The 230,686-nt window shown below is 43.3% G+C and carries 236 protein-coding genes, 4 pseudogenes, 4 riboswitches and 1 other annotated feature (2 of these 245 only partly in view); of the genes and pseudogenes, 57 read left to right on the forward strand and 183 right to left on the reverse strand.

Annotated elements, in window-relative coordinates; all coding sequences use genetic code 11:
- The 41 genes from HNQ84_RS00290 to HNQ84_RS00490 form a co-directional block, all read right to left on the reverse strand.
- Positions 1–797, reverse strand: partial view of a carbamoyl phosphate synthase small subunit gene (locus HNQ84_RS00290; RefSeq protein ID WP_183247131.1) — the 5' portion only. The gene continues 298 nt to the left of window position 1, outside the view; only the first 797 of its 1,095 coding nucleotides appear in the window; the start codon lies at positions 795–797; its stop codon lies beyond the left edge, outside the window.
- Complete coding sequence (gene pyrC, locus HNQ84_RS00295) at positions 794–2,080, reverse strand: dihydroorotase (RefSeq protein WP_435620773.1); 1,287 nt, start codon at positions 2,078–2,080, stop codon at positions 794–796. Before pyrC ends, HNQ84_RS00290 begins: the two co-directional genes overlap by 4 nt.
- On the reverse strand, positions 2,046–2,969 hold the full coding sequence (locus HNQ84_RS00300) for an aspartate carbamoyltransferase catalytic subunit (RefSeq protein ID WP_183247135.1): 924 nt from the start codon (positions 2,967–2,969) through the stop codon (positions 2,046–2,048). Before HNQ84_RS00300 ends, pyrC begins: the two co-directional genes overlap by 35 nt.
- A 142-nt stretch (positions 2,970–3,111) precedes the next feature.
- Positions 3,112–4,404, reverse strand: coding sequence for a solute carrier family 23 protein (locus HNQ84_RS00305; protein ID WP_035046596.1), 1,293 nt, complete (start codon positions 4,402–4,404; stop codon positions 3,112–3,114).
- Positions 4,405–4,522: 118 nt separating this feature from the next.
- Entirely contained in the window at positions 4,523–5,059 is a 537-nt protein-coding gene (gene pyrR / locus HNQ84_RS00310) for a bifunctional pyr operon transcriptional regulator/uracil phosphoribosyltransferase PyrR (RefSeq protein WP_032101519.1), read from the reverse strand.
- Between the two features lie 154 nt (positions 5,060–5,213).
- Positions 5,214–6,125: an RluA family pseudouridine synthase gene (locus HNQ84_RS00315; RefSeq protein WP_055441913.1), complete on the reverse strand. Its 912-nt coding sequence runs from the start codon at positions 6,123–6,125 to the stop codon at positions 5,214–5,216.
- A complete protein-coding gene (lspA, locus tag HNQ84_RS00320) occupies positions 6,100–6,588 on the reverse strand; it encodes a signal peptidase II (RefSeq protein WP_032101521.1) in 489 nt (162 codons plus the stop codon). Before lspA ends, HNQ84_RS00315 begins: the two co-directional genes overlap by 26 nt.
- 76 nt (positions 6,589–6,664) lie before the next feature.
- Entirely contained in the window at positions 6,665–9,421 is a 2,757-nt protein-coding gene (gene ileS, locus HNQ84_RS00325; RefSeq protein WP_435620774.1) for an isoleucine--tRNA ligase, read from the reverse strand.
- Between the two features lie 45 nt (positions 9,422–9,466).
- Positions 9,467–9,682, reverse strand: a binding site (T-box leader).
- A 44-nt stretch (positions 9,683–9,726) separates the two neighbouring features.
- Positions 9,727–10,230: a DivIVA domain-containing protein gene (locus HNQ84_RS00330; RefSeq protein ID WP_032101523.1), complete on the reverse strand. Its 504-nt coding sequence runs from the start codon at positions 10,228–10,230 to the stop codon at positions 9,727–9,729.
- 63 nt (positions 10,231–10,293) lie between these two features.
- The gene (locus tag HNQ84_RS00335; protein WP_032101524.1) at positions 10,294–11,067 is read right to left on the reverse strand and encodes a YlmH family RNA-binding protein; all 774 of its coding nucleotides are present in this window, start codon (positions 11,065–11,067) and stop codon (positions 10,294–10,296) included.
- Positions 11,067–11,339 (reverse strand): YggT family protein, encoded by a 273-nt coding sequence (locus HNQ84_RS00340; RefSeq protein ID WP_032101525.1) that lies wholly within the window; start codon positions 11,337–11,339, stop codon positions 11,067–11,069. The genes HNQ84_RS00335 and HNQ84_RS00340 overlap by 1 nt, the downstream gene beginning before the upstream one ends.
- 2 nt (positions 11,340–11,341) lie before the next feature.
- Positions 11,342–11,764 (reverse strand): cell division protein SepF, encoded by a 423-nt coding sequence (locus HNQ84_RS00345; RefSeq protein WP_035046585.1) that lies wholly within the window; start codon positions 11,762–11,764, stop codon positions 11,342–11,344.
- Complete coding sequence (locus HNQ84_RS00350) at positions 11,764–12,447, reverse strand: YggS family pyridoxal phosphate-dependent enzyme (protein WP_032101526.1); 684 nt, start codon at positions 12,445–12,447, stop codon at positions 11,764–11,766. The genes HNQ84_RS00345 and HNQ84_RS00350 overlap by 1 nt, the downstream gene beginning before the upstream one ends.
- A 4-nt stretch (positions 12,448–12,451) precedes the next feature.
- Entirely contained in the window at positions 12,452–13,255 is an 804-nt protein-coding gene (gene pgeF / locus HNQ84_RS00355) for a peptidoglycan editing factor PgeF (RefSeq protein ID WP_032101527.1), read from the reverse strand.
- Between the two features lie 69 nt (positions 13,256–13,324).
- The gene (locus tag HNQ84_RS00360) at positions 13,325–13,567 is read right to left on the reverse strand and encodes a YlmC/YmxH family sporulation protein (protein WP_032101528.1); all 243 of its coding nucleotides are present in this window, start codon (positions 13,565–13,567) and stop codon (positions 13,325–13,327) included.
- A 105-nt stretch (positions 13,568–13,672) separates the two neighbouring features.
- Complete coding sequence (gene sigG / locus HNQ84_RS00365; RefSeq protein WP_032101529.1) at positions 13,673–14,452, reverse strand: RNA polymerase sporulation sigma factor SigG; 780 nt, start codon at positions 14,450–14,452, stop codon at positions 13,673–13,675.
- Between the two features lie 65 nt (positions 14,453–14,517).
- Positions 14,518–15,237, reverse strand: coding sequence for an RNA polymerase sporulation sigma factor SigE (gene sigE, locus HNQ84_RS00370; RefSeq protein ID WP_032101530.1), 720 nt, complete (start codon positions 15,235–15,237; stop codon positions 14,518–14,520).
- A gap of 47 nt (positions 15,238–15,284) precedes the next feature.
- Positions 15,285–16,178 (reverse strand): sigma-E processing peptidase SpoIIGA, encoded by an 894-nt coding sequence (gene spoIIGA, locus HNQ84_RS00375; RefSeq protein WP_435620775.1) that lies wholly within the window; start codon positions 16,176–16,178, stop codon positions 15,285–15,287.
- Between the two features lie 130 nt (positions 16,179–16,308).
- The gene (gene ftsZ / locus HNQ84_RS00380; RefSeq protein WP_183241685.1) at positions 16,309–17,427 is read right to left on the reverse strand and encodes a cell division protein FtsZ; all 1,119 of its coding nucleotides are present in this window, start codon (positions 17,425–17,427) and stop codon (positions 16,309–16,311) included.
- Positions 17,428–17,453: 26 nt separating this feature from the next.
- Positions 17,454–18,734: a cell division protein FtsA gene (ftsA, locus tag HNQ84_RS00385; protein ID WP_183241687.1), complete on the reverse strand. Its 1,281-nt coding sequence runs from the start codon at positions 18,732–18,734 to the stop codon at positions 17,454–17,456.
- A gap of 80 nt (positions 18,735–18,814) precedes the next feature.
- Positions 18,815–19,174: a small basic family protein gene (locus HNQ84_RS00390; RefSeq protein WP_006321460.1), complete on the reverse strand. Its 360-nt coding sequence runs from the start codon at positions 19,172–19,174 to the stop codon at positions 18,815–18,817.
- A 5-nt stretch (positions 19,175–19,179) separates the two neighbouring features.
- On the reverse strand, positions 19,180–19,896 hold the full coding sequence (locus HNQ84_RS00395) for a DUF881 domain-containing protein (RefSeq protein WP_183247148.1): 717 nt from the start codon (positions 19,894–19,896) through the stop codon (positions 19,180–19,182).
- Between the two features lie 11 nt (positions 19,897–19,907).
- Entirely contained in the window at positions 19,908–20,621 is a 714-nt protein-coding gene (locus HNQ84_RS00400) for a DUF881 domain-containing protein (RefSeq protein WP_183247150.1), read from the reverse strand.
- On the reverse strand, positions 20,584–21,366 hold the full coding sequence (locus HNQ84_RS00405) for a cell division protein FtsQ/DivIB (protein WP_435620776.1): 783 nt from the start codon (positions 21,364–21,366) through the stop codon (positions 20,584–20,586). The genes HNQ84_RS00400 and HNQ84_RS00405 overlap by 38 nt, the downstream gene beginning before the upstream one ends.
- Before the next feature lie 131 nt (positions 21,367–21,497).
- Entirely contained in the window at positions 21,498–22,406 is a 909-nt protein-coding gene (gene murB, locus HNQ84_RS00410) for a UDP-N-acetylmuramate dehydrogenase (protein ID WP_435620777.1), read from the reverse strand.
- 40 nt (positions 22,407–22,446) lie between these two features.
- A complete protein-coding gene (murG, locus tag HNQ84_RS00415; RefSeq protein ID WP_435620778.1) occupies positions 22,447–23,538 on the reverse strand; it encodes an undecaprenyldiphospho-muramoylpentapeptide beta-N-acetylglucosaminyltransferase in 1,092 nt (363 codons plus the stop codon).
- Positions 23,539–23,594: 56 nt separating this feature from the next.
- Complete coding sequence (gene spoVE / locus HNQ84_RS00420; RefSeq protein ID WP_183247156.1) at positions 23,595–24,695, reverse strand: stage V sporulation protein E; 1,101 nt, start codon at positions 24,693–24,695, stop codon at positions 23,595–23,597.
- Between the two features lie 32 nt (positions 24,696–24,727).
- Complete coding sequence (gene murD / locus HNQ84_RS00425) at positions 24,728–26,062, reverse strand: UDP-N-acetylmuramoyl-L-alanine--D-glutamate ligase (RefSeq protein ID WP_055441899.1); 1,335 nt, start codon at positions 26,060–26,062, stop codon at positions 24,728–24,730.
- Positions 26,062–27,036 (reverse strand): phospho-N-acetylmuramoyl-pentapeptide-transferase, encoded by a 975-nt coding sequence (mraY, locus tag HNQ84_RS00430; protein WP_435620779.1) that lies wholly within the window; start codon positions 27,034–27,036, stop codon positions 26,062–26,064. Before mraY ends, murD begins: the two co-directional genes overlap by 1 nt.
- Positions 27,037–27,059: 23 nt before the next feature.
- Positions 27,060–28,526, reverse strand: a complete 1,467-nt coding sequence (locus HNQ84_RS00435) for a UDP-N-acetylmuramoyl-L-alanyl-D-glutamate--2,6-diaminopimelate ligase (RefSeq protein WP_435621015.1) — start codon at positions 28,524–28,526, stop codon at positions 27,060–27,062.
- A gap of 65 nt (positions 28,527–28,591) precedes the next feature.
- Positions 28,592–30,508 (reverse strand): stage V sporulation protein D, encoded by a 1,917-nt coding sequence (locus HNQ84_RS00440; protein WP_435620780.1) that lies wholly within the window; start codon positions 30,506–30,508, stop codon positions 28,592–28,594.
- Positions 30,509–30,572: 64 nt separating this feature from the next.
- Positions 30,573–32,750 (reverse strand): penicillin-binding protein, encoded by a 2,178-nt coding sequence (locus HNQ84_RS00445; RefSeq protein WP_435620781.1) that lies wholly within the window; start codon positions 32,748–32,750, stop codon positions 30,573–30,575.
- A gap of 6 nt (positions 32,751–32,756) precedes the next feature.
- Positions 32,757–33,119: a cell division protein FtsL gene (gene ftsL, locus HNQ84_RS00450; protein ID WP_183247166.1), complete on the reverse strand. Its 363-nt coding sequence runs from the start codon at positions 33,117–33,119 to the stop codon at positions 32,757–32,759.
- Positions 33,120–33,136: 17 nt separating this feature from the next.
- Positions 33,137–34,069, reverse strand: a complete 933-nt coding sequence (gene rsmH, locus HNQ84_RS00455) for a 16S rRNA (cytosine(1402)-N(4))-methyltransferase RsmH (RefSeq protein WP_183247168.1) — start codon at positions 34,067–34,069, stop codon at positions 33,137–33,139.
- Between the two features lie 148 nt (positions 34,070–34,217).
- A complete protein-coding gene (gene bshC, locus HNQ84_RS00460; protein WP_183241713.1) occupies positions 34,218–35,828 on the reverse strand; it encodes a bacillithiol biosynthesis cysteine-adding enzyme BshC in 1,611 nt (536 codons plus the stop codon).
- A gap of 19 nt (positions 35,829–35,847) precedes the next feature.
- Positions 35,848–36,243 (reverse strand): DUF3397 domain-containing protein, encoded by a 396-nt coding sequence (locus tag HNQ84_RS00465; protein WP_435620782.1) that lies wholly within the window; start codon positions 36,241–36,243, stop codon positions 35,848–35,850.
- Entirely contained in the window at positions 36,240–37,133 is an 894-nt protein-coding gene (locus HNQ84_RS00470; protein WP_435620783.1) for a 2-dehydropantoate 2-reductase, read from the reverse strand. Before HNQ84_RS00470 ends, HNQ84_RS00465 begins: the two co-directional genes overlap by 4 nt.
- 68 nt (positions 37,134–37,201) lie before the next feature.
- Positions 37,202–37,648, reverse strand: coding sequence for an RsfA family transcriptional regulator (locus HNQ84_RS00475; RefSeq protein ID WP_435620784.1), 447 nt, complete (start codon positions 37,646–37,648; stop codon positions 37,202–37,204).
- Between the two features lie 60 nt (positions 37,649–37,708).
- Complete coding sequence (locus tag HNQ84_RS00480; protein WP_435620785.1) at positions 37,709–38,461, reverse strand: enoyl-CoA hydratase/isomerase family protein; 753 nt, start codon at positions 38,459–38,461, stop codon at positions 37,709–37,711.
- 102 nt (positions 38,462–38,563) lie between these two features.
- Positions 38,564–38,737 (reverse strand): 50S ribosomal protein L32, encoded by a 174-nt coding sequence (gene rpmF / locus HNQ84_RS00485; protein WP_003395111.1) that lies wholly within the window; start codon positions 38,735–38,737, stop codon positions 38,564–38,566.
- Positions 38,738–38,800: 63 nt separating this feature from the next.
- Positions 38,801–39,316 (reverse strand): YceD family protein, encoded by a 516-nt coding sequence (locus tag HNQ84_RS00490; RefSeq protein ID WP_055441890.1) that lies wholly within the window; start codon positions 39,314–39,316, stop codon positions 38,801–38,803.
- 141 nt (positions 39,317–39,457) lie between these two features.
- On the opposite strand from HNQ84_RS00490, the gene HNQ84_RS00495 reads away from it, so the two are divergent.
- Positions 39,458–40,663: a nucleotidyltransferase gene (locus HNQ84_RS00495; RefSeq protein WP_435620786.1), complete on the forward strand. Its 1,206-nt coding sequence runs from the start codon at positions 39,458–39,460 to the stop codon at positions 40,661–40,663.
- On the opposite strand, the gene HNQ84_RS00500 is transcribed toward HNQ84_RS00495, so the two are convergent.
- A complete protein-coding gene (locus tag HNQ84_RS00500; protein WP_183247181.1) occupies positions 40,655–41,668 on the reverse strand; it encodes a SepM family pheromone-processing serine protease in 1,014 nt (337 codons plus the stop codon). The genes HNQ84_RS00495 and HNQ84_RS00500 overlap by 9 nt on opposite strands.
- On the reverse strand, positions 41,665–42,441 hold the full coding sequence (locus HNQ84_RS00505) for a patatin-like phospholipase family protein (protein ID WP_435620787.1): 777 nt from the start codon (positions 42,439–42,441) through the stop codon (positions 41,665–41,667). Before HNQ84_RS00505 ends, HNQ84_RS00500 begins: the two co-directional genes overlap by 4 nt.
- Positions 42,442–42,540: 99 nt before the next feature.
- On the opposite strand from HNQ84_RS00505, the gene ylbJ reads away from it, so the two are divergent.
- Positions 42,541–43,746 (forward strand): sporulation integral membrane protein YlbJ, encoded by a 1,206-nt coding sequence (gene ylbJ, locus HNQ84_RS00510; RefSeq protein ID WP_435620788.1) that lies wholly within the window; start codon positions 42,541–42,543, stop codon positions 43,744–43,746.
- Here the strand turns inward: ylbJ and coaD are convergent.
- From coaD to HNQ84_RS00525, 3 genes are all read right to left on the reverse strand, one after another.
- Positions 43,743–44,240 carry a pantetheine-phosphate adenylyltransferase gene (coaD, locus tag HNQ84_RS00515; RefSeq protein WP_032101551.1) on the reverse strand — a complete coding sequence of 166 codons (498 nt, stop codon included), beginning with the start codon at positions 44,238–44,240 and terminating at the stop codon, positions 43,743–43,745. The two genes, ylbJ and coaD, sit on opposite strands and share 4 nt — an antisense overlap.
- A gap of 2 nt (positions 44,241–44,242) precedes the next feature.
- Positions 44,243–44,809 carry a 16S rRNA (guanine(966)-N(2))-methyltransferase RsmD gene (rsmD, locus tag HNQ84_RS00520; RefSeq protein WP_183247187.1) on the reverse strand — a complete coding sequence of 189 codons (567 nt, stop codon included), beginning with the start codon at positions 44,807–44,809 and terminating at the stop codon, positions 44,243–44,245.
- 265 nt (positions 44,810–45,074) lie between these two features.
- Positions 45,075–46,403, reverse strand: a complete 1,329-nt coding sequence (locus HNQ84_RS00525) for a hypothetical protein (protein WP_183247189.1) — start codon at positions 46,401–46,403, stop codon at positions 45,075–45,077.
- Positions 46,404–46,546: 143 nt separating this feature from the next.
- Between HNQ84_RS00525 and HNQ84_RS00530 the strand changes: the two genes are divergently transcribed.
- Entirely contained in the window at positions 46,547–46,936 is a 390-nt protein-coding gene (locus HNQ84_RS00530; protein WP_032101595.1) for a DUF7147 family protein, read from the forward strand.
- Between the two features lie 29 nt (positions 46,937–46,965).
- On the opposite strand, the gene HNQ84_RS00535 is transcribed toward HNQ84_RS00530, so the two are convergent.
- From HNQ84_RS00535 to HNQ84_RS00565, 7 genes are all read right to left on the reverse strand, one after another.
- The gene (locus tag HNQ84_RS00535; RefSeq protein ID WP_055440389.1) at positions 46,966–47,232 is read right to left on the reverse strand and encodes a YlbG family protein; all 267 of its coding nucleotides are present in this window, start codon (positions 47,230–47,232) and stop codon (positions 46,966–46,968) included.
- A 21-nt stretch (positions 47,233–47,253) separates the two neighbouring features.
- Complete coding sequence (locus HNQ84_RS00540) at positions 47,254–47,703, reverse strand: YlbF family regulator (RefSeq protein WP_183247191.1); 450 nt, start codon at positions 47,701–47,703, stop codon at positions 47,254–47,256.
- 71 nt (positions 47,704–47,774) lie between these two features.
- Positions 47,775–48,146, reverse strand: a complete 372-nt coding sequence (locus tag HNQ84_RS00545; RefSeq protein WP_221261004.1) for a hypothetical protein — start codon at positions 48,144–48,146, stop codon at positions 47,775–47,777.
- Between the two features lie 32 nt (positions 48,147–48,178).
- Positions 48,179–48,421, reverse strand: a complete 243-nt coding sequence (locus HNQ84_RS00550) for a YlbE-like family protein (RefSeq protein ID WP_183247195.1) — start codon at positions 48,419–48,421, stop codon at positions 48,179–48,181.
- Positions 48,422–48,432: 11 nt separating this feature from the next.
- Entirely contained in the window at positions 48,433–48,762 is a 330-nt protein-coding gene (locus tag HNQ84_RS00555; protein WP_183247197.1) for a YlbD family protein, read from the reverse strand.
- 65 nt (positions 48,763–48,827) lie between these two features.
- Positions 48,828–49,838 carry a CAP domain-containing protein gene (locus HNQ84_RS00560; RefSeq protein WP_183247199.1) on the reverse strand — a complete coding sequence of 337 codons (1,011 nt, stop codon included), beginning with the start codon at positions 49,836–49,838 and terminating at the stop codon, positions 48,828–48,830.
- A 102-nt stretch (positions 49,839–49,940) separates the two neighbouring features.
- On the reverse strand, positions 49,941–50,357 hold the full coding sequence (locus HNQ84_RS00565; protein WP_183247201.1) for a CBS domain-containing protein: 417 nt from the start codon (positions 50,355–50,357) through the stop codon (positions 49,941–49,943).
- A gap of 131 nt (positions 50,358–50,488) precedes the next feature.
- Between HNQ84_RS00565 and HNQ84_RS00570 the strand changes: the two genes are divergently transcribed.
- Positions 50,489–50,848 carry a YugN family protein gene (locus HNQ84_RS00570; protein WP_032101560.1) on the forward strand — a complete coding sequence of 120 codons (360 nt, stop codon included), beginning with the start codon at positions 50,489–50,491 and terminating at the stop codon, positions 50,846–50,848.
- A gap of 6 nt (positions 50,849–50,854) precedes the next feature.
- Here HNQ84_RS00570 and HNQ84_RS00575 read toward each other — a convergent pair whose 3' ends face one another.
- Positions 50,855–51,115, reverse strand: a complete 261-nt coding sequence (locus HNQ84_RS00575; RefSeq protein WP_183247204.1) for a hypothetical protein — start codon at positions 51,113–51,115, stop codon at positions 50,855–50,857.
- Between HNQ84_RS00575 and ytvI the strand changes: the two genes are divergently transcribed.
- Positions 51,102–52,220, forward strand: a complete 1,119-nt coding sequence (gene ytvI, locus HNQ84_RS00580; RefSeq protein WP_183247206.1) for a sporulation integral membrane protein YtvI — start codon at positions 51,102–51,104, stop codon at positions 52,218–52,220. The two genes, HNQ84_RS00575 and ytvI, sit on opposite strands and share 14 nt — an antisense overlap.
- Before the next feature lie 26 nt (positions 52,221–52,246).
- Here ytvI and HNQ84_RS00585 read toward each other — a convergent pair whose 3' ends face one another.
- The 7 genes and pseudogenes from HNQ84_RS00585 to cyoE all read right to left on the reverse strand — a co-directional run.
- Positions 52,247–52,705, reverse strand: coding sequence for a DUF420 domain-containing protein (locus HNQ84_RS00585; protein WP_032101562.1), 459 nt, complete (start codon positions 52,703–52,705; stop codon positions 52,247–52,249).
- A 14-nt stretch (positions 52,706–52,719) separates the two neighbouring features.
- Positions 52,720–53,589 (reverse strand): cytochrome c oxidase assembly factor CtaG, encoded by an 870-nt coding sequence (ctaG, locus tag HNQ84_RS00590; RefSeq protein ID WP_183247208.1) that lies wholly within the window; start codon positions 53,587–53,589, stop codon positions 52,720–52,722.
- A gap of 83 nt (positions 53,590–53,672) precedes the next feature.
- Positions 53,673–54,005, reverse strand: coding sequence for a cytochrome c oxidase subunit IVB (ctaF, locus tag HNQ84_RS00595; protein ID WP_183241755.1), 333 nt, complete (start codon positions 54,003–54,005; stop codon positions 53,673–53,675).
- Positions 54,006–54,009: 4 nt separating this feature from the next.
- The gene (gene ctaE, locus HNQ84_RS00600) at positions 54,010–54,630 is read right to left on the reverse strand and encodes a cytochrome c oxidase subunit III (RefSeq protein WP_055440205.1); all 621 of its coding nucleotides are present in this window, start codon (positions 54,628–54,630) and stop codon (positions 54,010–54,012) included.
- Entirely contained in the window at positions 54,630–56,498 is a 1,869-nt protein-coding gene (gene ctaD, locus HNQ84_RS00605) for a cytochrome c oxidase subunit I (RefSeq protein WP_183247210.1), read from the reverse strand. The genes ctaE and ctaD overlap by 1 nt, the downstream gene beginning before the upstream one ends.
- A gap of 29 nt (positions 56,499–56,527) precedes the next feature.
- Positions 56,528–57,592 (reverse strand): cytochrome c oxidase subunit II, encoded by a 1,065-nt coding sequence (coxB, locus tag HNQ84_RS00610; protein WP_435620789.1) that lies wholly within the window; start codon positions 57,590–57,592, stop codon positions 56,528–56,530.
- Between the two features lie 87 nt (positions 57,593–57,679).
- Positions 57,680–58,531: pseudogene (gene cyoE / locus HNQ84_RS00615) on the reverse strand (heme o synthase); the annotation flags it as partial.
- Between the two features lie 432 nt (positions 58,532–58,963).
- On the opposite strand from cyoE, the gene HNQ84_RS00620 reads away from it, so the two are divergent.
- Positions 58,964–59,911 carry a COX15/CtaA family protein gene (locus HNQ84_RS00620; RefSeq protein ID WP_435620790.1) on the forward strand — a complete coding sequence of 316 codons (948 nt, stop codon included), beginning with the start codon at positions 58,964–58,966 and terminating at the stop codon, positions 59,909–59,911.
- A 24-nt stretch (positions 59,912–59,935) separates the two neighbouring features.
- Here the strand turns inward: HNQ84_RS00620 and pyc are convergent, their stop codons facing one another.
- From pyc to HNQ84_RS00635, 3 genes are all read right to left on the reverse strand, one after another.
- The gene (gene pyc, locus HNQ84_RS00625) at positions 59,936–63,376 is read right to left on the reverse strand and encodes a pyruvate carboxylase (RefSeq protein ID WP_435620791.1); all 3,441 of its coding nucleotides are present in this window, start codon (positions 63,374–63,376) and stop codon (positions 59,936–59,938) included.
- A gap of 64 nt (positions 63,377–63,440) precedes the next feature.
- A complete protein-coding gene (gene ftsW / locus HNQ84_RS00630; RefSeq protein WP_435620792.1) occupies positions 63,441–64,643 on the reverse strand; it encodes a putative lipid II flippase FtsW in 1,203 nt (400 codons plus the stop codon).
- Between the two features lie 74 nt (positions 64,644–64,717).
- A complete protein-coding gene (locus HNQ84_RS00635; protein WP_004891276.1) occupies positions 64,718–65,008 on the reverse strand; it encodes an Fpa/YlaN family protein in 291 nt (96 codons plus the stop codon).
- A 140-nt stretch (positions 65,009–65,148) separates the two neighbouring features.
- Between HNQ84_RS00635 and HNQ84_RS00640 the strand changes: the two genes are divergently transcribed.
- The gene (locus HNQ84_RS00640; RefSeq protein WP_435620793.1) at positions 65,149–65,643 is read left to right on the forward strand and encodes a peptidyl-prolyl cis-trans isomerase; all 495 of its coding nucleotides are present in this window, start codon (positions 65,149–65,151) and stop codon (positions 65,641–65,643) included.
- Between the two features lie 23 nt (positions 65,644–65,666).
- Here HNQ84_RS00640 and HNQ84_RS00645 read toward each other — a convergent pair whose 3' ends face one another.
- Positions 65,667–66,998 (reverse strand): PhoH family protein, encoded by a 1,332-nt coding sequence (locus HNQ84_RS00645; protein WP_435620794.1) that lies wholly within the window; start codon positions 66,996–66,998, stop codon positions 65,667–65,669.
- A gap of 109 nt (positions 66,999–67,107) precedes the next feature.
- Here HNQ84_RS00645 and HNQ84_RS00650 point away from each other — a divergent pair, with 109 nt between their 5' ends.
- Positions 67,108–67,692: a YhcN/YlaJ family sporulation lipoprotein gene (locus tag HNQ84_RS00650; RefSeq protein WP_032101573.1), complete on the forward strand. Its 585-nt coding sequence runs from the start codon at positions 67,108–67,110 to the stop codon at positions 67,690–67,692.
- Positions 67,693–67,711: 19 nt separating this feature from the next.
- Here HNQ84_RS00650 and HNQ84_RS00655 read toward each other — a convergent pair whose 3' ends face one another.
- Positions 67,712–68,167 (reverse strand): pyridoxamine 5'-phosphate oxidase family protein, encoded by a 456-nt coding sequence (locus tag HNQ84_RS00655; RefSeq protein ID WP_032101574.1) that lies wholly within the window; start codon positions 68,165–68,167, stop codon positions 67,712–67,714.
- A gap of 93 nt (positions 68,168–68,260) precedes the next feature.
- On the opposite strand from HNQ84_RS00655, the gene HNQ84_RS00660 reads away from it, so the two are divergent.
- A complete protein-coding gene (locus HNQ84_RS00660; protein ID WP_032101575.1) occupies positions 68,261–68,461 on the forward strand; it encodes a YlaI family protein in 201 nt (66 codons plus the stop codon).
- A gap of 32 nt (positions 68,462–68,493) precedes the next feature.
- Here the strand turns inward: HNQ84_RS00660 and HNQ84_RS00665 are convergent, their stop codons facing one another.
- Genes HNQ84_RS00665 through typA form a run of 3 tightly spaced genes read right to left on the reverse strand, consistent with a single transcriptional unit; the run spans position 68,494 to position 70,922 of the window.
- The gene (locus HNQ84_RS00665; RefSeq protein WP_032101576.1) at positions 68,494–68,775 is read right to left on the reverse strand and encodes a hypothetical protein; all 282 of its coding nucleotides are present in this window, start codon (positions 68,773–68,775) and stop codon (positions 68,494–68,496) included.
- A complete protein-coding gene (locus HNQ84_RS00670) occupies positions 68,772–69,074 on the reverse strand; it encodes a YlaH-like family protein (protein ID WP_435620795.1) in 303 nt (100 codons plus the stop codon). Before HNQ84_RS00670 ends, HNQ84_RS00665 begins: the two co-directional genes overlap by 4 nt.
- A gap of 12 nt (positions 69,075–69,086) precedes the next feature.
- Positions 69,087–70,922: a translational GTPase TypA gene (gene typA, locus HNQ84_RS00675; protein ID WP_064220832.1), complete on the reverse strand. Its 1,836-nt coding sequence runs from the start codon at positions 70,920–70,922 to the stop codon at positions 69,087–69,089.
- A gap of 104 nt (positions 70,923–71,026) precedes the next feature.
- On the opposite strand from typA, the gene HNQ84_RS00680 reads away from it, so the two are divergent.
- Entirely contained in the window at positions 71,027–71,209 is a 183-nt protein-coding gene (locus tag HNQ84_RS00680; protein ID WP_183247235.1) for a DUF5325 family protein, read from the forward strand.
- On the opposite strand, the gene HNQ84_RS00685 is transcribed toward HNQ84_RS00680, so the two are convergent.
- The 4 genes from HNQ84_RS00685 to HNQ84_RS00700 form a co-directional block, all read right to left on the reverse strand.
- A complete protein-coding gene (locus tag HNQ84_RS00685; protein WP_435620796.1) occupies positions 71,210–71,992 on the reverse strand; it encodes an inositol monophosphatase family protein in 783 nt (260 codons plus the stop codon).
- Positions 71,993–72,042: 50 nt separating this feature from the next.
- Positions 72,043–72,231, reverse strand: coding sequence for a YkzI domain-containing protein (locus HNQ84_RS00690; RefSeq protein ID WP_435620797.1), 189 nt, complete (start codon positions 72,229–72,231; stop codon positions 72,043–72,045).
- Positions 72,232–72,316: 85 nt separating this feature from the next.
- Positions 72,317–72,586, reverse strand: coding sequence for a UPF0223 family protein (locus HNQ84_RS00695; RefSeq protein ID WP_435620798.1), 270 nt, complete (start codon positions 72,584–72,586; stop codon positions 72,317–72,319).
- A gap of 32 nt (positions 72,587–72,618) precedes the next feature.
- A complete protein-coding gene (locus HNQ84_RS00700; RefSeq protein ID WP_435620799.1) occupies positions 72,619–73,578 on the reverse strand; it encodes an NAD(P)H-dependent flavin oxidoreductase in 960 nt (319 codons plus the stop codon).
- Positions 73,579–73,764: 186 nt separating this feature from the next.
- Between HNQ84_RS00700 and HNQ84_RS00705 the strand changes: the two genes are divergently transcribed.
- A complete protein-coding gene (locus HNQ84_RS00705; RefSeq protein ID WP_435620800.1) occupies positions 73,765–75,234 on the forward strand; it encodes an aminotransferase class I/II-fold pyridoxal phosphate-dependent enzyme in 1,470 nt (489 codons plus the stop codon).
- 106 nt (positions 75,235–75,340) lie between these two features.
- Here HNQ84_RS00705 and HNQ84_RS00710 read toward each other — a convergent pair whose 3' ends face one another.
- Positions 75,341–75,454 (reverse strand): GapA-binding peptide SR1P, encoded by a 114-nt coding sequence (locus tag HNQ84_RS00710; RefSeq protein WP_019417972.1) that lies wholly within the window; start codon positions 75,452–75,454, stop codon positions 75,341–75,343.
- 132 nt (positions 75,455–75,586) lie between these two features.
- Positions 75,587–75,880, reverse strand: coding sequence for a DUF3055 domain-containing protein (locus HNQ84_RS00715; protein ID WP_435620801.1), 294 nt, complete (start codon positions 75,878–75,880; stop codon positions 75,587–75,589).
- Between the two features lie 127 nt (positions 75,881–76,007).
- Here HNQ84_RS00715 and HNQ84_RS00720 point away from each other — a divergent pair, with 127 nt between their 5' ends.
- Positions 76,008–76,388, forward strand: a complete 381-nt coding sequence (locus tag HNQ84_RS00720) for a DUF1885 family protein (protein ID WP_435620802.1) — start codon at positions 76,008–76,010, stop codon at positions 76,386–76,388.
- Here HNQ84_RS00720 and HNQ84_RS00725 read toward each other — a convergent pair.
- The 5 genes from HNQ84_RS00725 to pdhA all read right to left on the reverse strand — a co-directional run bounded on the left by HNQ84_RS00725 (position 76,376) and on the right by pdhA (position 81,534).
- Positions 76,376–76,612 (reverse strand): hypothetical protein, encoded by a 237-nt coding sequence (locus tag HNQ84_RS00725; protein WP_435620803.1) that lies wholly within the window; start codon positions 76,610–76,612, stop codon positions 76,376–76,378. The genes HNQ84_RS00720 and HNQ84_RS00725 overlap by 13 nt on opposite strands.
- A gap of 78 nt (positions 76,613–76,690) precedes the next feature.
- Positions 76,691–78,103, reverse strand: coding sequence for a dihydrolipoyl dehydrogenase (gene lpdA, locus HNQ84_RS00730; protein WP_435620804.1), 1,413 nt, complete (start codon positions 78,101–78,103; stop codon positions 76,691–76,693).
- A 4-nt stretch (positions 78,104–78,107) separates the two neighbouring features.
- Positions 78,108–79,397: a dihydrolipoamide acetyltransferase family protein gene (locus HNQ84_RS00735; protein ID WP_435620805.1), complete on the reverse strand. Its 1,290-nt coding sequence runs from the start codon at positions 79,395–79,397 to the stop codon at positions 78,108–78,110.
- 49 nt (positions 79,398–79,446) lie between these two features.
- The gene (locus tag HNQ84_RS00740) at positions 79,447–80,424 is read right to left on the reverse strand and encodes an alpha-ketoacid dehydrogenase subunit beta (protein ID WP_004891307.1); all 978 of its coding nucleotides are present in this window, start codon (positions 80,422–80,424) and stop codon (positions 79,447–79,449) included.
- Between the two features lie 3 nt (positions 80,425–80,427).
- Entirely contained in the window at positions 80,428–81,534 is a 1,107-nt protein-coding gene (pdhA, locus tag HNQ84_RS00745; protein ID WP_435620806.1) for a pyruvate dehydrogenase (acetyl-transferring) E1 component subunit alpha, read from the reverse strand.
- Positions 81,535–81,917: 383 nt separating this feature from the next.
- Here pdhA and def point away from each other — a divergent pair, with 383 nt between their 5' ends.
- On the forward strand, positions 81,918–82,472 hold the full coding sequence (gene def, locus HNQ84_RS00750) for a peptide deformylase (RefSeq protein ID WP_435620807.1): 555 nt from the start codon (positions 81,918–81,920) through the stop codon (positions 82,470–82,472).
- 62 nt (positions 82,473–82,534) lie between these two features.
- On the opposite strand, the gene HNQ84_RS00755 is transcribed toward def, so the two are convergent.
- The 3 genes from HNQ84_RS00755 to HNQ84_RS00765 all read right to left on the reverse strand — a co-directional run bounded on the left by HNQ84_RS00755 (position 82,535) and on the right by HNQ84_RS00765 (position 85,480).
- Positions 82,535–83,311, reverse strand: coding sequence for a Cof-type HAD-IIB family hydrolase (locus HNQ84_RS00755; protein WP_435620808.1), 777 nt, complete (start codon positions 83,309–83,311; stop codon positions 82,535–82,537).
- 190 nt (positions 83,312–83,501) lie between these two features.
- A complete protein-coding gene (locus HNQ84_RS00760; RefSeq protein WP_246348854.1) occupies positions 83,502–84,392 on the reverse strand; it encodes a hypothetical protein in 891 nt (296 codons plus the stop codon).
- Positions 84,393–84,430: 38 nt separating this feature from the next.
- Positions 84,431–85,480 (reverse strand): hypothetical protein, encoded by a 1,050-nt coding sequence (locus HNQ84_RS00765; protein ID WP_435620809.1) that lies wholly within the window; start codon positions 85,478–85,480, stop codon positions 84,431–84,433.
- A gap of 569 nt (positions 85,481–86,049) precedes the next feature.
- Between HNQ84_RS00765 and HNQ84_RS00770 the strand changes: the two genes are divergently transcribed.
- On the forward strand, positions 86,050–86,265 hold the full coding sequence (locus HNQ84_RS00770; protein WP_183247260.1) for a DNA-dependent RNA polymerase subunit epsilon: 216 nt from the start codon (positions 86,050–86,052) through the stop codon (positions 86,263–86,265).
- Entirely contained in the window at positions 86,262–87,929 is a 1,668-nt protein-coding gene (gene rnjA, locus HNQ84_RS00775; protein WP_435620810.1) for a ribonuclease J1, read from the forward strand. The genes HNQ84_RS00770 and rnjA overlap by 4 nt, the downstream gene beginning before the upstream one ends.
- Positions 87,930–87,962: 33 nt before the next feature.
- On the opposite strand, the gene HNQ84_RS00780 is transcribed toward rnjA, so the two are convergent.
- From HNQ84_RS00780 to fadH, 9 genes are all read right to left on the reverse strand, one after another.
- Positions 87,963–88,628, reverse strand: a complete 666-nt coding sequence (locus HNQ84_RS00780) for a potassium channel family protein (protein ID WP_435620811.1) — start codon at positions 88,626–88,628, stop codon at positions 87,963–87,965.
- The gene (locus tag HNQ84_RS00785) at positions 88,625–89,086 is read right to left on the reverse strand and encodes a TlpA family protein disulfide reductase (RefSeq protein WP_032100560.1); all 462 of its coding nucleotides are present in this window, start codon (positions 89,084–89,086) and stop codon (positions 88,625–88,627) included. Before HNQ84_RS00785 ends, HNQ84_RS00780 begins: the two co-directional genes overlap by 4 nt.
- Positions 89,083–90,219 carry an N-acetyldiaminopimelate deacetylase gene (locus HNQ84_RS00790; RefSeq protein WP_435620812.1) on the reverse strand — a complete coding sequence of 379 codons (1,137 nt, stop codon included), beginning with the start codon at positions 90,217–90,219 and terminating at the stop codon, positions 89,083–89,085. Before HNQ84_RS00790 ends, HNQ84_RS00785 begins: the two co-directional genes overlap by 4 nt.
- Before the next feature lie 42 nt (positions 90,220–90,261).
- Positions 90,262–90,969, reverse strand: a complete 708-nt coding sequence (gene dapD / locus HNQ84_RS00795) for a 2,3,4,5-tetrahydropyridine-2,6-dicarboxylate N-acetyltransferase (protein WP_183239972.1) — start codon at positions 90,967–90,969, stop codon at positions 90,262–90,264.
- A 61-nt stretch (positions 90,970–91,030) separates the two neighbouring features.
- Positions 91,031–91,450: a cyclic-di-AMP-binding protein CbpB gene (gene cbpB, locus HNQ84_RS00800; protein WP_435620813.1), complete on the reverse strand. Its 420-nt coding sequence runs from the start codon at positions 91,448–91,450 to the stop codon at positions 91,031–91,033.
- A gap of 106 nt (positions 91,451–91,556) precedes the next feature.
- Positions 91,557–91,796 (reverse strand): YkuJ family protein, encoded by a 240-nt coding sequence (locus HNQ84_RS00805; protein WP_003396622.1) that lies wholly within the window; start codon positions 91,794–91,796, stop codon positions 91,557–91,559.
- Between the two features lie 99 nt (positions 91,797–91,895).
- Complete coding sequence (locus HNQ84_RS00810; RefSeq protein WP_435620814.1) at positions 91,896–92,129, reverse strand: hypothetical protein; 234 nt, start codon at positions 92,127–92,129, stop codon at positions 91,896–91,898.
- 42 nt (positions 92,130–92,171) lie between these two features.
- The gene (locus tag HNQ84_RS00815; protein WP_435620815.1) at positions 92,172–93,386 is read right to left on the reverse strand and encodes an EAL domain-containing protein; all 1,215 of its coding nucleotides are present in this window, start codon (positions 93,384–93,386) and stop codon (positions 92,172–92,174) included.
- A 97-nt stretch (positions 93,387–93,483) separates the two neighbouring features.
- The gene (fadH, locus tag HNQ84_RS00820; protein WP_055440245.1) at positions 93,484–94,239 is read right to left on the reverse strand and encodes a 2,4-dienoyl-CoA reductase; all 756 of its coding nucleotides are present in this window, start codon (positions 94,237–94,239) and stop codon (positions 93,484–93,486) included.
- Between the two features lie 145 nt (positions 94,240–94,384).
- Here fadH and HNQ84_RS00825 point away from each other — a divergent pair, with 145 nt between their 5' ends.
- Positions 94,385–95,233 carry a metallophosphoesterase gene (locus HNQ84_RS00825; RefSeq protein ID WP_435620816.1) on the forward strand — a complete coding sequence of 283 codons (849 nt, stop codon included), beginning with the start codon at positions 94,385–94,387 and terminating at the stop codon, positions 95,231–95,233.
- Here HNQ84_RS00825 and HNQ84_RS00830 read toward each other — a convergent pair.
- Genes HNQ84_RS00830 through HNQ84_RS00845 form a run of 4 tightly spaced genes read right to left on the reverse strand, consistent with a single transcriptional unit; the run spans position 95,228 to position 99,554 of the window.
- Entirely contained in the window at positions 95,228–95,560 is a 333-nt protein-coding gene (locus HNQ84_RS00830) for a fluoride efflux transporter FluC (protein ID WP_435620817.1), read from the reverse strand. The two genes, HNQ84_RS00825 and HNQ84_RS00830, sit on opposite strands and share 6 nt — an antisense overlap.
- A complete protein-coding gene (locus HNQ84_RS00835; protein WP_435620818.1) occupies positions 95,557–95,943 on the reverse strand; it encodes a fluoride efflux transporter FluC in 387 nt (128 codons plus the stop codon). Before HNQ84_RS00835 ends, HNQ84_RS00830 begins: the two co-directional genes overlap by 4 nt.
- Positions 95,944–95,952: 9 nt before the next feature.
- Positions 95,953–98,040, reverse strand: a complete 2,088-nt coding sequence (locus HNQ84_RS00840; protein WP_435620819.1) for an RNA degradosome polyphosphate kinase — start codon at positions 98,038–98,040, stop codon at positions 95,953–95,955.
- A gap of 2 nt (positions 98,041–98,042) precedes the next feature.
- Entirely contained in the window at positions 98,043–99,554 is a 1,512-nt protein-coding gene (locus HNQ84_RS00845) for a Ppx/GppA phosphatase family protein (RefSeq protein WP_435620820.1), read from the reverse strand.
- A 98-nt stretch (positions 99,555–99,652) separates the two neighbouring features.
- On the opposite strand from HNQ84_RS00845, the gene HNQ84_RS00850 reads away from it, so the two are divergent.
- The gene (locus tag HNQ84_RS00850) at positions 99,653–100,093 is read left to right on the forward strand and encodes a YkyB family protein (protein ID WP_183239993.1); all 441 of its coding nucleotides are present in this window, start codon (positions 99,653–99,655) and stop codon (positions 100,091–100,093) included.
- Between the two features lie 71 nt (positions 100,094–100,164).
- Here the strand turns inward: HNQ84_RS00850 and HNQ84_RS00855 are convergent, their stop codons facing one another.
- The 12 genes from HNQ84_RS00855 to HNQ84_RS00910 all read right to left on the reverse strand — a co-directional run bounded on the left by HNQ84_RS00855 (position 100,165) and on the right by HNQ84_RS00910 (position 117,708).
- Positions 100,165–101,763, reverse strand: coding sequence for a putative bifunctional diguanylate cyclase/phosphodiesterase (locus HNQ84_RS00855; RefSeq protein ID WP_435620821.1), 1,599 nt, complete (start codon positions 101,761–101,763; stop codon positions 100,165–100,167).
- Positions 101,764–101,855: 92 nt separating this feature from the next.
- The gene (locus HNQ84_RS00860; RefSeq protein ID WP_435620822.1) at positions 101,856–102,968 is read right to left on the reverse strand and encodes a Ger(x)C family spore germination protein; all 1,113 of its coding nucleotides are present in this window, start codon (positions 102,966–102,968) and stop codon (positions 101,856–101,858) included.
- Entirely contained in the window at positions 102,965–104,065 is a 1,101-nt protein-coding gene (locus HNQ84_RS00865) for a GerAB/ArcD/ProY family transporter (RefSeq protein ID WP_435620823.1), read from the reverse strand. The genes HNQ84_RS00860 and HNQ84_RS00865 overlap by 4 nt, the downstream gene beginning before the upstream one ends.
- On the reverse strand, positions 104,062–105,525 hold the full coding sequence (locus HNQ84_RS00870) for a spore germination protein (RefSeq protein WP_435620824.1): 1,464 nt from the start codon (positions 105,523–105,525) through the stop codon (positions 104,062–104,064). The genes HNQ84_RS00865 and HNQ84_RS00870 overlap by 4 nt, the downstream gene beginning before the upstream one ends.
- A gap of 80 nt (positions 105,526–105,605) precedes the next feature.
- The gene (locus tag HNQ84_RS00875; protein ID WP_435620825.1) at positions 105,606–108,497 is read right to left on the reverse strand and encodes an ATP-binding protein; all 2,892 of its coding nucleotides are present in this window, start codon (positions 108,495–108,497) and stop codon (positions 105,606–105,608) included.
- Positions 108,481–108,855, reverse strand: coding sequence for a response regulator transcription factor (locus HNQ84_RS00880; RefSeq protein ID WP_183247294.1), 375 nt, complete (start codon positions 108,853–108,855; stop codon positions 108,481–108,483). The genes HNQ84_RS00875 and HNQ84_RS00880 overlap by 17 nt, the downstream gene beginning before the upstream one ends.
- Entirely contained in the window at positions 108,855–112,049 is a 3,195-nt protein-coding gene (locus HNQ84_RS00885; RefSeq protein ID WP_435620826.1) for a hypothetical protein, read from the reverse strand. Before HNQ84_RS00885 ends, HNQ84_RS00880 begins: the two co-directional genes overlap by 1 nt.
- Positions 112,046–113,431 (reverse strand): glycosyltransferase family 2 protein, encoded by a 1,386-nt coding sequence (locus HNQ84_RS00890; RefSeq protein WP_183247297.1) that lies wholly within the window; start codon positions 113,429–113,431, stop codon positions 112,046–112,048. Before HNQ84_RS00890 ends, HNQ84_RS00885 begins: the two co-directional genes overlap by 4 nt.
- Positions 113,424–114,464: a HEAT repeat domain-containing protein gene (locus HNQ84_RS00895; protein ID WP_435620827.1), complete on the reverse strand. Its 1,041-nt coding sequence runs from the start codon at positions 114,462–114,464 to the stop codon at positions 113,424–113,426. The genes HNQ84_RS00890 and HNQ84_RS00895 overlap by 8 nt, the downstream gene beginning before the upstream one ends.
- Before the next feature lie 2 nt (positions 114,465–114,466).
- The gene (locus HNQ84_RS00900) at positions 114,467–116,077 is read right to left on the reverse strand and encodes a diguanylate cyclase (RefSeq protein ID WP_435620828.1); all 1,611 of its coding nucleotides are present in this window, start codon (positions 116,075–116,077) and stop codon (positions 114,467–114,469) included.
- 16 nt (positions 116,078–116,093) lie between these two features.
- Complete coding sequence (locus HNQ84_RS00905) at positions 116,094–116,999, reverse strand: chemotaxis protein (RefSeq protein WP_183247303.1); 906 nt, start codon at positions 116,997–116,999, stop codon at positions 116,094–116,096.
- A 70-nt stretch (positions 117,000–117,069) separates the two neighbouring features.
- On the reverse strand, positions 117,070–117,708 hold the full coding sequence (locus HNQ84_RS00910; RefSeq protein ID WP_183247305.1) for a glycoside hydrolase domain-containing protein: 639 nt from the start codon (positions 117,706–117,708) through the stop codon (positions 117,070–117,072).
- 145 nt (positions 117,709–117,853) lie between these two features.
- On the opposite strand from HNQ84_RS00910, the gene HNQ84_RS00915 reads away from it, so the two are divergent.
- Complete coding sequence (locus tag HNQ84_RS00915; RefSeq protein WP_032100580.1) at positions 117,854–118,429, forward strand: TetR/AcrR family transcriptional regulator; 576 nt, start codon at positions 117,854–117,856, stop codon at positions 118,427–118,429.
- Here the strand turns inward: HNQ84_RS00915 and HNQ84_RS00920 are convergent.
- Complete coding sequence (locus HNQ84_RS00920; RefSeq protein WP_435620829.1) at positions 118,426–119,682, reverse strand: ATP-binding protein; 1,257 nt, start codon at positions 119,680–119,682, stop codon at positions 118,426–118,428. The two genes, HNQ84_RS00915 and HNQ84_RS00920, sit on opposite strands and share 4 nt — an antisense overlap.
- A gap of 140 nt (positions 119,683–119,822) precedes the next feature.
- Between HNQ84_RS00920 and HNQ84_RS00925 the strand changes: the two genes are divergently transcribed.
- From HNQ84_RS00925 to HNQ84_RS00935, 3 genes are all read left to right on the forward strand, one after another.
- Entirely contained in the window at positions 119,823–120,008 is a 186-nt protein-coding gene (locus HNQ84_RS00925) for a hypothetical protein (RefSeq protein ID WP_055440264.1), read from the forward strand.
- Between the two features lie 133 nt (positions 120,009–120,141).
- Entirely contained in the window at positions 120,142–120,381 is a 240-nt protein-coding gene (locus tag HNQ84_RS00930) for an IDEAL domain-containing protein (RefSeq protein WP_183250387.1), read from the forward strand.
- A gap of 112 nt (positions 120,382–120,493) precedes the next feature.
- The gene (locus HNQ84_RS00935) at positions 120,494–121,645 is read left to right on the forward strand and encodes an aminotransferase A (protein ID WP_435620830.1); all 1,152 of its coding nucleotides are present in this window, start codon (positions 120,494–120,496) and stop codon (positions 121,643–121,645) included.
- Between the two features lie 10 nt (positions 121,646–121,655).
- On the opposite strand, the gene HNQ84_RS00940 is transcribed toward HNQ84_RS00935, so the two are convergent.
- From HNQ84_RS00940 to glcT, 9 genes are all read right to left on the reverse strand, one after another.
- A complete protein-coding gene (locus HNQ84_RS00940) occupies positions 121,656–122,522 on the reverse strand; it encodes an NAD(P)-dependent oxidoreductase (RefSeq protein ID WP_435620831.1) in 867 nt (288 codons plus the stop codon).
- 15 nt (positions 122,523–122,537) lie between these two features.
- The gene (locus HNQ84_RS00945; RefSeq protein WP_435620832.1) at positions 122,538–123,305 is read right to left on the reverse strand and encodes an SDR family oxidoreductase; all 768 of its coding nucleotides are present in this window, start codon (positions 123,303–123,305) and stop codon (positions 122,538–122,540) included.
- 14 nt (positions 123,306–123,319) lie between these two features.
- Positions 123,320–124,597, reverse strand: a complete 1,278-nt coding sequence (locus HNQ84_RS00950) for a GGDEF domain-containing response regulator (RefSeq protein ID WP_183250379.1) — start codon at positions 124,595–124,597, stop codon at positions 123,320–123,322.
- On the reverse strand, positions 124,594–125,838 hold the full coding sequence (locus HNQ84_RS00955) for a GAF domain-containing sensor histidine kinase (protein ID WP_183250377.1): 1,245 nt from the start codon (positions 125,836–125,838) through the stop codon (positions 124,594–124,596). The genes HNQ84_RS00950 and HNQ84_RS00955 overlap by 4 nt, the downstream gene beginning before the upstream one ends.
- 128 nt (positions 125,839–125,966) lie before the next feature.
- Positions 125,967–127,946, reverse strand: a complete 1,980-nt coding sequence (locus HNQ84_RS00960; protein WP_183250375.1) for a methyl-accepting chemotaxis protein — start codon at positions 127,944–127,946, stop codon at positions 125,967–125,969.
- A gap of 142 nt (positions 127,947–128,088) precedes the next feature.
- Positions 128,089–129,804 (reverse strand): phosphoenolpyruvate--protein phosphotransferase, encoded by a 1,716-nt coding sequence (gene ptsP, locus HNQ84_RS00965; protein ID WP_183250373.1) that lies wholly within the window; start codon positions 129,802–129,804, stop codon positions 128,089–128,091.
- Positions 129,804–130,076, reverse strand: coding sequence for a phosphocarrier protein HPr (locus tag HNQ84_RS00970; RefSeq protein WP_099668608.1), 273 nt, complete (start codon positions 130,074–130,076; stop codon positions 129,804–129,806). Before HNQ84_RS00970 ends, ptsP begins: the two co-directional genes overlap by 1 nt.
- 83 nt (positions 130,077–130,159) lie before the next feature.
- Complete coding sequence (gene ptsG, locus HNQ84_RS00975) at positions 130,160–132,172, reverse strand: glucose-specific PTS transporter subunit IIBC (RefSeq protein ID WP_183250371.1); 2,013 nt, start codon at positions 132,170–132,172, stop codon at positions 130,160–130,162.
- 244 nt (positions 132,173–132,416) lie between these two features.
- Positions 132,417–133,262, reverse strand: a complete 846-nt coding sequence (gene glcT, locus HNQ84_RS00980) for a glucose PTS transporter transcription antiterminator GlcT (protein ID WP_055440274.1) — start codon at positions 133,260–133,262, stop codon at positions 132,417–132,419.
- A 194-nt stretch (positions 133,263–133,456) separates the two neighbouring features.
- Between glcT and HNQ84_RS00985 the strand changes: the two genes are divergently transcribed.
- Positions 133,457–134,260 carry an HAD family hydrolase gene (locus HNQ84_RS00985; RefSeq protein WP_183250369.1) on the forward strand — a complete coding sequence of 268 codons (804 nt, stop codon included), beginning with the start codon at positions 133,457–133,459 and terminating at the stop codon, positions 134,258–134,260.
- A 25-nt stretch (positions 134,261–134,285) separates the two neighbouring features.
- Here HNQ84_RS00985 and HNQ84_RS00990 read toward each other — a convergent pair whose 3' ends face one another.
- The gene (locus HNQ84_RS00990; RefSeq protein WP_246349074.1) at positions 134,286–135,317 is read right to left on the reverse strand and encodes a C40 family peptidase; all 1,032 of its coding nucleotides are present in this window, start codon (positions 135,315–135,317) and stop codon (positions 134,286–134,288) included.
- Between the two features lie 174 nt (positions 135,318–135,491).
- Here HNQ84_RS00990 and HNQ84_RS00995 point away from each other — a divergent pair, with 174 nt between their 5' ends.
- Positions 135,492–136,253 (forward strand): alpha/beta fold hydrolase, encoded by a 762-nt coding sequence (locus tag HNQ84_RS00995; protein WP_183250365.1) that lies wholly within the window; start codon positions 135,492–135,494, stop codon positions 136,251–136,253.
- Positions 136,254–136,266: 13 nt separating this feature from the next.
- On the opposite strand, the gene mnhG is transcribed toward HNQ84_RS00995, so the two are convergent.
- The 7 genes from mnhG to HNQ84_RS01030 are packed head-to-tail and all read right to left on the reverse strand — an operon-like array spanning position 136,267 to position 141,952.
- Complete coding sequence (mnhG, locus tag HNQ84_RS01000) at positions 136,267–136,614, reverse strand: monovalent cation/H(+) antiporter subunit G (RefSeq protein WP_032100597.1); 348 nt, start codon at positions 136,612–136,614, stop codon at positions 136,267–136,269.
- Complete coding sequence (locus tag HNQ84_RS01005; RefSeq protein WP_032100598.1) at positions 136,598–136,873, reverse strand: Na(+)/H(+) antiporter subunit F1; 276 nt, start codon at positions 136,871–136,873, stop codon at positions 136,598–136,600. The genes mnhG and HNQ84_RS01005 overlap by 17 nt, the downstream gene beginning before the upstream one ends.
- Positions 136,870–137,346, reverse strand: coding sequence for a Na+/H+ antiporter subunit E (locus HNQ84_RS01010; RefSeq protein ID WP_032100599.1), 477 nt, complete (start codon positions 137,344–137,346; stop codon positions 136,870–136,872). Before HNQ84_RS01010 ends, HNQ84_RS01005 begins: the two co-directional genes overlap by 4 nt.
- A gap of 5 nt (positions 137,347–137,351) precedes the next feature.
- Entirely contained in the window at positions 137,352–138,824 is a 1,473-nt protein-coding gene (locus HNQ84_RS01015) for a Na+/H+ antiporter subunit D (RefSeq protein ID WP_435620833.1), read from the reverse strand.
- Complete coding sequence (locus tag HNQ84_RS01020) at positions 138,817–139,149, reverse strand: Na(+)/H(+) antiporter subunit C (RefSeq protein WP_032100601.1); 333 nt, start codon at positions 139,147–139,149, stop codon at positions 138,817–138,819. The genes HNQ84_RS01015 and HNQ84_RS01020 overlap by 8 nt, the downstream gene beginning before the upstream one ends.
- Complete coding sequence (locus tag HNQ84_RS01025; protein WP_055440280.1) at positions 139,149–139,571, reverse strand: Na(+)/H(+) antiporter subunit B; 423 nt, start codon at positions 139,569–139,571, stop codon at positions 139,149–139,151. The genes HNQ84_RS01020 and HNQ84_RS01025 overlap by 1 nt, the downstream gene beginning before the upstream one ends.
- A complete protein-coding gene (locus HNQ84_RS01030) occupies positions 139,568–141,952 on the reverse strand; it encodes a Na+/H+ antiporter subunit A (RefSeq protein ID WP_435620834.1) in 2,385 nt (794 codons plus the stop codon). The genes HNQ84_RS01025 and HNQ84_RS01030 overlap by 4 nt, the downstream gene beginning before the upstream one ends.
- Before the next feature lie 113 nt (positions 141,953–142,065).
- Here HNQ84_RS01030 and HNQ84_RS01035 point away from each other — a divergent pair, with 113 nt between their 5' ends.
- The gene (locus tag HNQ84_RS01035) at positions 142,066–142,230 is read left to right on the forward strand and encodes a hypothetical protein (RefSeq protein ID WP_183250359.1); all 165 of its coding nucleotides are present in this window, start codon (positions 142,066–142,068) and stop codon (positions 142,228–142,230) included.
- Between the two features lies 1 nt (position 142,231).
- Here HNQ84_RS01035 and HNQ84_RS01040 read toward each other — a convergent pair whose 3' ends face one another.
- The 5 genes from HNQ84_RS01040 to HNQ84_RS01060 form a co-directional block, all read right to left on the reverse strand.
- The gene (locus HNQ84_RS01040; protein ID WP_435620835.1) at positions 142,232–143,524 is read right to left on the reverse strand and encodes a protoglobin domain-containing protein; all 1,293 of its coding nucleotides are present in this window, start codon (positions 143,522–143,524) and stop codon (positions 142,232–142,234) included.
- An 81-nt stretch (positions 143,525–143,605) separates the two neighbouring features.
- Positions 143,606–143,749: a YvrJ family protein gene (locus tag HNQ84_RS01045; protein ID WP_021095644.1), complete on the reverse strand. Its 144-nt coding sequence runs from the start codon at positions 143,747–143,749 to the stop codon at positions 143,606–143,608.
- Between the two features lie 69 nt (positions 143,750–143,818).
- Positions 143,819–144,034 (reverse strand): DUF2922 domain-containing protein, encoded by a 216-nt coding sequence (locus HNQ84_RS01050; RefSeq protein ID WP_183250355.1) that lies wholly within the window; start codon positions 144,032–144,034, stop codon positions 143,819–143,821.
- Positions 144,035–144,047: 13 nt separating this feature from the next.
- A complete protein-coding gene (locus HNQ84_RS01055; protein ID WP_032100606.1) occupies positions 144,048–144,251 on the reverse strand; it encodes a DUF1659 domain-containing protein in 204 nt (67 codons plus the stop codon).
- A 57-nt stretch (positions 144,252–144,308) separates the two neighbouring features.
- On the reverse strand, positions 144,309–144,617 hold the full coding sequence (locus HNQ84_RS01060) for a winged helix-turn-helix transcriptional regulator (protein WP_183250353.1): 309 nt from the start codon (positions 144,615–144,617) through the stop codon (positions 144,309–144,311).
- A gap of 109 nt (positions 144,618–144,726) precedes the next feature.
- On the opposite strand from HNQ84_RS01060, the gene HNQ84_RS01065 reads away from it, so the two are divergent.
- Positions 144,727–145,332, forward strand: a complete 606-nt coding sequence (locus HNQ84_RS01065) for a nitroreductase family protein (protein WP_183250351.1) — start codon at positions 144,727–144,729, stop codon at positions 145,330–145,332.
- Positions 145,333–145,343: 11 nt separating this feature from the next.
- On the opposite strand, the gene HNQ84_RS01070 is transcribed toward HNQ84_RS01065, so the two are convergent.
- Both HNQ84_RS01070 and HNQ84_RS01075 read right to left on the reverse strand, forming a co-directional pair.
- Complete coding sequence (locus HNQ84_RS01070) at positions 145,344–146,600, reverse strand: ATP-binding protein (protein ID WP_435620836.1); 1,257 nt, start codon at positions 146,598–146,600, stop codon at positions 145,344–145,346.
- A gap of 19 nt (positions 146,601–146,619) precedes the next feature.
- On the reverse strand, positions 146,620–146,871 hold the full coding sequence (locus HNQ84_RS01075; protein WP_435620837.1) for a YueH family protein: 252 nt from the start codon (positions 146,869–146,871) through the stop codon (positions 146,620–146,622).
- A 247-nt stretch (positions 146,872–147,118) separates the two neighbouring features.
- Here HNQ84_RS01075 and HNQ84_RS01080 point away from each other — a divergent pair, with 247 nt between their 5' ends.
- Entirely contained in the window at positions 147,119–147,643 is a 525-nt protein-coding gene (locus tag HNQ84_RS01080; protein ID WP_435620838.1) for a sigma-70 family RNA polymerase sigma factor, read from the forward strand.
- Here the strand turns inward: HNQ84_RS01080 and ykzS are convergent.
- Positions 147,570–147,764, reverse strand: coding sequence for a protein YkzS (ykzS, locus tag HNQ84_RS01085; protein ID WP_435620839.1), 195 nt, complete (start codon positions 147,762–147,764; stop codon positions 147,570–147,572). The genes HNQ84_RS01080 and ykzS overlap by 74 nt on opposite strands.
- Positions 147,765–147,911: 147 nt before the next feature.
- Here ykzS and HNQ84_RS01090 point away from each other — a divergent pair, with 147 nt between their 5' ends.
- Together HNQ84_RS01090 and HNQ84_RS01095 are read left to right on the forward strand one after the other, a co-directional pair.
- On the forward strand, positions 147,912–148,211 hold the full coding sequence (locus tag HNQ84_RS01090; RefSeq protein WP_435620840.1) for a hypothetical protein: 300 nt from the start codon (positions 147,912–147,914) through the stop codon (positions 148,209–148,211).
- Between the two features lie 88 nt (positions 148,212–148,299).
- The gene (locus HNQ84_RS01095) at positions 148,300–148,476 is read left to right on the forward strand and encodes a YkvS family protein (RefSeq protein WP_003396733.1); all 177 of its coding nucleotides are present in this window, start codon (positions 148,300–148,302) and stop codon (positions 148,474–148,476) included.
- 15 nt (positions 148,477–148,491) lie between these two features.
- On the opposite strand, the gene HNQ84_RS01100 is transcribed toward HNQ84_RS01095, so the two are convergent.
- The 7 genes and pseudogenes from HNQ84_RS01100 to queC form a co-directional block, all read right to left on the reverse strand.
- Positions 148,492–149,226 carry an oxidoreductase gene (locus HNQ84_RS01100; RefSeq protein WP_435620841.1) on the reverse strand — a complete coding sequence of 245 codons (735 nt, stop codon included), beginning with the start codon at positions 149,224–149,226 and terminating at the stop codon, positions 148,492–148,494.
- 74 nt (positions 149,227–149,300) lie between these two features.
- Positions 149,301–149,630, reverse strand: a pseudogene (gene queF, locus HNQ84_RS01105) (preQ(1) synthase); the annotation flags it as partial.
- Positions 149,631–150,007: 377 nt separating this feature from the next.
- Positions 150,008–150,460: a hypothetical protein gene (locus tag HNQ84_RS01110; protein ID WP_435620842.1), complete on the reverse strand. Its 453-nt coding sequence runs from the start codon at positions 150,458–150,460 to the stop codon at positions 150,008–150,010.
- A gap of 18 nt (positions 150,461–150,478) precedes the next feature.
- A pseudogene (locus HNQ84_RS01115) lies at positions 150,479–150,640 on the reverse strand (preQ(1) synthase); the annotation flags it as partial.
- Positions 150,641–150,658: 18 nt separating this feature from the next.
- Complete coding sequence (gene queE / locus HNQ84_RS01120) at positions 150,659–151,381, reverse strand: 7-carboxy-7-deazaguanine synthase QueE (RefSeq protein WP_435620843.1); 723 nt, start codon at positions 151,379–151,381, stop codon at positions 150,659–150,661.
- Positions 151,381–151,818, reverse strand: coding sequence for a 6-carboxytetrahydropterin synthase QueD (gene queD / locus HNQ84_RS01125; protein ID WP_435620844.1), 438 nt, complete (start codon positions 151,816–151,818; stop codon positions 151,381–151,383). Before queD ends, queE begins: the two co-directional genes overlap by 1 nt.
- Entirely contained in the window at positions 151,815–152,474 is a 660-nt protein-coding gene (queC, locus tag HNQ84_RS01130) for a 7-cyano-7-deazaguanine synthase QueC (RefSeq protein ID WP_435620845.1), read from the reverse strand. The genes queD and queC overlap by 4 nt, the downstream gene beginning before the upstream one ends.
- Before the next feature lie 76 nt (positions 152,475–152,550).
- Positions 152,551–152,595, reverse strand: a riboswitch (PreQ1 riboswitch).
- Between the two features lie 138 nt (positions 152,596–152,733).
- Between queC and phoU the strand changes: the two genes are divergently transcribed.
- A complete protein-coding gene (gene phoU, locus HNQ84_RS01135) occupies positions 152,734–153,393 on the forward strand; it encodes a phosphate signaling complex protein PhoU (RefSeq protein WP_032100617.1) in 660 nt (219 codons plus the stop codon).
- 95 nt (positions 153,394–153,488) lie between these two features.
- Entirely contained in the window at positions 153,489–154,202 is a 714-nt protein-coding gene (locus HNQ84_RS01140; protein ID WP_435621016.1) for a hypothetical protein, read from the forward strand.
- A gap of 45 nt (positions 154,203–154,247) precedes the next feature.
- Here HNQ84_RS01140 and HNQ84_RS01145 read toward each other — a convergent pair whose 3' ends face one another.
- Positions 154,248–154,361 carry a DUF6254 family protein gene (locus HNQ84_RS01145; RefSeq protein ID WP_221248102.1) on the reverse strand — a complete coding sequence of 38 codons (114 nt, stop codon included), beginning with the start codon at positions 154,359–154,361 and terminating at the stop codon, positions 154,248–154,250.
- A 106-nt stretch (positions 154,362–154,467) separates the two neighbouring features.
- Between HNQ84_RS01145 and HNQ84_RS01150 the strand changes: the two genes are divergently transcribed.
- The gene (locus HNQ84_RS01150) at positions 154,468–156,081 is read left to right on the forward strand and encodes a methyl-accepting chemotaxis protein (RefSeq protein WP_435620846.1); all 1,614 of its coding nucleotides are present in this window, start codon (positions 154,468–154,470) and stop codon (positions 156,079–156,081) included.
- 19 nt (positions 156,082–156,100) lie between these two features.
- Here HNQ84_RS01150 and HNQ84_RS01155 read toward each other — a convergent pair whose 3' ends face one another.
- From HNQ84_RS01155 to HNQ84_RS01165, 3 genes are all read right to left on the reverse strand, one after another.
- The gene (locus tag HNQ84_RS01155) at positions 156,101–156,559 is read right to left on the reverse strand and encodes a hypothetical protein (RefSeq protein ID WP_435620847.1); all 459 of its coding nucleotides are present in this window, start codon (positions 156,557–156,559) and stop codon (positions 156,101–156,103) included.
- A gap of 42 nt (positions 156,560–156,601) precedes the next feature.
- Positions 156,602–157,597, reverse strand: a complete 996-nt coding sequence (locus tag HNQ84_RS01160; RefSeq protein ID WP_435620848.1) for a YkvI family membrane protein — start codon at positions 157,595–157,597, stop codon at positions 156,602–156,604.
- A gap of 74 nt (positions 157,598–157,671) precedes the next feature.
- Positions 157,672–158,046: a FixH family protein gene (locus HNQ84_RS01165; protein ID WP_183240133.1), complete on the reverse strand. Its 375-nt coding sequence runs from the start codon at positions 158,044–158,046 to the stop codon at positions 157,672–157,674.
- A gap of 92 nt (positions 158,047–158,138) precedes the next feature.
- Between HNQ84_RS01165 and HNQ84_RS01170 the strand changes: the two genes are divergently transcribed.
- The 5 genes from HNQ84_RS01170 to HNQ84_RS01190 all read left to right on the forward strand — a co-directional run bounded on the left by HNQ84_RS01170 (position 158,139) and on the right by HNQ84_RS01190 (position 164,289).
- Complete coding sequence (locus HNQ84_RS01170) at positions 158,139–159,113, forward strand: YncE family protein (protein WP_435620849.1); 975 nt, start codon at positions 158,139–158,141, stop codon at positions 159,111–159,113.
- A 2-nt stretch (positions 159,114–159,115) separates the two neighbouring features.
- Positions 159,116–159,787, forward strand: a complete 672-nt coding sequence (locus HNQ84_RS01175; RefSeq protein ID WP_435620850.1) for a response regulator transcription factor — start codon at positions 159,116–159,118, stop codon at positions 159,785–159,787.
- Positions 159,774–161,180 carry a sensor histidine kinase gene (locus tag HNQ84_RS01180; RefSeq protein WP_435621017.1) on the forward strand — a complete coding sequence of 469 codons (1,407 nt, stop codon included), beginning with the start codon at positions 159,774–159,776 and terminating at the stop codon, positions 161,178–161,180. Before HNQ84_RS01175 ends, HNQ84_RS01180 begins: the two co-directional genes overlap by 14 nt.
- Positions 161,181–161,216: 36 nt before the next feature.
- Positions 161,217–162,071: a methyl-accepting chemotaxis protein gene (locus tag HNQ84_RS01185; protein ID WP_435620851.1), complete on the forward strand. Its 855-nt coding sequence runs from the start codon at positions 161,217–161,219 to the stop codon at positions 162,069–162,071.
- Between the two features lie 130 nt (positions 162,072–162,201).
- Entirely contained in the window at positions 162,202–164,289 is a 2,088-nt protein-coding gene (locus tag HNQ84_RS01190) for an ATP-dependent Clp protease ATP-binding subunit (protein ID WP_183240143.1), read from the forward strand.
- Between the two features lie 12 nt (positions 164,290–164,301).
- Here the strand turns inward: HNQ84_RS01190 and HNQ84_RS01195 are convergent, their stop codons facing one another.
- Genes HNQ84_RS01195 through HNQ84_RS01205 form a run of 3 tightly spaced genes read right to left on the reverse strand, consistent with a single transcriptional unit; the run spans position 164,302 to position 166,701 of the window.
- A complete protein-coding gene (locus HNQ84_RS01195; protein WP_435620852.1) occupies positions 164,302–164,949 on the reverse strand; it encodes a TetR/AcrR family transcriptional regulator in 648 nt (215 codons plus the stop codon).
- Between the two features lie 7 nt (positions 164,950–164,956).
- Positions 164,957–165,988: an ABC transporter permease gene (locus tag HNQ84_RS01200; protein ID WP_435620853.1), complete on the reverse strand. Its 1,032-nt coding sequence runs from the start codon at positions 165,986–165,988 to the stop codon at positions 164,957–164,959.
- On the reverse strand, positions 165,985–166,701 hold the full coding sequence (locus tag HNQ84_RS01205) for an ABC transporter ATP-binding protein (RefSeq protein ID WP_435620854.1): 717 nt from the start codon (positions 166,699–166,701) through the stop codon (positions 165,985–165,987). The genes HNQ84_RS01200 and HNQ84_RS01205 overlap by 4 nt, the downstream gene beginning before the upstream one ends.
- Positions 166,702–166,863: 162 nt before the next feature.
- Positions 166,864–167,042: riboswitch (Lysine riboswitch) on the forward strand.
- A gap of 135 nt (positions 167,043–167,177) precedes the next feature.
- Between HNQ84_RS01205 and HNQ84_RS01210 the strand changes: the two genes are divergently transcribed.
- Positions 167,178–168,599, forward strand: a complete 1,422-nt coding sequence (locus HNQ84_RS01210) for an amino acid permease (protein WP_435620855.1) — start codon at positions 167,178–167,180, stop codon at positions 168,597–168,599.
- A 44-nt stretch (positions 168,600–168,643) separates the two neighbouring features.
- Here HNQ84_RS01210 and HNQ84_RS01215 read toward each other — a convergent pair whose 3' ends face one another.
- Together HNQ84_RS01215 and HNQ84_RS01220 are read right to left on the reverse strand one after the other, a co-directional pair.
- A complete protein-coding gene (locus HNQ84_RS01215) occupies positions 168,644–169,234 on the reverse strand; it encodes a hypothetical protein (protein WP_435620856.1) in 591 nt (196 codons plus the stop codon).
- 18 nt (positions 169,235–169,252) lie between these two features.
- Positions 169,253–169,846, reverse strand: a complete 594-nt coding sequence (locus HNQ84_RS01220; RefSeq protein WP_435620857.1) for a matrixin family metalloprotease — start codon at positions 169,844–169,846, stop codon at positions 169,253–169,255.
- Between the two features lie 216 nt (positions 169,847–170,062).
- On the opposite strand from HNQ84_RS01220, the gene HNQ84_RS01225 reads away from it, so the two are divergent.
- From HNQ84_RS01225 to HNQ84_RS01235, 3 genes are read left to right on the forward strand one after another with little or no spacing between them, the layout of a single operon-like run.
- Entirely contained in the window at positions 170,063–171,478 is a 1,416-nt protein-coding gene (locus HNQ84_RS01225) for an ATP-binding protein (protein WP_435620858.1), read from the forward strand.
- Between the two features lie 11 nt (positions 171,479–171,489).
- On the forward strand, positions 171,490–172,224 hold the full coding sequence (locus HNQ84_RS01230; RefSeq protein WP_435620859.1) for a ZIP family metal transporter: 735 nt from the start codon (positions 171,490–171,492) through the stop codon (positions 172,222–172,224).
- A gap of 12 nt (positions 172,225–172,236) precedes the next feature.
- Complete coding sequence (locus HNQ84_RS01235; protein ID WP_435620860.1) at positions 172,237–173,088, forward strand: DMT family transporter; 852 nt, start codon at positions 172,237–172,239, stop codon at positions 173,086–173,088.
- Positions 173,089–173,096: 8 nt separating this feature from the next.
- On the opposite strand, the gene HNQ84_RS01240 is transcribed toward HNQ84_RS01235, so the two are convergent.
- The 5 genes from HNQ84_RS01240 to HNQ84_RS01260 form a co-directional block, all read right to left on the reverse strand.
- Positions 173,097–173,633 carry a 1,2-dihydroxy-3-keto-5-methylthiopentene dioxygenase gene (locus HNQ84_RS01240; RefSeq protein WP_435620861.1) on the reverse strand — a complete coding sequence of 179 codons (537 nt, stop codon included), beginning with the start codon at positions 173,631–173,633 and terminating at the stop codon, positions 173,097–173,099.
- Between the two features lie 13 nt (positions 173,634–173,646).
- The gene (locus tag HNQ84_RS01245) at positions 173,647–174,255 is read right to left on the reverse strand and encodes a methylthioribulose 1-phosphate dehydratase (RefSeq protein ID WP_435620862.1); all 609 of its coding nucleotides are present in this window, start codon (positions 174,253–174,255) and stop codon (positions 173,647–173,649) included.
- Complete coding sequence (locus HNQ84_RS01250; RefSeq protein WP_435620863.1) at positions 174,252–174,908, reverse strand: 2-hydroxy-3-keto-5-methylthiopentenyl-1-phosphate phosphatase; 657 nt, start codon at positions 174,906–174,908, stop codon at positions 174,252–174,254. The genes HNQ84_RS01245 and HNQ84_RS01250 overlap by 4 nt, the downstream gene beginning before the upstream one ends.
- Positions 174,905–176,128, reverse strand: a complete 1,224-nt coding sequence (mtnW, locus tag HNQ84_RS01255) for a 2,3-diketo-5-methylthiopentyl-1-phosphate enolase (protein ID WP_435620864.1) — start codon at positions 176,126–176,128, stop codon at positions 174,905–174,907. The genes HNQ84_RS01250 and mtnW overlap by 4 nt, the downstream gene beginning before the upstream one ends.
- A 59-nt stretch (positions 176,129–176,187) precedes the next feature.
- A riboswitch (SAM riboswitch) is annotated at positions 176,188–176,297 on the reverse strand.
- An 89-nt stretch (positions 176,298–176,386) separates the two neighbouring features.
- The gene (locus tag HNQ84_RS01260) at positions 176,387–177,559 is read right to left on the reverse strand and encodes a pyridoxal phosphate-dependent aminotransferase (protein ID WP_435620865.1); all 1,173 of its coding nucleotides are present in this window, start codon (positions 177,557–177,559) and stop codon (positions 176,387–176,389) included.
- Between the two features lie 98 nt (positions 177,560–177,657).
- On the opposite strand from HNQ84_RS01260, the gene HNQ84_RS01265 reads away from it, so the two are divergent.
- From HNQ84_RS01265 to HNQ84_RS01290, 6 genes are all read left to right on the forward strand, one after another.
- Positions 177,658–178,452, forward strand: coding sequence for a carbon-nitrogen family hydrolase (locus HNQ84_RS01265; RefSeq protein WP_435620866.1), 795 nt, complete (start codon positions 177,658–177,660; stop codon positions 178,450–178,452).
- An 87-nt stretch (positions 178,453–178,539) separates the two neighbouring features.
- Positions 178,540–178,639: riboswitch (SAM riboswitch) on the forward strand.
- A 69-nt stretch (positions 178,640–178,708) separates the two neighbouring features.
- Positions 178,709–179,878: an S-methyl-5-thioribose kinase gene (gene mtnK, locus HNQ84_RS01270; protein WP_435620867.1), complete on the forward strand. Its 1,170-nt coding sequence runs from the start codon at positions 178,709–178,711 to the stop codon at positions 179,876–179,878.
- A gap of 10 nt (positions 179,879–179,888) precedes the next feature.
- Entirely contained in the window at positions 179,889–180,923 is a 1,035-nt protein-coding gene (gene mtnA, locus HNQ84_RS01275) for an S-methyl-5-thioribose-1-phosphate isomerase (protein ID WP_435620868.1), read from the forward strand.
- Positions 180,920–182,038: a sugar ABC transporter substrate-binding protein gene (locus HNQ84_RS01280; RefSeq protein WP_032100636.1), complete on the forward strand. Its 1,119-nt coding sequence runs from the start codon at positions 180,920–180,922 to the stop codon at positions 182,036–182,038. Before mtnA ends, HNQ84_RS01280 begins: the two co-directional genes overlap by 4 nt.
- A complete protein-coding gene (locus tag HNQ84_RS01285; RefSeq protein ID WP_435620869.1) occupies positions 182,035–183,528 on the forward strand; it encodes a sugar ABC transporter ATP-binding protein in 1,494 nt (497 codons plus the stop codon). The genes HNQ84_RS01280 and HNQ84_RS01285 overlap by 4 nt, the downstream gene beginning before the upstream one ends.
- The gene (locus HNQ84_RS01290; RefSeq protein WP_183249501.1) at positions 183,525–184,484 is read left to right on the forward strand and encodes an ABC transporter permease; all 960 of its coding nucleotides are present in this window, start codon (positions 183,525–183,527) and stop codon (positions 184,482–184,484) included. The genes HNQ84_RS01285 and HNQ84_RS01290 overlap by 4 nt, the downstream gene beginning before the upstream one ends.
- A gap of 6 nt (positions 184,485–184,490) precedes the next feature.
- Here HNQ84_RS01290 and HNQ84_RS01295 read toward each other — a convergent pair whose 3' ends face one another.
- From HNQ84_RS01295 to HNQ84_RS01320, 6 genes are all read right to left on the reverse strand, one after another.
- On the reverse strand, positions 184,491–186,227 hold the full coding sequence (locus HNQ84_RS01295) for a methyl-accepting chemotaxis protein (RefSeq protein ID WP_435620870.1): 1,737 nt from the start codon (positions 186,225–186,227) through the stop codon (positions 184,491–184,493).
- 53 nt (positions 186,228–186,280) lie between these two features.
- On the reverse strand, positions 186,281–188,449 hold the full coding sequence (locus tag HNQ84_RS01300) for a PAS domain S-box protein (RefSeq protein ID WP_435621018.1): 2,169 nt from the start codon (positions 188,447–188,449) through the stop codon (positions 186,281–186,283).
- 368 nt (positions 188,450–188,817) lie between these two features.
- Positions 188,818–189,495: a LutC/YkgG family protein gene (locus tag HNQ84_RS01305; protein WP_183249497.1), complete on the reverse strand. Its 678-nt coding sequence runs from the start codon at positions 189,493–189,495 to the stop codon at positions 188,818–188,820.
- Complete coding sequence (locus tag HNQ84_RS01310) at positions 189,495–190,913, reverse strand: LutB/LldF family L-lactate oxidation iron-sulfur protein (RefSeq protein WP_435620871.1); 1,419 nt, start codon at positions 190,911–190,913, stop codon at positions 189,495–189,497. The genes HNQ84_RS01305 and HNQ84_RS01310 overlap by 1 nt, the downstream gene beginning before the upstream one ends.
- A gap of 11 nt (positions 190,914–190,924) precedes the next feature.
- Positions 190,925–191,641 (reverse strand): (Fe-S)-binding protein, encoded by a 717-nt coding sequence (locus HNQ84_RS01315; protein ID WP_435620872.1) that lies wholly within the window; start codon positions 191,639–191,641, stop codon positions 190,925–190,927.
- Between the two features lie 106 nt (positions 191,642–191,747).
- Positions 191,748–192,494 carry a FadR/GntR family transcriptional regulator gene (locus HNQ84_RS01320; RefSeq protein WP_435620873.1) on the reverse strand — a complete coding sequence of 249 codons (747 nt, stop codon included), beginning with the start codon at positions 192,492–192,494 and terminating at the stop codon, positions 191,748–191,750.
- A 167-nt stretch (positions 192,495–192,661) separates the two neighbouring features.
- Here HNQ84_RS01320 and HNQ84_RS01325 point away from each other — a divergent pair, with 167 nt between their 5' ends.
- From HNQ84_RS01325 to HNQ84_RS01335, 3 genes are all read left to right on the forward strand, one after another.
- Positions 192,662–194,437 carry an L-lactate permease gene (locus tag HNQ84_RS01325; RefSeq protein ID WP_435620874.1) on the forward strand — a complete coding sequence of 592 codons (1,776 nt, stop codon included), beginning with the start codon at positions 192,662–192,664 and terminating at the stop codon, positions 194,435–194,437.
- 93 nt (positions 194,438–194,530) lie between these two features.
- Positions 194,531–196,261, forward strand: a complete 1,731-nt coding sequence (locus tag HNQ84_RS01330; protein ID WP_435620875.1) for a B12-binding domain-containing radical SAM protein — start codon at positions 194,531–194,533, stop codon at positions 196,259–196,261.
- A 191-nt stretch (positions 196,262–196,452) separates the two neighbouring features.
- Positions 196,453–196,995, forward strand: coding sequence for a LabA-like NYN domain-containing protein (locus HNQ84_RS01335; RefSeq protein WP_009362505.1), 543 nt, complete (start codon positions 196,453–196,455; stop codon positions 196,993–196,995).
- Between the two features lie 105 nt (positions 196,996–197,100).
- On the opposite strand, the gene HNQ84_RS01340 is transcribed toward HNQ84_RS01335, so the two are convergent.
- The 3 genes from HNQ84_RS01340 to HNQ84_RS01350 are packed head-to-tail and all read right to left on the reverse strand — an operon-like array spanning position 197,101 to position 197,539.
- The gene (locus tag HNQ84_RS01340) at positions 197,101–197,244 is read right to left on the reverse strand and encodes a protein YkzE (protein WP_435620876.1); all 144 of its coding nucleotides are present in this window, start codon (positions 197,242–197,244) and stop codon (positions 197,101–197,103) included.
- Complete coding sequence (gene ykzP, locus HNQ84_RS01345; RefSeq protein WP_006321568.1) at positions 197,241–197,396, reverse strand: protein YkzP; 156 nt, start codon at positions 197,394–197,396, stop codon at positions 197,241–197,243. Before ykzP ends, HNQ84_RS01340 begins: the two co-directional genes overlap by 4 nt.
- Positions 197,393–197,539 (reverse strand): hypothetical protein, encoded by a 147-nt coding sequence (locus HNQ84_RS01350; RefSeq protein WP_167338085.1) that lies wholly within the window; start codon positions 197,537–197,539, stop codon positions 197,393–197,395. The genes ykzP and HNQ84_RS01350 overlap by 4 nt, the downstream gene beginning before the upstream one ends.
- 83 nt (positions 197,540–197,622) lie before the next feature.
- Between HNQ84_RS01350 and HNQ84_RS01355 the strand changes: the two genes are divergently transcribed.
- Positions 197,623–197,958 carry a DUF3905 domain-containing protein gene (locus HNQ84_RS01355; RefSeq protein ID WP_435620877.1) on the forward strand — a complete coding sequence of 112 codons (336 nt, stop codon included), beginning with the start codon at positions 197,623–197,625 and terminating at the stop codon, positions 197,956–197,958.
- A gap of 173 nt (positions 197,959–198,131) precedes the next feature.
- Here HNQ84_RS01355 and HNQ84_RS01360 read toward each other — a convergent pair whose 3' ends face one another.
- From HNQ84_RS01360 to HNQ84_RS01385, 6 genes are all read right to left on the reverse strand, one after another.
- A complete protein-coding gene (locus HNQ84_RS01360) occupies positions 198,132–198,947 on the reverse strand; it encodes a carbohydrate ABC transporter permease (RefSeq protein ID WP_032100648.1) in 816 nt (271 codons plus the stop codon).
- 12 nt (positions 198,948–198,959) lie between these two features.
- A complete protein-coding gene (locus HNQ84_RS01365) occupies positions 198,960–199,850 on the reverse strand; it encodes a carbohydrate ABC transporter permease (protein ID WP_183249485.1) in 891 nt (296 codons plus the stop codon).
- 103 nt (positions 199,851–199,953) lie between these two features.
- Positions 199,954–201,222: an ABC transporter substrate-binding protein gene (locus tag HNQ84_RS01370; protein WP_435620878.1), complete on the reverse strand. Its 1,269-nt coding sequence runs from the start codon at positions 201,220–201,222 to the stop codon at positions 199,954–199,956.
- 52 nt (positions 201,223–201,274) lie between these two features.
- A complete protein-coding gene (gene pgmB, locus HNQ84_RS01375) occupies positions 201,275–201,964 on the reverse strand; it encodes a beta-phosphoglucomutase (protein ID WP_435620879.1) in 690 nt (229 codons plus the stop codon).
- On the reverse strand, positions 201,961–204,303 hold the full coding sequence (locus tag HNQ84_RS01380; RefSeq protein WP_435620880.1) for a glycoside hydrolase family 65 protein: 2,343 nt from the start codon (positions 204,301–204,303) through the stop codon (positions 201,961–201,963). The genes pgmB and HNQ84_RS01380 overlap by 4 nt, the downstream gene beginning before the upstream one ends.
- Before the next feature lie 70 nt (positions 204,304–204,373).
- Positions 204,374–205,390, reverse strand: a complete 1,017-nt coding sequence (locus HNQ84_RS01385) for a LacI family DNA-binding transcriptional regulator (protein ID WP_435620881.1) — start codon at positions 205,388–205,390, stop codon at positions 204,374–204,376.
- Between the two features lie 173 nt (positions 205,391–205,563).
- Between HNQ84_RS01385 and HNQ84_RS01390 the strand changes: the two genes are divergently transcribed.
- The 4 genes from HNQ84_RS01390 to HNQ84_RS01405 all read left to right on the forward strand — a co-directional run bounded on the left by HNQ84_RS01390 (position 205,564) and on the right by HNQ84_RS01405 (position 211,361).
- Positions 205,564–207,330 carry a methyl-accepting chemotaxis protein gene (locus HNQ84_RS01390; protein WP_435620882.1) on the forward strand — a complete coding sequence of 589 codons (1,767 nt, stop codon included), beginning with the start codon at positions 205,564–205,566 and terminating at the stop codon, positions 207,328–207,330.
- 75 nt (positions 207,331–207,405) lie between these two features.
- Positions 207,406–208,509, forward strand: coding sequence for a CdaR family transcriptional regulator (locus HNQ84_RS01395; RefSeq protein WP_435620883.1), 1,104 nt, complete (start codon positions 207,406–207,408; stop codon positions 208,507–208,509).
- A gap of 96 nt (positions 208,510–208,605) precedes the next feature.
- The gene (glcD, locus tag HNQ84_RS01400) at positions 208,606–210,018 is read left to right on the forward strand and encodes a glycolate oxidase subunit GlcD (RefSeq protein WP_435620884.1); all 1,413 of its coding nucleotides are present in this window, start codon (positions 208,606–208,608) and stop codon (positions 210,016–210,018) included.
- On the forward strand, positions 210,015–211,361 hold the full coding sequence (locus tag HNQ84_RS01405; RefSeq protein WP_435620885.1) for a (Fe-S)-binding protein: 1,347 nt from the start codon (positions 210,015–210,017) through the stop codon (positions 211,359–211,361). Before glcD ends, HNQ84_RS01405 begins: the two co-directional genes overlap by 4 nt.
- 11 nt (positions 211,362–211,372) lie before the next feature.
- On the opposite strand, the gene HNQ84_RS01410 is transcribed toward HNQ84_RS01405, so the two are convergent.
- The 5 genes and pseudogenes from HNQ84_RS01410 to HNQ84_RS01430 all read right to left on the reverse strand — a co-directional run bounded on the left by HNQ84_RS01410 (position 211,373) and on the right by HNQ84_RS01430 (position 216,635).
- Complete coding sequence (locus HNQ84_RS01410) at positions 211,373–212,191, reverse strand: DnaD domain-containing protein (RefSeq protein ID WP_435620886.1); 819 nt, start codon at positions 212,189–212,191, stop codon at positions 211,373–211,375.
- 87 nt (positions 212,192–212,278) lie between these two features.
- On the reverse strand, positions 212,279–212,782 hold the full coding sequence (locus tag HNQ84_RS01415; RefSeq protein WP_055440342.1) for a ferritin: 504 nt from the start codon (positions 212,780–212,782) through the stop codon (positions 212,279–212,281).
- Between the two features lie 57 nt (positions 212,783–212,839).
- A pseudogene (locus HNQ84_RS01420) lies at positions 212,840–213,789 on the reverse strand (TerC family protein).
- Between the two features lie 84 nt (positions 213,790–213,873).
- A complete protein-coding gene (gene bcaP / locus HNQ84_RS01425) occupies positions 213,874–215,286 on the reverse strand; it encodes a branched-chain amino acid transporter BcaP (RefSeq protein ID WP_183249462.1) in 1,413 nt (470 codons plus the stop codon).
- A gap of 92 nt (positions 215,287–215,378) precedes the next feature.
- Complete coding sequence (locus HNQ84_RS01430; protein ID WP_435620887.1) at positions 215,379–216,635, reverse strand: ATP-binding protein; 1,257 nt, start codon at positions 216,633–216,635, stop codon at positions 215,379–215,381.
- Between the two features lie 135 nt (positions 216,636–216,770).
- Here HNQ84_RS01430 and HNQ84_RS01435 point away from each other — a divergent pair, with 135 nt between their 5' ends.
- Positions 216,771–217,937 (forward strand): MFS transporter, encoded by a 1,167-nt coding sequence (locus tag HNQ84_RS01435; protein ID WP_055440346.1) that lies wholly within the window; start codon positions 216,771–216,773, stop codon positions 217,935–217,937.
- Positions 217,938–217,946: 9 nt separating this feature from the next.
- Here the strand turns inward: HNQ84_RS01435 and HNQ84_RS01440 are convergent, their stop codons facing one another.
- The 5 genes from HNQ84_RS01440 to HNQ84_RS01460 form a co-directional block, all read right to left on the reverse strand.
- Complete coding sequence (locus HNQ84_RS01440) at positions 217,947–218,948, reverse strand: glycosyltransferase family 2 protein (RefSeq protein WP_032100658.1); 1,002 nt, start codon at positions 218,946–218,948, stop codon at positions 217,947–217,949.
- A complete protein-coding gene (locus HNQ84_RS01445) occupies positions 218,945–220,600 on the reverse strand; it encodes a DUF6044 family protein (RefSeq protein ID WP_246348998.1) in 1,656 nt (551 codons plus the stop codon). The genes HNQ84_RS01440 and HNQ84_RS01445 overlap by 4 nt, the downstream gene beginning before the upstream one ends.
- A 64-nt stretch (positions 220,601–220,664) precedes the next feature.
- Complete coding sequence (locus HNQ84_RS01450) at positions 220,665–221,405, reverse strand: HipA family kinase (protein ID WP_183249453.1); 741 nt, start codon at positions 221,403–221,405, stop codon at positions 220,665–220,667.
- The gene (locus HNQ84_RS01455; protein ID WP_183249451.1) at positions 221,402–222,463 is read right to left on the reverse strand and encodes a glycosyltransferase; all 1,062 of its coding nucleotides are present in this window, start codon (positions 222,461–222,463) and stop codon (positions 221,402–221,404) included. The genes HNQ84_RS01450 and HNQ84_RS01455 overlap by 4 nt, the downstream gene beginning before the upstream one ends.
- A gap of 366 nt (positions 222,464–222,829) precedes the next feature.
- Entirely contained in the window at positions 222,830–223,399 is a 570-nt protein-coding gene (locus tag HNQ84_RS01460; protein WP_183249449.1) for a class I SAM-dependent methyltransferase, read from the reverse strand.
- A 169-nt stretch (positions 223,400–223,568) separates the two neighbouring features.
- Between HNQ84_RS01460 and HNQ84_RS01465 the strand changes: the two genes are divergently transcribed.
- Both HNQ84_RS01465 and HNQ84_RS01470 read left to right on the forward strand, forming a co-directional pair.
- The gene (locus HNQ84_RS01465; protein WP_183249447.1) at positions 223,569–224,204 is read left to right on the forward strand and encodes an FMN-dependent NADH-azoreductase; all 636 of its coding nucleotides are present in this window, start codon (positions 223,569–223,571) and stop codon (positions 224,202–224,204) included.
- A 115-nt stretch (positions 224,205–224,319) separates the two neighbouring features.
- Positions 224,320–225,039, forward strand: coding sequence for a M48 family metallopeptidase (locus HNQ84_RS01470; RefSeq protein WP_435620888.1), 720 nt, complete (start codon positions 224,320–224,322; stop codon positions 225,037–225,039).
- A 34-nt stretch (positions 225,040–225,073) separates the two neighbouring features.
- On the opposite strand, the gene HNQ84_RS01475 is transcribed toward HNQ84_RS01470, so the two are convergent.
- The 3 genes in view from HNQ84_RS01475 to HNQ84_RS01485 are tightly spaced (each overlapping or abutting the next) and all read right to left on the reverse strand, a layout consistent with a single transcriptional unit that may run on beyond the window.
- The gene (locus HNQ84_RS01475; RefSeq protein WP_435620889.1) at positions 225,074–228,028 is read right to left on the reverse strand and encodes a type I restriction endonuclease subunit R; all 2,955 of its coding nucleotides are present in this window, start codon (positions 228,026–228,028) and stop codon (positions 225,074–225,076) included.
- Positions 228,025–229,293: a restriction endonuclease subunit S gene (locus HNQ84_RS01480; RefSeq protein WP_435620890.1), complete on the reverse strand. Its 1,269-nt coding sequence runs from the start codon at positions 229,291–229,293 to the stop codon at positions 228,025–228,027. The genes HNQ84_RS01475 and HNQ84_RS01480 overlap by 4 nt, the downstream gene beginning before the upstream one ends.
- Positions 229,283–230,686, reverse strand: the 3' portion of a protein-coding gene (locus tag HNQ84_RS01485; RefSeq protein ID WP_435620891.1) for a type I restriction-modification system subunit M. 81 nt of this gene lie beyond the right edge of the window; the window shows 1,404 of its 1,485 coding nt (coding positions 82–1,485); the start codon falls outside the window, past its right edge; its stop codon occupies positions 229,283–229,285. Before HNQ84_RS01485 ends, HNQ84_RS01480 begins: the two co-directional genes overlap by 11 nt.

Below are 230,686 nucleotides of genomic sequence, written 5' to 3' on the forward strand. Positions count from 1 at the left end.
CCGAATTTCATTTTTTCCGTATTCGCTCCGCAGGCAAGCGCAAACAGTTGATGCCCAAGGCAAATCCCAAAAAGCGGAACGTGACCAAGTATGTTTTGAATCATGTCAATGGCTTCTGGTACATCTTTCGGATCCCCCGGTCCGTTTGATAACATAACGCCGTCGGGGTGAAGTTGTAACACATCTTCTGCTGTTGCGTTGTATGGTAATACGATGACGTCGCAATGGCGTTTATTTAATTCGCGCAAAATGCCGTGCTTCATACCGAAGTCGATTAAAACGACGCGATGACCGCGCCCTGGGCTAGCGTATGGGCTTTTTGTCGATACGCGTTTCACTTGATCGCGCGCAAGTTCCGTTTCTTTTAAATGAGCGACCGCCTCCGAAACGGACACGTCCATGTCGCAAATCATTCCTTTTAACGTGCCGTATTGGCGAATGATGCGCGTCAGTTTTCGCGTATCGACACCTGCTAGACCGGGAATGTTTTTCATGCGCAAATATTCGTCAATCGTTAGCTCGCTTCGCCAATTGGACGGAGATGCGCACGCTTCCTTTACGATAAAACCGAACACATGCGGTGCAATCGATTCGAAGTCGTCGCGGTTTACGCCATAGTTTCCGATCAACGGATACGTCATCGTCACAATTTGCCCGCAATATGACGGGTCGGTTAAAATTTCTTGATAGCCTGTCATTCCGGTGTTAAAAACGACTTCACCAACTGTTTGTCGTTCACTTCCAAACGCTTCGCCAACAAAACGTGTACCATCTTCTAAAATAAGTTGTCGTTTCATCGCTCTCTCCCTTTCTGCCAAACGATTTTTCCATCTACAACCGTCATCGTCGGCCATCCTTTACATGTCCAGCCTGCAAACGGTGTGTTTTTTCCTTTAGAAACAAATGTATGTGGATCGATGACTTGCTCGGTATGTAAATCGATGACGACTACGTCTGCTTTCGCGCCAACTTTTAATTCCCCACCGTCAATGCGAAATGTTTCCGCTGGCTTTTTTGAAAGCCAATCGACGAGCTGTTTTAACGTGCATATTCCTTTTTCAACAAGATGCGTATATAAAAGCGGAAAGGCGGTTTCTAATCCGACGATGCCAAACGGAGCAAGTACCATCCCTTCACTTTTTTCTTCTTCTGTATGCGGAGCATGGTCGGTTGCGATAAAATCAATCGTTCCATCAAGTAATCCTTCGATTAACGCTTGTTGATCTTCTTTCGCTCGCAACGGTGGATTCATTTTAAAGTTTGCGTCTAACGAATGAATATCTTCGTCGCAAAGCAGTAAGTGGTGCGGTGTCACTTCAGCAGTGACGCGAATGCCTGCTTGCTTCGCCTCGCGAACGATGCGCACCGATTGTTTCGTGCTTATGTGGCAAACGTGGTAGTGACACCCGGTCGCCTCCGCTAACAACACATCGCGCGCAATATGTACAGATTCACAAACGGAAGGAATGCCAGAAAGTCCATGCCTTTTCGCAAATGATCCATCGTGCACGCATCCTTTATACGTCAACGTTTCGTCTTCACAATGTGCAACAATTGGCATATCGAGAGAAGCGGCTTGTTTCATCGCCTCATACATGATGCGCGCGCTTTGCACGCCAACGCCATCGTCTGTAAACGCAAACGCCCCTGCTTCTTTTAAGGCGGCAAAATCAACGAGCTGTTTTCCTGCTTGACGTATCGTAATCGAAGCGTATGGCAACACGCGCACGTGCGCCGTTTCGCGAATGCGGTTGACGAGCCATTCCATTTGTTGTTTCGTATCGGGAACAGGTTTTGTGTTTGGCATCGCTGCAATCGTCGTAAATCCACCTTTGGCCGCAGCAAGCGTACCTGTGGCAATCGTTTCTTTATGTTCCCCGCCCGGTTCACGCAAATGAACGTGTACGTCGATAAATCCCGGCGCGACAAACTGTTCACGCACGTCGATCACCTCGTCATGATCGCTTGCAGCGATGTGAGGTGCGATTTGAACGATGCGCCCGTCGTTCATTTTTATATCAGCTAACGTCAGCTCGCCTTGTTCATTAAGCAAGCGCGCACGTTTGAAAATGATAGTCATGTTTTGTTCCCCCTTTTTGTAATGCCCGTTTCAAAACAGCCATGCGCACGTATACGCCGTTTTCCATTTGTTTAAAAATGCGTGAGCGTTCACACTCAACGAGCTCGCTTGCAATTTCTACGTCGCGATTGACTGGGGCTGGATGTAAAATGATGCTCGTTTTTTTCATTTGTTTTTCCCGCGCGATCGTTAAGCCGTATTGCTCGTGATATTGCTCTTTCGTCCATCCTATTTTTTGTTCGTGCCGCTCATGTTGAATGCGAAGAAGCATGATCACATCTGCCTCTTTTACGGCTGTATCGAATTCGACGTACGTGCCATACGGATTCGTTATATCTTGCCACTCAGGCGGACTGCAGAAGAAAACATTTGCACCGAGCCTCGTTAATATTTCAGCATTGGAACGTGCCACTCGGCTATGACGAATGTCACCAACGATGGCGACATTCAGCCCGATAAATGTGCCAAATTGTTGACGAATCGTCATTAAATCGAGTAGCGATTGAGTCGGATGATGACCGCATCCGTCACCGGCATTAATGATCGGGATATGAATCGTTTCGCGAAGTGAGTCGAAGTAATGATCAGATGGGTGGCGAATGACGACTGCTTCCACACCGATCGCTTGCAACGTCCGAACCGTGTCATACAATGTTTCTCCTTTTTGAACGCTCGACATGTCTGCATCAAACGGAATGACTTCAAGCCCAAGCTTTCGTTCCGCTATTTCAAAGCTGCATTTCGTGCGCGTGCTCGGCTCAAAAAATAAGTTGGCAACAAACGTTTGTTTGTTCACTCGCCACGTCTCTCCGTGCGCAAATCGTTCCGCTTCATGCAAAATGGCAAGCACTTCATCAACTGATAACTCCGCTAACGTTAGTAAATGCATATAAACTCCTCCTTTTTAGTAAAAAACACCTTGCCGAGCGAGGCAAGGTGTTTAAAAATCATGAGGAAAGAGGCCGTTTCAATGAACGGATTTCCTCTGTCACACCTTTGTAAGCCTCGCTGGACTTCTTTTAAAAGGTGTGTTATGCGACATCATGTTTTTGTTCAAATACACTATCCGACACTTTCGGGCGACCTGGCAAAATGAGGTTTAATACGATACCTGTGATGGCTGCAAGCGCCATACCGTGCACTTCAAATTGTTCTGATACTTTGACAACAGCATCCCCGATGCCAATGACGAGAATGACAGATGAAATGACTAAGTTTCGTTTATCTCCAAAGTCGATTTTACTATCGACAAGCATGCGCAAACCAGAAGAAGCGATAATTCCAAACAATAAGATGGATACACCACCCATGACCGGCGTCGGAATGGAGCTAATGAGCGCTGTCACTTTACCGAGAAATCCGAACGCGATCGCAAGGACAGCGGCGCCAGCTAACACGTACACACTATATACGCGTGTAATTGCTAATACGCCGATATTTTCGCCGTATGTCGTCTTCGGTGGACCACCGATGAGCGCAGAAATCATCGTTGCTAATCCGTCACCGAAAATCGAGCGATGTAAACCTGGTTCTTTAATATAGTCGCGCCCAACGACTTTGCTTAATACGAGCTGATGACCGATATGTTCAGATAATGTCACAATCGCCACAGGCACCATCAAAAGCACAATATCGAGCGTCACACGCACGTCATAATGAACGAACGGCAACAAGAAATCAGGCATCTCAAGCCACTTTGCCTTTGCCACCCCTGATAAATCGACGACACCGACAGCTAACGCGTACACGTAACCGACGATAATGCCCATAAGGACAGGCACAAGACTAAACATTCCTCGCGATAAAATCGAGAACATAATTGTTGCGGCAAGCGTCACAACTGCAACAGAAAAGTGCGTCAAGCTATATTTTCCGTCTGGACCGTTCATCGCCATGCTGACGGCGACGTTGGCTAATCCTAAGCCGATGACGATAATGACTGGACCGACAACGATTGGCGGGAGTAAATTCATAATCCAACGATACCCTGCTTTTTTAATCGCTAAAGCGACGATCCCATATACGAGCCCCGCTAAAAAACTGCCGATCATCGCCGCACCCGGACCACCAGCTGCTTTGGCTGCAATAATGGGTGTAATAAACGCAAATGATGAACCGAGGTACGCAGGAACTTGCCATTTTGTGACGATTAAAAAGGCGAGTGTGCCAAGTCCGCTTGAAATGAGCGCCATCGCTGGACTTAATCCGACTAAATACGGCACTAAAATCGTTGCACCAAACATCGCAAATAAATGTTGTAAACTAAGTGTAACAAGCTGCCCGAAAGAAGGGACATCTTTCACGTCTAATACTGGTTTGTTCATCTTCTCTCTCCCTTTCTTTTATATAAAAAACCCTCTTTGTCCGTACGAAGGCACAAAGAGGGTGTAGGAAACGAATCCCCTTTGTCAGCCTCGCTGGACTGCCTTTAAAAAGGGTGCTTTATTCATGTATGCTGACTTGATCGATGTCGTCTACTTCTTTCAATTCGACGACGATCATTTCCGAGCTTGACGTCGGAATGTTTTTGCCGACGAAATCAGCGCGAATTGGCAATTCACGATGACCGCGATCAACGAGCACCGCCAATTGAATTTGTGCCGGACGTCCAAGATCCATCACGGCATCCATTGCTGCGCGCACCGTTCGGCCTGTAAATAATACGTCATCAACTAAAATGACTTTTTGATTCGTAACAGAAAACGGGACGTCCGTTCCTTTCACAAGCGGTTCGCGATCGTCCGTTTTTACCGTTAAATCGTCGCGGTACAATGTAATGTCTAGCTCGCCAACAGGAATGGATGTTCCTTCAATTTGTTCAATGCGTTCAGCTAATCGTTTTGCTAAGTAAATGCCGCGCGTTTTAATGCCGACGAGCACACAGCCGTCAATCCCTTTATTGCGCTCAATAATTTCGTGGGCAATGCGCGTCAATGCGCGTCGAATCGCTTGTTCATCTAATACGATCGCTTTTTGCATCGTTTCACCTCCAGACAAAAAACCCTCTCACCGTTTGGCGAGAGGGTACATGTAGGCATACGTCACCTAGATCCGACACCTTCTCAGCCTCACGGGACTGAACTTAAAGGTCTTTGTTCACTTGAGTTCATTTTACGTTTCCTTGTTTCGTTTGTCAACGATTATTTCGCAACATATCGAGCAATCGTTCAAATTCATGAGGCATCGGGGCTTCAAACTGCAAATATTCGCCTGTGCGCGGGTGATGAAATCCTAATACGCCGGCATGAAGCGCTTGTCCATCAATCGGTAACGTTTTGCGCGGACCGTATTTCGGATCACCCGCAAGCGGATAGCCGATATATTTCATATGGACGCGAATTTGATGCGTTCGCCCTGTTTCGAGTTGACACTCCACAAACGTATAATGTTCAAATCGTTCAAGAACGCGAAAATGCGTCACCGCTTCTTTTCCGTTTTCAACGACCGCCATACTTTGACGATCGCGTGGGTCGCGCCCGATTGGCGCATCAATCGTCCCGTAATCGTGCGGAATGACGCCGTGAACAATTGCAACATATTTGCGCGTCACCGTTTTGTTTACAAGTTGATTAACAAGCGACTCGTGCGCCAAATCATTTTTTGCGATCATTAATAAACCAGACGTATCTTTATCAATGCGATGAACAATGCCTGGTCGCAATACGCCGTTAATGCCTGAAAGGTCTTGACAATGAGCAAGCAATGCGTTGACAAGCGTCCCGTGCATATGTCCCGGCGCTGGATGAACAACCATGCCGCGCGGCTTATTGACAACGAGCACGTCTGCATCTTCATAATAAATGTCAAGCGGAATTGGCTCCGGTTTCACATCTAACGGCTCCGGATCAGGAATGGAAATGACCACGTCATCATCGACATGGCATTTGTAATTCGGTTTCACTGCTTTGCCGTTAACGAGCACATGCCCTTCTTTTAACCATTGTTGTACTTGAGAACGCGACCATTGTTCATTTAATTCAGCAATCACTTTATCAATGCGTTCCCCATCATGTTGTTCTTCAATCGTGAGTTGAATTTGCTCCATCGCTCATTCCCTTTCGTTGTTTTTCTTCGATCCATGTATAAATAAACATGAGCGCAACACCGATCGTTAATGCTGCATCAGCGACGTTAAAAATCGGAAAGCTATAATTAAAAATATACGTATGCACAAAGTCAACGACTTCTTTTCGAAACACGCGATCAATAAAGTTGCCGAGCGCGCCCCCAAGCATGAGTCCAAGGGCGATACCAAATAGTCGCTGCGTCGGCTGCAACCGTTGAATGTATATGACGATGCCGACAACGACGACGATGGTAATGACATAAAACAGCCAAAATTGCCCTTGCAACATCCCCCATGCCGCTCCGCGATTGCGATGCGACGTCATGTATAAGACGTTCTCAATAATTGGAATGCTTTCCCCTAATTCCATATAGCGAACGACAAGCCATTTCGTCCATTGATCGATCAATATAACGACAAAAGCAAGCAAATAATATAACATCTTACCCCTCCAAAGCGAAATTCTTTTTCATTTTATCATAAAACAATCCCCCCTCAAAGGCGAAGGGGGATGGGTGTTATTGCTTGACAATTGTCGCACAACGTGGACATAGTTCTGGGTGATCTGCATCTTCTCCTACTGTTGGTGTAACAACCCAGCAGCGCGCGCATGTTTTGCCTTCAGCTTGTTTGACGACAATCGCTGTTTTGGTGAATGTTTGCGCCTCGCTCGGTGCTTCTGTAAATGAGCCGCCAATTGAAAACGCTGAAACGATTAATAGCTGTTTCATATCTTCTTCAATCGAATCGATGAGCGCTTTCGTTTCGTCGGTCGGATATAAAATGACGTGCGCTGTAAGCGACTTACCGATCAGTTTTTCGTTGCGCGCCACTTCTAGCGCTTTTAATACTTCATCGCGCAATTCCATAAACGCATCCCACTTTTTAACGATGCGATCTGCATCATCAATATGCACCGCTTCTGGCATATCGACAAGCTGCACGCTTTCTTCTTTGACGTGCGGAATGTATGACCATACTTCATCTGCCGTATGCGGTAAAATCGGCGCAACAAGTTTCGTTAACGCAACAAGCGTTTCATACAACACCGTTTGAATCGAGCGACGTTCATGATTATTTGCCGCTTCGATGTACAATACGTCTTTGGAGAAGTCGAAATAAAATGCGCTTAAATCAACAGTACAGAAGTTGTTTACTTCATGATAAATCGTCGCAAATTCATACGTTTCGTACGCTTGTTTTACTTTTTCGATGAGACGATTTAATTTAATGAGCATGTAGCGGTCGACTTCGCGCAACTGATCGATCGCTACCGTATGTTCCGCAGGGTTGAAATCAAATAAGTTACCGAGCATAAAGCGGAACGTGTTGCGAATTTTGCGATACACTTCTGCCACTTGTTTTAAAATGTTGTCAGAAATGCGCACGTCTGCTTGATAGTCGACAGAAGCAACCCAAAGACGCAAAATATCGGCGCCGAGTTGTTCCATTACTTTCGCAGGCACGACGACGTTACCGAGCGATTTGCTCATTTTTCGTCCTTCGCCATCTAACACGAATCCGTGGCTTAATACGCCTTTATACGGTGCTTTTCCAGTAACCGCAACTGCGGTTGAAAGCGACGAGTTAAACCAGCCGCGATATTGGTCGGACCCTTCTAAATAAAGATCGGCTGGACGTTGTAAATCGTCACGTTCTTCCAATACCGCTTGATGAGAAGAACCTGAGTCGAACCATACGTCCATAATGTCCGTTTCTTTCGTAAACCGTCCGTTCGGACTACCTGGATGCGTAAACCCTTCTGGCAGTAACTCTTTCGCGTCACGTTCAAACCAAACATTTGAGCCGTATTGGCGGAACAAGTTCGATACGTGTTCAATCGTTTCATCTGTAATAATTGGCTCGCCGTTTTCCGCATAAAAGACTGGAATTGGTACTCCCCATGCACGTTGACGTGAAATGCACCAGTCACCGCGATCGCGAATCATGTTATGGATGCGAATTTCACCCCATGCTGGCACCCATTTTGTTTCTTCGACCGCTTGTAACAATTGATCGCGAATTTTATCAATGGACGCAAACCATTGAGCTGTCGCACGGAAAATCGTCGGTTGCTTCGTCCGCCAGTCGTGCGGATATGAGTGCGTAATAAACGATAGTTTTAATAAAGCACCTACTTCTTGTAGCTTTTCTGTAATCGCTTTGTTTGCGTCATCGTAAAACATGCCGGCAAACCCTGGCGCTTCTTCCGTCATATAGCCGCGCTCATCGACAGGGCAAAGAACGCCAAGGCCGTATTTTTGACCGACGATAAAGTCGTCTTCCCCGTGTCCTGGCGCCGTATGAACGCAACCGGTTCCGGCGTCTGTTGTGACGTGTTCGCCGCAAATGACGAGCGAATCACGGTCGTAAAACGGATGTTTCGCCACGACGTATTCGAGTTCGCTTCCTTTGACTGTTTTTAATACAGTGACATGTTCCCAGCCAATTTCTTTTTGCACCGATTGTAATAACTCGGATGCAACGACGTATTTGCCACCGTCTGCCTCAACAACGCTATATTGCAGCTGTGGATGAACAGCGATGCCTAAGTTCGCTGGAATCGTCCATGGGGTTGTCGTCCAAATGACGATTTTTTCATCGCCTTCAAGCACCCCTTTTCCGTCTTTGACAGGGAATGCAACGTAAATCGATGGCGAGCGTTTATCTTTATATTCAATTTCGGCTTCGGCAAGCGCCGATTCGCTCGATGGAGACCAGTAGACAGGTTTTAATCCTTTATAAATTAATCCTTTTTTCGCCATTTCGCCAAATACTTTAATTTGTTGTGCCTCGTATTCTGGCGTTAACGTAATGTAAGGATTGTCCCAATCGCCGCGCACACCAAGTCGTTTAAATTGCTCGCGCTGGCGGTCAATTTGCTCGTACGCATATTGTTCGCATAGCTTGCGAAATTCGGCAACGCTCATTTCTTTTCGATTGACGCCTTTATTTTTCGCGAGCGCCGTTTCAATTGGTAAACCGTGCGTATCCCATCCCGGCACGTACGGGGCACAATAACCGCTCATTGATTTATAGCGCACGATAAAATCTTTTAAAATTTTATTGAGCGCATGGCCCATATGAATGTCGCCGTTCGCATACGGAGGTCCATCATGCAGCACAAACAGCGGACGATCTTTCGTGCGCTCTTGCACTTTACGATAAATGTCCATCTCTTCCCATTTCGCTTGCATTTGTGGTTCCCGTTGCGGAAGATTTCCACGCATCGGGAAATCGGTCTTTGGCATAAGTAACGTATCTTTGTAGTCCATTTGTTTACCTCCTTTTTATGTAAATAAAAAAACCTTCTCATGCCCAAAAGGGACGAGAAGGTCTCGCGGTACCACCCTTATTGACTATGTAAACATAGTCCACTCGACATTCGTAACGGGAATGACGCGCCGTGTCCTACTACTCGTTCAGCACGGAACTCTGGGGTGATGTTCATTCTTTCGCTTATGCCGAGCTTCCACCGCCCTCGGCTCGCTGTAATAAGCTGATGAAAGAACTACTGTCCCCTTCATCGTTTTTGCGATATAACTGTAATCGATATTATAGGCAATAACAATGCCATCCGTCAAGACTCGGTTATTTCTTGCACCGCTTCATCATCAAGTTTGTAATCTAATAAATGATCCCAATCGCCGTTGTTTAACATATCGAGCTGTGCTTCAATTAACATTTTAAAACGATTGCGGAACACTTTCGCTTGACGTTTTAATTCTTCCACTTCCATCGCAATTTTCCGCGTTTTAGCGAGCGCTTCACTAATGATGCGATCTGCGTTTTTCTCCGCCTCTTTAATGATGAGCTTCGCTTCTTTTTGCGCGTTTCGCTTCACTTCTTCTGCTGTTTCCTGGGCGATTAAAATCGATTTATTTAACGTTTCTTCAATATTTGTAAAGTAGTTGAGTCGCTCTGTCAGCTCTTTCACTTTTTCTTCAAGCTGTTTTTTTTCACGCAAGATCATTTCGTAATCTTTAATGACTTGGTCTAAAAACTCATTTACTTCATCTTCATCATATCCGCGAAAGCCTCGGCTAAATTCTTTATTATGAATATCTAACGGCGTTAACGGCATGTAGCCCACCTCCATCTTATGTACGTACCGTATGTTTCGACATGTTTTGCGAAAATCCTGCTTTTATTTTGCTTTTTCGACAACGATGCGCCATTTTTCTTTTTTTGTTTGTCCCACAACCGCTTGCAATCGGCAGCGGCCATAGCCGCGCAACGAAAGCAAATCCCCTTCTTGACACTCCATATGAGCTTGGTCGACCGTTTTCCAATTTACTTTTGCATAGTTTTGAGTAATAAGCGCTTGCGCTTTTTGACGCGATATTCGGAAACATTGGGCTAAAATCGCATCAAGTCTCAAAGAAGAAACAGTAAACGTTTCTTCCTCCCATTCTTCTTTCACAGCAAGAAGTTGCGAAAGTGGTTGTTCTTCTAACGATACTTTTGCTTTTCCAATCGCTGTGACGTTCATTTTTACAAACGGTGCAATTTCTTTAGCAACCACAAATTGAATGACATCATCAACGATGACGATGTCGCCAAACTTTTCACGCTTCACACCGAGTGACAAAAGGGCACCGAGCACATCACGATGCCCGAGCGTCACAAATTTTTTCGGATAGCGAATGGAAAACAACGATAGTTGAAAATCATCTTCATTCGGTTGCATGTACGGCGGATATAATAGCGCACGCTTTCGTTCAACAGATGATGAACCGCCAAAAAAAGCAACGTGCACCTCGTCGTTGTTGCCGACAATCGAGCGGACGATTTGTTGTTCGCGCGGAGTTAAAAAGTCCGTGAGTTTCGGAGCGTACTGTTCCGTCACAAGCCGCTTCCATTCGCACACGAGATCGATAAAATGATGCTCTTCTTTTCGAAAATGTTGATAAATATCCATTACAATCCTCGACTAACCATATCGACTAATCCGTAAACGCCTGCCGTCGCAAAGCGCAAAACAAGCAAGGCGACGATCGGCGAAATGTCGATCATGCCAATCGGTGGAATGAAGCGACGAAACGGCTCTAAATACGGCTCGCAAATATTGGCAAAAAATTGCCCTACTTTCGTTTCGCGCGCATTTGGAAACCAAGACATTAAAATGTAAATAATAATCGCATATGAATATACTTCAATGACTGTTGCTACAAAGTTTGCTATTTGATACACATTTACCACCTCTTTATTGTCGGTTCATCATCAGAAACAATCGAAATCGAGCCGCTCACATCGACGTTATCCGGTGTGCATAAAAAAATGGTCGACCCGACTTGTTGAATGTCTCCGCCTATTGCATATACCGTTCCGCTTAAAAAGTCAACGATGCGTCGCGCTTGATCGCGGTCGACACGATGAACATTGACGACAACAGCACGTCGATTTTTTAAATGGTCGGCAATTTCTTGTACTTCTGCGTAAGCACGTGGCTCAAATAAAACGAGCTTGGACGATTTTTGCACGCTTTGTAAACTGACGACGTTTTGCTTTTGTTCGGCTTTTGGTTGTTGAGCAACTTCTTCTTGCTCGTATTCATCCTCTTCCCATTTTTCTTCATCTAAATCGAAAAAATCGCGAATTTTTTTCACAAATCCCATCATTCCACCTCCTCTTCACCGACAAGACATGTACCGAGTCGAAGAAACGTAGCTCCTTCTTCAACGGCAATGACGTAATCGTTTGACATTCCCATCGACAGTTGTGTACATGGAGCATGCGGATATTGTTTTTCTTGCACGCGCTCTTTTAACTCACGCAACGTTCGAAAACAACGACGAATCGTCGCTTCATCATCCGTATATGGCGCCATCGTCATCAATCCAACAACTTCAATACGCGAAAAAGCGGATAATGTTTCAATAAACGAAAATACATCCTCTGGCGCTAATCCGTGTTTAGACGTCTCTCCTGATACGTTCACTTGCACAAAACATTTCATTGTTCGATTCGCTCGTTTGTCGATTTCTTCCGCTAACGAAAGACGATCAAGCGAATGAATGTAGTCGACGTAATCGATGATTTGTTTTACTTTTCTCGATTGCAACGTACCGATAAAATGCCACGTCGCTTCTTTTCCGATTGCTTCATATTTTTGTAAAAAACCGTCGGCACGACTTTCACCTAAATGAACGATGCCTGCTTCCACCGCTTCGTTTGCGCGTGCGATGCTTACGTATTTTGTCACTGCCACGATTTGAACGTCTGCGGCGTTGCGTCCTGTTTTTTCACACGCTTCAGCAATATGTTGTTGAATCGTTTGTAACCGTTGTTTCACAGACATGTCATCACCTCCAGCCAATAAGCGCCATCATTCTTCCTGTTTGGCCACCGTCGCGACGGTGGGAGAAAAATAATGACTGCTCACAGCTTGTGCAATACGATGAAATAGCGATGTGTTCGCTCGGAACACCTGCTTGCTGCAAAAGCTGTTTATTCATTTCTTTCAAATCGAGCGCATACTGTCCCTTACTTGTTTCATTATAAAGAGATTGAGACGAGTTGACTAGCGCCTTTTGAACGAATGTGATGACGCGATCATCGACGATATAACAACAGCGACCGATCGATGGCCCAATGACGACATACATATCACGCGCATCTACTCCTTCTTCATTCCACCGCTTCACCATTTCACCAGCGATGTTATGCACCGTTCCTTTCCAACCAGCATGTGCAAGTCCAATGAGCTTTTTACTTGGGGCAAAAAAGTAAAGCGGAACACAATCCGCAAAACAAAGCGCCAACATGAGATCTTGTTCGCTTGTATACAGCCCGTCTGTATGCGGCAAAGCGGTATCATACGTGCGCACCCCTTTGCCTGCATGTTCGTTCGTCACTTTTTCGATGTGTACACCATGCACTTGATCGGCACATACCCAGCGATCAAGCGAAACGTTTAACTGCTCGGCTACTTTTTTCCGATTTTCATACACCGCATGTCGATGATCGTTGACGTGCATGCCAACGTTTAACGTCGCAAACGGCTCGCTGCTTACTCCACCTCGTTTTGTTGTAAACGCAACAATGACGTTTTCCCAGTCATCAAACATAAGCAATGACTCATGCGCTTGGCGAAATATTTCATTCATCGTCCGACATCCTTTGTACAATTTTATCACTTTTTTTCCTATTTTATCACAGCTTGCCGAAAACCTGAACTATTCATCGCCATCTAATCGAACGAGAATGACATCAGCCCCGACTTTGACAATATCGCGCCACGGAATGATAATTTCATCCGTCCGTCCGAATAAGCCGAGCACTTTCCCGGCACCAATAATAATAATGGCTTCAATTTGACCGGTCGTTAAATTAATATCAATATCTCCAATATTTCCGAGGCGTTTGCCGTTGGCAACATTGACGACGTCTTTTTGTTGTAGTTCAGAAATTTTCACCATGTTCCCCCGCTCCTTTTCTTCGTTCTATCTCCTATATGTATGCGCAAGGGAAGGGTTGTAGTCATTTCGAGGGCATAGAAAAACCCCCAACTGCGTGGGGGGATGTTACCATTGGATATTTTTATTCATTTGTTTAATGGCAGCTTTTTCTAAACGAGATACTTGTGCTTGCGAGATGCCGATTTCTTCGGCAACTTCCATTTGTGTCTTTCCTTGAAAAAATCGTTTGCGAATAATCATTTTTTCACGTTCGTTTAAGCGACGAAGTCCTTCTTTCAACGCGATTTCTTCAATCCAGTTTGTATCTCGGTTTTTCTCATCGCTCAGCTGATCCATCACGTAAATCGGATCACCACCATCGTTGTAAATCGGTTCAAATAACGACACAGGATCTTGAATCGCATCTAGCGCAAACACAATTTCTTCGTGTGGGACGTCTAAAATTTTTGCAATTTCTTCTGCCGTCGGTTCTTTTGCTGTTTCACTCATCATTTTTTCGCGCACTTGTAACGCCTTGTATGCAATGTCGCGCAGCGAACGGGATACACGAATCGGATTATTGTCACGTAAATATCGGCGAATTTCACCAATAATCATCGGTACGGCATACGTTGAAAATTTCACGTTTTGGCTTAAATCAAAGTTATCAATCGATTTCATAAGTCCAATACAGCCGACTTGAAACAAATCGTCGACATATTCACCACGATTGTTAAATCGTTGGATGACGCTTAATACGAGCCGTAAATTCCCGTTGATTAATTTTTCACGTGCACATATGTCACCAGCTTGCATTTGCCGAAATAATTCACGCATTTCTTCGTTTTTCAGTACGGGAAGTTTCGACGTATCAACGCCGCAAATTTCAACTTTGTTTCTTGCCATGTCTTTCCCTCCTTACAGGAGATGCTGTCAGCTTTCAGTATCTCCTTCGAAGGGAAAAATATGCATTACATCATTTTGTTAAATTCTTTTCGCAATCGTTTAATAATTCGCTTTTCTAAGCGGGAAATATATGATTGGGAAATGCCTAATAAATCCGCAACATCTTTTTGTGTTTTTTCTTCGCCACCACTTAGCCCGAAGCGAAGTTCCATAATTTGTTTCTCTCTGTCACTCAATTGGTCAAGGGCACGAAATAGTAAACTGCGATCAATATTTGCCTCTAAATCTTTCGTAATGACGTCATCTTCTGTGCCTAATACGTCCGACAACAACAGTTCGTTGCCGTCCCAGTCAATGTTTAACGGTTCATCAAACGATACTTCCGAGCGCACTTTATTGTTGCGCCGTAAATACATTAAAATTTCATTTTCAATACAGCGCGACGCATATGTAGCGAGCTTAATTTTTTTTTCCGGATTAAACGTATTGACCGCTTTAATTAGTCCAATCGTACCAATGCTAATTAAATCTTCAATATTAATGCCGGTATTTTCAAATTTTCGAGCAATGTAAACGACGAGGCGAAGATTTCGTTCAATAAGTAGTGAACGAGCCGTTTCATCTCCAGAAGGAAGTTTTTTCAAGAGCATTTCTTCTTCCTCTTTGGTGAGCGGAGGCGGCAACGCTTCGCTTCCACCGATGTAATAAATTTCGTCCGCTTTGAGCCCTAATTTTTTTAATAGTTTGTACCATAAATACGTGAGGCGCAATTTGAATAACTTCATAAAATCCCCCTTCTATTTCGGCACGATCGGCCGTATAATCATAATAATTACGACGCTTGCGACATGACCATATGTGGATGAACGATGCAATTGTACTCTCCGTCAGCGGAAAGCGACGACGGGTGAAAACCAACAAGCACTTTTGTAACAGATGTCCATTGTTTTCCGTCCGACCATTGCACGTCGTCTGGTTTCATTGCAATTAATAGCTGTTGCTCGACACCAACGGCTCGATATGGAACGAAACGTATACGACTCGCCCATTCGCTCGGGATGTCATCTGTGTACGTCCGTTTGTGAATCATTTGTAAGACGGCTGGAGGAAATATATGTGCGAACGGTTGCAATTCCACAATCATGACCGGTGTGTTTGTTAACGGGTCGCGCAACTGGTTTCCGCTATCGACTAATCCTTTTAAACATACCGTTTGTCCAAAACATGTCACACGCACGTCAATAACATGTTCAAATCGCAATTTTTTTTCCCGAATCGTTCCCATTTGCGCCTTAGATAATAACCATAAAATTGGAAACATAATAACGACAAACAACCAGCTAACCGAAGTGGAATGCAAAAGCCATCCTGATCGATAAGTTGTTATTTCATTTTGTAGTAAAAAGTGAAATGCAATCATCCCTCCGCCCATCATAAACGTTGCAAAATAAAAAGCGAGCACATTTTCGATAAAAAAACGAAAACGATGAAAGCCAAAACAAATCGAAACGATGAAAAAAGAGAAGACGATTTTCGTTGCGACATGGGACATCATATAGGCAAAAGGCGTGAAAAGAAGCAAGACGAGCAATGAGCCGAATAATGCTGCAAGCGTAAGCCGCCATAACCGAACGCGGCGCTTTAACATAATCGCCACGAGCCATAGTAACATCGCATCAAAACAAAGATTTAATAACCATACGAGATCGGCATAAATCAGCGGCATCCCCTCCTTATCTTGAAACTAGTATATAGCACTTTCAATAGAAAAGTATGTCAAACGATGACGTCATTTCTTTAGAGATTTTGTCAGATGATGAAAATAAAAAAAACGCCCACACGTAGTGAGCGTTTTTTTAACGGCGACGATTGCGGTTGCGCAGGAAAGCTGGAATGTCAAGCGGGTCTTCTGCTTGTTGTCCGCGCGTTGGCGAGTAGTCAATCGGCTCTTCTTTTTTCTCGCGTTTGACGCCAACGTTCGGTTTGACAACCGCTTGTCGTGTTGCTTTCGCTTGGTTCACTTCTTCGTTAAATCCAGTCGCGATGACAGTCACGATAATTTCGTCTTTTAAGTTTTCGTTAATGACCGAACCAAAAATCATATTGACATCTTGGTCGGCAGCTGATGCGACGATGTCAGCTGCTTCTTGCACTTCGTACAAGCTTAAGTTCGTTCCACCTGTAATGTTCATTAGTACGCCTTGTGCACCGTCGATGGACGTTTCTAATAGCGGGCTAGAGATCGCTTTTTTCGCTGCTTCTGCGGCGCGGTTCTCTCCTGTTGCTACACCGATTCCCATAAGAGCTGAACCTTTATTCGACATAATCGTTTTCACATCAGCAAAATCTAAGTTAATTAATCCCGGTACGGCAATTAAGTCGGAGATGCCTTGTACCCCTTGACGAAGCACGTTGTCTGCTTCGCGGAACGCTTCTAACATCGGCGTATTTTTGTCAACAATTTCTAACAGACGATCGTTCGGAATGACGATGAGTGTATCGACTGCTTCTTTCATCGCCGCAATACCGCTTGCCGCTTGCATCGCACGCTTTCTTCCTTCAAACGTAAACGGGCGTGTGACGACGCCAACAGTAAGTGCACCTAAATCACGCGCGATTTGAGCGATGACTGGAGCCGCCCCCGTTCCTGTTCCTCCGCCCATGCCGGCTGTAACGAATACCATATCGGCACCTTTGAGCGCCTCTTCAATTTGCTCTTTACTTTCTTCCGCTGCTTTTTTTCCTACCTCTGGATTTGCTCCTGCACCTAATCCACGCGTCAATTTCGCACCAATTTGTAGCTTAATTGGTGCCTTTGATAAGTTTAACGCTTGGGCGTCTGTATTGACTGCAATAAATTCAACACCTTGTACTCCGTGTTCAATCATGCGATTGACAGCGTTATTTCCGCCGCCGCCGACACCAATTACTTTAATTGTCGCTAACTGATCAACAGTCGTGTCAAACTCCAACATGATAATCCTCCTAGCCATTCAAATTGTCATTCAAAAAAGTATCCGAAAAATTTCTTGACTTTATGTGCTAAATGTTCTTCTTTTTGTTTTGGTTTTGCTGGCGCTTTATGCACCTTTTTCTCCGCTTGGAAATCGTTTGACGCGCTAGAAGAAAGAACGGGAACGTGTCTTCCTTGTAACTTCGCATTTTTATAAGCGAATTGAATTAAACCGACACCGTTTGTGTATTGTGGATCGCGAACACCAATATAATCCGGCATCGCGACACGAACAGTGTGTCCAAAAATCGCTTCGGCAAGTTCTAATACGCCCGGCATATTGACTGTTCCACCGGTTAACACATATCCGCCAGCCAAATCGCGAAATCCGCGTCGACGAATTTCTGCTTGTGCCATTTGTAAAATTTCTTCTACACGCGCTTCAATCATATCCGCAATTTCCAATTGGCTAAATTGTTGATGTTGGTCAGTTCCGATAATGGGAACGCTAAATACTTCTTCTTCAGAAGCAAGATCGTAAAATGCATGTCCATGTTTTAGTTTAATGCGTTCTGCATCTTCTGTCGACGTACGCATGCCGATCGATAAATCTTTTGTAATATGTTCCCCACCGATTGGAAGCACGGTCGTTGCTTGTAAAAATCCTTGTTCAAACACAGCGACCGTCGTTGAACCGCCACCGATATCAATAAGTGCCACACCTAAGTTTTTTTCATCTTTCGATAGGGCAATTGAGGCTGCCGCTAGCGGTTGAAGACATACATCAAGCACTTCTAACCCCGCTCGTTCAACACAGCGAAGCACGTTATGTAAAGCTGTTTTTGATGCGGTAATCATCGTTCCTTCCATTTCTAATCGCACGCCTAACATGCCGCGCGGATCGTTAATTCCATCAAGTCCGTCAACGATAAACTGTTTTGGAATAACATCAATAATTTCGCGCTCTGGTGGGACGGAAACGACTTGGGCTGCTTCGATGACGCGCGTGACGTCTTCATTCGTAATTTCTTTATTTTCGCTTGATACAGCGACAATCCCATGACACGGTTGAAGTTGAATATGATTGCCGTTTACTCCGACAATGGCGCCTTTAATCGTTACGCCGACCATCCGTTCCGCTTGTTCAATCGCTCGTTTAATCGATTGTACCGTTTCATCTATATCAATAATGGAGCCTTTTTTCAGCCCTTGCGATTTCACATTGCCGACACCGATAATGTTTAACTGATCGTTAATCATTTCGCCAATGATGACTTTTACACTGGACGTACCGATGTCAAGACTAACATAAAAATCGTTGCTGTTCATTCTGGTGGCACCTCCTTTACAAAATGAACGTTGTTATGTATATCAACACTATATTCCACATCCGAACAGCATTCCCTTTTTTATAAACGATTTTTTTGGCGGCTTTCTAACCATTTCGTCAGCAAAATTCGGCGGATGACAGCGATGTTTTGAAACAGGCGCACACCGAACGCAAATACAGCTGCTAAATACAAGTCTACACCAAGATGCACACCGAGAAAAGCTAAACTTGTTGCTAAAATAATATTAAAAAAAAATCCAGATACAAATACGTGCTCATCGTAAATATTTTGCAAATGTGCACGAATGCCGCCTATGAGCGTATCAAACGCTGCGAGCACCGCGATGGATAAGTAGTTCGCATATTCGCTCGGAATGCGCCAATCCGTCAACAATCCGAGCAATATGCCAATGACGAGGCCAAGCAACGGAAGCCACATCATGTTCACCTCCTAGCATCTTCGACTGCTTCCATTTGTTTGACGCGCACCGTCCCATCGTATGGAGGAATGACGACACGTTGTTGTGGCTCTGAAATCGTAAGAAGTAAATTTTCAAGGGCAAAGTCATCGGCAATCGTCGACGCTTTGAGCCGGTTGTACATTTTTTCTGCGTCTACCGCAATCACTTTAATTTCAAAAGGGAAAGAGTGTAGCGGGTACGAATCCACTTTCGTCACACCGTTAATGTCGCGAATGACCGTCGTGTTGACGATGCGTTGATCAGCAATCGATACATATTGAGCGCCATACATATTTAATTCATTCATGAGTCGGCGAAGCAACTCAGCAGACACCGTGTCGCTAAGCGGACCGACGTATGATTCATCATACATTTGTTCGACATAAAGCACGACACCTTCCCCGACCACTTCCGTTAGCCCTGCTTCTTTTTTTAATTCCTCTACCGTTTGACGAAGAATGGCTCCTTTATTTTCTGAACGCTGTTGCTCATATTTTTCTAACGTTTCTTCATACTTTCGTATTTCCTGCAACAGTTGTTTATGTAACTCTTGCTCTTTTTTTAAATCTTGTCGTATTTCCCATATGTCACGTGTGTCGCGCACATCTGGTTCATGGCTTGTTTGAAATTGGATCGCCAACATGAAACCGATAATAAGCGACACAAACGTAAAATGCCATGTCGTTTTTCGCGTCAACATCGCTCCTCCTCTTATTTTTGCATTAGCGGTTCCATTGTAATTTCCGATTTTTCTACAATGTCAACAACAATATGGTCGCTCGTTAGTTGGTCTTTGACGCCACCAGCGATCGTTAACGCAGGGATCAGTACGTTCGGGTCGCCAATCGCTTGAATAACGAACGGGGCGGGGTGTTGCATCCCATCTATTTCAATGACCGGGCCGTTGCAAACGATATACGATCGGTGCGATAATCGTTGACCGTTAATGGATATCGCAGACGCCCCGGCAATCAATAGTTCATTGACAACTTGAAACACATGTTGTTCGTGAACAATGTAGTTTGTGGCGTTCGCTTCGGAAGGGATGTATGAAGCATCAGATAGCATGACTTCTACTCCTTTTCCTTTTACTTTCACTTTGCCAAGATACATGCGCAGCCGTTCCGCATCTTCGACAAGGTTAAAATAAACTCGCTCCTCGCTTGCTAATTCTTTTTCCATTTCTCGAACGCGTTGCTGTTTTTTAAACAACTCTGCTTGTAGCTTTTGATTTTGTTCTTGCTGTTCAATAAGCTGTTGACGATACTCATATTCTTTATTCCATTGACGTTCAAGTTGGCGATTAGCCGTCTCTTTTTTCGTCAGTTGATACGAGAATGCCAACATAAAGCCTAAAACTAAACAAACGAACGACAAAATAACATGGCTACCGTTCATTTTCATCGTTTTTGTCATTCCCTTCATCTGCTTCGTACGGTTTGAAATATGTGCTCATCTCTAAATGAAGGACGCCTTTTGCCCCCGGCTGTAATTGGCTGACGATCGAAGGATAATGAACAATTTTTTCCGAAAAACGATCGACGGTAGCACTCACTTCTATGCCATCATTCATATAGACAGTAATATGCCTTTGGTCCGATGAGTTTGGGGTATAATGAATTTCTGAGATGAGGTTTAAAATCGAACTTGGCGTGTTTGCCAATTGGGTAGCCATCTCTTGAATAGCCTCTCCTTCTTTCCATCCGACTAAAATCGGGGCATCGCTCGGAATCGCTCGTTTTGCATGCGTCAACACCTTTCCGTTATCTAAAATCGGCAAAAAGGAATGCTTGTCCAAAATGTAAGCGATCCGCTTTCGTTCAACGACAACGATGTCAATGCGATTCGGAATTCGTTTTTTGACATGTACTTCTTCCACTTCGGGATGTTGTTTAATTCGCTGTTCCACTTCCGCTTTTTTTACTTTCCAAAAGCTCGTCTTTTTCGTCACGCCACTTAATTGAATAATATCTTTGGAAGCGATATGATGATTCCCTTCGACGTGGATGACGGCAACGTTGCTTAGTGGCGACTGCGCGTACACGACGGCTAACAAAAGCATAAAAAATAAAGCGATATATGCAATGAGTAAGCGATTCGCGCGTTGTCTTCGCTGCTCTTTTAATTTTGGCACACGTTCTTCAAGAACAACAACTTTTCCTTTTCCCATTCACTCCACCTCGGTCGATGGACCAAATCAAAATAACAAGAAAACTAACGGCGCATATGAGCAACCGTTAGTTCATTGTCTCTATTTTTATTATAGCATAATATAGAAAAAATTAGGATGGGGAAAATGTATTACTTCCGCCCAACAATTTCAACTTCTGTTTGCAATGATACGCCGTATAAGTCATAAATCGTCTTCTTCACATAATCGATGAGCTCGAGCACATCTTTTGCCGTTGCTCCGCCGGCGTTGACGATAAAATTCGCATGTTGTTCAGAAATTTTTGCTCCGCCAATCGTATATCCTTTTAGCCCCGCTTGTTCGATCAACTGACCGGCGTATTGTGGAAGGGGGTTGCGAAAAATGCTTCCCGCACATGGGTAGTTCCACGGTTGTGTTTCGCGGCGATAATCTTTATTTTTTTGCATCGCTGCCACAATTTCATCACGGTTTCCTTTTTTCATTTCAAGCGTGGCTGCGACGCAAATGCCTTTTCGCTTCGTTTGTAGGACGGACGTACGATACGAAAATTCCATCTCTTCATTTGTTAACCACTCAATCGTTCCGTCTTCAAACAAAATTTGTGCTTTCTTCACGATGCGCGACATATCTGAACCGTGAGCGCCGGCGTTCATATATACCGCTCCACCCACCGTTCCCGGAATGCCTCCCGCAAACTCAAGGCCGGACAGTCCTTGTTTACTAATGACTGTCGCCAGTTTAATGAGCGAATATCCTCCGCCAACTGTCACTTCTGTATCATGAATGTATAAATCATCTAATCCTTCACCAAGTTTAATGACAACACCTGCAATGCCTTCATCTAACACAAGTAAGTTCGAACCGCGACCGATCGCACGCCAAGGTACATCATATTTTCGGACGATTTCCATCGTCTTTTTTAAACTATCTATATTTTTCGGCTCAACAAAAAGGTCAGCAGGTCCGCCAATTTTGATCGTCGTATGACTTGCCATACGTTCGTTTTCTTTCACTGTTCCGACGTTCGCTTGCAAGAGCTCTTCACGTAGTTTTTCCAATGTTCTACCTCCTCTACCTCTTTCCTATATCGTATGCAATTTATGAAATCATCTCCACCATGACGCGATATAAACGTTCTGCCGCATCGCGAATGCCTAATTGAAATGCCGCTTCTTTCATGTTAGTCAACGTTTGTTCGTCTAACAAAATGCGGTCGATATCGTCAAGCAAACGCGCACCTGTCAATTCGCTTTCTAAACGAACGATCGCTGCCCCTTTTTTCTCAAGCGCCCGGGCATTTTTTTCTTGGTGATTATTTGTCACATATGGGCTCGGAATTAAAATGCTCGGAATGCCAAGCGCTGTAATTTCTGCAAGCGTCGTTGCACCTGCACGCGCAACGATCACATCGACCCCACCTAACACTTCCGGCATATTGTGAATAAATGGACGAATGATGACGTTGGGCGGATTGCCGACATCGTTCACCGCCTTTATTACTTTATCATAATGAACGTCGCCTGTAACATACAAAAATTGATACGGTTTTTGTTCGACTTCATGAAGCACTTGTAAAAATGCCTCATTGATCGGACGGGCACCGCGACTGCCACCGACAATGAGTACCGTCTTTTTCTGCTCATTTAATCCGAGCGACCGTCTCGCTTCTCGTCCGTCTTTTCCTACGACTTCTGACGCGCGCGGGTTTCCTGTTAATACAACTTTTTTGTTTGGAAAATATTTCTTTGTTTCTTCGAAGCAAACGGCAACTTTATCGGCATAGCGGCTTAAAAATGTATTCGTCAATCCCGGAATGCTGTTTTGTTCATGAATGATCGTCGGGATGCCTAATTTCGCTGCTGCATACACGACAGGTCCGCACACGTATCCCCCTGTGCCGAGCACAACGTCCGGTTTGTATTGTTTCAATAGTTTTTTGCATGCGCGCACACTTTTTATAAAACGAACGAGCGTTTTGACGTTTTCCAATGAAAGACTACGTTTTAATCCGCTAATGTCAATCGCATGAAATGGGATGTTTTCTCTTGGAACGATCGTGCTTTCTAACCCTTTTTTCGTTCCAATGTACAATACATCGACGTTTGGATGTTGTTTTTTCACTTCATGAATAAACGCAAGCGCAGGATAAATATGACCTCCTGTTCCGCCACCACTCACTACAATTTTCATCGTTTTTCCCCCTCATCGAAAGTAACAGAAGAAGCTGACTTCCGTGAAGTCAGCCTTTAATATCGCGCATAACGGCTAATGTTTAACAAGACGCCAATCGCCATGAGCATAAGCGTCAATGACGAACCGCCATAGCTTAAAAACGGCAATGTAATGCCCGTCACCGGCATTAATCCGGTCACGACTCCAATATTAATCATGACTTGAATGGCAACCATCGCAATGATGCCGACAGCTAAAAAACTGCCGTACAAATCCGGCGCCCCTAAGGCGATGCGAATGCCACGCCAAAGCAATAAACTGAAAAGAAGCAGCACGAGCGAACCGCCGATAAATCCGAGTTCTTCTGCTAAAATAGCAAAAATAAAATCGGTTTGTGGCTCAGGCAAGTAAAAAAACTTTTGGCGGCTTTGCCCGAGTCCAAGCCCAAACAGCCCGCCCGGCCCGATCGCATAAAGCGATTGAATAATTTGAAAACCGCTACCTAGCGGATCTTCCCATGGGTTTAAAAATGACGTAATGCGCTTGATGCGATACGGAGCGGATAACACAAGCCCAGCAAACCCTGCCAATCCGAGCAAACCGAGGACGAGGAAATGGCTCATGCGCGCGCCAGCGACAAAAATCATGACGACGCACGTGCCGACCATGACCGTTCCCGTCCCTAAATCCGGTTGTAACATAATCATCCCGAATGCGATAAACACGAGCGTTAATGATGGAAGTAACCCTTGTTTAAACGAGGCGATTTTTTTTTGGTTTTCAGATAAATATTTTGCTAAAAATGCGATCATCGCCATTTTCATAAATTCAGATGGCTGAATAGAAAATGCACCAACGCCAATCCAGCTGCGCGAACCGTTGCGCACCATGCCGATACCTGGAATTAAGACGAGAACGAGAAGTATAAAACAAACAATGAGCAACACTTTCGCCCACGTGCGCCACGTCCAATAGTCGATGTTCATGAAAAAAAACATCGCTACAATGCCAATCCCTGCAAACAATAGTTGGCGTTTCGCAAAGAAAAACGAATCATGAAACTTGTAATCCGCCCAAATGGCGCTAGCGCTATACACCATAATAAGCCCGATCGCCAACAACGAAAACGTGATGATCATTAACAAAAAATCAGGTGCAGACTTTTTTCCATGCAATGCGGAACACCTCAATTTACTTAAAATTCGTCTTATTTAAGCTTATGCACCGCATGTACAAACATGTCCCCACGCTGTTCGAAAGTTTTATATTGATCCCAACTTGCACACGCTGGGGAAAGTAAAATGACATCGCCCGGCGACGACCATTCATATGCGGCAAAAGCTGCTTGTTCCACATTATCGACACGTTTCACTTGCTGTATTCCTGCTTCGCGCGCGATGCGTTCAATTTTTGGCGCCGTCTGTCCGAACGTAATGACGGCTTTCACATGTTGAAAGTAAGGAAGTAACTCATCAAACTCGTTGCCGCGATCTAACCCACCGGCAAGCAAAATGACCGGCTCATGAAAAGCGCTTAACGCTTTTTGTGTCGCTAATATGTTTGTCGCTTTTGAATCGTTGTAAAATTTTCGCCCATTGATTTCAGCGACAAACTGCAAGCGATGAGGAACGCCTGTAAACGTCGTTAATACGCGGCGAATCGCTTCATTGTCTGCACCTGCGAGCTTCGTTGCGGCAACAGCGGCTAATATATTTTCGAGATTGTGCTTTCCGCGTAACGCCACATCGGTGATGTCGATAATTCGCTCGTCATGAAAATAAATGGCGCCTTCTTTCACCGTTGCTCCGTACGATAATGGTGTAGTTGCTGAAAACGGCACTTTTTTTGCGCGGCTTTTTTCCGCTAATTGCATGACAATCGGATCATCCGCATTGACGACAGCATAGTCCGTTTCCGTTTGATTTTTAAAAATGTTTCCTTTCGCTTCTGCGTACGCTTCTTTCGTCCCATGATAATCTAAATGCGCATCGAAAATGTTTAACAACACAGCGATGTGCGGACGAAAACGGATCGTTCCGAGCAGTTGAAACGAAGATAATTCCATCACGATGACATCGTCTTTTGTCGCGTGTTTAGCAACTTCGCACGCAACGGTTCCGATATTTCCTGCAATGAGCGGTCGCCGTTTCGCTTCTTGCAACATGTGATAAATCAAGGTCGTCGTCGTCGTTTTTCCGTTTGACCCTGTAATGCCGATAATCGGAGCTTTTGACGTTTCATACGCAATTTCGACTTCCGTAATAATCGGAATGTGTTTGTCGAGCGCTTTTTGAACGAGCGCATTGGAGTACGGAATGCCGGGATTTTTTACGACGAAATCAAACGGCTCATCAAGCAACTCAAGCGGATGACCTCCACATACGAGACGGACGCCAAGCGCTTCTAACTCTTGCTTTTCCTGCTCACTCGGTTCATTGCGATCGTTGACAACAACATCAGCACCGAGCTCACGAAGACGTTTTGCTGCTGCCCATCCACTTTTGGCTAAACCTAATACGAACACTTTTTTTCCGTTGTACATTATACCCACACCTCAATATAAATTCCTAAAATGGCAAACAATAAACCGACCGCCCAAAACGTCACGACAACACGCCACTCTGACCAGCCGATTAACTCGTAATGATGGTGCAACGGACTCATACGAAACACGCGTTTCCCTGTCGTTTTAAACGAAATGACTTGAATGATGACCGATAACGTTTCAATGACGAATACGCCACCGATAATCACCAATAATATTTCAAGTTTCGTTAAAATCGCAATGGCGACAATCGCCCCGCCAAGCGCAAGCGAACCAGTATCACCCATAAACACTTTCGCAGGGTGCGCGTTAAAGACGAGAAATCCAAGCACCGAACCAACGACAGCAACGCTAAAAATGGCGATGTCATATTGTCCTTGATTCCAAGCTAATACAGCATATGCACCAAACGCAATCGCCGCCGTCCCTGCTAGCAACCCGTCTAAGCCGTCCGTTAAATTGACCGCATTGGAGCCGCCAACAAGCATAAAAATAATAAGCAAAATATAAGCGACGCCTAAGTCTATAGACATATCCGTCCCAGGAATCGAGACGACCGTTGAAATGCTGTAATGTTGAAAGAAAAAGTAAAAGATGAGCGCAATGAGCAGTTGTCCCACTAGTTTTTGCTTGCTCGTTAAACCAAGGTTACGTTTCATGACCACTTTAATGAAGTCATCAATAAAACCGAGCAATCCGTAGCCAAGCGTCACAAACAACAATAAATACGTTTGTGGCGTCCGTTCAAAAAATACATCGCTCATCATAAACGTTGTAATCGAGAGCGACAATAAAATCATTAATCCCCCCATCGTCGGCGTGCCTGATTTTTTTTGATGGGATTTTGGCCCTTCTTCACGAATGCTTTGCCCGAATTTTAATCGCCTTAAAAACGGAATGAAAATCGGCGATAACACAACCGTAATCATAAAGGCAACCCCTGCCGTGAACAAAATGACTTTTTCGTTCATGATCGTTGCACCTTCCTCATCTTCTATTGATCTGTTCTTCGTTGAATAGCTTCGCGTGCGACGACACGATCATCAAAATATAACACGTCTTTCCCGATGATTTGATACGTCTCATGACCTTTTCCCGCAATTAAAACGACATCGTCTTTTTCGGCTTGTTCAATCGCATATGTAATTGCCTCTTTTCGATCGACAATGCATACGACGTCTTCAGCTACTCCTTGTTTCATGTCGTTTAAAATGGCCATCGGGTCTTCTGAACGCGGATTATCCGATGTAAAAATTGGAACATCGCTATATTTGACAGCGATTTGCGCCATCAATGGACGCTTCGTCCGATCGCGGTCCCCACCGCAACCGACGACGACAAATATACGCTTTTTGGCAAACTGTTGAATCGTCTGCAATACGTTTTCTAAACTATCTGGCGTATGGGCGTAGTCGACGATGACGGTAAACGGCTGACCGGCATCAACGACTTCAAAACGCCCCGGAACGCCTTCGATGTCAGCAATGGCTTCCACAATCGTACGAAGTGGAATGTTTGAGACGAGACAAGCGCTCACCGCAGCTAATAAATTATATACATTAAACATGCCGATGAGCTTCGTTTTCACTTGTACGGTTTCGATCGGGGTAACAAGTTGAAATGTTGTACCGCTCGTTGTTATCTCAATATGTTTCGCCATGATGTCGCTTTGATGATGAATGCCGTACGTCACGACTGTTGCTGCTGTGCTTTTTTTATATTCTACTGAGGCAGCATCGTCTGCATTCAGTATCGCAAACTTCGGACGCTGATGATCGAAGCGATTGCCAAGTTGCGCAAACAACAGCCCTTTCGACCAACGATAATGTTCCATCGTTTGATGGTAGTCTAAATGGTCTTGCGTTAAGTTGGTAAACACAGCGACATCAAAATCACATCCGTGTACTCTCCCCATATGTAACGCGTGAGATGATACTTCCATCGCAGCGATGTCCACATGCGCGTCAACCATTTTACGAAACATTTTTTGTAAAACGAGCGATTCAGGTGTTGTATTTTTTACATCATACGTTTCATCACCGATTTTCATGTTAATTGTGCCGATCAGCCCGGTTTTTTTTCCAGCGTGGCGGCATATGCGCTCAATCAAATGTGTCGTCGTCGTTTTTCCGTTTGTCCCTGTTACACCAATGACATGCAGTTGATGCGTCGGCTGACCGTAAAATGCATCGGCTAATACAGCAAGTGCACGGCGGCTATCATTCACGTAAATGACCGGCACAGGCAATGTGAGCGGTTTTTCAGCCACAACTGCAACGGCTCCGCGGGCGACGGCTTGTTCAGCAAAATCGTGTCCATCTACTGTAAATCCTTTGATACAAACAAATAACGAACCTTGCTGTACGTCTCTTGAATCCATATCGATCGATGTAATCGTCGGATTTTCTGTTGTAAGTGGGGTAAAGCTATGTAAATGTTGAAGCAACGTTTGTAACTTCATACCGATCGTTCCTTTCTTCTTTATATAAACAGAAAAAGAAGCCATGAGGATACTTCCTCTAGGCTTTACCGTTTCGTTCCAAAATAAACCCGGATCGTCGCTCCTTCTTTCACTTTGACTCCAGGCTTCGGCGCCTGTTCAACGACTGTATCGCCTTCGCCACTACCATCTAATTTTAAGTGAAAAAGCTGCTGTTGCAAATCTTTTTTTGTTAAACCGATTAAATTTGGCACTTCTACATAGCGCGGATCGAGCCACGTTGTTTCTTTTTCAATTTGTTGTTTACGCGGTTTGACACCGAGTGCACGCAAACTATCTTCCATAATATTTCCAACAATCGGTGCCGCCACAACGCCACCAAATTGCACCGTCCCTTTCGGATTATCGACCGCCACATATACAACAATTTGTGGATCATCCGCTGGCGCAAAGCCGATAAATGAAACGATATGGTTGTCTTTTAAATATTGACCGTCTTTTGCTTTTTGGGCTGTTCCCGTTTTGCCACCGACACGATACCCATCGACAAACGCACCCTTCCCTGTTCCTTGTGCTACAACGCTTTCGAGTGCATAACGAATTTGTTTTGACGTTTCCTCGGAAATAACCCTTCTTTTTGCTTTTGGCGTTTGTCGTTGTATGACTTCTCCTGTGACCGGATCGAGCCACTCTTTTGCAATATAAGGTTGGTATAAAATACCCCCATTTACAGCAGCAGCGACCGCCACCACTTGTTGAATCGGCGTGACGGCTACCCCTTGACCGAAAGCGGTCGTGGCTTGCTCGACCGGTCCAACACGATGAAGTGGAAACAAAATACCTTTTCCTTCTCCTTGTAAATCAATGCCCGTTTTTTCACCGAAGCCAAATGCGCGAATATATTCAAATAGTTTTTCTTTGCCGAGCCGATCACCGAGCTCTACGAATCCGGGGTTGCAAGAGTTTTGAACGACTTCAAGAAACGTTTGATCGCCATGTCCACCACGTTTCCAGCAGTGAAGCGTCGCTCCAGCAACTTTCACATATCCCGGATCGTAAAAATGTTCTTTGAATAAATCTACTTTTTTTTCTTCTAAAGCTGCCGCGAGCGTAATAATTTTGAACGTTGATCCCGGTTCGTACGTGCTCCAAATAGGCAAATTGCGGTTAAAAATTTCAGGTGGCACGTTTTGAAAGTCTGCAGGATCAAATGTCGGACGGCTTGCCATCCCTAAAATTTCACCGTTGTTTGGATTCATCGCAATCGCAATAATTCCGTCCGGACGATACGTTGCTTCTGCAATCGTCAGTTCTCGTTCTAAAATCGTTTGGACGCGTGTATCGATGGTCAATTTTAAATCAAGTCCATCGACAGGTGGCGTATACGCATCGGCCATCCCTGGCATGCGCTTCCCTTTCGCATCGGAATAAAATTGAACGGAACCAGGCTTGCCGCTCAATTGTTTATCGTAATAAAGCTCAAGCCCCATCAACCCTTGGTTATCAATTCCAGCAAAGCCAAGCACATGCGATAAATAACTTCCGAACGGATAATACCGTTTCGAATCTTCAGCAATGTATACACCTTTCATTCCTAAGTCGCGAATTTGTTTCGCTTGCTCGTTCGAAATTTTTCGCCCTTCTGGATGAATGCGTTCAATTGATGTTTTTTTCGTCACATGTTTATATGCTTTTTCTACCGGCATGTGCAATATGCGCGCGAGCTCGTTTGCTACTTCCGATGGATTTTCAATTTGTCTTGGGACGACGAGCACAGATGGAGCACTCATATTTGTTGCTAAAGGCACCCCGTTACGATCGACGATTTCTCCACGCTCTGGCTCAAACGGGATATTTCGACTCCATAAATCTTTCGCCCGCTCTGTTAACATATCTCCTAAAACAAATTGCACATAACCGAGACGAATATCAATAATCGCAAAAATGAGAAATCCAATCAACAAAACGACCGTCAATCGTTTTCGAACAGTTACTGCACGCATACAGCGGAACCTCCTTATATGTTTCGGCTCGTTCCACTATATGCTTGTACCGTTTCATATAGAACTAATCGACCGGACCGTCTGTTTCTTGTTGTTCGGTGTTTGTTTGCTGTTTTTTATCAATTTCCGATGGTTTCGCCAGCTCGACAATCAGATAGTCGTCTGGTTTGACTACTGCTCCCGGCGTAATATTTTGCCTAAATACGTAGCCGCTACCGATAAAGCTTGGCTTTAACTGCAACAGTTCCGCAAGCTTCATGACATCGCGCAGCGACCAGCCTGTGACATCAGGCATCATGGCGTTTCCGTCCGTTTGCAATAAGACACGATCTGGGGCGACGATGTGTTCCCCTGCCTTCGGAAATTGTGCACGCACTTTCGTTCCTTTTCCGATGATTGTTACATGTAATCCTTGATTTTTCAATGACTGCGTGGCTTGCTCAACCGATTGACCGACATAAGAAGGAAGCGAAATGCTTTTTTCTTTTTTCACTCGTTTTTTCTCCACCGTCGGTTGAATGTTTAAATATTGTAAACTACTTTTCATGACAGAATTAAAAATCATGGATACGGGAGCTGCCCCTGTTTCCGTATATGAAATGTTTGGTTGTTGCACAGCAACATACATAATTAAGCGCGGATTTTCACGCGGTGCCATTCCTAAAAATGAAAAGATATAGTTTTGATGACCGGTTAAATATCCGCCTTTCGGATCTGGAATTTGCGCCGTTCCGGTTTTCCCTGCCACTCGGTAGCCTTCAATTTGATACGGACGTCCTGTTCCTTTTTCAGATGTGACGACCGTTTCTAAAATGTCTAGTACTTTTTCCGCTGTTTGTTTTGAAATCGGCGTATCGACAACGGTCGGTTCATGTTTCATGACCGTTTTTCCACTTTCCGGATCGACAATACGATCGACAACGTACGGCTTCATCATTTTCCCACCGTTTGCGATGGCGGTAGCTGCTTGAATTTGTTGAATCGGTGTGACCGATGTTCCTTGTCCAAAGCCTGTCGTCACTTTTTCGATCGGATAACGATATAAAATGTTTCCGGTTTTTTCACCTGGCAACTCAATGCCGGTTGGTTCGTTAAAATGAAAACGATGTAAATATTGCAAAAAGCGATCTTCCCCTAATTTTTCGCGCACAATTTTTGCAAATGCGACGTTGGATGAACGTTGCACCCCTTCAAGAAACGTAATTTGCCCCCAACCGACTTTGTTATGGTCACGGATACGATGAGGACCGACTTGATATGAACCGGACTGGTACGTTTCATTCGGCTGAAATACTCCTTCGTTCACCGCCGCAGCGAGTGTGAAAATTTTCATCGTTGACCCTGGCTCGTACGGATACGAAATCGCATCGTTAAAGTAGTTTTCAATGTTTCGTTTGTTCGGATCAAAACTCGGGCGCGTGCTCATCGCTAAAATCGCCCCTGTTTTCGGATCGGCAACAATGGCAATAATTTTTTTCGGCGCATATTGTTTTTCAACGGCGTTCATCGCATCTTCTAAAAACGTTTGAATATGTTTATCGATCGTCAAATAAACGTTCTTTCCGTTTTGTGGTGGCACGATTTGCTCGTCTGCATACGGGAGTTTAAATCCTTTTGGGTCGCTTTCATACTTGATCTCTCCGTCTTTTTCTTTCAGCTGCTCATTAAACTGCTTTTCAATGCCCATTTTTCCTTCCACTTGGTTCGTTGCTTCGTCTTTTTGTGCATAGCCGACAACGTACGAAGCAAATGTACCGTTCGGGTAAAATCGTTTTGAGTCACGTACGAAAGTAATACCCGGAAGCTTTAGCTCCTCAATTTTTTGCTTCAACGTTTGGCTAATGCCGCGACCGTTCGGCCCGAACTCAACTTGATTCGCCTTCTTTTTTAAAATGCGCTCGACATCCGCTACATTCATGTTTAATAGCGGCGCAAGTTTACGTGCGGTTTCTTCCGGATCGGTCACATGTTGTGGCATGTCCGGATCGAGAATGGCGGCAACTGTATATGAAGGAATGTCTTCAGCGATGATTTCACCGTCTCGATCAAAAATCGTTCCGCGCTTCGCTTCAAGCGTTTGTTTTTTTAAATAACGTTTTTGCGCCTCGACCGCTAACACTTGTCCGTCCGCAACACCTGTTGCTTGTAAATAAACGAAACGTCCAAACAATAGAAAAAAGAGCAAGCTAAAAAAAACGAAAGATATAGCTGCTCCTCTATGCGTATGTTTATGCTTTCTCATCTGGCATCAGTCCTGCACAACTTTTACGTTATTTTCGTTTAATGTAAGGCCGAGCTCTTTCGCTTTCGCTAAAATACGTTCATATGTGCTTAACTCTTGTACTTGCACGTATAAATCACGGTTTCGTTTTTCTTGCTCTTCAATGCTCGTTTGCAACTGTTGCACTTCTTTATTGACATGATAAATTGTAAATTGATTCGAGATGATCGTGACGCTACTATATAGTGCAAAGGCAAGAAACGAAACAAATACGATTTTTTCTCCTAAGGTCCAACGTATGTTCCGTTTTGTTTTTTTTCTCGGTACACGTTGAACGTGTTGCTCTTGTTGTACTTTTTGTACTTTTTGCTGCATGCGAACAGCAGCCATACATCATTCCCCCTTTTTTACAGTTTTTCAGCAATGCGCAATTTCGCAGATCGTGCACGGTGATTATGTTGCAATTCTTCTTCAGACGGAACGATCGGTTTTTTTGTAATGATTTTTAATTTCGGCTTATACTCATCTGGAATGATCGGCAATCCAGGCGGCAAGTGCGGTGTTTCACTTGCTTGTTTAAACGCTAGCTTACAAATGCGATCTTCAAGCGAATGGAACGTAATGACGCTAATTCTTCCCCCGGGCTTTAATAGATCGATCGCTTGTTCAATCGCTTCTTCAAACGCGCGCAATTCATCGTTGACCGCGATGCGAATGGCTTGGAACACGCGTTTTGCTGGATGACCTCCTGTGCGACGCGCTGGTGCGGGAATCGCTTCTTTAATGATTTCTGAAAGCTCCGTCGTCGTTTCGATTGGCTTTTGCTTGCGCGCTTGCTCAATTTTACGAGCGATCGCCTTTGAAAATTTTTCTTCGCCATATTGGAAAAAAATTTTCACAAGTTGCTCATACGGCCATGTGTTGACAACGTCGTATGCTGTTAATGTTTGATCCCGGTCCATGCGCATATCGAGCGGCGCCTCATGTTGATAACTAAAACCACGCTCGGGCATATCGAGCTGCGGAGATGATACGCCAAGATCAAATAAAATGCCGTCGACTTCATGCACATCGTAAAGCGCTAGCTGTTGTTTTAAATAGCGGAAGTTGCTTTTAATGATTGTAAACTGTCCGCTATATCGTTCGAGTTTTTGCTGTGCATGACGAATCGCCACATCATCTTGATCAAAAGCAAACAATCGTCCTTCTGGTGATAATTGCGATAATAAATATTCGCTATGTCCAGCTCCACCGAGCGTGCAATCTACATATGTACCATCTTTTTTAACATTTAATCCGTCAACAGTTTCTTTTAATAATACAGTTACGTGATGAAACAACGATGTCACCTACCTAAAAAATACGTAAAAAATGAGTGCAATTGTATTGTACCATCATTTCACAAAATTCACTACTTACTTCCGAACTATTCTATTGTATACAAAAAAAATCCTGTATGCGACAGGATTTTTTTATCGACGAAAACAGTTAAATATATACAATTTTATGCATACCATTCCAACGATAATCGACATGAAGCAGCCGATCAACAAAATCTAGACCGTAACGATTCATATAGTAAAGCACGTTCCAAACGCGTTCTTGTGGCATATTGTTCGGGCGCAGCGACAGCTCAATACGCTCATATTTACGCACATGTACGTCATGTTTTTGTAACATGCGACGTGTAATCAATTGTTGAAGATAATCGATTTGTGTCTCCATTCGTTCGGCATTTTTCAACATCACTCCCTCAAGATGCGGATCGACTTGCATACCGAGTTGGCGAAGTTGTTCGTGAATAAGTGCCATTTGTTTTTTTGCTTCACGAAACGTCTCATCAAATGCCGCTGGTTGATTGTTGCGTATCCATTCCTCTAGCGCTCGCTTCGTGCCAGTCGTTAACACTTCTTCTACCGTCATATGCACATCTGCTAAATCTGTAGCAATGTGGCGTTCAACAAGCGTAGCCGAAAGGCGCGGTACAATCGGCGGCATATGCCATTGGAAATGTTCAAATACTTGTTTTAGTTCAGCCCAATAAGCGATTTCACCTGGGCCGGCAATAAAAGCGAGCGTCGGAAATAACCACTCTTGCATGAGCGGTCGTGTAACGACGTTGTTGCTAAACGATTGCGGTTCGCTTTCAATTCGTTGTCTTAATTCATCATGTGTGAAACGGTACATTCCATCTTTTGTGTAAAAACAATGTTGAGCATCGTCGTAATACAACAAACGACGTTGACCGTCGTCGTAAAACAAATGCGCGCACATCGGCGTCACATCAATCGCTTTTTTATAGCCTAGTCGTTCGAGATGTTGCTGTTGGTTTTGAAGGGCGTGTGTAATTGCCTCATGTTCATGAGCGAGCGTCATAAACCATTCGCGCTCTATCGCCCGCAATTGTGGATGCGCCGCATCGACAACGACGATTCCTTCTTTGGCAAACAACGCGAAAACAACGTTTGCAAAAAAGTCCGCCACCGTTCTCGATTTTGCAATACATTCATGTATGTATGTCCGCAGCTCATTCGTCACATTTGTTTCACCATATGTTTTGAATACATCATCAACCCATCCCATTAGCTCATCTGCATCCATTTCAATGTGGGCAGCCATTCGCTTTTCTTTCGCTAATGGGGAATATACATATTTTTTTACTTTGCCGGCTTCAGCAACATGCACATAATTAATTTCTGCGATGTCATGGTCTTCAGACGCCATCCAAAACACCGGAACGACAGGCACACCGAGCTTTTGCTCTTGTTGCTTCGCTAATGTAATGATAGAAATGATTTTATATATTGTATACAGCGGTCCCGTTAAAAGCCCGGCTTGTTGTCCGCCGATGACAACGACGCTTTCTCGCTGACGTAGTTTTTCAATGTTTGCGATCGTTTCTCGACTTGCTTGAAACTTTTGATGATACGCTAATAAATGATCCGCAAGCGCTTCACGGGCATACGTTCGTTTTTGCAATTCTCGCAAACGTTGTTCAAACGAACAAGGATGAAACGCCTCGTGAACAGGAAACGTCCCTTCCACGTATTCCGTTGCTAAACGGTTCGTTGCTGGCAATGACAGCTCGATGACTTCCATGGTAAACTTCCTTTCTCATTCATGATGAAAATGCGATCATGGCACGATGAATGATCCCATATATAAACAATCCAATATAAGCGGTTGTAAATAATAAAAATTGCATTCTCCAATATAGCTTAAACGTTCGTTGTAGCGATACATCCCCTGTTTTTTTCCAATATAAAATCATTCCAATCATAAATGTTACAATAAAAAAAATGAGCAATTCAACGATATACGATCGTTGAAAAATGGCTTGTAATAAAACATGAACAGCAAAAATAAAAAAAATCGTCGATCCGTTCACAGCGAAATGAAACGCACGTTTTCCTTTTCGCCGAAAAACAGTTTTGGCAAGCACAAACATGAAAAAAAACGAAAAAAACGGCATAACAATCATCACTGCAATGAACGAGGCGAGTATACCCTTCATTTTTTCTTCTCTCCCTCTACTTCTTTCCCTTTCACAAGCGCATATAAAAACGTGCTAATTGGGGCTGGAACGTGTCGCTCATTCGCCCGCTCGATGACATAGCCTAAAATGGCATCTAATTCGGTTCTCCGTCCCGCCTCGATGTCACGCAACATCGATGAGCGATTAGCGGCTGTTTGTTGACAAACCGTTTGAATGTGCCGCCATATGCTTTCCTGTTGTTCAAGCTGAAAAATAGACGCCACTTCGTGAAACAGCTGTTCCATCGCTTGTCGATATGGCGCATGTGTCACTAACATGCCGTTTGGAACACCTAATAAAGCCGTCAGTGGATTCATACATACATTGACCATTAATTTTTCTATTAACATCGTTTCCCAATCGTCAACATATTGAAATGGAAAACGTGCATCTACCCCTGACAGAAATGAAAACGTTTCTTTCTCTCCTCGCCATATGCTCCATTTCGTTCGACCGACGCCGGTATGGGAAACGGTCGTATCATCAATTTTTAAGGCGCCATGTTCGACGACAGCAAGCGCGATATGCTTATGCGGCAAATGCGGTAAATGCGGTACATGACCCATGCCGTTTTGCAAAAACATCATGGCGTTTGCTTGAAGCTTATGTATGTGCTCGTTTAATATGTTTGTTACATCGTATTGTTTGACCGCAAGAAACAATACATCTTCTTCAATGGCTCGAACGAACGGTTCAGCATGAACACGATGTGTCGTCCGTTCATTGCCATACATGACCGTCAGTCCATGCATACATAATTGTTCTGCCTGCTCATGCCGACGTGTATAAATTGTCACATCATATTTCTCACTAAAGTAAGCCGCCGTCAACAATCCGACCGCTCCGCCCCCTATAATTCCGATGCGCACCCGACGATCCTCCTCTTTTTTTCCTACGTTTTATTGTATAAAAAAAAGTAGCTGGCGTCTATCAGCTACTATATAGACAATTGGCGTGCACGTTCTAAAATGTGCATCACCGCCTGATATTCTTGTTGTACCGCTTGTAGTTGCTTTTCAAGCTCTTCTTTTTCTTTTTCGAGCATTCGTACTTGTTGACGCAATTGTTCGATTTCTTGTTGTCCTTCCCCACGCTGTTGCAACGTTTGTAAGAAGGAAATAACATCTTGTAACGTCATGTCACGTTCGGGCAATTGTTGCTCTTTTTTCTTTTTTCTTTGTTGTTTAGCCATCTCTAGCGCTTCTTCATATTTTTTGCGCACGTATGCGTTCCAACGAAAACCACAAGCGGCTGCCGTTCGCGATAGTTTTTTTCCTACCTCTTCAAACGCTCGTAATTGTGTGCCACCTTCCCTCACGAAAGCTAACACCGTTTCAGCAAGCAATACATCTTCTTCTTCTGTCCATGCATCTTGGCGCATCATTTCTATCCCTCCTCGCTGCATTTACTATATGGGTATGCAGCTAATAGAGAAGATAGACGACTATTTGTTTCGTTTGGCTAAAAATGATTGTACCGCTTCATTGTGCTCGTCGCTTTCCCATAAGTATGCACATCGTTCAATCTCAAGGAAAAAACGTTGGCGAAATGTTTCTGTTTTCCAACGTGCCACCGCGGCTTCTTTGTAAGCGCGCAAGACGGCCGTCGATTTATTCGTATAATCCGTTAACTCTTTTTCACATCGTTCGCGCAACGAGTCAGGAAAAATGCGATGAACGAAACCAATATGCGCCGCTTCTTCCGCTGTCATTGTTTGCGCGCGCAACAATACATCGAGCGCTTGATCATACGGCATTTTTTCAAACAACATCGCAGCGCCGCCCCAACCAGTTGTGATCGCTAAATTCGCTTGCACAAATCCAAGGCGCGCCCCGGCACGTGCGAAACGAAAATCGCATGCGGTCGCTAATTCACAACCTCCGCCGATCGCCGTTCCATTGATTAAAGCAACTGTTGGTTTTGGCAACGTCAACAGTCGATATAAAATGTTTCCCATCTTCGCTAACATCGTATGTGCTTCTTCTTTTGTTTGAAGTTGATGAAACACTTGTAAGTCGCCACCCGCACAAAACGCCTCTTCTCCTTCCCCTGTAATGACGAGCACTTTCGCATCATCGTCATGCTCAACGAGCATAAGCGCTTGTTCGAGTTCGTCCATGACTGCATAATCAATCGCATTTCGTCTTGCCGGGCGACAAATCGTGAACCAGACGATATGATGTTGTTTTTCAATCATTCTCCCTCTCCCCTTCACTGCATGTATGCTCTTTTTATTCGCTTCCTCGCGCATTTTTCCTTCAAAATAAGAAAAGCGCAAGGACAATTCCCCGCGCTTTTCTTATTTGTTTACAACGTCTTTTCCTTTGTATGTTCCACAAACTTTACATACGCGATGAGCAAGTTTCATTTCACCGCAGTTTGGGCATTCTACCATACCAGGTACGCGCAATTTGAAGTGCGTACGACGTAGTCTCTTTTTCATTTTCGATGTTCTTCTAAAAGGTACTGCCATCATTTCCACCTCCTTAAAGAGATTTAGGCGAATATGGAGGCCGGTGTAGTTCCGGATCTTCCCTTAAGATTCATTGTTGTTTTCGAAAAACTTCGCTAGCTTCGCAAGACGCGGATCAATTTTATTTTCATATTCTTCTTCCGAAATGACCGTCCACCCTTTTCCGGATTGCGGAACGGCATCGGGATGATCCGGTTGCTCGCTAAATACTTGCATCGGCACTTCAAGGAGAATGAGTTCTTTGACGATCGGCATTAAGTCGATCGCATCTCCTTGAACAACATGCGACTCTTCATCTGTTGCATCATAATCGTTCAAAAAAAACGTTTCTGTGCTTTCGATTGCGAATGGGTACGACACGTCTACAAGTGTACGAGAACAAGGGAGTTGCATCGTCCCTTCGATCGTTAAGTGGAACGTAAACTTTTTCGCACTCACGTCTGCCCGTCCGTGAATACGAACAGGTGAAATGTCGCGAATGGAAGCGTCCACCTCTTTTAGCTCGGACACATCGGCCATTTCGTCAATCGTCAACCCTTTATGTTGCAACTGATGAAGTTGATGAATAGACCATCTCAATGATAATCACCTCAAGACAACAAAGAAAATTATACGTTTGAACAACGGTTTTGTCAATATTTTTTCTTTACACTACTTCCATTATAATCGACTTATACTCACTGTATCACGTTTTACATAAAAAAGAAAGGTGGACAACAAATGAAAGCGGTCGGCATCGTTGTCGAATACAATCCGTTTCATAACGGGCATTTATATCATGTGCAACAAACGAGAAAAAAAACGAGCGCAGATTGCGTCATTGCCGTCATAAGTAGTTCATTTACGCAACGAGGGGAACCTGCGATCGTGCCAAAATGGGAGCGCGCCCGCATGGCGCTTGCAGGCGGCGTCGATCTCGTCGTTGAACTCCCTTATTCATTTGCCGTTCAAACGGCGGAACGATTCGCCCACGGCGCTGTTTCAATTCTCGATGCGCTTTTTTGCGAGCAATTATGTTTCGGAAGCGAGCACGGAAGCATCGAACCGTTTATAAAAACAGCTCAGCTGCTCATTTATAAAAAAGAACAACATAACGAAAAAGTAAAACAATATGTACGCCAAGGCATCAACTATGCAAAAGCGTATGCGCTTGCCCTTCATGACATTGGACACGACACGCTTGACGTTTCACAACCGAACAACATTTTAGGGTTGCATTACGTCAAAGCGATTATCGAACAACGAAGCAATATAAAACCAGAGACGATTCAGCGGATCGTTGCTCACTATCACGATGAAACGCTTCCAGCAAACGATGATATTGCGAGCGCAACAAGCATTCGCCGTTTTTTACAGTCCGATCACGACGATGTCGCACGCTATGTTCCGCATACAACATATGACACGTTACAAACGTATCGCCATACGTATATGACGTGGCACGATTGGGAGAAATATTTTCCGCTTTTAAAATACCGATTATTGACGATGAATGTAGACGACATTCAGCAAATTGCTGAAGTGGAAGAAGGAATTGAATATCGACTAAAAAAAGCGATCATTCACGCCACATCATTTCACGATTTTCTTTCGGCTGTCAAAACGAAACGATATACGTGGACACGGTTGCAACGCATATGCACACATATATTAACAAACGTCACAAAAAAAGAAATGGAAAAAGCACATGAAAACAAAGGTGCGACATACGTTCGTCCGCTAGCGATGAACGAAACAGGGAGAGCGTATTTACAAGCGGTTAAAAAACAAATGGCGTTGCCACTTGTGACAAGCGTCAAACAAATGCGACACGATGCTATATATCACATCGAAAAAAAAGCGACGCAAGCTTATGTGTCTATTTTGCCTGAGCCGCTTTGGACGGAAGCGTTGCAACGTGAATACAAAACCCCTCCGTTACGATAATTTTTGTAAAAATCGAATCGCATCATCGAACGTGTCGACAGGTACAATTTTCATCTTTGTGCCGATATCTTTTGCTGTTTTGACCGCTTCTTTGTAATTGGAATGTTTCGCTCCGCGTTCGTTCGGAGCGAAAAAAATGTCCGCTCCTGCTTTATGGGCTGCGATCACCTTTTGTGAAATGCCGCCAATTGGTCCGACTTCGCCGTCGATGTTGATCGTTCCTGTACCGGCAATGCGATAGCCTTTCGTTAAATCTTGCGGAACGAGTTGATTGTACACTTCAAGCGTAAACATAAGTCCAGCAGAAGGTCCGCCAATTTGATCAGATTCAATGCGGACAGGCGGATCGGTAACGATATCGCGATCGGTCATGACGGAAAGCCCGAGACCGACGCGATGTTTTTCTTTCGGAAACGGCGCAAGTGTCAACGTCGCTGTTTTTTCTTTCCCTGACCGTTTATATGTGACGCGAATACGCTCTCCTTCTTTCTTTTCGCTAACGTATTGAATAAACTCGTCCGCTTCATTGATACGTTGTCCGTCCACTGCTACAATTTGATCACCACTTTTTAATACGTTCGCTGCCGGCATGCCGTCAACAACATACAACACATATACCCCTTTATTTCGATACGAAAACGGTTTGTTTGCTTTTTTGTAGGCAACGGCAATGGCGGTCTCTTTTGAACTTTCCATCATTTTTAATTGACGGTGTGTATATTCTTCGTCGCTTTCCCCTTCTTGTCTTACTTCATCCATTCGATATAACTCGTTATATTTACTTATATGTGCAAACGCAAACGAAAAAAGATTGGCTTGCCCCATGCGAACGGTCGTTAACATAAATTGTCCTTTTTCCTTATAACCGCCTCGTACTTCCACGAGCGGACGCAGCGGCTCCGCCGTTCCGGGCATCGTCACGTAATACGGTAAGTGAAAAAAAGTCGCAAAAGCGAGTAATAGTGCAATAATGATCGTTACTCGAATATACCGTCTTTTAGTCATTGTTTAAACCCCTTCTCTGCAAGCAATTGACGAATGATAGGAAGCTGTTGACGCGCTGCTTCCTCCCCCATTTGAATCATCTCTTTCGCATGGGTAAACGCATATGAACTGTAACGCTCAAGCGATGGCCGAATGACGACATCAGCGTGGGCGATGCGGTGGGAAGCGAGTTCCGCTTGAATAATGTCTAAACTTTGTAAAATGACATCGAAAATGGACGTGATCGTATCGTTTTTTTTCACGGAAGCGACATCGACAGCGATGACGACGTCAGCTCCCATCTCGCGTACAACGGTCGCTGGTACGCGATCGATCACCCCACCATCAACAAGAAGGCGGTCATTCAAACGTTCTGGCACAAAAATGCCGGGAATGGAAATGCTCGCGCGTACCGCATCCGCTATACTTCCTTGGCGGAACACGACTTTCTCTCCTTTTTGTAAATCGGTCGCCACAATCGCCAATGGAATGCGCGTATCTTCAATACGTTTTTGTTTTGTTATAACTGAGATGAAATGTTTAATTTGGCGCCCAGCAATGAGCCCCATTTTTGGTACGGTCCAATCGATGTAATCATTGCGCCGAAACGCTGTCGCAAGGCGATATAATCGTTCCGTTGACATGCCTGATGCGTACAACGCTCCAACGAGTGCTCCCATGCTACTTCCGGCAATCATATGAATCGGAATGTTTTCTTCTTCTAGCACTTTGATGACCCCGGCATGCGCAAAACCGCGTGCACCGCCAGAGCCTAACGCCAACCCGATTTTCATTCCCGCTCCCCCTTCCTGTTCAATACTATGGTCTAAAATGTCCACATATACTCGTATATTAAAACGAGTACGATCGGCGAATGAGGAGGCCAACGAACGATGAAAGAAAAATGGAAAACATTGCTGTTATCATCGATCATTATTTGTTTATGTATCGCATTGCTTCGCTATCCGCAACATTCATTTGAAGCAGCGGTACGCGGATTACATATGTGGTGGGATGTCGTTTTTCCTTCCCTTCTTCCTTTTTTTATTGTATCAGAAATTTTAATCGGTTTTGGTGTCGTTCATTTTCTCGGCGTATTGCTTGAGCCGTTCATGCGTCCGGTGTTTAAAGTCCCAGGCATCGGTGGGTTCGTTTGGGCGATGGGCATGGCTTCGGGATACCCTGCCGGCGCAAAACTGACCGCTCGCTTAAGACAGCAACAACAACTTTCCGCCATTGAGGCAGAACGGCTCGTTTCGTTTACAAATTCGTCTAATCCGCTTTTTATTTTCGGTGCGATTTCCGTCGGATTTTTTCATAATCCAAACATCGGTATCATTCTTGCTTTATCTCATTATCTCGGCAACATTTGCGTCGGATTCATGATGCGCTTTCACGGAAAAGATGAAAACGACGCGACGCCAAAACAAAAAAAGAGCCTTTTGCGTCAAGCGTTTCGCGCGATGCATGAAACGCGTTTAAAACATAGCCAAGCGATCGGAAAGCTGCTTGGAGATGCGGTTCGTTCCTCCATTCAAACTCTTTTAATGATCGGTGGATTTATTATTTTATTTTCCGTTTTAAATAAGTTACTTTATATTACAAACATAACGAAATGGCTCGCCGACATCGTACAACACGCCTTAGCCCTTTTTCATTTACCGAGCGAATTAAGCGTTCCATTCATCGCAGGTTTATTTGAAATTACACTCGGCAGCCAAATGACAAGCGAAGTAACAAATGCAACGCTATTACAAAAAGTCATGATCACAAGCTTTATTCTCGCTTTCGGCGGCTTTTCTGTACAAGCACAAGTCGCAAGCATTTTAGCGGAAGCTCATATTCGCTTTCAGCCGTTTTTTGTCGCTCGTATTTTCCATGGATTTTTTGCTTCTTTTTTCGCATTCTTACTTTGGGAGCCGCTTTATGTTCAGCCGCTCGAATCAGCAGAAACGTTGCCCGTTTGGCTTCCAGAAGCGACGATCCGTTGGCCGATGTTATACATACATTGGATCGAACAATATGGCTTTTTTGTGACCGCTACCGTATGCCTTTTATATGTCATTATCGCTTTCCGACGTGAAAAACCACCTGTTTAAAGGTGGTTTTCTGCATGTGCAAACTTTTTTCGAAGCGCTTCTTCCACAACTTTTGGCACAAGTTCAGAAATGTTGCCGTTATATTTCGCGACTTCTTTGACGATGCTTGAGCTTAAAAAAGCGTATTGGTTGTTCGTCATCATAAAAAACGTTTCAATTTGCTCGTTTAATACGCGGTTCATTGATGTAATTTGCATTTCGTATTCAAAGTCGGAAACAGCACGCAAGCCGCGCAAAATGGCGCTTGCGTGTTTGCTACGAGCATAATCGACAAGTAAGCCTTGATAAGAGTCAACGATGACGTTATGTAAATCTTTTGTTACTTCTTCAAGTAGCTGTACTCGCTCTTCTGTTGAAAATAGCGGTTTTTTCGATGAATTGTTTAATACGACAACATATACTTTGTCAAACACTTTCGCCCCGCGGCGAATAATGTCTAAATGCCCGTATGTGACAGGATCAAAACTTCCCGGGCATACCGCAATGCTTGCCATCTTTATTCTCCTTCCTCGTCTACGTAAGCGTAAATCGATACAGCCGTAATGCCATACGTTTCATATTTCACTTTTGTTAAACGTCCGATATGAATGGGAAGCTTGACTTCCGCATCGTGCTCCGCGACAAGAAAGCCATCCCGTTCTAAAAGCTGATGCGCATCGATCATCGCAATAAGCGCTTCCAACTTCTTATTTTTGTAAGGCGGGTCAAGAAAAATTAAACGAAATGTCAGCCCTCTTTTCATGATCGCTTTCAGGGCGCGCTCGGCATCGTTGCGATAAATTTCAGCTTGATCGGTCAAGCGGCAGGCAGCCACGTTCTTTTTCATCGTTTGAACGGCCTTCGCATCATGATCGACGAAAATGACGCGCTCTAATCCGCGACTTAACGCTTCGATGCCAAGCCCACCGCTTCCACCAAATAAATCAAGGCCAATCCCACCAGAAAAATACGGACCAATCATATTAAACATCGCTTCTTTCACTTTATCTGTCGTTGGGCGTGTCGTCATTCCTGGAACGGCTTGAAGCGGTTTTCCTTTGCACTTCCCTGATATGACTCTCATCATATTTCACCTCGCTTTTATGATCATATCATAACCGAATGGTTGGAAGGAAAAAAATGATGAACATGTATACAATTCAAAACAATGGTCATACTGATAGTAACAACATCGTTGATGATGTTGTTGCCAACCACGGAGAAGACTTACGTTCCCCATAAGTTCTTCCTCCGGTTTCTCCTCTCCCTTTTTTCCTTCTCTTTTTCGGCTTGGCTGAAAAAGAATGGAAGGAACCCTGCGGCATATGCCACAGGGCATTTTTTTTATCTTACTGACCGACTACATGTATTTCCTCGTTCGTTTCGCTAATGTAAACTGAAAACCATTTCGGAAATTCTGTCCGTTCAATATACAACATTCCATCCCATTCTTGAATGACCGCATTCGTGCTGTTTGTAAAAAAGCGCCAACGAGCACTACCTTTTTCAATAAATACCGCCTCGCCTGAACGTTGAACAGTATAGCCAAGCGTGCGCATAATCGGAACGAACGGAAATAGTTGTTGACCGTCCTTTAATAAAACATGTGCATTCGGCAATTTTACGTCATTGACGACGAGCACTTTCCGTTCTGTGAATGTCATGTACGATTGTTCATCTTGAAAAAATGTCGTATTTCCTCCATACGCTGCTCCGAGCCATTCGTCTAACTTTTTCATCGTCAACGGTTGACCAGCGTTTGCGTTGACGAGCGTCCAAAACGTTTGTTGTTCTTCTTTCGTTAATGTTTGTTGCAATTGTTGAAAAACAAGTCTTGCTTTTTTTGTCAGCGGCTCGGTTTTCGTCATGTATGAAACGAGCAAATCCCATATCCAATCAGCAACAACGCTATTTGGAAACCGTTGCTGTAACTGCACACGAACATAAGTGCGCTGCACGTTTGCCAAAGAAGAAGTATTCGGTATAATGACAAACGTCGGCGTCATATATTGCAGACGCGACGAAGTAACAATTAACGTTTGCACACCGCTTTGTTTCCAAAACGATAACGCCGTTTGATCAAGTGGCTTTGTCGCATATACGACCAAATCATCGTTAAACGTTGGACGCAACAGCTCAGATTGAAAATAAAGCGGAACGGTTTGTCCGCCTGTTTTTTCCCACATAAAAAATGAAAAAGATGGTTTATATACATAGCCAACGAGCTTCCCGTCTGCTGCCCATACCCCTTTCGGATGAACGACATCGGTCAGCGATATGTTTGTTTGTTGTGGTTGTGTTGTATGAAAACGAACGAGCCATGCTTGAACGAAAAGCGGCTCTTTTGGTTCAATCGGCACACGATACGTCAGAGAAAGCTTCCCGGTCTTCGGTGCGTCTACGACTATTTTCCCGTTTTGTCGTTTCACGCATGTTTTTTCGTTTGAGCACGAAACGTCTTTTACTTCTTTTGGCACTGTCACTTCATATGTGTCAGCAACAGCTCCGCGTATATGATGAACGACTTCAATCGTTTTTCCCGTAAATGTCGCTTCAATGTCATGTTGCAGCACCGATTGTTTTGTCGCTTCCGTATGATATTCGTCCCATTGATAATATAAAGCTCCCGCGCTAACGCCAAGAAAAAGGAGCGTTGAAATAAAAGCTACTTTCCACATACGAAGGCCCCTCATTCAGCAGTTTATACTATAACAATAGCAAAATTTCAACGCGTTGTCATACACCGTTTTCACTAATTGTCGAAAAAAGTTGAACGTGTTAAAGTAAATGAGGAGAGAAAACATAAAGTGAGGGAATGGTGATGATTCAACGTTTTATTGAATTAGGGGAAGGGTATTCTGACATTTATGAGCTCATCGAAATTGCGAAATCAAACCGTCATCGTTTGTCTGGTTTGTTTGCTTTTCATACGATGAAAGACGGCAAAGCGGTCACGTCGTTCGTCGTTGTACTTCATCCGACGGATCCTGGCGATTTTCAACCGCTATACATTTGCCGAGAAGGCATTCCACATCCGTCTGTGAAAGTGACAAAAAGATATGAGCTGTTTATCGAATTAGCAAAAGAATTAAACCGAGAAATTATTCATTTGGATGTAAAACCGTCAAGCTTTTTTGCCGACTTACAACTATACTACCAACATTTAATTGGCATTATGCGCATGAATCGGTTTATTCCGCCATTACAATAAAAAGAGGATGTCTAACTGCGACATCCTTTTTATATTCCATATTCGTATTCCTTTTCTTTATCGACTTTTGATTCAAATTCGACCTTCACGTATGGGCGATATGAAGGTTCGACGCGTTTGACGAACGGGAGCGAAGCGATTTTTTTCATCACATCTTCTACTTCGTCCATGTTGCAATATAAAACAGCATATTTTAATCGTTTCGATACGTAATGAACGTTTCCATATTTCCTCAACTGCTTACTATGTTTTAACGAATACAGCCAAACGATAATTCCTTGACGCATCGGAAACATAAAAACCCCATCCCCCTTTTCTCACTTCGTCCGACAGCCGCACGCACCGCCAGACCCGCATCCTCCCCCGCAAGATAAAGAATCAAAATACGGATTTCCTGTCGGCACTTTAATGTTTTCAGATACGGCTCGACCGATCATCGTGCTAATTTCATCTAACAGCGACTGCATTTCTTTTTCTGCTTGTTTAAACGCGGCAATCGGACCGTATAAATCCAGTTCGCGTTTCGCCTCGCGCACGAGTTTTGTCACTTCTTTGTAGTCTGGATGATATTTACCAAAACGTTGCACATCTTCGTATCGCTCTTTTAACTGAACGAACTGACGAATGAGTTGCTGCGCTTTCTCATCTTGTTGCATATGATAAAAACAGCGACGGTATTTCTCCGCCACGTCTGATTCGACAATCATTTTGCCAAGCTCTTCAGCAAAATCTAATAACTGCAATCGTTCGACCGTTGCTACAAGCACGAGCAACACCTCCACAACGTTATCATATCACGATTTCGTCCACAAAACAAATAAGTCTGGTTGCTCCAGACTTATGAGATCGTTACCGTAAATTCGTGTGAGACGTTGTATTTACTTGCATCGTTATGGACAAGCTCCAAGCGAATCGTATGTTTTCCAACAGGCAAGCCACGAATGACAAAGGCAGCCGTTGTCGTTTCGCTCACTCTTTTGCCATTGACGTAAATATGAATACGTCCTTGCCCATCTTTTTTTGGATGCGTGCCTTTCATAAAAGTAAACTCGTCGATAATGCATTCGACAAAGACGTTATTTCCTTTCACATGATGTTTCACAAATAACGTTTGTTTCTGTTCAGCAAAAGTAACTAGGTGATGAGTAGACATAAACGTCGAAAACAACAGCGCAACACATAAAAAAAAGAAGCGCAACACTTTCACCATCCTTTCGTAGTGATAGTGTTTGCGTTTCTCGTCTAATTATGAGTGTCCTTCATTAGTTTCATCATCGCCATCATCATTTTTGCCATTTCGATCGTTTGAACGACCCGTTCCACTTTATGCGGTAGCGTCTGTTTATAATAGTGACGCATTTGTTTTTCCATTTCTTTTATATCCATCGGACGTCTTGCTAGTCGTCGATACCATGTCGGTTGTTCACGTAAAAATTGATGGAGCTTTGGCTTTGCTATAATGTATTCGTATACGTCTTTTCTCATCACATATCCCCTTAATCTTTTCGAAACGAAAATGGATCTTTCTTCGTCTGCTGCATTTGGCGGACGACCTCTTGAATAGACATAATCGCTTGTTGAACATTTGTAATGTACGTTTGAAGCTCGTTGACGTCAAGATGTTTGACGTAACTTGCTAGCTTTTGTATAAGATCTCCTTGCTCTTGTTTGCCCCCGCTTGATCGATATTCATCCCACATGTCATCGTCTTCGCCGAATACGTACCAATCGTTGTATAGCTGTTTCCACGTTTTTTTTCCTTGGCGCACCTCTTCAATTAACTTTGGATGTTTTTTCACAAACTGTTTAAATTGTTCAATGGACATATCGGTCGCTCCTTCCTTGTTTGTTTGCCTATCATATATTACGACCGAACAGCCAATGCGTGCGCCTATTTTGGCTCGGAAAAAGGGCGAATAAAGTTTTGCGTATAATAACGTTTATATACACCAACGCCTAAATGCGTCAATTCTCCATTTAACAACGTTTGCCGATGACTGCGGCTGTTGAGCCACGCTTCGACGACTGCTGGCGCATCGACATATTCCGAGGCAATATTTTCCCCTGCTAATTCAAAACGAACGTTTGCTTTTGTTAGTCGTTGCTTTAAATCGCCATTTGTCGGGGATTCGTGTGCAAAAAAGTGATTTTCGGCCATATCTTTACTATGTTCATACGCCACTTTCGCTACACGTTCGTCCCATTCGAGTGGAGAAACACCGTGACGTACGCGCATCACGTTTGTAATATCAAAAATTTGTTGGGCGTTTGCTCGCTCCACTTGTGTTTCGAGCGTTTCATCCATTTCTACACTCGGCAACGGACCACGATATTCGAGTTCATATGGACGAAGCTTCACTAACGTTTCCCCGTCAACCCAGCGAATGCTTGATAATTTGCCGGTAAAACGATCAATATACAATTGCACGTACGCATCGCCAAACGAAAGAAGCGGTTGAATGAGTAAATCTTCTTCGGTCAATTGAAAGCGATATACACCGTCATCTAGTTGCACATGGATCTCATCGTGAAGCGGCATCGTTTGTAGCAGTTCGTTAATTGAGCGGTTGAACTGAAACGGGGCAACGTTCACTTCCGGTCCACACGCATAAATTGTGACGACTCGTCCATCAAGAATACCGATTTGCATATACGTTTTCGGGTGATTATATACCCACCATACGTAGCCGTAAGCGGACGGATCGATACGGGCTGGCTGTCCAAATGTTTGTTCCACTTCTTCTTCCGTCTTTCCGATCCATGCCCCTAACCCTTCTGCGACCGTTTTCTCGCTCGTTTGTTCACTCATCATGGATGTATCGTTTAACGGAGCTTGTTCATCTGTTGGTAAAAAAGAAAAAATGAAAATAAAAATAACGATAAGTGCGACTATCCAACGCATGCACCATTCTCCCTTAGCTGTTGTATATACTTCCATTATATACAGCTTGCCTACATTACAACACTAAAAAATAAGGCTATGCGAAAACATAGCCTTTACTCGTTAATGATATTGCGAAATTTCCGTTAATGCTTCTCCTGCTTGTTCATCGCTTGCTTCATGAATTGCTAAATCACCGAGCGACATCATTCCAACTAACGTATCGCCTTCTACAACAGGCAAACGACGAATTTGATGCTTTGCCATTAAACGGGCAGCTTCAGCAACAGAAGCGTCTGGTGAAATTGTCACAAGCTGTTCGCTCATCACTTCTGTGACAGCTGTCGAACCTGGCTTTTTCTCGGCAATGCCGCGTATGACTAAGTCTCGGTCTGTCACAATGCCAACGAGGCGATTTCCGTCTACAATCGGAATAGATCCGACGTTATAATCACGCATTTTTACCGCTGCTTCGTATATATTATCAAGCGGTGTACAACATTCAACGTCTGTCGTCATCATTTCTTTTACTGTTGCCATACTGATCTCTCCTTTCGCACATTAGTTTCACCAAAATCGGAACAATTATGAAGCTCGTCATTGAAAGTTATGCGCTTTCGTACTATTATTAATGGAGGAATGTTTTATTTTACATAAGGGGGACATGAACGATGCGCTTTGAAAATACAGGTATTGAAAATCAAACAGCGCCATTAACACGTTTAGACGAATTAATGGAAAGCCTCGGCTTTGTGCGTGCAGGTCAATGGGATTACGACCGTGTCACATATGACCGCAAATTTGAAATTAAAAATGATGTTTTTTATTTGCGTGTGCAAGGCTATGCCGTTGAAGGAGACGTTGGTGGTCGCCATGCGATCATTAAACTGATGAAACCGTTGCTTGGTAAACATTATTATCCACATGGTGTCGAATACGGTGAGGGCGAAAACTTCCCTTCGTCATTAGTGAACCAATGTGAAGCTCTTTTAGCAAAAGTGAAAGAAGGTCTTGCAAACATAAACGCATGAGCGCGCTCATGCGTTTTTTCCGTCAACGAGGCGACGGACATATAGATGAACGGCAAACACCTCTCTTTCTGTCATCTCGTATATATCGTCAATGACTTGTTTTTGAATGCGTTCACATAAAGCGAGCATGTTGTCATGCCTCATAAAAGAAACGGTCATATGAATCGTCAATCGTTTTTGTTGCTCGTGTAGTCTCACTTCTTCTAATATAACATCATCAAACGGTTGTACACTCATCGCAACAATCGTTATAATGGGTTTATGCATATACATCCTCCATACGATTTATGAAATGAAAGCAGGTGTCGTTTCGTTGTTTGAGAAAATTTCAAAGCGGTCCGTATACATCATTCTTATTTTACTTGCAATCGTCTTATTGACGTATTGGGTCGCTCCGATTGCTGTTCCCATTTTATTTGCGTTTATTACTGCTATTTTTTTAGAGCCCGCCGTCAAAGTGGCACAACAACGGATCGGGTTTAAACGGCAGTCCGCCACACTTCTTGTGTTTAGTTTATTTACGTTATTTATGTTTTTAAGCGGCTACTTTATTATTACAAAAATTGTGACAGAAGCATTTCATTTTTTTAAAAACTCACCTTTATACATTAATGAAATGATTGCGGGTTGGAATGAACTTGTCGCTCGTTGGTACAAGCAGACTGAAAAATTACCACCGTTTGTTGTAGCAGAATTAAGCCATCAAGTCGATTTGTTTTTAACAAAATTAAAGACGCAATTGACGGCTTCACTCAATTTGAATAAAGTCAGCGCACTTATTGCCAACGTTCCAAAATTTTTAATTAATTTTCTCGTCTATTTAATTACTTTATTTTTATTTATGCACGACTTACCGAAAATACGCGAAGCGATTTTTTCACATTTAACAGAAGAAACGAAAGAAAAAGTACATTTTATGATGTCGCGTCTATCATATGTCGTATTCGGTTTTTGGAAAGCGCAATTTCTCGTTAGCTTAATTATTTTTGCAGTATCGCTCGTTGGATTGCTGCTTATTACACCGAAAGTGGCATTATTTACTGCGTTTATCATTTGGGTGATCGACTTTATCCCAATCATCGGTTCAATTGTCATTATGGCACCTTGGGCCATTTTCCACTTCATCACAGGGGACACCGTATTAGCCACAAAACTATCGATTCTCGGCGTCATTTTACTTATTTTACGCCGAACAATTGAGCCAAAAGTCATGGGCGCACATATCGGCTTATCGCCGCTTGCGACACTTATTTCCATGTATTTAGGTGTGAAAATTATGGGCGCACTCGGGCTCATTTTATTCCCGCTTTTACTGATTGCTATAAAATCAGCGAAAGAAGCAGGTATTATTAAATTCAACTTTAAATTGTAAAAAAGAGGGTGAATCGTCACCCTCTTTTAAAATCCTAAAATCGCTTTAATGACCGATGTCGTTTCACCACCGCGATAAAACACGTATAACAACAAATAAACAGCAACGCCTGTTGTTGCGGTGAAAAACCATACAACACTTGTAATTGGACCAATTTTTTTATGGCGTACCCAATTTTTTTTCACCGCGGAAAGCAACGTCACAATGCCAAAAACGGCACCCGCAGTCGCCAAAAAAATGTGGAAAAACAAAAAGATTGTATAATATATTTTTATATCGTCCGGACCGCCGAAACTTGTATTGCCGATAAAAATCGTACGTGATAAATAAATGATGAAAAAGGCAAGCGCAAAAGCGGCAGCAAGCCACATCGTTTTTTCATGTTTCTTTACTTGCTTTTGGCGAATAAAATACCAGCCAACTGCTACAAGAATTGCGCTAATGACAATAAAGCTTGTACTAATCGTAGGTAAAATCGGTACCATAACTTCTCCCCTCTTTATTTTGTTGTTTGAACGGCGATTGTTTCCTCATCTCGTTCTTTCCGATACCATGCAATAAAAATGTAAAACAACATGACTCCATATACAATTTCTTGGATGATTTTCATTAATACACCACCGAGCTGTTGGTCGTGTAATAACGACATCGAACTAAACATTTCTGGTCCACTCAATTCAAGTGATGACAATGTGCTTTGTGGCACACAAAGCGCTAACGCATTCATCCATGCGGCAGGATCGTAATATGTGGCATATAGCGGCGTATCGGCAAAAATAATGAGCGCACATGCTGGTGTAAGCAATACGCCATCAGCAAAAATGTAGCCGATTTTTTTCAAGCCAGATAATGTGGAAAACCCTTTTACTTCGTTGACAAGCGGCCACCACATGATCATCGCTGAAATAAAAATGGCAATGGTCATGAATGCATGTAGCCACATATTTGTTTTTACAACATCGAAAATAAGAGGAACATGGTATAAAGAGAAAATACCATTAAACAAAAATAACGCAATGATCGGCTTAGTTAAAAACGTAAACGTTGAACGAATGAATGAAATACGAAAGAGCGCTTCAAACATCCACGATGGAATGCCTTTAATGAGAAGCGGCGGTACCATTAAATAAAGGACAGCCATTTGCGTCATATGCGCACTAAACATTAAATGACCTAACAAATCAACCGGAGAACCTTTACAAATGTAAAGCAAAACAATCGCCGTAACAAACAACGTTTTTTGTTTTGTCGTCGTCGGCTTGTTTGAACGGTTTACGAGCCAAAAATAGGCGATCGTCACAGCGACTAAAAAAATGAAAAAGTACGGACTCCACATCGCTTCAAAACCAAATATACTTAACGGCATCATATTCACCTCGCTTTTTTTCCGATTTTATTATACTACAAACGTAACAAACGTGAAAAGAAAAGAAGCTAGCACGTGCTAGCTTCTTAAATCCAAACGATCGTTAAAAACGCCCAAACGGTAACGAACGCTACAACGACACCACCGTATAAGAAAAGCGCTGGAAGTTCATGCCCTTTATGGCTCATATGCATAAAGTAATACAGTTGGAAAATGACTTGCACAACCGCTAACAACAAAATGAACGGTACAGCAAACCAAGCTGAAAATCCTTCATATCCAACCGCAAAAAAGGCGATCAGCGTTAAGAAAATCATTAACGTAAATGAAATGATTTGATGTTTCATTTCTTCCGCATTTTTTTTACGGCGATATTGCACATCTACTTTTGGGTTTTGTACATGTGTATGATTTGCCATACAATCACCCCACCATTCCCATTAAGTATACGACCGTGAAAATGAACACCCAAACGACGTCGATAAAGTGCCAATATAAGCTTGCGACGTAAAACTTCGGTGCATTATATAAGTTTAACCCACGTTTTGCGTTACGAACCATTAATGTAATAATCCAAAGTAAACCGAACGCGACGTGACCACCGTGCGTACCAACTAACGTATAAAACGCTGAAGAAAACGCACTTGTTGAAAATTTAAATCCTTCATGTACGTACTCTGTAAACTCGTAAATTTCGAGCGCTAAGAAGCCTGCGCCAAGCAATACGGTAATGCCGAGCCAAAGTTGCATTTTTTTGAAGTCAAAATTGCGCATATGATGCATCGCATATACGCTCGTTAAGCTGCTTGTTAGTAGTAACATCGTCGCTAAAAAGACGATTGGCATTTGGAACAATTCTTTTGCGGATGGACCGCCTGCTACAGAATCTTTCAGCGCTAAATATGTGGCGAAGAGAGAGGCGAATAATACCGTCTCTCCGCCGAGGAAAAACCAGAAACCTAAAAACTTATTTTTCCCTTCAAGGGTCGCTTTTTCAGGCTCTGCCGGAAACGTCTCTGCCGTTAATTTTTCTTCCACATGCATTATGCCCCAGCCCCCTTCTTCTCTGCTTCCATCACTTCTTCTTTATGAATGTGGAAGCCGTGGTCATCGATAATTGAACGGAAGAACATTGCACCGAGCGTAATAAGTAATCCGACGATGCCAACCGGTGTTCCCCACGCATGATCTTGATGGAACAAGAAACCGAATGCCGCTACAAATAAGCCGAGCGAAATGACAAACGGTAAAATCGATGGATTCGGCATATGAATGTCACCAAGCGGTTCAGCTGGTGTTAATCCTTTTTTGCCTTCCATTTTTTCAATCCAGTATGCGTCTAATCCACGCACAAGTGGCGTTTGCGCAAAGTTATATTCTGGCGCTGGTGAAGATACCGCCCATTCTAACGTGCGTCCATCTTCCCATGGATCGTTGCCAACGCGTTTTCCTTTTACGGTTGTAATAACAACGTTTGCTAATAGTACAATTGTACCTGCTGCCATGAAAAATGCACCAACAGTACTAATCATGTTTCCTGTTTCAAATCCTTGACCAGGCAAGAATGTGAATACGCGACGTGGCATACCCATTAGGCCAAGGAAATGTTGAATAAAGAACGTTAAATGGAATCCGATAAAGAACAGCCAGAATGTCACTTTTCCTAACTTTTCATCTAACATTTTACCGAACATTTTTGGCCACCAATAGTGAGCCCCTGCGAGTAGTGCGAATACAACCCCACCGACGATAACGTAGTGGAAGTGAGCAACGACGAAATAGCTATCATGGTATTGATAGTCTGCCGCAGCTGTCGCATTCATAACTCCTGTCACTCCACCGATAACGAACGATGGAATGAACGCTACCGCATACATCATTGGCGTCGTAAAGCGAATGCTTCCGCCCCACATCGTAAATAACCAGTTGAAAATTTTAATTCCTGTTGGAACGGCAATCGCCATTGTTGCAACTGCGAAGATGGCGTTCGCAATTGGGCCTAAACCAACAGTAAACATATGGTGCGCCCACACCATGAAGCCTAAAAATCCGATTAACACCGTCGCAAATACCATTGAAGAGTAACCGAATAAACGTTTGCGCGAGAACGTTGCGAAAATTTCTGAGAAAATACCGAACGCTGGCAATACGAGAATGTATACTTCTGGGTGACCGAAAATCCAGAATAAGTGCTCCCAAATGATCGTATTTCCACCAAGCGCTGGGTCAAAGAAGTTTCCACCGAACAAACGGTCCATCATCATGAAAATTAAACCGACTGTTAATGGTGGGAACGCGAATAAAATAAGCGCAGATGTAACAAACGTTGCCCATGTAAACATCGGCATGCGCATATATGTCATTCCTGGTGCACGCATATTAATGATTGTAACAAGGAAGTTAATCCCACCAATTAACGTTCCGAGACCAGAAATTTGTAAGCCTAACACGTAAAAGTCAATGCCGTGGGTTGGTGATGCAAGTGATAACGACGCATACGATGTCCAACCTGCATCAGGTGCTCCCCCTAAAAACCACGATAAGTTTAAAAATACACCACCGAAGAAAAATAACCAAAATCCAAGCGAGTTTAAAAATGGGAACGCTACGTCGCGTGCACCGATTTGAATCGGTACAACGGCGTTCATCATCGCAAACACGAGCGGCATCGCCGCAAGGAAAATCATCGTCGTTCCGTGCATCGTTAACACTTCATTGTAGAAACCTGCACTAATGAAGTCATTGTTTGGCACGGCGAGCTGAATGCGAATGATCATCGCTTCTAAACCACCGAGCAGGAAGAAAATTCCGCCGGCGATTAAGTACAAAATCGCAATCTTTTTATGGTCTACTGTTGTTAAGTAGTCCCAAATGACTGCGCCGACACCTTTTTTCCGAGCTAACGTACTCACAGTTTAACCTCCCTTTATCGATAATCCCCTTACTGAACAGATAATGTCATTAAGTATTTTGTTAATGCTTCAAGCTCTTCATCAGACAATGCTGGGTAAGTACCTGTCATTTTGTTGCCTGGTTTAATTTTCTCTGGATCTTTTAACCAAGCTTTTAAGTTTTCTTCATTATGTTCTAAAATGCCAGCAATACGCGAACGATCTGCAAAGCCCGCTAAGTTAGGCGCAAGGCGTGCTTGCTCTGGACGACCATCAACCGGTGTCACCGCGTGACAGCCAATACAGCTTTTGTTAAAAATTTCTTCCCCTTGCTTCACAACAGGATCTGTTGAAGCAACAGGTTTTGCATTTTTCATTTTTTCTACCCATTGATCAAACTCAGCGCGAGGAAGCGCCTTCACTTTAAAGTCCATTAAAGCGTGTGACGGACCGCAAAGCTCCGCACATTTTCCGTAAAATAGACGTCCTGCCTCTTCGGCACGTTTGTCATCAAATGTGAGGAAAAATTGGTTTGTGTTATCTGTATTTGTATCCATTTTTCCTCCAACCGCAGGTACCCAGAACGAGTGTTTGACGTCAGATGCTTTTAAGTTGAAATATACACGCTCACCTGTTGGGACAACTAAATCTTGGCTTGTAATAATGCCGTAGTCTGGGTACTCAAACTCCCACCAGTATAGGTTTGCGCGAACATTCACGACAACGACGTCGCGTTCTTTTTTGTTCATCGGTTTTACATCCGCTAGTTTAAACGTGTATAAAACCGTTGGAACAGCTAAGATGATAAGTAAAATAATCGGAATAACTGTCCAAATAATTTCAAGCGTATGGCTTCCTTCCACTTGTTTTGGAATTTTGTTTTCTTCCCCTTTACGACGGCGGAAGCGAGTCACAACGTAAAGGAAAATGATTGTTACAACCGCAATGACGATGACCATGATGGCCGTGCTGAGCAGCATAAGCTTGTACTGCATATCAGCTACTTCTCCCGCTGGTTGAAGCGTCGGCAAAAACGGCTTACCGCAACCAGCTAGCAAAAGCGCCATGGCGGATACGAGAGAAACCAAGCGCCAATTTCGTAGCCACTTCTTCATAGCCTAATCAAACCCCTCTTTCGATTATGAAATAAAGTGAAATATATACATTCTTTCTTTACAAAAAGAAAGAATTGTAAACCTTTTTTAATCAATTGTAACGATAACCATGGTGACGAATAAAATGGTCAAATAGTTTAATGAATAAATGAACATCCATTTCGCCCATTTCATATCGTCTTTCATTTTAAAGCCCGCTAATCCAAGCGCTAGCCAACCGACGTTTAACAACGTCGCAATGACTAAAAACGGAACACCTAACGAAAATAAGTAAAATGGAAGTGGTAAAAGCGCCACAATCCAAATGACGATTTGTCGTTTTGTCACCGCAAAACCGTGAACGACAGGGAGCATCGGAATGCCCGCTGCACGATATTCTTCACATCGCTTCATCGCTAGCGCCAAAAAGTGTGGCGGCTGCCATAAAAACATAAGCAAAAACAAAATAATTGGAACGACGTGGAACGTGTCATCAACTGCCGTCCAACCAATAACTGGCGGAACTGCACCAGAAATGCTTCCGATGACGGTATTAAACGTATTGCTTCGCTTAGACCACATCGTGTATAAAAAGACGTACGTCACAACACCAATCAGTCCAACGACTGCAGCAGTGACGGTTGTCATGAGCAAACTAAGCGTGCCAATAGCGACAAGAAGGATGCCGAACCAAAGCACGCGCTTCGGCTCTACACTTCCGCTTACTGTTGGACGACTTTTCGTCCGCTCCATTAAATGATCAATATCGCGATCGATAAAATTATTTAATGCGCACGAACCTGCAATGACGAGCGCAGATCCAACGAGCGCGAAAAATACAATATGCAAATTGCTTAAAAATCCTTTTCCCGTAAAATGAAAAGCTAACCAAAGTCCTGTAAATGTCGTAATTAAATTGGAGTTGACGATGCCAATTTTTACGACCGAAAGCACGTCTTTTAAAACACCTGATTGTATTTTTGTTGTTTTTACATCTTCGACTACATCCGCCATGTGCCGCCACTCCTCTCTTATGCCTTTGAAGGCGTTTCCATTATATACACGATAACGATATGTCGTCTCTGTATATTAAAGCACATTTCTTCGTCAATTTGTGAACTTTTTTTGTCTTAATTGTGTCGAATTTGTGTCAAAGCGAGATTGCTACGATGAAAACATTGAAAAATAACTGCACTTATATTTCTAGCAAACTCCATACAAATATTCAACTACATTTGTCACGTTTGCTATATTGTAAAATAATAAAACTTTGCGCTTTTCGACATTTTCCGCTAATATGAGAGTAGAATTTTTCACACGTATTTCACATTTATTATACAGTTTTTACTAGACATTGGCTATATAAAATTTTACGTTAAGGAAGTGAATACATTGCGACGGCTTTTGAAATGGTTTGCGGTAGCGACAACAATCGGCATGCTTTTCGTTTTAATTGGTGGAGCGCTTGTGACAAAAACAGGATCAGGGATGGGTTGTGGACGTTCGTGGCCGCTTTGTCACGGACAGCTTATTCCATCCAATATTACAGCAGAGTTGTTGATTGAATTAAGCCACCGTGTCGTCTCCGGCGTCGTCGGGTTGATGGTGCTCATTTTATCGATTTGGGCATGGAAAGCGATCGGACATATTCGTGAAACGAAATTTTTAGCGATCATTTCGTTCGTCTTTCTCGTCTTGCAAGGGCTAATCGGCGCCGCTGCGGTCGTTTGGGGACAATCGGACGTCGTGCTTGCGCTTCACTTTGGCATTTCATTAATTTCGTTTGCGGCCGTCTTTTTATTGACGTTGTTTATTTTTGAAGTCGATAAAAAATTTGATGCCGCATCTGTTGTGCTTGATCGCAAGATGAAATTTCATATTTACGGCATTATTGCGTATTGCTATATCGTCGTATATACAGGTGCGCTCGTTCGTCATAAACAGGCGAGTTTAGCGTGCCCGAGTTGGCCGTTTTGCGCGCAAACGCGCATATTCCCGACGCAACTACATGAATGGGTACAAATGGGGCACCGCTTTGCAGCAGGGTTATTGTTCGTTTGGATTTTAATAGCAACGATTGATGCAATGAAACGATACAAACAACAACCGATTATATATTGGGGTTGGCTGATTGCGCTTATTCTCGTCAGTTGCCAAGTCGCCACAGGAGCACTCGTCGTCTTTACGGAATTGAATTTATACGTCGCATTAGCTCATGCGTTTTTCATTTCATGTTTGTTCGGCGTGTTAAGTTACTTTGTGCTACTGGCAACGCGCAGTAAAAAAGAAAAGGAAGCGCGACATGAATCGAACGTCATTCCATCTGCCGTATTAAAATAAAAGAACGAGGGATCCCTCGTTCTTTTATTTTTCGGCTAATTCAATTAATAAATCTCCCGTTTGAATCGCGTCGCCACCTTTGACATAAATATCTTTGACAACGCCTGAAAACGGTGCTTGAACAGTCGTTTCCATTTTCATCGCTTCTGTAATCATTAAATGGTCGCCTTTTTTCACTTTTTCTCCTTTTTCCACAAGCACTTTTACCACTGTTCCTGGCATCGTCGCAGCAATATGGTTCGGATTGTTACGATCTGCTTTCACACGTGCGACAATCGTCGTTTTAATGCTTTCGTCTTTCACGACAATTTCGCGCGGCTGACCGTTTAGTTCGAAGTAAACAACTCTCGTCCCGTCTGCTTGTGGCTGACCGATTGCAACGAGCTTGACGATTAATGTTTTTCCTTTTTCAATTTCGATTTCAATTTCTTCACCGAGACGCATGCCGTATAAGAATGTTGGCGTATCTAAAACAGATACGTCACCGAACTGTTCAACGGTACGCGCATATTCGACAAATACTTTCGGATAAAGCGCGTAAGCTAACACATCGTAGTCAGTCACTTCATGCTGAATGAGATGGTACAGTTCTTCTCTTAACTTTTCAAAGTCGACCGGCTCTAATAGCTCGCCCGGACGGACGGTAATTGGTTCGCGCCCTTTTAAAATAATACGTTGCAATGTTTCAGGGAATCCGCCATGCGGTTGACCGAGATAGCCTTCAAATAGCTCAACAACGGAATCAGGGAAGTCAAGCGTGTCCCCGCGTTCGTAAATGTCTTGTTCTGTTAAATTGTTTTGTACCATATATAGCGCCATATCACCAACGACTTTCGATGATGGCGTCACTTTTACGATGTCGCCAAATAAATCGTTGACACGACGATACATTTCTTTTACTTCATCCCAACGATCTCCTAAGCCGACTGCTTTCGCTTGTTGTTGCAAGTTGCTATATTGTCCGCCCGGCATTTCGTGCATATATACTTCCGTATGCGGCGCGTTCATACCGCTTTCAAAGTCCGCATAATATTGGCGCACATCTTCCCAATAACGCGATAATTTTTCAAGCGATGCAATATCCACTTCTGGCGCACGCTCTGTTCCTTCTAGCGCATAATAAAGCGTATTGGCGCTCGGTTGTGACGTTAAACCAGCCATGGAGCTAACAGCGACGTCTACAATATCTACCCCTGCTTCAATCGCTTTCGCGTACGTATAAATGCCGTTGCCGCTTGTGTCGTGCGTATGCAAATGAATCGGAATATCAACGACTTCTTTTAAAGCGGAAATAAACGTATACGCTGCTTGCGGCTTTAATAGTCCCGCCATATCTTTAATCGCTAAAATGTGCGCGCCTGCTTGTTCGAGCTCTTTCGCTAAGTTTTTATAGTAGTCGAGATTGTATTTTGTGCGCGCTGGATCGAAAATATCGCCCGTATAACAAATAGCTGCCTCCGCTACTTTTCCAGATTGACGTACTGCATCGATTGCAACCGTCATTCCTTTCACCCAGTTTAAACTATCGAAAATGCGGAATACGTCAATGCCTGCTTCGGCTGATTTCGCAACGAACTCTCGAATGACGTTATCTGGATAGTTTTTATATCCGACAGCATTGGAGGCGCGAAGCAACATTTGAAACAGGACGTTTGGAATTTTTTCACGCAATTGAATGAGGCGTTCCCATGGATCTTCTTTTAAAAAGCGATATGCAACATCAAACGTCGCTCCGCCCCACATTTCCATCGAAAATAGTTGCGGCCATAAACGCGCCGTCGGCTCCGCAATGCGCATCAAGTCGTTTGTGCGCACGCGCGTCGCTAAAAGCGATTGATGGGCATCACGAAACGTCGTATCCGTTAGCAATACCCGATTTTGCTCTTTAATCCATCGAACAAGCCCGTCAGCACCGCGCTCATCTAAAATTTGTTTCGTCCCCTTTGGCATCGCTTCAATATAGTTTATTTTCGGGATGCGCGGTGGATCAAATACGGGCTTTTTCTTTTTTCCGATACCCGGGAAGCCATTTACGGTGACCGTTCCGATATATGATAACAGTTTTGTCCCACGGTCTTTTCGTTTCGGGAAAATAAAGAGCTCAGGTGTCGTATCAATAAACGATGTATCATATTCCCCTGTTAAAAATTTCGGATGTTGGACGACATTTTCTAAAAATGGAATGTTCGTTTTAATGCCGCGAATACGAAACTCACGCAAGTTGCGTAACATTTTCGCCGCCGCTTGTTCAAACGTTAACGCCCACGTCGTCACTTTCACTAATAGCGAATCGTAATATGGCGTAATGACTGCTCCTTGGAAACTATTACCTGCATCTAAACGAACGCCGAAGCCACCGCCTGAGCGGTACGCCATAATTTTCCCGGTGTCTGGCATAAAGTGATTTAGCGGATCTTCTGTTGTGACGCGCGACTGAATCGCATATCCGTGCACATGAATATGTTCTTGTTTCGGGATGCCAACTTTTTCGCTATGTAGCGCATGACCTTCTGCAATTAAAATTTGCGATTGGACAATATCGATGCCCGTAATCATTTCAGTAATGGTATGCTCGACTTGAATGCGCGGATTGACTTCAATAAAGTAAAACTCATCGCCAGAAACGAGAAACTCGACGGTTCCTGCGTTAACGTATTGCACGTTTTTCATGAGTTTGACTGCCGCTTCGCAAATTTTTTCGCGAAGCTCCTTAGAAAGCGATACGCTCGGCGCTACTTCGACTACTTTTTGATGGCGACGTTGTACGGAACAATCACGGTCGTATAGATGAACGATGTTGCCGTATGCATCGCCTAAAATTTGCACTTCAATATGTTTTGGATTTTCAATTAATTTCTCGACATATACGTCATCGCTACCGAAGGCTGCTTTCGCTTCCGATTTCGCGCGCTCGTATGCTTCTTTTACTTCGGATTGCGAACGAACGATGCGCATCCCGCGACCGCCGCCACCTAATGCCGCTTTAATGATCATCGGATAACCGTATGTCTCACCGAAGCGCACGACGTCCTCCAAGCTTTGCACAGGGCCATCGCTTCCCGGAATGACTGGAATGCCCGCTTGTTTCGCTTGGTGACGCGCTTTTACTTTATCGCCAAACATATCTAAATGCTCTTGGCGTGGACCGATAAAAATGATGCCTTCTTCTTCGCATCGTTTCGCAAATTCGATGTTTTCCGATAAAAAGCCGTATCCTGGATGAATCGCGTCGACATCATGCATTTTTGCGATTTCAATAATGCCTTCAATGTCTAAATACGCTTCAATCGGTTTTTTTCCTTCCCCGACTAAATACGCTTCATCTGCCTTATAGCGATGGTACGATCCTGCGTCTTCGCGCGAATAAATCGCAACGGTGCGAATGCCAAGCTCGTTGCATGCACGAAAGACGCGAATCGCAATTTCTCCACGGTTTGCGACAAGTACTTTTTGAATACGCCTCATATGTGATCCTCCCCCTATTCTTCATATAAAAACTATAACGAATTTTCTGTATTTGTAAATAGGATTACGAAAAAGAAATATGATTTTTTTGAATATTGCTTTTTTCATTTTTATGCTTTTCGTAGTTTGTCACTGCAGAAATGTTCGCTAATACGCCGACAGACATCATAAGTAAAACGAGCGATGAGCCGCCGTAGCTCACAAACGGCAAAGTGACACCTGTAAGTGGAATCATTCCTGAAATTCCACCGAGGTTGATAAATGCTTGAAAGCCAATCATCGTCGAAATGCCAATCGCTAATAAACTGCCAAACGCATCGTGGCATTTTCTTGCAATAGAAAAACCACGCAAGACGATAAACGATAATAAAAGAAGGACGAATGAAACACCAAATAAGCCAAGTTCTTCGGCAATGACCGCCATAATAAAGTCCGTATGCGCTTCCGGCAAATAACCGTACTTTTGAATGCCTTGTCCAAGTCCTAGCCCTTTTAAGCCTCCGTTTGCGATCGCAAAGTACGAGTTAATGAGCTGGTATCCTTCTTTTTGAGGATATGCAAATGGATCGAGAAAACTGTAAATACGCGCCATGCGTACTTTGGTGAAAACTTTATCATATATAAACGGACCGGAAACAAGCACGACAAGACTAGCAATCAAGCCGAACAATAACAACTGTTTCATTAATAGCCGTTTGCTGGCGGCAGAAGAGAAGATAATCGCTGCGCAAATGAACGCGATAATCACCATCGTTCCAACGTCTGGCTGCAAGAAAATAAGCAAGCAAATGAACAACATATAATAAACGGGAAAGAGCACGTCTTGCGGGGAAGTTTGCAATTTTTTTTGTTTGTTTGCTAGCACCCCGCTTAAATATACAATTAAGCCGATTTTCGCAAATTCAGCTGGCTGAATGTTAATAGGTCCGATTTTAATCCAGCTTGTGGCATTGTTCGCTGTATGTCCAAACAAAAGGACATAAATGAGCGGCAAAGGCATGGCAAAAAAAACAAATTGCAAAAACTTTTTGCGCGCATAATGTTTATATGGAACAAATGCAAGGAATAAAAACATACATGCCCCGATGATCCACGCCCATTTTTGTTTTTGGAAAAAATAATCGCTCGCCGTATGGAAACGAGTGACTGCTGTAATCATGCTTGCGCTATATACCATGATAAGCCCAAACAGCGATAATAAAAATACAGCGATGATTAACGGATAATCATGATATTTCATAAACGTTTTCAAGCGCATCTGACCCATCTTCCTTTTCACTTTCTTATTTGCATTGTACTATAAAACAGAAAAAACCCAAACGAAATTCGTTTGAGTTTTTGTCATTTTTTCTTCTTTTTCGTGCACGCTTCATGCAATGCCGAAAGCTCGCGCTCAAGTCGGTCTAAAATGGCCTTCCCGTCTTTTTCATCGACAAGTCCTAATCGGACCGCAAAATCAATTTCACGGGATAATCCGAACATTTGCGTATCTAACACTTCTTCATATAGCGGACATTGTGGCATCGTTAAGTGATCCATTTGCACTTGAATAAGCTTCACAATTTTTTCCGCATCCGCTTGCAATAACGAATAGGCTCTTTCTCGAAAGTTTATCGCCACTTCAGGCGTCACGTCGACCCCTCCGTTCCGTACGTTCCTGTTTCTTCATCTTATCGTGAATACGAAAAAAATGCAAGCATCATGCCTTGACCGATTCATTTTACAAACAAGCGCTTTCATCATATAATGAAAGGCAGATAGGGGGAATAAACATGGTCATCGTCATTAAAGGGAACGTCAAATTTACGATTACACTCGATCCGAGCGTATGGATTTTTGACGATCGCAAAGTAGATGTACATACTTATTTTACACGTCATCCACAAATCGAACAACAAGAAGACATAGACGACATTCAAAACATTTCAGCGTATTGGGATCGTGAAATTCAAGAAGGAGCGGTGTCGCCTCCGACGCTACAAACCGAAAAGCAATTTGAAAAAGAAAAAATATTAACCGGTACGTTCGGCATGCCGTTTGCCCCGTTTTTACGCAACGCGGAACCGAATGAGAATGCAACACAGTTCACCATCGTTACAGAAAACGGCGATACGACGATTCCGCTTGCTGATGCTTATGAATTATTATTATGTTTTTCAAAAGACGGCAAACCGCTCAAAGAAGACGGGCCTGTCCATATTTATTTTGGCGATGGTTCAAATCGCGACAACCCAATTACCCACGTACGGGCGTTTATCGTCGAGTGAAAAGAGGCGTTTTGCCTCTTTTCTTACAAAAGGTCTGCCGCAAGTTGCGCAAGCGATGAACGCTCTCCTTTCACTAACCGCACGTGCCCAGCTACTTTTTGTTCTTTAAATTTTTCAACAACATATGTGAGCCCGTTATTGTATTCGTCTAAATACGGATGATCGATTTGGGCCGGATCACCCATTAACACAATTTTACTTCGCTCCCCGACGCGCGTTAAAATCGTCTTCACTTCATGTTTCGTTAAATTTTGCGCCTCATCAATAATAATAAACTGTTCTGGAATGCTCCGTCCGCGTATATACGTGAGCGCTTCAACTTCAATGGATCCCATGCCTGATAAAATCGCATCAAGTTCACTCGGCTTTTTCGTATCGAATAAAAAATGTAAGTTATCAAAAATTGGTTGCATCCACGGTCGTAATTTTTCTTGTTTCTCGCCTGGCAAATAGCCGATATCTTTCCCGACAGGTACAATCGGACGAGCGACAAGCAATTTTTTATATAACCGCATATCTTCCGTCTGCATCAGTCCGGCCGCTAACGCAAGCAGCGTCTTTCCTGTTCCTGCTTTTCCGATCAGCGTCACAAGCGGAATGTCGGTGCGAAGCAACAATTCACATGCCATCGTTTGTTGCACGTTGCGCGGACGAATGCCCCAAATATGATCGTAATGAAATACAAGTTTGCGCACTTTTTTTCCTGTATGATCGACCATACCGAGCGCCGATGACGAACCGCCAAGTGCATCTTTCATAATAATAAATTGGTTCGGATAAAATGGGTGGTTTGTAATTTCCGCCAGCACAAGTTCGCCTTTTTCATAAAAGCGCGCCAAATGTTCTGGGCTTATGTACAAATCTAAAAATCCGGTGTAAATATGGTCAATCTCAACAACGCGGTCGCTTAAAAAATCTTCCGCCTCTAGCCCAATCGCATCAGCTTTGACGCGTACGAGCGCATCTTTACTGACTAAAATAACAGGGCGACCGTTTTCTTTCGACTGTTCCTCAAGCAATAAATTTTTCGCGACGGCTAAAATGCGATTGTCGTTCGTTTTTTCAACAAAAATTTCTTGCAGTTGCTGAAACGAGCGATGATTTAATTCAATGCGCAACACCCCACCATGATCGAGCGGAATTTTTTCATGCAGCTTTCCGTTTTTTCTTAAGCTATCAATAATTTTAGATACTTGGCGAGCGTTTCTTCCGATTTCATCCATATATCGCTTTTTCGAGTCCACTTCTTCTAATACGACAGCCGGGATGACCACTTCATTATCTTGAAAGGAAAAAATAGAATACGGATCTTGCAAAAGCACATTTGTATCTAATACGTATATTTTTTTGCCCACGTTTTCTCCCCCTTGACGACCGTCGGTGGACGGGATTGTTGTTTATATATATGAACGGACGCATAAAGATAGAAGAAGTTTTGCAAAATAAAGTTAAAGTCGAAAAGGGGTGGAACGATTGAAATATATCATCATCTTCATGTTGCTTTTTATAAGTGCCTGCGGACAACAAGCGCAACCGAACAATCGCGACTCGCTCGTTCATGTGAAAAATACGACAAATGAAAAAATCGTCAATAAATCCGGGCAACAAATCGCGCGTCATCTCGCAAATCTTGCGAGCAGCGTGCCGAATGTGAACGATGCGACCGTATTAGTTGTTGGGAAATATGCGTTAGTCGGTATTGATGTCAATGCTAAACTTGATCCGTCGCGCGTTGGAACGGTGAAATATTCCGTTGTGGAAAGTTTACAAAAAGATCCGTACGGGGCCAATGCGATCGTCATTGCGGATGCGGATTTAAATACGCGGCTGAGAGCCATTCAAAAGCAAGTAGAGAAAGGAAAGCCGATTCAAGGATTTATGGACGAGTTAGCGGCGATTGTCGGACGCGTCATGCCTGAAATCCCAAGCGACTTTTTACAAACGACAAATCCGCGTTCAACACGACAAAACGATAAACAGTTAAACGATGGTGAACAAAAGCAACTAGAAAACGAACAACAAAAACAATCAAACGACCATATGAAATAAGCCGAGCATATTGCTCGGCTTATGCTTGTTTTAACGCGCTCATCACTTGTTGATCGAGCTTGGCAGCAGCTTGCGCATCATACGTTTTTTCGTATTTCGGTTCGAGTGCAATTTTTGCACCGTAAAACATCACATCGCGCACTTCTTCAATATCGACTTGAATAACAGCAAGCTTTAGCGGAACGTTTTCTAGTTTTTCAACTTTCACATGCGCTTTTCCACTAATGGAATACGTCGATTCGTTTGCGATTAAAACGATGGACATCGCTGGATTCGCCTGCACATTTGCGACAATGCGCGAGCGTTGATCGACGGCAAAATATACTTTATCGTGCGCCGGCGCGTACACCCATGAAATGGCGCTTGCATTTGGTGCACCTGTTTCATGGTCGATCGTACATACAATGACAAATCGTTCTTTTTGCAACGCTTGGAACAAAGGCTCAATTAATGTCGGTTCTACCGCATTTGGCATATGTATCCCTCCTTATTTTTATCATACCTTTTTTTCACACACTTTCAAATGATATGATATACTAGTTCGTAAAAAAACATGTGAGGTTTGACGATGAGAGTACGATGCATTCTTTGTGAAAAAATAGATACGTTAGACGACGAAACGTTGCTGGCAAAACGGTTGCGCAACCGCCCGATTCATACATATATGTGCGAAACGTGCCATGAGCGCATTGAGAAAAAAACGAACGAGCGGCTTGCCACCGGCAAATTTCGCTTTTTCCGAACGAGCAAACATGAAACGGAATGGTAATAAAAAAAGCGCCTTGCACGAAGCATAGGCGCTTATTCGTAATTGGCATATTTGTCTGGTTCACGATTGATTTGATCGAGCATCGCTTCAACGAGTTCGGCTGGAAAACGAAACGTGCGTGATTCATCGTTTGCCGTACATGTGACCGTATATACGTCATCTTCTTTTGTAAACGCGATTTGCTCCATCGCATGATCTTCACGCAATAAGTCGGCAAAAAATTGTTCCGTCTCTTGTGCCGCCGTATCATCCGGGCGCGCCTGTGCGACCACTTTAATCGTCAGCCAATTGTACACCGCATCTTGTAGTTTCACGCGCGTTCCCCCTCACGACGAAGACGCCATTTATAAATGACTAATACGATGGCTGCGACAAGCAATCCTTCCGCCACAGGTAAAAAGACGGCAAAAAACGTTAAAATCGTGCAGCCGAGCACAAGTAGCGCGTAAATGACGACGTTTTTTAATAGCGGCAGCTCGCGCGCAAAGCCGAGCCGATAGACGATAATCGATAAAACGATGATCGTCACGTACAATAGCCACATCCCTTTCGTCGGCTGTTCGTGCACGTTGTATAGCGAAGCGAAAAACGACAGGCGACCGATCACATCCATGACGACTTCCCCCTATTTTTTTTGCTCAGCGAGTTTTTTCTTTTTCGCGATTTTTTCGCGTTCGTTTTTATCTAATATTTTTTTCCGCAAGCGAATCGATTGTGGCGTCACTTCGCAATATTCGTCGTCGTTTAAATATTCAAGCGCTTCTTCTAACGTCATGAGGCGCGGTTTTTTCATCGTCACCGTTTGTTCTTTCGTTGACGAGCGAACGTTTGTCACATGTTTCATTTTACATACGTTCACGACTAAATCGTTGTCGCGACTATGTTCACCAACGATCATCCCTTCATACACTTCCGTTCCCGGTTCGATAAAGATGACGCCGCGGTCTTCGACTTGCATAATGCCATAAGCCGTCGCTTTTCCTGTCTCCATCGAAATGAGTACCCCTTGGTGTCTCCCGCCGATTTGACCTGGGATGACAGGTTGATAGCTGTCGAACGAATGGTTTAAAATGCCGTATCCGCGCGTAAGCGACATAAATTCTGTCCGATAGCCGATTAGTCCGCGCGCAGGCACGAGGAAAATAAGGCGCACTTGTCCGTTTCCGTTGTTGATCATATCGATCATTTCCCCTTTGCGCGCCCCAAGCGACTCCATAATCGCCCCCGTATATTCTTCAGGAATATCAATTTGCACGCGCTCGACCGGCTCGCACATGACGCCGTCGATTTCTTTCATAATGACTTCTGGTTTGGATACTTGCAGTTCAAAGCCTTCGCGACGCATATTTTCAATTAAAATGGATAAATGTAACTCTCCGCGTCCTGACACGATCCATGCATCAGGAGAATCGGTCGGTTCAACGCGAAGCGAGACGTCTGTTTCTAACTGTAAACGAAGACGTTCTTCAATTTTTCTTGCGGTCACATGTTTTCCTTCCCGACCAGCAAACGGGCTATTGTTCACAAGAAACGTCATTTGCAACGTCGGTTCGTCAATACGAAGCGGTGGCAACGCTTCTTGCACGTCAAGCGGACATACCGTTTCGCCTACGTTAATATCTTCCATTCCGGAAACGGCAACTAAATCGCCCGCTTTCGCTTCTTCAATTTCAATACGTTTTAACCCGAGGAAGCCAAACAGTTTTGTCACGCGAAACGTCTTCACAGAACCATCGAGCTTCATCAACGCCACTTGTTGCCCGACTTGCATACGTCCGCGGAAAATGCGTCCGATCCCAATACGACCGACGTAGTCGTTATAATCGAGAAGCGCGACTTGAAATTGAAGCGGCTCGTCGCTATTGTCGATTGGCGCTGGAATATGTTCAATAATCGTTTCAAATAGCGCCGTCATATCGGCATCTTGTTTGTCCGCATCTAAACTTGCGGTGCCGTTAATGGCTGAAGCGTACACGACCGGAAACTCGAGCTGGTCTTCTGATGCGCCGAGCTCAATAAATAAATCGATCACTTCATCGACGACTTCGTGCGGTCGAGCAAATTCGCGGTCAATTTTATTGACGACGACAATAGGCGTTAAGTTTTGTTCAAGCGCTTTTTTTAAGACGAAGCGCGTTTGCGGCATACATCCTTCGTACGCATCGACAACGAGCAACACCCCGTCGACAAGCCGCATAATGCGTTCGACTTCGCCACCGAAGTCCGCATGTCCCGGCGTATCTAAAATGTTAATGCGCGTACCTTTGTATTGAATGGCTGTATTTTTCGCTAAAATCGTAATGCCTCGTTCACGTTCTAAATCGTTGCGGTCAAGCGCCCGTTCTTCCACTTGTTCGTTCGCCCGAAACGTGCCCGATTGGCGAAGCAATTGGTCGACTAACGTCGTTTTTCCATGGTCGACGTGCGCAATAATCGCGATGTTACGAATATCGTTTCTCAATTCATTCAACTCCTATTTTTCAACATTGCGCGTCTATTATAGCACAAACATAGTAGAAAAGCGGAATGTTTTGTTGTAATCTAAAGGAAAGAGGAGGAGAACATATGAATAAATTTCAACCGCTTTTTTTTATGATAGCGCTACTTGCGACGATGACGTTAATAGGCACCGGCATTGCGATCGCTTATCGACATGTGCCAGCGATCGTCGGCTCGATGATTGCTTTTTTTGGCGTGATGGGTCTTGGGTTTTCACTAAAAAAAAGAAAAAGCGCTAACAATCGGTAGTTAGCGCTGAATGATCGCAAGTATTTCTTCATGCAATCCCGGCTTTGAAACGAACACGGAGCTTTTTTCAATCATATTGAGCGGCTCACCGTACAAGTTTGTCACCACACCGCCAACTTCCTCAACAATGACCATCCCGCCGGCAATATCCCATGGCGACAACCGAAGCGTCATGTACGCATCAAGTTTACCCGCTGCGATATACGCCATCTCAAGTGCCGCAGAGCCGTACGAACGCGTGCCGCGCGCTTTTTTCACAAGCGGGGCAAGGACGTTCGGGTCGATGCGACGGTTTTCCGTCACCCACGTCGCATTTAATGAAATGATCGAGCGATCAAGCGTTGTTTTCTCAAGCGGTGGAAGCGGCGTGCCATTTAAAAATGCCCCTTTTCCTTTTTGTGCATAATATAGTTCGTCAAACGCCACATCGTAAATGTAGCCAAGCATGCCGACGCCATCTTGAAACACTCCGACAGAAATCGCAAAATGGCGCTGTTGATGAACGAAATTCATCGTTCCGTCAATCGGGTCGATGATCCAAACGACGCCGTCTAGCGCTTCAAGCGTATCGCCGAATCCTTCTTCTCCTAAAATGCGATGCGTCGGATATGTTCGGCGAATGCGCTCAATAAAAAACTGTTCGATTTCCCGATCGACGTTTGTCACTAAGTCAGACGGGCTTGATTTCGTTTCGATTTTTAGTTTCGTTTGAAACGCATCACGTATACGTTCCCCTGCTTCGCGTATCCAATGTTGCATATGTTGATCAATTTCGTTCCACATATCATACCTCCTGCATATACTTATGTAGAAAAGGCGGCGCTTGCCGCCTTTCATGTCGACAGACGAATAAGTTCTTGGCGTAGTTTTTCTAATTTTCGTTTGCATTCGTTTTTTTTCGCTTCGTTATTTTCCAACATCGCTTCATAAAGGGTGGCTAGTTCGTAATCGACTTCAAGCTTTAATACTTTTATTCGTCGTTCTCCGTCCATTTTCTTAAATGCATCAGCTGTTTTTTTCATATTGTGCACCCCTTCCGTTTGAAACATTCTTTTTTCTGAAAATTCCTTTTTTACATACTATGTAACGGAAAGGGGATATGCAACTTTACATTTTTACAATATCTCCGTTGGACAACTCTTTTCCTTTTTTGATCGTTTCGTATGATGAATAGCCGCTTACTTTTTCAAACTCATCACATAGTTTTCGCTCCTCGGCTTTGCTTGGGACGATTTGTTTAAAACGGCGATATAAGTTCATAAGTTGCTCTCGTTCAATGCCTTGTTCGTACGCTTGCTCAATCCCTTCATAAAATTTAATGACGTCGATGATTTCTTCTGTTGACCAACTGTAATCAATCGGATAAGCATATTTCATGATGTTCACCTTTCTTTATGATCTGTCTCGTTTTAGTTTGCCCAACGTGTACGAATTTGTTCCGCCTCGTTGATCATGCGCGCAAAAAGTTCAGCAACTGTCGGAACGTCACGAATAAGCCCGATCACTTGCCCCGCCCATGCAAATCCTTCTTCCGTATGGCCGTCGTAAATAAACCGCTTATTCGCTTTGCCGCTAATGTACTCTTTTAGTTGTTCATACCCTTTTCCTTCTTGTTCAAATTGTAAAATTTTTTCCGTCCATTCGTTTAACAAGGCTCGGGCAGGCGCACCGAGCGACCGTTTAATGACGACCGTGTCGCTTTCTGAACGTTCAACGAGCATTTGCTTATATACGGGGTGCGCATGAATGCATTCTTTTGTTGCAATAAAGCGCGTACCCATTTCGATGCCTTCCGCTCCAAGCGCAAGGGCAGCCATCAGCCCACGACCGTCGCCAATGCCACCTGAAGCGATGACAGGAATGGACACGGAATCGACGACGCGCGGCACTAATACGAACGTCCCGATGTCATGTTTACCAAGATGCCCGCCCCCTTCTTGCCCGACGACCATGACCGCATCTGCGCCGAGTTCCTCCGCTTTCACCGCTTGGCGTACCGCCGCAACGAGCACAAGCTTTTTCACCCGCACGCCTTTTAACTGTTCAAAAATGGGAGCAGGATTTCCGCCCGTCATCGAAATGACCGGAACGTTTTCTTCAATCGCTACTTCAAGCATATGTGCAAACGGACGTCCATGTTGTCCGATCGCAAAATTAACGCCAAACGGTTTATTCGTTTTTTCGCGCACTTTTTTTATTTCTTCACGTAGCTCATCAGGTGTCTCAAGCGACATCGCCGTAATTTGCCCTAGCCCTCCAGCATTCGATACCGCCGCCGCTAAATCGGCATACGCTAAATACGCTAGCCCTCCTTGAATAATTGGATAACGGATGCCTAACAGCTCGGTTACTCTCGTGTTCCAGTTCACACATCATTCCCCCTTTACTTTTTATCATTCTTCGCTCATAAAGAAAAGTCCTTCACAAACAATAAATGTAGAAATATGCAGCAATTTTGATTTTTAAGCAAAAAAATCATCTTTCCAAACGTATAAAGAAGTGCTATAATTCACTTTGTTTTATGTAAATCCAAGTTAAAGAGGTGTACAGCGAAATTGTCACAGTATGAAACACCGTTATTTACCGGACTGTTAGAGCATATAAAGAAAAATCCGATTCAATTTCATATTCCTGGTCATAAAAAAGGAGCAGGCATGGACGAGCAGTTTCGCTCCTTTATTGGCGAAAATGCGTTAGCGATGGATTTAATTAATATCGGTCCGCTTGATGATTTACATCAGCCAAAAGGAATGATTAAACGCGCCCAGGAGTTAGCGGCGGAAGCGTTTGGGGCGGACTATACGTTTTTCTCCGTGCAAGGGACAAGCGGGGCGATTATGACGATGGTCATGTCTGTCGCAGGACCTGGCGATAAAATTATCGTTCCTCGCAACGTGCATAAATCGGTCATGTCTGCCATCGTCTTTTCGGGAGCGACACCGATTTTCGTTCATCCTGAAATTGATAAAGAACTTGGTATTTCCCACGGCATTACGCCAGAAGCGGTAGAATGTGCATTAAAGCAACATCCAGACACCAAAGGGGTGCTCGTCATTAACCCGACGTACTTTGGCATTGCTGGTGACTTAAAGCGCATCGTTGACATTGCCCACGCATACGGCGTTCCTGTTCTTGTCGATGAGGCGCACGGTGTGCACATTCACTTTCATGAAGATTTGCCGCTGTCGGCGATGCAAGCAGGTGCGGATATGGCTGCAACGAGCGTGCATAAACTCGGCGGTTCGATGACGCAAAGCTCGATTTTAAACGTGAAAAAAGGGCTTGTGTCACCGAAACGAGTGCAGGCGATTTTAAGCATGTTAACGACGACATCGACGTCTTACTTGTTGCTTGCTTCGCTCGATGTGGCGCGTAAACGGCTAGCGACGCAAGGGCATGAGCTTGCGGAACAAGCGATTCGCTTGGCGAATGAAACGCGCAAACAAATTAACGACATCGATTATTTATATTGTGTCGGCAAAGAAATTATCGGAACAGAAGCGACGTTTGACTACGATCCAACGAAGCTGATCATTTCCGTCAAAGAGCTCGGACTAACAGGCTATGAAGTCGAAAAATGGCTGCGCGAACGATACAATATTGAAGTCGAACTGTCTGATTTATATAACATTTTATGTATTATTACACCGGGAGATACTGAACGCGAAACGAACGTATTAGTCGATGCGCTTCGTCATTTATCAAACGAATTTCGTCATCAAGCGGAAGTCGGAAAAAAACCAGACGTGCTATTGCCAGACATCCCGATTCTTGCGCTTACACCGCGCGATGCGTTTTATGCGGAAACAGAAGTCGTGCCGTTTAACGAATCAGCCGGACGTATTATCGCTGAATTTGTCATGGTATATCCACCGGGCATCCCAATTTTCATTCCGGGTGAAATTATTACGGAAGAAAATTTAAACTACATTCGCAAAAATATAGAAGTCGGTTTACCTGTCCAAGGTCCAGAAGACGATACGTTACAAACGTTGCGCGTCATTAAAGAACATCATAAACGATAAAGGCGGAGTGCAGCGCTCCGCCTTTTAAAAAAAGAGACTAGCGAAAACCAGTCTCTTTTCTCTATATCATTCTCCTCATCCCCCAAAGTTTGTTCCGCTCTATATGTTATTCTTCGTCTTCACAATCGCAACCGCTACATTGACCGTACAATACCGTTACTTTTTCATCTTCAAAATGATCGATTGTCGCATTGCATGTTTGGCATACAATTGTACCCATCCCCGATAACCCCTTTTCCTTTGGAATGTTTGAAACCGTTTTACTGATTCCATAATAATATGTCACATTTATTTTGTCAATATGAATTAGTATGACATATTTAAACAAAAAAAGAGACGTATTTCACGCCTCTTACTCATATTGTTCAGCATAATGTGTCGTCGGTAAAATGTCTGAGAAAAATTCCGCTAAATCTTCAGCTTGTTCTTTCGTTTCGATGCGGAACGTTCGTTGTAAATAGTCGTGGTCTTCGATGTCTTTCGGATCGAGGAGAGCGGAGCGGCCTGTTTGCATACAGATGACAAGCGGTTTACCAAAAAACATATTCGTATAAACGATGCCAAAATCGTAACGGACGTCTTTTGTCGTAAAGCCAACAAACCTCACTTTTACTTTTTCATGCTCATCATACAATTTTTCAAACATCTCATTCCCTCCTTTTGATAGATTAAACTTTATTATACCTCATCGTTTATATTTTCGCAATTATTTGTTTTTTTACATATGTACGTGATACAATGAAAGTGATTTCAACATATATGAGGTGAACGAAATGGCTTATACAGCGATTATTGAACTTGTCCCTGCATCCACATGGGAGACGGTCACATTAGAACAATGTAAACAATTGCTTGAACAATTTCGGGACATCGCGCGAAAAACGGGCGAACAGCTCGCTTGGGACTATGCGGAATCTGCTTTCCCGTATGACATCGTGACAAAAGAAGATCGCATCGTTTTAGTTGGAAAAGATGCACGTTATCATATGATTGAATGTCGCATTCATGAGCGTGCGGTGGAGTTTGCTTTACCGAAACGAGCGACGCACGGCGATAAAGGAAAAGCGAACGAACTATGCAAATTTTTCGCTAAACGAATGGCAGGGAAACTGCATTTATTTAACGGGCGAGTGATGTATTATTACAAACGATAAGCCCAAAAAAGCTGACGACAAACGAAATAGACGGCAATCGTTAATAAGGTTGTCCAACATGCTTGTCTTTTCGTTAAACGAAACCGAAGCGCAAGCAAAAAAGCAACGTACATAAACATCATAAACAGCAACGCTTTAAAAATAAAATGATCGTGGGCAGATCTCCATTCAACGAGTGAAAATAAGCTCCAAATAAGTAATTGAAGTAAAAAGACGATATACATGTTCACACACCCCTTACAAACATCATATGATGGCAAGGGAAAAATAATGAGAAAGAGGACGGCTAAGCCATCCTCTTTTTATTTGTTAATAATATGAATTGGGCTACCAAGTGCCACTTCTGCAGCTTCCATTGTAATTTCACCGAGCGTTGGATGCGCGTGAATCGTCATAGCAATATCTTCTGCTGTCATGCCTGCTTCGATGGCTAAGCCAAGTTCCGCAATCATATCTGATGCGTTTGGACCGACGATTTGCGCACCGATAATGACGCCATCGTCTTTCGTTAAGACGAGTTTTAAGAAGCCGTCTGCTTCGTTTAATGCAAGGGCACGGCCGTTTGCGCCAAACGGGAACTTCGCTGTAATGACGTCGATGCCTTCTTCGATCGCTTGTTTTTCAAAGTAACCGACAGATGCGCATTCAGGGTCAGAGAAGACGACAGCTGGAATCGCCAAGTAATCAATTTCAGACGGATGACCAGCGATCGCTTCTGCAGCAATTTTTCCTTCGTATGACGCTTTATGTGCAAGCGGTGGACCCGCAACGATGTCACCGATCGCGTAAATGTTCGGCACGCTTGTGCGGCATTGTTTGTCGATTTCAATTAAGCCGCGTTCAGTCATTTTCACGCCGAGTTGTTCCAGTCCCATTTCTTCTGTGTTCGGACGACGACCGACTGTGACAAGCACGTATTCAGCATCAATTGTTTTCGTTTCGCCGTTCACTTCAAATGTGACTGTTACGCCGTCTTCACGCTCTTCGACACCTTTGGCGAGGGCGTTTGTAAAGACGTCAACACCTTTTTTCTTTAAGCGACGACGAACGACGGCGCTCATTTGTTTTTCGAAGCCAGATAAAATTTCATCTGCACCTTCTAAAATTGTAATTTTCGTTCCGAAGTTTGCATATGCTGTCCCTAACTCTGTACCGATGTAACCGCCGCCGATGACGACCATTGATTTTGGAATTTCAGGCAAGTTTAATGCGCCTGTCGAGTCAAGGACGCGCTTTGAAAATTTAAACGTTGGCAACTCGATTGGGCGAGAACCTGTTGCGATAATCGCGTTTTTAAATTTGTACGTTTGCGCGCTATTTTCTGTCATGACGCGAACGGTATTTTCATCAACGAAATACGCTTCTCCGCGCACGATTTCTACTTTATTTCCTTTTAATAAGCCTTCCACGCCGCTCGTTAATTTTTTGACGACGCCTGCTTTCCATTCTTGCACTTTGGAAAAGTCAACTTTTACGTTTTCTGCAAAAATTCCCATATCTTGCGAATGTGTCGCAATTTCGTAACGATGACCGGCAGAGATGAGCGCTTTTGATGGAATACATCCAACGTTTAAGCACACACCGCCAAGGTTTCCTTTTTCAACGATCGTTACTTTTTGACCGAGTTGCGCCGCGCGAATTGCTGCGACGTAACCGCCAGGACCTGCACCGACGACGAGAGTTTCTGTTTCAATTGCGAAATCGCCTACTACCATCGCATTACGCCTCCATTAATAATAATTCAGGATCGTTTAATAAACGTTTGATATGATTTAACGCATTTTGTGCTGTCGCACCGTCGATCATGCGGTGGTCGAAGCTTAATGATAACGCTAATACTGGAGCGATGACAATTTCACCATCGCGCACAATCGGCTTTTCTGAAATGCGACCGATACCTAAAATCGCAACTTCTGGATGGTTAATGACTGGTGTAAACCATTGACCGCCTGCAGAACCGATGTTTGTAATTGTGCATGTCGCACCTTTCATTTCGTTTGGCATTAATTTGCCTTCACGTGCTTTCGTCGCAAGCTCGTTAATTTCTTTCGCGATCGCAAAAATCGATTTGCGGTCCGCATGTTTAACAACCGGAACGAGCAAGCCTTTATCCGTATCCGCTGCGATTCCGATGTTGTAGTAATGTTTATGAATAATTTCTTCTGTCGCATCGTCAATCGACGTATTGAGCGCTGGATATTCGCGAAGCGCAGACGTTAACGCTTTAACGACATATGGTAAGAACGTTAACTTAATGCCTTTTTGCGCTGCCACGTCTTTAAATTTCTTACGATGCGCAACAAGTTTTGTCACATCGACTTCGTCCATTAATGTGACGTGTGGGGCGGTATGTTTTGAGTTCACCATCGCTTTGGCGATCGCACGGCGAATGCCGCTCATTTTTTCGCGTGTTTCTGGGAACTCGCCTTCAACAACAACTGGTTGTGGAGCTGGTGCTGCTTTTTGTTCTTGTGCTGGCGCAACGACTTCTACTGCTTGTTTTGGCGCTTCTGTTTGTGGCGCTGCACCGCCTGCTAAGTATGCATCGATATCTTGTTTTAACACGCGGCCGTTTTTGCCTGTTCCTTGCACGAGGCGAATGTCGACACCTTTTTCACGCGCATATTTGCGCACAGATGGCATCGCGATCACACGTTTTTTCGGCTGTGCTTGTGCTGTCTCTTGTTTTCCTTCTTCTTTCTTTTCTTCTACCTTTTCTTCTACTTTTGGCTCGTCGCCATGATCGCCTTTAAATTTTAAGTTTTCGTATCCTGGCGCATCAAATTTAATTAACGTTTGGCCAACCGTTGCGACTGTGCCTTCGCTCACTAAAATTTCTAATACTTTTCCTTTCACTGGAGATGGAATTTCTACTACTGCTTTATCGTTTTGCACTTCACAAAGTACATCATCTTCGTTGACTTCATCGCCCGGTTTGACGAACCATTTGACAATTTCACCTTCGTGAATCCCTTCACCGATGTCCGGTAATTTAAATTCAAATGACATTGTACCTCAACCTCCTGTTTCTTAAATGTGGAGGGGCGTGTCCCCTCCATTAAAACGTCATGACTTTTTTCACTGTTTCGATGACATCTTTAAAGTTCGGTAACCATACCGGCTCTGCTTGTGAGAACGGATATACTGTATCTGGTGCCGCGACGCGCAATACTGGCGCTTCAAGGCTAAGAATCGCACGTTCATTAATTTCTGCAACAACGTTTGCGGCAATACCTGCTTGTTTTTGTGCTTCTTGTACAACAACCGCACGACCTGTTTTTTCAACTGATGCGATAATCGTTTCAATGTCTAACGGTTGAACTGTACGCAAGTCGATGACTTCAACAGAAATGCCTTCTTTTTCAAGTTCTGCTGCTGCTTTTAATGATTCGTGTACCATGGCACCGTATGTGATGACAGATACGTCTGTTCCTTCGCGCTTAATGTCCGCCTTGCCGATTGGAATTGTATATTCGCCTTCTGGCACTTCTTGACGGAACGAACGGTACAATTTCATATGCTCTAAGAAAATGACCGGGTCGTTGTCGCGAATTGCTGAAATTAATAAACCTTTCGCATCGTACGGTGTCGATGGGATGACAACTTTTAATCCTGGTTGTTGCGCAACAAGCCCTTCTAAGCTATCGGCATGCAATTCTGGCGTATGTACGCCGCCACCGAATGGCGAACGAACGGTAATTGGCGCATGGAAACGGCCGCCAGAACGATAGCGCATGCGCGCCATTTGGCCAGAAATCGAGTCCATCACTTCATATACGAATCCGAAAAACTGAATTTCAGGCACAGGGCGGAATCCTTGTAATGCTAAACCGATCGCTAAACCGCCAATTCCTGATTCTGCAAGCGGTGTGTCAAATACGCGGTCTTCGCCAAACTCTGCTTGCAATCCTTCTGTCGCGCGGAATACCCCGCCGTTTACACCGACGTCTTCACCAAACACAAGAACGTTCGGGTCTTTGCGCATTTCTACGCGCAACGCATCCGTGATTGCTTGAATCATTGTCATTTGCGCCATTGCTTATTTCGACTCCTTTTCTTTGTAGATTTCGTATTGTTCTTTTAAGAACGCTGGCATTTCTTCGTACATGATCGACATTAAGTCGGTTACTTTTTGTTTTGGTGTTTCGTCCGCTTTCTTAATCGCTTCTTTAATATCTTCTTTCGCTTGTTCGATGACGCGATTTTCTTCTTCTTCGCTCCATAATCCTTTGTTTTCTAAAAACTTACGGAAGCGAACGAGCGGATCTTTTTTCTCCCATTCGTTTTCAAGTTCTTTAGAGCGATAACGTGTTGGGTCGTCTCCTGCCATCGTATGTGGACCGTAACGGAAGCAAAGCGTTTCGATTAGCGTTGGGCCTTCGCCGTTAATTGCGCGCTCGCGAGCGTCACGAACTGCTACATATACTGCAAGCGGGTCCATTCCGTCGACTTGAATGCCCGGAATACCTGCGGCAACTGCTTTTTGTGCGATTGTTTTTGCTGCCGATTGCTTTTCGACTGGTGTTGAAATCGCAAAGCGGTTGTTTTGAACGATAAAGATCGCTGGTGCTTTAAATGCGCCTGCGAAGTTAATTCCTTCGTAGAAGTCTCCTTGCGATGCACCGCCGTCACCTGTATATGTAACTGCAACTGCTTTTTTGCCACGTTTTTTCATGCCAAGCGCAACGCCGGCTGTTTGAATAATTTGGGCACCGATAATAATTTGTGGTGGCAACACGTTTACATCTTCAGGAATTTGGTTGCCATGGAAATGACCACGTGAAAATAAAAATGCTTGGTAAAGTGGTAAACCATGCCAAATCATTTGTGGAACATCACGATAGCCCGGTAAAATGAAATCTTCTTTTTCTAACGCAAAATGGCTCGCTAATTGGCTCGCTTCTTGTCCTGCCGTTGGCGCATAGAAGCCGAGACGTCCTTGACGGTTTAACGAAATGCAACGTTGGTCAAGCACGCGCGTATATACCATACGGCGCATGAGCTCTTTTAATTGCTCATCTGTTAAATTCGGCATCGCCGCTTCGTTTACGACTTCGCCTTCTTCATTTAAAATTTGAAATGTCGGGAACTGCTCAGCGACTTTTTCAAGTTGCTTTTTCACATCAAATAGGGGCTTTTTACCCATGTTGTTCACCTCATCCTTTCTTCTTCCAAACGTAAAATCATGCACCTTTTAGTTTGCCCAAAAACGCTTTCTTTTCACCATATTTTGTGTATGGAAAGCTGTATTAATGAAAAAAGTGAATAAGATTAATACAACTGTTTTTTTACAACTTTAAGTTTACACCGTTCGACAACGCTCGTCAATGAGTTTGCTTATGACCTTCTATATAAAAATGAAATTTAGAAAATTTTAACTGTGTTATGAACCTGTTATACTTATTTTTCTTAATCTGTATTATTTCTGTTTTACAATGTGAATATGTATGTTTGTAAGCGGATTGCACTTTTGCGTATGATGTCCCATAATAAAACGTAGTCTACTTTGTGGATAAGGAGTGAAACGACGTGATTACGATGAAAGATATTATTAAAGATGGGCATCCGACGTTACGAAAAGTAGCGGAAGAAGTACCCCTTCCGCCTTCTGAAGAAGATCGCCGCATTTTAGCGAGCTTGTTGGAATATGTAAAAATGAGCCAAGATCCAGAGCTAGCGAAAACGTACGGGCTTCGTCCGGGCATCGGCTTAGCTGCACCGCAAATTAACGTTTCAAAGCGCATGATTGCGGTGCATGTGACGGACGAAAAAGGAACATTACATAGCTATGCGCTATTTAATCCAAAAATCGTCAGTCATTCCGTTGAAATGTGCTATTTAACGAGCGGAGAAGGTTGTTTGTCTGTGGATGAAGCGATTCCTGGTTACGTGCCGCGCTATATGCGCATTACCGTCACCGGGACGACACTTGAAGGCGAAACGGTGAAGCTACGTTTAAAAGGATTGCCTGCCATCGTATTTCAACATGAAATTGACCATTTAAACGGCATTATGTTTTATGACCATATTAATAAACAACATCCGTACGACGTGCCAGCTGGCGCTATTCCGATTGAACGATAATAAGAAAAGCGGAAAGCGCCCTAATTTTGCCTGATAAAAAGGGCTGCCATGACGGAGCCCTTTTATTTTAACAAGCCAAGATGACGTAATCCGAATAAAATGCCATCTTCATCGACCGGCTTTGTAATAAAATCAGCCACTTTTTTTGCTTCTTCATGCCCATTTCCCATCGCGACGCCTGTGCCGACAAAACGTAACATTTCCGTATCGTTTAATCCATCGCCAAACGCGTAAACGTTTTCGCGAGCAATCCCGAGCTGTTCGATCATTTTTTTTATGCCTTCTGCTTTCGATCCGCCATACGGCAATACATCGGTTGAAACGGCATGCCAACGAACGAAGTGAAACGTCGGAAACGATGTAATATACGGCTGTTCTTCTTCCGGCTTACAAAACAAAAGCGCTTGATAAATGTCGTTTCGTTCGTCATACGTTTCATCGTGCGGTGGATGGGTAAATTTTAAACTTCCCATGCTCTCGTGAATGTACGGATGATCCGCAACACTTGCGCGCATCGTATCCGCGTCCATAAAAATAAGCGGATGGTCGTGATCGTGCGCCATTTGCTTTAATGAACGGAGCTGTTCGCGATCAAGCGGTTGATTGTAAATCACTTCCCCTTCAAAAACGACATATTGTCCGTTAAAGCTAACAAACGATTGAATGTCGAGTTCTTTTCGCAACCATTCAAACATAAACGGCGCTCTCCCGGTTGCAATCGCTACATATACTCCTTGTTTTTTTAACGCTTGCACCGCCTCATATGTCGATGGTGGCAACTGTTTATCATCGTCTAGTAACGTTCCGTCAATATCAAAAAAGACGATTTTTCTCTCCATGTTTCTCGCTCCTCGTGTAAAAGTTCACAAACCTACCGTAACGAAATTACGCAATATTGTCAATGAAATGGTTAGCAATCTCTTCACCACCAGTTCAACTCATTTTCAAAAATGAGTGAATTCATTATGCAAAATTAAAAGGAGCGCTTGTTTAAAAGCGCTCCCTTTAAACTTTACTTCATTCTACTCGTCACTTTTGGATTGCAATTCGGGTAATCGGAGACTTGAACATCATCGTATCATCATTCACGCCCGCATCAAGAATATCTTGAAAAGAAAAGGAGTTGTCTTCATTAGCATGTATATAAAACCCCTCAACATCAATATATTTATGCGTACGATCTGAGGGTACGATTTCGGCATACAAATAGCCAAAATGCCGATTATTTTCCTTGTTCAAAGAATTTTTTATGACATAGCCACTAACAGAAGATTGATAAGGCTTATTGTAATGTTTTGTGCTGATGTGAGACTCCTCTCGATATGTCTTGTAAACGCTGTGAAGCTTTTGATAATCTACGACCGCATTTTCCGTTGTCAAAACTCCGTAAAAATCCACCTTCTTTTCTTGTGGATTTGTAAGCCATCTATATGACAAAACGACAGCATATCGAGACTCTTTTCGATTGAGCAAAGAAATAGACATCGTTAATTCCATCACTTTCTTTTTTTGAATCGTGTAAATTGTCGATGCTGTGCATAACATCTGTTTATAGAGATCACATTGAATGATTTGATTCTTTGTCTGCTTTTTGAAAATGTCTCTCAACGTTTGCTCATTTAGGTGATTCCATTTATCTATTGAAATTTTATTGCTGAAGAAGCGCAACTCCTCACTACCCATGTGTTTCATTTCTTCTTTCGTCAACCCGAGCAAAAATAAATTCACAATATCTTTGTTTTTAAACTGTGAGTTAATTGTATTATTCACTTTTTCCGGCTCTCTAATGAGACTTTCGATCTCTTCTTTATTAAAACCTTGTCTTTTTTCATCCAAATGCTGACCCTGTGAATACATCCCCTGATGATCACAACCAGCTAGCATTGTACACAACAACAAATAACTAAGGATTCGTTTCAACAGAAAGCCACCCTTCACTATATCTTTACAACATCGTTTTATCTCGTAAAAGAAACTGCAGCATTTGGTATTTGTACGTAACTAGTTGTTCCCGAAACAGAAATTGACGCTCCTAGCGGCATCGACACACTAAATGAAGAACTCCATCCCGTTTTCATATGAGTATAATTAGCATATGCAGAAGAATTCGCTCCAGAACTCCACTCAAATTCGGCATACGTATATCCTGAATCATCTTGTGCACGTATCCACTTTCCATTATACTGCCAAAATTCTTGATGATCAGAAGAATTTCTATCCAATTTGTGAACATATCCTGTCGAAAATTTATATGTCGCACCATTAAAATGAGAGGTTCTTCCTGCTACGTAACCATAATTGTCATAGTACTTCGTCGTCCAACTTCCAAATATTGATTTATAATCTACAGTCAATGCCTCCTTATGTCCAGTTCCGAATAAATCAACGTGTCGCTCATTCGAATCGTTTACCCAATCAAAATCAGATACAATTGCATATTTTGACGAATGGGTAACCGCAACAGTAAGTTTCAGCATAGACGATGAGTTTGATCCTTGGCAAGTATTGTCTGGATCACATAAAGAGGCTGTCACTAATTGTGGATTATTTTTTATTTTGTTATAATACTCATCCCGCTGTTTTTTGTTTTTCTCAAACTCATATTTCGTTATAGGAGTGAGTTCCCCATTATTTCCATCAATTTTAAAGTACGAAACATTTACATCTATCAATTCAGGTTGCTCCATATTCTTAAAATGATCCCAGTCATTTAGCGTGAAATGCTCAATTCTCTCCTTAGTAAACCCAAAGTGAGCTAAAAATAAGATATCCTTCTTTCTTAGTTTCAAATTTCTTGTGCCTTCATTTTGAAAATTTATATCTGCTACATCGACCTTGTTCGCTTTTAGATCTTTAACATCTTCTTTAGAAAAACCAAGCAACTCTAACATTTCATTTACATCCTTAACCTTTTTATCATCGGTGATGATGGTAGCGGAAGTCGAGGATCCTGTAGATAAAATGTAGAACATCACCAAAACAAACAAACTAAGCAAAACTTTTCTCATTAAATCTCCCCCACTACAATTTATTTAACCTTCAAATAATTATATAAGAATTTTCTTAATTATAAAAAAAAAAAAAAACGTCAACATGCTGAGTGGCAAAAACTTTTTGCTATGCTGACGTGCTTTTTCACTCATCAAAAAGCGTTTCACGTTAATAATACATGATTATTTAAGAAAACATCTTGTCCACCATGCATACGGTAGTGAATAGGTTAGAACCATGTATATTTTCCCATGCAAAATTTGTCGATCATCTTCTTATAATAAATAATAAGAGAACACATTTACTTTCCGACAAAATCGGATACAATAAAAGTGAGGAGTGATGCGTCATGTTGAAAAAGTTGAAACGCAAGCTGCTCAAACAATGGAAAGAACTTTTGCGCAGAAAATCCATTGCATAGTTGTACGAGCCCTTCGATCGAAGGGCTTCTTTTCAATTTTGTTTCCTATTCCCCACTTTTTATATATAATAAGAAAAGCGGAAAGCGTCCGGAGCTACACATCGCTTTACTTTTTAAAAGGGAACATAATAAAAAAGCAATATGACACATAAGGAGAGATGAACGTTGATTTTCAAAGTGTTTTACCAAGATACGATCGATGAAGTGCCGGTAAGGGAAAAAACGAAGACGCTCTATATTGAAGCGGAAAGCGAGCGAGATGTGCGCCGAAAATTACAAGACCGTCATATCAATATTGAATACATTCAGCCACTTGAAGGTGCGCATTTAGCGTACGAGCAACAAAACCCTGATTTTCACGTATTGGAGATTGAACAATGAACATGTTAAAAAATAAACAAGTTGGTGTTTTCGCTCTCGGCGGTCTAGGCGAAATCGGAAAAAATACATATGGCGTACAGTATGAGGATGAAATCATCGTCATTGATGCCGGCATTAAGTTTCCGGAAGATGAATTGCTCGGAATTGATTACGTCATTCCTGATTATAGCTATTTAGTAAAAAATGCAGAAAACATTAAAGGACTATTTATTACACACGGACATGAAGACCATATTGGCGGTATCCCGTATTTGCTTCGCCAAGTGAACGTACCAATTTATGGCGGAAAGCTAGCACTCGGACTCATTCGCAATAAGCTAGAAGAGCACGGATTGCTTCGTCAAACGAAACTGATTGAAATTAAAGAAGATGATGTCATTTCGTTCGGAAAAACAGCGGTCACCTTTTTCCGCACAACCCATAGCATTCCGGATAGCTACGGGATCGTTGTTAAAACGCCAGTCGGTCAAATTGTGCATACGGGCGATTTTAAATTCGACTTTACGCCTGTTGGCGAGCCAGCGAATTTAACGAAAATGGCCGAAATCGGAAAAGAAGGCGTTCTTTGTTTATTGTCGGATAGTACAAATAGCGAAATTCCACATTTTACAATGTCAGAACGACGCGTCGGCGAAAGCATTCATGACATTTTCCGAAAAGTGCAAGGGCGCATTATTTTCGCAACGTTCGCTTCCAACATTCACCGCTTACAACAAGTCACAGAAGCGGCCGTATTAAACAATCGAAAAATTGCGGTATTCGGACGAAGCATGGAAGCAGCCATTGAAATTGGTCAACAACTCGGCTACATTAAGTGTCCGAAAGATACGTTCGTTGATGCCGCGCAAATTAATCGCCTTCCTGCTCATCGCGTCACGATTCTTTGCACCGGAAGCCAAGGGGAGCCGATGGCAGCGTTATCGCGCATCGCTAACGGGTCTCATCGCCAAATTCAAATTATGCCGGGCGATACAGTCGTCTTTTCATCTTCACCAATTCCGGGCAATACAGTAAGCGTCAACCGCATCATTAACATGTTGGCGCGCGCAGGAGCGGAAGTCATTCACGGACCGCTTAGCGACATTCATACGTCTGGTCACGGCGGACAAGAAGAACAAAAGTTGATGATTCGCTTAATGAAACCGAAATATTTTATGCCGATTCACGGGGAATATCGCATGCAAAAAATGCATGTGAAACTTGCGGTTGATTGCGGTGTGCCAGAAGAAAATTGCTTTATTATGGACAACGGCGAGGTGCTTGGCATTAGTGAAGAAGGAGCAAGCATTGTCGGCAAAATTCCGTCTGGCTCGGTGTATATTGACGGAAGCGGCATTGGCGATATCGGCAACATCGTTTTGCGCGACCGCCGCATTTTGTCAGAAGAAGGATTAGTCATTGTCGTTGTGAGCATTAATATGAAAGAAATGAAAATTGCTGCGGGTCCAGACATTATTTCACGCGGATTCGTCTACATGCGTGAATCAGGCAATTTAATTAGCGATGCGCAACAACTAATCGCCAAACATTTACAACAGCTGCTTGAACAAGGAACAAATCAATGGTCGGACATTAAAACGGAAATTACTGATACACTCGCACCGTTTTTATACGAAAAAACGAAGCGAAAACCGATGATTTTACCGATTATTATGGAAGTATAAACAAGAAGGTGCCCGTTTGGACACCTTCTTTTCTTATTCCCCAACAACTTCGTTTTCAAAGCGGTCAATATCGTGATCCGCACCGATGACAATTAAAATGTCGCCTTCGTAAATCATTTCTGATGCGAGCGGTGAAACGATAATGTCGTTGTTTCGTTTAATCGCGACAATGTTAATCCCATATTTCGCGCGAATGTCTAATTCGAGAAGCGAATGGCCATGAAGTTGTTCGTTCGCGACAATTTCAACGATGCTATGGCGATCAGATAGTTCTAAATAGTCGAGTACGTTGTTTGAAATCATATTGTTAGCAATTCGTTCACCCATATCTCGTTCTGGGTGAACAATATGATCTGCTCCAATTTTTTTCAATACTTTTTCGTGATAATCGTTCGTTGCTTTCACTGTAATTTTTTCAACGCCAAGCTCTTTTAAAATTAACGTTGTTAAAATGCTCGCTTGGATGTTGTCACCGATGGCGACGATGACGTGGTCAAAGTTGCGAATGCCTAAGCTTTTTAGAACGTTCTCATCGGTTGAATCAGCAACGACCGCTTGCGAGGCAATGGACGCGTATTCGTTCACTTTATCTTCGTTCATATCAATCGCAAGCACTTCCATGCCTTGTTCGCTTAACGTACGACATACGCTCCCGCCAAATCGTCCGAGGCCGATGACAGCAAACTCCTTCTTTTTCATCCGATATCCCCTCTTGTTCGATTTTCTTCAAGCACACGCAAAAGCCGTTTTTCTAGCATATTGACACCGCCACTACCTGCTTGGTAATGACGAAGTTTACCGTCCGCATCAAATATATAATACGTTGGCACACAGCGATTATCAAACGCCTCTTTTAACCGATGATCGTTGTCAATGAAAATTGGATGGGTCATGCCGTATTGTTCAGCTAGCTGTTTGACGACTTCTACGTTTTCATCGCCATCGCGCCGCGGCATATGAATGGAAATGACGTGCAATTCATCTTGATAGCGATCACGAAAAGCATTGACTTGTTTCATTCCATCTTTACAAAGATGGCAACTCACCGCCCAAAAATGAACGAGCGTCGGTTTCCCGATGAGCTGTTCGCGAGTGACGTGTCCATTCAATACGATCGTTGCTCCGTCTAATGATGGCATTTGTTCTCGTAATTTCATCGTTCTTCTTCCTTTTCATGATGATTTCCTTTCCAAGTGACGTAACGGGTGAGTAGTTGGATGGCGACATCGATGGCTTGTTCGTTCGGATTTAATTGCGCATGGTGCAAACCGAACGGCGACTGTACACCGAGCCAAAACATAAAGCCCGGAATGCGCGCAAGCATGTAGCCGAAATCTTCACCTGTCATCGCCTCTTGACAACGAACGAGGCGGACATCTGTTTCTTTTTCAACAAATTGCATAAATTCGTTCGTTAATGTCTCGTCGTTGTACACTTGATAATACATCGAACCATAATCGATATGCGCCTCGCATTCGTAAGCCTCTTCTATGCCGCGCACGATTGCTTCGATGCGCCCTTTCACTTTTTCCATCGCTTCAGGTGAAAGCGTACGAATCGTTCCTTCAAGACGCGCGCGTTGTGCAATAACATTTTGTACCGTGCCGCTTGTCAGTTTGCCAACTGTAATAACAGCGCTATCAAGCGGATTGACGTTGCGCGAGACGATCGTTTGCAGTTGCATAATTAAGGCGCTTGCCGCAACAACCATATCTTTCGTTTCGTGCGGAAATGCGGCATGCCCACCTTTGCCGATTAAATCAATAAACAGCTCGGACGTATTCGCAAACAACAACCCTTCTTTTGTCGCAATCGTTCCGACCGGATATTGCGGAGCGATATGCAAAGCGAGAATCATATCGGGCATCCATTGTTTCATTTCATCGCTTTCAAGCATCGGAAGCGCTCCACCCGGCCCTTCTTCTGCTGGTTGAAAAATAAAAAGCATGTCGTCACGAATCGGATGATGGACAACGTGAGTGAGCACACCGAGGGCAATCGCCATATGCATATCGTGCCCACAAGCGTGCATGCGTCCTTCATGTGTTGAACGAAACGGGACGTCTGTTTGTTCGTCAATCGGCAATCCGTCCATATCGGCGCGATAACCGATCGTTTTCGTTGGCGCTGTGCCGAGGACACGAACGAAAATGCCTGTTCTCCACGTTTTGATTTGCATTCGTTCTTGCGGAAGCGTTGCAATATAATTCAATATGTATTGTTGTGTTTTAAACTCTTGAAAGCCGAGTTCGGGAATTTGATGCAAATCGCGACGAATGTTTACAAACATTTCGATCCTCCTTTTGAAAAAAGCGTGGAATCGATCCACGCTTTATAGTTGGCGAAGTTCTTGCTTAATTTCTACTTTTGCTTTCGTTTTTTCATCGATTTGTTTAATCACGCGCGCTGGCACACCTGCGACAACCGTATATGGCGGCACATCTTCTGTGACAATTGCCCCAGCGGCAACGACCGCGCCTTTTCCAACCGTTACACCTTCTAAAATGACCGCGTTTGCTCCGATCATGACGTCATCTTCGACGATGACCGGTTTCGCTGATGGTGGCTCAATGACACCGGCAAGAACTGCTCCTGCACCGACGTGGCAGTTTTTCCCTACTGTCGCACGTCCACCGAGCACAGCGTTCATATCAATCATCGTACCTTCACCAACAACGGCACCGATGTTAATGACGGCACCCATCATAATGACCGCGTTGTCGCCAATTTGTACTTGATCGCGAATGATCGCTCCCGGCTCGATGCGCGCTTTTATATGTTTTAAATCAAGAAGCGGGATGGCTGAATTGCGACGATCGTTTTCGACGACGTAATCTTCAATTTTATGTTTATTTGCTTCAATAGCTGCTTCAATGTCCGCCCATTCGCCAAATACGACGCCTGTATGACCGGTAATAAACGTTTTCGCGCTCGGACCGAAGTCGATGTCGGCGATATCTCCTTTTATGTATACTTTCACAGGGGTTTTCTTTTTACTGTTTTGAATAAATGAAATAATTTCATTCGCATCCATCATCATCGTGAGTTCCTCCTTATCGCTTTATTTTTTACTTTAACAAATGAAACAAGCAGTGACAAGCTTATTGTCGCTTTTCGTACATCGAGCGGTTAAACCGTTTTAATATTTCGCGACGGGTAATAATTCCCACAAAGTAGCCAGCATCGTTTTCAACGCAAACGAACGGATGATCAATGAGCAACTTCAACGCTTTTAAAAATGAATCGTTCACATGTAAGCGCGGAATGTTGCGCTGCATCACTTGTTCAACTTTCATCGTCTCTAGTCGTTCAAATTCGATGCGCTCAATACCTAAAATCGCATCCATAATCATCGTCATACTAATGAGCCCTTGTAGTTTATACGTCATATCTAACACAGGGACAGCCGAATATCCTGTGCGCGTTAGTACTAACAATGCGTGTTCTAAATGATTCCCCACTTGTACGTGCGCCACTTTATCGGACGGAATCATCAAGTCAATGAGCGGTGGTTGTTGCATCGTCATTCCGCCTTTCCCAATATAATCCCCATTTGTCATTGTACCATGTTCATTTCGATAAGGAAAAGCGAGAAGTAAAATAAAAAGCCTTCACACATGTGAAGACTTAATTCAACAAATCAAAAATTTCGATGGCGATCATATCAATGTTGTCAAATTGATACGATTTCGGCTTTTCTCCTTTTTCGTACACTTCTAATACGAACGTGTTTGTTTTTTCGTAATATGTGACGCTACATTTTTTTTCACCGTTCACTTCAAAATTGCGTTGCGGCGCTTCGTTCGTTCCTGTTTTTTGTTCTTGTAAGCTAATTAAGCGTTGAATAATGCCTAATAATTGCGACATGACGTTCATTCCTTTCCGATACGTATTTCAACGACTATTCACTACTGTACCAAGAATCGCGGAAAAAGTAAACAAAAACGAAAGCCCACAAAAGCGGGCTTACATTTGAAGCGCGACGTATGCAACATAACCGAGTAAAAGGGCAACAAACACGATGTATGCAATAAAAACTGGATTGCGCACATACGGATGAGCAGCCACCTTTTCGCCAACGCTCGTATCGTATTCGCCTTGCGTTTTTTGCCGCTTACCAACTTGATACGTATATATAAGCCCTCCGACTAATACCCCGCTTGCGATTAGCAAAAGCATCCATGAAAATGTATCCATCATCACTCACCTCATATTTACTTTTCCACCGCAGGCGACGTTTTATTACAGATGGGCATTATGTTCAAATAAATACTCATACGTTAAATCAATAAATAAATAATGATGCTCGTCAATCGGATACGAATACGTACGAATCGTTTCTCCTGTTTCAATGTCGCTATATAAATCAGATAAAATGCCACGCTTGCGTGAGCGCATGCGAATGATATTTTCGAGAAAATACGGTCGCCAGCTCCAGTTTTTCATTTCATATTGTGGCTGTAATTCCCACATATCCCCTTTTTTAAACATGTTCGCCGACTGTTGAAAACCGTCTTCATCGCATACGTAAATGCGAAAACTACAATCGCTTAACTGTTTCGCCAAGGCGGAAATGAGCTCATTAAACGATGATACTTTTTTATGTTTAGCAACAAGATCTGATACGCGCGCTTGAAATTGTTCGGAAATATCGTATAACGTTTGCAGTTTCTTTTTCTCGTGTTGAATAAACGTATGAAATTGATCGCGCAATCGATCTTTTAATAAATCGTTCGGAAGAAATGATGGCGAAGGTTCGTGCAAATAATAACCTTGATAATACCTTCCGCCGTTTCGCCACGCATATTGTAGCTGAAAGGCGTTTTCGATATCTTCATACAAAAGTGTCGCACCAATTTTGCGTGCTAAAAGCGAAATGGAATATAGTACATCGTCGTATGATACGATTGTCGCTGACGTGCGCAACGAATACAAGTCAATTTTCAACAAATCGGGTGCTAACAAACGAATGCGATCTAAATTGCTACTTTCTTTTCCGATGTTATCGACCGCAATTTGAATGCCGTATGTACGCAAATATGTGAGCACGTGCCCGAGTTGTTGAATGTCGCCTTTAAAATGATGTTCCGTAATTTCAAGAACGACTTGATTGAGCGACAACCCTTTTTCCTTGTATTGAAAAAGCAGTTGTAAAAATGATTCACCGCGGTCAATCATTAACACATTGGCATCGCGGTTAATAAAAATAAGTGACGCGGGCTGTTCATTTACGAACTGTTCGAGCGCTTTCGTCGTCACCGCATAATCGACTTCCATGCGAAATTCTTCTGGAATCGTTTCGTCGTGGAAAAATGGGCCGAGGCTGATGACTTCATTGCCATGTTGAAAGCGACCAAGCACTTCATAACCAACAATGCATTGCTCATCGGCGCTAAAAATCGGTTGATAATACGGAACGACTTGATCGATATGTGTTAAAATGTCTAGCGCATCCAAAACGACGCCTCCTCCCCCGTTTTTTCACTCATTATATCATAAGAAATGCGCATCATCGTACCATCAAATAAAAAAAGCGACGTCAAAAAACGTCGCATTAAAACGGATGTTGATTGAGCCATTGCCCGCCGTCAACGGTAATGCATTCGCCGTTAATATAGGCAGCGGCATCGGAAAGTAAAAATGAGGCGACACCAGCGATTTCTTCTGGCGTTCCGAAGCGTCCGAGCGGTACGCTATCTTTCACGCGCTTTTCCATTTCTTCTGATAAAATGAGCTTTTCTGCCCCGCCTGTTCGCTCAATGGGGCCTGGGGCGATAGCGTTTACGCGAAAACCGTATTTTTTTCCCCATTCAACCGCTAACGTGCGCGTCATCGTTAATACGCCCGCTTTGGCGCACGCAGAATGAATGACGCCCGCTCCCGCTCCCCATGCGTATGTAGCGACAATGTTAATGATTGACCCTTTTTGCCCTTTTTCAATCCAATAGTTTCCGACTTCTCGACTACAATAAAACGTGCCGTTTAAGACGATGTCAATGACGCTATTCCATCCGTTAATGGATAGTTTTTCCGCTGGACAAATAAAATTGCCGGCAGCGTTGTTAATTAACGCATCAATTTTCCCGAAACGTTCATCCGTTTCTTTCACCATCGCAGCGACTAATTCTGGCTTGCGCACGTCCATAACGATCGGCAACACGCTCCCGCCAATTTCGTTCGCTGCTTCTTCAAGCGCTTCTTTTCGTCTTCCTGTAATGACGACATGCGCCCCTTGTTCCGCGAATTGTTTCGCCATATATTTCCCCATACCGCTTGAACCGCCTGTCACAATAATGACTTTTCCGTTCATTTTCTCATCCCCTTTATGAATGGTTATTCATTCATTTTTATTGTACTATATATTTAGAAAATTTTTAACATTGTTTTTACTGTTTTTATCAACTTTTTTCTTTTATAATGAGTGAAGAACATTTTACGTATAAGGTTTGAAGCGAATGAAACGACGAGATTTTTTGGAAACGTTTTTTTCTTTGTTCGTCAAAGGGGCATTGCTTTCAACGGCAGGATATATGTATGCGAAATATATTGAACCGCGACGGCTGACGGTGCGTCATTACGATGTCGTGCATCCGCTCATTCCAAAAAGCTTTGACGGGTGTCGACTGCTCCAATTTAGCGATGTGCATATCGGATATCATTATACGGTTCGTCATTTTCAACAAGTCGTCGAACGAATGAATGACTTGAAGCCACATCTTATTTGTTTTACAGGCGATTTGCTTGATGAGCCGAACAAATATGCACATGTCGATGCGATTACATCGCTGCTCTCCCAACTTCACGCTCCACTAGGGAAATTTTGTATTTATGGCAATCACGATCATGGCGGATACGGCACAGACATATATAAACGAATGATGCACACGAGTGGATTTCGTTTACTTGTAAACGAATGGGTATCTGTCAAACGAGGTAGCGAACAAATTGTCATTGCTGGGTTGGATGATTTTATGCTCGGTAAGCCCAATTTCGCAAAAACGGTGCAACAGTTGCCAAAAGAAACGTATACGATCGCTTTAATTCATGAACCTGATCTTGTGACGCAAGCAAGCGTCTATCCGTTTCATCTTCAGCTTTCTGGTCATAGCCACGGTGGACAAATTCAATTGCCATGGATCGGTCCGGTCGTCACCCCTCCGTTAGCGAAACGATACGTGGAAGGATTTTACGACGTCGAGCAGCTTACATTATATGTTAATCGCGGTCTTGGTACGACGCGCATGCCATTTCGCTTTTTAACGCCGCCAGAACTCACGTTATTTACGTTAAAAGCCGGGTTATAACATAAACCCGGCTTGGAACAACAATATGCTCCCAACGATTGACGCACCGATATAAATTAGCGCCTCTTTATGTTGTTTATGCAATACAAGTTGAAGTGCTTCCACGCTAAATGTTGAAAACGTCGTAAACGCCCCGAAAAACCCGACTGTCACCCCAATCGATTGAACACCGGACGAAAGAGCGAAACCGAGCCCGAATGAACCGAGCCAGTTGATGAGCAAAATGGATAGCGGAACAGGTGACTGTTTTGTCCAACGTAGTAGCCATATGCCAAGCTTGTACCGACACCACGCACCGAATGCCCCACCAAGTGCTACATACATCATGACAGTCCACCTACTTGTTTTCCGCCTGCTCGTTCACCGACATATACGCCCGCATAACAACAAAGCAAACCGCCAATAAAAGATATAAGTACATATCCGTTCGCTAATGCAGCATGTGTATGCCATAACATCACCGTTTCTTTACTAAACGTCGACATCGTCGTCAATCCGCCGCAAAATCCCGTACCGATCGCAAGTCGCAACCATTCAGCTATTTTCCGTTTTCCGACATAAGACGTCAGCGCACCGAGCAAAAATGAACCGATATAATTAACAAGCAACGTTCCCCACGGAAATGTGAGAAACGGAAAGATAAGCGCCACACCGTATCGACATAACGCTCCTAACGCTCCGCCTATGGCGACTGCTCCGCTTTCTTTCATCATATCACCTCATTCTTCATCATCTGCAACATCGTAAGCCATTTGAAACAATATCATTTGGCTGTCGATTTCTTCTTCTCCATCTTTTCGTTTCACATAATGATATTCCCCATGTTCATCTTGTTCACGCGCTTTGACGTTATCAGAAAGCAAAATGTGTAGCACCTCAATGAGTCGCTCTTTTAATTCTTGACGGAAAATCGGGAACAAAATTTCAATGCGCCGATCCATATTGCGCGTCATCCAGTCGGCAGACGATAAAAAGACGCGCGCTTGTCCGTGATGGTGAAAATAATAGACACGACTATGTTCTAAAAAGCGCCCGACGATGCTGCGAACGCGAATATTTTCACTTACTCCTTCAATTTGTGGACGTAAACAACAAATGCCGCGCACAATTAAATCAATTTGTACCCCCGCTTGCGACGCTTCATATAGCTTCATGATGAGCTGTTTATCTGTCAGCGAGTTCATTTTCGCGATAATGCGACCGTCACCGTATTGTTTATGGTAACGAATTTCTTCATCAATGAGTTGTAAAAATTGTTGCCGTAAATCAAACGGGGCGACGGATAAATGATGAAACGGTGGCTTTTCCATATAACCGCTTAAATAATTGAAGAAATTTGTCGCATCTTCTCCAAATTGCTCGTTTGCTGTAATAAAGCCGAAGTCCGTATACACTTTCGCAGTCGCATCGTTATAGTTGCCTGTTCCTAAATGAACGAACCGTTCAATTTTTCCTTGTTTTTGCCGAACAATTAACGTAATTTTACTATGCGTTTTTAAATGCGTCATGCCATAAATGACGTGGCAACCTGCTTTTTCAAGCTCTTTCGCCCATTGGACGTTATTTTCTTCGTCAAACCGCGCTTTTAATTCAACGAGAACGGTCACTTGTTTCCCGTTTTCCGCCGCACGCTTTAACGCTTCAATAATCGGTGAATCACCACTCACACGATATAGCGTCTGTTTAATGGCTAACACATCCGGGTCATCTGCCGCATCAGAAATGAAATCGATGACAGGTTCAAACGACTCATACGGATGATGAAATAATAAATCGTGCTCTTTCGCTTTTTCAAATATGTCTTCGTCATCATCTAAATCCTTTGGCGGTTGTGGAATGAGCGTTTCAAAAATTAAATGTTCTTTGTATCGCGCCACTTCATGATAAAACGAAAATAAAAACGTTAAATCAATGGGTCCGTCAATTTTGTACACATCTTTTTCATGAATTTCTAGCTCATCTAATAAATAGTCGAGCACCCATTCGTCAAATCCTTTTTTGCTCATTTCTAGTCGAATCGCAGCGCCCCATTTTCGCTTTTTTAACTCTTTTTCAATTTCTTTTAATAAATCGCGTGCCCCTTCTTCATGAATCGTTAAATCTGCGTTGCGTGTAATGCGAAATTGTGTGACGGATGAAACGGTGTATCCTTTAAATAACGTATAAATAAATGTCGTAATGACATCTTCTAATAGCGCATAAGCGTGCGTGTCGCTATGTGTAGGCAAAGGAATGAAACGACGTAACACAGCAGGCACTTGTACAATCGCTAATTTTTTTCGATCGTCATCATCTTCTTCATCATCTTCAAGGACGATTGCTAAATTTAAGCTTTTGTTTAACAACATCGGAAACGGACGATACGCATCAACAGCCATCGGCGTTAACACAGGAAAAATATTTTTCATAAAATACGTTTGCAAGTATGTTCGTTGCTCATCGCTCCATTCGTTTGGCGCAAGCAAATATACCCCTTCCTCATGCAACATCGGCAATAACGTTCGGTTGTACATGTCGTACTGCAACCGAACGAGCTCATGCGTTTTTTTCGCAATTTTTTTCAACTGTTCTTTCGGCGTTAGTCCTGCTTTATTTTCTGGCTTATTAAAACCAGCCTTCACTTGATCTTTTAAGCCAGCGACGCGCACCATGAAAAACTCATCTAAATTCGAGCTGAAAATCGCTAAAAATTTCAATCGTTCTAATAACGGATTGCGTTCGTCCATCGCCTCCTGCAAGACGCGCTCGTTGAACGCTAGCCAACTTAATTCGCGGTTGTTGTAATAACGCGGATGACTAAAATCCATTCTCATCCCTCCAAATGAAACTGTAATTGAATCGGGCGTTTTAACATTTTTTCCACATGCTTTTTATGTTTTTCTGCTTGATACTCCTCCGCCTTAAACGATTGACTGCAAAAAATGTGTATGACGAGCGTTTCTTGTTGAAGTTCGAGTTGCAGGCGGTTGACGATATTTCGCTTCGTGTCGTTTAAGCTATAAGCAAATTTTAATAGCGCACCAAGAAAACGAAGCTTTTTTTGTTCTGCACGAGTAAACCACGAATGAAACGGCTGGACGTATTGTTTAAACAACGTTTTATTTTTAAATGAAGCAACAAGTGCTAATTGCACACGATCGCGATGGCTTAATCCGTCAATCGTTCGATTAGCTAAAAGGTAAAACGTATGTTGGCTGCTCGCTTCTTCATCGACATATTGTCCTAAATAAAACACGTGGGTTGCGCGTTTTAATAGAACGAGGTCTTCGCCTGTCAATGGGAAAAGGGAGAGCGAACGCATTTGTTCAAACAATTGGATAACTAGCTTTAATACGTGCTGCACATGATTTGTATTCACTTCGTAGTCTTGGGCCAATTCAAAAAAACTTTCATCTAATACGCTGGGAAAAATAATCGGTCCAAACTGTTCGTAAAAAATGCCGTCGCGCAATCCTTTTCGACTTAAAATAAACATCGTCGCATCGACCGTTTCGTATAACGTTTGGAACACTTCGACAGCTGGAATAATTAAATCAGCCCGATCTTTCGATAACGCCTCCACTTTTTGAAGTTGTTCAAATGTAAGCGCGCGCAAATATTTTTTTACTTGCACAATATGCTCACGATTCATTTCATATTGATGAATGCCGGCAATCGGGTAGTTTTGCAACATTTGATGTACTTGGACGACGTTGCGGGCGCTTCCACCAATCGCAATGATCGGCAAGCGACGTTGTTTGAGCCACGGAAGCGACTGAAATTGTTTTTCGACGTATGCTCGTAACGTTTGTAGTTCTTCATCGGTTGGCACGTTTCCAGCGACAAATTCACGCTTTAAAGATAGCGCACCAAACGGAAAACTATGATAGTCGACAAGTTCGCGATTGTAAAAATACGTTACTTCCGTACTTCCCCCACCAATATCAATCGTAATTCCTTCATAAAACGATGTCGATTGAATGACAGCTAAAAAACCGTAGTATGCTTCTTCATATTCGGATAAAATACGAATGTGAAAATCCGTTCGTTCCGCAACGATACGAACGATATCGTCGCGATTGCGCGCTTGACGAATCGTTGCCGTTGCGACACATTTCACATCGTGCAACCGATGGAAGCGCGTCACATCTTGAAACGTAAGAAGCCCGTCTAAAAGAACGCGCAATCCTTCCTCCGTGAACCAACCGTCTTCAGTTAAATAGTTGCGCAAGCGAGCGGCAATTTTTACGTTTTCTCGCTCGCGCAAACGACCGCTTTTACTTTGTTCGTAAATGACAAGACGCATCGTATTTGAGCCAATATCAATAATACCGTACTTCAACGTTCAACCTCCCTAAAAAATAAATTGAAAATTTTCCAAAAACATAAACGATCGTGTATAATATAAGTGTACCAAAATAAAAAGGAGTTGAGTAAATTATGGAAACAGTCGAATGCACCGTTGAAAATTTGTCGGTCGCGCTGTTTACTGTCAACCGTCATGCGAAAACAGCTTTAAACCCTTCTTACTTGTATTTATTAAAGAAAAAAACGATTGAAAAAATGCTCGAAGAAGGAAAAGCGAAAAAAGTTGGGCTTCATTTTTCCCGAAATCCGAAGTACAGCCAACAAAAATCGGATGTGCTTGTGGCGATCGGTGCGTATTACTTCCACATACCTCCAACAAAAGAAGACTTCAAGCATTTGCCTCATCTCGGTACGTTGGACGATTCATATCGCAATCCTGTTGTTAAAATGCCGTTGTCTCAAGCGAAGCGATTACTACAAGCATATACAGGCATTTCACCAGAAGATGCCGAGCCGAAAGCGAAAAGGTACGATTGGGCACGTCCGCATCGGTTCGGGAAAACGTTTCGATAAGGACAAGCCTCCTTCGAAAAGTAACAAGCATATTTATACACTCTATTATATTACACAAAAGGGGCGGCCTCTTAATGAGATCGCCCTTTGTTATGTTGGATTAATTGTTCAAATTGTTCAGCAGAGAGGGGCTTGCTGAAGTAGTAGCCTTGGGCGCGGTCGCATCCTTCTCGCTGTAAAATCGCAAGCTGTTGTTCCGTTTCAACCCCTTCAGCAACAACTTTCATCTGCAAGCTGTGCGCCACTTCAATGACAGCGCGAACGATCGATAAATCGTATGAATGTTTCACCATATCTTGTACAAACGATCGGTCGATTTTAATGATGTCTACTGGCAATTTTTTTAAATAATTTAATGACGAATAGCCTGTCCCAAAATCATCGACAGCCAGTTGCAATCCTAAATTTTTTAACGACTGCAACTGAGCGAGCACATAATCGACGTGATGCATCGCCATACTTTCAGTAATTTCTAACTTTAAACAAAATGGGTCTAAATCGTACGTGTGCAACACATGTTCAATATGTTTGACTAAATCGGCTTGTAAAAACTGTTTAATGGATATATTTACACCTATTTGGACATGTGGCAGACCTTTTTTTCTCCAAACTTTACTTTGTTCACATACTTGGCGCAATACCCAGTCGCCGAGCGGCTGAATTAAGTTCGTTTCTTCGGCAATCGGAATAAACGTTGCTGGTGAAATCCAACCGCGCTTCGGGTGGAACCACCGCAATAACGCTTCAACCGCAACAATATTGCCTGTTTGAATATCGACAATCGGCTGATAGTGAACGGTAAACTCATTTTGCTTTAACGCTTTGCGAATGCTATGTTGAATGTACAATTTTTCTTCGTTCGTCTTTTTTAATTCGTTCGTATAAAAACAATACGTATTTCCACCGTTTTCTTTCGCAATTTCAAGCGCCAAATCGGCACATGAAATGAGCGTCGTCCAATCGGTTGCATCATGAGGAAAGACGCTTACGCCGATGCTTGGCGTCACGGTCAACTCTTGGTCAGTCAGCTGAAATGGGGGCGTAAATAGTTGAATGACGTCGCCGATAATGCGACGTAGTTCATTTCGATCAATCGTATAAAAAGCGAGAAAAAATTGATCGCGATGTTGTCTTGCAACGATGCTCCCTTCATAGCGCCGCAAACGCTCGGCCACTTGTTTTAATAATTCGTTCCCACACTCATAGCCAATTAAATCGTTAATAAATTTAAAACGATCTAAATTGAGCGATAATAACGCAAACGGCTCACGTTTATTCATGCGCGCACGAAGCATGTCGCTAAATGCATCGTACGATAGCACACCTGTTAATATATCCGCATCATCGTGATCGAATAAAAAGCAACCTGTCCAAATGAAGTGCGAATGGAACGAATATACGTGCATATACGCAGGACGATGATCGACAACGGTTTTGCCACGCCACGCATCGTTTGTATGTAATGTAGCCAAAACTTCATGGGCGCTGTCAACAAATTGTTGGACGACTCCGTAACGACGTGACAACTGGTTCATAAACGAATCGTCCATATACACAATCGTTCCGTCTTCATTCGTAATAAAAAAAATGGCATATTGGTCAAACTGTTGCCCAACGGCCTTCCATTTCGCAAATGGAGGGTGTTGGTACAGAAACTGTTGTTCACTCATGTTGTAATCCTCGCTTTTTGTTTTCTTCCCTCCCTCTTTATTAAAACATATGGTTCAACAATTGAAAATATTTTTTCATGAAGAAATACAAATTAGTCAATTGTTCCTGTCCGTAAAATCGATACGTTCACATCGACATCAATTTGTGTATCTTGATACAACTTATCCCATTGTTTCGACGTCAGTTGCAACTTGCGCACCGAATGGTCATATATTTGCCCAAATCCGATCGGATCGGTTTTGTATGATTTTAATTTATGTAATACACGCTCTACTTCTTTTTTCATTTGTTTCTCAATCGCTCGTTCAAGAATGTGGACGTTATCTTTTGTAATCGGTTTTAACTTGGTTGATGTTTCTAATATTTCACTTTCTATTTCAATGCTTGCTTGAAAGCGAGGAGTTGGTTTTTGCTGAACGAGTGTGATGCTTCGTTTTGTACGAATTTCATTTAAAACGATATTCACTTTTTTTCCACGCTTTTTCACGATAAGCGGTGAAATGTCATCAACGAGCAACGGGACGTCTTTAATGCCGACGTTACGTCCAGATGCTAATAACTTAATATAAAAACTTTCATCTAAACTCGCCCTTCCAACGTACCGATCGCCTTTAAATAAAGCGACATGCTGAATAATCGGCTTCCCATCGCGCAACGTTAAACATGGTAACGTCGGGTCTTTTCCTACGTCATAATAATGGGCAATAAATTCATGAAGCGTTGCCGCTAATACCGATTCTGTTTTTGCATTTTTTTCAATTAGACGATACAAATACGTTCCGATATCAGGCGTATCCTCCGTTTTTTTACTCTTGATAATATCAACAGCACTCGGATCGCCAACAGCTAAATAAACGAGCGAGCCAATATTCGCATCGCGCTGCAACGTATCTGTTAATGGATAAATTCCTTCTTTTTCTGCTAGTTCTTTTCCGTATACAGCGACACGAATTTGCCCTGACCCTAAATCGTGGCTCGTTTGTGCCTCTAAATCTTGACGCACCCCTTTGCTCGTCACATCTGTCGCTTCAATGACTTCCGACATCGACGAACCGGTCGTTTGAAACGAAAGCATGACCGATGCCCCTTTATATTGTTTTCCTTCTTTATCAAACCCAGCAGCGGTAATAATGCCTTGCCGTTCTAACACGCGCGGTTGTACACAGCCAGAAAGCAATAATGTAAACATAAGTAGCCATTTCATTGTTTTTTCTCCCTCATCCATGCTTTGTATTTGACAAGCATATACAAAATAAATGGATATACGAAACTTAACCAAAAGCCGTACCATCCGACTTGATCAATAAATTCGTTAATCGTTGCCCTTCGTTTAAATAAAATGGCAACAAAAAAAGACATGGGCCCAAAAACAAAAAGCAAATATTTTTGTTTGACGTGAAAAAGCGCTTTTCCGCCACGCGTCATCGCCCACATAAACATAAGTAAATTCGGTAAAATGACGAGAAGCCAAAGCGGAATGACGACATATTCAAATCGCTCAATAAACGGAAATTTAATGATTGTAAACATCGACAACGACGCCCAAATCGTCACTTCGAGTTGCTTCGGGCTAAAAAAGGCGATGGCGATGACGGTCACTACAGCTACGAGAAATGTTGTGAGTAAAACGCCAAGTTGGGCGTAACGATGGGCGCGTTGTTTTTCTTTTACAAATGGATAAATGATGTACAATACTTCAAACCCGAGCATCGTATATGCTGTTTTTAATACGCCGTTTGCCATTTGTTTCGGCGTCGCTTCAAAAATCGGCAATAAATGAATCCATTCCGCGTATTTCAGCGGTTGAAATACGACGACAACAATCCAAATCGCCATAAAAAATGTGATAAAACTGACACCTGCTACGAGACGAAATCCCCCGCCGTATAGTGCATATACGGTTAACACAACTAAAATAAGCGCCCCGCCCCAAAGCGGAAAGTCAGGATACATCCACGTTAACGCCATTTCAACATAGCCGAGCAAAATGGACGTATATGCCATTAAAAAATAAACGACAACTGCAGCATTCACCATCCAGCCAAACACGCGACCATAAACGAACGTATGAAGCGAAAAAATGTTGTCGTGCTCTGTTTGTTTTAACGTTTGATATATGACGAAAACGACGAGATGAATCCATAGACCGCTTAGCAACACAGCAATCCACGCATCTTGACGCGCTTCGACGAAAATGACGCGCTGCACACCGACAATTCCAAGTCCAATTTGTGCGGTATGAACGAGGAAAAAAACGAGATAAGCGTTAATCGATAGCCGTTCGTGTGGCGTTTTCATCATTCATCCAAATCCTTTCGTTTCATCGCTTCCCGCCATGAAAAGCGGCGAGAGTTTTTTGGACGGTTCGTCTTCGGACGTTCGCCATAAAATTTAATTGGCAAACGAATGAGCGCATATTTCATATCCGCAAAACGAAACGGATAAACAGGCGACAAATATGGTCTTCCAAGCGATGTCAGCTTTAATAAATGAATAAGCAAAAGGCTCACGCCAATAAAAATACCAACAAGTCCCCAAAGTGCCGCGAGTAAAATGATCGGAAAGCGTAAAATGCGAATCGTTGCGCCCATTTCATAACTTGGTGCGGTAAATGAACCGAGCGCGCTTAATGCAACGATAATAATGAGCACGTTGCTCGTAAATCCCGCATCGACCGCCGCTTGTCCGAGAACGATACCGCCGACGATACCCATCGTTTGACCAACTTTTGTCGGCAAGCGTGCGCCTGCTTCGCGCAACAGCTCAATCATAAATTCAAGAAATAACGCTTCAATCACAGGAGGGAATGGTACACGTGAACGCGATTCGCCAATCGTCAACAACAAAGCAGAAGGGATGACTTCATAATGATACGTAATGACAGCGACATAAAGTGGCGATAAAAAGATAGAAGCAAAAATACCGAGCATACGAACAGCGCGCAAAATCGTGCTCATCGTCCAACGTAAATAAATATCTTCCGTCGTTTCAAAAAAGCTAAAAAACGTCGTCGGACAAACAATGACCGTCGGGCTGCGATCAACAAAAATGCCGATGCGCCCTTTCATTAAGCTATACGCTAATCGGTCAGGAAGTTCTGTTAATAAATATTGTGGAAAAATGGTGTATGCATGATCGTCTAACAGTTGAGCTAATACGGAGCTATCAATGACCTCATCAATACGCAACTCCGATAGTCGTTGTTTTACGGTTTGAACGTTCGTTTCATCCGCAATGTCTTGAATATAGACGACGCGTACTTCAAGTTTGTTGCGTTCGCCAATTTCCACTTTTTCCGTTACTAAATGTTTATCTGTAATGTTTTGACGTAAAATGCGAATATTTGTATCAATCGACTCGGTAAATGATATTTTCGGTCCTAAAACGAGCGACTCCGTTTCTGCTTTTTCAAGCGACCGTTCGACTTTTTCAGCGATGTTGACAGCAAGCGTACGCTTCTCTTTTTCAATAGAGATAACTGCCCAGCCGTCACGTATAGCGGATGCCATTTCTTTTTCTGTTTCACATATACGTATTGCGCCAACCGGCAAACAACGAGCAAGCTCATCAATCGAAACATATTTTTGTTCATGAATAAACGCTAAAACGTTTTGTTGGAGATGGTCGTGGTTAATTAAATTACTTAAAAATAAAACGTTAACGATTTTTCCTTGACATCGAATGCGCCGGCACATGAAATCTGGTGAATGGGCGAGCAGTTTCGCGACATCATCGACTCGATTTTTTTTCGTAAACCACATGATGTTGTCCCCTTTTTCTTCCGCTTCGTTTTTTACTAGTTTGTAATAACTGCCCGTTTTTATACAAAAAAGAGGAAACCTTATTCGGCTTCCTCTTTTGGCATTGGAATAAAAATTTCTCCTTGTCGTTCTTTATTCAACAACATTTGTAAAATCATTTTCGATAGTTGGCTCGGTTGATACGGTTTGACTAAATAGCTACTTGCCCCGAGCGCCATCCCTTTTTCTCGTTCTTCTAAGGCGGAAGAAATAATAATTGGAATATCGGAAAGCTTGTCGTTTTGTTTTAACGCTTTTAACACGTCCCAACCAGATGCGTCGTGTTCTTCTAACATAATATCTAAAACGACCGCATCTGGTTTTTCTTTTTCAATGAGGGCAATCGCTTCTTTTCCTTCCTTCACATGTTTGACGCGAAAACCGCTATCTTTTAATTCTGCTTCTAGTAACGCCGCTAAATGTTCGTCATCTTCCACAATAATGACGTGCGCATGCGCGTACTTTTCGTTATTGTCGCGCTCCTCTTCTTCTGCGTTCGCAAGGGCAACAAGCGGAAGCGATACGGTAAACGTACTTCCTTTTTTCAATTCGGACGTGACGCTTACTTCCCCTTCGTGTGCTTTTACAATTTCTTTGACGATCGCAAGTCCAAGCCCTGTTCCACCAATACGGCGGCGATCCGAGTTATCGACGCGATAAAATTTCGTAAATAAGTTTGGCAACGCTTCTTCAGGGATGCCTAATCCTTCATCTTGCACATCGATACATAAGCGATTGCCTCGTTCGTAAATTCGCACCGTAATGTTTCCGCCTTCTGGTGAATATTTGATCGCATTGCTAATTAAATTCGTAAACACTTGGGCGAGTTTATCGCGATCGCCTAACACCGTCGTTTTATCCGTTTCTTTTTGTAAATGAAACTGATGGATTTTCGTATTTACTTTTTGCGTTTCGATCACACTTTCAATAATAGATACGATATCTTCATATTTTTTATCGTACGTCTGTTTTCCAGACTCCATTCGTTGCACGTCTAAAAAGTCGTTAATAAGCGCAGTTAACCGTTTTGCTTCTTGGTAAATGGTTGTTAAATATTTTTTTTGACGTTCTGGTTTTAATTCCTTCGTTAACATCAGTTCCGTAAAGCCGAGCACGCTTGAAAGTGGCGTGCGCAATTCGTGGCTGACGGTGCTAACAAATTCTGATTTCATTTGATCGACTTCAAATTGTTTCGTAATATCGCGATGGACAAATACCGTTCCTTGCCGTTCACCGTTACGATATAACGGTTTGGCGTACACTTGCATCACTTTTCGTTTTTGTGGTAAATGATATACAAACGGTTCATGTTCTTCATCGCCGTTAAAAATAATGGCTTGTAAATAATCGCATAGCTTTTTGCCCGCATCAGACTGTTCAACTAAACCGCGCGCCCATTGTTCATAACTTGCTCCTTCTAGTTCAGCAATCGTCTCTTTTTGAAGCAAGGTAACCATTTGTTTATTTACCATCACGCTACGGCCGTCACGATCAACGAAATGAATCCCTTCTTGCACCGTATTTAAAATATGTTGCACCGTTTCGCGCGCCTGTTCGGACTGTTCATATAGCGCAATTTTTTGCAATGAAATCGATATTTGTTTCGTTAAGCCGACATATTCTTGAATGTCTTCGTCCGAAAACGGTCCGCCAAAACGGCTAAACACTAAGATCGCCTGCACGTTGTTTGTATTGGATAACACAGGTAAAAAGACGTCGTGCACGAACATCGTTTCTTGATGATACCCTTTTTCAGACGGTGTCAGCTCCCGCTTCAACATAAACGGCTTTTTTTGTTCGAATAATCGCTGATGCAGCCCGTTGTATATATACGTTAAAAACTGATGGACGCCTTCTTCTGATAAACCGAACGAGGCGTGCGTTTTTTCGTCGTTCATTAATACGATCATGCCGCGGTCCGCTTCCATCACACGCGCCATATTGCAAACGATATTTTTTAATACTTGTTGTTTATCAAGCGAGTTCGATAGTCCGTTAATAAAATCGTTGCGCCGTTTTAACTCTTTTTCACGCGCTTGCATCGTCTCAAGCGCTTGTTCAAGCTCCGCTTGTTGTACTTCTAGTTCGTCCTGTTGAGCAAGCAACTCTTCGTTGTGCGCCATTAAACTTTCTTCTTTTTCTTGAATGCTCGTTAACATTTTTTTAAAAGCATTAGCTAATTTGCCGATTTCATCTTCTCGTTTAGTCGTTTCTTGCATGTCATAAACGACTTGTTCATCGTGTGCGATTTTTTCCGCCACTTTCGCAAGTTCATTAAGCGGTCTGCCGATTTTTTTCATCATGATGCGCGCAATCGTAATTAAAATAGCTAAAATCACAGCAATGAATAAAATAAACGCCGTTTGCGCCGTCGTTTGAGCATTACGTAATTGTTGAAATTCACCATCAAGTTGTTCAGTTAGTCTGTTTTTATACGTTTTCATTTGAAATTGAAATTGTTCAATGGACGCTGTACCGCCATTTTCTGATAAACTCAACACTTTTTGAATGTTTCCATTTTCAAACGCTTCGATCGCTTGCGGAACGAGATTGCCAAAATAATAACTCGCAAACTGACGCGCCTTTAAAATAAATTGCGTATCATCTTTTGTCGTTGCGACGAGTTCGAGCGCATCAAGCGCCGTTTGGACATTTTCTTGTTCGCGGAAAATGCTCAATTTAAACTCTTTTCGATTAAATGCTAAATAGCCACGCGCATCGGAAAACGCTTGATTAAACGCCCGTTCGATTTCTTGGGCGTATTTCATCTTCGTTTCGATTTGATTCTTTTTTTGTTCAAACGATGTCGTTAATGACGATTGATAGACGAGCAATGATGCCGAACCGATCATAAATACGACTAGAAAACTAACGACAAGCACGATAAATTGTCTTGCTAAACTTTTTCGAAAGTAATTACGCATCTTCTCCATGTAAAATCGCCTCGATTCGTTGCACAAGTTCTAGCGGACTATACGGCTTTGCCATAAAGTAATCCGCCCCCGCCTCTAGTACGCGTTGCTTGTCGGCTTGTTGGCTTTTTGCCGACAGCATCATAATCTTTACATGTTTTTTATCGGGCATATTTCGTACTTGTTGAATGACTTCTAAGCCGGTATATATTGGCATCATATAATCAAGCAAAATTAAGTCGTAATCGTTTTGTTTAATCATTTCAAGCGCCTCTTCCCCATCGCACGCTTCATCAATGTCGTGTCCTTCATCTTCTAACGTATCAACGACAAGCATGCGCAATACTTCTTCATCTTCCGCTAATAAAATTTTTGCCATTATTGTCCCTCTCCTTCAAACTTCTTATATGTTTGTTTCACGATTTCGTATGAACGTTTTAACCGTTCGTGATACGTCGGCTCTTCCCAACCGTCCCATGTGTACGTATAAAATTGTTTTGCATCTAAATGGGCAGGGAACGAAAATCCTTTTTCATACACGCCGACGCGAATGCCGTCAATTGTTTCGCTACTTTGTAGTCCCTTCTGCCACATATCCCCCATCGCTTCATGCATGCTCGGGTCTTTCATATTTAACAGCGCCCATGGAATGCGAATTTCATATCCGTCTTTTTGTTTGCTGACGCTCACGTCCGTTAATGAATTGTATGCTTCATCGTGCGGATTGGCTGTGCCGAACGTCATGACGCCTGTTTCATAAAAGTCGAATGGGTATGTTTTTCCTTTAATTTGTAGTTTTTTATTTAATGTTAAGCGAATCGGATGATACACGCCGTTATTTTTTTTGTTCGCATACGGCAGACGATCGATCATATTTAAAACGTGTCCGTAATGATAATAAAACGAATCGTAATAACTATCAATCCATAATCGTCCTTCTTTTTCCCCGCGTAAATGGAGGACGAAGTCAACTCCTTCTGTTTTGACATTTGGCACGTCGAGAATGGTTGATTGTCCTTGATTGTTGATCGTGTCAAATAAAAGATATACGTCTTTGTTTTGCTTTACAGTGGTATCGTAACGAATGTATACGTATCGTTCGTCGCTCGTCATATATAGCGCACGACCGTTTTGTTGAAACGCTGGGGCGATTTGTTGGAATGCCCAATCTTCTTTTCGTCCGTCAACTTTGATCATTTTCGTTTCGTCTGGCGCAGGATCAAAACTTAATAAACCAAATTGTTGTTCGTTCGTTTGCGCGTTTGACCAAAATGGACGACGGTCTGGATTGTCGTAATCCATCGTGTTCCACGTTCGTTTAAACCATTCATCTTGCCATGTGAAAATAAATCCGCCTGCCATGTTTTCGTGCACAATATCTTCGAATAGTTTTTTGTTGATGATGCCTTGCTGTTGCTCGGAATGAAATCCTTGATTCATCCCGTATACGTTGCGGTGCGTCATGCCGCGCGATGATGGTACGCCAAATTCTGCGACAACGATCGGCATGCGATGAACTTGCTTCATATCGTGCAAATAACCGGCATAGTTGTTTTTCTTGCCACGATGGTCGATGTAATTGACATATTTCGGCTCATAGTTTAAAAAGTCTGGATAATACGGGTAAATGTGATACGACGCAAATAAGCCGCTATGCATAGCGTTTGTCGTATAAATGACGTTCGGGTTGACGGACACAAAATCTTCTTTTTCTAACGGTTCGCTCGGATGTGTTAACAAATCGGTCGTCACCCAGTTTGTAAAGCTCACCGGACGTTGCCAACCGTACGTTTTCGTTTCATAAGCAATCGCTTCATCCATCATGCGCGCAAGCCAAATTTCAAACGGCGAAGCACCTTTTGTATACACGTACGTCCCTTGATAATCTGGCAAACCAGCGTGTTTCGTATTTGTTGCATAAACAACGGTCGGTTCCCACTCGACACCAAAAATCCAGCCGAGTACATACGGCGAAATATCGAAGCGATATACACCGCTTGCATGCCCCGGGCGAGCTGGGATGATTGCTTTTCCATGAACGATGTCAATCGTTCGCTTCATTTCAGCAACAAATTCCTCTGTATTGTCTTTCGCAAACGCATCGTTTGTTCGTAAAAATGTTTCCTCATTGATCCAAACGCCATGGAATAAATATAAAGGCTGTTGTGCGATTTTGTTATATTCATAAAACGCTTCATAAAACGCGGGCGGATGAATCGTATACACCCGAACAGCGTTGGCATGCATCGCGCCAATTTGTTTAAACCATCGAAAATATTCTTCTTTCGTAATCGCTGTTTCACCCGGGAAATGACCCGGTTTCGCGATGCCCATATTCACTCCTTTTAACAACATATTTTCCCATTTGCCGTTTTTATAAATTTGGATATATTGCTCTCCAACTCGTCCAGCAAGTTGAATGCCGTCGTCTGTTTTCGCTACCGTTCGCTCACGTTTTTGTTTTTCGTCATCATGCACATGTTTTAAAATCGTTTTCATCATCGGAACATACGCTTTCCAATAAAACGAGACGGTGTTATTTGGATCGTGGCGCGTCGTCCATTTCCGCCATATGTCGATGCCGACCGTTTGATAAATGCTCGGCACATCCGGTTGATCGGCGTAATCGCCACAAAAATAGTACGCATCGTATTGCTTGTTGCGATGATGAACGATTGCTGGAAATGTCGTCGGCAAGCCGATCGCTTGCAATTTCTCTTTTCCGCTTTCCGATAACGAAAGCGTATATGTCGCTAACACTTCATCGTCATATAGTGGCTTAACGATATCAAACCAATAGGAATATGGAATCGAACCGTCAATCCGAAGTTCTTTTTTCCCTTTGTCCGTCGGAGTAAAAAGCACCCCTCGTTTTCCGATTTCTTTTTTATTTAAAATGACGAGCCGATCATACTCATCGACAAACACATAGCCCGGTCCGGTAAATGTATATCGTTTGTTGTATTGTTTTTCGTAGTTTTCTTTCACCCATACAGGCACTTCGTCATCTTCAAGCTTCGGAAAATAGCGGCCGATCCAGCCCGTCCATTCGACGTTTAATAACGCGTAAAATTTATTACGAACAGCTCGATCCGTTGGGCTTGCAAACGAGTTAAATTCCGCAATGAGCGTTTTGTTTCCTTCAAACATCGCATCGTGCAAGCGACTGACTTCTTGTTCTGTCAATCCGCCATACACTTTTTTCGAGCGTTTCCCTTTCTTTTTTTCTGCAGTGAAATCATTTTCATATACACCGTACGTATCCGCCACATAAATGACGTCGTACGGTTGTAACGATGCCGGCCACGGTCGTTCTTTTTTCCCGTTTGGTACAAAACCAACGTAATCTTTATTTAACTCATAGCGCTCCCCGTTTGGCTTCACATATTTTTGTTGATTTAATAGCCAAACGAGCCCTTCATGTTCGCGATACGTTTCATCTGGAACCGTTTTATTGACGATGAGCATGTTCAACGTTGTTTCAGGCTTCATTTTCCACAGCCAATACGGTGAAGAAATGGCAAGAAAAATACATACTACATATCCAATGAGCCATCGTTGTCGTTTCATCATTTCGACACACCTTTTCTTTTCATTTCTCCCCATCCTTTTCTTTTTAACAGCGCGTCAACGATTCCTTCACAGCGCCATAGCACCGTGAGCGGACGATACCATAACGTCTCTGTCAACGAATAAAAAAAGAGGCGCACAACATCGGAAACGTTGGAAAATTTTCGCACTGTCCATTCTTCTAACAACACGGCAGCCATTGAAAAAATCGAACCGTATAAAACGGAAACGAGGAATAGTAAAATCGCAAATTCTATATATATGTCGCCTAAAATGAGCGAGATGACGATGAGGATGTAACCAAGCAGTTCGACGACAGGTCCAAAAAATTCGATGAGTAAAAAGTAAGGCATGGAAACGAGCCCAATCGACCCATAGCGCGGGTTAAACCACATGCGACGATGAAGCCAAAGGCTTTCAAATAATCCGCGATGCCAACGGCGACGTTGTTTACGTAAGTCGGTCATCGACTCTGGCGCTTCCGTCCAACAAACTGGATCAGGCACGTACACAATTTTTTTATCAGCATCTGTTTCTTTTATAAGGCGATGAAGACGGACGACAAGTTCCATATCTTCTCCGACTGTATGCGCATATCCGCCAGCACGAATGACCCATTGTTTTGAAAAAACACCGAAAGCACCTGAAACAATGAGCAATAAATTGTGGCGACTTAATCCGATCCGTCCCATTAAAAAAGCGCGCAAATATTCGATCACTTGCATAACAACGAGTAGTTGACGAGAGAGGGCGATGCGAATGACTTCCCCTTTTTCAATGTCACAGCCGTTGGCGATGCGCACACTTCCCCCTGAAGCGATCACTTCTTCGTCTGAATCAATAATGGGTTTCATGACTTTTAAAAAGGCGCGGCGCTCAATGACCGAGTCGCCGTCAATGGAACAAACGTATGGATAAGATGAAAAATTAATGCCTGCGTTTAATGCATCTGCTTTTCCGCCATTTTCTTTGTCGATAACAAATAGGTGAGAAAATTTTTGTGAGCGATATACCGCACGCACACGTTTCGTTTTTAACTGCTCACGAATGACGCGCTTCATTTCAACAAGGTCAAAATCTCGTTTGAGCCGCTCAAGCGTATCGTCTGTTGACCCATCGTTAATGACAACAATTTCATATTCCGGATATTCGATGCTTAAAAGCGAGCGCACCGTTGCGAAAATGCCAGCTTCTTCATTGTAAGCAGGCACTAAAATGGAAACTGGTTTTGTATAACTGACATCGAGCATTTCTTCATACGGCTCCCATTCGTCTAACTCGTACATGCGACGCAATTGCACGAACGAGACGACGAGTAAAAACGTATAAAAAACAATGACTGCAATCATAAAGAAAAAGACAAACAGCGCCGCCAGTTCAATCATATTGTCGACCTCTTTCTAACCATTCAAGCGCCATATCGCGCGCATAGCGGTCATCTGATGTTTGGGCGATTTGTTCGAGCATCGCCAACCCGTTCGGCATGCGCAACAACGCTTCTGCTGCTTGGGATCGAACGGAAAACATCGGATCTTTTATAAGCTCTTTGATCTGTTCGATCAATTCCTCTTTTCGTACGCGCGCACATAATCGCAACGCCATCAACCGTTCTTGCCAAATTTGTGAACGTAAATGTACATCAAGTTGTTCGGTTTCAAGTGGAAACGCCATTTCAGCTAACGCTTTTAAAGCGCGAATGCGATACTCACTTTGTTCATGTTGAAGCAACGTGCGCAAAAACGATACGTGCGCTATTTTTTGCATAATGCCGATCATATCGATTAACGCATATTGTATTTTTTCGTTCCAATCAAAAAAATGATCGACCACCTTCGCAAACATTTTATCGTCCATGCGGGATAAAATGAGGCGATAGTCAAACTGTGTAAATGATTCATCGTTCGTTTTCATATATTCATATACGTGCGGATGGCGAAAAAGAGCAAACATTTTTAACAGTTGGCGCTTCTCCATCATCGTTACATGTTTTTGTTCATACATCTTTTCTAATTCGTGTAAAAGGGAACGAAGTCCAAAATCTTCGATGTAAAAAAGGGCGTTCATCCTTCTACCGAGCCGACGATGATACAATTGTTGGCGCAAGTAATTTGAAAAATAAGTTTCCGCTAATGCCGTCGCTCGTTGTTTTACATGACCGTTAGCTAAAACGCGAAGAAAATGGTCTAACAATTCCATCATCGCCACATGTTGCGCAGACGATGATGGAGGAGTGATTTGTTCGTCGCCGTATGCTAAATGACGAAACAAGATCGGCTCATACAACTGTTTATATGTCTCTACTTCTTGTTTCCATCGGTAGTCTTTTCTTTTTCGCACAATTAAATAAAGAAAAATAGTCAGTAATATGAGCGATAACGTCATGACAATCAAAGTGAACAAAACAAGCGAATGGGACATTGTCAATTCATCCTTTTTAACATATGGCGTATTCTCGCTTCAAGTTCAAGCAATTTAAACGGTTTTGTCATATAGTCGTCTGCGCCAAGCTCAAGGGCGCGGGCAATATCGTGTTCGCTTTTTCGTGCCGTTAACATAATGACTTTGTATCTTGATGAGTCTTTTTGGCTTCTTAATTGTTGCAACACTTCCAGTCCATCCATTTTCGGCATGACGCCGTCTAAAATGACGAGGCACGATTCTTTTCCACGATGCCACTCCGATGTAATAAACTGTTCGCCGTCTTTAAATGCACGTAAATCGAGCGCCACTTTTTCTTTCGCAAACATTTTTTGAACGACGTCGGTCACAATGGCGCGCACGATCGCATCGTCATCAACAATCGCTACTTTCACCGTACGGCGATACGACGTTTCTTGTTGCTTCGCAAGCACGACACAGTTTCTTCCTGTGTTTTTCGCTTTATATAATGCGGAATCGGCAAGCTCAATCCAATGACCGATCGGTTTGGACGGGTCGTTGACTTCCACAAGGCCTGTCGAAAATGTACATGAAAACGTCGTTTCTCCAGATTGAAACGTCATGCGTTCAAATTGTTCGCGCAGGCGCTCAAATACGAGAAACGCTTCGCTCGCTTCGGTCGCTGGCAATAAAACGATAAATTCTTCGCCCCCGAAACGAATCACGATATCGTGCGCACGAACGTTCGTTTTTAAAAATTGGGCAAATTGTTTTAAGACGACATCGCCAATTAAATGACCGTATTGATCGTTTACTCGTTTAAAATGGTCAATATCGAGCACCGCTAAACAAAACGGTTCATGCGTGCGGTGCCAGTCGCTTTTTAATTGTTCATATGCTTGTTTTAAATATTTTCGGTTATACACATGCGTCAACTCATCTAACAAAAGCAACTCATCGATTAATTGTTTTCGCTCGAGTTGCCTATGAATGCGCACGATCAATTCATCAATGTCAAACGGCTTCGGAATAAAGTCATCCGCACCCATTTCATAGCTTTTCATGCGCGTCTCTTTTCGATCATCGATGCTAACCATAACCATCGGAACGAATTGTTGTTTTAATTTTTCTTTTAAAAATGCTAGTACTTCAAATCCTGTTTTCGTTTGCATATGAATATCGATAACAACGCAATCCGGACGAACGTCATAAAACGAAGCGACCGCTTTGACTGGATCGGCAATCGCTACGACATACCACCCGTTTTGTTCAAGATGTTCTTTCACGTACATTAAAAACGACGGATCATCATCAATGAGCAAAACGGTCGGTTCGTCGCCTTGTTTCGTTCCTTGTTCGTTTTGTGCCACTTCTCCAATTTGTTGTTCGTAACAAAGTTGAAAAAGCGGGGCGAGCCGCTCTTTCACATCTGACGCTTTCCACTTTTTCTCTTCATTTTCTCCCCACTGCTCCATTAACTTGCGCGCATAGTTTCCGATGTCGTTCATGCCGATCATCGCAGCTGTGCCCGCAATGGAGTGAAGAAGGCGATAGACGTCTTGATGGGCGATCTCATCAACGTTTTCCCATTCTTCTAACCGTTTGCGAATATTTTTTAAAAAATGTTGGCGATATTTTTCATAACGATCCATAGTGATCCCCTACTACTTATAAAATGTGTTGATCGATCATTTGGACAAGCTCGGCAATTTCAGGTTTACTTACTTGTGCTGTCGCTCCGACGCGCTCTCCTTTATGACGAAGGTCGTCTGTAATTAAAGAGGAGAAAATGATAACTGGCAAATGTTTTAATTTTTCATCTTCTCGAATACGTTTCGTTAAATGATGGCCGTCCATTTGTGGCATTTCAATATCGGTAATGACTAACTGTACTTCGCTTTCAACCGGCTTTCCTTTTTGAACGATCGATTGTAAATAGTTGAACGCATCTTCGCCGTTTTCAAAAAACTCGACGTATACATATCCCGCTTCAGCGAGCGTATCGTGAAGTAGTTTACGTAATAGCGGTGAATCTTCCGCAACGATCAACTTTTTATTCGAACGATCGCGCTTACCTAATTTTTTCACGCGTTCGACGTTAATTCCAGATTGTGGATTAATGTCTACAACGATTTTTTCAAAGTCGAGAAGTAAAATCATATTTCCGTTTAACTTCACAACGCCGATAATTTGACTTTCTAATCCTTGATACATTTGCGACGGTTTTTCAATTTGTTTCCATGATATGCGATGAATTTGCGTGACGTTATGGACGTGAAACACAACTTTTTGTTGATTAAACTGTGCGACAATATATTTATCTTGCGCTGGATTGTTCGATGGCCCAAAGCCGAGCGCTTTCGCTAAGTCGATGAGCGGAAGCACCTCGCCGCGCAATTCAATAATCCCTTCAATGTACGGATGCGCATGCGGCACTTTCGTTGGCGCAATCGGTTGAATAATTTCTTTCACTTTAATGACGTTAATGGCAAATCGGTTGTCCCCAATTAAAAATTCGACAATTTCTAGTTCATTCGTTCCACTTTCTAATAAAATTCCGTTTTTATTTTCCATAAAAAAAACCTCCATCGACATCATTTACTGCTTATTTTATCATACTTCTTTTATGCGACGGAAAAAAATTTTAGTATAAAAACTCGCTCACTTTTCGATTGGCGACGTTTGTGTCGATCGCGCAACGGTCCGCATCGCGTCCGTATTGCCATATCCAAACGTTCGCGCGGCAGTTTGGTACGTTAGGGCGATACGTTGGCGCTTTTGTTGCTGGTGTTGTCCCTGGGCGCGGATAAGAGCTCCATATAATCGTTTGTTGTGCCACACGTTCATCGTTTTTTACCGCTTCACAATATGCTTCACCGAATGCGCCTTTCGTTGGATTTGCATAAATACCCGGACGATATCCGCTCGGATAAAACGTATCGACCCACGCGCGAATCCATGCGGCATCGACTTGAAATTCATCTTCAATATTCGCAAAAATAACTTTGTTTTTCGGAATACCTAGTCTGCGCGCATGAAAAATCGCATTTCTTGCTGCTGTCCTTCCTTTTTCGTATTGTGTCGCCTCGCGAAATGCATTGTAAATCGGTGCAATTTGTATCCCGTTTCTACGAAGGAAAGCGATTTCTTCTTTTGTCAACCCGTCCGATACGTTCGGCACTGTCGTCACATATCTTCCCCAAAATTTCGGAAAACCATATTCCCGTCTCACACATGCAAGCAACGCTTCCGTCACTTTTGCAGCTGAATCAACGCCCCACATGCACCATTCCCCCTTTTTATGTGTCTTTCCATATATATGCGAATGATACATGTCTAAACAAAACTTTCAGTCTATGAAAATAATACTTTATTCCTAGGTAAATTTAACTATAATAAAAATAGATAATCATCGCGGAGGATGTATGATGAAACGAGAGCGACAAAAAAAGCAAACGAGACTATTACTGCAACAAACGGCACTTCAATTGTTTCAAAAACAAGGATACGATGAAACGACCGTTTTGCAAATTACAAACGAAGCAGGCGTCGCAAAAGGGACGTTTTTTAATTATTTCCGCACGAAAGAAGACGTATTGCAAAGTGTATTTTTTTCGTCTGTCGAGCGTGTATATGAAAAAATGAAAAACAATGAACATGAGCATTGGCGTGAACGAATGGAGCGACTGTTTTATGAACTGACAATGATGCATGAGCAGCTTGGACGTAAAGTGACGAAATCGGTTTTACATATATATACTTCTAAACAAACGTTTCCATTTACCCCTTTGCTTCATATGCTTGTACATTTGTTTGAGGAAGGAAAACGATGTGGCGATATTCGAACGAGACACTCGTCTTCATCGCTTGCTTTAATGGCAGTCCAATTATACGTTGGCGCATTACAGTTATGGATTTTTTCACATATTACGGAGCCGTTGCCGACGTTTCTCCATGAGACGTTACATGTATTTCTTTCTTATATACAAAAAGAAGGGGACTAATCCCCTTCATACAATGGCAATGTGATCGTGACAGTCGTTCCGACGTTCAAGCGGCTTTCATATGTAATCGTTCCTCCCATTTGGCGAATCAGACGTGCGGTAATCATGCTTCCAAGCCCTGTTCCTTTCGATTTTGTCGTATAATACGGCAAGCCGATGTTTTTTAACTGTTCTTCGGTCATTCCTTTTCCTGTGTCGCGAATCGTAATGATCACTTGCTTTTCTTTTTCATCGACCGTTTTATGAATCGTCACGACCCCGCCATATTCAATTGCTTCCATTCCGTTTTTTATGACGTTTAATAGCGCTTGTTTTAAATAATGTTTATCGCCATACACATCGCTTTTCCCTTCCGTATATAGCTGCAACGATACGTTTGTCATCGTACCGAGCGGACTTAACAAATGAACGGATGTATGTAAAACGTCATCGATATTCACTTTTTGACGTTCAAATGGCGTTGGTTTAGCTAATGTTAAATATTCGGTAATAATTTGATTCGTTCGATCTAATTCTTCTAAAATGACGGGAGCAAATTTTTTCACGTTTTCATCTGTCGTATCTTCGCTTAAAAATTGGACAAAGCCGCGCACCGTTGTGAGCGGATTGCGAATTTCATGAGCGAAAGATGCCGCCATTTCGCTGACGGTGGCTAGTTTATCGACGTAAATCATATCGTCAAACTGCTCGTTAAATTGAATGAGCCGTTCAATCACGTAAACAAGCGCTAAAAACATGGCGATAAAAAACGAAAAATATACGACATAAAACCGCCAAGGAAGCGGTGGAACGGCGTATATAATCGTTGCGACATACAAAATAAGATAAATGAAAACGATCATAAGCCCATATAATATTTTTCTTTTTACGTTAAAAAAAGACGTACGAAACATCATACCGACGATGTAGGCAAATACGGACACCGCCGAACCTACATAAGCGAATGGGCCACCGATGATTAAACGAACGATGACAACTGTAAATGTGCATAACAACCCTGCGGTTTTTCCAATATATAATGTTGTCACTAAAATGACGATCATGCGAAAGTCGAAGTTCGTTTTCGCAAGCGGCTGAATCGGATACATCATACATAAAATGGCTGTAAATGATGAAACGATACCGTAAATGACTTTTTGTTTCCATGTGAGCACCATTTTTCTTCGGAATGGAAAAAATAAGTTCGCATTAAAAACGAGTGAAAATAAAATGGTGATGTTGACAACGAGTGGTTTAATAATCGCAACAAACATATGATGCCTCCATGATGGTTGTTCCACATGTATTGTAACATAAGAAGTGTGACGGCTATATTCGTTTTTATTTTCAGAAAAAACAAAAACATTGACATCTTTATGAACACGATAGACGTGGACAAATATGGCGCGTTACAATGATTGTGAAAACAAACACGAAAGGTAGTGTCAAAATGAAAGGGTTAGCCATTCTTTTTGAAGAAGATCATACAGTAACGATTGTAGAAGATGTAGAAAAAGAACAGCTAGAAGAAGTGGCCGATGAACAAACAGAAGCTGTTCTTTGGCATGATGAAGAAATCGACTGGGACTACGGTTATTAATAGATCAAGCTGGCGTTCGTCAGCTTTTATTTTTTTGTTTTAATTTTTCGAAATTTTATTTACAATTTACAAAAAACTCTTTATAATGTAGAAAAGGGGGAAGAGTATTCTTCTCGCTAAGGGGGAATGAAACATGTTTGAAAAGTACAATGATATGGCACTCGTATCGCAGCCACACGATGTCGCTAATGGTTATGGGCAAGCAGCACAATTCGTGATCGAACAGGCGTTATTCCGGTTTGAAAGAGAGCGTCTCATGCGCGATATTGACAAGGCGCTTGAAGAACGGAATGAAACGTTGTTTCTAACCCTCGCGCAACAATATAATGAGCTTCTCGCTCGCTATCGTCATTTGGAGGATGTACACGCATGATCGACTGTGATATGACAGAACAGCACATAAGGTGAACGTTTTCTGCAAAACACATTGCGAAACGTTCACCTTTTATTGTTTAATAGAAAAAAACAAAGAAAGGTGAAAGACGATGACGCTACCGATGAATGAACGTGTGCAACATATTCAACTCTCTGGCATTCGTCAGTTTTTTAATCTCGTTTCCAAAGAAAAAGATATGATTTCATTAACGATTGGACAGCCGGACTTTCCGACACCCGATCATATTAAAGAAGCGACAAAACGTGCGCTTGATGAGCAGTTTACTTCTTATACGCATAACGCAGGATATGTACCGTTACGTGAAGCGGCTTGTCGCTTTGTTGAAACGAAATACAACTTGCATTATACCGCTGATGAAGTGATCGTTACCGTCGGGGCGAGCCAAGCGCTTGATATTGCCTTTCGTACGATTTTAACAGAAGGTTCCGAAGTCATTCTCCCTGCCCCTGTGTATCCGGGATATGAACCGATCATTCGGTTATGCGGGGCAACACCTGTATATGTCGATACGCGGCATACAGGCTTTAAACTATTAGCAGAGCAAATCGAACCGCTTATGACCGAGCGAACGCGATGCATCGTGTTGCCGTACCCGTCTAATCCGACAGGAATGACGCTATCGCGCGATGAACTGCAACAAATTGCTACACTTGTAAAAGACAAACCGATTTGGGTCATTTCCGATGAAATTTATAGTGAACTGGTGTTTACAGGGAAACACGAGTCGATTGCAACATCGCTTCCTGACCAAACGATCGTCATTAACGGCGTTAGTAAGTCGCATGCGATGACTGGGTTTCGCATCGGGTTTTTATTTGCGCGAAAATGGATTATTGAGCATATGTTGAAAGTGCATCAATATAACGTCTCATGCGCGACATCTATTTCGCAACGAGCGGCGCTTGAAGCGCTAACAGTTGGGATGAACGATGCGCACGACATGAAAAAGCAATATGCTGAACGAATGTCATATGTGTACGAGCGCCTTCGTACCATCGGCTTTGACGTCCAAAAGCCGAATGGAGCGTTTTACATTTTTCCTTCCATTGCAAAGTTTCATCATTCGTCATTTGATTTTGCGTTACAGCTAGCGAAAGAAGCAAAAGTCGCTGTCGTGCCAGGAAGTGCATTTTCGACATACGGTGAAGGATATATTCGTATATCGTATGCTTGTGCGATGGAGGAGCTACAAAAAGGGCTCGACCGCATCGAATCGTACATAAAAAAAGGTGCTCGCTAAAAGCACCTTTTTACCATTCTTTATACCATTTATATAACGCTTGTGTACCGCTTTGTTCTTCCCCACGCTCCGCAAGCGACTCATACAATTGTTTTGCAAGCTTTAAGCCCGGCAGTGATAAACCGAGCGTTTCTGCTTCGGCAAGCGCGATGCCCATATCTTTAATAAAATGTTTCACATAAAAGCCCGGGGCGAAATCGCCAGCAAGCATTCTTGGAGCTAAGTTGGAAAGCGACCAGCTCGATGCCGCTCCTTGCGAAATGCTTTGCAAGACGCGTTCTGGGTCTAATCCTGCTTTTTCAGCATAAACAAGCGCTTCACATACGCCAATCATATTTGTCGCAATCGCAATTTGGTTGCACATTTTCGTATGTTGCCCTGCTCCTGCTTTCCCTTGCCAAACGATGTTTTTTCCGATATGCGAAAAAAGCGGCATACATGCGGAAAACGCTTCCTTGTCCCCGCCGACCATAATCGACAACGTGCCTTCGCGTGCACCAATATCGCCGCCTGATACAGGTGCATCAAGAGCGAACATTCCTTTTTCCTTTGCTGCCTCATAAATGCGTACCGCAAGCGACGGTTTAGATGTCGTAAAATCAATCAAATACGCGCCGCGCTTCGCATCGTTCAAAATGCCGTCATCGCCAAAGTATATATGTTCCACATCGTGCGGCTCACCAACCATCGTCATGACGACATCCGCCACTTGAGCGACGTCTTTTACTGTTTCTTTCCATACTGCACCTTCTGCTAATAAATCTTCCGCTTTTTCCTTTGTGCGCGTATATACAACGAGCGAATAGCCTGCCCGAAGCAAGTTGCGCGCCATACTTTTTCCCATGACACCAAGTCCAATGAAACCAATCGTTTGCATGTTTCTCTCTCCATTCTAAATCGCTTTGACCATGCCGCCATCGACTAAAAGCGACTGTCCTGTCATATACGTATTTTCATCCGACAATAAAAAGGCGACGACGTTCGCAAACTCTTCAGGCGTGCCGTAACGACCGAGCGGAATGGTCGCTTTCATGCGCGCTTCCATTTCTTCTTTGCGAATGCCGAGTTTTTTGGCGTTTTGTTCGTCTAAATAGGCGACACGTTCCGTTGCGATGCGCCCCGGAGCAACGGTATTGATTAAAATGCCGTATGGGGCAAGCTCTTGTGCGAGCGTTTTTGTCAAACCGACGATGCCGAGACGAAACGTATTCGACAAAAGCAAGCCCGGAATCGGTTCTTTAATGGAAGATGAGGCAATATTGACGATTTTCCCTTTCGTCTTTTTCAAATGTGGCAATGTTGCGCGAATGAGCCGCACGTAGCTGAGCACATTTAACTCAAACGCTTGTTGCCAATCCGCATCTGTTAACGTCGCAAGCGTTCCCGTTTTCGGACCGCCAGCGTTATTCACTAATAGATGAATGTCGCCAAATGTTTCTACTGTTTTTTCGACTAATTGCTCGATCATTGCGTTGTTCGTCACGTCTGTTACAACATAGGCCGCTTTTCCTTTTCCGAGCGCATTGAGCTGTTCAGCGACAGCGTGCAATTTTTGCTCATCGCGGCTAGCAAGCATGACGTTCACTTCTTGTGAAACAAGTTTTGTCGCAATCGCTTTGCCAAGCCCTTGGCTTGATGCGGCTACAATCGCTGTTTTCATTTCCCATCCTCCCCTCAACATATACATTCGCTAACGACGACGCGATTCCTTCCTGTTCGCTTCGCTTCATATAACGCTTCATCCGCCCGCTTAACCATTTGCTCTTTCGTCATTCCTTGTTCGTATTCGCAAACGCCAAAGCTACACGTAATATGCCCAACTTTCGGAAAATGAGTAGTTGCTATGAGCTGGCGAAGCGCTTCCGCTAAACGATACGCTCCCGTTTGCGATGTGGCAGGCGCTAAAATAATAAATTCTTCCCCGCCCCAACGCGCCAATATGTCGCAGTCGCGCAATCGATTCGAAATCGTTTCACACATGCGCGTCAGTACCATATCACCGACATCATGCCCGTACGTATCGTTTACTTTTTTAAAATGATCAATGTCAAACAAAATAATAGAAAACGTATGTTTATATCGTTTCGCGCGATGAATTTCACGGGTAAAAAACTCGTCAAATTTTAAGCGGTTAAACGTTTTTGTAAGTGGATCTTTTGTCGCTAAAAATTCATTCCGTTTACTTTCTTCCTCAAGCGCGGTAATGTCGGTGAGTACGACTAAATACGACTCGGGCTCATCAGGAAACGACGTCGCCTTCACTAAAAACACGTGTTCTTCTGATTGCTTGCACATCATTTTTACTTTTAAAAACGGAATCGTGCGATCAATGAGCGGGCGAAGCCACCGCCTTTCTCCTTTCATATAAAAATAGCCAGGTTCAGCAACAAAATAATCGCATACGTGCGCTTGACCAGCACGAAGTTTTTCCATTTGTTCTCGTCCGAAAAACCGTTGAAACGATAAATTGCAATCGAGCAATCGTTCATCATTTAAAATGCATATTAAGTTTTCTTGAAAATCAATAATCGTGCGCGTATATTGTTTTTGTTTTTCTAGTTCCCGCTCGAGCTGACGTTGATAAATCGAATGTTGCAACGATTGCAAAAATTTTTCGTGGTCAATCGGCTTTAAAATAAAATGATTCACTCCGTATTCAATCGCCCGAATGAAAAAGTCGTTATCGTCATAGGCGGTCGTAATAATAATTTGCACATGTTTATCCATCTCACGAATATGGCGAATAAGCTCTAATCCGTTTAATATAGGCATTTTAATATCTGTAATGACGATGTCCGGGTGAAACGTCGTAAATAGTTCGAGCGCTTCTTGACCGTTTTTCGCTATTTTTACTTCACGAATGCGCCGTTTAAGCAAACGCGTCAACATCTCGCGTGCGCTCGGCTCATCTTCGACATATAATACTTTTACATCTGTTTGAACCGCAATCATGAACCCCTTCCCCCTTTACTTCGCGGCATGCGGATCGTAAACGTCGCTCCATTTTTGGATGATGAAATGAGCAAATCACCGCCCATTTTTGTCACAATCATTTTTGACATATATAGTCCGAGACCAGTGCCGTCTTTTTTCGTTGTCACGTACGGTTCGAACATACGTGGCATGATCGTTTCGTCAATGCCTCCTGCATTGTCTTTTACTTGAATGTAAATGAATGAGTCGTCTGCATATGTACGAATGCAAATGATTCGTCGCCCCACATCCCGTTCAACAAATTGTTCGCACGCATTTGTCAACAAATTAATGAGCACTTGACTCATTTCATTCGGATAGCCATACATGTGCGCACGCGTCCGATTTTGAACGTGCAAATGAACGTCATAATGGTCTAAACTTGCTGAAATAATTTTTAACGCTTGGCGAATGGCTTGAACGGGACGAAAGTACGATGCTTCCTTATGCGGTTTAAAAAAATTGCGAAAATCGTTAATCGTTCGGGACATATGTTGAATTTGAGCAAGACATTTTTGAATAGATGTGCGCAAATATGATTCGTTTAGTTCTCCGTACGTATATGCTTCTTGTATATCTTGTAAAAGCAAGCCGAGGACGTTTAACGGCTGTCGCCATTGGTGAGCGATGTTTCTTAACATTTCTCCCATCGTTGCATAGCGTGATTGCTCAATAAGCATAAAATCTTTTTCGCGATTTTTTCGCACTTCTTCTTCAACTTTTTGTTGGAGTGTTGCATTCATTTGTTCCATTTCTTGTTTTAGCTGTTGAAGTTCCGTCAATTCTTGTTCCCGTTTAATCCCCTCGCCAATCGTGCGAGCAAGCGCCCAAAAAATCGCACGTTCATGAGCGGAAAACATTCGTTTTTGTTCGCAATCGACGACGCTTAAAAATCCCCATCGTTCATCGTGAATAAAAATGGGGGCGATCATAAATGACTGAATGGCGTGTTTCTCAAAAACAGTGCGTACATTCCCATCTAATTCATTTGTATGCCCGACAAACACATTTCCGTCATATAAATGGGCTAAACAATGAGCGTCTTCTGTTGGAAGTACGATGTCATCACGTGGCAGAAAACGTGCAGAGGGTGTTTGTATATCGTAAATGCGTTGCAATGTATATGTTTGGTCCGTTGCATATAAACGAAAAATGGCGACGCGCGTCACATGAAGCGCAATGCGCAAACTTTCTAACGCCGCCATCAGCGAGCGATCCATAGCCCTCTCCTCCAAAAACGAACAAATATAGGCCTTTTATCCTAAATTTATCGTAATTCTCACGTAAAAAAAAATCAAGGAAAAAAATTGTTACAAACACGTAAAAAAGCTAGGCATGATGCCTAGCTTTATACACGAAAACGATGGATGAGTTGTTGCAATGAGCGGCTCATATCGTTTAGTCGTTCTGCCGCTTCTGTCACCGTGCTTAATGCTTTTAATTGTTCTTCCGATGACGCGGATACTTCTTCTGCCGATGCGGCTGATTGTTCTGAAATCGCTGCTAAATTTTGTAATGCAGCAACAATTTGTTCTTTATTCTCGTTCACGTCGTGAATTTGTGTAAAAATATGTTCAATCGCTGACGTTAATTGTTCCATCATCGTCGCAATATGCATAAACGATTCTGCAGTTTCGTTTACTGCTTGTTGTTGCTGGTCGTTCATTTGCTTCGTATGATCAACCGCTTCAGTCGCAAGGGTGGCTTGTTGTTGAATGGACGTAATCGTTTGGCGAATTTGTTCTGTCGCTTGCGCCGATTGTTCGGCAAGCTTACGCACTTCTTCCGCAACAACCGCAAATCCTTTGCCATGCTCTCCTGCACGTGCCGCTTCAATCGAAGCGTTGAGTGCTAAAAGGTTCGTTTGCGCGGAAATGTCGGTAATCGTTTGAATAATCGCACCGATTTGTTTCATTTTTTCGCCTAAATCGGTGATCACCGTTTCAACCGAACGCAATTCGTTTTGCGATTCCGCTGATTTCGCTTGAAGCACATTTAATTTTTCGATGCCCATGTAGCTTGCGTCTTTCGTTTCATCGGAAAGTTGTTTCACACGCTCGGCCGATTGCGTCACCGTACCCATTTTTTCAGATAAATCGTTCATGCGGTCGTTCATCGCATCTAAATTGCTTGCTTGTTCGGATACACCTTTCGCAATATCAGTTACCGCTGTCGTCACTTGTTCGCTTGTCGCCATCGTTTCTTCGGACACCGCGCTTAAATGGTCAGCCGCACCACCGAGTTCTGCGACGGAACGATCGACTTCGCCAATAAGTGAGCGCATATGCGACACCATTTCATTAAAGTGGCTAGTAAGCTGCGCAATTTCGTCTTTTCCTTTCGGTTCGACATGCACCGTTAAATCGCCTGTCGCCACTTGTTGCACGCGCTCATTCAGTTGAACGATCGGTTTGACGATCGAACGCGACACTGCATAAATAAGAAGCGAGGCAAGCACTGTCGCAATGACGACAATCGTCCATGACGTTTTTCCGATCGTCGTTAACGTCGCTAATAAATCTTTTTCTTTGTACACTGCACCGACTTTCCAATTTAACTTTGGAATCGTCGCAAAATACAATAACCGTTTTTCGCCGTCTTGTTCATATTCATAAGCGCCTTTGTCTTCCGAAAACATCGTTTTGACGACCGGATGGTCAGACATATCTTTTCCTTTGTATTGCGGATGAACGATTGCCAATTTGTTTTGGTCAAACAATACCGGATAGCCGTTGTAGCCAACGCGGAATTGTTCAACCGTCTCGGCAAGCGTATTTAACGACACGTCTAAACCGATGACGCCGATCACTTGACCGTTTTCAACAATCGCTTTGGCGATCGTGACAATGTAATCGTTTGTTACCGCATCAACGTATGACTCTGTCCAAATGACTTTGTCTGGCGTTGCCACTGCCGCTTTATACCACGGGCGTGTCGTCGGATCAAAATCCGGCGGCAAATCAACGGATGGCGTCGTATACATGTTGCCGTTTGCTGTACCGATGTAAGCTAATTGTACTTTTTTATGAATGTTTAAAAATGTTGCAAGTTGTTGATCGATCTCTTGCCAAAGTTGTGCATCTTCTGTTTTTGAAAACGTTTGAAATGATTTTGTTTCACTAAATTGCTTTAGCGCATCTTCTTGACTGTCAAAGCTATGTTCAATATCGTCAACAAGCTCTGTCACAAGTGATTCCGCACGCACTTTTGCATCATCTTTCATAACCGATGCCATTTGAACATAGTTGACCGTTTGTGAAGCAACAAGTGCAATAATTAATAATAATGCCATTAAACTCGTTAATTTCATCGTTAATGACCGAAACAAAGTGGCTCCCCCCTAGCTGTGTCGAATGTTGTCGAAAAATTAATAAAGTTGTAGTTTCATTATAAAAGGTTTACATCATCATGTCTATGACCGTTTTTTACTGTTTTTTTTCCATAAAAAAAGAACCGGAGGCGTCCGGTTCTTATCGTTGAAACGTTTCTTTCACGAAACGAACAACTTCTTCTGCTGTCGCAAGCGATAAAATGTGATCTTTCACTCGTTCGGCTTCTTGTTTGGAAAGTTTCTTTAATTGCGAGCGAACGCGTAAAATCGATGTCGCGCTCATGCTAAACTCGTCTAAACCAAATGCTAATAAAATTGGTACAGCTAGCTCTTCGCCTGCCATTTCCCCACACATGCCAACCCATTTGCCTTCTTTATGCGCCGCCTCAATGACGTTATAAATGAGACGTAAAATGGCTGGGTTGTACGGTTGGTATAAATACGATACGCGTTCGTTCATTCGGTCAGACGCCATCGTATATTGAATTAAATCGTTTGTACCGATGCTAAAGAAATCGACTTCTTTCGCAAATTGATCCGCTAATACAGCAGCAGCCGGGATTTCAACCATCATGCCGACTTCGATGTCGTCAGACACTGACACACCTTCAGCAACAAGCTTTTCTTTTTCTTCTAAAAGAATTGCTTTTGCTTGACGAAATTCGTCTAACGTCGCAATCATCGGGAACATAATTTTCAAGTTGCCGTAAACACTTGCGCGCAACAACGCGCGAAGTTGCGTGCGAAACATCTCTTGCATATCTAGGCAAAGACGAACGGCACGGAAACCTAAAAACGGGTTCATTTCTTTTGGAAGGTCTAAATATGGCAATTCTTTGTCGCCGCCGATGTCAAGCGTACGCACGACAACCGGTTTTCCTTCCATCTTTTCTAATACCGTTTTATATGCTTCAAACTGTTCTTCTTCTGTCGGCAACTCGTTACGGCCCATGTATAAAAATTCAGTACGGTATAAGCCGATGCCTTCTGCACCGTTGGCAAGCACACCTTCAACATCATTTGGCGTACCGATGTTTGCAGCAAGTTCTACATGATGTCCGTCGCTTGTAACCGTTTGTTCATGAACGAGCTTTGCCCATTCTGCTTTTTGCGCAGCAAACGCGGCCCGTTTTTGTTCGTATTCAGCAATCGTTTCTTCGGTTGGGTGAATGATGACTTCTCCGTCAAGTCCGTCAATAATGACGATGTCACCGTTTTGAATCGCTGCTGTCGCTTCTTTCGTTCCAACGACAGCTGGAATTTCCATCGAGCGCGCCATAATGGCAGAGTGAGACGTCCGTCCACCGATGTCAGTTGTAAAACCTTTCACATATTTTCGGTTCAATTGAGCTGTATCGGACGGCGTTAAGTCTTCGGCAATGATGACAACTTCTTCTGTAATCATGCTTGGGTTGGAAATCGTAACCCCTAATAAATGAGCAAGAACACGTTTTGTCACATCGCGAATGTCTGCCGCACGTTCTTTCATATATTCGTTATCCATCGCTTCAAACATTGCAATGAACATCGATGCCACTTCATGAAGAGCAAATTCTGCGTTGACGCGTTCTTGTTCAATTTTTTGTTCAACGGCTTGGACGAGTTCTGGGTCGCTTAGTACGAGCAAATGGGCGGAGAAAATAGCCGCTTTATCTTCGCCAAGCTCTTTTAATGCATGCGCTTGAATGACTTCAAGTTCTTCTTTTGATTTAGCGAGCGCTTGTTGAAAACGGTGAATTTGTTCAGCTGGGTTTTCAATCGTTTGTTTTTCAACTGTTAAATCAGGATGTTCTAAACGGTACGCTTTCGCAATGGCGATGCCATTCGATGCAGCAATCCCTTTTAATCGTTTCATTACTCCGCTAATCCTTCTTTTGCTAACGTTTCTGTTAATGCGTTAATCGCGTCTGCTGCATCGCTACCTTCAGCTGAAATCGTAATTTGCGCACCTTGTGGAATGCCTAAAGACATGACACCCATAATGGATTTTAAGTTGACTTTTTTGCCGTTGTACTCTAATTGAATGTCGCTATCGAATTTGCTCGCTGTTTGTACTAACATAGTTGCTGGACGGGCATGAATACCAGATTCTGCAGTTACTTTAAATGTTTTTTGCATATTGCTCATCTCCTCACTTTTTATTTTGAAAACATAGAGGGCGAAAACCCTCTATGTTTTTTTACCGAAAAATGACGTGTTTTGCAAGTAAATTATTTTTGAACGACGACAACGTCTTCGCCTTTTGTTACTGTTCCTTGTTTCGTGATATTTACTGTTTCTCCTGCTTGTAAGTTTGTAAAAATAATTGGTGTGACAACAGAAGGTGCATGTTGTTTTACATATTCAAGGTCCACTTTTAAAAGCGGTTGCCCTTTTTTCACTTCTGTTCCTTCCGATACGAGCGCTTCAAATCCTTGACCGTTCAATTTCACTGTATCAATGCCGAAGTGAATAAGCACTTCACGACCTGTTTTTGATTGAATACCGATCGCATGTTTTGTTGGGAAGACGTTGACGATCGTGCCGTCTACTGGTGATACGACTGTGCCATCTGTTGGCTCAACCGCAAAACCGTCACCCATCATTTTTGTTGAAAATACTTGATCTGGCACTTCAGAAAGTGGAACAACTTTTCCTGTTAACGGTGATGCCACTTGTTCTGTTTCGCCTGTCGCTTGTACAGTTGGTTTTGCTTTTTCTACCGCTTTTGTCGGTACGCGACCTTCCATAATGTCTTTGATTTGTGTTTTTAATATGTCTGATTTTGGTCCGAAAATCGCTTGAATGTTGTTGCCAACCTCTAATACTCCTGCTGCGCCGAGCGCTTTCAAACGATCTTTATCGACATGTTGAATGTCGTTGACAGATACACGTAAACGCGTAATGCACGCATCTAAATGCGCGATATTTTCTTTTCCACCAAGCGCCGCTAAAATTTCGTGCGGAAGTTCACCTGCGTCCGCTGTACTTGTTGTTTCAACTGTTTCTTTTTCACGTCCTGGTGTCGCTAAATCCCATTTACGAATCGCAAAGCGGAATCCGAAGTAGTAAATGACCGCAAACACAAGCCCGACCGGAATGACGAGCCACCAAGCTGTACGACCTGGCAATACACCGAATAGTAAGTAGTCGATGACACCGCCAGAGAATGTCATACCGATTTTGACGTTTAAGATGTGCATAAGCATAAACGATAATCCAGCGAAAATGGTATGAATCGCAAACAATGCTGGTGCAACGAACAAGAATGAAAACTCAATTGGTTCTGTAATTCCTGTTAAAAACGATGTTAACGCTGCAGATGCCATAATACCGGCAACAACTTTTTTGTTTTCTGGGCGCGCTTCATGATAAATGGCAAGCGCTGCTGCTGGTAAACCGAACATCATGAACGGGAATTTTCCTGTCATAAATGTACCTGCTGTTAATTCAGCACCGTCTTTAATTTGTTCGAAGAAAATACGTTGGTCACCGCGTACAAGTTCACCTGCTTTGTTCACGTATTGACCGAACTCAAACCAGAACGGTGAGTAGAAAATATGGTGTAAACCGAACGGAATTAATGCGCGCTCGATGACACCGAAAATGAATGCTGCTAACGTACGGTTTGCATCAATCATATTGTGCGAAAATGCGTTTAAGCCATGTTGAACAGGTGGCCATAACCATGTCATCGCAATACCAAGAATTAATGCCGATGCGGCTGTCACAATTGGAACGAAACGTTTTCCTGCAAAGAAGCCTAAATAAGATGGCAATTCAATGTTAAAGTATTTGTTGTACATATATGCTGCTAAAATACCGACGATAATCCCGCCGAATACCCCTGTTTGCAACGTCGGAATACCTAACACGTTTGCAAATGATGGGTCTGTCCCAATTTGGTCTGCTGTGACACCTAAAATAACGCTCATTGTCACGTTCATGACTAAGTAACCGATGATTGCCGCTAAACCAGCAACCCCTTCACCGCCAGCTAATCCGACGGCAACCCCTACCGCGAATAAAAGCGGCAAGTTCGCAAACACAATCCCACCAGATTGCTCCATCACTTTTGCAACCATTTCGACCCAGCCTGTTTCTAACGCTGGAATTTTTTCAATTAATGCTGGGTTTTGCAATGCGTTACCGAACGCAAGCAAAATACCTGCTGCCGGTAAAATCGCAACCGGAAGCATAAGCGCTTTACCGACTTTTTGTAACGTACCAAACGCTTTTTTCATATAAAACCCTCCTTCATCATGTTAACGTTTGCAACAAACGGCATTTTCATGTATGAAAAGTAGATGAAGCGAAACGTTAGACGTCTAACGAATGTAAGCATTTGCAAATAAGAGAAAACAAAAAGGCACGAGCAAAGAATGACAGAAAAAGGGTATTATGTAACGATTTTTGTCGTTACACCACTTTTTTGCCTTCTTTACTCATGCCTGATCGAATCAGTAACACGTAAAGATAAGTGCCCAATTATTCACTTTTTCCAGTTAGCCGTTGCAAGTGCAACGTTAAATATACGGCTTCGGCTTCATCTACCGGAAGCTGCAACGTTTGCTGCATAATTTTTATGAGCTTCCACGACAAATTATAACATAGTGGGTACGTCTCTTTCAATATGTTCGACAATTTTTTTGGCTCTTCAATTTTTTCCCCTTTTTTCACGCGCTCGATCGCATAGCGCAAATGACGGACAAACCGTAAATAATGAATGCTTTCGCGATCAATACGAATGTCGAGCTGTTCTTCAACAACGGAAACTAAACGAGAAATGAGTTGCGAATGTTGATTCACTTCGGATAATTGATGATTCGTTAGCGCACTATGAATGTGTAAAGCAATAAAGCCAATTTCTCCTTCGGGGAGCTGAATGTGTAACCGTTCATTTAACATGTTTACCACTTCAGCTGCTACATCATACTCGAGCGGATATAAACTTTTTGTCTCGACTAAAAACGGATTTTTAATGTCCATTCCTTGTTCTAGCCGCTTGATTGCAAACAAAATATGATCTGTTAGCGCAACGTGAATATGTTCATTCAACGAGCTGTTCGTTCTTTTCCGAATGTGGTGAATAATGTCGTTCATTAAGCCGATAAATTCTTCATCGACATGTGGCAACAATTTTTTATATTGTTCTTGTTCTCGTTCATTTTTTAAAATAAACCATTTTTCGACGTCTTTTTGTGCAATGATGTCCCCTTTCTTTTTGCCAAAGCCAATGCCTTTGCCGATCAACACAACTTCATCGTACGTTGGATGCGAGGCAATGAGCACGTTGTTATTTAATACTTTTTCAATGCGAAACGATTGTTCCACGTCTAGTTCGCTCCTTTAAAAACGTTTACATTACTTTCAATGTTACGAAACGAACAAAGCTACGTCAATGGAAATGCGTTGTATTTTGTCAAGACAGCTGTGAATGTTTTTTGTCAAAAAGACGTTTCAGTTGCACAAATGCATTTGTTCGATTAAACTTTTGTTCAGTATAAAAATGGAAGGAGTTTGCCATTATGATTCAACTCATTGTTACTGATTTAGACGGAACGTTACTCGGCTATGACCGGCGCGTAAAAAAAGAAGATCGCGAGGCTGTCATTCGCGCCATAACAAGCAACGTCGATTTTGCTGTCGCCTCTGGACGCATGGATAATGAAATTTTAGAAGTGTTAAAAGAAATCGGTCATGACGCACATCGCATTAGCCAAAATGGTGCATTTGTGTACACAAAAAATCATCGCCTTCTTCATCATAGCGCGTTTCATCCAGACATTGCCCGCTCCATTTATGAACAAGCGCGCAAACTAGAAGCGATTGTGCTTGTGTGCAACGAACAAACGAGCTTTGTCGAGACAAAAACAGCGCAAATCGAACAAATGAAAGCGCGGTTATTTTTCGATATTGTCGAAAAACGAAATATGCTCGAAGCGATCGGTCGTGACATATTTCCATCAAAAATTACTGTGATTGGGGAAGAGCACGTCGTCCTGCACTTTGAGCGATTCGTTCGCGAAACGTGGGCACAACATGTCGATACGTTTATTTCTGAACCGCGCTGTTTAGACATTATGCCAAAACAAATTAGCAAAGGCGAAGCGCTCCGATTGCTCATGAATCATTTACAACTGAAAGCAGAAGAAGTGGCTTGTTTCGGCGATTCGTTTAACGACATTCCGATGTTTCGCCTCACTCCGCATAGTTTCGTCATGTCGCATGCGCCCGAACAAGTAAAAAAAGAAGCGCGCTATATCGTTTCTTCCGTTCATGAAGCGATTGAAACGGTGCTTTCCATAAACGAAAAGATGCCTCAAACGTAAGAGGCATCTTTTCATTTTATCATTACTAGAATAAGCGGACGGCTTTCACTGCACGCGGTGCCCAATATGGCTTCATGTTCGCAAACGCGACTCCTGTGCTCGTTGCGGCATGCAACAGCGTTTCGCTATCTACAACGATAGACACATGGTTAATGACGCCATCTCCTGTCGTATCAAAAAAGATTAAATCGCCTTTTCTTACGCTCGCAAGTGGCACTTCAGTACCGACCATGGCTTGTTCCCGCGATGTGCGCGGCAATGTGATCCCGTTTTCGCTATATACGCGATACGTAAACGATGAGCAGTCAAATACATCTGTGCGCGTCGTTGGTGCACCAAACAAGTATTTCGCTCCCACGTATTTTTTCCCTGTTTCAATAATCGCATTTGCTCGTTCTTCCCATGAAAGCGGCACATTGATCGTTTGCCCAACGCGAATAAAATCAACATTTGTGATATTTGGGTTTAGTGCGAGTAAATCGTTTACCGTCACATTAAATTTTTTCGCAATCGTTGATAACGTGTCGCCCGGTTGGACAATATACGATTTACTTGCGCTAGTTGTCGACGTTGGCACCGATGTTTGTGTCATTGTCGGCGCTGGTGTTGGTGACGTCAATTGATTTGTCGTTGTATTAGTTGTGATGATTGTTGGCACTTTAATCACTTGTCCGACATAAATCCGATTCACATCTGTAATCGTTGGGTTCAATTCAAGGAGACGTGTCACTGTCGTATTCCATCTTCTTGCAATCGTTGATAACGTATCGCCACTTTGAATCGTATATGTCGCTGTCGTCGATGCTACCGTTTGTGTTGTTGGTGCTGGCGTTTGTACGGTTGTCGGGGCATCGGGCACTTGTAATACTTGTCCAATAAAAATCGTATCTGACGTTAACTGATTTAACGCTTTTATTTCATTGACGGATGTACGGAACGTTTGGGCAATTTTCCATAATGAATCCCCTGATTTGACCGTATATTGTGCGGCGTCTACCGCTTTTTCGCCTAAAAATAACGTCGATAATACCGCTCCAGCTACAATCGTTTTTTTCATCGTTCCAAACTCCTTTTTCTTTTTTTGAAGCGCTTCCTTGCTCATATGATAACATGAAACTACGAATCTATTAACCGTATACTTTTATACTATTTTTCCATTAAATTGAAATAAGCATAAATGATCGGTCTTTTTTCGCATACTATTCGTATGAAAACGAAAGGAAGATGCGATATGCCTTATACATTTGTCGAACATTCCGTTCCTTTGTACTATGAGACGATTGGAAGCGGAACACCGATTGTATTTGTTCATCCACCCGGCATGGGAAGCGTGACATTTCATCGTCAGCGCGAACTTTCTTCTTCATTTCAAGTCGTGACATATGATTTAAGAGGAAATGGAAAAAGCGGAAAAGGAAATAAACCGATAACGATGGACGTATTAGCGAGCGATTTGCATGAGCTGTTCAACCATCTCGAACTGAAAGAAGCGATTGTTTGTGGCTATTCAAACGGCGGCTCGATCGCCCAACATTTTGCGTTGCAATATCCGCATCAAGTGAAAGCGCTTGTATTAATTGGAGGATTTTCTGAAGTATGTACGCCGCTATTGTACGGGGAATTTTTCATAGGGATTTATGCGGTAAAATGGCATGGCATTCCTATTCTCGCGAACGTGCTCGGCAACTCGCATGGCATAACGAAAGAAGAACAACAAATGCTTGCCGATTACGTTCGATTATGCGATCGTCAGCGACTGTATGAGATGTATGTGACAGGGCTTCATTATCGGTCGACCGATCGCCTACATGAACTTCGTTGCCCGATTTTACTCATATACGGTAGTCGCGATTATTACGTCCATACATACGGCCGTATATTTCAACAACATGCACACGATGTCCGCATCGTATATGTGGACGGGGCAAGACATCAAATTCCAACGAAACATCACAAAGAGCTTAACTTGATCATTCGCTCATATTTTTCATAAGGAAAGCTGACGGTTATTTTCCGCCAGCTTTTTGTTTTAAATCGTCGCGAACCGTTCCTTCCCACCGATCGACGTTTGTATAATATGCTGCTCGGCTAATGAAATGAGCCGCTACAGGAGATGTCATGAAAATAAAAACGATGCCAAGTAATAAGCGGGAGTTGAAATGGTTATTTTCAATAAAAAAATGCAAAAATGCCCCGAGTAAAATGCACATGATGCCAAGCGTCGTACTTTTGCTGATGGCGTGGCTACGCGTATATACATCCGGCAATCGAATCGCACCGACAGCAGATAAAAGTGTAAGCACCGCACCGAGTAAAATAAGTACAGCAACAAGCACGTTAGCGATCGTTACCACGTTCGATCACCACCCCTTTCTCTAAAAACTTCGCAAATGCGACCGTTCCGACAAACGCTAAAATGCCGATGAGCAAAATGACGTCTAAAAACGCGCTCGTGTTTAATAGCATAGAAACGATTGCGACCATTCCAGCGAGGGTAATCCCCATCGCATCAAGTGCAATAATGCGATCGGCTGTGCTTGGACCTTTGACGACGCGATATAAAAAACCGATCATCGCTAATGAAAGAATGACGAGAGCGATGTTTAAAATCATTTACTCACCTCCATAATCGTTTTTTCAAACGATTGTTTAATGCTTTCAATCGCCTCATGCACATCTGGGCTGTTTAACGCGTGAATATATAACGTGCTTCCATCATCCGATACGTCTAAAACGAGCGTCCCGGGCGTCAATGTAATGAGCATAGCTAACATCGTAATTTCCCATTCTTTTTTTAACTCCGTTGGCAAAGCGAAAATAGCAGGCTGAATCGTCAACTGACGTTTCATGACGACTTTTGCTACAGCAATGTTTGATAAAATGAGCTCTTTCAAAAAGATGAACAGCAATTTCATCATGACGAACACCGGAACGAGATAAAAGCGGGAATGGAAAAAACGGCGCAACATAAAAATAATAAACAATCCGATCATATAGCCGACGATAAATGATGCTCCGTTAAACGAAACGGTTAAAAACATCCATACGAACGCTAAACAGACATTTAATAAAATTTGAAATGCCATCTTCTCTACTCCTTTAACACCGCTTGAATGTACATACTCGGATCGACTAATACACTTACCGCATCGGCAACAAACGGGCGGACAAGTTCAATACTAACGCCATATGCAACAGATAAAACAAGCAAAAACAACACCGGAACAAATCGTCCATCAAGCTTCTTTTGTTCAAATCCTTTTTTCTCGCCCCAAAAGCCGTTCATGAATATTTTCATTATCGAATATAGCACAAGCAAACTCGACAATAAAATGACGACTGCTTCAAAGATCAGATGTTGATCGAAACTTGCTTTCACAATGAACAGCTTGCCGATAAAGCCACTAAATGGTGGAATGCCTGCGAGCGATAACGCAGCGATAAAAAACGCCCAACCGAGAAGCGGATACGATGTCATCAACCCAGAAAATGAACGAATATCGTTTGAACGAGTAATTGAAAAGACGATACCGACGAATAAAAAGAGCATCGCTTTCATGACCATATCTTGCAACAAATAAAAAATCGTTCCTTCTAAACTGTCTGGCGTCATCATGGAAATGCCGAAAATCATCACGCCGACTGCTGCAATAATGTTATAAATGACGATGTAGCGCATATCGTTGTAGGCGACTGCTCCGATGACGCCGATGACAATCGTGCCGAGCGCAAGCCAAGCGAGCAACGTATGCGTATACATCGCATCATGCGTAAATAACAATGTAAATGTACGCAAAATGGAATATACCCCTACTTTCGTCAACAATCCACCGAACAGCGCTAACACCGGTGTTGGTGGCGCATAATACGCACCTGGAAGCCAAAAGTATAGCGGGAAAATCGCCCCTTTTAATCCGAATACGATCATAAACAACACCGCAATGACCGTTAAAATTGGCGATGAGCCTAGGTCGTGAATGCGCTGAGCTAAATGAGCCATATTTAACGTCCCTGTCACCGCATATAAATAAGCAACCGCCACGACGAATAGCGCGGACGAAATGACGTTGACAAGCGTATATTTAATCGTTTCACGCAATTGAATTTTCGTGCCTCCAAGTACAAGCAACACGTAAGAAGACATGAGCATCACTTCAAAAAAGACGAACAAGTTAAACAAATCGCCTGTCGTAAATGCCCCGTTGACGCCAACGAGCAAAAATTGAAAAAACGAATAGTAATAAAACGTTTCCCGTTTATGTCCGATCGCATAAAACGAATACATTAAACAAGCAAGCGCAATGATGCTCGTCGTCAACACAAGCAAAGCAGATAGCGAATCCGACACGAGCGTAATGCCAAATGGCGCTGGCCAATTTCCGACATTTAACGTTTGAATGCCGTCCGTATGCACGCGATGAAGCAAGGCGCTGCTTGCGACGACTAAACTCGTTGTTGCAAGCGTCGAAACAGCGCGTTGCCAAAAGACGTGCTTCGGAAAGAAAATAAGAATAATGGCCGTCACAAGCGGTATGAGAATTGGCCAAAGCAGAAGGTTACTCATCTCCCTTCATCCCTTCCATATGATCTGTTCCAATTTCTTGATAAGAACGATACGCTAACACTAAGAAAAATGCGGTCACCCCGAAACTAATGACAATCGCTGTTAAAATGAGCGCCTGCGGGAGCGGATCAACGTATCGTGCCGCTTTCTCCCCTAAAAGCGGTGGGGCACCTACTTTTAGCCCGCCCATCGTCAACAACAACAAATGAGCGCCATGGCTAAGCAACCCTGTGCCGATAATAATGCGAAGTAAACTTTTGCTGAGCAACAAATATGTCGCAGCGGTAAATAACACACCGATGACGACAATCATAAGCAATTCCATTAGTCGCTCTCCCCTATCGTTTCAATAATAATCAACGTCACACCAACGACGACAAAATAAACACCTAAGTCAAACAACACAGCGGTATGAAGCGACGTATGGTCAAGCAACGGCAAATGGACGTATTCATACGCATGCGTTAAAAACGGGCGGTCGAGAAACATGCTGCTCATCCCCGTTCCGACCGCAAACAACAGTCCAATCGCAACAAGCCATTTGTAATTAATAGGAACCATTTTTCGAACGGTTTCAATATCAAACGCTAAAAGCAACAAAACGATCGCTCCAGCCGTCATTAAACCACCAATAAATCCGCCACCAGGATAATAGTGCCCAGCAAAAAACAACTGAACGGAAAATAACACGATGATCGGCGTGACAACCGCTGTTGTCGTTCGTAAAATGACATCGTTTCGTCTCATCGCTCCTCCTCCTTCGCGAGCCGCAATTTCACCATCGCATAAATGCCTAAGGCGGCAATCGCTAATACGCATATTTCAAACAACGTATCAAAGCCACGAAAATCGACTAAAATGACATTGACCATATTTTTTCCAGCCGCTTTTTCATACGTATTGTCCACGTAATATTGCGAAATGGCATCGAAATGTTTTCCGGCATACGCTAAAAAGGCAATGACGCTCATCGTCACCCCGACTGCAATCGAAATCAGGGCGTTCTTTAAATTAAAACCGACGCCTTCTTGCTTTTGACTAAACTTCGGCAAATGATAAAAGCAAAGCAAAAAGAGTGCGACCGAAATCGTTTCAATAACAAGTTGAGTTAAAGCTAAGTCAGGCGCACGAAATAAAACGAAAAATAACGCAACTGCATAGCCAACTGCCCCTAATGAAACGATTGCTGTTAAACGTGATTTCGCAATCACCGTTGTGGCCGTTGCCGCCACAATCGCTACCGCTAAAACGACTTCATACACACGAATGTTTGCTAAACGGCTTAAATCGATGTTCCATTGCTCGTTCCAACCGATCGTAAACAAAAGCAAGGCAACGAGCGATGTAAAAATATAAATTAAATACGTGCGCATCGAGCCTGTCATGATGCGCGATGTAAACGACCGAGCGCCTCTTTCCATCCAGACGAACGATTGATCGTACAAAAAGTTCAGCGACATCCGCTCAGAAAAGCGATAATGTATTTTTTTCCATTTTGGAAACGTACGATATAACAGCAAACCAAACAATAATACGCCGATCGTCATAAACAATTCTGGTGTAAAGCCGTGCCAATGGGAAATATGCACATCAAGCGCTTCATTTGGCGTAAACAATCCGTATAGCACCGCATATACGGCTGGAGCTAATACAGCGTCAGACAATACATTCGGCACAAATCCGATGAAAATGACGAGCAACGCTAACACAATTGGCGCGATAAGCATGCCGATCGGTGCTTCATGCGCTTCTTTTTTCAACAAGTGCGGCTTATATTTCCCGAAAAACGTTCGACTAACGAAAAGCGCGCTATATAAAAACGTAAATATGCTTGCCACCCATGCGACGACAGGCAACACAACCGCCCATCCCGCAACGTCTTTTGCCCGCAACATTGCGGTAAAAAACATTTCTTTACTTAAAAAGCCGTTAAACGGTGGCAAACCCGCCATCGACAGCGAACCAATTAGCGCGATCGTAAACGTCACCGGCATGATCGTCATTAAACCACCAAGACGACGAATGTCGCGCGTTCCTGTTTCATGATCGACAATCCCAACGACCATAAACAAACTTCCTTTAAACGTCGCATGATTAAATAAATGGAAAATAGCAGCTAACACCGCGACCATAAATACATTTTCGTCTATCCCATCATAATGAAACGATAGCCCTCCGATTCCTAACAGCGCCGTAATTAAACCGAGCTGACTGACCGTTGAATACGCTAAAATCGCTTTTAAATCTGTTTGTTTGGAGGCTAAAAACGAAGCCCAACATAACGTCACAAGGCCAACGAGCGCAATCGTCCAAACCCAAACAGATGAAACGGCGAAAATCGGCGTCAAACGAGCAATTAAATAAATACCTGCTTTCACCATCGTAGCAGAATGTAAATATGCGCTGACGGGCGTTGGCGCTTCCATCGCATCAGGCAACCAAATGTAAAACGGAAATTGCGCTGATTTCGTAAAAGCACCAAACAAAATAAGGAAAAGTGCGGGGATAAAAAGCGGATGTTCCGTTAATGGTGTATGCATAAGCTCACGAATGTTATACGTTCCACCTGCGATCGCAAGCGCCACAAATCCCCCGAGCATCAGCAGTCCGCCAAACATCGTAATCAGCATTGATTTTTGTGCGCCATAGCGCGATCGATCGCGTGTGTACCAATAGGCGATCAATAAAAACGACGAAATGGACGTCAACTCCCAAAATACATATAGCGAAATTAAGTGGTCGGAAAGCACAACCCCAAGCATCGCTCCCATAAATAAAAGCAAATAGACGTAAAAGTTTCCGAGCTGCTCTTTTCCTTTTTGTAAATAATAAATCGAATAAAGGACAACAAGCGAGCCGATACCTGTAATAAGTAGCGCAAATAATAAACTTAATCCGTCAACATATACGTCAAATGAAATGTGAAGCGACGGAATCCAATGCAACGTGGCGCTCACTGCTTCGTACTGACGCACGTTCTCCATATAAGATAAAAAGTAGACAAATAGCGCAATCGGCAACGGTAAAACAAACCATCCGACATGAAGCGAACGAATCAATTTGTACAAAAACGGAACGAGTAGCGCCAACAAAAATGGCGCAAACATCGCGATATGTAATGTCGGCATAACAATCAACCCCCTTCTGACATAGCCATCCTCTTTTTTATACGTGCCATATGTATAAAAAGTTTCACTTTTTTTCAAAATACATAGTAAAAATGAAGAAAGGAAGACACGTGATGGTTCTTTTTTTTATCATTGCCATGATGGTCGATCACTATGAAACAACAGTCAAAAAAATAGAGCCTCCCGTTTACGCCACCGTAAACGAAAAGCTCGAGCAGCCGTTTCAACCAAGGCAATATATTCGGAAAATCGAAAAAGAGAAGGAGAAAACAAACTAGCTTACAGTTCGCTTGCGAGCCCTTCTAATTCATCCGCCGATGCCGATACGTGTGTCATCGCTTCGTGAATTTCACTAACCGCTTGTACACATGCTTTCATTTCATCATCAATACGCACGTTATATTGGCAAATTCGCTCAAGCGCTGACGCAAATTCATCAAAAAACGTATACACCGTTTCGATTCCGTTTGTACTCTCGGTCACTGAAAGCGATGCTTGTTCGAGCGATTGCGACATGGCTAAAATGTGATGATGAATGTCACTTAATACGCGCGCAACATCTGCAACGGACTGTTTCGTTTGCGTAGCAAGCTTACGCACTTCGTTAGCGACGACCGCAAATCCTTTGCCATGTTCTCCTGCGCGTGCCGCTTCAATCGACGCGTTCAATGAAAGCATATTCGTTTGATCGGCAATCGATGTGACAAGAGATGCGATATGTTCAATTTCTTTCATCGCTTGTTGAAGCTTGTCCATATTCGTCTCGATTTGTTTCATTTTTTCGTTCATTTGTAACATGTTTTCGACTTGCATTTGCAACTGTTGTTTTCCTTGCGTCGATTTTTCTGCGCTCGCTATCGCTACGGTAGACGCTTCTTTTGCCGCTTGTGAAATGCTTGTTGCTTGTTCGTTTAATGACGAAACGGAAGCGCTAACTTCGTCAGATGCGTGACTTAACTGTTGCAGCGATAATTTCACTTGTTCTTTCATTTGTTGTTTTAGCGTCTCCATTTGCAGACGAAGCAATTCGTTTTCACGTTCATATTGTTCAAGAACGAGTTGTTGTTCAACGTTTAACATTTTCGAAACCGTTTTCATGACTGCGATGACATACGATTGTTGAGGCAATTGCTCGAGCATCACCGCTAAAATTTCCTCAAGTAAATGTTGAAACGAAGCGATATACCATTTCGGCTCTAAGCCGATGCGCACATGCGCTTGGGCAATGCGACGTCTTTTTTCGATAAACGCTTCATCGATGTTTCCACTGAACATTTCTTTTACATGTACCGTTAACGTTTGTTTTAGTCGCTCAATCGTACTATGTTGTTGAATGATCGAAAGCAAATGGCTTTCTTTTTGTAATGCACCGTAAAACGCATCGACAATGCGCGCAATGTGCGCATCAATATAAGGTTTGACATGTTGCAAAATCGCCATATCTTTTGTCGTCATCCCAATGAGCGCGAGTTGCCGTTCGACCGTTCCTTCGCTTAGACGAATCGGCTCTTCTTTCATTTGTAAAATGACTTCAAGTTTTTCATCTCGCTGTTCTTGTTTTCGTTTAAACAATGTCCGAGCCCCCTTAAATCACATAAACAACATGTTTACATGTATATGTTAACAAACGAGGAACAAAAAGAAAACACCCATTTAGTTGGGTGCTTTCCATTGTTCGCCTAACATGCGAATCGAGTCGATGACCGCATCTAGTTTGCCTTCGATCCGATGCAGTAAATAAAACGTCACCGCAATCGGAAAACCGACATCGGAAAGAAGCGACAAATAGGCTTCCATCTTTCTCATCCCTTTCTTTTTCGGTTGATATATAACAAGGTGCCCCGAAACATAGGGCACCCGAATCGTTTACATAAACGTCCATTCTGTGATCGTTGTGTCAATGAGGCGCGCGCCTTTTTTCGCCATTAGATCGCCTCCGCTTGATGGAAAGACGTTTGCAGCAATGATCACATCCATCACATTGGCAACTTGCGTTTGTGTCACATCGTCACGCGGAGCATCAACGCTCAAACGAACGGTCTTTCCTTCTTCATTTACAAACTGTAATTCCAGCGTTTTCATTTGTTATCCCTCCCTATTCGCCTAATACATGCACATCGTTGCGATACACGTGAACGAGCGGGGCGCTTTGCAAAGATGCAAGCGCTTGAGCGACAGAGACGAGCGAGCTTTCCGTTGCGTTCGGTTTAATCGTATACGTCTTATTTTTATAGATCGGTTTGCCCGCCTCTGTTACGCCCACTTCAAACGTTAAACGAAGTTGTGAACGTTGAAGCATGTTCCTCCCCTCCTTTCACTTATAACTATCGCAACGATAACGGCGAAAGGTTAGGGACTACACCCATTTTTCTGCCCATGTTTGCACAGCTTCCATCACAATATGCAAATCTTTTCCTTTTGCTGTTAATTCATATTCAATTCGGACAGGCTTTTCAGGATATACATGACGGACGACAATTTGTTCTTCTTCTAACTCCTTTAATCGTTCCGTTAACATTTTTTGACTAATTTCTGGAATGCTTTCTGCTAAATCTTTAAACCGAAGCGGTCCGCGAAATAATACGTGAATAATCAGTCCATTCCATCGCTTTCCAAGCAGTTGAAACGCCGCTTCAATTTTCGGACAGACGTGTGAATGTTCCATCTCTCATCACCCTATGCATGAAATTTGACAAACTTATTGTAACTAAATTAATATAAACATTGTTTCTAACAAAAAGTAAGTTATTTTCTTTTATAAAGGAGGATTATATATGCTTTCGATTATTGAACAACGGCAATCCGTCCGAAAATACGATCCGACTGCTTCGATTTCTAAGGAACAATTAATAAAACTGTTGCAGTTAGCAGGAAAAGCGCCTTCCGCTTGGAATTTACAACATTGGCATTTCGTCGTCATTTACGGAAAAGAAGCGCAACAAAAACTTCTTCCGATCGCTTACAACCAACAACAAATCGTTGATGCGTCTGCCGTTGTTGCGGTACTTGGCGACTTAGAAGCCAATAAAAAAACAGATGCGGTCTATGATCCACTTGTCGCAGCAGGAAAAATGACAAAAGAAGTGAAAGAAACGCTCGCAAAGCAAATTGAACAGGCATATACAAACCGCCAATATGCGCGCGATGCGGCATTCACAAATGCATCGTTAGCTGCGATGCAATTCATGCTTGCGGCAAAAGCGGAAGGATTTGATACGTGCGCCATCGGCGGCTTTGACACACAAGCGTTTATGGAAGCATTCCACATCCCACACCGCTACATTCCGGTGATGCTTATTACAATCGGAAAAGCGAGCGCCCCTGCTCATCCATCGTCCCGTTTATCAATTGACGAAATAACGACGTGGGTAAATGGATAAAACGACCCGTTTTAAGACGGGTCGTTTTTATAGAGGGGCAACATCATACGAACCCGCGTTCCTTTGCCGACTTCGCTTTCAATTTGCATCGTGCCTTTATGCTCATGAACGATTTTCATACTTGTCGTTAAGCCAAGTCCCATACCTTTTTCTTTTAATGTATAAAACGGTTCACCGATATGTTTTAACCGCTCTTGTTCAATGCCTTTTCCTGTATCTTCGATGACAACATAAACGCAGTCATCTTCATCTTTCGTGGAAATCGTAAGTTTTCCCCCTTTTGGCATCGCTTCTAATGCGTTTTTCACGATATTGACAAATACTTGAATGAGCTCGTTTTTGTCCCCGTATATCATTGCGGATGTGCGCGGTTCGTATTTCATTTGTACGTTTTGTAAAATCGCTTCGTACGTAAACAGCTCGATCACATATTCGAGCACGTCGTGTAAAGCAAGCGGTTTGTACGCTTTCATTTGCGGTTTCGCAAGCACGAGCAGTTGGGTGACGATTTGATTGACTCGTTCAATTTCATCTAACATAATTTGTACAAATCGCTCATCCACTTCTTTCGTCTCTTTCATCATTTGCAAAAATCCTTTAATCGACGTTAACGGATTCCGAATTTCATGAGCGATCCCAGCTGCCAACTCGCCAATCACTGACAGTTTTTCTTTTTTCAACAACAGCTGTTCGGCAATTTTTTGTTGTGTAATGTCGCGCCCGATGACGACAAGTCCTTTGCGTTTGCCGTTTTCGTAAAATAGTGGCACTTTAATGACGTCAAACGTTTTCATTTCACCGTTCGGCATCGAAAACGACTCTTCTGCGCGCGTCACCGTTTTCGCTTGCCACGCTTCTTCATCGGAATCGATGCAGTAAAGTAATGCTTCGCGAAAATGGGGAGTGTATTCCGCAAGCTCGGCATCTGTTTTTCCTTTATAGTCGACATGCTCAAGCCCATATAGTTTTAAACCGAAATCGTTGACTCTTAACCAACGGCCTTGTCCATCTTTAAACGATACGAAATCAGGCATCGCATGAATAAGCGTTAACAATTCTTGTTCGCTTTCTTCCATTTGTTTTAACTGGCGATGTTTCCTTAAAGCGATATACATAAATACAGCAGATAAAATAACAAAAAGCGAGCCTTTGAGCGTCTGAACATACGGTGCGATATGTTGAGGAATCGGTAATTTCTCCACATACCAATCGGTCAATACAATCCAAGCAACACTTACAATCACATAAATAGGAATAGCGTATTTCATCTGGCAACGAAACCTTTCTTTACATCTCTCTCATCCATTGTGCGAGCTTCATCGCAAGTGGCAACACATACTCTTCGTCTAACACGTTCGCAAGCGATTGTTGTAGACGTGATTCGATATGAGTAAAATCGTCATAAGTGACATGTATCGACCATTCTAAATAAGGAATGGCGACAACGATATATTGTTCTTTTTTATTTTCATAAATGTATACGTTTTGTTGAGTAGAGTTTTGTTGAACTGATACTTTTCTTATTTTCATGTTGCTCATGCCTTTCCATTTTTTATTATCATAGCACAAAAAATTCCCATCGTTCAAAACATTTTTTTAGGCAAATACGCTATTTCCCGCCCTTTTTTCGCCTCATTTTCTGTATTTCCCTAAGGGAAACACCGCATATGTCTAACATAAACGGGACGTTTTTTCCTACTTTCTGTTTCGTGCAACGTAAACGTTTTTGATAAGCTACATGTAACCGCGGAATACGTGAAGGCGCGCCTTCGGGAAAGGGATATTTATGTTGTTTGAAACGGTTGTCGAACAATATCGCCCGCTCATTTCATATATCATTCGTCAATTACATATTCATCGCCATGTCGATGAATATGTGCAAATCGGTTTAATCGCGCTTTGGGAAGCGTACGAACGGTATGATGAAACGAAAGGTTCGTTTTGTACGTTTGCCTTTAAAATGATTCGTTGGCGCATCGTGTCGCAGCTTCGCAAAGAAACGAAAAACGTATACGTTCCGTTGCCAGATGAATATGTGTTAAAAGAAGATGTCGATTTTTTTGCCAATATCGTATGGGAAGATGCGATGCGACATTTATCACCACGCGAGCAAATATGGCTCGTTCGTCACGTAATGGAAGGAAAAACGCTCAAACAAATTGCTGCTGAAGAAGGCGTCACCGTCAATGCGGTGAAGCAATGGCGCATGTCAGCTGTAAAAAAGCTACGGCAATATGTTAACTGCGCGGTCGATCCATGTAGTAATATACAACGTCGCCACCGCGCTGCGCCACACCACGAAAATGTTTAAAATCGTCTTGCTGGACGAGCACATGACGAAACGTTAAAAAATGTTCTTTTTTCACAAGCACATACGGAATATCTCTTGTGCGCAATTGTTGCAAAAGTTGCTTTGCTTCTTGTTCAGTCATCGTCATCCCTCCCTCTTTGTTTTAACGTGGTTACGGACACATGTCAATACGATGTGCGAATGCCTAATTTTGTCATATCAACACACGTCTATAAAAAATACACATACAATGTTGGTGGATTCTAAATGAAAGAAAGGAAGATGAACGATGAATGACTGGAATATGTATGAAGATTTCCGCTTAGATCAACAAATGATGCCGCAACAAACGCAACCGATGCCACAGATGATGCCGACGCCGCAAATGATGCCACAACAAATGCCGCAAATGATGCCGGGCGATTGTGGGTGTGGCATGCCAATGGGACCGATGTGGCCGATGGGACATATGATGCCACAGCAAATGCCGTTCCCACAAATGCCGCAACAAATGCCGCAGATGATGCCGGGCGGTTGCGGGGCACCGATGTGGCCGGGAATGCCAATGCCGTATTGGCCAACGCGTTAAAAATAGTTGAAAATGCCCTTTACGAACGAGGAAAAATCATGCAAAATAGAAAAAAGGTTTAAAAATTCAAAAGTAAAGGGGATTTTCAATGAAAAAAGCGCAAATTGGCGACGTCATTGAATTTAAAAATGGGTTGCGGGGAATTGTGGAAAAAGTAAACGAAAATTCGGTCATTGTCGACTTAACGTACATGGAAAACTACAAAGAACTCGACTTGCAAGAACGGACGGTTGTGAACCATAAAAATTACAAAATTGTTGAATAACGAAAAGAGGGCTGCTTATTGTTGATGAGACAGCCCTCTTTGTTGTCCACATTGCTCTTTCATCTCGCTACATTCGTAAATATATACGCCTTGCTTTTCCGAAAGCGCGGCATAATACATCGCTTCTGCCACTTGTTTTGCCGCAATCGGTTTATATTTTTCCCATTTGCCAACGAACGCAAACGAAATACCGTGACAAAGCCATTCTGCTGTTTTTTCACCGAGGCGAAACTCTTGTCGCTCCCCTGTTAATAAAGACGGACGGAAAATGTGGAGCGAACGAATCGTAAGCCGCTGCAACGCCTCCTCCGTTTCTCCTTTCACGCGATTGTAAAAAAACATCGAGTGCGGATGGGCGCCAATGGCAGAAACGAATAAAAACGTTTTAACATGGCATTTTTCCGCTAATTTCGCGGCACGCAACGTATATTCGTAATCGACTTTAATAAATTGTTGTTTTGTTTTTGCTTTTTTCATCGTCGTCCCTAAGCAGCTAAACACATCATCAACGTGGAAATATTCTTCATATTGTTCGATGTGGTCAAAATCAACGACGACTTGTTGTAATTTTTCATGGTTGCACGCTATTGGCTTTCGAACAAATATAGTAACTCGTTCATAATGCTCTGAACGAAGCAACCGTTGGAGAAGCTCGCCTCCAACTAACCCGCTTGCCCCGATCACAAGAGCAGTTCTCTGTCTCAAATGAAGACCCCCCAGACGAAAAAAAGGTTCGTAACAATTTGTCATTATATACCCGTTTACGAAAAAAAACTAGGTGTGTTTTGTGAATTTTTTAAGGCTGGCTCATAAGCCAGCCTTTACTAACGATTATCCACTTTTTCTGGATATAAATCGTGGTTCAATAAACGATATTCCGCCATTTGTTCATATTTCGTTCCTGGTCGTCCCCAGTTACAATATGGGTCAATCGAAATGCCGCCGCGCGGTGTAAATTTGCCCCACACTTCAATGTAACGCGGTTCCATGACGCGAATTAAATCGTTCATAATAATATTGACGCAATCTTCATGAAAATCACCATGATTGCGGAAGCTAAATAAATATAATTTCAACGACTTGCTTTCAACACATTTTTTATCAGGAATGTAACTAATGTAAATTGTCGCAAAATCTGGTTGTCCGGTTTTAGGCAACTGCTTTTTATAAAGCAGGTGGACTATATCTTATTCTTATTCGACTGCGATATCGAATAAGAACCCTTGCGCTTCCACCACGATACTTCGTGGTGTACTCTACTCTCTTCCTCTATCACTACCTTTACTCGCTTCATGATAAAGTGATTTCGATAGTCTCTGCACCTTCCTTAAAGAACATGGTTGCATACATCGCCCTTTCTTCTTTAAGGCTTGGCTCAGGGTTGGAGAAATAGGGTTCTAATAAATAGATAAGGCGATTTTCTTGCTCCATCCTCGCATAGTAATTGTCTTGCCGATGGATATTACGATGACACGGGGAACATAGGCATTGATAAATTTCACGAAAGTTTTCTTTGTGAAACTTATGCATTTCAGAAATGACAGACATTGTGTCTAAACAATTCCTTTGATCCAAATAAAAGCAAATCGCGTGAAAAATTTTTGTAAAAGATAATAGATGATGTCCATCTATTAGAAAGTGAATACCTTTTCTTCTTTCTCCTCACTATGTTTTCAAAAACATCTAATCCATACTCTTCAATAATCTTTTCTTTCTCCGAGTGCTTAGGTAGTCCATGAATTTGTCTCCATCTTTCAAGACTAGACCAATCCATACCTAATTCAATGGACAACTCATGAATACTCTTCCCAATGTAAATAAACTGCTTAGTAAACCATTCCTTATCTCTCCATGGCGTGTTGTACAATACAAACACCTCCACAAACATACGTTCCTTTGTTTGTATTGTACATAAAAATTCAGATAATTTCCACCCTTTTTCTCTTTCCCTGAATTCACAAGGTTTAGCCGACAGTGTCACCACTGAAGTGTGCCCTCATTGACACAAGCTCGTAAACTCCGGACAGTTAAATTTGACGAAATAGTCGCGATCGGGATGTTTGTTGTCAAACACTTCAAGAATGTCTGGGCTGTATTCAAATACATATTTCGTTCCTTGGTTGCCAAGGAGCGTCACACCTTGTAATTCTTCATCTTTTCTCATGTTTTTCTCCTCCTTTAGTTATACGCCGCGGCGATTGCCCCATAATAATGTGTGCAGTTGCGGCAATACGCGGACGTCGTTCATTTCTTTAGACTGTACTACTTTGTCAACGAGCCATTCAAGTTTTTGCAATAGTTTGAGGCGAAGCGCAACGTCATCTGCCTCATGTATGTCGTCGTTACCGACTTGCACGTAAAATGGAACGTTTGGATAGCGTTGATGTACGATTGTTGCATAAGCAAAATCACTATCGTCAAACACGACGACTTTTAAGCTTACATGTCCACGATGCGCTGTTAGTCGTTCCATCATCGTATCAAGCGTCGCAAAATTTGTTTCCATGTTTGAGCTTGGCGGCTTTGGTGAAATCGTTAAATCGTCGATGTCATAAAACCAATCTTGCCATACGCTCCCTTGCGTCTCTAAACCGATGCGCATGTTATGTTCTTTCAATAATGAAATAAGTGCACGAAGTCCTTTGAGTAACGCAGGGTTGCCCCCAGAAATGGTCACATGATTGAAACGGTCGCCACCAAGCTGTTTCATCTGTTGCCAAATGGCTTCAGCGGTCATTTGTTTTATTTCATGTTTAGCTGAACCGTCCCACGTAAACGATGAGTCGCACCAACGACAACGGTAGTCGCATCCTGCTGTGCGGACAAACATCGTTTTTTGCCCGATGACCATCCCTTCTCCTTGAATCGTCGGGCCGAAAATTTCAATAACCGGAATGCGCTCCATTATTGTTTCCCTGCTTTCGGACGATATACGACATAACTCGTTGGGGACTCTCGTACAAACACTTGGACGCACGTTGGTTTGTTTGGCAACGTATTTAAATGTTCCTGAACGATTTCCGCAATTTTTCGCGCTACCACTTCTGTCGTCGGAAAATGCTCAGCAGCTGTATCGCTAAATACGTCTTTATGGTCGTTCATGACCGTATGATCAAAGCGGTTGTGTATAAGTTTTTTCAACTGTTGAAAGTTAATTAAAAAGCCAGAATCATCAAGCTCGTCACCCGCAACCGTAATGTTTATAAAATACGTATGTCCGTGCATGTTCGCACATTGCCCTGCGGCTTCATGCGGAATAAAGTGCGCAGCCGCAATTTGCATATCTTTATTTAACTCATAGCGAAACGGGTGAATGACTTGCGGATAAATTTGTTGGATCATTGCACACCTGCTCCTTTCTTTTCATTCATATACTGATCGAGACCACGCTTACGTAACACACATGCTGGGCATTCACCGCAACCGTCTGCGATGATACCGTTGTAGCACGTGAGCGTCTTGTGGCGCACGAACTCCAGCGCACCCAACTCATCCGCAAGCTTCCACGTTTCTGCTTTATTTAACCACATAAGCGGCGTATGAATGACGAATTCGTAACCCATTGCTAAGTTCAGCGTCACGTTTAACGATTTTATAAATACGTCGCGACAGTCTGGATAGCCGCTAAAGTCCGTTTCGCACACCCCTGTTACAAGATGGCGTGCCCCTTTTTGTTTCGCCAACACCGCCGCAAACGATAAAAACAATAAATTGCGTCCATCGACAAACGTGGATGGCAATTGTCCTTCTTTTTGTTCAATGGCGATGTCGCTTCTTGTGAGCGCATTTGGCGCGAGCTGGTTTAGTAGCGACATATCAAGCACCGTATGTGGTACGTCAAGCTCTTTGGCGATCGATGCGGCGACGTCAATTTCAAGCCGATGGCGTTGATTGTAATCGAACGTCACTGCTTCGACTTCATCAAAATGTTTTTTTGCCCAAAATAAACACGTTGTACTATCTTGCCCGCCGCTAAAAACAACGACTGCTTTTTTCATCTTTCGCTCCCCTTTCTTACATGGTGAGAAGAAAGAGCGTTCTAAAACAAAAACGCTATACCCCCTAAGGACATAGCGATCCCTAGTTTTTTTATAGAGGGTGTTCTAGAACCTCTCCTACGCAAGTGGCGTAGAATTCTTCTTCAATTGTACGCCTAACAATATACCATAAAACATATATTCATTCTATAAAAATTTATGCTTTATTTGTGAACTGTTTTCAGGATATAATAACAACAAAAAAGTTAGGTGATTCAATATGACAAAACGTTCTACTTTTGACGCGGCACTTCAACAGCTACGCGAAAAATTAATGACGATGGTATCTGCATCTCAACAGGCGCTTCATGAATCAATTGAAGCGTTAAAAACGCAAGATGTCACGAAAGCTGAGGAAATTATTGAAAACGATAAAAAAATTAACGAGCTTGAACGAGAAATTAACGAGCTTGCGATTATGACGATTTTAAAACAACAACCAGTCGCATCTGACTTACGGCGGTTAATTGTCGCCCTTAAAATTTCATCAGATGTCGAGCGTATTGGCGACATTGCGGTCAATATCGCAAAATCGGTTAAATTTATTGGCACAGAGCCACACGTAAAACCGATCGTTCACATTCCTGAAATGGCAGCTATTGTCAATGAAATGTTAGAACATGCGCTTCACGCGTTCCATAACGATGATATTGAAGAAGCAAAACGAATTGCGCTCGAAGATGACCGTGTTGACGAATTACAAGGAAAAATTATTCAAGAATTAATTGATTTAATGAGCGAAAAGCCAGAATTTACGAACCAAATTACGCAATTATCGTTTGTGACGCGCAATTTAGAGCGCGCTGGCGACCATGTGACAAACATTGCCGAAAATATTTTATATAGCGTTAAAGGAATTCGCATTGATTTAAATTATTAAACATTTCCGTGCCTCACATCGTCTGAGGCATCTTTTTTATTTGTCGATTTTTCAATGATCTGGTGATATAATTGTGTCGGGGGAGGTGAATGAAAGTGGATGAAATGCTAAAACGTATTTTCGATGAACTCGCATTGATGCGTGAGCGCATGGCGACAAAAGATGATATCGCTGCCATGGACAAGCGTATCGGGCACATCGAGCAAACGATGGCTACAAAAGACGATATCGCGAGCATCGAACAACGTATGGCCACAAAAGACGATATCGCAAGCATCGAACAACGTATGGCCACAAAAGACGATATCGCAAGCATCGAACAACGCATGGCCACAAAAGATGACATCGCTGCCATGGACAAGCGTATCGGGCACATCGAGCAAACGATGGCCACAAAAGACGATATCGCGAGCATCGAACAACGCATGGCCACAAAAGACGATATCGCAAGCATCGAACAACGTATGGCCACGAAAGACGATATCGCAAGCATCGAACAACGTATGGCCACAAAAGATGACATCGCGAGCATCGAGCAACGTATGGCCACAAAAGATGATATCGCGAGCATCGAACAACGCATGGCCACAAAAGATGACATCGCTGATATTCCTCTCATTAAGCAAGCGGTATTTGAAATACTAGAAGCAGTCAATGAAATTCCAACGATCAAGCAAAACCTCGCTGAAATGTCCCAAAAACTAGATGATGTCATCCGTAAACAAGCACAACAAGAGCTTGCCATTCAATCACTTGCTTTTCGGTCACTTGTACATGAAAACGAAATTCGCGCGTTAAAGGCAAGATAACGATGAAAAGGCTGTCACAAACTTCTTTGGGACAGCCTTTTCCATTTATTTTTCTTCTTTCAATAGTTGTTCAAACGACTTCACTTTCCCATGTGGTTCGTTTTGCGCTTGCTTACGAACCGTCCATTGTCGCTCTTTTTGTCTTTTAGACTGAGTCATTCGTCTCACCTCCCTTTTTATCATTTGTTCATTTTCCTTTTTTATGACTTTTTTATTGTTTGAAAATTGTGTATATTTAAAGTAAGGGGAAAAGGGGGAGAGAAAATTGTTACAATCGAAACAAGCAAAAAAGGCGCTAAAAAAAGTGCAACACGTAGCGAAAGAAATAAAACAAACGATTCGATTCGATCAACCGCTCGCTCAACAAATCGATTCGTTGCGTGACGTATTAGACCGCCATCTTGATCGCGATGAATATTTTGTTATCGTGGATGAAGACGGACACAGTCTTGTACATACAAATCGGTTACGCGAAGGTATGTTGTTTGATGATGAAGTAGGGAAAAAATCAGCTAAAACGACTACTCCTCTATTACAACTGTATAAGCGAAACACAGGCGAAGTGCTCATTGACGCTTCTTGTCCGCTTGTCGAACAAAATGGAAAGCGCTTTAATTTACGAATGGGTCGTTTGATTCATCAGCCATACATGGAAATGTGGCTTGGTGCGATCGTTTTATTACCCGTCATCGCTCTCTTTATTCTTGCCCTTCTCGTGCATTTATCGCTGAAACAAACGTTCATTCTTGTTGGTGGCACATGTGTTGTCGGCTTTTTCGTTTCTTTTTCCTTTTATCGCATCATCATGAATCGCCTTCGCGCGTGGTATCATGTGACTCGTGCCGTTTCATCTGGACAGTTGCAAGCAGAAGTGAAAACGGTCGGAAAGCGCAACGCTTTTCATCAAATCGGCTACGAAATAAACAAAGTCATTCTCGGTTTGCGCATGATTTTACAACAAATTGCTAAAGCTACCCACTCCGTTGAACAAGTTAGCCACGATCAAAAAGAAGAAGCGAAACGCATTGCAGAAGCGTTCGATGAAGTATCCGCGACAATGGAAACATTTCGTGAAGGGGCGCAAAAACAAACCGCATTTGTAAATGAGGCGAAAGAGCGCATTCAAACGATGTTACAATATATGCACAACGTCCAAACAGACATCGAACAAGTTGTTGAACGAGCGCAATCGACGTTTGAATCCGCCAAAACAGGATATCATGGTATGCAGACGATCGAACAACGAATGAAAGAAACGAAACAACAAATGAATGACACCGCACAAGATATTCAAACGGTCGCAAAAGAAGCAGATACGTTAATTCAAAAAGTATCCGCCATTACCGCCATTGCGGAACAAACGAACATGTTAGCGTTAAACGCTTCGATTGAAGCGGCAAGAGCAGGGGAAGCCGGAAAAGGATTTGCGGTTGTCGCCAGCGAGGTTCGTAAACTGGCGGAACATACGAATGCGTTTGCGAATGAAATTTTATCGTCGCTTGCCAACACGCATCGTCAACTATCAACTGTCGCAAACGCAGTCATAAATCAAGCAAATACAATGGACGAAACGACTACCTCCTTAACAAAAATGACCGAAAGTCTTGCCCATTTTCAAACGATGTCGCATGAGTTAAACGCTTTAATTCAACGAAACCGAACGCTTATGCAACAAACGACAAAAGAAGGAAATGAACTATATGAAGCCATTGCAGACGTTTACACGATCGCCAACGACTTTACAAAAATTGTGCACGAAACAGCAAGCGGTCTTGAACAACAAGCAACAAGCGTTCATCAACTTGCGAAAGAGGCAGCGATACTAGCAGAAGAAGTACAGCAACTGAAACAAATTTTGCATCGTTTCGGCATTAAATAAATTAAGAAAAAAAGCGAGCCTAATGCGCATTGGCTCGCTCGTTTTTTGTGTTATGCATATATGCCCCGATGCCGATCGTTAAAACAAAAAGCAGTAAAAATATGTCCCCTGTTTCTAAACTAGCTGCTACGCTACATCCGAAACAAAAAAGAAGCGGCGTTTTCAACCACTGTTCACCACTGAACAACCACCATTCAAATAAACCGACCGTAAACGCCAATACGTACATCGTTCCGTCATTTAGCGAAAAATAATGGCCAAATGCAAGAGCTCCCATCCATAGCGCAATGGCTGCTGGCAATAAAAGAAACGCGTCATGCTCACGTACACCGCGCTTGAACACATATATATGAACAATAAGTCCAAAAGAAAAAACAATAACAGGCCATACGCTTGCATTATACCATTGAATGATGTGAAACGTTTCAAGCGTAAATACAATCAGTAAAGCTACAATAGCGATGACCGTTTGACGCATCATTTCACCCCCTTACATTCAATGTACTATACTTCTTTTTTTCTAGCTAGGCATTTTTCGATAGAAAAGCAAGAAAATAAATATGATGCTCATATATCCAAATAAAGGATATAACAAAGTGAGAAGCGAGTGATATCCGACTAAACTAAACGCATACATCGCCATCAAAAGCGCAATGAGGACAAAGATCGGTGTCCGAAAAAAAAGCGCTAGTTTCCGATGCAGTCCGAACACACCGGCGATAAATGAAGTGAAAATTTCACCGTAAATGATGACGACGTATAGTCCATAAAATGATGCAAGCGAACGTTTCACTACTTCCGCCATCGGAATGCTGTAAGATTGCAAGTCTGGAAGCAAAGACAGAGCCAAATGACTGCTGAATAAAATGCCCATAAGCAATATGCCACCAAGCCACCCTCCAAGTCGAATCGTTCGTTCATCTTTCACTTCTGTCGCAAGTGGAACGAGCACGACTTGTGCCATCGCCAAATTAAACGCGACATACGCAAACGGAGAAAAAAACGCAGCAAACGGCGGTTTCGTCCAGACGAGATCGCTTCCATTCATTAACGATATGGCGAAACTAAATATAATCATAAGCGGCACAACGACCATATTGACGCTTAATATGCCATTTAAGCCAAATAACATCGTCACAAACGTCACCGCCATGGTGAATAAAAGTCCAACATATGCCGGCATATGAAGCTGCTCTTCAAACACCGCCCCCGCTCCTGACAACATGACTGATGTAACACTAAACAACACAACAAACATAAATATATTCACAACAACGCTCACTTTTCCGAACAAATACGCATTCAACTGCTCATATGAACGCGCATGAAGCCGATTGGCCATAAGCATCAAGCGCGTCCCGAAAAAAATGAATAGCCCCCCACTGACCGCAATCATCACCATCCCAATCGCTCCGTATTGCGTAAAAAATTGCACAATTTCTTTTCCGGTCGCAAAACCGGCACCAACGACTGTTCCGACATACACAAACGCAATTTGAATCGCCCGCATCCACACGATACTCTCCCCCACTCGTCCATTTTTTCTATATATATATGAAAAAAAACGGCGAATATTTTCCGCCGTTTTTCTTATTCAACTACGACATCCACTTTTGGCATATTGTGCATATTTTTTGCTGTCACATGTGCGACAACGGAATATGTCCCTTTCGTTGGAAACGTATATCGCGCGACATATTTTCCGTCACCGACGTGTTTCCCTTCAATCATCTGCCGATCTTCTTCACCGTGTTTCCATACTTCAAACTTCACTTCTGAGGCATCGGTCACTTTTTCATCACCATATGTCGCAAAACAAGCGAGTTCGACTTCTTGATTAACTGGAAGCTTTTCTTCGATCGCCATTTTGACGTCTAAATATGCCAGCTCTTCTTCTTCCGCTTTGTTCGCACAGCCAGCGACAACAAGCAGAGCGAAGGCAAACAACAATAACCATTTTTTCATTTGAATCCCCTTCCATGTTACAATAGTTTCACAAAATAATCACAAATATTTGATACAATAGTTATAAACATACTTGATGGAGGATGCGTGCGATGCAAATTCGTTTCTTTTTTCTGCTCATGATCGTCGTTTTGTTGACAAGTTGCGCCCCACAAACGTACACTCCGATTCCACGGGACAAATCGGTCGTTAGCGTCGTCAATATAAAAGAACAAAGCTTGTCATTTATTGATTATAACACGAAAAAACTTATTGCAACATGGCAAATAAACAAACCGGTAACAAAAGCGATCCTACTTCCTGATAACGATACAGTGATGTTATTCGGACAAGATATGGACGAAATGATCGCCTATTCATTATCGACAGGAACAGAAAAGAAACGATGGAACGTACATAAAGGCGTGACCGACGTGCTTGTCACTACGCATGAGTTGCTCGTTGTAAACGAAAAAGACGGGACGGTGTCAATCATGACGTTCGATGGGAAAGTGAAACATACGATCGCTACTCCCCCTTCCCCTTTTTCGATCATCGAAGATAAAAAACATCATCAATGGATCGTCATTCATTTTAAACAGGGCGCCATTTCATTCATTGACAAAGCGACAAAACGAGTGAAACGAACAGTCGATACGCTCGATTTTGCCGTGAGTGGCTTAGTCGTACCTGAAACGGATGAACTATGGGTTGGCGGGCATGGAAGCGGGACGAATATTCAACAAGAAGCATATGTTCATTCACTTGTGGACGGGCGTTTACTCACACGTGTGAAAGCAGAAACGATGCCGATTCAATTTGTACAGACGAACAAAACGATATACGTGCTTTGCCACGGATCGAACATGCTATATGTATTTGATCCGAAAACGAAACATTTGATGCGCTCACTTGATATTGGTGCGAATCCTTTCGCCATAGTAAAAGCAAAAAAGGAGCTCGTCATCGCAAGCTACGATGGCAATGAACTTATTTTTGTCGATGAAAAAACGTTAAAACAAACAAAAACGGTTTCTGTCGGACATGGACCGTTTTACATCTTTTTCCGTGGTGCGAAGGAGGAATAAGCATGGCAACGATTTTAATTGTTGACGATGAAAAAGATATGCGGGAATTGCTTCGCCTTTATTTAGAACCAGAAGGATTTACGTGCATTGAGGCAGAGGACGGCGAAGCAGGGCTTGCCGAGTTCGGACGGAGACATATCGATTTAATTTTGCTTGATATTATGATGCCAAAACTTGACGGCTACCGCTTTTGCATGCACGTACGCGAACGGTCACAAGTGCCAATCATTTTTTTAACAGCAAGAAGCGATGAATGGGATCGCGTATATGGACTAAAAATTGGTGCGGACGACTACATCGTCAAACCGTTTAGCCCTAATGAAGTGGTCGCACGTGTGCATGCTGTACTTCGACGAACGAAAGGAACAGACGCACCTCCACAATATGAAGCAGGTCCGATTAGCATTGATGAAAAAGCACGAAAAGTGACAGTGAATGGAAAACCGATTGTGTTAACGTTAAAAGAATTTGAACTTCTTATGTTGTTTGTAAAACATCGCGGGCAAGTATTTACGCGCGAACAGTTGCTCGATCGCGTCTGGGGCATTCATTACGTCGGCAGCACGCGCACCGTTGATACACATATTAAAACGTTGCGCATTAAATTAGGGGAAGCGGGACAACTCATCCAAACGGTATGGGGAGTGGGATATAAATTTGATGAAACAATTTAATTCCCTTTCACTACAACAAAAGCTATGGCTAACGATTAGCGCTTTTTTAGTGCTAGCGGTGTTTCTTTTATATATCGTTGTCGTTTATGTATATGAAAACATTTATATCGCAAACGTCGAACAACGTTTATTACAAGAAGGAATGAACATTGCTGTAAAATATAAAGGCGGTGCACTCACCGACTCGTTTCGCGACACCGTTTCCGTCATCAATGACATATCTGACACGGAAATTGTACTTGTAAACAATCCGCGTGAATTAAGCGCGTGCTTACCGTTCGAAGTCGATCATCATTCCATTATTAGCGAGGCGGAACGACAACAATTGCTTGCAGGGAAAACGGTCACGAAAAAAGGATATGAACAAACGTTTGATCGCCAAATCGTCGGCGTCATTATTCCGCTACTCGATGAACATCGCCTGATGGGCATTTTATATTTGTACGTTCCGCTCGCATCGATTGAAGATGTGCTTGAGCGTATTCAAACGTTCGTCATGATTGGCGGCATGCTTTTTTTATTCATTACAGTGTTTGTCGGCCGAAAAATTGCGATGCATTTGACAAAACCGTTACAACATATGCAGCAAGCTGCTTACCGTGTCTCGCAAGGCGACTTTTCTGTCCAAGTCGATGTCAAAACGGAAGATGAAATTGGCCAATTAGCCAAAGCATTCAATCAAATGGCGCATGCGCTGGCGAAAGAAGATGAACGAAAAAAAGAATTTTTAGCGAACGTTTCTCACGAATTGCGCACGCCGCTAAGCTATGTGAAAGGATATAGCGAAGCGCTATTAGATGGCGTCGTCAAAGAAGAAGCACAACAAAAAAAATATATGAAACTCATTCACCGCGAAGCAAGTCGCATGCAACGTCTCGTGCGTGATTTGCTCGATTTAGCGCAACTTGAAGGCACGTATCCGCTTGTGCGCACCCCTTTTTCGATCGCCCAATTAATCGAGGAAACGATGGAAAAATACGAACAGATCATGCAAGAAAAGCACATCTACCTTTTGTTCGACCTCGACCATGACTTAATCGTTGACGGCGATCCCGACCGCATCGAACAAGTGTTGCAAAATTTACTTGATAATGCGTTGCGCTACACTCCTTCTGGCGGCACGATTTCGTTGCGTGCGACAAACAAACATCCGATGTGTGAACTCGTTATCGCAGATTCGGGACAAGGGATGACAAAAGAAGACATGGACCGATTAGGCGAGCGCTTTTTCCGCACCGACCGCTCCCGCTCGCGCGAACATGGCGGTACAGGGCTCGGCATTGCAATCGTCAAACAAATTGTCAAGCTACACGGTGGCTCCATCCGTTTTGAAAGCGAACAAGGAAAAGGAACGACCGTATACGTCGAATTGCCACTATATAACGAATCATAGTAAAATGTATGTATGACATTTGAAGGAGGAAAAGAAATGAAATTACATGCACTCCCGATTGATTGCGTGCACCTGTTTGAATCGATGGAACGGTCGTTTGCGATGATTTTATTTCGTCCGGATACAACGGTATTATGGGCAAACGACGCGTTTCTTCATACGATGGGCTATACGGAACAACAAGTGATCGGCATATCCCACCGTCAATTTTGTCTTCCAGAGTACGCTAACAGCTATGCGTATACAGAGTTTTGGAATCGTCTAAAAAATAAACAACCGTTTTACGGCACGGTACAACGCGTCACTCGTCATGGGAAACATGTATGGCTTGAAGCCTTGTATACCCCTGTGTTAAACGACACCGGTGAAGTAGAAGCAATCTTCAAACTTGCCACCGATGTTACTGACCGTCAAAACACGTTAAATGAAGAGTTTGCAAGTTTGCTAGAAGAAATGAATGCGAGCACGAACGATATTCATCAAACGTCGCAACTGATTCATGAACATCTTCAACTACTAAGCCAAAAAGCCGAACGCGTAAGCAAAAGTACCGAACAAATCCAATCGGTCATTTCGTTTGTGAAAGACATTGCGATGCAATCCAACTTGCTCGGATTAAATGCTGCCATTGAAGCCGCTCGCGCTGGCGAACACGGACGCGGTTTTGCGATCGTCGCAGAAGAAGTGCGCAAAATGGCAGAAAAAAGCAAAACATCCGCAGAAGATATTTCTGAACAGCTCAATCACATTACAAGCTCGGTGTTAGAAATGGTTCATATGCTCGAAGAAGTCGCTGAAAAAATAAACAATAGCACCGAAGCGATTGACGAACTTCATCAAGTGCAGCAACATATGGTGAAAATTACAGATAAATTGACGAAGCTTTTATAACTGCCCTTTGCGGCAGTTTTTTTTCGTCCTAAAAAAATTTTTAAAAAAGGTCTTGAAAGTCAAAAAAGGTCAAATTATAATAAAGACAGAAAGGTCAAATATAGTCAAAGTCAAAAGGAGGTTGGTGCCTATGATGTGCCAAGTATGTAAACAAAAACAAGCAAACGTCTTTTTACACGTGCAAGTCAATAACGAAAAACAACAATTACACCTTTGCGATGCGTGCTATGAAAAACAAAAACAACAATTAAAAGTTCCAGCGGGATTCCACTTCGATCGTTTCGACCAATGGTTCTCCGACTTTTTCACACCACTTACAGAACATTCCCATATCCAGCAACAAACAGAGCAAAAACAACCGAAACGAAACGGATTGCTTGACCAATTCGGTCGCAACTTAACACAACTTGCGAAAGCAGGTCTCATCGATCCTGTTATCGGACGGGATAAAGAAATTGAACGCGTCATCGAAATTTTAAATCGCCGCAATAAAAACAATCCGGTGTTAATCGGTGAACCGGGCGTCGGGAAAACAGCGATCGTCGAAGGATTAGCGCTCAAAATTGTCGAAGGGTCTGTTCCTACGAAATTATTAAATAAAGAAGTGTACGTGCTTGACGTCGCATCGTTAGTCGCCAATACAGGCATTCGCGGTCAATTTGAAGAGCGAATGAAACAACTCATTGCTGAATTGCAAGAGCGGAAAAACGTCATTTTGTTCATTGACGAAATTCATTTACTTGTCGGTGCTGGTTCAGCCGAAGGTTCAATGGATGCAAGCAACATTTTAAAGCCGACGCTCGCTCGCGGTGAATTACAAATCATTGGTGCAACAACGTTAAAAGAATATCGCCAAATTGAAAAAGACGCTGCGCTTGAACGTCGCTTCCAGCCTGTCATCGTTCACGAACCAACAATCGAACAAGCCATCGACATTTTAAAAGGCATTCAGCCAAAATATGAACAATTCCACCAAGTGAAATATACAGATGAAGCGATTCACGCCTGCGTCACGTTGTCACATCGCTACATTCAAGACCGCTTCCTTCCTGACAAAGCGATTGACTTGTTAGACGAAGCTGGTTCAAAAGTAAGCTTACAAGCGATGCCGACAAACAAGGAAGCAATCGAACAACGTCTCGAACAAATAAGAAAAGAAAAAGAAAAAGCCGCGCAAGAAGAAAACTACGAACTCGCGGCGAAATTGCGCACCGAAGAATTGCAGCTTGAAAAACAATTACAACAAAACGGACAAGCAGAACAACCTATCGTTGATGTTACTCACATTCAACAAATCATTGAAGAAAAAACAGGCATTCCAGTTGGCAAATTACAAGCTGATGAACAAGCGAAAATGAAACATTTAGAAGAAAACTTAGCGAAAAAAGTGATCGGTCAAGAAGAAGCGGTGAAAAAAATCGCAAAAGCGATTCGTCGAAGCCGCGCAGGATTAAAAGCGAAAAACCGTCCGATCGGTTCGTTCTTGTTCGTTGGTCCAACGGGTGTCGGTAAAACAGAATTGTCCAAAACGCTTGCTGAACAATTGTTCGGTTCGAAAGACGCAATGATTCGGTTAGACATGAGTGAATATATGGAAAAACATGCGGTCGCAAAACTCATCGGTGCGCCTCCTGGCTACATTGGTCATGAAGAAGCCGGTCAATTAACGGAAAAAGTGCGCCGCAACCCTTACAGCATCATCTTACTTGATGAAATGGAAAAAGCCCATCCAGACGTACAACATATGTTCTTACAAATTTTAGAAGACGGTCGTTTAACAGATAGCCAAGGTCGTACTGTCAGCTTTAAAGATACGGTCATCATTATGACATCGAATGCTGGCACAAACATCGAAGGCGACTTGCTCCAACGTCTCGGTCTATACTTTAAACCGGAATTTTTAAACCGTCTCGATGCGATTATCGAATTTAAACCGCTTGAAAAAACACACATGTTGCAAATTGTTGACTTAATGCTCGAAGAATTGCAACGTACACTCGCTGAACAGCAAGTAACGATGACGATTAGCGACAAAGCGAAAGAAAAATTAGCTGAACTCGGCTATCATCCAACATTTGGCGCCCGTCCACTCCGCCGCGTCATTCAAGAACATGTCGAAGATGAAATTGCTGATGTATTGCTTGATGAACAACATGTACGCACGATCCATATCGATGTAGAAGACGATCGCATCGTCGTAAAAGCTGAAAAAGCCTAATCCGCACATGGATTAGGCTTTTAGTCCATTCATCAAAAACTGAATCGTTCGTTCCATTTCTTGTTCATCATCCCACGGATAATCAGGCATGACGATAAAGCGCGTCAATAAAAAACCGGCAATTGTCGTGATCGTCAACCGAATAATGGTCTCAGGAGGAAACAACGCCAGTTCCCCTTTTTGTTGGAAATGCTCAACAATTTGTTTAAATTTATCGTACACGTGATTGATAAAAATCGTTTGAAACTGCACTTTAATATCGCTGTGAAACGCCATCTCTTGCCACAATACACGAATCGCAGGCAAATATGTTTTCACAAATTCATACCTGTTTTTAAAAACAGCGCGCACAAATTGTTCGTAATGCTCGTACTCATTTTCAAACACATCTTTGACGAATTTTTTTGCTAAAAACGGCGCAACGGATTGAAATAACGTCGGCTTTACAATCGCTAACAACAAATCTTTTTTCGTTTTATAATGGCGAAAAATCGTCCCTTCAGCGACACCTGCCCGCTTGGCAATTTCGCTTGTCGATGTCGCGGCATACCCTTTTTCCGCAAACATCTCAATCGCCGCTTGTAAAATGTTCAATTGTTTTTCGCTTAACTGTTGTTCTTCGACATTCAACAAATCAAACAACCATTTTCGTTCGTCCATCACAACCTCACAACTTTCGATATTTCTTTAATGCTAATACATTTAATACCATAAATAAAAGCGAAAAGCCAACTAAAACGTATACGTCGAACGAAATCGCTTCCCAACCTTTGCCGCGAATCATAATTTCCCTTAACGCATCTGCTCCGTAATATAACGGCATCGCAACCCCAATGGAACGAAGCCACGGTTCCATCGTATCTAAGTTAAACAGCCCGGAGAAAAACACTTGCGGAACGACAACGAGCGGAATAAATTGAATCATTTGCAGTTCGTTGTTCGCAAATGCGGACAATAACGTCCCTAACGTAAGCGCCGTCATCGCTAATAAAAACGTAATGAGTAGCACATAACCGAACGAGCCTTCCATCATCATATTTAACACGTGGATGGCAAACCAAGAAATTAAACTCGCTTGAATCGTTGTAAATATCCCAAAACCGATGACGTAGCCGATGACGATTTCCCATCGTTTTAATGGAGTTGCTAGCAATCGCTCGAGCGTGCCGCTCGTCCGTTCACGTAAAAATGATACCCCAGCAATTAAAAAGACGAAAAAGAAAATGAAAAAGCCGATTAATACCGAACCGAAATTGTCAAATAACGACATATGTTCGGAACCGTACATATATACGGTATCAATCGCTAACGTTTGTTTCATCGGCGGCATAAGCGTTTGCGCTGCTTTTTGCACCGTCATAAGCACCTGTTTGCTAACGGACGGATCACTGCCTTCAAGCGTCATGCGCAAACTCGCTTTGTCCATTTCAATAAACGCATCGATTTGTTGCTCGTCAAGTGCAGTCAGCGCATTCGTTTTTGTCATTGTCGCTACGTGTGCATCCGCTTCTTTTAATGCATCAATAAGCTGTTGCGGTACGTTTGAATCAATCGCCATGTGCGGTTCATACGTCTCACCATTAAACACGAAATCCATTAAAAACAACACAAACATCGGTGCGACAATCATTAACGCAAGCGTTCGTTTGTCGCGAAAAAACTGTCGAATAATACGGACGACAATCGCTTGTATTCTCATGCCTGCACCCCTCCAAATTGTAAAAATGCTTGTTCAAGCGTCAACGCATTCGTTTGTTTTTTTAATTGTTCTGGACTGCCGATCGCAATCAGTTGCCCGTTGCGAATCATCGCCAGCCGCATACATTTTTCCGCTTCGTCCATCACGTGCGTCGTCACAACGATTGTCGTGCCTTTTTGACGAATGCGCTCAAGCTCTTCCCAAATCGCTTGGCGAAGAAGCGGGTCGATGCCGACGGTCGGCTCATCTAAAATAAGCACTTCTGGTTCGTGGAGTAGGGATGCTGCTAGCGATAACCGTCGCTTCATCCCACCAGAAAATTGATGAATGGCTTTTTTCCTATCGTCCGTTAAGTTCACAAGCTCCAACACTTCGTCGATGCGTTGTTTTTTCTTTTTTCCTTTTAGTCCGTAAATCGATGCGAAAAAGTCTAAGTTTTCGAGTGCGGTGAGCTCCCCGTATAACGCATCTGATTGCGCCATAAAACCGATGCGCGCCATCGTTTGCAAGCTCGGCATACGCACACCAAGCACGTGAATCTCCCCTTTTGTCGCCGTATCAATGCCTGCGATCATTTTGACAATCGTCGTTTTCCCAGCGCCTGATGGGCCGAGCATGCCGAAAATTTCTCCTTCGTTTACAGTAAGCGATACATCATGAATCACTTCTTTTTGATGAAACTGTTTATACACGTGCTGTAATTGAATGACCATCCTCTTCCCTCGCCTTCGTCAAAATGAGTGATTACTCACTTTAATTATATGTGTTTGTCGCGTACTTTGTAAATATGTGCTAAAAATTTTTTCATTGACGAAAGGAAAAGATTTTTGTACGATAGTAACGTCAATTGCATACGAAATCTTTCTCGTCAACTAAGATGAGATAGAGGTCGCGGCAAATAATAGTAGTTTCATGGAGACGCAGAGACGTCGATGAAGTGAGATGAAAGGATTTGTCGCCGAAGTTTATAGCGTGCTCTGGCGCTATAAGCTGGGCCTGTTGCCGAATAGGTGCAGGACTGTCATCGCGCATGCGGTGGAGAGCTATCGATCTTAAGTTTGATGCGGATGTGTCATATATTGTGCACCCGTTGAAAACTTAGGGTGCACTTTTTTATTTATCACGCCCGCTTCTAACGACAACAGCGCTCTACCGCTTCGATCACTATATACATGAAAGGATGAATAACATGAAACAACAAACACTCGGCTTTTGGGTATTGACAGCGCTCGTTGTCGGCAATATGGTCGGATCGGGCATTTTTATGCTTCCGCGTTCGCTTGCGGAAGCGGCAAGCCCGGCTGGCGTGTTGCTTGGCTGGTTGTTGACAGGTGCTGGCGTGCTCATGATTGCGATTATTTTTGGCAACTTAGCCATTCGTAAACCTGAATTAAATGGGGGACCACAAATTTACGCAAAAGAACTGTTTCCAAAAGGGTCAAATGCGTCGATTTTATCTGGATTTATGTCATCTTGGGGATATTGGATCGGAAATGTCGCTGGAAACGTCGCCATCATTACGACGTTTGCTAGTTACTTATCAACGTTTTTCCCTATTTTAACGAGCGGACATGTCGTCTTCTCTGCTGGTTCATTTACATTAAAACTTGGCAATTTGCTCACGTTTGTCGTTTGCACCGCGCTTTTATGGGTGATGCACGCCATTATTTTACAAGGAGCAGAAAACGCTGGAAAATTAAACTTTGTCGCTACTGCAACGAAAGTGCTTGGCTTTTTCTTATTCATTGTTATCGGATTGTTCGCCTTTGAAAAAAGCTATCTCCAACCGTTTGTTGCCCCGCGTTACGATGAAGCAGGTCATACGCTCGGGCTTCTTTCGCAAATCAATAACGTCGCATTAAGCACACTTTGGGCGTTTATCGGCATTGAATCGGCAATCGTCTTCGCCTCACGGGCACGCAAACAAAGCGATGTGAAACGCGCAACGATTGTCGGACTATTCATTGCCTTAGCCATTTATGTTGGCATTAGCGTACTTGTGATGGGACTATTAAAACAAGAGGCGCTTATTCAGTCTGAAAAGCCGCTTGTTGATGCGATCGGTACTGTATTAGGTCCAATCGGAGCGCAGCTTTTGGCAGGACTTGGTTTAATTAGTTTAATCGGCTCGACGCTCGGCTGGATTTTTTTAAGTGCTGAAGTGCCGTACCAAGCGGCTAAGCAAGGGGTGTTTATTCGCGCCTTTTTACGAGAAAACAATAAAGGGATGCCGCGTTTTTCTTTAATCGTCTCCAATATGATCGCCCAGCTATTTATTTTTTCGACGATTTCGAACTCGATGGCAGCGGCATTTGATTTCGTCATTTATATTGCAACATTATCGTATCTCGTTCCGTATTTCATCGCCTCCGTCTTCCAATTGAAGCTTGTCTGGACAGGCGAAACGTATGAAACGACGCAACAACGAATGACAGACGGCATCATCGCCCTTCTTGCGACCGTTTATTCCATTTGGCTTGTGAAAGCAGGAACGGCTGATATGAAAACCTTTTTACTCGGCGTCGCCTTGCTTGCTAGCAGCTTATTTTTCTATCCAATGGTTATGAAGCAACATAGCGAACAACCGAACAAACAAAAACAATCAGCATAACAAACCCCCCGTCCATTTGGCGGGGGTTCATAGTCTCACCATCTTTATTCTTTATATTTTTTTCTTGCCTCTTCAAATATTCGGTTTAGTTTTTCTATTTGTTTATTATTTGCTTGCTTACTACTGTTCAAATGACCGTCGTATTCGATTTGATTACTAGCTAACGGCACCTTTCCATAATATACACCTTTGATTGTATACTCATCATGTGTCGTACTTTTTCTTAAAAACAAAAGATAGCTTTTATTATCCTTCATCAACTGATACCCTGCTGAACCATACAATGTATTTGTTTCTTTATCAAACGCGCCATTTTCGATAACTTTGATAACATTCCCTTTATCTAACTCGTATCCTTTCTCATTTTTGAAAACTTTTTTGATTTCGACGTCACTGATTGTATAAAAACCCGTCACCATATCGCCATCTTTATCAAAATGACTCTCTCCTCTTTTCTTCGTACCGATTAAAATCACTTCACTATCATTCTCCATTTCTTCTAAATAATCATACTCATCTATTATTTTTGACTCACTATGAACATGTTTTGTATGTACATTACTCGATCGAGACTCTATATTGTTACAAGCAGATAAAAGTAAAATCGAAAATAAAAGAAAAGCAATCTTTTTCATTAAGCTACTCCCTTTCCGCTAATAGATAGCATTTATTCCGTTCCAATCATCATTTTGCGGATACTCATCATTGAGAAAACCTTTTGAAAGCATGATAGCACGAACATCGTCTTCATGATCTAATCCTAAAGCATGACCTATCTCATGAGCTGTCGTTTCTCTCGTTTGAACCCAAGATAACTTTTGAAAACCCGGTAAATAAATTCTCAACTGCGACTTATCGTATGTACAGTCCCAACAAGCAGTCACTTGTCCTAGCCAGTTCACATGATAGTTGATGCAATCGGCAACGACAGAACCCATGTCCTTCGTACTAGCCCACCATTTGTAGTTAGCTTGGGAATCATCGTACGTTCTAGTCGTACCAATAAGAGAAGAACTATCAAACGCTTCTGAACCATAAGCCGCTCTCGCTTCATAACCAGCTTGGATAACCGACGAATCAATCCAATATTTTAATGAGTTTGGGTTCCTATATTTCCCACCAAATAACTCATAAGCATACGTATTGCTACTAAAAATGAAATATAACGTGATAATACATAAAAAAAATAAATCGTCCCAAATTAGGAACCTGTCTTTTTCCTCCCGTAAACATTTTACCCATACCAAACCCGCTCCCCTGACAATGTGTTGTTGTTTTAACTTTTATATGATCATACCATTTTTTTTTTTATGTAAACCGATTTTTGATTGGAACATATTTCTATCCTCCTCAGCATAACAAAACCTCCGTCCATATTTGGCGGGGATCTCTTTTTTTTTCAGTCTTTTTCGCGTATTTATGTTATAATATTTTTTGAATTTTGTTTTGTTGAGGGAGCATATATGGGGAGAGAGAAAATGAGACGATGGCTGTACATCTTGCTTGTCATTGTGCCGTGCCTTGTAGGGAGCGCATGGATTGTGCTTTGGCAAGATGAACAACAACAGCAGCAACTCGTCGAAGAAACGCGTCTGTTTGCGAATATACATAAAAACGATTTAGATCGCTTTCTTTCGGAAACGACAGCTCGACTGGAAACGTTAGCGCTCATCATAAGCAAACATATGGCCATGTTAAAAGAAGAAGAAATTCATGACATCTTGCATGACATGCAAAAACAAGACGTTCGTTTTGAACGCATCTCCTTTTTTTCGGAAAGTACAACTGCGGCAATGCAGTTAGCAAAAATAACAAAACGGACGGTCATCGACAGCCATCATACGACGACGATCGTCACACCCATTATATATGAAAAAACAAATGAAACAGCTGGCTTTTTAGTAGCCAAGTTACGGACAAATTATATACAAAATCGTATGAAAATTATTTACCCAGATGCTTCGTTTCGCTTATACGATGAGAACGGTGCTATCCTGATGTCAACAAATCAACTTCGTCCGTCGAAACAAACGGTGACCGTTCAGTTAAATCATGCGCCATGGGTGATCGAAGCCAATGTGCCGCACGTCAGCCTAAAACAAAACATCCGTGCTTCGCTTCCATATATTTTATCGCTCATTATTGCTATACATATCATTTGGTTATTCATTCAATATTGGCTGCTTAAGCGGCAAACGATGATCGAGCGCATGGAAACAGAAGCACAAAAGCTTGAGTTAGTCGGCACGCTCGCTGCGAGTACGGCACACGAAATTCGCAATCCGCTCGCTGGCATTAAAGGGTTTATTCAATTATTAAGTGAAAAACATAAAGATAACGAATCACAGCTTTATTTTTCCGTTATTCAAAACGAAATTACACGCATTAACGACATCGTGAATGAATTTTTAATTCTCGGCAAACCAACAGCGCAAAAACTTGAAACGTGCGATCTCAACTCCATTGTTCAAAGCATTCATCCGATGATCGAGTCGCAAGCACATTTACATAACGTCGTCTATACGTTTCATCGTGCCGATGTGCCGCTGCCGATTCGCTGTTCAAAAGATCATTTAAAACAAGTCATACTCAATTTAGCAAAAAACGCAATCGAAGCGATGTCACGTGGCGGACAACTGACCATTTCTCTTACGAAACAAAACGATTGGGCGGTGTTGCACGTCGCTGATACAGGTTGCGGCATGCCAAAGCATGTGAAAGACAAACTGTTTCAACCGTTTGTCACATCGAAACAAACGGGAACAGGGCTTGGGCTCGTCATATGTAAACGTATCATCGATATGCACGAAGGGACAATCGACATTCATAGTATAGAAGAGAAAGGAACGACGATTACCGTTCGCCTTCCTTTAAAATAGGAGGTGGAAACATGTTTGACATGCTTGTCGGCAGTACGTTATCCGCGCTAGCGACAGGGGCTGGCGCTGTTCCGATTTTATTTTTGTCGCGCTCATTAACGCACAAATGGCGCGATATGTTGCTTGCTTTTACAGCTGGCATTATGATGGCCGCATCGATGCTCGGATTAATTCCAGAGGCTCTTTCTTCTGGCACATTTTTTTCCCTTGCGATCGGATTATGCGTTGGGGTATTTACGTTAACGTTTCTTGAAAACATCGTACCGCATATCGATTTAACCCATACAAAAAGCGGCATGAAGATGGATCAAAAAGCGTTGCTTGTGCTTGCGGCCATTACGCTTCATAACATTCCAGAAGGGTTATCCGTTGGCGTCAGCTACGCCTCTGGGGAACAAAACCATATCGGTGATTTAATTGCGCTAGCGATCGGCTTTCAAAACGCACCTGAAGGATTGCTCGTTGCGCTTTTTTTATTTAACCAACATATATCAAAAGGAAAAGCGTTTTTTATGGCAACAGGGACGGGGCTCATTGAACTTGTCGCCTCTGTCATCGGCTTTTATTTAACGGCGGTCGTTCAGTCGCTCGTTCCGTACGGATTAGCGTTTGCTGCTGGGGCGATGCTATTTATTATTTATAAAGAGTTAATCCCTGAAAGCCATGGGGATGGAAATGAAAAATCGTCAACGTATGCCTTCATTATCGGGCTGTTAGTCATGGTGTTTTTAATTGAAACGTTTTAAAGGATGATGAACATGTCGAAATATTATATGCTTCTTTTATTGACAAGCGCCTTATGGGGAGGCAACTTTGTCGCAAGCAAACTGCTTGTTGCACACGCCTCTCCGCTTTCGTTAACGTTTATTCGTTGGACGATCGCCGTCCTTTTTTTATTTCCAATCGTGTTGAAAAAAGAACGATCCGTTCGTTTACAAAAACAAAGTATCGTACCGCTTATTGCGATGGGGCTTTCAGGCGTCGTCTTATTTAACGTTTTTATGTTTCAAGCGCTTGAACATACATCTGCTGATCATGTCGGGTTAATTTCGACATTAAATCCGATCGCGATTGCGCTTGTGGCATACGCCGTTTACCGCGATAAACTTACGATTCGACAATGGCTGGCCATGGTTCTCTCCCTGATCGGCGTGCTGATCGTGATGACGCATGGACAACTTCATCGCCTATCGGACATCAACGTCGGGGATATATGGATGGTTGCCGCAGTCATCATTTGGGGCGTCTATTCCGCTTGCGCAAAAGCGGTTATGAAGTCGTATTCCCCGCTTGCGGCAACGTTTTGGTCCGGCGTCTTTGGCGTCATCGGATTGTTGCCGTTTCTTTCTTCTTTTTCAATTCATGATGTCAACATCTCGTTTGTATTGGCCATTTTATATACGAGCGTCGGAGCGACGGTGCTTGCGATGTTTCTTTGGAACGTCGGCGTGAAACAAGTCGGTGCCACAACCGCGGGGATGTTTTTAAATTTCAATCCGCTTTTTACTGCGCTGTTTGCGTACATATTACTTGGCGAAATGTTCACCGCACCGCAATGGATCGGTTCATTCATTACGATTGCAGGCGTCATTTTATTCACAAAAAAATAGAAGGGGTGTTACGCCCCTTCTTTTTCCTCGTATGGATGTGCTACCCAACCAGATGGATCAATAAACAACCGAACGGCAACAACTTGGCGGTCGTCCATTAATGTAAAGAAATGTGGGTTTCCTTCTGGAACAGAAATGACATCGCCCGCTTCAAGTTCAACATCAAAGTAGCCTGTTTGTTCATCACCTTTAATAACGAAAATGCCATGACCAGCAACAATCGCCCGCACTTCGTCTTCCGTATGCGTATGCACCTGTTCAAATTTTTTCAATAGCTCTTCTAAATTTGGCGTTTGTTCGCAGAGGGCAACAACATCCCACGCTTGATAGCCTCTTCGTTTTGCTAAATCTTCAATTTCGGATTGAAACGTTGCTAAAATGTGCGCTTTTTCTTCGTCTGTTAATACAAATTTGTTTTGTAGATGAGCGGGAAGTTTCCTTGCATCCCAATGTTCATATAACACTCCTTGCTTATTTAAAAACGCTGCCACGTTTTCCTTTCCTTCAATTACTTCACCTGTGTTGCGCACTTTAATGACTGCCATACCATACTCCCCCTTATCGTTTTAAAAGTAATAATTTTACATAGTACTGACATAAAAACTCGCAAGCTTCTAAAAACTTTTTCGCTTCAAACGCATCTTTTCCCCATACGGTCACGCCGTGGTTGCGAATAAGCACCGCCCCTCGATCTTCATGGACATGGTCGGCGAACGCTTTTGCTAACGTCGGAATATGGGCGAAATTCGGAATAATCGGAATGCGAAACGCCGCATCTTCTTCCCATAATCCGAACGCTTTAATGATTTCTTGATTGGTAAAAACGACTTCCCCTTCGTCGCCGTACCATTCCGAAATAATGTTGTTGTCAACGGTATGAACATGAAGCACACAACCGGCGTTCGTTTTATTGTAAATTTTAACGTGAAGAAGCGTCTCGGCTGACGGTTTCAAGTGCGTCGCCTCCGCTGGCTGTCCGTCTGCTCCGACAAGTAAAAAATCTTCCGGTGTTTCTTTTCGTTTATCTTTTCCGCTCGCAGTGACAAGAAACGTAAGCGGCTCATCGCTCACTTTTATCGACAAGTTGCCACTCGTCGCCATAAACCAGTCGCGCGCCGCCAGCTCTCGTTTCACCTCGGCAAGCTCTGCCCATTTTTGTTGTCTCACGCGACCACCTCGCTTTCTTTTAACACGTCAATGACATCATAAAACGTCGTAAACGGCGTATGCGGCAAGTGGAGCTCACGGCATTTTTCAAGTAAAAAGTCGCGCGCCATGACGTGATCGGCTAGTTTGGCCGCTGCCAAGTCGGTAATGGAGTCGCCAATGACGATCGTTTTTGCCCCTTTTGGCGCAAGTTTTCGAAGAAGCGACGGCTTGCAGCAGCCACATCCGTTTTGACAATGTTCATCGCACGCATACGGCCACGTAATGCGGATCGTTTCCCCGCTAAAATCGGCGCTGTTACAAAAAATGCGCTCTTTTTCAACGAGTCCGTGAAGAAGTGGATACACGAAAAAGTCAATGCCGCCGCTCACAATATAAAGCGGGATTTGTCGTTCGTTCGTAAATGCAACAAAGTCGGAAAATCCGTCGCGAATGCGCGCGGTGTCAAGTAAAAATTGCACGATGTCTTCTTTCAGCGTCGTCGGCAACAACGAAAACATCCGACCGACCCCTTGTTGTACGGAACATCTTTGCGCAAGTATATCGTCTTTGATCGCTTCCCACTCCGGCGGAGCAAACTGTTTCATAAGCGCAATAATGTTATCGTTTAACGTAATCGTTCCGTCAAAGTCGCAAAAAATGATCGGCCTCATGATGCGCTCCCCCATAAGTCAAGCGCTTGTTGCAACGCTTCGTTTTCTTTTGCTGCGTCATGAAGCGAACGCCCAGCGAGCACCGCTTCTACTGCGGCACGAAACGCTTGCCCACCGCCAACCGCTCCGCTCGGATGCCCGTGCACGCCACCGCCTGCGTTAATGATGGAGTCGATGCCAAAGTCGCGCACAAGAAGCGGCACAAGCCCCGGATGAATGCCGGCAGATGGGACAGGAAACGCGCGCAAAAATGGTTCTTCTTTCGTTAATTCATTAGCGATCGCAAGCGTCTGTTCTTTTTCAAGCGCGACGCTTCCGTACGGTGATGGAAAGAGCGAAAAGTCCGCCCCTGCCATGCGCAACAGTTTTCCAAGAAGCAAAGCGTAGCTTACGCCATATACGCGCGATGAGGCGATCGCTCCGCTAAATGACGGATGCGCCATAATCGGCAAACGAATGTCATCATCTTCACGAAGCGCTTGCAACACATCAAGCCCATATGTAAACACGTTAAACAATAATACGTCCGCGCCAAGCTCCGCTGCTTTCTTCGCTTTTTCTTTTAACTGAAACGTTTTTCCGGTTAAGTTCACCGCATATAACGTCCGATGCCCTGTTTGTTCGTACACTTCCTGAAGCGCCTGTTTTCCTGCCACGATGCGCTTGTCAAACGGTGTGAGGTCGTTGTCAAATAAAATTTCATCGTCTTTCACAAGATCAACGCCGCCGAGCGCTTGTAGCTTCAATTGTTCAGTGACGTATCGTAAATCGCGCCCGATGACCGCTTTAAAAATGCTCATGACAAGCGGACGGTGAAAGACGCCAAGTTTTTCGCGAATGCCGTCAATGCCAAAGCGCGGACCAGGGAATGCGCGCTTCAGTTCGTCGGAAAACGTTAAGTCAATCAGTTTAATCGTTCCGTCAAGCGACAATTTGCCAAATGTCGTTGTCAAAATGGCAGGCAAATCGGCACTAAAATTGACGCTCGGATACGAAATGCGCACAAGCGCGCGTTTTAGTCTTTTTCCAAAAAACGTATTGACACGCTCGTCTTCCTCTAGCTCTTCAATCGACTGAACGATGCCTTTATGTTTTTTTAACTGTTCTTGTTCCAGTTGCGGTAAATCAGTCCACGACCCGATGGTCAGTCCAAGCGCGATACCTTCTGCTTTTTTCGCTAAATCTTTGTCGTCATGAATCAAATATGTTGCGGTAATCATATGTCCACCCCTTTACAAATAAAAAACCTCTTCATAAGAAGAGGCTAATTGTTCGTCTCTTCTTATCTCTCAGCGTATTGCTGCGAGAATTAGCACCGTGCTTAAACAGCTGTTTAAGTCGGTTGCCGGGCTTCATCGGGCTCGTCCCTCCGCCTACTCTTGATAAGAATTTGTAATGTATTTAATTTTTTGAACAGTTCGTTTTTCATAAATTTACTTCGGATTATGACAGCACATGTTGCATTTGTCAATCATTTTTTAAAAAAGTTGCAGTTGCCCGATGCGCCAAGCCGCTTCTTTTAATCTTTCTTCGCTTGTCAATAGCCCTGTGCGCACATACCCTTCCCCATGTTCACCAAACCCGATCCCCGGAGCGACCGCCACGTGCGCTTGTTTAAGCAACAGATCGGCAAACGTCTCAGACGTATAGCCGTTTGGCACCGGAAGCCAAGCGAAAAACGAACCTGATGGCGCTTGGACGTTCCAACCGATGTCACGTAAAGCGTGAACAAACGTATTTCGTCTTGCTTCATACGTGGCGACAAGCTCAGCGACGCATTGTTGCGACTCGAGTAGCGCAACTGCTGCCGCTTCTTGAATAGCACCGAACATGCTGACGTACAAATGGTCTTGGAGCACGTTGATCGCTTCAATCATGCTTTCGTTGCCGACCGCAAAGCCGATGCGCCACCCTGCCATATTGTACGTTTTCGAAAACGTATAAATTTCAATGCCGACGTCTTTTGCCCCTTCGACTTGTAAAAAGCTGACCGGCTTTTTCCCATCAAAGCCAATCGCTCCGTATGCGAAATCGTGCACGACAGCGATATGATGTTTTTCCGCAAATGAAACCGTTTCTTGAAAAAACGATTCCGTTGCTGTCGCGCCTGTCGGATTGTTCGGATAGTTTAAAAACATTAATTTTGCCTCGCGAACGACGTCTTTCGGTAGCTCATCGTAGTTTGGCAAAAAACTGTTTTCCGCCCGTAGCGGCATCATTTCCATGCGCGCCCGCGCAAGCACGACTCCCGACCAATAGTCCGGATAACCGGGATCGGGAACGAGCACCACGTCTCCCGGGTTTAATAAACAAAGCGGCATTTCGACAAGCCCAGCTTTTCCGCCAAATAAAATGGCGACTTCTTTTTCTGGGTCAATCGTCACCCCGTATTCGCGCTCGTAAAACGTAGCGACCGCCTCTTTTACAAACGAATAGCCGCGAAATGGTGAATATTTATGATACATCGGCTTTGCCACCGCCTGTTGCATCGCGCTCACAATATGCGCCGGCGTCGGCTGATCGGGATTTCCTTGTCCGAGATTAATGACATCGTGCCCTTCAGCAATGACCGCATTCACTTTTTGCACAAGCGACGCAAAAAATTGCTTCGGTAGTTGTTGTAACACGTTCGATTGTGGAAATATGTTCATTTTTTTCACACCTACTTCACAAAAAGGTTGAAATTCTAGTCAAGTATCATATATCGTAAAAATCAAAATGTAAAGAAAATTTTTTAGAGGTGAATGATATGAACATCGCTTGCATACAAATGGACATTGCGTTTGGAGCACCCGAAAAAAATAAACAAACGGTTATGCGATACATCGAACAAATCGCTCGTGACGTTGACGTCGTCGTTTTGCCTGAACTATGGACGACAGGCTATGATTTAACGAGATTAACAGACATCGCTGACGAAAACGGCGAAGAAACAAAAGCGTTTCTCGCATCCGTTGCGCGCACGTACGATGTACATATCGTCGGCGGATCGGTCGCGAAAAAAACGAACGAACGAATGACAAATACGATGTATGTCGTCAATCGAAACGGCGACGTCGTTGGCGAATATAGTAAACTTCATTTGTTCCAATTGATGGATGAGCATTTGTATTTGCAAGCTGGAGAAACGATGGGGCTATTTTCGCTCGATGAAACGACGTGTGCCGGCGTCGTTTGTTACGACATTCGTTTTCCAGAATGGATTCGCGCGCATGCGCTACATGGCGCAGAAGTATTGTTTGTCGTCGCCGAATGGCCACTTTCTCGTCTTCATCATTGGCGTACGCTATTAACGGCGCGGGCAATTGAAAATCAATGTTACGTCGTCGCTTGCAATCGCGCGGGAAAAGACCCGAACAACGAGTTTGCTGGACATTCGCTGATCATTGATCCGTGGGGAAACATTCTTGCCGAAGGAGATGAACAAGAAGGGATTATTGTGGCGAATATCGACATAAACGACGTGCAAGACGTGCGTGCGCGCATCCCGATTTTTGCCGACCGTCGCCCAGATGTGTATAAAATTTTTGAAAAAAAAGATTGACAAACAAGCATAAAGCGATGTATGATTCGAATCAAGCGAATTCACGAAACTTTTTCACTGTTCAAAACATTTAAATAACGATAAACACTCTTATCAAGAGCAGGTGGAGGGACGAGCCCGATGAAGCCCGGCAACCGGCGATGACGCACGGTGCTAATTCTTGCAGCAGTAGGCTGAGAGATAAGAGGTGCGAAGCAAACTTCAAACCTCTTTCGTTCAGCGAAAGAGGTTTTTTATTTTGAGAGGAGGCATGTATATGTACGAACCATTGACAGAACAAAAAGCGATTGCCCTTGCTGTTCGTTTAGGGCTATTTGGAGAAGATGCGCTTCTTTCAAGTCAAGAAATTGGCGACGGGAACTTAAATCTCGTCTTTCGCATCGTCAACGAACGAACAAACGACAGCATCATCATCAAACAAGCGTTGCCGTATGCAAAAGTCGTTGGCGAAAGCTGGCCGCTTACATTAAAACGGGCAACGATCGAAAGCCAAGCGTTGCGCACGTTCGCGAGCTACGTTCCTCACTATGTTCCGAAAGTGTACTATTCCGATGAGACATTAGCAATTACAGTGATGGAAGATTTGTCGCATTTACACATTGCACGCCGCGGACTGATTGAAGGAAAAACGTTCCCGCGTTTATCGGAACATATCGGCGAATTTGTCGCCAAAACGGCGTTTTACACGTCGGATTTTGGCATGAATCAACAACAAAAAAAGAAGCTCGTACAACAATTTACAAATCCCGAACTATGTAAAATTACGGAAGATCTCGTCTTTACTGACCCGTTTTTTGACCACGACACGAACAACTTTGAAGCAGAACTTCGCGCCGATGTCGAACAGCTTTGGCAAGATGATGTGCTTCAGCGCGAAACAGCGAAATTAAAACGGCTTTTTTTAACGAAAGCGGATGTGTTGCTTCATGGCGATTTACATACGGGAAGCATTTTCGCAAGCGATGAGGAAACGAAAGTGATCGACCCGGAGTTTGCGTTTTACGGTCCGATCGGCTTTGATTTAGGGCAATTTTTCGCCAATTTATTGTTAAACGCCCTCTCTCGTCATGAACGTGACCGCGAACCGCTTTTTGCTCATATTGAAAACACATGGGACGTCTTTACCCGCACGTTTGCTGAGCTTTGGCGCGAAAGCAACGAACCGTATGCGCGCACATGTGGCGTGCTCGATGACATCATAGGCGATGCGCTCGTTGAGGCGATCGGCTTTGCCGGTTGTGAAGTCATTCGCCGGACGATCGGGTTGGCGCATGTGGCGGACCTTGATGAATTGCCGCTTGAGCGCAGACTTCACGCAAAACGTCATGCCCTTCGTCTCGGTCGTGAGCTCATCGTGCAGCGAAACAAATTAACGATTACAGACTTGAAACATCTTGTACAACAAACGGTGCATGTGAACAGCTAGGAGGAACAAAATGAAATCGGTACAATGGCATGATACACATATTACGATTTTAAACCAACAAGCGCTGCCTCATAAGACTGAATATTTAGAATTAAAAAACATAAAAGACGTATGGGATGCGATCGTTACGTTAAAAGTGCGCGGGGCGCCAGCAATCGGCATGACTGCCGCCTACGGTTTAGCACTTGCCGCCCAATCATATGAGACCGATGATTTAGCAACATTTCATGCCCAACTAAAACACGACCGCGACTATTTAGCAAGCTCGCGCCCGACCGCCGTCAATTTATTTTGGGCGCTTGACCGGCTCGTAAAAAGCGTTGCGAACGCCACATCCGTCAACGAAGCGAAAACGACGCTCATTCATGAAGCGATTTGCATTCAAATCGAAGATGAAGACGTCTGTCGTCGCATCGGTGAACATGCCCTTTCCTTGTTTCAAGACGGCGACCGTATCATGACGATTTGCAATGCAGGAGCGATTGCCACAGCCCGTTACGGCACCGCACTTGCGCCGTTTCATTTAGCGAAAGAAAAAGGGATCGCGCTTCATGCGTACGCTTGCGAAACACGCCCGGTGTTGCAAGGAGCAAGGCTAACCGCATGGGAACTTTCCGAAGCTGGCGTCGATGTGACGCTCATTACAGATAACATGGCGGCACAAACGATGAAAGCGAAGCACATTTCCGCAGTCATCGTCGGGGCAGATCGCATTGCCGCCAACGGCGATACAGCAAACAAAATCGGCACGTTCGGCTTAGCCATTTTAGCGAAAGCGTTCAACATTCCATTTTACGTCGCCGCCCCGCTATCGACGATCGACTTACAGACGAAAACAGGCGACGACATTCCGATTGAAGAGCGAGCGAAAGAAGAAGTCACACATATCGGCGGCGTGCGCATCGCGCCAGATGTGAACGTCTACAATCCGGCATTCGATGTCACACCGCACGAACTCATTACCGGCATCATTACGGAAAAAGGGATCATCTTCGGCGACTACGAAACGAAACTGCCGACATTATTTGAGGAGGTTTTGGCATGAAAAACATATGGGCAATTATCGTGCTTTTATTCGCGCTTTTAGTCGGTTGCACAAACGAACAAGACGCCGTCTCAAAACGAGCGGAACAACCGAAAGAAGAAGCGAAACAAACGAACGAAACAACGGATGAAAAAGCGGACATTCCTGCAGCATTAAACAAACCGATTAAAATTGCTGCCATTATGCAAATGTCGATCGGTACATTTTCATCGCAATATATCGCTGGTGTAAAAGAACAAGTCGCGAAATTTGGCGGCGACGTGCAAATTTATAACGCTGACAACGATTTAACGAAAATGGCATCGTACGTCGAAACAGCGATCAACCAAAACGTCGATGCGATTTTATTAGACCATGGGCGCGCAGATGCATTAAAAGCACCTGTTGAAAAAGCGCTGGAGAAAGGCATTCACGTCGTTGCGTTTGATAACGATTTAAACATTCCAGGAGTCACCGTCATTGACCAAGACGATTACAGCTTAGCATGGAAAACGTTAAAAACGTTAGCGGAAGATTTAAACGGTGAAGGAGAAATTGTCACGATTTGGGTCGGCGGCTTTACGCCAATGGAACGCCGCCATGTCATTTACGAAGCGTTTCAAAAACGGTATCCGAACATTAAAGAAGTAGCGAAATTCGGCACCGCAAGCGCCAACACCGCTTTAGATACACAAACACAAATGGAAGCGATTTTGAAAAAATATCCGAACAAAGGTGACATCGACGCGGTTTTTGCGACATGGGATGAGTTCGCCAAAGGAGCAACGCGCGCCATTCAACAAGCAGGTCGAACAGAAATTAAAGTGTATGGCATCGACTTAAGCGACGAAGATTTACAACTCATTCAACAACCAAATAGCCCATGGGTCGCAACAACGGCAACCGACCCAGCGGAAGTCGGTCGCGTTCAAGTGCGCTTTGCGTATCAAAAAATTGCCGGAGAACAAACGCCAAGCATTTATTCACTTGAACCACACTTAGTGAAACGTTCAGACTTGCCGAGCACACCAATTACGATGAACGAGCTAAACAACTACATGCCAAGCTGGGGACAATCGAACGTTGCCATCTCCCCATGGATGAAGACGCTTGAAGAAAAGGTGAAAAAGCAATGAGCGGTTTGCGCATGAAACGAATCGTCCATACATTTGGCGATGTGACCGTATTAAACGGCGTGAACTTCCATGTCCAACCGGGCGAAGTTCACGCCCTTTTAGGTATGAATGGAGCTGGAAAAAGCACGTTAATGAACATTTTAGCTGGCGTCTTGCAGCCGGTGAGCGGAACGATTGAAATAGACGGAAAGGTGCATACATTTTCTTCTCCGAAAGATGCAAAACGAGCAGGCATCGGACATGTCGTACAAGAAGTGGATGTGGCATTATTCCCTGCTTTGTCCGTATATGAAAATATTCTCGCTGAACAAATTGTCGCGCAAAAACAAATATCGTTTTCTAAAACGAAACATCGGGTTGCTGTTTTACAACTGCTTGAGCGCGTCGGCTTAACACATTTGTCACCTGATGTCTCTGTACAAACATGCACGCTTCATGAAAAACAACTCATTTTGCTAGCACGCGTCCTTTCTTCTTCTGCTCGCTACATTATTTTAGATGAGCCAACCGCCTCGTTAAGCGAAGAAGAAACGAAACGATTGTTTGCGATGATCGAACAGCTAAAAGCGCAAGGGGTGTCGTTTATTTACATTTCGCATAAATTGCACGAAGTAAAACGCATATGCGATCGAATGACGATTTTGCGGGATGGCGAAGTCGTATACGAAGGCGATGTGTCGCTCGCGACAGAAGATATCGTTCGCCATATGGTCGGACGGCAAACGGAGGTGCGCAACGAACGGACACGCAACATAAGCGAAGAAACGATATTTGAAGTCAAACAATTGTACATTCCAAAAACGAAAACAACAGTCGATCTTGCTGTTCGGCGCGGTGAAATTGTCGGCATTGCCGGCATCGTCGGGGCAGGAAAAACAGAGTTGGCCGAAAGCATCATCGCTCATGTCGAAACGACAGGCGAACGCATCGTGCGTGGGGAAAAACAAACATGGACCTCGCCAAAAGATGCGATTGAAGCGGGCGTTTGTTTCATTCCAGAAGAACGGCGAAAACAAGGGCTTTTTATGAACGAAACGGTCGAAAAAAATGTCACGGTGCGTCTATTGTCAAATATCGCCCCATGGCAATGGATTCAAAAACGGAACGAGCGCGCCATCGCAACAAGCCTCATTTCATCGTTACATATTCGCCCATCTTCGCCGACGGCGCTTGTGAAACATTTAAGCGGCGGCAATCAACAAAAAGTGGTGATCGGGAAATGGTTACAAACAAATAGCGACGTCTTTCTTTTTGATGAGCCGACAAAAGGCATTGACGTACATGCGAAGGAAGAAGTATTTTCGATTATTCGCGCGCTCGCTGAAAAAGGAAAAGCGATCATTTATTTCACGAGCGAATGTCAAGAATTGCTTCATATCGCCGATACGATTTACGTTATGGTCGACGGTCAGTTCGTAAAAAAAGTGGACGCACTCGAAGCGACATATGAACAGCTCGTCTATGACATGACTGGGGGTGGAACGAATTGAAGTTTTTATACAAATACGGAACGATACTCGCCATCGTTATCGTCATCGCTTTTTTTAGTCTCACGCTCGATTCATTTTTTACGTATGCCAACTTTAGCGACATTTTGCGTTCCATTTCGATCGTCACGCTCGTTGCGATCGGCATTACGTTTTCGTTAATTGTCGATGGATTCGATTTATCCGTCGGCTCGACAGTCAGTTTGGCAACCATCGCAAGCGCCTCCGCGCTCGTTTTACATCGCCAAGAGCTGCTTGTTGCGCTTATCGTCCCACTTATACTCGGTGCGCTCGTCGGAATACTGAATGCGTTTCTCATTATCCGTCTTCGTTTACCTGACTTATTGGCGACGTTAGCGGTGATGTACATCATTAACGGCGTACAGCTCACATACACGAAAGGATTTTCCATTTATAACGACATGCCACTTCCAGAAGGTGGCGTGGCACCGGGAAAATTCATTCCATCATTTTTATTTATCGGACAAGGGGAACTGTTTGGCATTCCGTTTTCTGTGTTGCTTATGCTTTTGCTCGTCATTGGCGCTCATCTTTTTTTAACGTATACAAAAACGGGGCGTTTATTTTATATGACAGGAGAAAATCGTGAAGCAGCCCATCTCACCGGTATTCCTGTCAACCGCTACCGCACGTATGCGTATGTCATTAGCGGGATGTTTGCGGCTTTAGGCGGCATTGTGCTCGCTTCACGCATCGGCACGGGTCAAGTGTCGGCGGGCGCATCACTGTTAATGGACGGTGTAGCTGCTGCGTTTATCGGCTTTTCTGTATTTGGCATCGGCAAACCGAATGTGATCGGTACGTTACTTGGCTCGATTTTTATTGGCGTCTTGTTAAACGGGCTGACGATGATGAACGTTCCGTATTACGCGCAAGATATTGTAAAAGGCGCACTATTAATTTTCGCACTTGCGTTGTCCCATATGGTTAAAAAATAACCCACCTTACGCGAGGTGGGTTTCAAACGTCCGTTCTTTTTCTACTTTTTCAATCAGTTCATCAATTAGACGAACGACTTCAACCGATGCTTGTTCAAGTTCGATCAGTTGCGCTTCGGCACCTTTTATATCGCCTTTCGCGTACGCTTCAGCAGCTTGTTTTGCTGCAACGTGAACGCGTTCGTGCGGTGCGTTTAACTTTTCATACGCTGGCGTGCCTTGCAGTTGTTTTTTCGTCTGTTCATCAAAATACCATTTGCCTAATCGGCATTGATGGTGAGACGCGACATCTTCAGGTCGCACCGCTTCATAGCCGACGATCATATTGTAAATGCGCCATTTCCATAACAAATGGTCGGTTTTTGCTAAATGCAATAGCGCTTTCGCAGATAGTTTTACACTATTTTCATTCACCATATTTAAACGGAAACGGTCAATCGCTTTACTTAACGCATGCACCGTTTTTCCTGTTTTTTCACCAAGTTCGCGCACGTATTCCGTCAGTGAAGCAATGGATGACATACGCGTCGCGATTTCATCGACAGCAGCGGCTTGCTCTTCAGCCACAGCGGCGTTCGTATTTGTACTGTCTTGAATTTCTCCCATAGCCGATACAATTTCTTGTAAAAGCGGCATCGCTTCTTGTGCTTGATGAACGGCTTGGCGAATCGTTGATGACGTTGAATAAATGGCTGATGATACTTCAGAGGAAATGGTGCGCAACTCTCCGACATTTCGCTGCACTTCACCGAGCGATTGTACGGTATGGTCAGCGAGTTTACGAATTTCTTCTGCGACGACCGAAAATCCTTTTCCGTATTCCCCAGCACGTGCAGCTTCAATCGATGCATTTAACGCTAACAAATTCGTTTGATCTGCAATGCCGTTAACGAGTTGCATCACTTTTTCAATCGCGCTTAAATGTTGTTGTAAATGTTCAAAACGGTCAACCATTTTCGTAAATTGTTCCGACGTTTCAATAATTTCTCCGAACGCTTCCGTCATCATTTGTTGTCCTTTTTCTGCCCGTTCAACGGATGTGGTCGTTTTTTCAGCGATCACTGTCGCCGCATGAGCTACTTCTGATACGGCTGTCGTCATTTCTTCTGTTGCGGCAGTGACCATTTGCACATCGCTATTTTGTTGATCAAGCGCTTGCAGCAAATCTTTAATAAACATAATTTCTGCGTTTTGTTCCATCAGCTTCGCCGTTCCGCTTGCAATTTGTTCCATCATCGTTTCTGTGTACACTTCGACAAGCAGTTGCTGTTCGATGTTAATTGCTCGTTGCAACGTCTCCATGAGCGTTAAACACCGTTTCGGTGCAAGCGCTACTCTCGCTAACAACGTCGTTAAAACGAAGAAATTGAATTGGTTAAACGCAACGATGAGCTTCCCAACGTTCACTTTTTCTTTACGCAACAAATGGAAAAAGCGAAGCGATTCATCGACGTACGCGCGGTTTCGTTCCATCATAAAAAAGGCGTTTAAATATGCTTCGATGCGGGCTTCCGTAATCGTTTTTGCCGCTTCTGGCTGCACTTGTTTTAACCCTTCATGAAAGAGACGAACCATTTCTTGTTTATGTGGAGCGATAAGTTCATTAATTTGTTTTAACTTTTTGAAATCTTCTGTTGTAAAATGGTTGTACGATAACGTGTCAACAAATCGTCCGTGAAACGAATAGTCTGTCCCTTGTTCAAGCAATTCGTTTAACGACGGACGAAGGCGTTTAAATAACATGCTATTCACCTCTTTAGCTGTCTTGACATATAAGTCTATTGTACTACATTGCTTTACAGCATGTCATTATTTATTGGTAAGGTAATATAAAACGTTGTACCAACGCCGACTTCGCTTTCGACATCAATGCGCCCGTCATGCTCCTCAATAATTTTATAGCTAACCATTAAGCCAAGACCCGTCCCACGCTCTTTCGTCGTATAAAACGGCTCACCTAATTTTTTGATTTTATCTTTCGGAATGCCGCTTCCTTCATCGCGAATGGCGATGCGTATATGATCTCCGACATGCTCGACGGAGACGGTAATCGTTCCGCCGTTTGGCATCACTTCCATCGCATTTTTTAATATGTTAATAAACACTTGTTTTAATTGTTTCGGCTCGCAATATATACGCGGCACTTGCTCGTACGTTGCTTCAATTTGAATGTTATGCATCGTCGCTTGCACGCTTAGTAAATCGACGGTTTCTTGCATAATTTTTGCCACGTCGCCCCGTTCGTAATGAACAGCTTGCGGTTTTGCCAATACGAGAAATTCGGTAATAATCGACTCAATGCGCTTTAATTCCGACATAATGACGTGAAAGTACATATTATATTGCTCACAATCATTGCCGATGCTTCCTTGTAAAAGTTGGATAAATCCTTTTAACGCCGTCATCGGATTGCGAATTTCATGAGCGATACCTGCCGCCAGTTGACCGACAACGCTTAACGTATCAGACTTACGTAATTGCTCTTCCATTTCTTTTTTTTCTGTTATATCGCGTACCATCATCAGCCCGACATGTTCAATAATGTTCGGTTTAAACGACAGTTCAACAATTTTTTTCTTTCCTTCGCCATCTGTAATCGTAAACTCTTCTTCTTCCTTCCCATTGTTTACCCATTTTTGAAATTTGTTTAATTCGTTGCTTCCGATAAAAGCATGCATACATTTTGTAACGAGCTGTTCTTTTGAAAGAGCGAAAATGCGGCACGCCACCGGATTAGCATCAAAAATGCGCTGTTTGTCGTCAATTAGCACAATGCCATCCATCGCATGATTAAAGACGTTGCGAAACTTTTGTTCTTGTTCGCGCAACTGTTTTTCCATTTTCCGTCGTTCGCTCACATTGCGAAAAATCGTTAAATGATAGCCGTTAATGACCCCTTTTTTCGACGTAAATTCAAGCTGTTTTTTTTCGCCGTTCGGCATATGAAATGTCAATTCGTCACGAATTTCTCCATCGCGGAAAAATTGCCGTAATACGTGGCGCACTTTTTTATTTTTTGAATCAATAAACTGCATTAAATTCGCATGAACGAGATCGTGAAGCGGCAATTCAAACGTTCGGCTTGCGGCAGGATTGGCGCGCAAAATATTTCCGAAATCGTCACAAATTAAAATCGCTTCATGGGCTTGTTCAAAAATGGCGCGAAACCGCTCTTCACTCCGTTGCAAGTTCATTTCCATATTTCGTTTTTCAGTCACGTTGCGCATAATCGCCATAAAAAAGCCGCTATGTACGTTCGTTGTTAACGTTAGTTCAAACAACTTTTGCATGCCGTCTCCTAAAATAAACGGCAATTCGCTCGATACGGTCCCGTTTCGTTTTAACGTCACTAACAGTTGGTCGAATAAATCGTGATATTCCATTGGAATAAATGTTTGGATTGATAATTTGAATAGTTCTTCTTTTGTAATGTTGACGCTCGCACAAAAGGAAGGATTCGCGTCAATAAAGCGTCCTTGTCCATCGAAAATGACGATGCTATCGCCCGCGCGATTAAACAAATCTTTAAATAACGTTTCATTAATCGTTCGTTCACGCTCAAGCGCTTTTTTTGAGGTAATATCGCGGATCATATATAAATCAAACGGTTGTTTTTTATGGCGGCGCATAAATAGTTGTACATGCTTCATTTCGCCATCTGCCAAGCGAATGACGATTTCATCATCATATGTTCCAAATTTATGCAACATTTGTTTTTGAAAATGAAAAATATGTTCTGGGACGAGATATACGTATTCATGAAAATTTTTTTGTAACAGCTGGTCACGCGACGTGCGAAATAAACGGCACGCTGCCTCGTTCACATCCACGAACGTCCCGTCATCTTTTACTAACACAATCGCATCTGTCACTTGTTGTAAAATGAAATCGTACTGACTTATTCGCTCATCGATTGCTTCCTTTTCTTGTTTCGAAAGCTGAACAAATCGTGAATCTTCCATCATACCTTTCAAACTCAAACGCGTTCCCTCCCCACAAACTCCCTCTCTATATGTATATAGTTATGATGTATATTCGACCGATGTTTTTTTATTCCTTCTTAAAATTCCGAAAATTTTACTAATCTTATCGGGATTAAGAAAAGCGCAAAGCGCCCGCCTATCGGCGAAGAGCGCATAAACCCCACCGAGGAGAGCTCAAACCAAGCGGTCGCTTGTTTCTGCGTGGGTAATATCACTGAAGTATCTCAATGTGTCGCCGCCGAAAGAAGGGGTGAAGCGACTCGAGCCGATGGCGCTTGGAGCTAGACACCATTCTAAATATGGAATTCCATACTTTCTTATCTTTTAAAAAAGAGCAGCTCATTTGCTGCTCAACGATCGGTAATAACGATATATGTTGCTTTCACTGGTCCGTGCACACCGACAACTAAATTCATTTCAATGTCGGCGGAATTGCTCGGTCCAGTAATAAAGTTAATGCACGACGGCACGCGCTCGCCACGCGCCATCTTTTCGCGAATGAGGCGCGCCGCTTGCGTCATACGTGGGACGATTGTACTTTTCGGAATAAGCGCCACGTACGTTGTTGGCAAAAAGCTAATCGTTCTCCCTTGATTTTGATTGTTTAATAACACAACTGTCCCTGATTCCGCTAACGTGATATCACTCCATGTGATGCCGATGTTTGCTCGCTCTGCTGCTTCAATGTTGTCTCGTCCACGTGTAGCGTCCCATACGTACACATCTTCTCGCTTTAAAAAAGAAGATAGTCCAAACTGTTCGTAGCGCTCATCGTTAGCGATGATAATCGGGCCTCCGCCATGCGCATGAATGACGTGTTCGACCGTGTCATAAAGCTCGGCGCTGTTTGTTTCAACGAGCGTCGTATGAATGCGAGTACACTGATTTTTCAACACATCAAGCAGTTCGTCTTCGCTATATCCTTGAAACACGGTTTGTTGTGGTGCATGTTTCCACTGTGGACGCTCAACGGACGTGCGCACGTCGCGTCCGAGACGGGAGGCAATTCGCTGTAAAAAAGCTTCCATCATTCGTTCCCCCTTTGTTTTAGCCAGTCGCGGAACCGTTCTTTTTCTGGCGCTGGAAATTCACGAATGTCCGTCCACGCTTTTAACGGTCCTGGACCTTTGGAAATGCGGTCGTTTACTGTAAACGGATGGACGGCAGTCGGTGCGACTTTCGAACCGAGTTTATACAACAGCGACGACGCCGCACCTAATCCGAACGCTTTCATCGCCAATTTTTCCGAAATCGGCGCTTTTCCTTCCCGTTCGACAATCGTTTGGCGATGTTTTAACAACAGTTCATGAAGCGGAATTTTTACCGGACATGCTTCCGTACAAGCGGCGCATAACGTTGATGCGTACGGCAATTCTTTATAATCGTCATATCCGCCAAGAAGCGGCGACAACACCGCCCCGATCGGTCCTGAATAAATGGAACCGTACGAATGACCGCCAATATGGCGATATACCGGACAAACGTTGACGCAAGCGGCGCAACGAATGCATTGCAACACCGGCTGAAATTCCGTTCCTAATATGTCGGAACGTCCGTTATCGACGATGACGAGATGAAATTCTTCTGGTCCATCCACTTCTCCTTCTTCTCGCGGGCCGGTTAACACCGTAATGTAACTCGTCAATTTTTGCCCGACCGCACTTCTTGTTAGTAAACTAACGAGCACTTCCATTTCTTCAAACGTCGGTACGATGCGCTCCATTCCCATGACTGTAATTTGCGTTTTCGGCAATGCGGTGACTAAATCGGCGTTTCCTTCGTTCGTCACAAGCGTGATTGAACCGGATTCTGCAATGGCGAAATTGCAGCCGGTAATGCCGACGTCTGCCGTCATATATTCGTGGCGAAGCATATGGCGCGCATGAAGCGCAAGCTCCTCTGGCTTTTCCGTTTTTGTATACGCCAGCTTCTCTTGAAATACGTCGCGAATTTGTTCTTTATTTTTATGAAGCGCAGGCGCGACGATGTGCGATGGTGGATCGTGGTCATCGACTTGCAAAATGTATTCGCCAAGGTCCGTTTCAATGACTTCACAGCCGAGCTTCTCGAGCGCGGCGTTCATATGAATTTCTTCCGTCACCATCGATTTTGATTTCACAATTTTTTTCGCTTGTTTGCTTGCAACGACGCGACAAATGTAGTCGTTCGCTTCTTCCGCTGTTTGCGCAAAAAAGACGTGCCCCCCGCGCTTTTTTACGTTTTCGCTCAGTTGCATTAAATAATAGTCTAAGTTTTCAAGTGTATGTTGGCGAATTTCTTCCCCAAGCGCGCGCCACTCTTCCCAATTGCCGAGTTCTTCGGCTGCCTCGAGTCGCCGCGTGCGCAGCCGCTCTTGCGCCCCTGCCACCGCTCCGCGCATAAACGTATTATGAATCCCTTTTTCCACTCGCTCGTGAAATTCTCCCATGTTAATTTTCATTGCCATATAATTCCCCCCTATCTACTATTAAGTACTTCGGCAATGTGCATGACACGAATCGGTTTTCCTTTTCGCTCGATGCGCCCGCCGATGTTCATTAAACAGCCGCAATCAGCACCGATTAAATAATCGGCTTCGACTTGTTCGATACATTGAATTTTTTCATCGACCATCTGTTCTGAAATTGGTCCCATTTTTACGGAAAACGTCCCACCAAATCCACAGCAATTGTGCGCGTTCGGAAGCGGAACGACGTCGAGCCCTTTGACGTGTTGCAATAACGTAAGTGGTGCGTCTTTGACGCCAAGTAAGCGCGTCATATGACATGACGTATGATACGTCGCTTTTCCTTGTAGGCGCGCCCCGACGTCTTCGATTTTCAACACATCGACGATAAATTGCGTCAGTTCATACGTTTTATTAGCGACGCGTTGCGCTCGTTCTTCCCATTCACTGTCGCCTTTAAAAATGTGCGGATATTCTTTAAACATCGTTGCACATGAACCGGATGGCGTAACGATATATTCGGCATGCTCAAACGTACGAATCATATGTTTCATCGCTTCTTTCGCTTCTTTTACATAACCGCTATTGTAAGCTGGCTGTCCACAGCACGTTTGCGCCTCTGGAAAATGAATAGTACAGCCGAGCCGTTCTAACAACTCTACTGTCGCTTTACCGACATTGACGTGAAATAAATCAACTAAACATGTAACAAATAATGTGACGTTCATTCCCGATCCCCTCTCTAAGAAAACGTTTTCTTTTTTTCACTTTACATCTCATTGCCAAATTAGTCAACCGGTCATCTGATGATTAAACGCGGAGGAAGAACCTCCATTATGAAGATATGTAGCTAGCAAGCACTTTTTCAACATGTCCTAAATGTTCTTTCATTCGTTCTTGGGCTAGTTCAATGTGTTGGTCGCGAATCGCTTCAAAAATGGCGATATGATCTTCAAGGAGTTGTTCGGTCGTCGCTTGTTTGGCAAACAGCCAAATGCGGCGCGTTTCTCGCATCGTTTCCATCATCATACCGGATACGTTGTTCATTAAGCTGACTAACAACGGATTTTTCGTTGCCGCCGCAATCGCCATATGGAATAAAAAGTCGGCTTTTTCCCCAAGCTCTTCATCGCCAATTGCTTCGCGCATTTGCGTAAGGGCGCTTTGCATCGCGCGCAAATCTTCGTCCGTTCGCTTTCTAGCTGCCACCCCTGCGGCACCGACTTCAAGCAGTTTGCGCACTTCAAGTAAATGAGCGACATCTTCTTTATTCATAAGCACCGCTGCGGAAATCGGGAACGACAACATCGCTGGGTCAAACTCGCGCACATACGTACCTTCCCCTTGTTTCATTTCAATGAGCCCCATCGCTCGAAGCGCCGTCAACGCTTCACGAATAGCTGCGCGCCCAACTTGGAAATTTTCCGCCAGCTGTTGTACGGAATCGAGTTTATCTCCCGGCTTTAACTGTCCCGTTTGAATCATATGTAAAATTGCTTCCGCTACTTCTTCATATATCTTTTTCGGTTTAATTTGTTTATACACTTTGTCCACCCCATCATCTCTTGTTTGCTCCCCCATACAAATAGAATATCATATCATATTTTTCTACAAAATAACTGTGAAAAATTTTTAAATATTCATATTGAAAAATGGTTGCGCTTACATTATGATATACTCATCAGATGATTGTATGACCTTATGATGAGGGGATAAGGAATGACATCATCACAATGAAACAAAGGGGGATGAATATGTTATCATTTATCGCACTATTACCAATTTTAACAGTTTTCTTATTTCTTGTTGTATTGAAGTGGCCAGCGAGTCGTGCCATGCCCGTCGCACTCGTTGTCACTGCGGCAATCGCCCTATTCGTTTGGGGGACGAAAATGAATGTCGTCGCCGCCGCAAGCGTCAACGGTATAAAGACAGCCATTGAAATTATGTTTATCGTATTCGGAGCCGTATTACTTTTAAATACGGTAAAAGAAAGTGGCGCGATCGAAACGATTCGCCAAGGATTTATTCACATTTCGCCCGACCGTCGCATTCAAGCGATCATTATCGCATGGTTGTTCGGTTCGTTTATTGAAGGGGCAGCCGGATTCGGTACGCCCGCTGCGATTGCCGCTCCGCTTCTTGTTGCGATCGGCTTTCCTGCGATGGCTGCTGTATTAGTTGCACTAATTATTCAAAGTACACCTGTTTCGTTCGGAGCAATCGGAACACCTATTCTCGTCGGGGTCAATACAGGGCTTGCGAATCAAGAAGCGGTCATGAAAGCCATTGGCGATATGGAGTTTACCGACTATTTATTACAAATTGCTGCCAACGTCGGCATCATTCACGCCCTAGTCGGAACGTTTATTCCGCTTATTATGGTCGGGATGCTTACGCGCTTTTTCGGCAAAAATCGTTCGTTCCGTGAAGGTTTGCGCGTATGGAAGTTTGCGATGCTTGCCGGCTTTGCGTTTACCGTTCCGTATGCGATTATCGCGAACGTACTTGGACCGGAGTTTCCGTCATTGCTCGGTTCACTCATTGGCCTTATTATTGTCGTCCCAGCCGCAAAAGCCGGGCTATTTATGCCGAAAGATACGTTTGATTTCGAACATCGCAGCGCTTGGGAACAAGAATGGATCGGTCGGTTAAACAACGAACAAACGAACATCGGGCAAGGAAAAAAGCGCATTTCGCTTTTGAACGCTTGGTTCCCGTACGTCTTAGTCGCGATTTTGCTTGTCATTACGCGCACCGTCGCTGAAGTAAAAGCGTTTTTAACAGGAGAAAGCGTCACGATTTTAATCGACAACGTATTCAACTCTGGCATTGCGATTAAATCAACGCCACTTTATTTACCGGGTACGATTTTCGTCATCGTTTCGCTTGTCACGTACGTATTGCATCGCATGGATGCGAAAAGCTACAAAAAAGCGTTTAGCGATTCGTTTAAAACGGCATTAAGCGCAGGTTCGGCACTCATTTTTGCCGTACCGATGATCAACATTTTCATTAATACGAAAACAGATGAGCTTGCGAGTATGCCACTCGTTTTAGCCGAAGGCGTATCACATATCGCTGGTTCTTCATGGCCAATCGTTGCGCCGCTCATCGGTGCGCTCGGAGCGTTTATCGCAGGAAGCAACACATTCAGCAATATGATGTTCTCGCTTTTCCAATTCGGTACAGCGGAAAGCATCGGCTTATCGGCTTCAGGTGCTGCTGTTGTCGTCGCCCTACAAGCGGTTGGCGGTGCAGCTGGAAATATGATTTGCGTTCATAACGTCGTCGCCGCTTCCGCCACAGTCGGGCTCGTCGGTCAAGAAGGAAGCTTAATTCGCAAAGCGCTCATTCCGATGACGTATTACATTTTAGCTGCTGGTATGCTCGGCATGGGCTTTATCGTCGGTGGCTTCAACATATGGTTTATCCTTTATGCCGTTGTCGTCGTCGCATTCATTTTGTTTATGGCATCAAACCGCGGCAAAACGAAACGAGCAGAAAACCAAATATCTGCGTAATACACAAAGGTGCCTTGCCGGGCACCTTTTTTCCTTCCCTTCCTATATGGTATAATAATTCGTCGCAACCTATATATGAAAGGGTCGTTTGCCGTGCATATTATTTGTACAACGTTAAATGCCAAATATATTCATACAAACTTAGCCATTCGCTATTTAAAAGCATACGCCCAACCAGAATTTGATGTCGAGCTTGTCGAATATACGATTAAAGACCCGGTGTTAAATATCGTCACCGATTTATACCGTCGCAAACCTGACGTCATCGGGTTTAGCTGTTACATTTGGAACATCGAACAGACGATTGAAGTCGTGCAATTGCTGAAAAAAGTGCATCCGACTGTCACGATCGTCGTCGGTGGGCCGGAAGTGTCGTACGACGTCGCTTACTGGCTTGAGCGCGTGCCGGAATTTGATTACATCGTAATCGGCGAAGGCGAAGAAACGTTTAAACAGCTTCTCACCGCCCTTGAGCGCGGTGAAGACGTCGCCGATCTTGCTGGAATCGCATATCGTCAAAACGGAAAAGCAGTCATCAACCCGCAGCGAAATAAAATGAACTTAGCGAACGTGCCGTCGCCGTTTCGCTTTCCAGAAGATATCCCGCATTTATCGAAACGCATCACGTACGTCGAAACGAGTCGCGGCTGTCCGTTTAGCTGTCAATTTTGTTTATCGTCCATTGAAGTCGGCGTCCGTTACTTTGATCGGGAAAAGATAAAGGAAGATTTACGTTATTTAATGAAACACGGGGCAAAAGTCATTAAATTTGTCGATCGCACATTTAATATTAGCCGCAGCTATGCGATGGATATGTTTCAATTTTTAATTGACGAGCACGTCCCCGGCGTCGTCTTTCAATTTGAAATTACTGCCGACATTATGCGCCCAGAAGTCATTCAGTTTTTAAACGAACAGGCACCAGCGGGACTATTTCGCTTTGAAATCGGCGTTCAGTCGACAAACGATGAAGTGAACAAGCTCGTCATGCGCAAACAAAATTTTGAAAAGCTCACTCGCACCGTCACGATGGTGAAACAAGGCGGAAAAATCGCGCAACATCTCGATTTAATTGCCGGACTTCCGGAAGAAGATTACACATCGTTTCGTAAAACGTTTAACGACGTATTTGCGCTTCGCCCCGAGGAATTGCAGCTCGGCTTTTTAAAAATGTTGCGCGGCACAGGCTTGCGCCATAAGGCGAACGAGTACGGTTACGTCTTTATGGACCGCGCACCGTATGAAATTTTACGAAATAACGTCTTGTCGTTTGATGACATCATTCGCTTAAAACAAGTCGAAGATGTGCTTGAAAAATATTGGAACGATCATCGCATGGATGAGACGATCGAATATATCGTCACCCATCTGTTTGACACACCGTTTGACTTTTTCCAATCGTTCGGCACATATTGGGATGAACAAGGTTGGGCGCGCATCGGCCATCAGCTTGAAGATTTATTCCGCCGCCTCTATTCGTTTTTACAAACGATCAACACAGACGACTTACCGATCGTTGAGGCGCTCATGAAATACGACTATTTGCGCAATCAAAAACAAAAACCGCGCAAACCGTGGTGGGACGAAAAAACGGACAAACATGTACGCGCGTATGTATATGAACAATTGTCAAAACAACCGCATCTTCTTTCATTAACGGAAAAAGAGCTATTTAAACATACCGTCGTCGAAATGATCCCGTTCGACTTGCCGCATTATTTACAAACGAAACACATCCGCCGATGCGACATGGCAATGATCGTGTACTTCAACCAAACGACGATGAAAGCGGAGACGTATTTTTTGGAAGTGGACACGAATTGACAAAGCGTTTATTGAAGTTTTATAATTTCAACTATAAGGAAGATTTAAGTTGCGAGAAGGACATCATCCGGAGATGTTCCTTGCTAGAGAAGATAGCTGTCGAATGTTCGAAATTCGATAGCTTAGAGATGATGTAAAAAGCGCTAGCATGAGGAGCTAGCGCTTTTAGTCGTATTAGGGGGGAGAAGGATGTGAAAAGAATCATGGTTTTTATTGATGGAAATAATTTCGAAAGCGCTGTTACGAATCTTTTCAGCGGAAATTATCAGCGGATTGACTATGGAAAATTAGCTCATTATATAGCTGACATAAGAAACGGTCATCTACAAAGGTTATATTACTATACGGCTATGAGTAGTCACGATAAATCGAAGGCAGCCGCAACAAAAAAGTTTATTGATACATTAAACAAGCATGTCCCTTACTGCATTGCAAAAGCTGGCTATCTTAAATATGTCGGTCAAGATGGGAGCGGAAAAGACATTTATATTGAAAAAGGCACAGATGTAAATATAGCCGTTGATTTAGTGTCTTTAGCTTATCATCACGCCTACGACGAAGCCATTTTGTTAAGCGCAGATACGGATTATGAACCTGCTATTCGGGTCGTACAACAACTAGGGAAAAATGTCGTAGCCTGTCTCGTTGATCAACAAAAAGCTGGATATTTAAAAGATTTATGTGATGACCACTTTTTTCTAAAGAAAGAAGACTTTGAACATGTACAACGATAATCGGGCTGCTTTCGTGTATACGTAAGCAGCCCTTTCTCTATAGCTACATAGTCCGAACCTATGTAGCCTCCACTTTATACTATGCAATTATTTCATAAATATACTTTACTCATTTTTCTTTTCCTTTTTCGCCTCTTCGATTAGCTCCATGACTTTATGCGCATTGACATCGCCTTGTTCTTGCCCGAATTCTTCCTTTAGTATGTCTCTTGGAATGGGGATGGTTTTGCCTGCTTGTTTGTTTTTCATTTCCCTTGCCGTCCTTTTTTCGAATTGCGATTGGCGCCGCGACTCATATCTTCTCCACCAGCATATTGCGCTTCAAATTCGTCTTTTGGCATGCTTTCTGTCGGTGTTTGATTGTTCGTTTTTGCCGCATCATGTGTCACTTTTCGCTTCATGATCGTTCACCTCGTTCATCTGTTTGTTCTTTTTTGTATGCAATAAGTATGATGTTTTCGCCTGTTTGTTGGCGAAGTTGTCGTTCAAATTGTTGCACTTGGGCGATGTCGCGTTCATGCAACTGCGCAATTGGAAAACGCATGTGAATCCCCCCTCATGAGTAATGTCATGCAAAGCGACATATTTTATACGCCATTTAGCCACATTAATAACGAGGTGAAGACAATGGAAAAAGAAATGGAATCGCCAATTTTCGATGAAACGCAACCGCATCAAATCCATGCCCCTTCGTTTAAAGGAACAGGCATTCGCATGCAGCCGCCATTTGTCAATCAACACGGGGTCATTATCGGCGACAGCCAATACAATTCGCCAAACTCCCCGCTCAACGAGTGGAGCGATGAAACCGATCCAAGCGTGATGGCGGGTGATGAATGGGTGCACCCGACAAACGACATCGGCTGGAATACGGCAGAAAACCGCGAACTGCTTGAAAAAAAACGAAGCGACAATGCTCCATTTATGCATCCTGATAAAGATGTCGGATACGGAACGGATTGACACATTCGCCCCACTCCTATCATACATTGAAGAAGCAATGCATAATGGGGTGTCATATGGATCAAGAATGAATGCAACTCATGAGAGTCATCGGTGTCGGGATGATCGTGACGGGGTATATTGTTTTGTTTATAAGCGAATATCGTGAGCTAGAAGAAATAAAAAGAGGGGGATCATTTTCCCCCTGTAAATGAAATGCCTTTAATAAAGTAACGGTTGAAAAATGCATAAATCACTAACACAGGAAGCGTAAATACCATCGACGCTGCCATAATGTAGTTCCAATAGCTAATGTATTGCCCTTTAAAGCTATTTAACCCGAGTGGAAGCGTAAACAAATTCGGGTCCGACAAAATGATAAGCGGACGCATAAAGTCGTTCCACGAACCCATAAAAACGAAAATGGCTTGCGCCGCGAGCGCTGGACGAGCGAGTGGCAACACGATGCGGAAAAACGTGCCGATGCGGCTTAATCCGTCTAACGCTGCCGCTTCTTCTAACTCTTTCGGGAAGTTAATGAAAAACTGACGCATCATAAAAATAAATGTCGCGTTAATCATGGCTGGGACAATCATTCCTTGATAAGAGTTCAACCAACCGAGCTGTTTTAAAATTAAATAGTTCGGAATCATCGTCACTTGGGCTGGAATCATTAACACCGCCAAAATGATCATAAAAATCGTTTGTTTTCCTCGGAAATGAAGACGAGCAAGCGCATAACCAGCCATCGAGTTAAACATTAAATTCAAAATCGTCACCGCTACCGCAATGATGACGCTGTTCATAAACCAACGCGGAAATAGCTCTTGTTCGACAAAAATTTGTTTATAATTATCAAGCGTAAAGTCTTTCGGAATAAAACTGATCGAACCACTAACAATTTCTTCAAGCGTTTTAAACGATGACGAAAGTGCCCATAAAAACGGAATCATCGTCACGATCGCATACAATACGAGAATCGTATATAATAAGGCTTTGCCCAATCGCATGTTCTTCCCCCCTTAATAAAGCGACTCTTCTTTTGAAAATTTCCGCTGCAGCCACGTCGCAAGTAAAATGACGATCGCTAACGCAAACGCCAGCGCTGCCGCATAGCCCATCGTTCCGAGCGATTTAAACGCATATTGATAAATAAGTAGAACGACCGTTAACGTTGCATTGTTTGGACCACCTGAACCGCCAGAGAAAATGTATGACTGGTCAAACAATTGGAACGTACCGATTAAGCCCATAATGACGACAAACGATGTGACAGGTTTTAAGTACGGCACCGTAACATACCAAAACTTATGCCAAGCGTTCGCCCCGTCTAGCTCTGCCGCTTCGTATAACGAATCCGGAATGTCTTGCAGTGCCGCTAAATAAATGACCATAAAAAATGGTGCTGTTGACCAAATGTTCATAATCATAATGGCGTTTAACGCAACAGACGGATCTCCAAGCCAGTTGTACGTCGGCAAGCCGAGAAACTCGAGCACGTGGTTGACAAGCCCGTTTTGGTTGTACATCCACATAAAAATAAGCGTCAATACAGCCGATGACGTTAATGTCGGCAAAAAGTAGACGATGCGGAAAAACTTCTCCCCTTTCAAGCCCGCATTTAGCGTTGCGGCTAAAACGAGCGCTAACATCGTTTGTGTCGGCACGACGATCACCACATATTTGACCGTATTCCAAAGCGCAATTTTTGCTCGTGTATCGTCGAGTATACGTGTAAAGTTATCGAATCCGACAAACTGAAAACTTGCCGTTCCTAATAGTTGTACTTTATGAAACGATAAATAAATCGCAAATAAAATCGGACCGATGACAAATAAAAGAAGGACAAATAACGTTGGTGACAATAACGTATATGCTGTTCCTGCTTCTTTCCATCGCTTACGACTAAACATATGTTCATCTCCTTTACGTCGTGCTATTCGCCTCTTTCAAGTGAAGATTGTGTAACACTTCACTTGAAAGAAGGGAACAGCGAGGGGAACATCCCCTCGGCCGTTACTTCGCTTCAATTTCTTTGTTCGCAATGTCTTGCGCTTTTTTAAGCGCTTCGTCAAGCGGTTGCTCACCTAAAAAGGCGCTGACAAATTGGTTGTTAAAGTTGTTCATAATAATTGGCAAGTTCGTGCCGTTTTGCCATACGGTCGCATACGGTGCTCCTGCAACGAGCGCGGCGCGCAATTCATCTTTGTCGTATCCTAATTCAGCCGCAACCGATTTACGTGTTGGCAACGCAAACCCTTTACTTGTCCAAATTTTCATTCCTTCTTTTCCTGTTAAGAATGAAATGAGTTTCCATGCTGCTTCTTTCTTTTGCGAATCTTTGTTCATGACGTACGCTACTGTATAAGCCATCGTTCCTTTTTTGCCGTCAATCGTTGGCACTTCTGCGGTGCCGAACTCCGTATTTGGGAACGTTTCTTGGAGGAATGGAATCGCCCAGTTTCCTTCAATGACCATCGCTGCTTTTTGTTGACCGAACATTTCGCCGCCCCATCCGGCGCCAACTTCATTTGGTTGTGCCGCTGATTTATCTTTTAAGCGCATATCGACAATCGGTTGCAGCGCTTCAACAACTTTCGGATCGGCAAAGCTTGCTTTATTGTCTGTCACGACTTTGCCGCCTTTTGATTCCGCAATGTAGTATAAGCGCGCTAATTCTGGCGCGACACCAAACCCGTACACTTCTGTTCCTTTTGTTAATGTTTTCGCTGCTTCACGTAATTCATCCCACGTTTTCGGTACGTCAAGCCCTGCTTCTGCAAACATTTTTTTGTTATAGAAAAGCGCTAACGTCGAATAGTCTTTCGGGAAGCCGTATATTTTGCCGTCTGGACCTTTGAACGCATCAAGAAGCGGCTTTTCAAAATCATCGATGTCAAAATCATCTGTCACATAGTCATCTAACGGTTCTAACACGCCTGTTTCAATCATCGCTGGCGCTTCAAACGCATCTAAATAAAATACGTCTGGACCTTCGCCGCCAATTAAGCGCGTTTTAATGACGTCCATATATTGATCGGAAATGACTTCATGTTTTACTTTAATGTTCGGATATTTTTTCTCAAATTCATCTAACGTTTGTTTCAACAATTTTTGCTCCATTGGGTTGCCGCCCCAACCGGCAAGCGTCACTTCTACTTGTTCTTCTTTCGTGTCACCTTTGTTTTCGTTTTTCGCTGTTTTCTCTTCACCACCACATCCGGCTAAAACGCTTCCAAAAAGCATTGTCGACATACCGACGGCAAACCATGTTTTCTTGTTCATCATATAAGACCCCTTTCTTATTGAATGTTATATGGAAGGGAGACGAGCTCCCTTATTCCCGATAAAATGCACGTACAATCGCATCGTACGTTAAATCGGCGGTCGTTTCGACGATATAGTCCGCCTCTTTTAACGCTTCTTTGTCGCCGACGCCAATCGCGAACATGTTTGCTTCTTTGATGGCTGCCACGCCCGCTTGCGCATCTTCTACGCCAATGCACGTAGACGGATGCACGCCTAACTGCTCGGCGGCAGTCAGAAAAATTTCTGGGTGCGGCTTGCTGTTTTTTACTTTTGCAGCATCGACGATCGTATCGAAATACGCGCCAATTTGTAGCCGCTCGATAACCGTAAAGGCGTTTTTACTTGCGGAGGCTAAACCGATTTTTATGTTTTGGCGTTTCAACTCGCGCAATAAATCGAGAATGCCGGGAAGCAAATCGTCTGGCGTCATGCGCGCAATGAGCTGTTTATAATGCTCATTTTTTTTATGCGCAAGCGCCTCTTTTTCCGCCATCGTATAGCGATCCGCTTGGCTGCCGAGCGCTAAAATGCGCTCAAGCGACTCCATGCGGCTTACTCCTTTTAACTGCTCGTTAAATGCGCGATCGAACGTGATACCTAATTCCTCTGCAAGCTGTTTCCATGCGATAAAATGATACTCTGCCGTATCGGTAATGACACCGTCTAAATCGAAAATGACTGCTTTCAATTGTTTGTTCATCATGTCAAACCCTTTCATGCAAGTGGAATCGTTATTTCATCTTTTACTTCATATGCTGTGCCGAACACGTCAAACGTCACGGCATCGTGAACGTTCGTCACTTTTTTCACAACAAGCTGTTCATGCGTCACCGTCACTTCTAAACGATCGCCGCGCCAATAGATCGGGAACGATAGTTTCGTCCATTGTTTTGGAAGCTTCGGATGAATGCGCAGTTTCCCGTCAAGCATGCGCACGCCACCAAATCCGCACACGACCGATTGCCAGACGCCACCGATGGACGCGGTGTGCATGCCGTGATCCGACGATTTCATATTCGGACCTAAGTCGATGCGTGCTGCTTGTTCAAACAATGCATACGCTAGCTCGCGATCGTCCATATCGCTCGCTAAAATACAATGCGTCGATAAGCTGAGCGAAGAATCATGCAACGTTTTTGGCTCATAGTAGTTCCAGTTCGCTCGTTTCACTTCTTGCGAAAACTTATTTTCTAATAAGTAAAACAACACCATAATGTCCGCTTGTTTCGATACTTGAATGTTGTTCACTTGTTCGAGGTTGTAATCTTCAAAAATCGTGCCGACGCGCGTTTGCTTTTTATATTTCGTTAAGTCGATCATTTGTTTTGTTAAATACGTGTCATCTTGTGGGATGACGAAATCTTCTTCGCGCGGCTGTGGCAAGTAAATGAGATCGACTTTTTCTTTCCATTTCTTATATGATTCATGCACGCCGATTTTTTCGTGTAATGCGTCAAGGAGCGCGGGATTTGTTTCTTTTAATCTTTCATAATAGCGAATCGCTGTTTCGATGTTCCAATGCGCCATATAGTTCGTAAAGGCGTTATTGTTGACGTGCTCTTTATATTCATCTGGGCCGATGACGTCGTTAATATGGTATTGTCGTTTTTCTTCGTTCCACTCTAGGCGGCTCGCCCAAAACGTTGCCGTATCGAACAACATTTCATAGCCATAACGTTCCATAAAGTCGTCATCGCCCGTAATTTTGTAATATTGCCATACCGCAAACGCGATGTCGCTCGTAATATGTTGCTCAATAAAGCCCGACCAAATTTTCGTCGCTTTTCCTGTTACAATATCGACTGCGCCCCATACAGGTGTCACTTCATCGCCTGTAAACGCTGACTCCCACGGATACATCGCTCCTTCATAGCCGTTCGCTTTCGCTTTTCGGCGCGCTCCTTCAATCGTGTTGTATCGATATTCAAGCAAGCTGCGGGCAATATGTGGGAACGTGTACGTGAAAAACGGCAAAATGAAAATTTCTGTATCCCAAAACGAATGACCTTTATATCCTTCGCCTGTTAATCCTTTCGCCGCAACGCCAAAGCGGGCGTCATGCGCTGGCGTCATAATGATTAAATGATAGTGAGCAAAACGAATCGCCAATTGATCAAATTCGTTTTCACTTTCGATCGTAATGTTCATTTGCTCCCAACGCTTTTTCCATTCCGAAACGTTTTCGAAAAAGAGCGCATCATACCCTTTTTTCGCTTCTTCTTTTAAGTCGTTTAACGCATCTTGCCGCATGACATCAAGGCTGTATGCGTCATGATCGTACTGTTTATCGCGGCTTGTATACACGTTCGCAAGCTTTTCAAATGTGAGCGTCTCTCCTTGTTTCACATCGAACGCGACTTGAATAAACACTTTGCGACGATCGATCGCCATGCGTGGCTCTTTTTCTATTTCTTTTCCGTCAATCATATATCGGTGCGTCGCGTTCACAACAAAATCAATTTTCGATTCCGTTGTCGTTTGAATGAGCTGCAAATATGTTTTATCAAAAATGCGCTTTTCGCCTTCGTGGAAATGTTGCGCTCCGCTATTTGTCATTTGTCCGTTAATACCTGATGTGATTTGAATGTTCGCCTCGCAATTCAACGGTTTGATCTCGACTTTCATGCCGATGAGATGCAAGTTTTTTAGCGATACAAACCGGCGAAACATGAATTCAAACTGCTCGCCGCGCGCATTTTCCCAAATGACGTGGCGCACTAATTCCGCATCTTTTATGTTTAAATCGCGACGATAATGTATGATTTTCCCTTTTTCTAGCGAAAACTTTTCCCCATTTAACCAAATGTCTAGCTCAACGACATCTGGCGCATTCGGCAATTCCGTCACTTCATATTCATCAAACTGGTTAAACGTCCCGGCGACAAACAAGTTGCGCACTTGCCCGACGTACGACTCTTCCGTTGCCGAACGAAGCCCCATATACCCGTTGCCGAGCGCCATAATCGCTTCACACTTTCCGAGTGCATATGGGTTAAATTGCACTTCTGACACGATCCAATTTTTATATTCGCCTGTTCCTAAGTTGTATTGCAGCATCGTAAACTTCCTTTCCTCGTGTGAATGTAGTTTTTCCAAAACGTTTCGGATTTTGTGTATGAAAAAAGGGCTACCCTTTTTTCACTTCTGCCGTTGACTCGCGCACGACAAGTTGCGTCCGCAACGTCACGACTTTCGCTTCATTTCCTTCGAGCATATCAATGAGCATGCTTGCTGCTTCATAGCCCATTTGAAATTTATTTTGCGCAATCGTTGTTAGCGCTGGGGAGACGTATGAAGCAAGCAAAATGTCATCATATCCAACGACCGACACATCTTCAGGTACGCGCAAGCCAAGCTGTTTGAGCGCCTTCATCACGCCAAGCGCCATTAAATCGCTCGCGCAAAACATCGCGGTAATGTTTTCATGTTTCGTAAACAGCTCATACGCTCGCGCTTCCGCCATCTCCTCGGAAAAATCGCCGTTTACAATCCATTCTTTTCGAATCGGCACGTTCGCTTCTTCCATCGCCTCACAAAACCCTTGCAGACGCTGTTTACTCACAAATGCGTAATCGTGTCCGTTCATCATCGCAATGTTGCGATGACCAAGTTCAAGCAAATGTTGCACCGCTTTTTTTGCCCCGTACACGTTATCGGTCGTCACATAGCCGACGCGATCCGACTGAATCGGAATGTCGATTAATACGCACGGAATGTCGCTTTCAACGACTTCTGTTAAATACGGATCATCCGTTTTAATGCCTTGTAAAATGACGCCGTCGACGCGCCGTTCGCGACATAATTGCGAATATGTTTTTTCTCGTTGTTTCGTCGAATTTGTATTAAACAAAATGACGTCATAGTCTGTTTTCGCAATATAATCGTTGACGCCTGTCATCACTTCAAACGTAAAGTTATCTTTTAACGCCGAACGCGTCATGCCTGAAACGAGTAGCCCAATCGTTTTCGATTTATTCATGACAAGGCTTCGCGCCAGCGTATTTGGACTGTAATTTAATTGCTTCGCGATATCCATAATTTTTTTGCGCGTCTTTTCACTGACGTCCGAATAACCGTTTAACGCGCGCGAAACGGTCGTGACCGATACGCCAGCTGCTTTCGCAATATCTTTAATCGTTGTCACTTTCATTTCCTCCAAAACGTTTCGGATTCCTTGTTGATTTGAATTGTAAACGAACTTGAAACCGATTGCAACAAAAAATTTGTGACAAAATTCGTGGCACTTTGTCCAAAAATCCTCTCCCTTCTTTACGATCGATCGTGCTATAATGAGAAAAAAGCAAAGGAGGCTTCACGATGAACGGACGATGGACAGAGCGTTTTCAGAAAAAAACGAAAACGGCGCAATCGAAACAAACGATGACGATCGGGAAAAAATATGGGATCGTTTTCAGCTTTGCTACGCTTTTGTTTGTCAGCGTTTTCATTTTTGTTTTTTTACTCGTCAACAACTTAACAAACGTCGTCAAACAAGTCGAACAAAAAAGCGACCAAGCGATTTTAATTACCGATATTGGCTCATTGTTTAAACAAAAATATATCGTCATTACTGACTATATGACAAATCCGCGTCCAGAGACGCTTTGGCAATACAACGACTTAACCGATCAATTTAATAAGAAAATGAAACAGCTTGAGCCACATATGAACACAGAAGAAGCAAAAGTGATTTACAATTCAACCATTTCGATTGAAAATCAACTGAACGAACTGCTTTATAAAACCATTCAACCGATCGTGCTCATGTATCGTGATCGCGGCGAACAAATCGACATTTTCCAAGTGATTAGTTTTCAAAATAAAGCGGCAACGATTCGCGATATGAGCATCGAAAAGCTTGATATATTAAGAAAAATCGTCGTAGATGATCGATCGACATTAACGACGAAAATGAATGACACCATTGCGAAAAATATTTTCATGATGATTGCGACCGTCATCGTTGCGATCGTTTTATCCGTCATCTCCTTAATCGTTGTCAGCCGAAAAATAAGCAAACGATTGAAGCAAGTCGTCGACGTTTGTCATGAGCTTGCGCGCGGCAATTTACGCGTCCAACGGTTAACGGATACAGAAACCGATGAAGTCGGACAAATTGCGAAAGCGATGAATGAATTAGCGGACGGGCTTGAACAATCGATCGCCCAAATTCAAGCGGCTGCAACACACGTCAACGACATGTCGCAAACGTTGCGACTGAACGCCGAAGCAACGACGGAGGCGAACGAACAAATTACGCAAGCTATTCTCGAAGTCGCTTCCGGCGCAGATGAGCAAGTGAATGTATCGAAACAAACGAACGAAGCAGTGCATGACGTATCTGATGCGTTAACGACTGTCATGGAAAAAGTATCTGAAACAGCCAAACGAACAAACGAAACAACGAAGCGCGTCCATGAAGGTACGGAACTAGTAGAGCAAACGGTTGCGCAAATGAAGCTCATTCGTGAACAAATTGAACGTCTGGCTATCGTCATTGAATCACTCAACGATAAGTCAAAAGAAATTCATCAAATTGTCGGCTTTATTACGAACATTTCCGATCAAACGAATTTGCTTGCGTTAAATGCCGCAATTGAAGCCGCACGAGCAGGCGAACATGGCAAAGGATTTGGGGTCGTCGCTGAAGAAGTGCGAAAACTAGCTGAACAAACCGCACATGCGGCAGGAAACATTCGCAAACTGGCTGAGCAGTCGCAAACACAAACCGAACATGCCGTACATGTGATGAACGAAAGTAGCGAATCGTTCCAATTTGGTCATTCGCTCGTCGAACAAGTCGGAAACATTTTCCGTTCGATTTCTACCCATATGGCACGCGTCCAATCAGAAAGTAATACAGTACATGATACGATTCGTGCTGTAGATGAAAAAGTAAAAACGATGACCGCATTTGCTGATCAAATTATTGACATTTCATCACAATCAGCAAGAAATATTGAACAAGTGGCCGCAACGACGGAAGAACAAAACGCAACGATGCAAGAATTGCTCGCTTCTTCCCAAGAGCTCGCAAGCACCGCCGAACAACTTCGCCAAGCGGTCGCACGTTTTCATATGTAACTCGGACAACCGTCCTTCTTTGCAAGCAAAAAGGACGGTTGCTTTTTTAGTTTAGTTGCGAAAGGGAGTGAATACATGCTTTCCCCTCACCTTGCGAAAAAAATTGTATCTGACGTCCGCCGCCTCATTGATGAAGACATTATTATCGTCGATACGAACGGCATCATTATGGCAAGCACCGATACAACGCGACTCGGTCAATTTCATGAAGGGGCGTTTCTCGTCTGTCAAGAAAAGAAAAAACGCATCATTACAAAACAAGATGAAAACATATTGCGAGGCGTGAAAGCTGGCATTAACTTGCCGATCTTTTTTCGCGGTGACGTCATCGGTGTCATCGGCATTACAGGCGATCCGAAAAAAGTGTCGCCATACGGAGAACTGTTAAAAAAAATGACTGAACTTCTCATTCAAGAAAACTATTATACAGAGCAGCTTCAACTCGAAGCACGCGCGCTTGAAACGTTCGTTTTTGAATGGCTGCAAGCGCGCGACTGGTCGCCATCGTTTTACGAACGCGCTCAACTGTTTCATATCGATTTGACGGTGAAGCGCCGCGTAATTATCGCTTCATTTCATGAAAACGAACCATCGCTTTCTGTTGATATGTGGAAATACGTACAAAACATGTGGAACGAACAACGTGACATCATCGTCCGTTGGGGAAACGACCGCTTACTTATTTTACAAACGGATGAAGATAAAGAACGAACGACCGCAAAAATAAAAACAGTGCAACGAGCGCTCATCGAAAAATACGCTGTGACGCTTTATATCGGATGCGGAAAAATGGTAGATAGTAAACACGTGCATCATTCGTATAAACAAGCGGAACGCGCTCTTCATATTGCGAAACAAACAAAAAAGATCGTCTTTGATGAAGATTTACGATTGGAGATGTGTTTAGAAGACATTTCACTCGCAACAAAACGAGAGCTCGTGAAACGAACGATTGAACCGTTCATGCATGAACAAGAACTGCTTCATACGTTGCGCACGTTTTTCGCCAACAACTTATCGCTCAAACAAACCGCTGAAGCGCTTCATATTCATATTAATACGCTTCATTATCGGCTGAAAAAAATAGAGCAATATACAAATTTACACGTGCGCAACCTTGAACATATCATCACCTTATATTTAGCCATTCGTTTTTTAGATGAAACAACAAAAAAATAATGAGTAAGCGCTTCATTTTTATATATTTATCCATAGCGGGCTCCTCCGCTTTTTTTTTATGCTTATAGTAAAAACGGGAGAAAGAAGGTCGATGATATGATCACCGAACAAGTAAAACGACAGCTCATTGACATTGTCGGTGCCGAAAACTACGACGATTCGAAAGCCGGACGGCTCGTTTACTCATATGACGCTACCCCAAACTTTCAATCGCTTCCTGATGCGGTCATCGCGCCGCGCCATACGAAAGAAGTGAGTGAAATCGTAAAAATTTGTAACGAACATCGCATTCCAATTATCCCGCGCGGCTCAGGCACGAACCTTTGCGCCGGCACATGCCCAACGGAAGGCGGCATCGTGATGTTGTTTAAACATATGAATCGCATTTTAGAAATTGATGAAGAAAACTTGACGGTAACCGTTCAGCCGGGCGTTATTACGCTTGACCTTATTCACGCTGTTGAAGCAAAAGGGCTATTTTATCCACCTGATCCAAGCTCGATGAAAATTTCAACGATCGGTGGCAACATTAATGAAAACTCCGGTGGTTTGCGCGGCTTAAAATACGGCGTGACGCGCGATTACGTCATCGGTCTCGAAGTTGTGCTCGCCAATGGTGACGTCATTCGCACGGGCGGAAAGCTCGCAAAAGACGTCGCGGGCTACGACTTAACGCGCCTTTTTGTCGGCTCGGAAGGTACGCTCGGCATTATTACAGAAGCGACGTTAAAGCTCATTCCGATGCCCGAGACGAAAAAAACGATGCTTGCGCTATATGAAGATTTAGAAGCAGCAGCACGTTCCGTTTCGGCGATCATCGCCAATAAAATCATCCCGACGACGCTTGAATTTTTAGACCAACCGACGCTACAAGTCGTTGAATCGTTCGTCAACATCGGCTTACCGACAGACGTCAAAGCCGTTTTACTGATCGAACAAGATGGACCAAAAGAAGTCGTCGAACGCGATATGGAAGCGATGGCGCGCATTTGCCGAGAGGAAAACGCCATTTCTGTCCAAGTGGCGCAAACGGAAGAAGAAGCAAACAACTTGCGCACCGCAAGACGCTCGGCGTTATCAGCGCTCGCCCGTTTAAAACCGACGACGATTTTAGAAGACGCGACCGTCCCACGTTCACAAATTGCGAATATGGTAAAAGCGATTAACGACATCGCGAAAACATATAACGTCAACATTTGTACGTTCGGTCATGCAGGAGATGGCAACCTTCATCCGACATGTCCGACGGATGTGCGCGACAAAGACGAACTACATCGCGTCGAGCAAGCGTTTGAAGACATATTCGCGAAAGCCATTGAACTTGGTGGTACGATTACAGGCGAACATGGCGTCGGCGTCATGAAAGCGCCGTATTTAGAATGGAAGCTTGGCAAAGAAGGCATTGCGGCGATGAAGGCGATTAAACAAGCGCTTGACCCGAACAACATTATGAATCCGGGGAAAGTGTTCGCGAAAAGTACGCGCAAACGGGTGGTGATTACACGATGACAAACAAACCGCATATTCAACAACAATTTCAAGCGCGCATGAATGAAGACGAGCTATTAAATTGTATGCGTTGCGGCTTTTGTTTGCCGACATGTCCGACGTACATTGAATCCGGCTTTCAAGAGTCGCATTCGCCGCGCGGACGCATTGCGTTAATGAAAGCGGTCGTCGATGGAATCATTGAACCGGATGAAGATGTCGAACGTTCCCTTCAACTATGTCTTGGCTGCCGCGCCTGTGAACCGGTTTGCCCTTCTGGTGTGCGCTACGGTCATTTGCTTGAAGAAGCGCGCGACATTATCGCACAACATAAAACGTACTCGCCTATCGTCCGGTTCATTCGCCATATCGTATTTAAACAGCTTTTTCCGCATCCAAAGCGGATGCGCATGGTGACGGCACTGATCGGCTTTTATCAACGTTCAGGCTTGCAGACGCTCGTTCGTCAACTCGGCTTGTTGCGCCTATTGCCAAGCCATTTAGCGACGATGGAAAACGTATTGCCGAACGTGCCAACGTGGAAACAAATGAACGAACGTCCAACGCATGTTGAAGCACTCATTCCTCGCAAGCGACGCGTTGCCTTTTTTCGCGGTTGTTTAATGGATACGATGTTTATGGACATAAACGATGCGACGATGAAACTGTTACAGCTTGTTGGTTGCGACATCGTCATTCCTGAGGCGCAAACGTGTTGCGGGGCGCTTCATGGACATAGCGGTGAAAAAGCGGACGCAAAAACGTTAGCAAAACGCAACATTGAAGCGTTTGAAACACTTGATGTCGACTACATTATCACAAACGCTGGCGGCTGCGGCGCGTTTTTAATCGAATACGACCATTTGTTAAAAGACGATCCCGTTTGGGCGGAGCGCGCAAAAGCGTTTGTCGCTAAAATAAAAGACGTATCAGTCATTTTAGTCGAGCTCGGCTTTCATCATAAAGATTGGCATGTACCAAACCAAATTGTGACGTATCAAGACTCGTGCCATTTGCGAAACGTCATGAAAACAGCGAAAGAGCCCCGCCTTCTTCTTCAATCGATTGCAGGTGTCGAGTTTCGTGAAATGAAAGATGCCGACCGATGTTGTGGGTCTGCAGGCATTTATAACATCATCGAGCCGGACATGTCGATGCAAGTGCTCGATTACAAAATGGAACAAGCAAAACAAACGAAAGCGACGACGATTGTAACCGCTAATCCGGGTTGCTTACTGCAAATGAAACTCGGCATTGAACGGGAAGGGCTCACAAACGTGCGCGCCGTTCATCTCGTTGAGTTGCTTTTAGAAGCCGTTGAAACGACAAAACAAATGGACGAACCGCTCAAACAAATGGGATAGGGTATGACGATTCATGCCCTTTTCTTTTTTAATCTCGCTTCTAACTCACGCCTCTTTTGTTCGAGCTCTGCTTCGCTATACGTTTTTCGTTCATATTGTGCATAGTCGATATGTAGCCATTCTGGAATCATCTCCGTTCGCACCGCTCGTTTTCCCTTATGTTTGAAACGCATATATCCGTTTTTCTTCCAGTTGCGTAAAATACCTTCCGCATATGTCCACGTTTTCACCCCGTTTTTTAATGCAGTCGCTAACGCTTCTAGCACCCATTCCTCTGACGTTTCATTCACCCATACCGCCATTTTTTCTTCGACATAACTATTTATCGTCCCAAATCCGTTTTGTTCATAAAAATGAATAATATGTTGTAACGTATCATCTGTTGTTATATTTGTTTGTCTGTTCATATTGCGATGTGCGTCTTGGCACGTTGACATGTGCGACACGTCATGTTGCATCGTCGTTTGTTTATGTTGCGCGTTCGTGTCATCATTTTGGCGCTCTTCTTCGCCATTCATGACGTTCGCTAGCACATCGTAGTCAATGCGATACCATTTTGTTTTATCAAGCTTTGATCGATAGCGCGAAACGACAATCCGCTTTTTCTCCAGTCGGACGATCGTGCGCCGAATCGTGCTTTCCGACCAAAACGGAAATTGTTTTCGCCATCCTTCGTACGTATTATATACCCATGTATATCCATCATACGTATGCGTACTTTTCCCTAGCCAGTAATGAAGCTGTTGTAAAAAAATACTTTCATTCAACCCAAGCTTTACCGCCACCGTCGGCAATACGAACAACGGATCATCATCGACTAGCCATTTCATCTCCATCCCTCCTACATTCATCTATCGCTTCATGCGCGGGATTTGGTTAGGAGGGAAAAGAAAAAAGAGAATGCCGGTGCATTCCCTTTACGGTTCTGGTGTAAATGTGCGTTGTGCGAGTTCATTGTCAAGCATGAACAGCGAGTTGCTGTCGCCTTCGATGCGTTTTAGTTTTTGAATGAGCGTATCGAACAACGATTCTTCTTCGACTTGTTCGTCAATAAACCATTTTAAAAAGTTCATCGTCGCATGCTCCCGCTCGTCTAACGCTAAGTCAGATAGTTTATAAATGCGGCGCGTTACTTCTTTTTCATGGGCGAGCGCTTTTTCAAAGCAATCGCGAACGGACGTAAATTCGTTATTTGGTGATGGGAAACCGGTCATCACCGCTCGCTCACCAAGCGCGTTAATAAAGTTGTAAAACTTCATCGCATGGAACCGCTCTTCTTCCGCTTGGACTAAAAAGAAATTCGCAAAGCCATCCAAGCCTTCCGCCGAGCAATACGCGGCCATCGCCATATACGCATGCGCCGAATAAAATTCAAAATTCATTTGTTCATTTAGTCCATTTAACAATTTTTCACTTAACATCAATCATCATCTCCTCCTCCTCTCATTATAACAAAAAAAGGAGGAACGTGCCTCCTTTTACTCGTTTTGTGCTTTTTTCAGCGTCTCGACCGCTTCTTTTTGTTGTTGCGTTTCTTTTCCGGAGAAAAACCAACCGCCTGCGGCAATCGCTAAAAGCACGATCCAAAATGTCGCTTTCCAGAGCCCCGAATGCGCAAAATGTTCAGAGACGATCGCTAAACTTGGGTGCGCTAGCGTATATACGGCCAATTTCACACCGACCCAACCGACGATTAAAAACGCAGCCGATTCAAGACTCGGACGTTTTTGTAATATTTTAACGAACGCATTTGCTGCAAAACGCATAATGATAACACCAATCAGACCACCAGCAAAAATAACTAAAAACTTCCCGCCGTCCATGCCACCGATCGCTGGCAAGTTCGTGTTTGGCAACGTCATGGCTAAAGCAACAGCCGCTAAAATCGAGTCAATCGCAAACGCCAAATCAGCAAGCTCAACTTTCAATACCGTCATCCAAAAACCAGATTGTTTTTTCCCTTCTTTATGTGAACCGTCGCGATTTTTCGTCATAAAATGATGCGCAGCAATAAACATTAAATACAACGCACCGAGCGCTTGAATTTGCCAAATGTTCACTAAATATGAAATGACGAATAACGCCGCAAAGCGAAGAATAAACGCCCCAGCAAGCCCGTAAAAGAGCGCTCGCTTTTGTTGCTTTTCTGGTAAATGCTTCACCATGACCGCCATGACAACGGCGTTATCGGCAGCGAGAATCCCCTCTAAACCGATTAAAACGAGAAGCACCCAACCATACTCTAATAACAATGATACATCCATCGATAATCCCTCCTGTAATATGTAGTTTTCCCTCGCCCGTCGGCAAAAATCATAAAAACGCAAAAAAGACCTTTGCCGAACGGCAAAGGTCTCGCTAGACACAATGTTGTGCCAACAAAGCCGATGGACGAGGTCCATGAATTGACGACTTTGTTTTCAGGCATCGCCTGAACGCTACTCCCCTTTGTGAAGGAAAACGATGTTATTGTAACTTTATTATAAAAATATTACATCATCTTGTCAATCCTCTAGCTCACTTGTTTTTGCGCAATGTTTGCCTCATTTAATTTGCTATGTTTGCGACCGTACAAGAAGTAAATGACAAGACCAATCGCCAACCAGCCGCCGAAGCTTAACCATGTTGTCACCGGAAGTTGTAGCGCTAAATACACACAAAACGCCACAGCTAGCAAAGGAATGGTTGGTACAAACGGCACCATAAAGCTCCGTTTTAAATTCGGTTCTGTTTTACGTAAAATTAAAATCCCGATCGCAACAGTCGTAAACGCAAACAACGTGCCGATATTTGTTAAGTGAGCTAATTTATTTAACGGAATAACCCCGGCAAAAATAGAAACCGCAATCCCTGTCACCCATGAGTTGACAAGCGGTACTTGTTTTCGCTCGCTCACTTTCGCAAAAAGCGAAGGAAGCAAGCCGTCGCGGCTAATTGCGTAAAAGAGGCGCGTTTGCGCATAAAGCATCACGAGAAGCACCGTCGTAATCCCTGTAATCGCACCGAGTGAAATAAATCCTGCCACCCAATCTTGCTGAATATAATTTAACGCAAAAGCAACTGGATTTTTTACGCCTAATTGGTCATACGGCACAATGCCTGTTAAAATGAGCGACACCGCAATGTATAACAACGTACAAATCGCAAGCGATGCGATAATACCGATCGGCATATTCCGTTGCGGATTGCGCACTTCTTCTGCCGCTGTCGATACCGCATCAAACCCTAAATAAGCGAAAAACACTGTCGCAGCTCCTGCGGCAACACCTGAAAACCCAAACGGCATAAACGGCGTCCAGTTTTCTGGCTTCACATACCATACGCCAACCGCAATAAATAATAAAATCACAGCCACTTTAATGACGACCATGATTGCGTTAAAACGAGCGGATTTTCTCACGCCTTGCGTCAATAAAAACGTAATGAGCAACACAATAACGATCGCTGGTACGTCAATAAATGTGCCGTTCGCTGGATCGTATGCGCTTGTTAATGCCTTTGGTAGCTCAATTCCAAATCCTGCAAGCAATCCTTGAAAATAACCAGACCATCCAGCCGCAACTGCCGAAGCTGCCACCCCATATTCTAAAATTAAATCCCATCCGAGCATCCAAGCAATTAATTCCCCAAATGTCGCATAGCTGTACGTATACGCACTTCCCGATACGGGCACGCTTGAAGCAAATTCCGCATAACAAAGCGCCGCAAACACGCACGCCAATCCTGATAAAATAAACGAAAGGACAAGTGCTGGCCCCGCATGTTCAGCAGCCGCTACGCCTGTTAAAACGAAAATCCCTGTCCCGATAATCGCTCCGATGCCAAGCATCGTTAAATCAAATGCGCCTAACTCTTTTTTGAGCGCTGCCCCTTTTCCTGATTCGCTCATAAGCGCTTCAATCGACTTTCTCCTGAACAAACTCATCGTTGTAAACTCCCCTTACTTATGATGTTTATTTTATACTTTAACGCCCAAAATCGTTAAAGACAATAGTTTTTCACTATTTCGCAATATTTTTATTTTTCTAATAACAATGGAAAACTTACCGTTATTGTCGTTCCGCGCCCTTTTTCGCTTTTTATATTCCACGTGCCGTTCATCATTTCAATGATACGAATGGACACCATCGCTCCAAGACCTGTCCCTTTTTCTTTCGTGCTGAAATACGGTTCTCCGAAACGAGCAAGTTGCTCTTTCGTCATCCCTTCTCCTTCATCGCGCACAACGATCGTTGCAGCTTTTTCATCGACATGTACATCAACATACAATGCTCCACCGTTTTCCATCGCTTCAATTCCATTTTTTATTATATTTAAAAAACATTGGCGAAAATATTGAGCGTTACCAATTACGGTCGCTGGCGTAAGGGTTGCGACAATTTGTACTCCATGCATGTTCGCTAACGGACGCAACATATGGATGACTTTTTCTAATTCTTGCTGCACATGAAGCGGTTCTATTTTTTCTGGAAACGGCTTGGCGAACGTTAAATAATCGTCAATAATGGCGCAGGCGCGGTTTAATTCTTCAAGAGCGATATTCATATATTGCTCTTTTGCTTCTTCCGATATGTCTTTCGCTTTCATGAGCTGCATAAAACCTTTCACAACAGTAAGGGGATTGCGAATTTCATGGGAAATGCTTGCAGCAAGTTGGCTGACGACTTCCATTTTCTCCAGCTTGATCGCTTCCGAACGGATGAGCAACGCCTCCCGTAACGTTTCTATAATAAACACAACAAATAATACCGCAATGGGAGGAACGAGAATAAAATCGACAACATATGATTGCGTCACTTGAAAATCGGAAATCGCAATTGCCAATATCGTTGCGGCAATCGCCAATATAAACGTCATCAAAGCGGAGGCGATCAGCCGTTGTTTTCTTGTCAGGCGTTGAAAAAACGGCGAAAACAGGCTACCGCATATACATATCATCACATATACTGCAACAGTAATAAACTGGTAGCCATACATCATAAAGCGAGCGATTAGTAAAACAAACAAAAGCGGCAAACTAACCGTCCATCCGCCATAAAACGTGCCAATGAGAAACGGAACTTGTCGTAAGTCGTGTACGCAATCAGGTGCGATGTAAATCGGATACTTCATGCATAAAATCATTGGCACACTTAAGCAGACGACAAGCAATAGACGTCGATACACCTTCTTTTGTTGAAAAAAACGAACGTGATCGTACAAAAAATAAAAGAAAAAAATGCTCACTAAAATGTAGAATAGGTTATTTAATACGTTTTGATTTATATATGTCATTCTCCACTCTCCCACATCGTTTATCCATTTTTAGTTTTACGAAAACTTTTTCAGTTGTCAACGCATCGACATCTTTGAAAAATGATCACATTTCCATTATGATAAAAATGCAAACTACATAGTGGAGATGGTCATATGAACGATCGGCGTTATTTGCCGCTTTTATTTGTTGTGATGTTTTTAGTGATGATGGGGTTCGGCATTATTATTCCTGTTCTTCCGTTTTATGCAGAAAAAATTGGCGCCACCCCGACGCAACTCGGCTGGTTAATGGCCGTATATTCTTTCATGCAATTTTTATTTGCGCCCATGTGGGGCAAACTTTCTGATCGATATGGACGAAAACCGATGTTACTGATCGGTATTTTCGGTTTAGCGCTTTCGTTTTTCTTATTTGCCTTGGCGACAAAACTTTGGATGTTGTTTGCCGCTCGCATCATCGGTGGCTTTTTATCTGCCGCCACGATGCCAACAGCGATGGCATACGTTGCCGATGTGACGACAGAAGAAAATCGCGGCAAAGGAATGGGCATCATCGGGGCAGCTGTCGGACTTGGATTTATTTTCGGTCCAGCGATTGGCGGTGTGTTTTCGAAACATAGCTTAACCGTTCCGTTTTGGATCGCAGGCAGTTTAGCGCTCGTGACTACGATGTTCGTTTTCTTTTTCTTGCATGAGTCGCTGCCGAAAGAAAAGCGAGCAAATACGCAAACGACACGTCCATCGCTTATGTCTGCCTTGCAAAGCCCGCTCGCACGCCTATACGTATTACAATTGATTGTCACGTTTTCACTTGCCGGGCTTGAAGCGACGTTTGCTTATTTTGCCGCGAAACGTGCAGGGTTGTCTTCGACCGAACTCGGCTACATTTTTATGATCATGGGGCTTGCTGGTGCCATCGTTCAAGGAGGACTGCTCGGAAAGCTCATTCAATCGTTCGGGGAAGGAACGGTCATTCGCGCTGGACTATTTCTTTCAGCACTCGGCTTTTCGCTCATTTTATTCATCCATAACTTTTGGACGGCGGCACTTTATTTAACGATTTTCGGCATCGGTAACGGCGTCATTCGCCCGTGTGTATCCGCCTTATTAACGAAACATACGACCGATGGACAAGGAAGCGCCACAGGTATGTTATCGTCGTTCGATTCGCTCGGACGCATCGGTGGACCAGCGATTGCAGGCTGGCTGTTTACAGTTAAACCAAGCTTGCCGTATATGACAGGGATTATACTGACATTCGTTTCATTCGCTCTCTTCCAATCGTTTCAGCGAACAACGATGCAAAAAGGCTCCGCTTAATTCGGAGCCTTAACTTATGCCTTCTTCACTGACTTGTTCTTGTTCTGCCTGTCGCGCAATTATTGGCCAATTTAACAAATCCACATCGACGATATAGCGCGGCCGTTGTTTCGTTTCTTTATACACTTTCCCGACATACTCCCCAACTAACCCGATCGCAATGAGCTGCAATCCTCCGACAAGCCAAATCGACATCATTAGCGACGTCCAGCCTGTTTGTGTATGACCAGTCATTTTTAAAAATAACACATACATCGCAAACAATATGCTCACAAAAAACGAACAAAAGCCGAGAACGGAAACGAAGCGAATCGGCACCATACTAAACGATGTTAACCCGTCAAACGCAAAACGAATCATTTTCATGAACGGATATTTTGTCACGCCCGCTTTTCGCTCTTTTCGGTCATAATATACCGTCGTCGACGGAAAACCGAGGAGCGGCACTACCCCGCGCAAAAACATATTGACTTCACGAAACTGCGCTAACGCTTCAACTGCCCGTCGGCTCATGAGACGATAATCGGCATGATTATAAATCAGCTGCACACCGATACGATTCATCATACGATAAAACATTTCCGCCGTCCGCCGTTTCACATACGAATCGACATCGCGCTTTCTCCTTACGCCATAGACGATGTCGTATCCTTCTTGAAATTTACGCACAAACTCACGAACGACATATATATCATCTTGCAAATCGGCATCCATCGTCACAATACAGTCTGCCATTTGTTTGGCGGCAAACATGCCCGCTAACAGCGCATGTTGATGTCCTGCGTTTCCTGCTAGTTTCACTCCTTTCACTTCCTCATAACGTAAACATGCTTTATAAATGATCGACCACGTCCGATCGCGGCTTCCATCATCGACAAATACAATTTTACTTTCTGCTGAAATGAGCCCCTCTTCAACAAGTTGCCGTCTAAGTAAAAGCAACTGTTCGATCGTTTCAGGCAGCATGTCTTCCTCATTATAACAAGGTACAACGATCGCTAAAACGGTCATGTCGTTTTCCCCCTTTCGACTTCGTATAAATAAATCGTCCATGCCGATTCATCATGTTGAAACGTGCGCAACAGCTTTAATTGATTTTGTTTCGCATTGTCAATGGGCAAGGCGGAAAATATGTAGCGTCCTCCCATGTCGTACAATACGTCTGTATGAAGCTGTAAATGGCGAATGCGTTTGTTCGATTGTTTCGTAAACATATACTTTTTCCCAAGCTCAGCGACAAAAATGTAACAACGTCCACCCCATTCATCGAAATATTCCTTTAACTTTTTATTTTTGTTTAGCTCGCTCGCAATAATTTGGCGAAATTGATGTTTGTACGAAAGCGGATAAAAATTGTTGTACGTATCTAACGTGTAAAAGCCGTTATATTGCGCAATCGCTGGATGAATGCCAATGCTGACGACGCGATACGTATGTACAGGCTTTCCGATATATTGTTTCACATCGTCAAATTGCTTTTCCGCATAAAACGCCCGAAACGTCGGTTGATTGCGATATACGATTTGTTCGTGAAATAACATTGCCACAACGAGTTGAGCCGCGAGCGCAAATGAAACGATGCGCCGATCCCATGCGCGCCAAATGATACGAAGCGACAAAGCAAACAAGACGTAAATGACCATCGGGCGCAAAAAATGATAGCGCGCAAAATTAAATCGGTCTAAAAACGGAAACGCCTCTGTCGCAGGAAGCCATCCTTTATAAAACCAAAACGCATACCAAAGCGATAGCACAACATTCAAGACATGAAGTTGCCAAAATAACGTTTCGCGCCGCCACCATTTCCGTTTCCATACGATATATAGCGCAATACACGTCACAGGTAAAATAATGAGCGTATGAATCGTCATCACATGCGTATGACCGAAGATGTAGTTTTTAAATGTTAAACGAAGCGACCGCCAGAACGACAAACGTGCATGGAAATATTCGTCGCGACTCGTCGGTTCTGTCGCAAATAAAAACGAATGAACGAGCCGATATTCCACTGCCAAATAAAGTGCGGTCATATACACGAGTGCCAACAATAGGGGCACGTTCGGACGGCGACGCCACGCATCCATGAGCCAAAAGAAAAACATCGCGCTTAAAAAAAAGAAAAAGCCGAGCACAAAGCTAGAATAGAGGGGAAGAAGCGTCAGCACGACATAGTTTTTCCACGCACGATCACCCGCACGAATGTTCAGTAACGCCCATAACGCAAGGGGCATGCCGAGCGTGCTAAGCATCCCTGACGGCCAAAACGGCGTCAGCGCAAACGCAAGCGCCACTCCAACGCGAATCCACTCCGCCTCTTTTTCCTTTAATACGTGCGTTTTCAACAACAAATACATGCCGATAAATGCAAATATGCGCGTCAATAATTGACTGAGTCCGTATGCATAAACGGACGGAAAAAGCGCATGAAGCCACACGATGCCGCTAAACTCTGTTCCGTATGCGTTGCGCGGCAGTCCATTCATGACTTGTGGAATGGTCGCATCAATGGAGCCAAATAGCTCGCCGCTTCGTGCGAGCACACGATACCAAGCGATATTTGAATCCAAATTATCGTGCACACGCATATGCGCGTCTTCTCCAAGAAGAAAATACGGCAACGCATGCAAACAAACGATGATTATGCCAAATGCGAACAGTTTCATAACGCCCCTCCATTCGCTATTATTTTTTAACAATAGATGAAAAATATGCATAAAAAAACCTAAGCTATACAAGCTCAGGCCAAAGTTGTTTACAAAATTTACGTATGAGACGCGGAACGAGATGATCGCGCCGATAGACGAGCGTATGAACGAGCTGCTTTTTTTCTTCTTCCGTCATTGGCCAGTCTTCAGGCATATGTTTCATCATTTCTTCAATTAAAAGTGTCGGCATCGTTTGAATGACCGCAATCGCCTGTTCAAATTGTTGTATAGTTGTAAACGACGCCATTATGCGATGCATTTTGCTGTCTATGAGCGTTTGCGGCAATTGTTTCAGCTGTTCAACAGTCCACGCAAATGAGCCACATATATCCGCATGGTCGATAATCCATAACGTTTGATCCGCTCCGTTTTGTTCAATAATGACATTTTTTCGCGTCCGATCGCGATTGTACAACCAATAATCAAAAACGATGACACTTGCCAATTGTGAAGTATTTTTCATGTTTTGTATCGCGATTTCATGAGCGTTTTTCCCTTCAATATACGCGCTCGCAAATTGCGTTTTCGTTTTGATGACTGTCGTTTTGTCTGGAATAGGTAAAAGCGTAGGTGGTAAAGAAACGAGACGAGCATGTGGAACAGGAAGGTGCATATATTTTGCGATTTGATAAGCGAGCCATTCGTTCATGAGCGCTTTCGGTTTTGTTGTATCGTAACATTTGACGACATATCGCTTCCCATCATCAAATGTGACGAGATGAGAATTATGTTTATGAGCCGCAAACGTTCGTTCATACTTCATATTTGATCCCTCACAATATGATGTAATAAATCGACATACGTTTCAGCGCAACGTTCAATTGTAAATCGGTTGAGCACATGCGCCCGTCCTGCCTCACTCATATACGTATATTGTTGGTTGTCGTCAATAATTTCAACAATCGCGCGAACCGCCCCACGCGTATGGTGCTCGCGAAATAAATATCCTGTTTTTCCATGGACGATAATTTCTGGCATCGCCGATACACGTGGCGCAACGACAGGCACACCGCACGCCATCGCCTCAATAAATGTATTGCCAAACGATTCGACTTTCGTTGTCGCTAATAAACATCCACCCGATTGCCGAATTTTCGCATACATCTCAGGCATGTGTTGATACGGAACAACTGGAAACCATTTTACAAATGACGTCAGTTGCTTTTCCTTCCATTCTGCTTCAAACGTTTCTTTATCTACACTATGTTGTCCACCAATGACCCAACATTCGATATCATCGCGCTCTTTTTTCAATAGCGAGGCGATACGTAAAAATGCGCGCCAATTTTTCCGTCCATCTAACCGTCCGACGTATGCAATAATTTTTTTGTTCGGTACATCATCGCATGGAAACGGGCGAAAAAAAGATGCATCTAAACCGTTATAAATGACCGTAATCGGTGCGCGTTCATCGCTCAATATCGAGAGAAGACGTTTTTGATAAACAGACGGAACGATAAATTGACGCGGAGTAATCTTTTCCACTCCTTGCAAGTTTCGTTTCAACTTTAACAATTCCGGCGTGCGCGCTTCCACAATAATTGGTCCATTATACCCGACATCGCTTAACCAATCATACGCTTGATTTGTATCGACAACGATGATCGCGTCATATGATTTTCGTAATATGTCATATATGTCTTTTTTCTTTTTCACGATATAAACATTTGCGACATCTTCCATCATATGCATGCCACCGAGATCTTTCGTATATAAAAAGTCTGTCTGAATGCCATGTTGTTTAAAATATATCGCTCGATTACGCCATCCGGCATTCACACCGCCTACGGTCAACAACCGCCAAATGACTAAAATGTTCACCGCTCCTCCCCCTTCCTCGTATGCTCTTTTATTACTTTATGTGAAGTATGGAGAAAAGTTGATGACCGTTTCATCGGTCTTCCCTTATTGCTCATATGGGGAAGAGGATGGGTATTTCTACAAAAAAAGCTTATAAGAATGTGACTGACGATGTTGAGTAACCGATACGACTATGCAAGCCATTTTACAAGCACTCGATGTCCCTCAATTAGCTGAAAAAACAGCGTAAGTACGCAGCACATTGCGCGAACAAATGGTGAAATAAAACGAGGATATGTATGAGAAAAACTAGGGATGCGTTCCCTAGTTTGTCGTTTTTATATACACACGCATCTCATTCACCTCTCGTAAAAATAAACATGGCCATTATTGACCATGTTTCACGACAATTCCATATACGCTTGGATGGAAATGAACGAGCTCAACGTGCGCAAACGTTGCTTTCATTTCATTAAGCAGTTGATGAGATGGAATGCGCTCATGAATCGGTGGACCCATTTCACTTTCAACCGCTTCCCATTCGATCAATATAAACGTACCGTCTGGCTTTATGATGCGAGCGATTTCTGCAAACGCCGCCTCGCGATCATCAATTTCATGAAGAACAAACGCCATCAATCCTTTATCAACCGATTGTGGAGGAAGCGTTGTTGCTGTCACATCCCCAACAATGTATGCCATATTTTCTACTTTTTCTCGTTCCGCATGTTGCTTCAGTAAATCGAGCATTTCTTGTTGCACATCAACCGCATATACCATTTTTGCCGCTTTGGCGATCGGCACAGTAAAATAGCCATTTCCTGCTCCTAAATCCGCCACGACATCATGTTCGCTTATATGCAATATGGAGATCACTTTTTCTGGCGCAATCAACTCCCGTCTTTTTGGATTCAACAACTTTTCCGCTTTCGAATGATGAAACCGATGTCCTGCCATTTCTCATCCATCCTTTTCTTTTTTATACCTATATGCGTATTTTACTCTTTTTTTCATTGTCTGTCATCTATTTAAAAAAGTTTTTAACTTTACAAAAGTAAGTAATATACTATATTATAGTTACAGTTGTTTCGTAATTTTTGAACTAGCTATGCGAGGAGGAAAAACAATGGCAAAAGTACTTTACATTACAGCCAATCCAAAACAAGAAGAACAATCATTTAGTTTATCCGTCGGCCGCGCGTTTTTAAACGCCTACAAACAACATCATCCAGAAGATGAAATCGTTGAATTGCACGTATATGATATGGACATTCCGTACATTGATGCCGATGTATTTAGTGGCTGGGGCAAACTACAACAAGGACAAGCATTTGATCAACTAAGCAAAGACGAACAAACAAAAATTGCACGCATAAACGAGTTGTGCGAGCAATTTATAGAAGCTGACAAATATGTATTCGTCACACCGATGTGGAACTTTAGCTTCCCACCAAAACTGAAAGCATACATGGACACCCTTTGTCTTGCAGGAAAAACGTTCAAATATACAGAAGAAGGCTCTGTCGGGTTATTACAAGGGAAAAAAGCAATTCACATTCAAGCACGCGGCGGCATTTACTCCGAAGGCCCAGCAAAAGAACTCGAATTTGGCGACCGTTATTTACGCGCTGTCCTCTCTTTCATCGGCATCACAGATGTCGAAACGATTGCCGTTGAAGGCATGAACGCTTTCCCAAACGAAGCAGAAGCCATTAAACAACAAGCCATCGAACGCGCCAAAGAAATCGCAAAACGGTTTTAGTTGAAACAGGTGTCTTGGTTTTTCAAGACGCCTTTTTTCATGCTTGTTCGTATTGTCTGAACGCTACTTCACATATAAAATAAAAGAGAACGATTATTAAAGGAGTACGTGTGATATGCCTAGCTTTCAATATGGCAAGACAACGATCGATTATACAATCGAGTATAAGCCGAAAAAGCGAGATGTAACGATAACAGTAGAGTGGCTAGAAGGAGTCAAAGTCATTGCCCCGCAAGAAATAGATGATTCGCTGTTACAATCAATTCTTTACAAAAGAGCCCCGTGGATGATTGATAAATGGCGTGCGTTAAACGAAATCGCTAATCCCCCAGCTCCGAAGGAATTTGTAAGCGGAGAAAAATTCGCTTATTTAGGGCGCAATTATCGGTTAAAAGTGTATAAATGCGAAAAGCCGACACTTATTTTTAAACAAGGAAAGTTTCTCGCTACAATCCCCCCTCATTTCACCGAGGAAGAAAGAATATCATTTTTCCAACGAGCATTCAAACAATGGTACATTCATCACGGAGAAATAAAGCTACAAGAGCGTCTTAACGTGTACGGGCCGAAAATAGGGGTCATGCCGACAAAAATAAAACTAAAAGAACAAAAAATGCGCTGGGGAACATGCACAAATGACGGAGCAATTTATTTAAATTGGAAAATTATGATGGCACCAATGCCAATTATTGATTATTTATTAGTTCATGAATTAGCGCATATTAAATATCCAAATCACTCGAATGATTTTTGGCATTTTGTTAAATCTGTCATGTCGGACTATGAACAAAGAAAAGAATGGTTGCGTGTAAATGGTCCAACATTAACGTTATAGATGACAAAAGCCTCCCTTACAATCAGTGGGAGGCTTATCGTTTATAATGTACCATTGCCAACGACATCATCTGTTGGGTCACATATTCAATTTGATCTTTCGGAACAACACTTGCCCGCAACTGCTTCTTAATTTTCTTCCGCATCTCTCGTTTTACATCCTCTTTATTTACCCAATCAATGACTTGGCTTTCCTCGGCAATAATGTCCGTTACGAGATGTGTCAACGCATCGATCGCATCTTTATGTTCTTCACCCGAAAGGATTTGTTGGAACAGTTGATAAAACGGATACTGCTCGCGGGTAAATCCAAGATTTTGCGCTTGTTCGTTGACACTTCGCATGTCATTAACCATGCTGCGTAACTTTTCTACTAACTCAGCAATGTCCATCATTTTTTTCCGTCTTGCTTCGATTAATTGTTCGAGCTTTTCTTTTAACGACGTATAGTACACAGGGTTTTCATCTAACTTCACTTTAATTTCATGACGAATCGCATGTTCCATTTCAGCTGCTTGTGCTTCTTTCGATGGCGCTTTTTCTACCCGTTCATCAAACTTATTTGACAAAATATCAATCGGTTCATGGATCACTTCGACAGACTCTGCATATAGATGCTCTACAATGAGTTGCTTTACCTTTTCCCCACATTCAGAAATATCCATTTGCTCATCACGATATAACGTTTTTGCCATTTGCCGTACTTTCCCTAAAAACTTTAAGTCTTCGACATATGGAGAAGCTTCACGGTTCGGTAAAATCATATCCATTCGTTTGGAAAACTCTTTAAACGCTTTTTCAAACTCATGCCGCACATCCTCAGGCTCTAATACTTGCACACACGCATCGGCATCACTTCGGTTGATATAGTCAAAAAAGCTCATTGCTTTTCGGTGGGCTTGTTTCAACTTTGGCAATTCGCTTTCAAGCGGGAGTAGCGCCCCTTGAATGTCTTGTTTAGAGAAAATCGCGAGCGCCTTCTCTAAAAATTTGGATACCCCAAAGTAGTCAACAATAAGCCCATACGTTTTGCCCTCATACGTACGATTTGTACGGGCAATGGCTTGAAGAAGGTTATGCTCTTTTAACGGCTTATCTAAGTACATCACTTGTTCGATTGGAGCATCGAAGCCTGTGAGGAGCTTATCGCAAACAATTAAAATCGCTAGTTTGTCTTCTTCAAACGGCTTTTTGAATCGCTCAATTAATTGCTTTTCTTCCTCACGGGATAGAGAGTAGTCTTTTAATAATTCATTGTTTTTATCTTCGGGACCTGTTGAAATAATTAATGCTGTTTCATATTTTCCGTTAATGAGTTCATCTAGCTTTTGTTTATAGATGGCTGCTGCTTCACGGTTCACCGCCACCACTTGTGCTTTAAAACCGTTTGGCAGGATATAATTTTCAAAATGTTCCACAATATCTAAAGCAATCTGCTCAATGCGGCTCGGAGCAGCTAGGATGGCTTCTTCCTTGGCGTATTTCTTTTTTATTCGCTCACGGTCTTCTTCGCTATAATCACTAAATTTACGATCAAATAAGCGATCTAATGAGTCGCCATGTAAATGAAGGTTAACCATTCGAGCTTCATAGAAAATTGGAACAGTAGCTCCATCATCGACCGCTTGTTCAATCGTATATTTGTCAATATAAGAACCAAACGTGCGTGTTGTACTTTTGTCTTCTTTATCGATTGGCGTTCCAGTAAAGCCAAGATAACATGCATTCGGTAAACCTTTCCGCATGTTCATCGCTAGACCTTTGTATTGCGTGCGGTGCGACTCGTCGACTAACACAAAAATATTTTCCGACCTTGAAAGCTCTGGATACTCGTCTTGCTCCTTATCTGGTTGGAACTTCTGCACAAGCGTCATAATCGTAGATCCCGGACCTTGTTGTAATAGCCTTTTAAGGTCTTTGACACTTTCCGCTTGTTGCGGGTTAGGAAAGCCGCATTTACGGAATGTTTTTGTAATTTGGTCATCCAAATCTTTACGGTCGGTCACAACGACAATCGTTGGGTTGTGCAACTCTTTAATTCTTCTAAGTTTTACAGCTAAATATAACATCGTCAACGATTTACCTGAACCTTGCGTATGCCAAATCACCCCGCCGCGATCTTTCGGCGTTTTTGCATGTAAAATGCGCTGAATCGCTTTATTGACGGCACGGAATTGTTGATAACGGGCAATCTTTTTAATCACCCGTCCGCCATCGACTTCAAAAACGATAAAGTTTTGAATTAAATCAAGCAAGTTTTCTTTCGCTAACATCCCAGCCACTAAAATGTCTTGTTTCGTCGGAGAGTCACCAAGTTCAGGCACCGTTCTCGGATACGGGTCTTTCCATTCACTGTAATGTTGCACCTTCGCTCCGATCGTTCCCGCCTTTGCGCGATAATTGCTTGTCGCAATCATAAATTGGTTATAGTAAAAAAGTTGCTCATGAGTTTCTTGATAGCGGCGTAATTGATTGACTGCTTTCGAAATTTGCGTATCTTCTTGCAATGTTGGGCTTTTACATTCAACGACGACTAAAGGTAATCCATTCACAAAAATAACAACGTCAGGACGAATCGTGCCCCTTGCATCTTGAATGCGGAATTGGTCAACAACTAGAAATTCATTGTTATAAGGGTTATCAAAATCAATGAGTTTCACCGTTTGATTCTTTTTCCCTTTTCCTAAGTCTTGTTGAATTGAAATGTAGTTCACAAGCATTTCATGAAACTTTTCATTCGCTTGCATTAATCCTGTTGCTTCGATATGAGTTAGATTGTAAATAATGCGGGCAAGGTTATTTTCATCTATCCAAGGATTTAACCGCTGAATCGCTTTCCTTAACCGTTCCTTTAAAATCACTTCACTTAACGACTCACGTTCAGACTCAAGAGCTGAGCCTGTTATATGTTCATAGCCCAACTCTTGAAGCTGCTCGATCAAACGTTTTTCTACAAGGTGTAATTCATTCCATTCACTTGTGGCGGTCACTGTGACATCACCTCCTCATCGACTTTCACACGGACTTTGCCTGTAAGAAGGACTTGCATGAGGCCTTTTTTGATTGAGAATAGTTTGGCAAGTTTCTCTTTTTCTTTTTGCACTTTATCTTCAACTGATTTGAGAATGGTTGCTATCTTCCTTTGTTCTTGAATTGGAGGAATAGGAACATGAATACTATAAAAATCACCATGTTTTAAATCAGGTATAGTTGTTGTTCCCGCAAGTTTGCGAATTAATTGCTGTGTCTTTTCATGATTTAGAAATTGAACAAGGTAGTCTTTGTAAATAACTTCACGATTATAGTCAATTAGGAAGAAGTTATTATGGAAGACGCCATGGACATTCGTTACCACTTGTCCAGTATTACCTGTTCGTGTCATTAAGACATCATCCTCATTACATATAACTGATGATCTAGGAGATTCAATATATTCAGCACCAGCATCAGGATTATTTAGGTACTGTATTGTAATGTAGACGTATCTATCTTTTCCAGGTTCCCTAAATCTTTCGGCTATAGGTATCTGAAGACCTTGTCGTACAACTGATATTTCTTTAAAAGTTTTGACTTCCCACCCCTCAGGAATCTCCCCAATCTCCGTCTTTTTGAACTTCGTGTGTCCGATTCCTTTTGTGAGCAACTGCTGCATAAGCCCCTTTTTCACTTCCTCCGTTTGCTCGATGATGGCTTCGGTTTTCTCGATCGCTTCATCAACGGAGGAGAGAATGGCTGCGATTTTGTATTGTTCTACAATTGGCGGTAAGGGAATAGGCAAAGAAGCATATTCTTTCCCGTTAATATTAGGTTGCGCTCCCGCCCTGAGCATTCCTTTGACCCAATTTTTATACCAATTTGATTGAGTAAATTGAAATAAAAATTCAGGTAGCAATCTCTTACTATCAGGTCTAAATCTAATTAAATAACCAGCAAAAGCGCATGGCCCATCCGACTCATTATATAAATAAGTCTTTCCAACAGTTGCACCACTTCTAGCAAAAACAATGTCACCTTTGTTCAATAGATAATTTTCAGCTTCTTCTGGTTCAATGCTTTTTTTGTCCTCAGAACGTAATTTCCCATTTTCACTAATGTCCGTAATCCTGACATATCTCGGGTAATCATGTCTGTATTCAATTACTGGACAGTTTGCTCCATACTCTGGTTTTGATAAGCTCAGTTCACCGAGAAATTTTACATCCCAATCACTCGGAATGTCCTTAAATATTTTGTTGTTAGAAAGTTCACTCACCATACCCCAACTCCTTCAAATAGCCGTACATCACCTTTTCGATTTCATCCCGTTCTTGTTCGAGTTGACGGAGTTGACGAAGAGCTTCTTCGACATCAATTTGTTCTTCTGCTTCGGTTGTGTCAATGTAGCGGGCGATGTTTAAGTTGTAGTCATTTTCTTTAATTTCTTCTAATGTCACGATGCGGCTATATTTGTCGACATCTTTCCACGCATCGTATGTGCTGACGATTTTTTGAATATCTTCATCTCGAAGAACGTTTTGATTTTTTCCTTCTTGATAGTCCTTTGATGCATCAATGAAGAGTACTTTTCCTTTTTTATATTCTTCCTTGTTTTTGCTGATGATCAGAATACATGCTGGAATACCAGTTCCATAGAATAAGTTGGATGGCAAACCAATAATCGCTTCGATTAAATCTTCTTCTAAGATACCTTGACGAATTTTCCCTTCCGCTCCGCCGCGGAAAAGAACGCCGTGCGGCATAACAACTCCCGCTTTTCCTTCATCGTTCAATGTCGCAATCATATGTTGAATAAACGCATAGTCTCCTGCGTTTTTTGGCGGCAATCCGAAACGGAAACGGTGAAACTCGTCCGCTTCTGCCTCCTCACGACCCCAGTTTTTTAAGCTAAACGGCGGATTGGCGATGACGCGATCATATAATAGAAGCTCGCCGTTTTCGTCTAATAGTTTTGGTTCACGAATCGTATCGCCTTTTTTAATTTCATGGTCGCTTAAGCCATGAAGCAACAAATTCATTTTACAAATCGCCCACGTATTCAAGTTTTTTTCTTGACCGTGCAACGTAATGTTGCGTGGATTACCGCCTTTTTCTTTTATGTAGTCGACCGATTGAATGAGCATCCCGCCAGATCCCGCTGTTGGGTCACATACACGCATACCTTCTTCAGGTTTAATCAGTTTTACAATGAGTTCAACGACTTTGCTTGGCGTGTAAAACTCACCGCCTTTTTTACCTGCATCGTCGGCAAATTGTTTGATGAGATACTCATACGCACGACCAAGGATGTCAGGTTCCGATAAGTTTTCGTTACGTAAGTCAATTTGTGAGAAGTGCTGTACTAATTGAAGAATCGTTTTATCTGATAACTTCTCTTTATCGTTAAAATCAATATTCGCTAATACCCCTTGGAGCGAAGGGTTTTCATCTTCAAGTAATTCAAACGCTTTGTTAATGACTGCCCCAATGTCCTGAGATTGCGCTTGAATATAATCCCAACGCGCTTTTTCAGGTACGAAAAACTGATGTTCATCGCGGTCATACCAGCCGTAATCTTCGCCTTCTTCTCTTTCAATCCGCTCAGCTGTTTCCACAAATACATCATTTAATCGTTTCAAAAACAACATGCCGAAAATATAATTTTTATAGTC

The organism is Anoxybacillus eryuanensis, from assembly GCF_051200995.1.
GTDB lineage: Bacteria > Bacillota > Bacilli > Bacillales > Anoxybacillaceae > Anoxybacillus > Anoxybacillus tengchongensis.

Bases quoted from the DNA above. Each gene is read 5' to 3' on its own strand.
- pyrC (WP_435620773.1), bottom strand. From the start codon at position 2,080: ATGACTATCATTTTCAAACGTGCGCGCTTGCTTAATGAACAAGGCGAG.
- HNQ84_RS00300 (WP_183247135.1), bottom strand. From the start codon at position 2,969: ATGCATTTACTAACGTTAGCGGAGTTATCAGTTGATGAAGTGCTTGCC.
- HNQ84_RS00305 (WP_035046596.1), bottom strand. From the start codon at position 4,404: ATGAACAAACCAGTATTAGACGTGAAAGATGTCCCTTCTTTCGGGCAG.
- pyrR (WP_032101519.1), bottom strand. From the start codon at position 5,059: ATGCAAAAAGCGATCGTATTAGATGAACAAGCGATTCGACGCGCATTG.
- HNQ84_RS00315 (WP_055441913.1), bottom strand. From the start codon at position 6,125: ATGGAGCAAATTCAACTCACGATTGAAGAACAACATGATGGGGAACGC.
- lspA (WP_032101521.1), bottom strand. From the start codon at position 6,588: ATGTTATATTATTTGCTTGCTTTTGTCGTTATATTGATCGATCAATGG.
- ileS (WP_435620774.1), bottom strand. From the start codon at position 9,421: ATGGACTACAAAGATACGTTACTTATGCCAAAGACCGATTTCCCGATG.
- HNQ84_RS00330 (WP_032101523.1), bottom strand. From the start codon at position 10,230: ATGCCGTTAACGCCGTTAGATATTCATAATAAAGAATTTAGCCGAGGC.
- HNQ84_RS00335 (WP_032101524.1), bottom strand. From the start codon at position 11,067: ATGGATATTTATCAACATTTTCGAAAAGAAGAGCATCATTTTATCGAT.
- HNQ84_RS00345 (WP_035046585.1), bottom strand. From the start codon at position 11,764: ATGGGATTTGTGAAAAAAATTCGCGATTTTTTCGATTTAGATGAAGAA.
- HNQ84_RS00350 (WP_032101526.1), bottom strand. From the start codon at position 12,447: ATGTCTGTGAAACAACGGTTACAAACGATTCAACAACATATTGCTGAA.
- pgeF (WP_032101527.1), bottom strand. From the start codon at position 13,255: ATGAATGAAATATTTCGCCAAGCGCATGAGTCATTGCTTATGTTTGAT.
- HNQ84_RS00360 (WP_032101528.1), bottom strand. From the start codon at position 13,567: ATGGTGAAAATTTCTGAACTACAACAAAAAGACGTCGTCAATGTTGCC.
- sigG (WP_032101529.1), bottom strand. From the start codon at position 14,452: ATGGCAAGAAACAAAGTTGAAATTTGCGGCGTTGATACGTCGAAACTT.
- sigE (WP_032101530.1), bottom strand. From the start codon at position 15,237: ATGAAGTTATTCAAATTGCGCCTCACGTATTTATGGTACAAACTATTA.
- spoIIGA (WP_435620775.1), bottom strand. From the start codon at position 16,178: ATGCCGCTGATTTATGCCGATCTCGTATGGTTATTAAATCTTTGTTTT.
- ftsZ (WP_183241685.1), bottom strand. From the start codon at position 17,427: ATGTTGGAGTTTGACACGACTGTTGATCAGTTAGCGACAATTAAAGTA.
- ftsA (WP_183241687.1), bottom strand. From the start codon at position 18,734: ATGAACAGCAACGATTTTTATGTTAGTCTTGACATCGGTACGTCCAGT.
- HNQ84_RS00390 (WP_006321460.1), bottom strand. From the start codon at position 19,174: ATGTGGCTTCCGTTGCTTGGCCTCGTCATTGGCATATTGCTCGGATTG.
- HNQ84_RS00395 (WP_183247148.1), bottom strand. From the start codon at position 19,896: ATGTTGACGCGAAAAACGACATGGCATTTTACGTTTGTGTCGCTTATT.
- HNQ84_RS00400 (WP_183247150.1), bottom strand. From the start codon at position 20,621: ATGAAGGGAATGACAAAAACGATGAAAATGAACGGTAGCCATGTTATT.
- HNQ84_RS00405 (WP_435620776.1), bottom strand. From the start codon at position 21,366: ATGGGAAAAGGAAAAGTTGTTGTTCTTGAAGAACGTGTGCCAAAATTA.
- murG (WP_435620778.1), bottom strand. From the start codon at position 23,538: ATGAAAATTGTAGTGAGTGGTGGCGGAACAGGAGGTCATATTTATCCT.
- murD (WP_055441899.1), bottom strand. From the start codon at position 26,062: ATGTACAACGGAAAAAAAGTGTTCGTATTAGGTTTAGCCAAAAGTGGA.
- mraY (WP_435620779.1), bottom strand. From the start codon at position 27,036: ATGAACGAAAAAGTCATTTTGTTCACGGCAGGGGTTGCCTTTATGATT.
- HNQ84_RS00435 (WP_435621015.1), bottom strand. From the start codon at position 28,526: ATGAAGTTACAAACGTTGCTTCAACATTTACATAGCTTTACCCCACTT.
- HNQ84_RS00440 (WP_435620780.1), bottom strand. From the start codon at position 30,508: ATGCGTGCAGTAACTGTTCGAAAACGATTGACGGTCGTTTTGTTGATT.
- HNQ84_RS00445 (WP_435620781.1), bottom strand. From the start codon at position 32,750: ATGAGAAAGCATAAACATACGCATAGAGGAGCAGCTATATCTTTCGTT.
- ftsL (WP_183247166.1), bottom strand. From the start codon at position 33,119: ATGGCTGCTGTTCGCATGCAGCAAAAAGTACAAAAAGTACAACAAGAG.
- bshC (WP_183241713.1), bottom strand. From the start codon at position 35,828: ATGGAAGTCATCGAGCTGTCATTGCCAGCAACGAACCGTTTAGCAACG.
- HNQ84_RS00465 (WP_435620782.1), bottom strand. From the start codon at position 36,243: ATGAAGGGTATACTCGCCTCGTTCATTGCAGTGATGATTGTTATGCCG.
- HNQ84_RS00475 (WP_435620784.1), bottom strand. From the start codon at position 37,648: ATGATGCGCCAAGATGCATGGACAGAAGAAGAAGATGTATTGCTTGCT.
- HNQ84_RS00480 (WP_435620785.1), bottom strand. From the start codon at position 38,461: ATGATTGAAAAACAACATCATATCGTCTGGTTCACGATTTGTCGCCCG.
- rpmF (WP_003395111.1), bottom strand. From the start codon at position 38,737: ATGGCAGTACCTTTTAGAAGAACATCGAAAATGAAAAAGAGACTACGT.
- HNQ84_RS00495 (WP_435620786.1), top strand. From the start codon at position 39,458: ATGAAAGCGGTCGGCATCGTTGTCGAATACAATCCGTTTCATAACGGG.
- HNQ84_RS00500 (WP_183247181.1), bottom strand. From the start codon at position 41,668: ATGACTAAAAGACGGTATATTCGAGTAACGATCATTATTGCACTATTA.
- HNQ84_RS00505 (WP_435620787.1), bottom strand. From the start codon at position 42,441: ATGAAAATCGGGTTGGCGTTAGGCTCTGGCGGTGCACGCGGTTTTGCG.
- ylbJ (WP_435620788.1), top strand. From the start codon at position 42,541: ATGAAAGAAAAATGGAAAACATTGCTGTTATCATCGATCATTATTTGT.
- coaD (WP_032101551.1), bottom strand. From the start codon at position 44,240: ATGGCAAGCATTGCGGTATGCCCGGGAAGTTTTGATCCTGTCACATAC.
- rsmD (WP_183247187.1), bottom strand. From the start codon at position 44,809: ATGAGAGTCATATCAGGGAAGTGCAAAGGAAAACCGCTTCAAGCCGTT.
- HNQ84_RS00525 (WP_183247189.1), bottom strand. From the start codon at position 46,403: ATGTGGAAAGTAGCTTTTATTTCAACGCTCCTTTTTCTTGGCGTTAGC.
- HNQ84_RS00530 (WP_032101595.1), top strand. From the start codon at position 46,547: ATGATTCAACGTTTTATTGAATTAGGGGAAGGGTATTCTGACATTTAT.
- HNQ84_RS00535 (WP_055440389.1), bottom strand. From the start codon at position 47,232: ATGTTTCCGATGCGTCAAGGAATTATCGTTTGGCTGTATTCGTTAAAA.
- HNQ84_RS00545 (WP_221261004.1), bottom strand. From the start codon at position 48,146: ATGGTGAAAGTGTTGCGCTTCTTTTTTTTATGTGTTGCGCTGTTGTTT.
- HNQ84_RS00550 (WP_183247195.1), bottom strand. From the start codon at position 48,421: ATGAGAAAAGACGTATACGAATACATTATAGCAAAGCCAAAGCTCCAT.
- HNQ84_RS00555 (WP_183247197.1), bottom strand. From the start codon at position 48,762: ATGTCCATTGAACAATTTAAACAGTTTGTGAAAAAACATCCAAAGTTA.
- HNQ84_RS00560 (WP_183247199.1), bottom strand. From the start codon at position 49,838: ATGCGTTGGATAGTCGCACTTATCGTTATTTTTATTTTCATTTTTTCT.
- HNQ84_RS00565 (WP_183247201.1), bottom strand. From the start codon at position 50,357: ATGGCAACAGTAAAAGAAATGATGACGACAGACGTTGAATGTTGTACA.
- HNQ84_RS00570 (WP_032101560.1), top strand. From the start codon at position 50,489: ATGCGCTTTGAAAATACAGGTATTGAAAATCAAACAGCGCCATTAACA.
- ytvI (WP_183247206.1), top strand. From the start codon at position 51,102: ATGGGTTTATGCATATACATCCTCCATACGATTTATGAAATGAAAGCA.
- HNQ84_RS00575 (WP_183247204.1), bottom strand. From the start codon at position 51,115: ATGCATAAACCCATTATAACGATTGTTGCGATGAGTGTACAACCGTTT.
- HNQ84_RS00585 (WP_032101562.1), bottom strand. From the start codon at position 52,705: ATGGTACCGATTTTACCTACGATTAGTACAAGCTTTATTGTCATTAGC.
- ctaG (WP_183247208.1), bottom strand. From the start codon at position 53,589: ATGATGCCGTTAAGTATATTTGGTTTTGAAGCGATGTGGAGTCCGTAC.
- ctaF (WP_183241755.1), bottom strand. From the start codon at position 54,005: ATGGCAAATCATACACATGTACAAAACCCAAAAGTAGATGTGCAATAT.
- ctaE (WP_055440205.1), bottom strand. From the start codon at position 54,630: ATGCATGTGGAAGAAAAATTAACGGCAGAGACGTTTCCGGCAGAGCCT.
- coxB (WP_435620789.1), bottom strand. From the start codon at position 57,592: ATGAAGAAGTGGCTACGAAATTGGCGCTTGGTTTCTCTCGTATCCGCC.
- pyc (WP_435620791.1), bottom strand. From the start codon at position 63,376: ATGAGGCGTATTCAAAAAGTACTTGTCGCAAACCGTGGAGAAATTGCG.
- ftsW (WP_435620792.1), bottom strand. From the start codon at position 64,643: ATGGGTCAGATGCGCTTGAAAACGTTTATGAAATATCATGATTATCCG.
- HNQ84_RS00640 (WP_435620793.1), top strand. From the start codon at position 65,149: ATGGTCATCGTCATTAAAGGGAACGTCAAATTTACGATTACACTCGAT.
- HNQ84_RS00655 (WP_032101574.1), bottom strand. From the start codon at position 68,167: ATGCCAAATGCGGTAGAACCGACATTAATTGAGCCTTTGTTCCAAGCG.
- HNQ84_RS00660 (WP_032101575.1), top strand. From the start codon at position 68,261: ATGAGAGTACGATGCATTCTTTGTGAAAAAATAGATACGTTAGACGAC.
- HNQ84_RS00670 (WP_435620795.1), bottom strand. From the start codon at position 69,074: ATGGATGTGATCGGTCGCCTGTCGTTTTTCGCTTCGCTATACAACGTG.
- HNQ84_RS00680 (WP_183247235.1), top strand. From the start codon at position 71,027: ATGAATAAATTTCAACCGCTTTTTTTTATGATAGCGCTACTTGCGACG.
- HNQ84_RS00685 (WP_435620796.1), bottom strand. From the start codon at position 71,992: ATGTGGAACGAAATTGATCAACATATGCAACATTGGATACGCGAAGCA.
- HNQ84_RS00690 (WP_435620797.1), bottom strand. From the start codon at position 72,231: ATGAAAAAAACAGCTGATGCATTTAAGAAAATGGACGGAGAACGACGA.
- HNQ84_RS00695 (WP_435620798.1), bottom strand. From the start codon at position 72,586: ATGAAATATGCTTATCCGATTGATTACAGTTGGTCAACAGAAGAAATC.
- HNQ84_RS00710 (WP_019417972.1), bottom strand. From the start codon at position 75,454: ATGGGTACAATTGTATGCCAAACATGCAATGCGACAATCGATCATTTT.
- HNQ84_RS00715 (WP_435620801.1), bottom strand. From the start codon at position 75,880: ATGTTTGAAAAATTGTATGATGAGCATGAAAAAGTAAAAGTGAGGTTT.
- HNQ84_RS00720 (WP_435620802.1), top strand. From the start codon at position 76,008: ATGGCTTATACAGCGATTATTGAACTTGTCCCTGCATCCACATGGGAG.
- HNQ84_RS00725 (WP_435620803.1), bottom strand. From the start codon at position 76,612: ATGTATATCGTCTTTTTACTTCAATTACTTATTTGGAGCTTATTTTCA.
- lpdA (WP_435620804.1), bottom strand. From the start codon at position 78,103: ATGGTAGTAGGCGATTTCGCAATTGAAACAGAAACTCTCGTCGTCGGT.
- HNQ84_RS00735 (WP_435620805.1), bottom strand. From the start codon at position 79,397: ATGTCATTTGAATTTAAATTACCGGACATCGGTGAAGGGATTCACGAA.
- HNQ84_RS00740 (WP_004891307.1), bottom strand. From the start codon at position 80,424: ATGGCGCAAATGACAATGATTCAAGCAATCACGGATGCGTTGCGCGTA.
- pdhA (WP_435620806.1), bottom strand. From the start codon at position 81,534: ATGGGTAAAAAGCCCCTATTTGATGTGAAAAAGCAACTTGAAAAAGTC.
- HNQ84_RS00755 (WP_435620808.1), bottom strand. From the start codon at position 83,311: ATGGAGAGAAAAATCGTCTTTTTTGATATTGACGGAACGTTACTAGAC.
- HNQ84_RS00765 (WP_435620809.1), bottom strand. From the start codon at position 85,480: ATGAGAAAAGTTTTGCTTAGTTTGTTTGTTTTGGTGATGTTCTACATT.
- rnjA (WP_435620810.1), top strand. From the start codon at position 86,262: ATGAACATGTTAAAAAATAAACAAGTTGGTGTTTTCGCTCTCGGCGGT.
- HNQ84_RS00780 (WP_435620811.1), bottom strand. From the start codon at position 88,628: ATGAAAAAGAAGGAGTTTGCTGTCATCGGCCTCGGACGATTTGGCGGG.
- HNQ84_RS00785 (WP_032100560.1), bottom strand. From the start codon at position 89,086: ATGAAATTACGAGAACAAATGCCATCATTAGACGGAGCAACGATCGTA.
- HNQ84_RS00790 (WP_435620812.1), bottom strand. From the start codon at position 90,219: ATGTTTGTAAACATTCGTCGCGATTTGCATCAAATTCCCGAACTCGGC.
- dapD (WP_183239972.1), bottom strand. From the start codon at position 90,969: ATGATGATGGATGCGAATGAAATTATTTCATTTATTCAAAACAGTAAA.
- cbpB (WP_435620813.1), bottom strand. From the start codon at position 91,450: ATGCAACAACCACCGCTCATTGACTTGATGATTCCGTCCGATAAAGTG.
- HNQ84_RS00805 (WP_003396622.1), bottom strand. From the start codon at position 91,796: ATGTCGCAATTATTAGGCATTATTCAACGCTTAATTAGCTTACAAGAA.
- HNQ84_RS00810 (WP_435620814.1), bottom strand. From the start codon at position 92,129: ATGATGGATACATTTTCATGGATGCTTTTGCTAATCGCAAGCGGGGTA.
- fadH (WP_055440245.1), bottom strand. From the start codon at position 94,239: ATGAACGGAAAAGTCATTATTGTGACAGGCGGTTCAAGCGGTATGGGG.
- HNQ84_RS00825 (WP_435620816.1), top strand. From the start codon at position 94,385: ATGAAACGACGAGATTTTTTGGAAACGTTTTTTTCTTTGTTCGTCAAA.
- HNQ84_RS00830 (WP_435620817.1), bottom strand. From the start codon at position 95,560: ATGATGTATGTAGCACTTGGTGGGGCATTCGGTGCGTGGTGTCGGTAC.
- HNQ84_RS00835 (WP_435620818.1), bottom strand. From the start codon at position 95,943: ATGAAAGAAAGCGGAGCAGTCGCCATAGGCGGAGCGTTAGGAGCGTTA.
- HNQ84_RS00840 (WP_435620819.1), bottom strand. From the start codon at position 98,040: ATGGATTTTAGTCATCCGCGTTATTACAACAACCGCGAATTAAGTTGG.
- HNQ84_RS00850 (WP_183239993.1), top strand. From the start codon at position 99,653: ATGGAAACAGTCGAATGCACCGTTGAAAATTTGTCGGTCGCGCTGTTT.
- HNQ84_RS00855 (WP_435620821.1), bottom strand. From the start codon at position 101,763: ATGAGTGAACAACAGTTTCTGTACCAACACCCTCCATTTGCGAAATGG.
- HNQ84_RS00860 (WP_435620822.1), bottom strand. From the start codon at position 102,968: ATGAAATGGCTACTTATGTTTACATTATTGCTTTCTGGCTGTGTACAA.
- HNQ84_RS00865 (WP_435620823.1), bottom strand. From the start codon at position 104,065: ATGATGAAAACGCCACACGAACGGCTATCGATTAACGCTTATCTCGTT.
- HNQ84_RS00870 (WP_435620824.1), bottom strand. From the start codon at position 105,525: ATGTGGTTTACGAAAAAAAATCGAGTCGATGATGTCGCGAAACTGCTC.
- HNQ84_RS00875 (WP_435620825.1), bottom strand. From the start codon at position 108,497: ATGGAGAAGATGCGTAATTACTTTCGAAAAAGTTTAGCAAGACAATTT.
- HNQ84_RS00880 (WP_183247294.1), bottom strand. From the start codon at position 108,855: ATGGCAAAAATTTTATTAGCGGAAGATGAAGAAGTATTGCGCATGCTT.
- HNQ84_RS00885 (WP_435620826.1), bottom strand. From the start codon at position 112,049: ATGATGAAACGACAACGATGGCTCATTGGATATGTAGTATGTATTTTT.
- HNQ84_RS00890 (WP_183247297.1), bottom strand. From the start codon at position 113,431: ATGATTGAACTGGCGGCGCTGTTTGTCTTTTTCTTTATGATTGCAGTC.
- HNQ84_RS00895 (WP_435620827.1), bottom strand. From the start codon at position 114,464: ATGTCCCATTCGCTTGTTTTGTTCACTTTGATTGTCATGACGTTATCG.
- HNQ84_RS00900 (WP_435620828.1), bottom strand. From the start codon at position 116,077: ATGGATCGTTATGAAAAATATCGCCAACATTTTTTAAAAAATATTCGC.
- HNQ84_RS00905 (WP_183247303.1), bottom strand. From the start codon at position 116,999: ATGGAAAATAAAAACGGAATTTTATTAGAAAGTGGAACGAATGAACTA.
- HNQ84_RS00910 (WP_183247305.1), bottom strand. From the start codon at position 117,708: ATGTGGGGCGTTGATTCAGCTGCAAAAGTGACGGAAGCGTTGCTTGCA.
- HNQ84_RS00915 (WP_032100580.1), top strand. From the start codon at position 117,854: ATGAAACGAGAGCGACAAAAAAAGCAAACGAGACTATTACTGCAACAA.
- HNQ84_RS00920 (WP_435620829.1), bottom strand. From the start codon at position 119,682: ATGTTTGTTGCGATTATTAAACCACTCGTTGTCAACATCACCATTTTA.
- HNQ84_RS00925 (WP_055440264.1), top strand. From the start codon at position 119,823: ATGATTGTGAAAACAAACACGAAAGGTAGTGTCAAAATGAAAGGGTTA.
- HNQ84_RS00930 (WP_183250387.1), top strand. From the start codon at position 120,142: ATGTTTGAAAAGTACAATGATATGGCACTCGTATCGCAGCCACACGAT.
- HNQ84_RS00935 (WP_435620830.1), top strand. From the start codon at position 120,494: ATGACGCTACCGATGAATGAACGTGTGCAACATATTCAACTCTCTGGC.
- HNQ84_RS00940 (WP_435620831.1), bottom strand. From the start codon at position 122,522: ATGCAAACGATTGGTTTCATTGGACTTGGTGTCATGGGAAAAAGTATG.
- HNQ84_RS00945 (WP_435620832.1), bottom strand. From the start codon at position 123,305: ATGAAAACAGCGATTGTAGCCGCATCAAGCCAAGGGCTTGGCAAAGCG.
- HNQ84_RS00950 (WP_183250379.1), bottom strand. From the start codon at position 124,597: ATGATTGCGGTTCAAACAGATGTAAAAGTATTATATGTCGAAGATGAG.
- HNQ84_RS00955 (WP_183250377.1), bottom strand. From the start codon at position 125,838: ATGGATCGCTCGCTGATGGCGGCGTTAGAAAGTTTGCGCATTGCGCTT.
- ptsP (WP_183250373.1), bottom strand. From the start codon at position 129,804: ATGAAACGATTAAAAGGGATTGCTGCATCGAATGGCATCGCCATTGCG.
- HNQ84_RS00970 (WP_099668608.1), bottom strand. From the start codon at position 130,076: ATGAGCAATATGCAAAAAACATTTAAAGTAACTGCAGAATCTGGTATT.
- ptsG (WP_183250371.1), bottom strand. From the start codon at position 132,172: ATGAAAAAAGCGTTTGGTACGTTACAAAAAGTCGGTAAAGCGCTTATG.
- HNQ84_RS00985 (WP_183250369.1), top strand. From the start codon at position 133,457: ATGATTCAACTCATTGTTACTGATTTAGACGGAACGTTACTCGGCTAT.
- HNQ84_RS00990 (WP_246349074.1), bottom strand. From the start codon at position 135,317: ATGAAAAAAACGATTGTAGCTGGAGCGGTATTATCGACGTTATTTTTA.
- HNQ84_RS00995 (WP_183250365.1), top strand. From the start codon at position 135,492: ATGCCTTATACATTTGTCGAACATTCCGTTCCTTTGTACTATGAGACG.
- HNQ84_RS01005 (WP_032100598.1), bottom strand. From the start codon at position 136,873: ATGATTTTAAACATCGCTCTCGTCATTCTTTCATTAGCGATGATCGGT.
- HNQ84_RS01010 (WP_032100599.1), bottom strand. From the start codon at position 137,346: ATGGCATTTCAAATTTTATTAAATGTCTGTTTAGCGTTCGTATGGATG.
- HNQ84_RS01015 (WP_435620833.1), bottom strand. From the start codon at position 138,824: ATGAGTAACCTTCTGCTTTGGCCAATTCTCATACCGCTTGTGACGGCC.
- HNQ84_RS01020 (WP_032100601.1), bottom strand. From the start codon at position 139,149: ATGGAATTGCTTATGATTGTCGTCATCGGTGTGTTATTTACCGCTGCG.
- HNQ84_RS01025 (WP_055440280.1), bottom strand. From the start codon at position 139,571: ATGAGACGAAACGATGTCATTTTACGAACGACAACAGCGGTTGTCACG.
- HNQ84_RS01030 (WP_435620834.1), bottom strand. From the start codon at position 141,952: ATGCCGACATTACATATCGCGATGTTTGCGCCATTTTTGTTGGCGCTA.
- HNQ84_RS01035 (WP_183250359.1), top strand. From the start codon at position 142,066: ATGGTTCTTTTTTTTATCATTGCCATGATGGTCGATCACTATGAAACA.
- HNQ84_RS01045 (WP_021095644.1), bottom strand. From the start codon at position 143,749: ATGGAAGCCTATTTGTCGCTTCTTTCCGATGTCGGTTTTCCGATTGCG.
- HNQ84_RS01050 (WP_183250355.1), bottom strand. From the start codon at position 144,034: ATGAAAACGCTGGAATTACAGTTTGTAAATGAAGAAGGAAAGACCGTT.
- HNQ84_RS01055 (WP_032100606.1), bottom strand. From the start codon at position 144,251: ATGCTTCAACGTTCACAACTTCGTTTAACGTTTGAAGTGGGCGTAACA.
- HNQ84_RS01060 (WP_183250353.1), bottom strand. From the start codon at position 144,617: ATGGAACATTCACACGTCTGTCCGAAAATTGAAGCGGCGTTTCAACTG.
- HNQ84_RS01065 (WP_183250351.1), top strand. From the start codon at position 144,727: ATGCTTTCGATTATTGAACAACGGCAATCCGTCCGAAAATACGATCCG.
- HNQ84_RS01070 (WP_435620836.1), bottom strand. From the start codon at position 146,600: ATGAAATACGCTATTCCTATTTATGTGATTGTAAGTGTTGCTTGGATT.
- HNQ84_RS01075 (WP_435620837.1), bottom strand. From the start codon at position 146,871: ATGAGCAACATGAAAATAAGAAAAGTATCAGTTCAACAAAACTCTACT.
- HNQ84_RS01080 (WP_435620838.1), top strand. From the start codon at position 147,119: ATGTTGTTTGAAACGGTTGTCGAACAATATCGCCCGCTCATTTCATAT.
- ykzS (WP_435620839.1), bottom strand. From the start codon at position 147,764: ATGACTGAACAAGAAGCAAAGCAACTTTTGCAACAATTGCGCACAAGA.
- HNQ84_RS01090 (WP_435620840.1), top strand. From the start codon at position 147,912: ATGAATGACTGGAATATGTATGAAGATTTCCGCTTAGATCAACAAATG.
- HNQ84_RS01095 (WP_003396733.1), top strand. From the start codon at position 148,300: ATGAAAAAAGCGCAAATTGGCGACGTCATTGAATTTAAAAATGGGTTG.
- HNQ84_RS01100 (WP_435620841.1), bottom strand. From the start codon at position 149,226: ATGACAAATTGTTACGAACCTTTTTTTCGTCTGGGGGGTCTTCATTTG.
- queE (WP_435620843.1), bottom strand. From the start codon at position 151,381: ATGGAGCGCATTCCGGTTATTGAAATTTTCGGCCCGACGATTCAAGGA.
- queD (WP_435620844.1), bottom strand. From the start codon at position 151,818: ATGATCCAACAAATTTATCCGCAAGTCATTCACCCGTTTCGCTATGAG.
- queC (WP_435620845.1), bottom strand. From the start codon at position 152,474: ATGAAAAAAGCAGTCGTTGTTTTTAGCGGCGGGCAAGATAGTACAACG.
- phoU (WP_032100617.1), top strand. From the start codon at position 152,734: ATGACAAAACGTTCTACTTTTGACGCGGCACTTCAACAGCTACGCGAA.
- HNQ84_RS01145 (WP_221248102.1), bottom strand. From the start codon at position 154,361: ATGACTCAGTCTAAAAGACAAAAAGAGCGACAATGGACGGTTCGTAAG.
- HNQ84_RS01155 (WP_435620847.1), bottom strand. From the start codon at position 156,559: ATGCGTCAAACGGTCATCGCTATTGTAGCTTTACTGATTGTATTTACG.
- HNQ84_RS01165 (WP_183240133.1), bottom strand. From the start codon at position 158,046: ATGAAAAAATGGTTATTGTTGTTTGCCTTCGCTCTGCTTGTTGTCGCT.
- HNQ84_RS01170 (WP_435620849.1), top strand. From the start codon at position 158,139: ATGCAAATTCGTTTCTTTTTTCTGCTCATGATCGTCGTTTTGTTGACA.
- HNQ84_RS01175 (WP_435620850.1), top strand. From the start codon at position 159,116: ATGGCAACGATTTTAATTGTTGACGATGAAAAAGATATGCGGGAATTG.
- HNQ84_RS01180 (WP_435621017.1), top strand. From the start codon at position 159,774: ATGAAACAATTTAATTCCCTTTCACTACAACAAAAGCTATGGCTAACG.
- HNQ84_RS01185 (WP_435620851.1), top strand. From the start codon at position 161,217: ATGAAATTACATGCACTCCCGATTGATTGCGTGCACCTGTTTGAATCG.
- HNQ84_RS01190 (WP_183240143.1), top strand. From the start codon at position 162,202: ATGATGTGCCAAGTATGTAAACAAAAACAAGCAAACGTCTTTTTACAC.
- HNQ84_RS01195 (WP_435620852.1), bottom strand. From the start codon at position 164,949: ATGGACGAACGAAAATGGTTGTTTGATTTGTTGAATGTCGAAGAACAA.
- HNQ84_RS01200 (WP_435620853.1), bottom strand. From the start codon at position 165,988: ATGAGAATACAAGCGATTGTCGTCCGTATTATTCGACAGTTTTTTCGC.
- HNQ84_RS01205 (WP_435620854.1), bottom strand. From the start codon at position 166,701: ATGGTCATTCAATTACAGCACGTGTATAAACAGTTTCATCAAAAAGAA.
- HNQ84_RS01210 (WP_435620855.1), top strand. From the start codon at position 167,178: ATGAAACAACAAACACTCGGCTTTTGGGTATTGACAGCGCTCGTTGTC.
- HNQ84_RS01215 (WP_435620856.1), bottom strand. From the start codon at position 169,234: ATGAAAAAGATTGCTTTTCTTTTATTTTCGATTTTACTTTTATCTGCT.
- HNQ84_RS01225 (WP_435620858.1), top strand. From the start codon at position 170,063: ATGGGGAGAGAGAAAATGAGACGATGGCTGTACATCTTGCTTGTCATT.
- HNQ84_RS01230 (WP_435620859.1), top strand. From the start codon at position 171,490: ATGTTTGACATGCTTGTCGGCAGTACGTTATCCGCGCTAGCGACAGGG.
- HNQ84_RS01235 (WP_435620860.1), top strand. From the start codon at position 172,237: ATGTCGAAATATTATATGCTTCTTTTATTGACAAGCGCCTTATGGGGA.
- HNQ84_RS01240 (WP_435620861.1), bottom strand. From the start codon at position 173,633: ATGGCAGTCATTAAAGTGCGCAACACAGGTGAAGTAATTGAAGGAAAG.
- HNQ84_RS01250 (WP_435620863.1), bottom strand. From the start codon at position 174,908: ATGAGGCCGATCATTTTTTGCGACTTTGACGGAACGATTACGTTAAAC.
- mtnW (WP_435620864.1), bottom strand. From the start codon at position 176,128: ATGATTACCGCAACATATTTGATTCATGACGACAAAGATTTAGCGAAA.
- HNQ84_RS01260 (WP_435620865.1), bottom strand. From the start codon at position 177,559: ATGAACATATTTCCACAATCGAACGTGTTACAACAACTACCGAAGCAA.
- HNQ84_RS01265 (WP_435620866.1), top strand. From the start codon at position 177,658: ATGAACATCGCTTGCATACAAATGGACATTGCGTTTGGAGCACCCGAA.
- mtnK (WP_435620867.1), top strand. From the start codon at position 178,709: ATGTACGAACCATTGACAGAACAAAAAGCGATTGCCCTTGCTGTTCGT.
- mtnA (WP_435620868.1), top strand. From the start codon at position 179,889: ATGAAATCGGTACAATGGCATGATACACATATTACGATTTTAAACCAA.
- HNQ84_RS01280 (WP_032100636.1), top strand. From the start codon at position 180,920: ATGAAAAACATATGGGCAATTATCGTGCTTTTATTCGCGCTTTTAGTC.
- HNQ84_RS01285 (WP_435620869.1), top strand. From the start codon at position 182,035: ATGAGCGGTTTGCGCATGAAACGAATCGTCCATACATTTGGCGATGTG.
- HNQ84_RS01295 (WP_435620870.1), bottom strand. From the start codon at position 186,227: ATGTTATTTAAACGCCTTCGTCCGTCGTTAAACGAATTGCTTGAACAA.
- HNQ84_RS01300 (WP_435621018.1), bottom strand. From the start codon at position 188,449: ATGATGGAAGATTCACGATTTGTTCAGCTTTCGAAACAAGAAAAGGAA.
- HNQ84_RS01305 (WP_183249497.1), bottom strand. From the start codon at position 189,495: ATGGAAGCTTTTTTACAGCGAATTGCCTCCCGTCTCGGACGCGACGTG.
- HNQ84_RS01310 (WP_435620871.1), bottom strand. From the start codon at position 190,913: ATGGCAATGAAAATTAACATGGGAGAATTTCACGAGCGAGTGGAAAAA.
- HNQ84_RS01315 (WP_435620872.1), bottom strand. From the start codon at position 191,641: ATGAACGTCACATTATTTGTTACATGTTTAGTTGATTTATTTCACGTC.
- HNQ84_RS01320 (WP_435620873.1), bottom strand. From the start codon at position 192,494: ATGGGGGAGCAAACAAGAGATGATGGGGTGGACAAAGTGTATAAACAA.
- HNQ84_RS01325 (WP_435620874.1), top strand. From the start codon at position 192,662: ATGAATATGTTATCATTTATCGCACTATTACCAATTTTAACAGTTTTC.
- HNQ84_RS01340 (WP_435620876.1), bottom strand. From the start codon at position 197,244: ATGAAAAACAAACAAGCAGGCAAAACCATCCCCATTCCAAGAGACATA.
- ykzP (WP_006321568.1), bottom strand. From the start codon at position 197,396: ATGAAGCGAAAAGTGACACATGATGCGGCAAAAACGAACAATCAAACA.
- HNQ84_RS01350 (WP_167338085.1), bottom strand. From the start codon at position 197,539: ATGCGTTTTCCAATTGCGCAGTTGCATGAACGCGACATCGCCCAAGTG.
- HNQ84_RS01355 (WP_435620877.1), top strand. From the start codon at position 197,623: ATGGAAAAAGAAATGGAATCGCCAATTTTCGATGAAACGCAACCGCAT.
- HNQ84_RS01360 (WP_032100648.1), bottom strand. From the start codon at position 198,947: ATGCGATTGGGCAAAGCCTTATTATATACGATTCTCGTATTGTATGCG.
- HNQ84_RS01365 (WP_183249485.1), bottom strand. From the start codon at position 199,850: ATGTTTAGTCGTAAGCGATGGAAAGAAGCAGGAACAGCATATACGTTA.
- HNQ84_RS01370 (WP_435620878.1), bottom strand. From the start codon at position 201,222: ATGAACAAGAAAACATGGTTTGCCGTCGGTATGTCGACAATGCTTTTT.
- pgmB (WP_435620879.1), bottom strand. From the start codon at position 201,964: ATGAAAGGGTTTGACATGATGAACAAACAATTGAAAGCAGTCATTTTC.
- HNQ84_RS01380 (WP_435620880.1), bottom strand. From the start codon at position 204,303: ATGCTGCAATACAACTTAGGAACAGGCGAATATAAAAATTGGATCGTG.
- HNQ84_RS01390 (WP_435620882.1), top strand. From the start codon at position 205,564: ATGAACGGACGATGGACAGAGCGTTTTCAGAAAAAAACGAAAACGGCG.
- HNQ84_RS01395 (WP_435620883.1), top strand. From the start codon at position 207,406: ATGCTTTCCCCTCACCTTGCGAAAAAAATTGTATCTGACGTCCGCCGC.
- glcD (WP_435620884.1), top strand. From the start codon at position 208,606: ATGATCACCGAACAAGTAAAACGACAGCTCATTGACATTGTCGGTGCC.
- HNQ84_RS01405 (WP_435620885.1), top strand. From the start codon at position 210,015: ATGACAAACAAACCGCATATTCAACAACAATTTCAAGCGCGCATGAAT.
- HNQ84_RS01410 (WP_435620886.1), bottom strand. From the start codon at position 212,191: ATGAAATGGCTAGTCGATGATGATCCGTTGTTCGTATTGCCGACGGTG.
- HNQ84_RS01415 (WP_055440342.1), bottom strand. From the start codon at position 212,782: ATGTTAAGTGAAAAATTGTTAAATGGACTAAATGAACAAATGAATTTT.
- bcaP (WP_183249462.1), bottom strand. From the start codon at position 215,286: ATGAGTTTGTTCAGGAGAAAGTCGATTGAAGCGCTTATGAGCGAATCA.
- HNQ84_RS01430 (WP_435620887.1), bottom strand. From the start codon at position 216,635: ATGACATATATAAATCAAAACGTATTAAATAACCTATTCTACATTTTA.
- HNQ84_RS01435 (WP_055440346.1), top strand. From the start codon at position 216,771: ATGAACGATCGGCGTTATTTGCCGCTTTTATTTGTTGTGATGTTTTTA.
- HNQ84_RS01440 (WP_032100658.1), bottom strand. From the start codon at position 218,948: ATGACCGTTTTAGCGATCGTTGTACCTTGTTATAATGAGGAAGACATG.
- HNQ84_RS01445 (WP_246348998.1), bottom strand. From the start codon at position 220,600: ATGAAACTGTTCGCATTTGGCATAATCATCGTTTGTTTGCATGCGTTG.
- HNQ84_RS01450 (WP_183249453.1), bottom strand. From the start codon at position 221,405: ATGAAGTATGAACGAACGTTTGCGGCTCATAAACATAATTCTCATCTC.
- HNQ84_RS01460 (WP_183249449.1), bottom strand. From the start codon at position 223,399: ATGGCAGGACATCGGTTTCATCATTCGAAAGCGGAAAAGTTGTTGAAT.
- HNQ84_RS01465 (WP_183249447.1), top strand. From the start codon at position 223,569: ATGGCAAAAGTACTTTACATTACAGCCAATCCAAAACAAGAAGAACAA.
- HNQ84_RS01470 (WP_435620888.1), top strand. From the start codon at position 224,320: ATGCCTAGCTTTCAATATGGCAAGACAACGATCGATTATACAATCGAG.
- HNQ84_RS01480 (WP_435620890.1), bottom strand. From the start codon at position 229,293: ATGGTGAGTGAACTTTCTAACAACAAAATATTTAAGGACATTCCGAGT.